This is a genomic window from Nocardioides marinquilinus (assembly GCF_039543705.1).
Lineage (GTDB): Bacteria > Actinomycetota > Actinomycetes > Propionibacteriales > Nocardioidaceae > Nocardioides > Nocardioides marinquilinus.
This window is the reverse complement of the sequence record NZ_BAABKG010000002.1, coordinates 675,678-900,829: the sequence shown is the minus strand read 5'-3', so window position 1 is coordinate 900,829 and position 225,152 is coordinate 675,678. Positions and strand designations below refer to the sequence as shown.

Genomic DNA, 225,152 nt, shown 5'->3' with positions numbered 1-225,152 from the left:
GGCGCTGGTGCTGCAGGGCTCGCTGCTGGTGCGGCACGCCCCCGCGGCCGTCGCCGACGCCTTCTGCGCCTCGCGGCTCGGGCGCGACTGGGGCGGTGCCCTCGGTACCCTGCCGACCGGGCTCGACCTCGGCCCCGTGGTGGAGCGCGCCTTCGCAGGTCGACCGTAGGTTGGCGCGGTGAGCACCCCGCTGCCGATGGGCACCAACCAGCGCCTGGCCGCGACGTCCGGCGAGGTGGTCGTGCGCCACGCGCCCGGCGCCGGCGTCGACGTCAACCTCACCGCCTTCGTCGTCACCGCCGACGGCTCCGTGCGCGGCGACGCCGACATGGTCTTCTACAACCAGCCGCGGCACCCCGACGGCTGCGCGGTCTTCCACGCCCCGGCGGCCGCGCCCGACGGCACCACGCACCGCCTCGGCTTCGACCTCGCCCGGCTGGCCGAGGGTGTCACCAAGGTCGTCGTCACCCTCACCGAGGACGGCGGCGCCGGCTTCGCCCGGGTCGGCGGCCTGCAGGCGCACGTGACCGCCGGTGGCTCCGACTTCGAGCTGACGCCGCCGGCGTTCACCGACGAGCGCGGCCTGGTCGTCGCCGAGGTCTACGTGCGCGGCGGCGAGCCCAAGGTGCGCGCGGTGTGGCAGGGGTACGCCGGCGGGCTGGCCGCCCTCGCCGCCGCCCACGGCGTCGAGACGGACGCCGCCCCGGACGCCGCCCCGGCGCCGCCCGCTCCGCCGGCACCGCCTGCTCCGTCGACGTCGTCGACCTCCACCCCGCCCCCGCCGCCCCTGCCGCCGTCCACCTCGACGCCGCCGCCGCCCCCGCCGCCGTCCACCTCGACGCCCCCGCCGCCCCCGCCGCCGACCGCGCCGTCGTCGTCGTCGTCCGGCATCAACCTCTCCAAGGGCTCGATCAGCCTGGTCAAGGGCGACCGGCCGGTGATGATCGAGAAGACCCGGCGCATGACGGCCTCGGTCTCGTGGGCCGCGGGCACCGACTACGACGTCTATGCGCTGGTGTGGACCACCGACGGCCGGCAGACCGACGTCGCGATGTTCGACGCCGACGGGGTGCCGCCGCGGCAGCAGTTCCTCGGCGTGCGCCACCGCGGCGACGTCGGGCGCGGCGAGCGTCACGCACGCCCGGCGGCGCCGCAGAAGAAGGGCTGGGGCCGCAAGGCCGACCGCACCGGACCGCCCGAGCCGCAGGGCGAGCAGCTCGAGGTCATCGACATCGAGCTCAGCCCCGAGATCGACGCGGTGCTGCCGGTCGCCTACTCGGCGATCACCAACGGCACCGGCTCCTTCCACCGCTACCAGGTCTCGCTCGCCATCGACAACGGCGCCGGCACCACGGTGCGCATCGACGCGGTCAACGCCAACCAGGACAACCGCATCTACACCTGCGTGCCCGGCATCATCCGCAACCGTCCCGAGGGCGTGGTGATCGAGCCGCTCGAGCTCTACAGCCGGCGCGGCTCCGAGCACCGCCCGGCCCTGAGGCTCGACGCGCAGGGCCAGGTCGTGGTCGAGATGGACGCCGGCCCGGCGAACCAGATCAAGGACGACTGAGGCCCCGCGAGATCAGCGGAAGGTGAACAGCCGCCGGTCGGGCGGCAGGGCCGGCAGGGCCGGCAGGGCCGGCAGGGTCGGCAGGGTCGCCGGCGGCTCGACGTCCAGCCGCACGGCGCCGACGGTCGGGTGGTGGCCCTCGTCGAGGGTCTCGTGCGCGGTCTCGACGAACCCGGCGGCCCCGAACCAGCGGCGCACGTCGGCGTCGAGGTCGTCGAAGCCGCGGCCCCGTCCGCGGGTCCACAGCACGGTGGCGCCGGGCCCGCAGAGCGCGGGCGCCGCGGTGATGGTGTGCTCGATGTCGGCCGGGCTGACGTTGCCGAAGATCCCGCAGAGCAGCAGCAGGTCGGCGGGCGGCAGGCCGGCGTAGGTGGCGGGGTCGCCGGCGTCGGCGGTGAGCACGGTGACGTCGGCGTCGGTCGCGGCGGCGGCCGCCCGGGCGCGGTCGCCGAGCACCGGGTCGAGCTCGACGAGCGTGGCGCTCACGCGGGCGGCGTCCGGCCGGTCGGCCAGCACGCCGAGCACGTCGCGGCCGTCACCGGCGCACACGCTGAGCACCCGCACCGGCCCGGCGCGACGGTCGAGGGCCTCCGCGACGTGGCCGCGCACCGCGGCCAGCCGCCAGGCCAGCCCCGAGCCGGGGTCGTCGTACCCCTCGTGCCAGGCCCGCCAGTCGCGCGTCATCGCCGGCCTCCTAGAACCGGCCGGCCGAGACCAGCGTGGCGCGGCGGGCGTCGGGCAGCGGCTCCTCGACGACGTAGCGGCGCGGGCCCGAGTCGGGCGCGTGCAGCATCGTGGACGTCGCCGGGTCGGTCACGAAGCCGACGTGCGTGACGCGGGTGCCGCGGCCGTCCTTGGCGAAGAACCACAGGTCGCCGGGACGCTCCTCCCCCAGCGTCACCGGCTCGCACGCGCTGGCCTGGTCGGAGGCGTCGCGCGGCACGGCGACGCCCACGGCCCGGAAGCTGGCGTGCACCAGCCCGGAGCAGTCGACACCGTCGTGGGTCAGCCCGCCCCACACGTAGGTGGTGCCGAGGAACGTGCGCGCGATGGCGACGACGCTCTCCTCGTCGGGCGCGAGGTCGGCGACCGGCGTCCACCCGGGGTAGCCGAGCGCGTCCTTCGCCGAGGCCTGGGCGGGGGCGGTGACGCGCAGCCAGTCGCCCTCGCGCTGGTGCACCTCGACGCGCTCGCCGGGCAGCAGCTGGGTCACCTGCTCGGCGCCGGCGCGGGGCTCGGCGAGCACGGGGGCGACGCGGACGGCTCTCATGGGGTGGCTCCTTCGTCGAGTCCCCCGATGCCGAGGCCCGGGGTGGCGGGCAGGACGAGACGGTCGCGGTCGTAGGTCGGACCGCCCACGTAGGGCGAGGCGGTGGCCCACCAGGCGGCGTCCAGGTCGGGCAGCGCGGTCGTGCCGACGGCGGCGACGAGCGAGGCGGCGGCGCCGAGGCCGACGTGCGACTCCATCATCGAGCCGACCATGGTGCCGAAGCCGTGCAGGCCGGCGACGCGCAGCAGCTCGAGGGCCGGCGTCAGCCCGCCGCACTTGGCCAGCTTGACGTTGACCAGGTCGGCGGCGTCGAGGCGCACGATCTCGACGAGGTCCTCGAGGGTGAACAGCGACTCGTCGGCCATCACCGGCGTCTCGACGTGCGCGGTCACGTGGGCCAGGCCGAGGACGTCGTGCGCCGGCACCGGCTGCTCGACCAGCTCGACGGCGGCGCCGGCGTCCTCGAGCGCGGTGACGACGCGCACCGCCTCGAAGGCGTCCCAGCCCTGGTTGGCGTCGAGGCGCAGCGCGACGCCGGGGCCGACCGCGTCGCGCACCGCGCGCACCCGGGCGACGTCGGTGGCGGCGTCGGTGCCGACCTTGAGCTTGAGGGCGCCGAAGCCGTCGGCCACCCGGGCCTCGGCGGCGCGCGCGAGGTCGGCGGCCTCGCCCGCGGCGAGCGTGACGTCGGTGGGCACCCGCAGCTCGACCGCCGCGCCGGCCACCCCGGCGAGCGCCGCGAGGTGCTCGGCGAGCGGGACGCCGGCCCGCCGCGCCGCGAGGTCGTGCAGCGCGACGTCGGCGGCCATCTTGGCCGACCGGTTCGCGACCACCGCGCGCTGCACCAGCGGCGCGGACTCGCGGGGGTCGGCGGGGCGGCCGAGCAGCGCGTCGCGCAGCGGACCGTCGAGGCAGGCCTGCGAGCCGGCCAGCGAGTCGCCGGTGACCTGCCAGACCTGCGGCGCCTCGCCCCACCCGCTCACGCCGTCACCGTCGACCACCTCGACGAGCACGGTCTCGATGGTCGTGGTGCGGCGCAGCGCGGTCACGAACGGCGTGTGCAGCGGCACGCTCAGCCGCCGGGTGCGCACCTCGGCGATCGTCGTCATCGCGCCGCCACCGGTCGGTGCGCCCACGCCTGCGCCGCGGTGCGGGCGACCAGCGCCTCGGCGTGCTCGTGGTCGAGGCCGGTGCGGGTGAGGACGACGAGGGCGCAGGGCTCGGCGTCGGGGCCGTCGGCGCGCACCAGCGCCATGTCGTGGGTCAGCCCGTCGACCCAGCCGGTCTTGTTGGCGACGTCGGCGCCGGGAGCGAGACCGGCCAGGCCGGCCGGGATGCCGTCGCGGTAGGTCTGCGCGCGCATCACCTCGACGACGCGCTCGGGCGTGCGGGCCAGCACCCGGCCGAGGTCGCGGGCGGTGACGCGGTTGTCGGGGCCGGCCTCGCGGGCCGCGGCGTCGCCGATGCCGCGCCCGAACGTCGTCCGGTCGCTGACGCCGGCCTCGCGCAGCACCGCCTGCACGGCCGGGACGCCGACCCGCTCGAGCACCAGGTTGGCGGCCACGTTGCTCGAGACGGTGATCGAGCGGTGCACCAGCTCGCCGAGGGTCGCGGTGGCGGCGCGGCCGGCGAGGGCGTCCCAGGTGACGTCGTCCTGGTCGTCGTCGCGGTCGAGCTCGTAGCGCCCCCCGGCCTGCGAGGCGAAGTCGGCGTGCAGCGCGATCGGCTCGCTCCAGTCGAGCCCGGCCGCCGCCGTGGCGATCGGCACCTTGACCAGGCTGGCGGCGTACAGCGGCACGTCGGCGTCCTGCTCGAACCAGGTGGTGCCGTCGAGCGCGCCGAACCAGACGGCGACGAGATCGGCGGTCACCCCTCCACCCTAGGATCTGCCGCGTGTCCGGACTCGGGGGGCTCTCGTCGCTCACGCCGCGCCAACGGGCCCTCGTCGAGGGCTGGCTCCCCGGTGTCGAGGTCGAGGCCGACCTCGGCTGGGGCCTCGTCGACACCGTGGTGCTGCGGGTCGCGCACGCCGGCGAGACGCTGACCGTCAAGGCCTCGGGCCCCGCCAACGGCCACCTGGTGCGCGAGGTGCGCGCCCACCGCGAGTGGTTGGCCCCGTGGACGTCGATCGGCCGCGCGCCCGTGCTGCGGCACGCCGACGTCGACGAGCGCGTCATCGTCACCACCCACCTGCCCGGCGACCTCGTGCAGGGGACGCCGGCCGCCGCCGACCCCGACGTGCACCGGCAGGCGGGGGTGCTGCTGGCGCTGCTGCACGGCCAGCCGTCGATCGTCGACGACGACCACGAGGCCCGCGAGAACGCGCGGATGCTGCGGTGGCTCGACGGAGAGCACCGCATCGCGGCCGACGTCGAGTCGCGGCTGCGCGGGCTCGTCGCCGGCTGGCCGACGCCGCCGTCCGTGCTCGTGCCGACCCACGGCGACTGGCAGGGCCGCAACTGGCTGGTGCACAGGGGCGTGGTGTCGGTCATCGACCTCGGCCGCGCCGACCTGCGTCCGGCGCAGACCGACCTCGCCCGGCTGGCCGAACGCGAGTGGCGCGGCGCGCCGCACCTCGAGGCGGCGTTCGTCGAGGGGTACGGCGCCGACCCGCGTGACACGGGCGGTGAGGATGGCCGGGACGGCTGGTGGCGGCTGCGGGTGCGCGAGGCCGTCGGCGTCGCCTGCTGGGCCTTCGGCGTCGGCGACGAGCCCTTCGAGGCCGAGGGCCACCGCGCGCTCGCCGAGCTGCTCGCGTGACCTCGGGTCGTCGGCCGAGACCCTTCGACGGGCTCAGGTCCGTGTGGTCGCGCCGGCCTCGGAGGGTCGGCGGTCTCGAGGCTCGTCGCCGGGGCTCCTCGCACCTCGACCGTCGTCGAGGCCGGCGAGACCCCGTCAGGTGGACCCGAGCCCACGGACCCTGAGCCTGTCGAAGGGACTCGACCGGACCGACAACCGATCCGGCGCCCGGTGCGTCTACGGGCTGTGAGGTCACGGGGCGCGGGGGTGGGCGCCTCCCTGTTCCTGTGCGCGGCCCTGGCCGCGACCACCGTGCCCGGGCCGCCGTCGGCGGCCGGGCCGACCCGCGCGGGCCGACCGGACGCCGTCCTCGCCGCGGCGGAGCCGTCGCCCGACCCGGTCGTGGTCGCGCCGCCGGCCCCCGACCCGCCGACGCCCGAGCCCGAGCCCGCGCCCGAGCCCGCGCCGCGCGAGGTCAGCCTCGTGATGGGCGGCGACCTGCTGTGGCACAACACGGTGTGGCAGAGCGCGCAGGCCGACGCCGCCGTCACCGGTGACGGCCCGTTCGACTTCGACCCGATGTTCGCCGCGCTGCGGCCGCTGGTGCGCTCTGCCGACGTGGCGCTGTGCCACGAGGAGGTGCCGTTCGCGCGGCCCGGGCAGCCGCTGCAGAGCTTCCCGGTCTTCGCCGCGCCGCGCCAGGTGGCGCCGTGGCTGGCCGACATGGGCTTCGACGGCTGCACGACGGCGTCCAACCACGCCGTCGACCAGGGCTGGGAGGGGCTGGCCTACACCGTCGGCCAGCTGGAGCGGCACGGCGTCCGCGCGATCGGCACCTTCCGCAGCCCGGCCGAGCGCCGGCGTCCGGTGGTGCTCACGACCGACGACGGCGTGCGGGTCGCGGTGGTGGCCGGCACCTACAGCCTCAACGGGTTCCCGCTGCCCGAGGGCCGGCCCTGGTCGGTCTCGATGTGGGACGCCGAGAACCTGCTCGACCAGGCGCGACGGGCCCGCGCGGCCGGGGCCGACGTGGTCGTCGTCCACCTGCACGGCGGCGACGAGTACTCCCACGAGCCGAACGCCGACCAGGTGGCGCTCGTCGAGCGGCTGACCCGCTCGCCCGACGTCGACCTGGTGCTGGGCGAGCACGCCCACGTGGTGCAGCCGATCACGCGGGTCAACGGCACCTGGGTGGCCTACGGGATGGGCAACATGGTGGCCCAGCAGGAGACCTTCCGCTCCGACACCTACGAGGGCATCACCGTGCGGTTCGTGCTGCGCGAGCAGCCCGACGGCCGCTTCGAGGTCGTCCGCGCCGGCTACGTGCCGACCACCTGGAACGTCTACGGCGCGGGTGGGCCGATCCGGGCCCGCTGGATCAGCCGGGCGCTGCGGCGGCCGGGGCTGGGCGCGTACGAGCGGTCGCGGCTGCTGGCCGCGCGGGCCTCGATCCGGGACGCCGTGCACGGGCTCGGCCGCACGCCGGGCCTGCGCGAGCTGTAGGCCCGCCGGGCAGACTGGACGGGTGATCGACGTCGACCTCGCCCGCCGCCTCAAGGACGCCGGCCTCGGCTGGCGCCCGGCACGCGGCGACGCCTTCGCGGTGCCCGACCGCGACCTCGACGGCGAGGTGTTCGTGGTCAGCGACCTGGTGGTCGAGCTGCGCGAGGTGCCCGAGGGCCCGCCGATCCTCGCCTTCAACGGCACCACCGAGTGGGCCCTCGACAGCCTCGAGGCCCACGAGGCGATCTGGCTGCCGAGCGAGGCCCAGCTGCGCGACGTCCTGGGCGAGGCGTTCGTGGGCCTCGAGCGGCTGCCGGGTGAGGCCGGCGGCTGGGCGGTCACGGTCACCGGCCCGGACGGCGTCCCCGAGCGTCACGTCGACCTCGACCCCGTCGCCGCCCACGCCCGCGCCGTCCTCGCCCGCCTGGCCTGACGCACCCGCCCCTTCGACAGGCTCAGGGCCCGTGTGGGAGCCCTAGCCTCGACGGGCCGGTGGTTTCGACGACGCTCGTTCCTCGCTGCTCGACCACCGGAGTCCCCGGTGGTCGAGCAGGCCGAGCGCCTGCACGAGGCTGTCGTCGAGACCCCGGAGGGTCAACGCCAACCCGCCCCCACGGACCCTGAGCTTGTCGAAGGGCACCCCCCAGGCGAACGTTCGCGTGGAGGGCCGGTGGTTTCGACGACGCTCGTTTCTCGCTGCTCGACCACCGGCAGCCACCGGTGGTCGAGCAGGCCGAGCGTCTGCGCGAGGCCGTCGTCGAGACCCCGCAAGGTCAACGCCACCGTTCCCGTGGAGGGCCCTTCGACAAGCTCAGGGTCCGTGTGGTGGCGCTGGCCTCGCCGGGCCGGCCGTCCAGCACCGGTGGTCGAGGTGCGAGGCCGGTCATGGCCGAGCCTCGAGACCCGTCGCGCTCAGGGGTCGACGACGACCTCGACGCGCTGGAACTCCTTGAGGTCGGTGTAGCCGGTGGTGGCCATGGAGCGGCGGAGGGCGCCGATGAGGTTCATGGTGCCGTCGGCGACGCGGGAGGGGCCGAAGAGGATCTCCTCCAGGCTGCCGACCTGCTCGAAGCGCACCCGCTGGCCGCGCGGCAGCGCGCCGTGGTGGGCCTCGGCGCCCCAGTGGAAGCCGTGGCCGGGGGCGTCGGTGGCGCGGGCGAACGGCGAGCCGACCATGACGGCGTCCGCGCCGCAGGCGATCGCCTTGGCGATGTCGCCCGACTTGCCGATCGAGCCGTCGGCGATGACGTGCACGTAGCGGCCGCCCGACTCGTCGAGGTAGTCGCGGCGCGCGGCGGCGACGTCCGCGACGGCACTCGCCATCGGGACCGCGACGCCGAGCACGGTGCGGGTGGTGTGCGCCGCGCCGCCGCCGAACCCGACGAGGACGCCGGCCGCCCCGGTGCGCATCAGGTGCAGCGCCGCCTGGTGGGTGGCGCAGCCGCCGACCACGACCGGCACGTCGAGCTCGTAGATGAACTCCTTGAGGTTCAGCGGCTCGGCCTGGCTGCTCACGTGCTCGGCGCTGACCGTCGTCCCGCGGATGACGAACATGTCGACGCCGGCGTCGACGACGGTCTTGGCGAACTCCTTGGTGTGCTGCGGCGAGAGCGAGCCCGCGACGGTCACGCCCGCGGCGCGGATCTCGCGCAGCCGCTCGGTGATCAGCTCGGCCTTCACCGGCTCGGCGTAGATCTCCTGCATGCGCGCGGTGGCCTCGGTGCCCTCGAGCCCGGCGACCTCGGCCAGCAGGTCGCGCGGGTCGTCGTAGCGGGTCCACAGGCCCTCGAGGTTGAGCACGCCGAGACCGCCGTACTCGCCCAGCGCGATCGCGGTGGTGGGCGACATGACCGAGTCCATCGGGGCGGCGAGCACCGGCAGCGAGAACCGGTAGGCGTCGATCTGCCAGTCGACGCTGACCTCCTCGGGGTCGCGGGTGCGCCGTGACGGCACGATCGCGATGTCGTCGAAGGAGTAGGCCCGTCGGCCGCGCTTGGCCTGCCCGATCTGGATCTCGGTCATGGCGGGAGTCTGTCATTCCGCGGGTGCGGCCCGGGCGGCCGGCCGCTGCGAGGTCGTCGGTTGCGCGAAGCAACCAAACCCGCCCCGGCGGCGTCTCCCCGAGTGAACCCATCAGCCCTCTCGGAGAGGTCGTCGTCATGCACCGTCGCCTGACCCTGCTCGCCACCGTCGTCGCCGCCGCGACCGTCGCCGCGGTCACCTTCCTGCCCACGGGCGGGACGTCGGCCATGGCCGGCCCTCCCGGCCGAGCGGCCTCGGCCTCCTCGGCATCGACGGTGGCCGAGCCCGCCGAGAGGGCAGCGCCCGTGCGCACGCAGCGCACCGTCGTCCGGCCGGTGACCACCGCCGGCCGACCGGCGCCCGGCTGGACCGTCACCCGCCTGCGCGGCGCGGTGACGTGCGACGGCCGCTCGCCGTCCAGCGTCGACCCGGGCGTCGCAACCTGCTACCCCACCGCCTACGCCCTGCGCGCCTGCTGGAAGTCGCAGGACCACACCGCGCTCTGCGTGCGCGACGCCCGCGTGCAGCGCCTGGTGCGGGTCCGCTACACCGGCGCGTTCCCGGCCGCCGTCAAGGCGCCGCCGTTCATCGCGCCCATGGACCTCGAGCTCACCAACGGCAACGACTGCCTGGTGCGCGACGGCGGCGCCTGGGGCTCCCCGCCGCAGCACCCGCGCTGGGTCGGCTACTACTCCTGCGACAAGGGCTCGGTCTACGGACCCGACGACTACCGCTGGGGCATCACCCGCAGCACCCAGCCCTGGCAGGTGCGCGTCTGGCGCACCCCCGACGGCCGCGCCGGCTCCATCGTCGTCCGCGAGGTCGCCCGCGCCTGGTACGTCGGCACCGCGGCCTGACGGTCGCCGGACCAGGACCCGGCACTGACGCTGAGCCTGCCGAAGGGCCCTTCGACAGGCTCAGGGTCCGTGGGGCCCGGTCGCCGTGGGCCTCGGGGTCCGAGGGGGCCCTTCGACGGGCTCAGGGTCCGTGGGCTCAGGCGCCGGTGTAGTTCGGCGCCTCGACCGTCATCTGGACGTCGTGGGGGTGGTTCTCCTTGAGCGAGGCGGCGGTGATCCGCACGAAGCGGCCCTTGTCCTGCAGCTCGGGCACGGTGCGGGCGCCGACGTAGAACATCGACTGGTTCAGGCCGCCGATGAACTGGTGGGCGACGGCGGCGAGCGGGCCGCGGTAGGCGACCTGGCCCTCGATGCCCTCGGGGACGATCTTGTCGTCGCTGGTGACCTCGGCCTGGAAGTAGCGGTCCTTGGAGTAGGACTTCTTGCCGCGGCTGCTCATCGCGCCGAGCGAGCCCATGCCGCGGTAGGTCTTGTACTGCTTGCCGTTGACGAAGATCAGCTCGCCGGGCGACTCCTCGCAGCCGGCCAGCATCGAGCCGACCATCACGGTGCTCGCACCAGCGACGAGCGCCTTGGCGATCTCGCCGGAGTGCTTCATGCCGCCGTCGGCGATCACCGGGACGCCGGCCGGGGCGCACGCGAGCGAGGCCTCGTAGACGGCGGTGATCTGCGGGACGCCGCAGCCGGTGACGACGCGGGTGGTGCAGATCGAGCCGGGGCCGAAGCCGACCTTGACGGCGTCCGCGCCGGCGTCGACGAAGGCCTGCGCGCCCTCGCGGGTCGCGACGTTGCCGCCGATGACCTGCACGTGGCGGGTGGAGGGGTCGGTCTTGAGCCGCCTGACCATGTCGAGCAGCAGCGTGACGTGGCCGTGGGCGGTGTCGGCGACGAGCACGTCGACGCCGGCCTCGATGAGGGTCGTGGCGCGCCGCCAGGCGTCGCCGAAGTAGCCGATGGCGGCGCCGACCATGAGCCGGCCGTGCGCGTCGTTGGAGGCGAGCGGGAACTGCTCGCCCTTGACGAAGTCCTTGACGGTGATGAGGCCGCCGAGCCGGCCCTGCTCGTCGACCAGGGGCAGCCGCTCGCGCTTGTGGCTGCGCAGCAGCGTGGTGGCCTCCTCGCGGGAGATGCCGACCGGTCCGGTGATGAGCGGCATGGGCGTCATCACCTCGTCGACCTTGGTGGTCGCCCACTCGGCGACGGGCGTGAACCGCAGGTCGCGGTTGGTGATGATGCCGAGCAGCCGCTCGTCGGTGTCGACGACGGGCAGCCCCGAGACGCGGTACTCGCCGCAGATGCGGTCGAGGTCCTCGAGCGTGCGGTCGGGGGTGATGGTGACCGGGTTGGAGATGATGCCGGTCTGGGTGCGCTTGACGAGGTCGACCTGGTAGGCCTGGTCCTCGATCGAGAGGTTGCGGTGCAGCACCCCGATGCCGCCCTGCCGGGCCATCGCGATGGCCATGCGCGACTCGGTGACGGTGTCCATCGCCGCACTGACGATCGGCACCTTGATCTCGATGTCGCGCGTCAGCCGCGACGTGGTGTCGATCTCGTCGGGCGCCAGGTCGGAATGACCCGGCAGCAGCAGCACGTCGTCGTAGGTGAGGCCGAGGGCGGCGAACTTCTCAGGTACCTCCACGCCTCGAGCCTACCGGCGCTTCCAGCCCCGGGGTGAGCCGCCGCCCTTGCGTGCGCAGACAAGGTGGAGGGCGTGAGCGAGACCCTGCCTCCCCACGTCCTCGTCCTCTTCGGCGCCACCGGCGACCTGGCCGCCCGCAAGCTGTTCCCGGGCCTGTACCGGCTGGCGGCGGCGGGCCGGCTGCCCGAGGAGTACGCCGTCGTGGGCTCCGGACGTCACTCCCCCGGCACCGACGACGAGTTCCGCGACCAGGTGCGCGAGGGGCTCGTCGAGACCGTCGGCGACGACCTCGACGACGACGTCGCGGCCGACCTGCTGCGCCGCACCAGCTTCCAGACCTCCGACGCCGACGACGGCAGCGACCTCGCCGAGGCCGTGCGCCAGGCCGAGGACGACCTCGGTGGCGCCGACGCCGACGTCCTCCGCCTGGTCTACCTCTCGGTGCCGCCCGCCGCGATGGAGCCGATGATCGCGATGCTCGGCCGCGAGGGCCTCACCGAGCGCGCCCGGCTCGTCGTCGAGAAGCCGTTCGGCCTCGACCTCGACAGCTCGCGCAGTCTGGACGCCGCCCTCAAGGACGTCGTCGAGGAGGACCAGGTCTTCCGCATCGACCACTTCCTGGGCAAGGAGGCCGTGCAGAACATCCTCGCGCTGCGCTTCGCCAACGGCCTCTTCGAGCCGGCGTGGGACAACCGCAGCATCGCCTCGGTGCAGATCGACGTCCCTGAGGAGCTGCGGATGGAGGGCCGCGGCAGCTTCTACGAGTCCACCGGCTGCCTGCGCGACATGGTCTCGACCCACCTCTCCCAGCTGCTCGGCTTCGTCGCGCTCGAGGACCCCCGCGAGCTCACCGAGCAGGCCGTGCGCGACGCCAAGTCGGCGGTCTTCGAGGCGCTCGAGCCCCTCGACGCGAGCCGCGTCGTCTACGGCCAGTACGACGGCTACCGCGACGAGGACGACGTCGACGACGACTCCGACGTCGAGACCTTCGTGGCGCTCGAGATGCGCGTCGACAACGACCGCTGGCGCGGCGTCCCCTTCCACCTGCGCACCGGCAAGGCGCTCGCCGAGACCCGCCGCACCATCACGCTGCGGTTCAAGGACCCGGGCTCCGGGCTCCTCCACAGCGGTGGCGACGGCGGCGACGAGCCGAACGAGCTGGTGCTCGAGCTGACCGACGACCCCATCATCACCATCGACGTGCGCGCCAAGCGGCCCGGCCCCGAGCTGACCCTCACCGAGGCGCGGTTCCACCTCGACCTCGCCGACGACGTCCCCGACACCCCCGAGAACAAGCCGCTGGAGGCCTACGAGCGGCTGCTGCTCGACGCGATGCGCGGCGACCAGACGTTCTTCACCCGCGCCGACGAGGTCGACCGGCTCTGGCAGGTCATCCAGCCGCTGCTCGACGACCGGCCCGAGGTGCACCCCTACGAGCCCGGCTCGTGGGGCCCGCAGGCCGCGATCGACCTGCCGGACGGCGGGTGGCGCCTGCGATGAGCGAGCCCGACCAGCCCACCCCGATCGCCGACCACGGCATCATCGGCGACCTGCGCACCTGCGCGCTGGTCAGCACCGAGGCCACCATCGACTGGTTCTGCGCGGGCCGCTTCGACGCCCCCAGCGTCTTCGGCAGCCTGCTCGACCCGGACGCCGGCTCGTGGCGGGTCTGGGTGGTCGACGGCCACACCCGCACCACGCAGTTCTACCTGCCCGACTCGGCCATCCTCGTGACCCGCTTCCTCACCGAGGACGGCGTCGCCGAGGTGCACGACTTCTTCCCGCTGGTCGCCCGGCACGAGCCGCACCACCACCAGCGCATCATCCGCCGCATCGCCGCCGTCCGCGGCAGCGTCACGGTGCGCACCGAGCTGCGGGCGCGGCCCGACTACGGCCGCACCACGCCCGACGTCGAGCAGGTCGACGGCGGGTGCCTGCTCACCGCCGGCGACCTCCGGCTCGGCCTCACCGCCACCCACGACGTGGAGATCGGCGACGACGTCATCACCGCCGAGCTGCGGCTCGAGCCGGGCGAGGAGGCACGCTTCACGCTGCACGTGCTCGACGACGACGAGGACGTGCCCGACGAGGGCGACGTCGAGGGCCTGCTCGACGCCACCGCGAGGTTCTGGCGCGACTGGCTGGCGCAGTCGACCTACACCGGTCGCTGGCGCGAGATGGTCGACCGCTCCGCGATCACCCTCAAGCTGCTCACCCACGAGCCCAGCGGCGCGATCATCGCCGCCCCGACCACGAGCCTGCCCGAAGAGCTCGGGGGCGAGCGCAACTGGGACTACCGCTACGTGTGGATCCGCGACGCCGCCTTCTCGCTCTACGCCCTGCTGCGGCTCGGCTTCACCGACGAGGCCGAGTCGTTCATGACGTGGCTCTCCGAGCGCCTCGGGGAGGACCACGACTACGGCGACGGCCCCGACCTCGGGCCGCTGCGCAACCTCTACGACATCGACGGAAAGGTGCCCACCGAGGAGCACGAGCTCGACCACCTGCGCGGCTACGCCGACAGCCGCCCGGTGCGGGTCGGCAACGCCGCGGTCGACCAGCTGCAGCTCGACATCTACGGCGAGCTGATTGACTCGGTCTACCTGTTCAACAAGTACGGCGCCGGCATCAGCCTCGACGCCTGGGACGACCTCCGGCGGGTGCTCGACTGGATCGTGGAGAACTGGGAGCGCGACGACGCCGGCATGTGGGAGGTGCGCGACGACCCGCGCCCCCACACGACGTCCCGGCTCATGTGCTGGGTGGCGATCGAGCGGATGATGCGGACGGCGCGCCAGCGCGGTCTGCCGGGCGACCTGGCCGGGTGGGGCGAGGTGCGCGACCGCATCCAGCAGCGCATCGTCGACCACTGCTGGAACGACGAGGTCGGCGCGTTCATGCAGGCCGAGAGCTCCGAGCACGTCGACGCCGGTGTGTTGCTGATGCCGCTGGTGAAGTTCCTGGCGCCCAACGACCCGCGCTGGCTCTCGACCATGAAGGTGCTCGAGGAGCGGCTGGTCTCCGACAGCCTGGTCTTCCGCTACGACCTCGGCCAGTCGACCGACGGCCTCGACGGCCCCGAGGGCACGTTCTCGCTGTGCTCGTTCTGGTACGTCGAGGCGCTCACCCGCGCCGGCCGCCTGGACGACGCCCGCCTCGCGCTGGAGAAGATGTTCACCTACGCCAACCACCTCGGCCTCTACGCCGAGCAGGTCGGCCTCACCGGTGAGCAGCTGGGCAACTTCCCCCAGGCCTTCACCCACCTCTCCCTCATCAGCGCCGCGATGAACCTCGACCGCCAGCTGGGCTGAGGGCCTGGGTGCGCCGGGGCCCTTCGACAGGCTCAGGGTCCGTGGCGGGGTCGGCCCTGACGATGGTCGAGGTGCGAGGAGCCCTGGCGACGAGCCTCGAGACCGCCGGCCGTCCGTGCGGACGTTCGGCGTGGGGCGCCCTTCGACAGGCTCAGGGTCCGTGGCGGGGTCGGCCTCGACGGTGAGGGGTCTCGAGGCTCGGCCGTGGCCGGCCTCGCACCTCGACCACCGTGGGGGTCGGCCCTGACGATGGTCGAGGTGCGAGGAGCCCTGGCGACGAGCCTCGAGACCGCCGGCCGTCCGTGCGGACGGTCGCGTGGGGGCGCGGCCGGCTACAGCGACTGCGTGCCGTCGACGAGCCACTGCCCGTCGCGGCGCACCATGCGCACGAGCACGCGGCCGCGCAGCAGCACGCGTGGCTGGTCGCCGCGCTTCAACGGCGTCCCCGCGACCTGGCGCTGGTCGACGTAGAGCAGGCAGACGACGTCGTCGGCGCCGCGCGATCGCACCACCCCCGCGCCGCGGACGACGGCGTCGGTGACCGCCCGGCGCTCGCGCGCGAAGGGCCGCGAGGTGCGGTCGAAGATGCGGGTGTAGGCCCGGGCGAAGGCGGGCGTCATGCCGCGGGTGGCCGCGGCCAGGCTGCCGCGCAGGTCGCGGTGGTCGACGGTGAGCGTCAGCGGCACCGCCTCCACCGCCGCCGCGAGCGCCGCGCCGCCGGGGCCGTCGATCTCGGCCGGCGTGTAGCGGCCCCCCACGACCACCGGCTCGGCGCCGGCGGCCTCGAGGTCGGGTCGGGTCAGCGCCAGGACGACGCTCAGCCCGGAGACCAGCACCACCAGCGTCAGCAGGACGACGAGCAGCCGCGCGCGGGTCACCTCACCGCACCTCGTCGAGGTCGTCGACCAGCCATCGGTCCTCCACCCGCTCGAGCACGATGCGGGTGCGGTAGCGCGTGCGGCGGGTCTCGCGGCGGGGAGCGGTGGTGGTGACGTCGACGGCGACCAGCACCTGGGCCCGGTCGGAGGTGAGGTACTCGGTGGCCACCCCGCCCTGCGGCAGCCGCGCGCTGAGGCTCAGCCGCCCGGTGCGCACCTTCGACGCCAGCGCGCGGGCGCCGTCGTCGTAGCCGGCCACGAACTCCTCGGTGCCGAGCGCGCGCATCCGGTCCATGTCCTGCTCGACGCGGCGGTGGTCGAGGGTGAAGTACTGCGAGGCGGCGCGCTGCGCGGCCACCACGGCCTGGCCGGCGGACCCACGCTGCCAGTCGCCGACGCCGACGTCGGCCGGGCGCAGCGGCTCGACCGCCGTCGCGTCGCGCCGGTCGAGGACGAGCACCACCGTGGTCGCGCTGACCAGCCCGAGCAGGACGACGAGCAGCACGGGCAGCAGCCAGCCGCCCCGGCGTCCGGGAGCGGCATCGCCGTCGTCGGGGCTCGCCCCAGCCATGAACCGCCCTCCCCTCGTCCGGCGCTCACCCTCGCACGCGGGGGCCGGGGCCGGGCCAAAACGACGCCGACCCGTCAGACATGTCTGACGGGTCGGCGCGGTTGCCGGGCGGGAGAGGTCAGTGACCGTGGCCGTGGCCGTGACCGGCCGCGTCGTCCTCGTCCTCGGGCTTGTCGACGATCAGGGTCTCGGTCGTCAGCAGCATCGCGGCGATGGAGGTCGCGTTGATGAGCGCGGAGCGAGTGACCTTGACCGGGTCGAGCACGCCCTGGGCGACCAGGTCGCCGTACTCCTCGGTCGCGGCGTTGTAGCCCTGACCGACGCCGAGCTCGCGCACCTTGGTGGTGACGACGTAGCCGTTGACGCCCCCGTTCTCGGCGATCCAGCGCAGCGGCTCGTCGAGCGCCTTGCGGACGACGCGGACGCCGACCGCCTCGTCACCGGTGTGGCCGAGGTCGCCGTCGAGCGCGGAGGCGGCGTGGACGAGCGACGAGCCGCCGCCGGCCACGATGCCCTCCTCGATGGCCGCGCGGGTCGCCGAGACGGCGTCCTCGATGCGGTGCTTCTTCTCCTTCAGCTCGACCTCGGTGGCCGCGCCGACCTTGACGACGCACACGCCGCCGGCCAGCTTGGCGAGCCGCTCCTGCAGCTTCTCGCGGTCCCAGTCGGAGTCGGTGTTCTCGATCTCGGCGCGGATCTGGTCGACCCGGCCCTGGACGGCGGCCTTGTCGCCACCGCCGTCGACGATGGTGGTCTCGTCCTTGGTGACCACGATGCGGCGGGCGGTGCCGAGCACCTCGAGGCCGACCTGGTCGAGCTTGAGGCCGACCTCGGGGGCCACGACCTGCGCGCCCGTGAGGGTCGCGATGTCGTCCATCATCGCCTTGCGGCGGTCGCCGAAGGCCGGGCTCTTGACCGCGACGGCGTTGAACGTGCCGCGGATCTTGTTCACGACCAGGGTCGAGAGCGCCTCGCCGTCGACGTCCTCGGCGAGGATGAACAGCGGCTTGCTGCCGGCGGCGATGACCTTCTCGAGCAGCGGCAGCAGCTCGGCGACCGAGGAGATCTTGCCCTGGTGCAGCAGGATCTGCGGGTCGTCGAGCACGGCCTCCATGCGCTCGGGGTCGGAGACGAAGTACTGGCTGAGGTAGCCCTTGTCGAACTGCATGCCCTCGGTGAACTCGAGGTCGGTGCCCATCGAGCTGGACTCCTCGACGGTGATGACACCGTCCTTGCCGACCTTGTCGAAGGCCTCGGCGAGCAGCTCGCCGATGTGGGCGTCGCGGCTGGAGATGGTGGCGACGGCAGTCATGTCCTCGACCGACTCGACGTCGCGGGCGGCCTCGAGCAGGGCGTTGCTGACGGCCTCGGCGGCGGCGTCCATGCCGCGCTTCATGGCCATCGGGTTGGCGCCGGCGGCGACGGCGCGCAGGCCGCCGTGCACCATCGCCTGGGCGAGCACGGTGGCGGTGGTGGTGCCGTCACCGGCGACGTCGTTGGTCTTGGTGGCGACCTCCTTCGTCAGCTGCGCGCCGAGGTTCTCGAACGGGTCGTCGAGCTCGACCTCACGGGCGACGGTGACGCCGTCGTTGGTGATGGTCGGCGCGCCCCACTTCTTGTCGAGGACGACGTAGCGGCCCTTGGGGCCGAGGGTCACCTTGACGGTGTTGGCGAGGACGTCGACGCCGCGCTCGAGGGAGCGTCGGGCGTTCTCGTCGAACTCCAGGATCTTGGGCATGCGGTGGTGGCTCCTAGCTCAGGTGTTGCTCGGGTGGCTCGGGTGTGGCTCGGGTGTTGCTCGGGTGGCCCGGTGGGGGTCAGGTGAAAACGGGTCCGGGTCGTGTGCCCGACGGCGGTCGTGGGACCGGTCGGGGGCACACGACCCGGAGGGGACGAGCAGTCGTCAGGAGACGACGGCGAGCACGTCGCGCGCGGAGAGGATGAGGTACTCCTCGCCGGCGTACTTGACCTCGGTGCCGCCGTACTTGCTGTAGATGACCTTGTCGCCGACCGCGACGTCGAGCGGGACGCGGTTGCCGTTGTCGTCGACGCGGCCCGGGCCGAGCGCGAGGACCTCGCCCTCCTGGGGCTTCTCCTTCGCGGTGTCCGGGATGACCAGGCCGGAGGCCGTGGTCTGCTCGGCGTCGAGCGGCTTGACGACGATGCGGTCCTCGAGAGGCTTGATGTTGACCGACACTCTTGATCGACCTTCTCTGTTCGATGGGTACGGGGTTCGAGTGACCGGCACGTACGCCGTCGCGGGGGTCGCACCTCGCCGGTCTGCGCTGGCACCCTCGCATCGAGAGTGCCAACTCGAAACTAGCACTCCCCCGAGACGAGTGCCAGCGCACCCCGGTCGGGACGCCGCGCACCGGCTGCGAGGATCGGGCCCGTGGACCTCGACGCCTTCCGCTGGCTGCTGACCGACGACGGGCAGGCGCTGCTGACCCGCGCCGGCGAGCAGGTCGAGCAGGCCGAGCAGGTCGGTGGCGACGAGCTGGCCGTGCAGACCGAGCTGCGGCGTCACGCCGAGCCGGCGCAGGTGGCGGTGGCGCTCACCCAGGTCGGGCTGCGGCGCCGGGCGGCGGCCAAGTTCGGGCCGAGCGCGGCGCGGATGTACTTCACCCACGACGGGCTCGAGCAGGCGACGCGGCTGCCGGTGGCCCGCCACCGGGCCGGGCGGCTGGACGCCTTCGGGGCCGGGACGCTGATCGACCTCGGCTGCGGCATCGGCGGCGACCTGGTGGCGGCGGCCGAGGCGGGCCTCACCTGCGCCGGGGTCGACCTCGACCCGGTACGCGTCGAGGTCGCCCGCGCCAACCTCGCCGCCCTCGGCCTGCCGGGGGCGGTCTCGGTGGCCGACGCCACCCGCCTCGACACCTCGCCCTTCGACGTCGCCTTCGCCGACCCCGCGCGCCGCAGCGCCCGGGGCCGCACCTTCCGCGTCGACGACTGGACGCCGTCCTGGTCGTTCGTCGAGTCCCTGCTGCGCCGCGACGCCTGCGTGAAGACCGCGCCCGGCGTCCCCCACTCGCTGCTGCCCGAGGGGGTCGAGGCGGAGTGGGTCAGCGACCACGGCGAGGTCAAGGAGGCGGCGCTGTGGTCGGGGCGGCTGGCCTCGGCCCGCCGCCGCGCCACCGTGATCGGCGACGGCGGGCTGGCCACCCTCACCGAGGACGACGACCCCGGGCTGTCGCCGAGCAGCGCAGACGGCGTCGCGGTGCGGGAGGTCGGCGCGTTCCTCTACGAGCCCGACGGCGCCGTCATCCGCGCCGGCCTGGTGACCGCCGTGGCCGCGGGGGTGCAGGGCGGGCTGGTCGACGAGCACCTCGCCTACGTCACCTCCGACGCCTCGTTCCGCACCCCGTTCGCCCGCGGCTACCGGGTGCTCGAGACGCTCCCCTACCGCGAGAAGCAGCTGCGCGCGGCGCTGCGCGAGCGTGGGGTCGGCCGGCTGACCATCAAGAAGCGCGGGGTCGACGTCGTCCCGGACCAGCTGCGCAAGCGCCTCGACCTGCGCGGCGACGCCGAGGCCACGATCGTGCTCACCCGCGCCGCCGGCCACGGCACGGCGCTGCTCGTCGACCCGTTCTGAGCCGTCCTGGCCGACGGTGGTCGAGGTGCGAGGCCGGTCATGGCCGAGCCTCGAGACACGCCGACGCGGACGGCGGCACGACGGCTGGGCCCTTCGACGGGCTCAGGGTCCGTGCGGGGGCGCTGGCCTCGGAGGGCCGGGGGTCTCGAGGCTCGTCGCCAGGGCTCCTCGCACCTCGACCATCGTCGGCTCACGATGGTCGAGGTGCGAGGCCGGCCACGGCCGAGCCTCGAGACCCCGCAGGGAACACGCGGACGTCAGGCGTCGCCGAGCGCCTCGCGCTCGGCGCCGATGGTGGTGTCGTCGCCGTGGCCGGTGTGCACGACGGTCTCGTCGGGCAGGGCGAACAGCTTCTCGCGGATCGAGGCCTCGATGACGTCCTCGTCGGAGAAGGAGCGGCCGGTGGCGCCGGGTCCGCCCTGGAACAGGGTGTCGCCGGTGAAGACCGCGCCGAGGTCGTGCACGTAGAAGCAGACGGCGCCGGGCGCGTGGCCGGGCGTGTGCAGCACCTTCACCGACGCGCCGGCGACCTTGATGCTCAGCCCGTCCTCGAGGTCGGCGTCCCACAGCCAGTCGGTGTGGGTGAGCTCCCACAGCGGCTTGTCGTCGGGGTGCAGCAGCACCGGGGCCGACGTCGCCTCGCGCAGCGCCGGCGCCACGCGGCAGTGGTCGTCGTGGGCGTGGGTCAGCAGGATCGCCTTCACCTGGCGGCCGGCGACGACGCGCAGGATGGCGTCGACGTCGTGGGGCGCGTCGATGACGACGCACTCCTCGTCATCGCCGACGACCCAGACGTTGTTGTCGACGTCGTGGGTCTCGCCGTCGAGGCTGAAGGTGCCGCTGACCACCGCGTGGTCGACCCGCAGCGCCATCAGAGCACGACCACGGAGCGCAGCACGTCGCCGTGGTGCATCTTCTCGAACGACGCCTCGACGTCGCCGATGCCGATCTCCTCGGTGACGAACGCGTCGAGGTCGAGGCGGCCCTGCCGGTAGAGGTCGACCAGCATCGGGAAGTCGCGGGTGGGCAGGCAGTCGCCGTACCAGCTGGACTTCAGCGAGCCGCCGCGCCCGAAGACCTCCTGCAGCGGCAGGTCGGGCAGCCTCATCTCGGGGGTCGGCACGCCGACGAGGACGACGGTGCCGGCGAGGTCGCGGGCGTAGAACGCCTGCTTCCACGTCTCGGGGCGGCCGACGGCGTCCACGACGACGTCGGCGCCCTCGGCGCCCTCGTAGACCTCGCCGCAGATGCGCTTGATCTCCTCGACCGGGTCGGTGGACGACGAGTCGACGGTGTGGGTGGCGCCGAGCCGCTCGGCGGCGGCGAGCTTCTTCGGGTCGATGTCGACGGCGATGATCGGGCTGGCGCCGGCCAGCGCGGCACCGGCGACCGCCGCGACGCCCACGCCGCCGCAGCCGATGACGGCGATGGAGCGGCCGCGGGTGATGGCGCCGGTGTTGATGGCGGCGCCGAGGCCGGCCATGACGCCGCAGCCGAGCAGGCCGACGGCGGCCGGGCGGGCCTCGGGGTCGACCTTGGTGCACTGGCCGGCGGCGACGAGGGTCTTCTCGGCGAACGCGCCGATGCCGAGCGCCGGGCTCAGCTCGGTGCCGTCCTCGAGGGTCATCTTCTGCGTGGCGTTGTGGGTGTTGAAGCAGTACTGCAGCTCGCCGCGCTTGCAGGCGCGGCACTCGCCGCACACCGCGCGCCAGTTGAGCACCACGAAGTCGCCCGGCTCGACGCCGGTGACGTCGGGGCCCACGGCCTCGACGACGCCCGCGGCCTCGTGGCCGAGCAGGAACGGGAAGTCGTCGGCGATGCCGCCCTCGCGGTAGTGCAGGTCGGTGTGGCAGACCCCGCAGGCCTGCACCTTCACCAGCGCCTCCCCCGGACCGGGGTCGGGCACGTTGATGGTGACCAGCTCGACGGGGGCCCCCTTCGCCTTGGCGACGACGGCCTGGACCTGCTGCATGGGCGCTCCTGGTGCGGTGGGACGACGGGGTGCGGTCCCCATGCAACCGCATGGCCCCGCCGCGGTGACAGGCCCCCTTCGAGGGGTGGCCCCGCGCGACTACCTCACCGTTGGGTCCACTTCCCCGCCCGTGCACGGGCGGGGAAGTGCGTCCGCCGGTGAGGTAGTCGGCTCGGACACCGGCAGGCACGGCGGGCGGGGCGGGCGGGGCGACGCGTGCCCGGGGCGGGTCAGCGGCGTCCGAAAACCTGCACCGCCCACCACGTGCCGTGGGCGCGGACGCCGGCGACGCCGAGCAGCCGGTAGCCGGGGTGCAGCAGGTTGGCGCGGTGGCCCGGCGAGCGCAGCCACGCGCGGACGACGGCGTCGCCCCCGGCGGGGTTGAACGCCACGTTCTCGGCCGCCGCGCGCAGGCCGCACCGGCGGGCGACCGCACCGAGGTCGCTGTGCGTGAGGGTGCGGGTGCGCGCCATCCGGGCGGCCTGCGCCCGCGCCGCACGGCGCAGGCACCGGTCACCGCGGAACGGGGTGCGGTCGTGGGCGCGGCGGGCGGCCTGCGTGGCCGACCAGACGTCGTCCACGTAGCGCGCCTGCGCGCTCACCGGTGCCGGAGCCGGCGTCGGCGCGGGCGCGGCGGGCGCGGGGGCGGTCAGGGACAGAGGGAGCGACGCGAGGACGACGGCCAGGGCGAGGCGGGTCCGCGAGCGTCGGGGGGAACGCTGCATGGACGAGGAACCTAGGACGACCCGGCCGTCCGGGCCAAGACCGTCAGCGGGTGAGCGTGCGCCGCACGCCGGCGACCAGCGCCGCGGCGTACCGCGCCCGACCGGCCGGACGACGCATCACGCGCGCCTCCCGGGCCGAGCGCATGTTGCCCAGCTCGACCATCGCGACGGGCACGTCGGAGAGGTTGAGCGTGCCGAGGTCGCCGCGCACGTCGAGCCCGTCGCCGCCGGCGACGTAGGTGGCGTAGCGGAAGCCCTCGGCGCGCAGCGCGCGTCGCAGCGTGAGGCCGAACCGCCGCGAGGGCCGGTAGACGTCGTGGGTCCACGGCCCGCGGTCGGGCGGCACGATGACGTGGAAGCCGCGGGCGCCGGCGGCGTAGGAGCCGTCGGCGTGCACGCTCAGCTTGAGGTCGGCGTCGATGCGGTTGCCGGCGCGGCCGCGGACGTCGACGCACGGCCCCCAGCGGCGCAGGGAGTTGGTGTCGCGGGTCAGCACCACCCGCGCACCGAGCCGGCGCAGGTCGCGGGCGACGAGCCGCGTGACCTGCCAGACGAACGTCGCCTCGGGGTAGCCGCCGTCGGTCGAGGTGCCGGTGGTGTTGCACGGCTTGGTGAACCCGCCTGCCGGCACCGGGCGGTTGACCTGCTCCGGGAAGTTGCGGTTGCCGAGCTGGTGGCCGGGGTCGAGCACGACCACGCGGCCGGCCAGCGGGCCGGCGTCCGGCTCGGTGTCGGCGGACGGCGGCGGCAGCGTGCGGGCGCTCGTCGGCGTGGACGTCGGCGGCTCGGGCCGCGGCTCGTCAGCCGTCTGCCCGCCGGCGCACCCGGCGAGCAGCAGCGCGAACGGCACGAGCGCCGCGACCCACCGGCGGCTCACTCGTAGCCCAGCACCTCGTGGCGCCGCTCGGCCCAGGCCAGCGCCGAGGCGATCGCGTCGTCGATCGACAGCTCGGAGCGCCAGTCCATCAGGCGGGCGGCGCGGTCGACGTTGGCGAAGGCGCCGACGGCGTCACCGGGCCGCGGCGGGCCCTCGGCGAGCGGCACCTCGCCGCCGAAGACGCGCTCGAAGGCGGCGACCAGCTCGCGCACGGTCACGCCCTCGCCGGTGCCGATGTTGATGATCGTGCTGGGCGCGTCGACCTCGGCGAGCACGTCGTCGAACCGCTCGACCGCGCGCACGTGGGCCCGCGCGAGGTCCCACACGTGCACGTAGTCGCGGATGCCGGTGCCGTCGCGGGTGGGGTGCTCGGTGCCGGTGATGGTGAAGGCGTCCTTCTGGCCCCGCGCGGCGAGCACCAGCTGGCCGAGCACGTGCGAAGGCTCCTTGACGTAGATGCCCGACTCGAGGTCGGGGTCGGAGCCGATCGGGTTGAAGTAGCGGAGGACGATCGCCCGCAGGTCGCTGGCCGCCGCGAGGTCGGTCAGCACCTGCTCCATCATCCGCTTGGTGCGGGCGTAGGGCGAGGGCGGGTCGAGGGCGTCGTCCTCGGTGACCTCGAAGCCGTCCTTGGTGGCGTAGAGGCTCGCCGAGCTCGAGAACAGCACACGGTGCAGGCCGAGCGCGGTGAGCTCGTCGAAGAGCTCGAGCGACTTGGCGACGTTGTCGCGGTAGTACTCGTAGGGCTTCTCGACCGACTCCGGGACGACGATGCGCGCGGCCATGTGGATGGTGGCGTCGAGGTCGGGGTGCTCCTCGGCGATGCGGCGCAGCAGCGCCCGGTCGGCGATGTCGCCCTCGTAGAAGATCCGATCTTTCACGAACGCGAGCGGGCCGCTCAGCAGCGAGTCGAGGATGACGGGCACGTGGCCCGCCTCCTCCAGTGCCTTGGCCGTGATCGAGCCGATGTAGCCGGCGCCGCCGGTGACGAGGACCTTCATGGCCGGGAGGCTAGCCCTCGCGGCGGGCGCGGGCCGAAAGGACGCCCCGGCCCACGGCGGTCACGCGGTGGGCGCGGCCGGGAGCGGCGCCGGCACGAGCAGGCTCCCCCGCGCGTGCAGGAACGGCCGCTCGAGCGTGCGGTAGCTGACGGCGGCCAGGACGGCGGTGACCGCGGCCGCGAGCAGCATCTCGACCCCGGGCGGCAGGTCGGCCCCACTGGCGCGGATCGCGGCCAGCGGCGCGAGGTGCCAGAGGTAGGCGCTGTAGCTGGCGCGACCGAGGGCGGTGAGGCCCGGCAGCGCGAGGACCACGCCGAGCGCTCCCCCACCGCGGGTGCCGCGCGCGATCAGCACGAGGGCCGCGGTCCCGCCGACGGCCAGGCTCGCCAGCGGGCGGTCGTCGGCGAGGACGACCCAGGCGACCAGGCCGGCGACGGCGAGCGCGGCGGCGGCGTCCAGGACGGCCCCGGTCGTGCGGCCGGCGCGCACGGACGGCGGCCACGCCACGAGCACCAGGGCGAGGGCCGACCCGGCCAGCAGCAGCGCCACCCAGCCGAGGCCGAGCCCGACCGGTGGCCGGACCAGGGTGCCGGCGCCGAGGACGACGGCGAGCGCGGCGGTGGCCGCCGCCACCCGGCCCGGGCCGAGGCCCCGACGGCGCAGCGCGAGCAGCGGCCAGGGCCAGGCGGCGTAGCAGCCGACCACGACCGCGACCGGGGCGAGCAGGTCGAGCACGGCGCGGTCGAGGGTCTGCGGCCAGGCCAGCCCGATCAGCGCCGAGCCGAGCAGCAGCCCGAGCAGCGCGGGCGCGAGCCGGTTGGCGCGCCGCACCCAGAAGTCGCGCACCTGCCCGCTCAGGGGCACGTCGGCCACCAGCGCCGTCGAGCGCCACAGCACCGAGGTGACCACGAACCCGCTCAGCACGAACAGGACGTCGACGCCCACGTGCCCGCCGCCCCCGAGCCCGGTCGTCGGTTCGAGCCAGGCCAACGCCAGCACCGCCAGCACCGCGAGCGCGCGGACGCCGTCGAGGTGGTCGATCCGGCCGCTCGGGCTCACACCTCGAGGCTAGGCCCGCCCGCCCCCGCCGTCCCCGGATTTCGGCAGGACGGGACATCGGTCACGGGGTCCGAGGACCTCCGGTGGTCTCGGGGCTCGTCGCCAGGGCTCCTCGCACCTCGACCATCGTCAGGTCCGACCCGACCCCGCGGACCCTGAGCTTGTCGAAGGGCACCCACACGCGAACCTTCGCGTGCAGGGCCGATGGTTTCGACGACGCTCGTTCCTCGCTGCTCAACCACCGGAGTCGGCCTCACGGTGGTCGAGGTGCGAGGCCGGCCACGGCCGAGCCTCGAGACCGCGCATGGTCGACGCGAACGCACCAGCACGGACCCTGAGCCTGTCGAAGGGCACCCACACGCGAACCTCCCCGTGGACGGCCGGTGGTTTCGACGACGCTCGTTCCTCGCTGCTCAACCACCGGAGTTGACGTCTGCGCGAGGCCGTCGTCGAGACCGCGCACGGTCAACGCCGAGGTTCCCGTGGAGGGCCCTTCGACAAGCTCAGGGTCCGTGTGCGGGCGATGGCCTCGGAGGGCCAGAGGTCTCGAGGCTCGTCGCCGGGGCTCCTCGCTTCTCGACCATCGTGGGGTGCGTCAGGCGTGGGCCTCGGCGACGAGGTCCAGGAGGTAGCGGCCGTAGCCGCTCTTGGCGAGGCTCTCGCCGAGGGCGGTGAGCTGGGTGTCGTCGATGAAGCCCATGCGCCAGGCGACCTCCTCGGGGGCGCCGACCTTGGTGCCCTGGCGGGCCTCGATGGCGCGCACGAAGTTGCCGGCGTCGTTGAGGTCGTCGAAGGTGCCGGTGTCGAGCCAGGCCGAGCCGCGCGGCAGCACCTCGACCTGCAGCCGGCCCTCCTCGAGATAGAGCCGGTTGAGGTCGGTGATCTCCAGCTCGCCGCGCGGCGACGGCTTCAGGCTCTTGGCCTTCTCGACGACGTCGCCGCCGTAGAAGTACAGCCCCGGCACGGCGTACGAGCTGCGCGGGTGCTCCGGCTTCTCCTCCAGCGAGACCGCGCGGAAGTCGGCGTCGAACTCCACCACGCCGTACGCCGTCGGGTCGGCCACGCGGTAGCCGAAGACGGCCGCGCCGTCGAGGTCGGCGAAGCGCCGCAGCCGGGTGCCGAGGCCGGCGCCGTGGAAGATGTTGTCGCCGAGCACCAGGCCCACCTGGCCGCCGTCGACGTGGCCCTCGCCGATCAGGAACGCCTGTGCGAGCCCGTCGGGCGAGGGCTGGACGGCGTAGCTCACCTCGATGCCGAAGCGCGACCCGTCGCCGAGCAGCCGCACGAACTGGTCGGCCTCGTGGGGCGTGGTGATGACCAGCACCTCGCGGATGCCGGCGAGCATCAGCGTCGAGAGCGGGTAGTGGATCATCGGCTTGTCGTAGACCGGCATGAGCTGCTTGCTCACCGCGTGGGTGATCGGGTGCAGCCGGCTGCCGGTGCCCCCGGCGAGGATGATGCCGCGCATGGCGGCAGCATGCCGCACGGCCGCCCCCTGCGAGGATGGGGCCGTGCCAGCCGCCCCCGTCGCCCTCATCACGGGCATCACCGGCCAGGACGGGCTCTACCTCGCCGAGCTGCTGCTGGGCAAGGGCTACGAGGTGCACGGCGTCATCCGCGGCCAGAACAACCCCAAGCGCGACCTGGTGAGCCGGCTGCTGCCCGACGTCACCCTCCACCACGGCGACCTCACCGACATGTCGAGCCTGATCCGGGCGCTGCGCGAGTCGGACCCCGACGAGGTCTACAACCTCGGCGCCGTCTCGTTCGTGGCCTACTCGTGGGAGCAGGCGGCGCTCACCACCGACGTCACCGCCAAGGGCGTGCTCAACATGCTGGAGGCGCTGCGGCTGCACACCGGCGACGACCCCGGCCGGGTGCGCTTCTACCAGGCGTCGAGCTCGGAGATGTTCGGCCAGGTGCAGGAGAGCCCGCAGCACGAGCGCACCCTGCTGTGGCCGCGCTCGCCGTACGGCGTGGCGAAGGTCTTCGGCCACCACATGACCATCAACTACCGCGAGTCCTACGGCCTGCACGCCTCGTCGGGGATCCTGTTCAACCACGAGTCGCCGCGCCGCGGACCCGAGTTCGTGACCCGCAAGATCAGCCGTGCGGTCGCGCGCATCCACCTCGGCCTGCAGAGCGAGCTGGTGCTCGGCAACCTCGACGCCGAGCGCGACTGGGGCTTCGCCGGCGACTACGTCGAGGCGATGTGGCTGATGCTGCAGCAGCCCACGGGCGACGACTTCGTGGTCGCCACCGGCGAGACCCGCTCGGTGCGCGACTTCGTGCGCGCCGCCTTCGCGCACGTCGGTGTCGACGACTGGCAGCGCCACGTGCGCCAGGACGAGCGGTTCATGCGGCCGGCCGAGGTCGACCGGCTGGTCGGTGACGCCTCGAAGGCCCGCGAGGTGCTCGGCTGGAAGCCCCGCGTCGGCTTCGACGAGCTGGTGCGGCTGATGGTGGAGGCCGACGTCGAGGCCACCCGCTCCGGCTGGTGACCCGGTGAGCTGCGAGTGACCCCGTGACCCGCGCGTTCGTCACCGGCGTCGGCGGCCAGGACGGCGGCTACCTGGCCGAGGCGCTGCTGGCGCGCGGGGACGACGTCCACGCGCTGGTGCTTCACGCCGAGCGCGACGCGCCGCTGCCGGACGGCGTCCAGCGCCACGTCGGCGACGTGACCGACGTCGAGGCGACGCGGCGGCTGCTGCTCGACCTCGCGCCCGACGAGGTCTACAACCTGGCCGCCATCAGCTCGGTCGCGCACTCGTGGGAGTGGCCCGACCTCGCGGCGCTGGTGAACGGGACGGCGGCCGTGGCGCTGCTCGAGTCGGCCCACCAGCTGCAGCGCACCGGTCACGCGGTGCGGTTCGTGCAGGCCTCGAGCGCGGAGGTCTTCGGCCAGCCCGACACCTCGCCGCAGGACGAGTCGACGCCGGTGCGCCCGGTGAACCCCTACGGCGCCGCCAAGGCCTACGCCCACCTGATGACCGGCGTCTACCGCCACCGCGGCCTGCACGCCTCGAGCCTGGTGCTCTACAACCACGAGTCGCCGCGGCGTCCGGCGCACTTCGTGACCCGCAAGATCACCCGCGGCGTCGCCGAGATCGCCACCGGACGACGCGACCGCCTCTGGCTCGGCAACCTCGACGCCCGCCGTGACTGGGGCTGGGCCCCCGACTACGTCGCCGCGATGGTCGCGGCCGCCGGGGCGGAGGCGCCGGACGACTACGTGGTCGCCACCGGCGAGGCGCACGCGGTGCGCGACCTCGTGGCGACGGCGTTCGCGCACGTGGGCATCGACGACTGGGAGCCCCTGGTCGCGGTCGACCCCGACCTCATCCGCCCCGCCGACGCCGCGCTGCTCGTGGGCGACGCGTCGCGGGCCCGCGAGCGGCTCGGCTGGCGGCCGACGGCCACGTTCGAGCAGGTCGTGGCGCGCATGGTCGACGCCGACCTCGGGGCCGACGGTCGCGCCGAGCCCGCCTAGGGTGACGCCGTGCAGCGCATCCTGGTCACCGGCGGCGCCGGCTTCATCGGCTCCAACTTCGTCCACCACCTCGTCGACCACACCGACGCGGTGGTCACCGTGCTCGACAAGCTCACCTACGCGGCGTCCACCGACGCGCTCGAGGGACTGCCCGAGGGGCGGGTCTCGCTGGTGGTGGGCGACGTCGCCGACCAGCCGCTGGTGCACGAGCTCGTGGGCCGACACGACGCCGTCGTCCACTTCGCGGCCGAGTCGCACAACGACAACTCGCTCACCGAGCCGGGGCCGTTCATCCAGACCAACATCGTCGGCACGTTCTGCCTGCTCGAGGCGGCGCGGCAGCACGGCGTCCGGCTGCACCACGTCTCGACCGACGAGGTCTACGGCGACCTCGAGCTCGACGACCCGCAGCGGTTCACCGAGCACACGCCCTACAACCCGAGCAGCCCCTACAGCGCCGCGAAGGCCGGCTCCGACCACCTGGTGCGGGCGTGGGTGCGCTCGTTCGGCGTGACGGCCACCATCAGCAACTGCTCGAACAACTACGGGCCGTGGCAGCACGTCGAGAAGTTCATCCCGCGCCAGATCACCAACGTGCTCGACGGCGACCGGCCCAAGGTCTACGGCACCGGCACCAACGTGCGCGACTGGATCCACGCCGCCGACCACTCCGCCGCGGTGTGGACGATCCTCGAGCGCGGCCGCATCGGCGAGACCTACCTCATCGGCGCCGACGGCGAGAAGAACAACCTCGAGGTCGTCCGGCTGATCCTCGAGCAGCTCGGCCGCCCTGCCGACGACTACGACCTCGTCACCGACCGCGCCGGCCACGACCTGCGCTACGCCATCGACTCCACCAAGCTGCGCGACGAGCTGGGGTGGACGCCGTCCTACCGCGACTTCGAGGCCGGCCTGGCCGCGACCGTCGAGTGGTACCGCGACCACGAGGCCTGGTGGCGGCCGCACAAGGCGGCCACCGAGGCCGGCTACGCCGCCAAGGGACAGGCGTGAGCGACCTCGCCGTCGAGACCACCGCGATCCCCGGGCTGCTCGTCGTCCGGCTGCCGGTGCACGCCGACGCGCGCGGCTGGTTCAAGGAGAACTGGCAGCGGGCGAAGATGACCGCACTCGGCCTGCCCGACTTCGAGCCGGTGCAGCACAACGTGGCCTTCAACGCCCGCCGCGGCACCACCCGCGGCGTGCACACCGAGCCGTGGGACAAGTTCGTCTCGGTCACCGGCGGCCGCGCGTTCGGCGCGTGGGTCGACATGCGCGAGGGCGACTCGTTCGGCACCGTGGTCACCTGCGAGCTCGACCCGGCGACGGCGGTCTTCGTGCCGCGCGGGGTCGGCAACAGCTACCAGACCCTCGACGACGCCGTCGCCTACACCTACCTGGTCAACGACCACTGGCGCGCCGGTGAGGCCTACCCCGCCCTCGACCTCGCCGACCCCGACGCCGCGATCGCCTGGCCGATCCCGCTCGCCGAGGCCGAGGTGTCGGAGAAGGACCGCAGCCAGCCGCGGCTGGCCGAGGTGACGCCGATGGCGCCGCGCACCCCGCTGGTGCTCGGCGCGAACGGGCAGGTCGGGCGCGCCCTCCTCGCCGCCCTGCCCGGCGCGGTGGGCGTGGGCCGCGACGAGCTCGACGTCACCGACGCCGACGCGGTGGCGGCCTGGCCGTGGCACCGGCACGACGTCGTCCTCAACGCCGCCGCCTACACCGCCGTCGACGCCGCCGAGACCCCCGAGGGCCGCCCGGCGGCCTGGGCGGCCAACGCCGCGGCGCCCGCCGCGCTGGCGCGGGTCGCCGACGCGCACCGGCTGACGCTGGTGCACTACTCCACCGAGTACGTCTTCGACGGCACCCGCGGCGACCACGTCGAGTCCGAGCCGGTCTCGCCGCTGGGCGTCTACGCGCAGTCGAAGGCGGCCGGCGAGCTGGCGGCGACGACCGCGAAGCGGCACTACGTGCTGCGCACCTCGTGGGTGGTCGGCGAGGGCGGCAACTTCGTGCGCACGATGGCGAGGCTGGCCGCCGGCGGCGTCTCGCCCTCGGTGGTCGACGACCAGGTCGGGCGGCTCACCTTCGCCGACGAGCTGGTGCGCGCAACCCGCCACCTGCTCGACGCCACGCCGGAGCGGGCGCCGTACGGCGTCTACCACGTCAGCAACGGCGGCGAGCCGACGACGTGGGCCGACGTCGCGGCGGCGGTCTTCGAGGCCGCCGGGCGCGACCCGGGCGACGTCGTCCGGGTGAGCACGGCGGAGTACGCCGCCGGCAAGACCCTCGCGCCGCGGCCGGCGCGCAGCGACTTCGACCTCGCCAAGCTGCGCTCGACCGGCTTCGAGCCGGCCGAGGCGCTGCCAGCGCTGCGGCGGTACGTCGCCGGGCTGGGCTGAGCCGGGCGGCTCAGTTGCGGCTCAGCGGCGGCGCAGGGAGGCGAGCGCGGGGCGCACGTCGGCGAGGTACACCAGCGCGGCCACGAGCATGATGATGTTGACCAGCACCAGGCCGATCGGCACCAGCTGCAGCACCACGCCCAGGCCGAGGATGATCGTCCACGCCGGCTTGGTGAGCTTGCCGGCGGCCTCGTAGGACTCCGCCGACCAGAGCAGCGAGTTGATGAAGGCGTAGATCGCGATCACGAGGATCACGAAGGCGATCACGAGGCGCACGATGCCCTCGACCTCGAAGACGTTCAGACCACCCATAGTGCGGTCAGGCTAGCGGCCCGGACGTGGCGGGACCCCCGCAGCGCGCGGCTGCGGGGGTCCCGGGGTGGTGCGTCGTGGTGCGGGAGAGGTCAGGACGCGCTGGTCGTGGCCTTCTCGGTGGCCTTCTCGACGGTCTTCTCGGCGGTCGCCTTGGCGGCGGTGGCCTTGTCGGAGACGGTCTTCGTGGCCGGGGCCTTCTTGGCGGTGGTCTTCTTCGCGGTGGTCTTCTTGGCCGTGGTCTTCTTGGCGGCCGGCTTGCGCGTGGTCGTCGTGCCCGAGGTGGTGGCCGAGGCCTTGGCGCCGACGGGCTTGGTGGCGCTCTTGCGGGCGGCCGGGTTGGTGGTGTTCACCTTGACCTCGACGGTGGCCGACGACGGCAGCTTGGTGCCCTTGACGACGGCCTCGCCGCGCTTGGCCAGGTCGCTGTAGGTGCCGGTGACGGTGCCGGTCAGCGCGGCGACGTTGTCGTTCACGCGGGTCTGCACGCGGGTCGGGATGGCGAGCGCCTCGTTCTGCAGCTCGGCGACGCGGTTCTCGACGGTGCCGCGCAGCTTCTTGGCGTTGAGGTCGGAGACCTGCTTCTGGTAGCCCGAGATGCGCTTGCTGACGTCGGCGACGTACTCGCGGACCGCGGTGACGGCGAGGTCACCAGCGCCGACACCGGCGTAGACGGGCTTCTGGGCGGCGGCGGGCAGCTCGATCGAACGGAAGTCGATGCGGGTCTTGGCCATGGTGATCACTTCTCCTCTGTGGGTTGGTCGTTGAGGGCGAGGAAGGACTGGTACACGTCGAGCAGCGACTGCTTCTGCCGTTCGGTGAGCCCCGGGTCGGCCAGCACGGCCAGCTCGACCGTGCTCGTCGTCCCCGGCTCCGGGCTGACGATCCCCGCCCGGAGGTACAGCTGCTCGGCGGAGATCCGCAGCGCCTTCGCGATCTGCTGCAGGACGTCGGCCGACGGCTTGCGCAGTCCGCGCTCGATCTGGCTCAGGTACGGGTTGGAGACCCCTGCCTGCTGCGCCAGCTGACGCAGCGAGAGCCGCGACGCGAGCCGCTGCTCCTTGAGGTAGTCACCGAGCGACTCGACCGTCTGCCCGACCTTCCCCTTTGCCATACCCCCACTGTGCTAGCAACAGCTAGCACTTTGCAAACTCAGCAAGCGTGGGCTTGTTCACACGTTCGCCCACCCCAAAGTGCTTGTCGAAGGGCCCACCGGACCACGGACCCTGAGCCTGTCGAAGGGAAAACCGCCACGAAACGTCCACAGGTGGCTCCCGCGTCGGAGTTCTTCACAGGTCCTCTGTCACCCCTCGCGACGACGATGACGGCGACCCACCCTGGCGCGATGCCCTTCACCTACATCCTCGAGTGCAGCGACGGCAGCTACTACGTCGGCAGCACGTGGGACCTCGACCGCCGTCTCGCCCAGCACCACAACGGAGAAGGCCCGACCTACGTCCGCAGGCGACGTCCGTTCCGCCTCGCGTGGTGCCACCAGAGCTCGAGCATCCGGCAGTGCTTCGAGCTCGAGCAGCAGATCAAGGGGTGGCGACGCGAGAAGAGGGAGGCCCTGATGGAGGGGCGCTTCGAAGACCTCCCCGAGCTGGCACGCAGCGTGGTCGATGGGCAGGACGACGTCGCGGAGATGGACGATGGCGAGTCGCACCCCGGCCGCCCGACCGCACCACACGGACCCTGAGCCTGTCGAAGGGCACCCGACCACAGGACCACAGAAGCCCCTTCGACAAGCTCAGGGCCCGTGTGGCCGAGCCAGAGCGAAGCTCACGTCCACAGCCCGACCGCACCACGCGGACCCTGAGCCTGTCGAAGGCACCGGACCACAGCACCACAGAAGCCCCTTCGACAAGCTCAGGGCCCGTGAACGCAGGTCCGCGTCGACCTCACGCCCCTTCGACAAGCTCAGGGCCCGTGTGGCCGAGCCAGAGCGAAGCTCACGTCCACAGCCCGACCGCACCACACGGACCTGAGCCTGTCGAAGGGCACCAGCCCACAGGACGACAGGAGCCCCTTCGACAAGCTCAGGGCCCGTGAGCTCGGGTCCGCGACGACCTCCCGACCCTTCGACAAGCTCGGGGCCCGTGGGGTCGGTGCGCGGTCCCGGCCCTTCGACGAGCTCGGGGTCCGTCAGAGGGTGGCGCGGATCTCGCCGACGGGGACGCCGCCGCCGAGGACGGGGAGGGTGCCGGTGGCGCGGACGGCGTCGGAGTCGACGCCGCAGCGGGCGAGGGCGGCGGCCATGACGACGGGGCGGGCGCGGGGGGCGCCGTCGTCCACCTTGAGCGCGACCGCACGGCCGTCGGGCAGGGCGACGGCGTAGCAGGACTCGGCGCCGGCCTTGCCGATGGCGCCGGGGATCGCGCGCAGCAGGGTCAGCTCGTCGCGGCGGGTGCCGGAGACGAACTCGGGATGGCGGCGGATGGCCTCGGCCACGCGGCGCTCGGGGCCGTCGTCCGCGACCGCCAGGCGCCGGAACGCCCGGGCGAGGCCGACGAGCGAGGTCGAGAGCAGCGGCGCACCGCACCCGTCGACCGCCACCACCTCGACCGGCTCACCGGTCGCCTCGGCGAACGTCTCGGCGATCGCGACCTGCAGGGGGTGTGCGGCGTCGCGGTAGGTGGCCAGGTCCCAGCCGTTGAGCACGCAGGTGGCGAGCATCGCGGCGTGCTTGCCCGAGCAGTTCATCGAGATCGCGTCGGGCTCGCGGCCCTCGCGCAGCGCCTCGGCCCGGGCGGCGTCGTCCAGCGGGTGGTCGGGCGGGGTCTGCAGCGCGCTCGCGTCGAGCCCGGCGGAGTCGAGGATGCGGCGCACGCCGTCGAGGTGGAACGGCTCGCCGGAGTGCGAGGCGCACGCCAGCGCGAGCAGGTCGTCGGGCAGGTCGAGCCCGGCCCGCACCATGCCGAGCGCCTGCAGCGGCTTGTTGCACGAGCGCGGCAGGACGGCGGTCTCGACCGCGCCGACCGACCAGTCCACCGACCCGTCGGGCGCCAGCGCGACCACCGACCCGTAGTGGTGGCCCTCCACGAACCCGGAGCGGACGATCTCGGCGACGACGACGGGGCTGACCACACCCCGAGGCTAGCCACGCCGCTTTGGCAGGATGACGCCCGTGTCGAGCCCCGCCCCCGTGCCGCAGCACTACCCCTCCCCCCGCGAGCTCGACGACCTCGAGCTGCTCGCCACCGGCGCGCTCTCCCCGCACGACGGCTTCGGCGCCCCCGGCAGCCCGCTCACCCTCGACCTGCCCGAGGCGCTGCGCGACGCGCCCGTCGTCGAGCTGGTCGACCCCGAGGGCCTGCCGCTGGCCCGCGTGCACCGCGAGGACGACGGACGCCGCCGCGTCGAGCCGCTCGCGCGGCCCGAGTACGGCCCGTTCCGCCGCCTGTACCTCTCCCCCGCCCAGGTGCGCGAGCAGCACGCCGGCCGCACGGTCGTGCCGGTCACCGGCCCGCTGACCCGCCGCGACCTCGACGCTCTCGCCGGCCTCGGCCCCACCGTGCTGCTCGCCCTCGTCGGCCACGGCACCGCCGAGCTCTCGCCGGTCGCCACGCTGCGGGCCACGCTGCGCGCCGCCGCCGCCCTGCCCGACGCGGTCGTGGTCGCCGTCCCGCTGGCCGCGCACGGCGACGCGGACGCCGACCACGGGCTCGGCGTCCGGGTGGTCGAGGCGTACGCCGGCGGCGACCCCGTCCACGCGCTCGCCGAGACCGACGGCGCCGAGGACGAGCACGACGACGGCGACGACTACCCCGACGACGTCGCCGAGGTCGTCGACGCCGACCGCCCCGCCCCCGACGAGGTGGGCCTGGTGCTGTTCTTCACCGGTCTCTCGGGCAGCGGCAAGTCGACGCTGGCCCGCGCGCTGGTCGACCGGCTGCTCGAGCAGGGACGGCGCACCGTGACCAGCCTCGACGGCGACGTCGTGCGCCGCCAGCTCTCCGCCGGCCTCACCTTCAGCAAGGCCGACCGCGAGACCAACATCCGCCGCATCGGCTGGGTCGCCGCCGAGATCGCCCGCCACGGCGGCGTCGCCGTCTGCAGCCCGATCGCGCCGTTCGACGAGACCCGGCAGCAGGTGCGCGCCATGGTCGACGACGCGGGCGGCCGGTTCTTCCTGATCCACGTCGCGACCCCGCTCGAGGAGTGCGAGCGCCGCGACCGCAAGGGTCTCTACGCCAAGGCCCGCCGCGGCGAGATCCCCGAGTTCACCGGCATCTCCTCCCCCTACGAGGAGCCGGACGACGCCGACGTGCGCGTCGACACCACCGGCCGCACCATCGACGACGCGCTCGGCGACGTCGTCGACGCGCTCGCGGCGGGCGGCTGGGTCGACGTCCGCGTCCGCGCGAACGGGTGAGCGGGAGCACCAACACGCCGCCGATGCTCGCTACCCGGCGTCCGGCCTGAGAGGATCTGCCCCCGTGTCCGAGTTGCTCACAGGCGCCGCCCTGTCCATCCTCGCCGCCGGCTTCCTCGTCGGCATCGTGGTCGGTCTCACCGGCATGGGCGGCGGGGCGCTGATGACGCCCGCCCTGCTGTTCCTCGGCGCCGGGTCGGGCGAGGCCGCGACCGTCGTCGCGGCCGACCTCACCGCCGCCGCGGTCTACAAGACCGGGGGCGCCGTCGTCCACGCCAAGGAGGGCTCGCCCAACCTGACGCTGGCGAAGTGGCTGATCCTCGGGTCGGTGCCGTTCGCGCTGCTCGGGCCGTACGCCGTCAAGGCGCTCACCGACGACCCCGACCAGCTCGACTTCGTGCTCAAGATGTCGATCGGCTTCGCGCTGCTGCTGGCCGCCCTCACCTACGCGCTGCGGCTCTACATCAACCTGCGCCGGGTGCGCACCGGCGGCGCGCTGGGCGAGGAGAACCCCCGCATCCGGCCGCTGGCCACGCTGCTCGTCGGCGCCCTCGGCGGCCTGCTCGTCGGCGTCACCAGCGTCGGCTCCGGCTCGGTCATCATGGTCGCGCTGCTCATGCTCTACCCCGGCCTGTCGGCCGTCCGCCTCGTCGGCACCGACCTCGTGCAGGCCGTGCCGCTCGTGCTGGCCGCCGCCATCTCGAACGTCGCCATCCACGGCCTCGACTGGAACCTGCTCATCCCGCTCGTCATCGGCTCGGTGCCCGGCACCATCATCGGCAGCCGCATCGCCCCGCGCGTGCCGCAGTCGTTCATCCGCCGCGGCATCGTCGTCGTGCTGACGATGTCGGGCGTCGCGCTGCTCGACAAGGCCGGCTGGGCGCCGCTCGGCGAGGACGAGACCCACCCGGTGCTCATCGCCGGCGTCGGCCTGGCGATGGTCGTGCTCGTGCCGCTGGTGTGGGGGCTGCTGCGCAAGGAGCAGGGCCTGCCGATGTTCGGGGCGCCGTACGTCGCCGAGCTCGAGGGCGTCACGCCACCCGAGGGCGCGGACGCCGGCACCCCGGCCCCGCGCCGGGGCCGCTCCTCCGGCCGCGACGAGAACCGGAGCACGTGACCCTCCCGTGTTCGTGATGCGCAACCCGGTGCGTGACTACGCCTGGGGCTCCACCACCCGCCTCGCCCGGTTCCTCGACCGCACGCCGACCGGCGACCCCGAGGCCGAGCTGTGGATCGGCGCGCACGAGGGCGACCCCTCCCTGCTGCCCGACGGACGACGGCTCGACGAGGCCATCGCCGACGACCCCGCCGCCCTCCTCGGCGACGCCTGCCACGACGACTTCGGCGGCCGGCTGCCGTTCCTGATGAAGGTGCTCGCCGTCGACCGGCCCCTCTCGCTGCAGGTGCACCCCAGCGCCGAGCAGGCCCGACGCGGCCACGAGCGCGAGGACGGCGCCGGCCTCGCCCTCGGCGCCCCGCAGCGCAACTACAAGGACCCCTGGCACAAGCCCGAGCTGCTCGTCGCCCTCACCGAGTTCGAGGGCCTCGCCGGCTTCCGCGACCCCGCGGCGTCGGCGCGGCTGCTGCGCCTGCTCGACGCCGCCTGGTCCGCCGAGACCGCCGGGCGGCTCGAGCGCGAGCCGCTGCGCGACGTCGTCACCGACACCCTCCGGCTCGGCGGCGAGACGCTCGTGGACGTCGTCCGCGAGGTCGGCGAGCAGGCCCGGCTGGTGGCCGGCACCGCCGAGGGCGAGGCCGCGCGCACGCTGTCCCGCGTCGGCGAGCTGGCCCTGGCCTACCCCGGCGACGCCGGCGTGCTGGTCGCGCTGCTGCTCAACAACGTGCTGCTGGCGCCGGGCGAGGCGATGTTCGTCGACGCCGGTGTCGTGCACGCCTACTTCGGCGGGTTCGGCCTCGAGATCATGGCGTCGTCCGACAACGTGCTGCGCGCCGGACTCACGCCCAAGCACATGGACGTCGCCGAGCTGCTGTCGGTGACCGACCTGCGGGCGGTGCCGCCGCCGCGCTGGGAGCCCGCCGAGCGCGGCCCCGACCACGTCGTCCTGCGTCCGCCGGTGGCCGAGTTCGTGCTCACCGTCGGCCGCCCGCCGCTGCGCGACCTGCCGGCGACCGGGCCCCGCGTCGTCCTGGCGCTGGAGGGCGAGGTGACCGTGAGCGCGGCGCACGAGCGGCTGACGCTGCGCCGAGGCGAGGCGGCGTTCGTCGCGCACGCCGACGGCGCGGTGGTGGTCGAGGGTGACGGCCGCGTCGCCGTCGGCTCGGTGCCGGAGTAGGCCCCACACGGTGGTCGAGGTGCGAGGCCGGCCACGGCCGAGCCTCAAGACCTGGCGAGGTCCATGCGAACGTTCGCGCGGAGGGCCCTTCGACAGGCTCAGGGTCCGTGTGGTCGGGCTGGCCCCGAAGGGCCAGAGGTCTCGAGGCTCGTCGCCAGGGCTCCTCACACCTCGACCATCGTGCGGTCCACTGATCTGACGGTGGCCGAGCCTCGAGACCTGGCGAGGTCCATGCGAACGTTCGCGGGGAGGGCCCTTCGACAAGCTCAGGGTCCGTGTGGCCGGGCTGGCCCCGAAGGGCCAGAGGTCTCGAGGCTCGTCGCCAGGGCTCCTCACACCTCGACCATCGTGCGGTCCAGTGATCCGACGGTGGTCGAGGTGCGAGGCCGGCCACGGCCGAGCCTCGAGACCTGGCGAGGTCCATGCGAACGTTCGCGCGGAGGGCCCTTCGACAGGCTCAGGGTCCGTGTGGCCGGGCTGGCCCCGAAGGGCCAGAGGTCTCGAGGCTCGTCGCCAGGGCTCCTCACACCTCGACCATCGTGCGGTCCACTGATCTGACGGTGGCCGAGCCTCGAGACCTGGCGAGGTCCATGCGAACGTTCGCGCGGAGGGCCCTTCGACAGGCTCAGGGTCCGTGTGGCCGGACTGGCCGCACGGACGCTGAGCCTGTCGAAGGGCCGCCGCCTACCCTCGACCCGTGCTCGACCGCCTGCTCCTCGCCTTCCTCGCGCTCGCCCAGACGATCCTGGCCTTCGCCGTCGTCATGAGCACCGGGCCCCACCGGGGTCGCACGATCGTCTCCTTCACCGAGACCCGCGGGCTGCACGTCATCGACGTCCCGGTGCTGGTGCTGTGGGTGCTGGGGATGGTGGCGTGCGGGGTGCTGGCGCGGCGGCGGGGCGGCGTCCGATGAGCACCCGCACCCGGGCCACGCTGCTGGCCACGACGCTGGCGCTCGCCGTCCTCGCGCTGCCGTCGACCCCGGCGCAGGCCGCCGACCCGGTCGCCGGCGCCCAGACCTCCGGCGACGTGCTGTTCCCGCACGTCGGCAACGGCGGCTACGACGTCGAGCACTACGACCTCGACCTCGCCTGGACGCCGGGCGCCACGCTCGCCGCCAGCACCATCGACGCCACCACCACGATCCGGGCCACCACCACCGGCGCCCCGCTTTCGTCGTACTCCCTCGACCTCGAGGGCACGGGCCTCGTGGTCCGGTCGGTGACGGTGAACGGCGCGCCGGCCGCCTTCAGCCGCGTGGAGAACGCCGCGATCACCAAGCACAAGCTGGTCGTGACGCCGTCCGCGCCGGTGTCGGGCCGCTTCACCACGGTCGTCGCCTACGACGGCGTCCCGAGCCGGCACGTCGACCCGGACGGCTCGTCCGAGGGCTGGAACGTCACCTCCGACGGCGCCACCTTCCTCAACCAGCCGATCGGCGCGATGACCGGCTTCCCGAACAACAACACGCCGACCGACAAGGCGACGTACACGATCGACGTCGACGTGCCGAACACGATCACCGCGGGCGGCACCACCGGCGCCGCGGCGGCGGCGTCCAACGGCGAGCTGGTCGCCCGCGAGCCCAGCGGCACCGGCCGGACGACGTGGCGCTGGGTGCAGCAGCGGCCGATGGCCACCGAGCTGGTGATGATCTCGATCGGCCGCTACGACGTGACCCAGTCGGCGATCACGCTGGCCAGCGGCCGCGTGCTCCCGGAGTGGAGCTTCGTCGACGCCTCGATCAGCGGCGCCACGAAGGCCACCATCGAGACCCAGCGACAGCGCCAGAAGGCGGTCATCGACGGCCTCGAGACGATCTTCGGCCCCTACCCCGGCGGCAGCACCGGCGTCGTGGTCGACGTCGTGCCGTCGACGATCGGCTACGCCCTCGAGACCCAGGACCGCTCGTTCTTCCCGGGCTCGATCGGCGGCAGCACGCTCGTGCACGAGATCGCTCACCAGTGGTTCGGCGACAACGTCTCGCCGACGGTCTGGAACGAGATCTGGATCGCCGAGGGCATGGGCACCTGGGCGCCCACCTACTACGCCCACGCGCTCGCGAGCCCCCCAACGAGCACCAGGTCGACCCACGCCGCCTACTACGGCGAGTGGGCCGGTGCCGACGCCACCGACTGGCAGAGCCCGCCCGGTGCCAAGACCGGCCCCGCGGCGCTCTACGACGAGTTCTCGACCTACACCCGGCCCGGCGTCATGTACGAGGCGCTCCGGCTGTCGGTGGGCGACGCCGCCTACGTCGCCTTCCTGAAGGAGTGGCAGCGCCGCTACGCCGGCCAGAGCCGCGGCTACGACGACTTCCTGGCCCTGGCCGAGGAGGTCACCGGTCGCGACCTCGACGCCTTCCTGCGCGACTGGGTGCTCGACGCCGACCGGCCGGCCTGGCCGCAGCGGCACGACCTCGGGCTGCGCTCCTCGGTCGCGGACGGCGCCACCCTCGCCCCGGGCGAGGTCGTCACCTACACGCTCTCCGCGGCCAACCTGGGCCGGGTGCCGCTCTCGCCCGCGGGCGGCACCGCGAGCGTGGCGCGGGTCGACCTCGCCGACGTGCTCGACGACGCCACGATCGACGCGGCGAGCCTGCCCGCGGGCCTCGCCCTCGACGGCACCACGCTCACCTGGACCGTGCCCACCACCGCCGTCGGCACGTTCGCCTCCGGCGCCGCGACGCCGACGGACCCCGCCCCCACGGCCACGGTGTCGTTCCCGGTCAGGGTGCGGACGACGGCGTCCCCCGGCGACCTGACCGCGACCGCCGCGCCGGTGACCCTGGGCGGCGTCTGCGGGCCGGTCGGCTGCACCCGCTCGGCGGCCGTCGTCGTCACGCAGCCGGTCAGCCCGTCGGCCGACCCGGTCGTCACCGGCACCCCGCGGGTCGACGTCCCACTGTCCGCGACGACGTCCGGCTGGGCCGACGGCACGACCTTCGACTACCGGTGGGCCGTCGGCGGCACCGACGTCGACGGCGCGACCGGCCCGACCTTCACCCCGCGCCCCGCGGACGCCGGCCGCGCGGTCACCGTGACCGTCACCGGGTCGAAGCCGGGCTCGGCGTCCGTCACCCGCACCAGCGCCCCCTCGGCCGCGGTGGCGCTCGGCGAGCCCACCACCGCCGCGCCGACCGTCACCGGCACGCCGCGCGTCGGCGTCGAGCTCACCGCGGCGCCGGGCGCCTGGACCCCCGGCACCGCCTTCGCCTACCGGTGGGCCGTCGGCGGCACCGACGTCGACGGCGCCACCGGCGCCACGTTCACCCCGCGGCCGGCCGACGCCGGGCGCACCGTCACCGTCACGGTCACCGGCACCCGCGACGGCTACGAGCCGGCCACCCGCACCAGCGAGCCCACCGGTCCGGTCGACGCCGGCACGCTCGCGCCGGCGCCGGTCCCGGCCGTGGTCGGCGACCCGGTCGTCGGGGTCGCGCTCACCGCCGTCCCCGGCACCTGGGACGACGGCGTCACGCTCGCCTACCAGTGGGCCGTCGGCGGCACCGACGTCGCCGGCGCCACCGACGCCACCTTCACGCCACGCCCCGCCGACGTCGGCGACACCGTCACCGTGGCCGTGACCGGCTCGAAGGACGGCTACGCCGCCGTGACCCGCATGAGCGAGCCGACCACCGCCGTCGCACCCGGCACGCTCGCCGCCACCCCGTCCCCCGCGGTCACCGGCACCCGCCAGGTCGGGCGCACGCTGACGGCGTCCACGGGCACCTGGGACGACGGCGTCGCGCTCGCCGTCCGGTGGCTGCGCGACGGCCTGCCGATCGCCGGCGCCACCGGTCGCACGCACACCCTCACGGCCGCGGACGCCGGTCGCCGCGTCTCGGTGCAGGTCACCGGGTCGCGGGACGGCTACGTGCCGGTCAGCCGCACCAGCGCCCCCGGCCCGGCCGTCGCGCGCGGGCAGCTGACCCGTCGTCCGACGCCCTCGATCACGGGCCGGCCGGTGGTCGGCCGGGCGCTGCGGGTGCGGCCCGGCGCCCACGACCCCGGCGTCACCCTGCGCGTGCGGTGGTACGTCGGCGACCGCGCCGTGACCGGCGCCCGGGGCGCCGCCGCCACCTTCACCCCGCGCCGCACCGAGCGCGGGCGGCGGGTCTCGGTCGAGGTCGTGGCCACCAAGCCCGGCTACGTCGCGCTGACCCGGCGCAGCGCCCGCACGGCGCCGGTCGCCTGAGCCCCCCACCACGTCGCCCGTCTCGCGGGCGGCGGGTCGGGAGGGCCTGGCACGCGGGACAAACTAGGGTGACCGGGTCGACATACTCGTCGCTTCGACCGGGGCTCGGGCTCCGTGGCACGATGACGGCTGCCCATCCGCGCGAGAGGTCCTTCCTTCACCGATGACAACCACGCACGCCGACTACCGGCTGAGCCAGCTCGATCAGCTGGAGGCCGAGTCGATCCACATCTTCCGTGAGGTCGCCGCCGAGTTCGAGAAGCCCGTCCTGATGTTCTCGGGCGGCAAGGACTCCATCGTCATGCTGCGGCTGGCCGAGAAGGCGTTCTTCCCCGCGAAGATCCCCTTCCCGATCATGCAGATCGACACCGGGCTCGACTTCCCCGAGGTCATGGAGACCCGCGACAACTGGGTCAACCGCCTCGGCGTCCGCCTCGTGGTCGCCAGCATCGACGACGCCATCGCCAACGGCGTGGTGGTCGACGACGGCAAGACCAGCCGCAACCGCATGCAGACCGGCACCCTGCTGAACGCCATCGAGGAGAACGGCTTCACCGCCGCCTTCGGTGGTGGTCGCCGCGACGAGGAGAAGGCCCGCGCCAAGGAGCGCGTCTACTCCCACCGCGACGAGTTCGGCCAGTGGGACCCCAAGAACCAGCGCCCCGAGCTGTGGAGCCTCTACAACGGCCGGCTCCACGAGGGCGAGCACATGCGGATCTTCCCGATCAGCAACTGGACCGAGCTCGACGTCTGGGACTACATCGGTCGCGAGGGCATCGAGATCCCGAACATCTACTACGCCCACCAGCGCCGCGTCTTCGTGCGCGACGGCATGCTGATGAGCGAGACCCCGCTCAACCCGACGCGCGACGGCGAGACCGTCGAGGAGCGCACCGTGCGCTTCCGCACCTGCGGTGACATCACGCTCACCGGCTGCGTCGAGTCCACCGCCTCGACGATCCCCGAGATCATCGAGGAGATCGCCGTCGCCAAGCTCACCGAGCGTGGCGCCACCCGTGGTGACGACCGGTTCTCCGAGGCCGCCATGGAGGACCGGAAGAAGGAGGGCTACTTCTGATGGCCACCGACAGCACCGAGAACACCACCGAGACCACCGACGGCGCCGAGCCCACCGTGGCCGGACTGGCCGGCCGCAACGCCGACCTGCTCCGCTTCGCCACCGCCGGCAGCGTGGACGACGGCAAGTCGACCCTGATCGGTCGCCTGCTGCTCGACTCCAAGTCGATCTTCGAGGACCAGCTGGAGGCCGTCGAGGCCACCTCGGCGTCCAAGGGCTACGACTACACCGACCTCGCGCTGCTCACCGACGGCCTGCGCTCCGAGCGCGAGCAGGGCATCACGATCGACGTGGCCTACCGCTACTTCGCGACGCCCTCGCGCAAGTTCATCATCGCCGACACCCCGGGCCACGTGCAGTACACGCGCAACATGGTCACCGGCGCCTCCACCGCCGACCTCGGCCTGGTGCTGGTCGACGCGCGGCAGGGCCTGACCGAGCAGTCGCGCCGCCACGCCGTCATCCTCTCGCTGCTGCGGGTGCCGCACCTGGTGCTGGCGGTCAACAAGATGGACCTCGTCGACTTCTCGCAGGAGGTCTACGAGAAGATCCACGCCGAGTTCACGCAGTTCGCGACCAAGCTGAACATCCCCGACCTCGAGGTCATCCCGATCTCGGCGCTCAACGGCGACAACGTGGTCACGCGCTCGGAGTCGATGGCCTGGTACTCCGGCCCGACGCTGATGCACCACCTCGAGCACGTGCACGTGGCCTCCGACCGCGACCTGGTCGACGTCCGGTTCCCGGTGCAGTACGTCGTGCGCCCGAAGTCCGACCAGCACCACGACTACCGCGGCTACGCGGGCCAGGTGGCCGGCGGCGTCCTGAAGCCGGGCGACGAGGTCGTCGTGCTGCCCTCGGGCATGACCTCGACCATCGAGGGCATCGACCTGTTCGACCGCGAGGTCGAGGAGGCCTTCCCGCCGATGTCGGTCACGGTGCGTCTGGCCGACGACGTCGACGTCTCGCGCGGCGACATGATCGCCCGGGTCAAGAACGCCCCGCAGCCCAGCCAGGACATCGACGCGATGGTCTGCTGGATGACGACCACGCCGCTCAAGCCGCGGCAGAAGCTGGCCATCAAGCACACCACCCGCACCGCGCGGGCGCTGGTGAAGGACATCCAGTACCGCCTCGACGTCAACTCGCTGCACCGCGACCAGGAGACGAAGGAGCTGGGCGTCAACGAGATCGGCCGCGTGCAGCTGCGCACCACGGTGCCGCTGCTGTGCGACCCCTACGCGCAGAACCGCACGACGGGCTCGTTCATCCTCATCGACGAGGCCACCGGCGTGACCGTCGGCGCCGGGATGATCAACTCCGGCACCTGAGCACCTGAACCGCCCTCTCGCCGCGAGAGGTCCACGGCCCGCCGGGCCGGCTCTCGAGCCGACCGGCGGGCCGTGTCGTTCCTGCGGTCAGGTGCGCCGAGCCAGGTCGCGCGTCCACCCGTCTAGACAGCTCGGGTGACGCTGACGGCGATTCCTGCGAACCGATGAGACCCACCCCGCGCCACTGCTTGGATGCCGTTGCCGACGCAGCGGACATGGGGGAAGAGCGATGCGCGCACGTGGGGCGAGGCTGCTCGCCGTCCTGATCACGACGACCGTGGGCACCAGCCTCGCCGCCGTACCGACGCGCCCCGAGGCCGCTCCGCTCCGCGCGGCGACGCCGGCCCCGGTGACCATCACGCTCGACCGGGCGCCGGCGCAGCACCCGTCGAGGACCCCGGTCACCGTCTCGGGCACCTCGACCGCGCCGCCGGGCTCGAGGGCCGTCCTCGACTACCGCTCGGCCGACAGGGACCGATGGATCCGCGTCGACCTGGACCCGACGCCGCGACGCCTGTCGTTCTCGGCGTTCGTCGACCTCGGGCCGACGCGCTACCGCGTGGCGATCGTCGACGGGAAGAACCGGGTCCTGGCCCGACGCGAGTGGCGCACGACAGGCGTGCCCGGACTCACGGTCCCGCGGCCACGGGTCGGGCAGAGCTTCCGTGTGATGGGCTACGTGCCCGACGACCGCACACACCGGCCCGCGACCCTCGAGCAGTACGTCGGCGGCCGGTGGCGGCCCCTGGCCCGGGCCCGGGCCACCCACCGGGTCTCGTTCCCCGTGCGGCTGACGCGCCTCACGTCGCTGCGCATCCGCATCGGGGGCTTCGTCAGCCCCACGGTCGTCGTCGACCCGCTCCTGCCCGTGCGCCACGGCGTCGACACCGACGACGACGGGCTGCCCGACTACGTCGAGCAGCGCTTCGGGTCCGGGCGCGGCTCGGACGACGCCGACCACGACGGGCTCGACGACCGGCAGGAGCTGCTGTCGCAGACCGACCCCCGCCTCGCCGACACCGACGGTGACGGTCTGGCCGACGCGCGCGACGACACCGACGCCGACGGCCTCTCGAACCTCGGCGAGCTGCGTGGCGGCAGCCGCCCCGACCAGGCGGACACCGACGGCGACACCCTCGACGACCGCCGCGAGCGGCGGCTCGGCACGTCGGCGACCGACGGCGACACCGATGGCGACGGCGCGGCGGACGCCGACGAGCTCGCGGTCGGCAGTGACCCGCGGACCGCCGACACCGACGGCGACGGCGTGGCCGACGGCGACGAGACCGACTTCGAGGTCACGGTCGAGTCCCCCGTGCTGGGCGTGACGGTGGAGGCCACGGGCCCGGCCGAGGAGGTCGCCGGCATCTCGGTCGCCGCCGTGGAGCAGGGTCCGCTGACCGACGACGCGACCGGCTACCTGAGCACCCCGGTCGACGTGGAGGTCGAGGGGGACGACGTCACCGCGACCGTGGCGGTCGAGATCGACCCGGCGACCGTGCCGGAGGGCCACGAGGTCGCCCTGGCCCACCTCGGCGACGGCGGCCTCGTGATGGACCTCCCGGCCGGCCAGACCTACGACCCCGACACCGGCGTCCTGACGGCCCAGGCCGACGACTTCTCGCCCTTCGTCGCGGTGGACCTGACGGCACTGCGGCAGCTGTTCTCGATCGAGATCAAGCAGCCGCGGGAGGGCAGCGGCGAGGTCGCCTCGATCGACGCCGTCCTGGCCATCGACTCCTCGGGCTCGATGGTGAGCAACGACCCCGAGGACCTCCGTCTCGACGCCTCGAAGGAGTTCGTCGGGACGCTGCTCGACGGTGACCGTGCCGGGGTGGTCGACTTCGACTCCGCCGCCTACGTCGCGCAGGGCCTGACCACCGACTTCGACGCTGTCCGCGCGGCGATCGACCTGATCGACTCCTCGGGCGGCACCGACATCGGCGCTGCCGTGTCGACCTCGCTGGGCGAGCTCGACGCCCAGTCCGACGGGCGGGGGCGCGTCGTCGTCCTGCTGACCGACGGTGACGGGGACTACGACGAGGCGCTGACCGAGCGGGCCGTCGCGACCCGTACGACGATCTACACGGTCGGCCTCGGCTCGGGCGTGAACACCACGCTGCTCGACGACATCGCGACGTCGACGGGGGGCAAGTTCTTCTACGTCGGCGACGCCGACGACCTGGCCGACGCCTACGACCGCATCGGCGACGCCATCGGGGTGCCCGACACCGACGGCGACGGGATCTCGGACGATGCGGAGACGAACGGCTGGCACACCTCGCGCGGCAGCCTCTACCGCACCGACCCCGCGGAGGCCGACACCGACGGTGACGGTCTCACGGACGGCCAGGAGGCGGGGGCGCTCGTGTCGAACCTGGCGGGCTCGTCGTCCTACCGTGGCGTCTCCGACCCCACCCGGGTCGACACCGACGGCGACCACGGCGACGACTACATCGAGCGCGAGGCCGGCACCTCGCCGCTGCTCCAGGACACCGACGGCGACGGCCTCACCGACTTCCGCGAGCTGGCGGAGTACCTCAGCGACCCGCTGAGCGCCGATCACGACCACGACGGCCGGCGCGACGACCAGGAGGTCCGGGACGGCACCGACCCCTACCTCTACGACCTCAGCGGCCTCGACCGCGTCGCCGCGGTGTCGGGCGGCTACCTCTTCGGCGACTGGCAGTGGGGGGCCGAGCACGTCGGCGGGCTCTCGGTCGACGTCCGCGAGTCGGGTGAGTACCTGCTCGGCCAGTTCGTCTCCGGCGTCCTGGTGGTCGGCGACGTCCGCGACATCGTGGCCAACATCGGCACGGGCGACTTCGGCACGGCACTGTGGACGGCGGTCGGGTTCGTGCCCGGTTTCGGTGACGGCGCCAAGTTCCTCTCGACCGTGGCGAAGTTCGCGACCAGGAGCAAGCGTGGCGCCCGGGCGGCCGTGTGGTTCAACCGCTTCTTCTACCGCTCGCAGAAGATCAAGGACGTGCGTCGCAGCGTGCGCTCGACGATCACCTCCAACCGCACGCTGTTCCGCCTGGTGGTCGACACCTCGGCCCCGGTGAAGCGGCTCGACCTGCGCCACACGTGGCGCAACGAGGGATACCTGTCCAAGGGCTACAAGGCCATCAACATCGTCAAGAACGGCACCGACATCGGCGTGCACCTGGCCGGGGTCAGCGAGGTGCGTTGGCTCGAGCCCCAGGTGGACTACGCCGGCAGGCAGGTGGGCGCGAACCGCGTGAACCTGCAGTACAACTACCAGGGCCGTCACTACGTGGTGCAGTTCTTCCGGCCGCTCAAGAGCGACCCGGGCAGCGCGAAGCGCATCCAGGAGACCTACGTCCGTCTGCTCAGCAACGACCCCAAGCTCAGCGAGGACCAGATCAAGCTCGAGCTGAAGGGCACCCCGCAGTAGCTCGACTAGGTGAGGGTGGCGAGGCTGAGCGTCGCCGGCGCGAGCGACTGGCTGGCGCTCGAGGTGGCGTTGAGGATCAGGCCGGCGTCCCAGGTGTAGGTGACCGTGCCGGCAGTGTTGCTGTTGGTGACCGCGAAGGACAGGTTGGGCAGCGTCGTCCCGACCGAGACCACGCCCGAGGTGAAGGTGAAGGTCACCGCGCGCGTGAGGGTGTTGATGGACGGCGGCGGCCCGGCCAGCGTCCAGCCGCTGCTGACGGCGCCGTACTGGCCGGCGGGGCGGTTCACGCCGAGCGGGGCGCCGTTGGCCGGGACGGTCACCTGGATGGTGACGAAGCCGGTGCCCGACCCGCCGCTGGTGCGGATGCCGCTGAGGCTGAGGTTGGCCACCGAGTTGGCCGCGATCGTGGTCGGGGCCGTGCTCGTCGCGGTGTAGCCGGACGTCGCGCCGCTCCAGTAGTAGAACGGGGTGCCGCCGGTGAAGGCGCCGCGCGCCGCCGTGAACGAGTCGACGACGACGGCGGTGAGGCCGGAGAACGCGACCGCCGGCGCGGCTGCGGCGACGACGATCGCGGGCGCCGACCAGGCCGCCGCGCCGAGGACCCGACGTCGACTGACCGCCCTCGCCTCGTCACCGGAGTCGTCTTCGGGCGTGATGGGTTGACTGGACATGGTGGTACCGCCTGCTGTGTGGGGGGTGTGAGCGTCCAAGCAGCCCACGTGCGGCACGCTAACCCCGCTCGACGGAATTTGCAGCGCGCCGGCCCCGGATTTTTCCGAGCGCCCGTCGCGGGAACCCGACCCACGGACCCTGAGCTTGTCGAAGGGACGGGCCCTGAGCCTGTCGGAGGGACGGACCCTGAGCCTGTCGAAGGGACGGACCCTGAGCCTGTCGAAGGGACGGACCCTGAGCCTGTCGGAGGGACGGACCCTGAGCCTGTCGAAGGGACGGACCCTGAGCCTGTCGAAGGGACGGACCGTGAGCCTGTCGAAGGGACGGACCCTGAGCCTGTCGAAGGGCACCCCAGCAGACCCCGACCGGTCAGGCCAAGGCAGCCGCGCGCAGCGGCGGCGAGACGAACCGCGTGAAGCGGTCTCGGTCGTCGACGTCCGGCGGTGGTCTCCAGACCGGACGCCGGGTGGTCGGGTCGAGCCGGACCGTCCACGGCGACTGGTGGGTGATGGTGTGGTGGCGGCGGCAGAGCAGGGTGAGGTTGTCGAGGCTGGTCTCGCCGCCGTCGACCCAGTGGCGTAGGTGGTGGGCGTCGCAGGCGACGGGTGGTCGGCTGCAGCCGGGGAAGGTGCAGTGCCGGTCGCGCAGCACGAGCGCCTGCCAGATCGGGGTGGTGACGAGCCGGCGGGTGCGGCCGACGTCGAGCACCTGACCCTCGCCACCGAGGACGGCGGGCAGGAGGTCGGCGTCGCACGCCAGGCGGCGCACGGCGGCGGCGGAGAGCGACTGGCCCGAGCCGAGCAGTCCGTCGCTCTCGACCTGGGCGACGAGCGCCCGGTGGTCGATGGTGACGGTGATGCGGGGCGTGGCGCCGTGGGTGGTGGGCAGTGCGGTGGTGGTCTGGGCCTGGTGGCAGACCTCGACGAGCGCGTCGAGCAGCCGCGCGCCGTGGTCGCGCGGGTCCCGACCGTTGTGGGAGCAGGCGGGCGCGGGGCACCCGGGGTGCAGCCGACGTCCGTCGCTGTCGCGGTTGAGGACACCGGCCAGGGCGGGGTCACCGCCGCACGCGCCCGGCGCGGTGGTGGCGGGCTTGGTGAGGGGCAGGAGCGTGGTGCGGATGGTCTCGGCGTCCTCGACGGTGGCGTAGCCGCGGATGACGACGCCGCCCACCTCGTCGGGAGTCAGCGCGAGGTAGCGGGCGACGTGGGCGCCGCGCTCCTGCTTGGCGCGGGAGCGGTCGTCGGCGAGCAGCCGGCCGTCGGGGTCGAGCTGGGCCACCACGTCGCCGAAGGCGCGGTCGAGGTCGGTGGCGTCGAGCTGCTGCTGCGAGACCTGGGCGAGCATCGCCGCCGCCGCGTCGTGGCGCAGGGACTCGACGCGCGGCAGCGTGGCGGTGCGGGCGGCGATCACGCGGGCCTGTGCCGTCGAGATCTCGCCGGCCAGCATCGCCGTGCGGACGGCGGGCAGGTCGCGGGTCTGCTCGGCCAGCCGCAGCAGCCCCCCGCCGTGGCCCTTGCGGCCGCCGGCGAGGTGGGTGAGGAAGTCCTTCACCGAGGCCCACCCCTCGGCGGCGGCCGCGTCGGTGGCCTGCAGCTGCTCGGCGTTGACGACCTGCGCCGCCTGCGCCCGCGTGACCAGCCGCGCCAGCACCGCCCCGGTCTCGACCAGCTCGGACGGCGAGCACGTCGACCAGTCCGTGTCGGTCAGACCCGCGACCTCGCTCTCCAGCACCGCGAGGTGCTGGAGAGGGGTGTTCGCAAGGCCGGCCATGGGCCGACACTATCGCTAGTGTGTTCGAATATCAAGAGATAGGAGGGATGCCCGACAATGCGTCCGTGGCTCCCACCGTCGCCGTCGAGCGCCCGCGCGACCTAGGCGTCGACGTCGCCCGCGGCGTGGCCGTGTTCTCGATGTTCATCGCCCACTTCGCCCCGTCGGCCGGCCCCGGTGACGTGTTGATCCTCAGCGAGTACCTCACCGCTCCCCTGTTCGCCCTGCTCATCGGCTGGGGCGCCCAGCTCGGGCACGGCCGCGACCGCGAGGTCTGGTCGATCGCCGTGCGGGCCACCGTGCTCGTCCTGCTCGGGCTCGCGCTCGAGCAGCTCGAGACGCAGATCGTCATCGTGCTGGTCTGGCTCGGCGTGCTGACGGTGCTGTGCGGCCTGCTCGTGCGGACGCCGACCGCCGCCGTCCTCGCGGTCGGCGCGGTCTCGTTCGCCCTGACCCCGACGCTGCTCGACCGCTCGCGCGACTGGCTGCAGGAGCGCGCCGTCGCCGGTGACCCGGTGACCGGCCTGCCGCTACGACTGGTCGAGCTCACCGTCGGCGGACCCGACTACCGCCTCACCGGCCTGCTGCCCGCGGCCTGTGTGGGCATCGTGCTCGCCCGCCACCCCGGCCGTCTGGTCAGGTTCGGCACCCTGGCGGTCGCCGCCGCTGGCGCGGTGGTGCTGCTCGGCGCCGACGCCTCGGGCCGCATCGACCTCGTGCCCTACTCGGGCACGCACCTGACGATGCTGTTCGAGCTGGCGCTTGTCATGATGGCCGCCCAGCTCAGCCGCACGCTGGCCCCGGCGCTCGGTGGGTTTGGGCGCCTCCTGGGTGCCGTCGGCGGAATGACGCTTTCGATCTACGTCGCCCAGGTGTTGGTCGACGCCTGGTACCTCGTCGACCGGCCGCCCGGCTTCCGCGACGACTCCTGGTTGCTGATAATCGGCCAATGCGCAGGCGCAGTGGCGCTAGCGGTCACCTGGCCGCGGGCGATACACCGCAATCCGTGGTCTAAAGGTCCACTCGAGGGCCTAGAACGGCTGTTCGTCAGGTCCAGACGATTGTTAGATCGTCGATCGCCGTGAAGGGCCGAACATTGGCGTTCGCAGACCCCGTGACAGTGGCGATTCGCACGAAAACGCTCGACGAGAGGTTGTCCAATTGCGAACCAAACGTCGCGTTGACGGTGTCGTTCTTGAAGGTGCCTTGCACGGTCGAGAATGCATTCGCCAGCGCGACGACACGCGTTGTGCCATAGAAGGCATCAACGGTCCAAGTGGTTGTGCGCCCGGCCGTGGTCGTCTCGTGTACCTGCTGTGCTTTGAAACTGAGGTTGACGTTGGTCCTGCCGGTCGTCGGACCGAGCTCCACAACGAACGCGGCACCGGGGTCGCCGAAGCTTCCCGACTGACGCACAGCGACCGCTCTGTTTGTGGATGCCGCTTGCTGGGCGGTCGTCGCGGCACCCGTGAGCCCTGTTGCAGAAGCAACGTTGAAAAATCCCCCTCCGGTGTTAGTCCAATTCGTGGCCGCGGAGGTGAAGGTCGCTGCGGTGCCCAAGTTGGTTGTGCTTGCGCCAGTTCGCACCGTGAAACCCGCAGGCAGGGCTGTGGCGATCCCATCGAAGTCGCTAGTGAATGCAACTGTTGGGGTCGGCGTCCCGGAGGTCGCGAACGATGGCGCTGCGGTTGCAACGACGATGGCCGGAGCCGACCAGGCCGCGGTGCCGAGCACCCGCCGGCGACTGATGCGCGACCCACCCGGAGCGTGCAGACGGGTGGAGGTGTCGCCGAGGTCGGGCATGAGGGCTCCAGTCGGTGGCGCAGTCGGAGAGAGCAGGGTGCGGCGGCACAGTATCCCGATCTGGGGGGCCGCGAGAGGCTTTCTGCAAACGGTCTAGTCGCCCGCTGGCGGCCGCCGCAGACGGTCGGCATCCGCCGGTGCAGAGGCACCGAGGCACAGCCCGAAGGTGGAGCCGAACTCAAGGCCCGTGCCGAGCCATGACCATCAGCCGACCGTCCTGCGGTGTGCGAACAACCGAAGGTTCGGACGTCTATTCTCGCCCGGTGACGACCGACTACCGCACGCGCCTCTACGAGGCCTACGCCTCGACACATGCCGGGGTCTCCGTCGTCGCTAGCTCGGAGCACGCCTTCCGGCGCGACATCCTCCCCCATCTCCCGGACGACCGACGAGCCGCAGTCGTAGACCTCGGTTGCGGCCAGGGCCAACTGGTGGCCCAGCTGCTCCGCCATGGGTATCAGGGCGCATGGGGCATCGACGCCAGCCCCGAGCAAGTAAGCCTCGCGCACGCCGCCGGCATCGCGCAGGTGCGGCAGGGCGACTTCCGCGAGGCGCTCGCCTCCGCATCGATCGACGTCGCTACGGCCACCGACCTGTTCGAGCACCTCAGCAAGGACGAGGCACTCGGGGCGATGGACGCCGTTTTCGCCGCTCTCCGACCCAGCGGACGTGCGATCCTTCGCGTGCCCAACGGCGTGAGTCCCTTCGTAGGGAACTTCCAGCACGGCGACCTGACGCACGAGACCACCTACACGGCGCGCAGCCTGCGTCAGCTGGGCGCTGCGGCCGGCTTCTCAGTCACCACCGTGCACGCCTGTCCACCCGTCAGGCACAGCATCAAGAGCGGCCTGCGCGTTGGGGCGTGGAAGGCCGCTAGTGGCCTGATGAAACTGGCTCTCGCTGCGGAGACCGGTCAGTTGCGAGGCCACCTCGTTACTCAGAACGTCGTCGCAGTGATGGTCAAGAGTCAGTGATGGGTGGCGCTAAGCCGCGCCTGGTCCCCGTCAAGCGCGCTGTGGCCGGCGCGCTCACCTCGGCGCCGGTCGCCGCGCTCGTAGACCGAGTCACCGGTGGCGTCATCAGGTCCCGCGGACTTCGAATCGACACTCGCTCCCCGGCCGTCGCCTCGTCGACTCGGGCGGCTCTCCTCTTCCGCATGTATGAGAGCGCCGAGATTCGCATGGTGCGAACACATCTCCGCTCAGCCAGTCACTTGGTCGACCTTGGCGCCAGCCTCGGCGTTGTCAGCTCCGCAGCAGCGCGGCTGCTGCCCCCTGGCGCTGAGGTGACCTGCGTTGAGGCGAACGCCCAGATCGCAGCACTGACCAGCGCGAACTTGGCGCGCAACGCACCTCACGTCCGAGCAGGCGTGATTAATGGCGCCATCGACTACACCCGGTCCCCCGGTCAGGCGGTTTCCTTCGTCGAAGCCGACGAGCATGTTGGCTCCGCAATCGACGCCGATGGGACGCGAGCGGGGTTCACGGCTCCGGCCGTTCGCCTGACCGACCTCGTGCAAGGCGTGAAGGCATTCAGTCTGGTGATGGACATCGAAGGCGCCGAGGTCGGATTGTTGCTTGCTGAAGCACAAACCCTCCAGCGATGCCAGCAACTCGTAGCCGAGCTGCATGCGACCGAACACGATGGCCGGCGCTGGGAGGTTCCCGACATTCTCCAGCTTGCGACGAGCCTCGGATTCACCGTTACTGCCTCGTACGGCAACGTCTTCGTATTGACGCGGACACCCGCACCGATCGGCGGGCCTCACGCCTAGATGCCGAGATCCTCGAACATCGTCCTCAGCCGGTGGGCGTAGGTGTGCTCCAAGGACGCACGTGAGGCTGCCGCGTCTGCGATCGCAACCCCATCGACTGTGTCGCGTAGGAGGCGGTTGCATACTTCCACCAACTCGTCGTACGAATCGAAGGTGAGCACCTCTCGCCCACGCTCAAATAGCTCATCCATCCCAGGTAGCCACTCGGTCAGCACCGCAGCGCCCGAGGCTGTCGCCTCGAAGAGCCTGCAGTTGCTGCCAGCGAACTCCGCGGGGTGCAGGTTGTTGATGACCCCCCGCGAGGAGCGGAACACGCGCGCCTTTTCTTGCCCGAAGACGCTTCGACCCGCGTGCGCCTCGCGCAGTCTGGGGAACTCCATCCAGTCGGCGATCGGAGATCCGTACAAGCGCAGCGGTACGCCGTCGCGCAGCAGCGCGTCGAGGAGCACGGCACGCGTTGGGTGGATGTTCCCGACGACGGCGAAGGATGGCTCGACGCCGTACGGGCCGGCCGGACGGTGCCAGAGCGGGTTGGCCGCCTCCGGCAGGTAGCGGACGGGCAGCCCGTAGATCGCCTGGAGCTTCCTCGCCACTGACGGGATCTTCAGATAGATCCGGTCATAGGGAGCCAGGAACATCTGGTGCTTCCGAAAGTTCGAGACGGCGTCGGGGAACCAGAGGACGATCTTGCCGACGCTCCTACGCATCTCCCGGACGGTCTCGGGTGTCAGCCGGTTGTCGACACTGATAACGACGTCGGGCGCGGTCTCCGCCACCCGTCGGAGCATCGCTCGCTGCAACGGGCGATCGAGAGCGGACACCTGGTCGGCCGCCAGGTGGAGGACGTGGCTGATCCTCGCCGGCCGCAGGTCTCGCCGAGCGGGCCCCACGAGCGTGGCCTCGTGACCCATCGCTCTCAGGCTCGACGCAACGTTGTCGGCGAACAGGTCCGGGGCCGTCGGCCCGATCACGGCGGCTCTCACGACTGCGGCCTCCCCTTGGTCGGACGCCGGAACAAGGCGAGGACGACCACGTAGTAGGTGACCAGGAAGACAGGGATGCTGGCCAGCAGGGAAACCGCGTCGAGCTCCTGCTTGACGACCGGCACGAAGACGATCGTCGCGATCAGGCCCCCGCGCAGTCCTCCGAGGCGCTCCCGGGCATCGTCAACGGCTCGAAGCGCCCCACCCAGGACGAACATCCCGGCGACCGCCACCCCGATGCCGCCGTACATGTAGAGGCTGCCCTGGAAGGTCAGAGCACTCGAGCTCACGCCTTCCCCCCGGTAGTAGGCGCGATAGAACTCCAGGCCTGATACGCGAAGCGGTTTGCCGGGCCACACCGCACGCGGAATGACAGCAGTGACCGGAGCAACCGCCATCTCAGTGATCGGCCGGTACGGGATCGCGACCGGGGTCTTGTCGATGATCACGATCTCGTTGTCGATCAGACGGAGTCGCGAGACCACCGTCCTCAGCTGCTCTCGGGGGCCGTCGTCGGTCCCGTCCACAGCGCTGCCCCCGCTCACGAGTGACTCGAGACCCACTCGGATGCTCTCCTCGGCATCGAGGCGCGAGCCTCCTTCACGGACGTCCGCGCGCAGGCTCGTCACGAACGGCGTCACGAAGAAGACGAAGATGGCTGACGCCACGACGATCGCCGCCCACGGGATGCGCCGCCCACTCAACGTGACCACCGGGATGAGCACAGCCAGCAGCGCGATGACGAAGGACTCCTTGGTGCCCCCCAGGAGACCGATGACCAGCTCGGTGCACAGCAACCCGAGTAGGCACGCCCGGTCGGCGAGCAAGCCTGAGAGCGCGAAGCGGGCCGCTGCGGCGAACAGTGCGTACGTGCGCAGTGACGTCAGGAGGACGAGGACCTGGGTGTATCCCTCGGACTGCGTGGTGCTTTGCACGTCACTGCCGCCGATGTAGGCGTAGTTCCCGAGCAGCACCAGCTGGGCCACCGTCGCGCCCAGCCCGGTGCAGTAGACCGCGAAGATGGCCAACCGGCTCGCGACAGAGGTCCGCAGGCCAGAGCGTCCGAGATCGAGCAGTCTGACCACAGGGCGCATCAGAATCTTCGGGTGCAGCTTGTTGCCAAGCGCAAATGCAGTGAAACCGACCGCGAGCACGGCTGAAGCGCGCGGGACAAGGGCGGGGTCGACGGCGGCGAAGGTTCCCGTGCGGTCCTGGCCGGCGAGTGAGAGGGTCGCGAAGCCGTAGAGCACCGAGGCGCCCGCCAGGACCCAGCTCGCGAGCCTAAAGGTGGTCAGCCCGAGGCCGTCCGATCTGAGCGAGACGAGCAGAGCGAGCAAGTAGAACGCCAGGCCGAGAGCACAGAAGTTACTTCTCGCATCGCCGGGGGGCGAGGCTGCTGCGCTCGCTGCCATGAGCGCCGCGGTCAGCGCGAGGGCCAGGGCCGCCAGTGCCCTGAACGCATCCCGGCGCAACCGGGCGCGCTTCTCGGCGGCTCCCGGCGCCGGCCTCGCGAGAGTGGGCCCGGGTGCCACGGCATCGCCTTCCCCGGCTGTACGATCTGGCCGGTTCCGGGCTTCCAGCGTCACTGTCCGCGCCTTGCCAGGTCGTCGATGAAACCGCCGTGCGACCGACGCTGGAAACGCTCGGCCCGGGCCCTTGCGGCGGTACCCATCGCTGCGGCCCACGGCCTGTTCGCCGCGAGCGCTCCCAGCGCAGCGGCCAGCTCGTCGATCTGGCCACATCGGACGACAAGTCCCGTCTCGTACGGCGCGACGTCGTCGTGCGTACCCCAACTGCCCGTCGTGTCAGCCACCACGAGAGCGCAGCCGCTCGCGGCCGCCTCGCTGACCGCCAAGGGGTGAGGGTCGTAGCTCGACACGTGCGCGTAGACGTCGCTCCCGCGGTAGAGCTGGACGAGCCCACCCGGCGGAACGAAGCCCAGGAAGGTGATGTTCGGCGCGTCGGCGGCCAGCTCGCGGCATGCCTCGAGCTCGTCGCCCGACCCGGCCATGAGCAAGTGGAGATCCCTCGGCGTGAACCGCCGCGCCGTCTCGACCAGGTCCCGCTGCCTCTTACGTGTCTCGAACTTCCCGACGTTCAGCACGACGAGCGCCTCAGGGTGGACGCCCAACTCGGCACGCAGCTCCGTCTGAGCTTCGTCACGTCCCAGCATCGCCGGACTGATCGGGAAGTGCATCCGGACGATCCGGTCTTGCGGGACGCCACGGGCGAGGTAGTACTCCTCGTTCGCATCACCGACGCTCAAGAAGGTCGAAACCCGCCGGAACAGTCTGCGGATGACCAGGGCCTTGAGCGGTTCGCGAAGACCCTTTGCTGCATCGTGTCGGTCTTCGCTGTCAGCGACGTACGCGATCGAGACGTCACGCCGCCACGCCCACCGCCATGCTGCTCGCGAGATGGGCTCCGCGTACCCGTAGATGACCAGGTGGTCAGGAGCGAGGTCGTCGAGGGCGGACGCCACAGCCCGGTTGTTCGGGGCGATGCGCCAGTCGAAACCCTCAAGTAGCCCGGCTCCCCAACTAACTTGTCGACCGAACCCCGCGTCGTGATAGGGCTCTGCGCCCTTAAGCGATCCGAAGACGACGGTGAGGTCGACGTCCGACCGTTCGGCAAGGCTCCTGTACTGGGGGCAGAAGTGCTGGATTGGGTGCGACACGAGCACGACGAGCTTCACCGCGAACCACCTCGTGCAGGATCAGGCGCGTCCAGTGACCCCGTCCGGTCCCGCCCGCCCCTGACGGCCAGGCAGAGGAGCACGGCGACCAGGACGAACGTGGCAGAGGACGCCAGAGCAGCCCCCATGCCGCCCCAGACGGGCACCAACGCGATCAGCAGTACGGTGACCAGGACGGCCCCGGCGAGCTGCGCCCACGCGACCGCGAGCGGGCGCCCCAGGCCGCGCAGGATGTCTCCAGCGACTGCCGACACGGCAAGCGCCAGCGCTCCCGGAGCCAGCACCCACACGAGCTGAGTCGCACCGCTGAAGGACTCTCCGAAGACGAGGGGCACGAGCCACGGGGCAGTCACGCAGAGAGGGACCAGGGTGACTCCTGCGACGAGCACCGATCCGACGAGGGCAGTTTGTTGAAGACGACGAGTGTCCTGTCCGCTTCCCTCGCCGCTCGCAAGCCGGGGGAACACGACGTTCCCGATGGCGGTCACCAACGGCAGGGCCAGGGCCGTCACGCTCACGGCGACCGCGTAGAGCCCGAGCACCGCCGAGCCTGCGACCTGCGAGAGCACCAACTGGTCGGCTCGTGAGTTGATGCTGGTGGGCGCGGATGCCGCGAGCTGACTGACGCCGTACGTCGTCAGCGGACGGATGAGACCGCGTCGTACTCGACCGCCTGCGAGTCCGACGGAACGCCCGAGCCAATAAGAGAGGAGGCCTTGAGCCGTCGACGTCGCCGCCAGCGCCACACAGAAGACGAGGATGTTGGACTTCCCCATCACCGCGATCGCGACCACGCACAGCAGGTACGGCACGGGGAGCCCCAGACGCATCATGTTCCAGCGGCGGATGTCCACCGCCTGGAGCGCGAACCCGAAGCTCGCTCCGGCGAAGGCGGGCAGGCAGCACACGAACATCACCCGCATGGCGGCGATCACATCGTCACCATCGACCAGCAGAGGGGCCATGAAGTACCCACCGACGGCCCAGCCGGAGCCGGTCAGCACCATCAGTGCGCGACCGGTCGCGACGACGTCTGCGCCGCTTCCCGGATCGCGTGCCACGAAGTACGTCACAGCGGCCGTCAACCCCAGCTCGCCGATGATGAGGGCACTGCCGAACAACACCACGACGGCCGCGTAGTCCCCTCGCCCGGAGGGCCCCAGCTCTCGAGCGACAATCACGCCCGCAAGCGAGCTGCACACCACCATCACCACATTGGTCGCGGCTGTGCCCAGCAGGGGACTGCCGCCCGGGATGCCGTGCTCTCGGGCACGACGAACCACCGCCCTCCCCGCTGAACTCACGGCCATAGCCCCGTCACGCACGGACAGCGACCAGCAGGGCACGTCACGAGCCGACGCGCGCAGACAGGCACGAGCCGCAGCGACCGTTGATGCGAAGCGACACCGCGTCGCGGGGCACGGCTTTCGCGGCCGTCATGGCTCGTCTCCCATCAAGTCCCGAGTTACGTAAGGGGGCCTCATCCTCTCAGCGTTGGGCCAGGCGCGAGCAGGATTCGGTCAGCCTGGACCGGTCTGCTCGGGCAACATCTCGTAACAGCAGACGTGACTCCCTAGGCCGGCCAGGCGTCCGCGAGCTGACGCAGGGTCGACGCCAACGCGTGCCACTCGTCAATCAAGGGGCGGGGCGGCACGGCGGCTCGATCCAACGGATCCCAGCGAAGGACCTCAGCGATCCCGATGGGGCCCGTCTCGGGCAGCCACCGGGGTCCGCGGCCAACCCGGTCTGCGACCTCCACGTGCACCGGTAGACGAGATGCCAGCACGCGCCGACTGGTGAGTAGCGCCTCACCGAGACTGAAGCTCAGGCTCTCCAGCTGGCTCGGGACGACGGTGACCTCTGCGTTCTCGAGCAACCAACGCATCTCAGCTCGGCTGACCACGCCTTGCAGAACCTGGTCCCCCAGCGACCTCTGGACGAACTGCAGGCATCCCGATCCGTCATCGCCTCCCGCCAGGATCACCAGTGGTGTCTCGACACCGGCCTCGCGACACTCACGAGCGAGGTCGACGACCCGGTCCGACCGCTTGTACCAAGTGACTGATCCAGGCAGCAGCATGAAGGGCCGATCGGGCGATACCCAGGACGGGCGCTCTGTGCGCGGGCGCTCGACGAGGTAGTCGATAGGCATGGTGACCGGAGAGACCACGGGCGCGAGCCCTCGCCCCGCCATCAGGTCACCCATGGCGTGACTCAGCGCGACCGTGGCCGACGCGCGCCGCAGGTTGACCGCAGCCACAGCGCGACGTGCAACGTGGCGGGCGCGGATCGGCCGCGGGTAAGGCTCGACGAGCTCACGAAATCGAGCGCCGGACAGCACGCACCAGGCGTTCTGCGCCAGCACGACCTCGTGGGCGCGCAGGCGGGGGGCCGCAGTCTCGACCAGGCTCACGGCCGGCGGCGCGGTGTATCCCACTGCCGCAAGCGAGTCGCGCACCATCTGGCCGCCGACGGACAGGCGCCGCTCGGTCATCGGAGCAACGCCCGGTAGCGCTCGAGGTACCGGCCCGCCGTGACGGCTGTGCCGAACTCGCGCGTCGCGAACGCGCGGCAAGTCTCTTGCACGGTCGGGTCGACCCCACGGCGCGCCCAGGTGCCCATCGCCTCCCCGAGAGCCGTCGACGTCCCCTGGAACGTGTCGACCAACTGGCCGATGGCACCGCGGCGGAACACCTCGGCGGCGCCGGCGGTGCTAGTGCTCACGATCGGCACCCCGCAGCTCTGGGCCTCGAGCAGGACCACCCCTAATCCCTCCTCATGGGAGGCGAGGACGAATGTGCTGGCTCCCTGGTAGAGATCGAGCAGCCGGTCAGCCGAGGGGTCGGCGACCACCCGCACGTGCTCCGACAGGCCCAACTCGCTCATGACGTCGGCGGCAGCCGGAGAGAGAGCTCCACCGCCCGCCACGACCATGGGCAGAGACAGGTGTCCGTTCCTGCGCGCAGCTGCGTACGAACGCAGCAGTCCAGGGAGATTCTTGCGTTCCGAGCCGAGCCTGCCGACCGTCAGGAGGTAGCCCTGCCCGGTCACCACTGACCCGGGGGCAAACCTGTGTTCATCGACACCCGGTGGCGCGAGCGTGACTGTGGCGTCTCCCACCAGCGAGCGGACCTGGTCGAGCATCCACTCGTTCTCCACGAACGTGTGGTCGGCCCTTCTGACGGCCCGGCGCTCCAGACGAGCAACAGCAGAAGTTACTGCCGCGCGCACCGCACCAATCAGGTGGGGCCGCGCGTCGGAGCGATGGCCCGCTTCGTGGCGCCGCTCCGATTCCACGGTCGTGGCGACCTGCAGACAGACCGGTCGCCCGGCCCTGGTCGCAACGTTCCCGAACGCGGGAGTACCTGAGACGACTTGGACGATGTCGAAGGAACGCAGCCGCCGGGTGAGCGCCGGCCGCGGAAGATAGCGAGCGGGCTCGACCTCCGCCAACCAGCAACCGAAGTGCTCCACGGGCACCCCGCCCACCTCGTGCCACGCGGAGGAGGGCCGTCGTGCCCATGTGGCCGGCGATCCCAGGCGCGTGCTCACCTCGTCGCGACGGGACGTGGCGATGGAGATGATCTCGGCGTCGAACCCCGGCTCGGCGCAAACGGCGTCCCGGAGCCACGACGCGACCGCCTCCACCCCGCCGTACAACCCGGCCGCATAGTTCGGGCACACGATTCCCACGCGAACCGTCATGTGGGTCGAGCAACCTCGCTCGTGATCTCGCGCAGACCAGCCCAGCCACGGTGTCGACCGACCGTCGAGAGCATGAACCGGGCGACCCGCCGCGATGTGTCACGAACCTCGTACCCGGCCGGCAGCACGTCGTATGCCTGCACGTCGTTGACCACCTCGGCGACGGCTGCGACGACGTCGTCCGGGACCAGCCCGGTCATCACGATGGCTCCGGTGTCGAGCGCCTCGGGCCGCTCGATCGAGTCGCGCAGGGTCACGGCCGGGAAGCCGAGGATCGAGCTCTCCTCCGAGATGGTGCCGCTGTCGGAGAGCACGCAGGTGGCCTGCGTCTGCAGCCGGTTGTAGTCGTGGAAGCCGAACGGCTCCATGAAGTCGATGCCGTCGACGCCGTCGAACCCGTCGAGGGCCTCGAGCCGCTTGCGGGTGCGGGGGTGCGTGCTGACGACGATGCGCTGGCCCCACTCGGCCCGCACGGCACGCAGGCAGTCGAGCAGCTGGGTGAGGCGGGCGGGCGAGTCGACGTTCTCCTCGCGGTGGGCGCTGACCAGGAAGTACTGCTGCGGCTGCAGGCCGAGGCGGTCGAGCACGTCGGAGGCCTCGATGCGGGGCCGGAAGTGGTCGAGCACCTCGCGCATCGGCGAGCCGGTGAGCAGGATGCGCCGGGGGTGCAGGCCCTCGGCGAGCAGGTTGCGGCGGGCGTGCTCGGTGTAGACGAGGTTGAAGTCGGCCACGTGGTCGACCAGGCGACGGTTGGTCTCCTCGGGCACGTTCTCGTCGAAGCAGCGGTTGCCGGCCTCCATGTGGAAGACGGGGATGCGCAGCCGCTTGGCCATCACCGCCGCGATGCAGCTGTTGGTGTCGCCCAGCACCAGGACGGCGTCCGGCTGCTCGGCCCGCATCACCTCCTCGCTCCTGATCAGCGTCTCGCCGAGCACGCGGCCCAGCGACGAGGTGTCGACGGCGAGGTAGTGATCGGGCGCCCGCAGGTCGAGGTCGTCGAAGAAGACCTGGTTGAGAGCGTGGTCGTAGTTCTGGCCCGTGTGCACCAGCACGTGGTCGACCGTCTCGTCGAGCCGCGGGATGACGCGCGCGAGCCGGATGATCTCGGGGCGCGTGCCCACGATGGTCACGACCTTCATGGCGTCGCCTCCACGAGCACACGCTCCGGGTACTGGTCGGGGTCGGCCGGGTCGAGCAGCTGGTCTGCCCAGAACATCGTGACGAGGTCGTCGTCGCCGACGTTCGTGATGCTGTGCACCCACAGCGTGGGCATGTCGACGAAGCCCGGCTCGGAGCCGTCGAGCCGGAAGGTGACCACCTCGTCGTCGAGCAGCCGGCGCAGCCTGATCTCGGCCCGGCCGCGTACGACGAAGAACCGCTCGACCTTGCGCAGGTGGTAGTGGTCGCCACGGGTGGCGCCCGGCCTCGTCGTCGAGACGAAGGTCTGCCCGGTGCCGCCGTGCGTGCGGGTGGTCTCGAACAGCCCACCGCGTGGGTCGGCGTGGACGACGGGCCGCATCGGGAACTGCTGCGGGAAGGCGTAGGAGCGGTAGGTGTTGAAGAGGTCGACCCGGAAGTCGTCGGTCAGGGGCGGCACCTCGCCGCGCGCGTAGAGCTCGTGGAAGCCCTGAACCAGCCGCAGCACCTCCGAGACCCCGTGGCTCTCCCCCTCGGGACGCGCCTGCACGTCGTCGATGCCGGTGGCCGCGTCGATCAGGTGCGCGGCGGCCCGCTGGGCGTGCAGCAGCGGCACCTCGCGATCGACGTCGACCGTGGGTGTCTCGCCGTGCGCGACGGCGTGGCAGAACGTGGCGACAAAGGAGTTGTAGCGCGGCCGGCCGTGCTCGCCGAACAGGTTGGGCAGCAGCACGTCGGCCAACGACCCGCCGCTCTCCCCCACCGCGCTCCGCAGCAGGTCGGCCGACCGCGCCTTCGCGGTGCCGTAGGCGTTGTCGAGGTCGGCCTGGACCGAGTTCGCGAAGACGACTCGGGCGCTCGTGCCCGACGAACGCAGGGCGGCGGCCAGCTGCTCGGCCAGCTCGAGGTTGCCGGCGCTCACCGCCTCGTCGGACTCGGCCCGGTTCACGCCGGCCAGGTGCATCACGACGTCGGCGTCGGCCACGTGCTGGCGCAGCACGTCGGGGTCGGCCACCTCGGCCCGACCCAGCCGGACGGCGTCCACCCCGTGCCGCGCGCGCAGGCGGCAGGCGGTGTGCCAGCCGAGGAAGCCGTGGCCCCCGGTGAGGACGACCTTCACGCGGCGCCCTCGGCAGGCAGCCCGGCCGCCTCGAGCTCGCGGCGGATCGGCGCCAGGTTGCGCAGCAGGGCCTTCACGCCCTCGACGTCGAGGCGCTCGGTGTTGTGCGAGGTGTAATCGCTGTCGACGACGCGCTTCTCGCCCTCGTCGAAGAACAGCTCGTACTCCAGCGAGCGCGAGTCGAGCGGGACGCGGTAGTAGTCGCCCTGGTCGTCGGACTTCTGCAGCTCCTCCCGGCTGAGCAGCGACTCGTAGAGCTTCTCGCCGTGACGCACGCCGAGGGTGCGGATCTCGGGCTGCTCGACCCCGAACAGTGACGCGACGGCGAGCGCCAGGTCGCCGACGGTGCAGGCCGGTGCCTTGCGCACGAACAGGTCGCCCGGCTCGGCGTGGGCGAAGGCGTGCTCGACCAGGTCGACCGACTCGTCGAGCGACATCAGGAAGCGCGTCATGGTCGGGTCGGTGACGGTGAGCGGCCGACCGGTGCGCACCTGCTCGACGAAGACCGGGATCACCGAGCCGCGGCTGTACATCACGTTGCCGTAGCGGGTGACCGAGACGGTGGTGGTGCTCGAGGCGTCGTTGCGGGCGTGGGCCTGCGCGACCTTCTCCATCATCGCCTTCGAGATGCCCATGGCGTTGATGGGGTAGACGGCCTTGTCGGTGCTCAGGCACACGACCGACCGCACCCCCGCGCGCTCGGCGGCCCGGATGACGTTGTCGGTGCCGTCGACGTTCGTGCGCACGGCCTGCAGCGGGAAGAACTCGCAGCTCGGCACCTGCTTGAGCGCGGCCGCGTGGAAGACGTGCGCGACGCCGTTCACGGCGTCCTCGACGCTGCGGTAGTCGCGGACGTCGCCCACGTGGAACTTCACGCGGGAGTCGGCGAGCTCGCGGCGCTGGGCGTCCTGCTTGGCCTCGTCGCGGCTGAGGATGCGCACCTCGGCGATGTCGGTGGTCAGCAGCCGGCGGACCATCGTCGAACCGAACGAGCCGGTGCCGCCGGTGACCAGCACCGGGCCCTCGGTCGTCGCCGTCATGTGGCGGGCTCCTTCTCTCGGTCGGTGGCGCGGCCGGCCGCACGCCGGAGCGTCGCGGCGAGACGCGAGGCCCCGATCGTCTCCGACATCGTCGCGGCGTAGTAGTCCCGGCCGTTGCGGCCCAGCCGGCGCCGGGCGTCCGGCGACAGGGTACGGAGGGCGCGGACGGCCGCGGCCAGGCTGTCGGGGTCTCCCGGCGTGGCCGCGACACCGGCGTCCGCTGCTCGCACCGTCTCAGCGGCGTCGCCCTCCGCGCTGACCAGGACCGGATGACCCGCAGCCATCACCGACTGCAGCTTGCTCGGGGTGGTGACGGCGAAGAGCGGACGGCGCGCCAGGCTGACCAGCTGGGCGTCGGCCTGCGCCATGAGACCGGCCATCGCGGCCCGCGGCTGCGGCTCGACGAAGTGGACGCGGTCGGGGCAGACCTTGCGGGCGAGAGCGCGGAGCGGCTCCTTCTCGGCCCCGTCGCCCACCAGCACCAGGTGGCTCCGCTCCCCCGGCGCGAGCCGGCCGAAGCCCTCGATCACCGAGTCGAGAGCCTGCGCGCTGCCGTGGTTGCCGGCGTACATCAGGAGGAAGTCGTCGGCGGTCAGGCCGAGGTCGTGCCGCAGGTCGGTCGCGGGTGCGTCGTCCACCTCGCCGGCGGTCTCGACGGTGTCGATGTCACCGATCCAGTTCGGCACGACCGTGATCGTGTCGCGGGGGACGCCCCGCGAGGCGAGCAGGTCGGCCATGCCGGGCGAGATCACGACGACGTGCGCTGCGTCGCGGTAGGTGCGGTCGACGAACCGGCCGACCAGCGCCTCCGCGAGACGCCCCGTGCGCCCGGGCAGGAACCCCGAGGCAAAGATCGAGTCGGGCCACACGTCCTGCACCAGCAGGACGTAGGGGACGCCGTGGCGTCGGCGGGCCACCATCGCGGCGAGGGCCGCGGTCGCCGGCGAGGAGTAGACGAGCGCGGCGTCGGCGGACCTCAGGTGACGCTGGCCCAGCACGGCGCTCGAGACGGCCCACGAGACGTAGTTCAGGATGCGCCTGGCCGAGCCCGACCCGTGGTCGGGGTACAGCGGGGTGCGGTGGACGGTCGTGCCCGCGATGGTCTCGCTGCGCCGGTCGCGCGCCCGGTAGCCCTCGCCGACCCGCCCGGTCGGGTAGTTCGGCACGCCGGTCAGCACCTCGACGTCGAGGCCCTGGTCTCGCAGGGCGTCGACGATCCAGACGGGCTGGCTGACCGGCTCGGGCGGGTACCACTGGCAGACCAGCGTGACCTTGAGGGCGTTCATCGAGCCGGGACGCCCTTGACGGTCGACCCGGCCGGCACGTCGCGAACGACGCACGCGCTGCCGCCGACGGTGGCGCCGCGGCCGACCGTCAGGCCGTTGAGGATCACGCCGGCCACACCGATGAGCACGTCGTCCTCGATCGTGCAGTCGCCCGAGATCGAGGCCAGCGGGTTGACGCTCACGAAGTCGCCGACGGTGGTGTCGTGGCCGACGGTCGCGTTGAGGTTGAGGTGGGTGTGCCGGCCCAGCGAGATGTTCGTCGTCAACCGCACGCCGGCGCAGACGACCGATCCTGCGCCGATCGTGACGTCGTACCCACTGGTGACGCTGGGGTGGACGGCGGTGGCGGCGATCGCCCCGCGTGCCTCGAGCCGGTCGGCGATCGCGCGGCGCGCACGCGGCGACCCGACGCCGACGAGGTAGCGCACACCCCCGTCGCGAGCGGGCAGGTCATCGGTGCCGCCGAGGAACGGGACGCCGCGCGCCGCGAGCCGGTCGAGGTTGACCTGGCTCGGGGCGTCGTCCAGCACGCCGAGCACGTCGAAGACCGGGGCGTCGGCGGCGGCGTTGACGGCGTCGACGACGTCGAGGGTCTCGCGACCGAACCCGCCGACGCCGACGACGACCAGGGGGTCAGCCACGGTGGGAGTCCCCTCCGGCCGGGTGCCCTTCGACAAGCTCAGGGTCCGTGGGGCCGAGTCTTCGTCGATCGGCCGGATGCCCTTCGACAAGCTCAGGGTCCGTGGGGGCGACGGGCCCTTCGACAAGCTCAGGGTCCGTGTGGTCGCGTCGGGCGCTGACCTCCGGGCCCATGAACTCGGTCATGGTGGGGCCGGCGGCGTCGGAGATGCCCTCGCGGCGCAGCACCGAGCCGACCGTGCGCAGCACGATCCTCGCATCGAGGGCGAGGCTGCGGCGGTCGACGTACTCGACGTCGAGGGCGAGCTTCTCGTCCCAGCCGATGGCGTTGCGGCCGCTCACCTGGGCCAGGCCGGTGATGCCGGGGCGCACCTCGTGGCGGCGGCGCTGCTCGGGGCTGTAGCGGTCGAGGTAACGCACCAGCAGCGGGCGGGGGCCGACCAGGCTCATGTCGCCGCGCAGCACGTTGAGCAGCGTCGGCAGCTCGTCGAGGCTGGTGGAGCGCAGGAAGGCGCCGAACGGCGTCAGCCGCTGCTCGTCGGTGACCAGGCCGCGGGCGGGGTCGGGCTCGACCATCGTGCGGAACTTGCGCAGCTCGAAGACCCGCTCGTCACGGCCGGGGCGCTCCTGGCGGAACAGCACCGGCGAGCCCAGCCGGCGCCGCACCAGCACGGCGAGCACGGCCTGCAGCGGCAGCGTCAGCACGAGGACGACGGCCGCGGCCACCACGTCGACGGCGCGCTTGAGCGGGTCGTAGCCGGAGCGGGTCACGGGCCGGTCACCTCGCGCACGACCCGCTCGATCAGCGCGACGTCGTCGTCGGTCAGGCCCGAGCCCGAGGGCAGCGTGAGGCCGGTGTCGAAGAGGCGCTCGGCGGTGCCGTCGATGGTGCCGTCGAGGTCGGCGCACACCGGCTGCAGGTGCATCGGCTTCCACACCGGGCGGCTCTCGATGCCCGCGGCGCCGAGCGCGCGGCCGAGGTCGGCCGCCGTCCAGGCCGAGACGTCGGGGTCGACCACGATCGCGGTGAGCCAGCAGTTGTCAGCAGCGTCGTCGGCGTCGTCAGCGCCGCCGAGGATCCTCACGCCCGGGCAGCCGGCGAACAGCGTGCGGTAGCGCTCACGCAGGGCCCGGCGCCGCCCGATCATCTCGTCGAGGCGCGCCAGCTGCCCGCGACCCAGCGCGGCCAGCAGGTTCGAGAGCCGGTAGTTGTAGCCGACCTCGGTGTGCTCGTAGTGCGCCACCGGCTCGCGGGCCTGCGTCGACAGCTTGCGCACGTGCGCGGCCAGGGCGGCGTCGTCGGTGAGCAGCATGCCGCCGCCGGACGTCGTCATGATCTTGTTGCCGTTGAACGACAGCACCGCGGCGTCGCCCAGCGAGCCCGCCGCGCGGCCGTGGTGGCTCGCGCCGAACGACTCGGCGGCGTCGGCCAGCACCCGGACGCCGAACTCCGCGGCCACCGCACCGATCGCGTCGTGGTCGGCGCACTTGCCGAGCAGGTCGACCGGGACGACGGCCGGCACCCGGCGTCCCTCGCGGTGCAGCCGCTCGAGCGCCTGCCGCAGCAGCACCGGACTGATGTTGCCGCCGTCGGGCTCGGAGTCGACCAGCCAGGGCTCGGCGCCGACGTAGCGCACGGCGTTCACCGTGGCGGCGAACGTCAGCGTCGAGACCGGGACGACGTCGCCCGGCCCCACGCCCCACGAGACCAGCGCGAGGTGCAGCGCTGCGGTGCCCGACGACAGCCCGACGGCGTGGGCCCGGCCCACCCGGGCGGCCACCTCGCGCTCGAAGGCGTCGAGGTCGGGCCCGGCCGGCGCGACCCAGCCCGACCGCAGGGCCGCGGTGACGTACTGCTGCTCCAGCTCACCGACGTCGGGCGGCGAGAGCAGGATCGTGAAGCCCACCGGCTCAGACACCGACCGGCGTGCGGTCGGGGGACGGCGCCTCGCACCAGGCGCGCAGCAGCCGCAGCGCCTCGCCTCGGTCGGCGCGCGCCTCGGGCGCGGCCACCAGGTGGCGCGGCACGGCGGGCACGTCGACGTGGGTGATCAGGTCGTGCACCGGACGACGGTCGGCCTCGCCGTGGGCGATGAGCACCTCGTCGAGCTTCTCGCCCTCGCGCAGGCCGGTGTAGACGATCTCGATGTCGCGGCCCGACTGCGCGATCAGCTGCCGCGCGACGTCGTCGACCCGCACCGGCTCGCCCATGTCGAGCACCATCACCTCGCCGTCGCGGCCGATCGCGCCGGCCTGCAGCACCAGCTGGCAGGCCTCGTGGATGGTCATGAAGTAGCGGGTGACGTCGGGGTGGGTGACCGTGACCGGTCCCCCGCGGGCGATCTGCGCCGCCCACGCCGTCAGCACCGAGCCGCGCGAGCCGAGCACGTTGCCGAACCGCACGCTCATGTAGGTGCCCGACGCGTCGCGGGCGACATCGGCGGTGACCCGCTCGGCCACCCGCTTCGACAGGCCCAGCACGCTCGTCGGGTCGGCCGCCTTGTCGGTGGAGATGTTCACGAACCGCTCGACGCCGACCGCGCGGGCCGCCTCGAGCACGTTGACGGTGCCGAGCACGTTGGTCTTGATCGCCTCGCCCGGGTACTGCTCGAGCATCGGCAGGTGCTTGAGCGCGGCGGCGTGGAGGACGACCTCGGGGCGACGCTCCTCGAAGACCCGGCGCAGGGCGTCGGCGTCGCGGATGTCGCACAGGATGACCTCGTCGCTGTCGAGCAGGCCGTGGCCGTGGATCGTCAGCTGGACGCCGTGCAGGGCCGACTCGTCGCGGTCGAGCATCATCAGCTCGGCCGGCTCCCACAGCGAGACCTGCCGCGACAGCTCGGCCCCGATGGAGCCGCCGGCGCCGGTGACCAGCACCCGCTTGCCGTGCAGGAACCCGGCGATCGAGGCGAGGTCGGTGTCGACCAGGCCGCGGCCGAGGAGGTCCTCGGTGTTGATGTCGCGGATGTCGCGGATCGAGATGCGGGTGCCGAACAGCTCGGCCACGCCCGGCAGCACCTTGAGGTCGACGCCGAGGCGCTCGGCGCGTTCGGCCAGCTCGGCGAGCAGCTCGGAGGTGGCCGAGGCGATGGCCACCACGACGGTGGAGACCTGGTGCACCGCCACGGCGTCCTCGAGGTCGGCCAGGGTGCCGCGCACCGAGACCCCCTCGACGCGCAGGTGGCGCTTCCACGGGTCGTCGTCGAGCAGCGCGACCGGGGTGTAGGGCGAGTCGGGCGAGGTGCGCATCGAGCGGATCAGCTCGCGGCCGGCGTCGCCGCCGCCGAGCACCAGCACCGGGGTGCGGTCGCCGTCGTCGACGTAGCGCGCCAGGTGGACGACGCGCCGCCAGTGCGCCCGCGCGACCACCATCAGCGCCAGGGCGGCGAAGCCGGCGCCGAAGGGCACCGTGCGCGCCACCAGCTCGCCGGGCCCGAGCACGTTGACCAGCTGCGCGACGACCGTGCCGGCGCCGACGGCGAACGCGAGCTGGATGGTCTCGTCGACGCTCGCGATGGCGCTGCGCCCCTGGTAGAGCTTGCCCGTCGCGCCGAGGCCGGCCGTGACGACGACGGCCACCACCGCGAGCTCGACCAGCTCGGCCCACGGCACCGCGGACGGCGTGCCGAGGTAGCGCAGCAGCGCGAACCCGACGTAGGCCAGCACGAGCGCGGCCGAGTCGACCGCGAGCAGCAGCGGGAGGCGGTAGCGGCGCAGGACGACGGGCAGGCGGCTCGTGCCGACCGTGCGCATCAGTCCGGTGTCCAGTGCCATTCCCATGTCTCCCCACGAGGCCGGTGCCGGGTGTCGTGTCGTCGGCACCCGTTGTCGGCCGAAGTGCAAGCGGCGTCAACCCTAGGCCCGACCGGGCCCCCTCGACGTCGAATCGGGGAAAGGCTGACCGACCGGAGGAGTCCCGGGCCCCGCGGCGTCGTGGCCGGGCGGGGCGGCTGGGTGCCATGGGCGATGATCTGCGCCATGACCAAGGGCCGATGGGTGCTGCTCGTGCTCGTCGTCCTGCTCGCGGCGGCGGCGTGGACCGCCTGGACGGCCTACCAGACCGCGCGCGACCTGCAGGACGCCGAGGCGGCCGCCACCCGGCTGCGCACGGCCTTCGAGAACGGCGACGACGCCGGGCGCGACGCCGCGCTGGCCGACCTGCAGGAGGCGGCGTCGTCCGCGAAGGACCGCACCGACGGCCTCTGGTGGGGAGCGATGACGAAGGTGCCGGGCGTCGGCGACGACGCGGCCGGGGTCGAGGCGCTCAGCGCCTCCCTCGACCTGCTGGCCAACGACGCCGTCGGGCCGCTCGTCGAGACCGTCGACTCCCTCGACGGGCTCGTCTCGGGCGGGCGCATCGACCCCGACCGGCTGGCCGCCCTCGCCGAGCCGGTCGACGGCGCCGCCGCCGCGCTGCGCGAGGCCGCCCGGCTGGTCGAGGAGCAGGACTCCAGCGGCTACGTCACCCCGCTGCGCACCCGCTACGACGAGTACACCTCCGAGCTCACCCAGATCGCCGGCAGCCTCGACGCCGCCGAGGACGCCGTCCGCGTGCTGCCCTCGATGCTCGGCGCCGACGGCCCCCGCGACTACCTGTTCGTCTTCCAGAACAACGCCGAGGTGCGCTCGACCGGCGGCCTGCCGGGCTCGTGGGCGCGGGTGCACGTCGAGGACGGCGTCCTCGAGCTGCGCGAGCAGGGCAACGGCTCGGCGTTCGGCGACGGCACCGAGCAGAAGGCGCAGCTGACCGAGGAGGAGCTCGCCGTCTACGACGAGCTGCCCGCGGTCTACTTCCAGGACGCCGGGTTCATCCCCGACTTCCCGCGCGCCGCCACGCTCATCGACGAGTTCTGGGCCGCGACGTACCCGCGGGTCGGGCTCGACGGCGTCATCGCGCTCGACCCCGTCGGCCTGTCGTACCTGCTGGGCGGCACCGGACCCGTCACCGCCGGCCCGCTGACCCTCGACCCCGGCACCGTCGTCTCCGAGCTGCTCAACGCCACCTACCTCACCGTCGCGGACCCCGAGGCCCAGGACCGCCGCTTCCAGGCCGTCGCACGCGCCGTCTTCGCCACCGTCACCGGCGACGTCACCTCGCCGCTCGACCTCGTGCGCGGCGTCGACCGCGCCGTCGACGAGGGCCGGCTGCTCGTGGCCTCGTTCGACCCCGCCGTGCAGGAGCGGCTGGCCGGCACCGCGATCACCGGCGCCCTCACCGGCGACGACGGCGCCACGCCGCACGTCGACATCGGCGTCAACGACTCCACCGGCTCGAAGATGTCGTTCTACCTGCGCTGGGCCCCCGAGGTCACGGCCACCTCGTGCGCGGACGGCGTCCAGACGCTCGAGGCGTCGGTGACGCTGAACCAGACGATCAGCCCGGCCGAGGCCGCGCGGCTGCCCGACAGCATCACCGGCGGCGGCTACTACGGCATCGAGCCCGGCACCCAGCTGGTGACCCTGCGGGTCTACGGGCCCTTCGGCGGCACCATCGACGACGTCCGCATCGACGGCAAACGGCTGCCGATCGAGAAGGGGCTCGAGATCGACGGTCGACCCGTCGTCTCGGTCGCGCCGCTCATCGACACCACCGACGACGTCGTCGTCACCTGGACGATGCGCACCGGCGCCGGGCAGACCGGGCCCGGCGAGGTCGGCGTGACGCCGGGTGTCGAGCCAGGCGACCTCGACACCGACTTCGCGAGCGCCTGCTGACCCACCGGGGTCAGCGGGCCGCTCGCGGGTCGGGCTACTTGATGGTGAACGAGCGCGTGGGGCTCGTGGACGCCTTGAAGATCGAGCGGGCCTTGGGACGGTAGGAGACCGTCGCGTTGAACGTGCCCTTGCCGAAGCTGCGCTGGAGGGTCACGCGGCCGGTCTTCGGCACTGCCTTGGTGACGGTGGCGGCGGGGCCGCCGCCGACCTTCTTGAAGCGGAAGACGAACGTGCCGGTCGGCTTGGCGTTGGTGCCGACCGCCTTCACGGTGGCGGTGAACGACTTCTTGCGCGGCGCGACGTTCTTGACCGTCAGGCCGGTCTGCGTGCGGAAGCACTGGGGGTACTGCGGGTCGCCGCAGATGGCCGAGGCCGGGGTGGAGGAGCCGGCGGCCACGAGGCCGGCGGTCATCAGGAACGCGGTCAGGAGACCGGCCAGGAGCTTCTTCATCGGGTTCTCCCCTGCGTCGGAAGGTGCGCGCGCATTGAAGCACAGCGCGGGGACGCCCGCAGGCGAAGCGTCAGAGCCGGGCGGACGCCGTCCCGTCGGGCCGGGCGGTGGCGCACTCGACGCAGTGCCCGAAGACGGTGAGGTGCCCGACGTCGGCGACGAAGCCGTGCTCGGCGCGCAGGCGGTCGGCGAACGGCGCCACGGCCGCGACGTCGACCGAGACGACCCGCTCGCACACCCGGCACTTGAGGTGGAAGTGCTGCTCGCCGGCCACCGAGTGGTAGGTCGGCGCCCGGTCGCCCAGGTGCAGGTGGCGCACCATGCCGAGCTCTTCGAGCACCTCGAGCGTGCGGTAGACCGTGGAGGCGTTGACCGACGACGCCCGCTGCTGCACGTGGGCGAGCACCTCGTCGGGCGTGGCGTGGCCGAGCTCGTCGACGGCGGCGAGGATCAGCTCGCGCTGCGGGGTCAGCCGGTAGCCGCGCCGGCGCAGCTCGGCCCGCCAGTCGTCGGTGGTGGCGTCCTGCCCTTCGACAGGCTCAGGGTCCGTGGTGCCGTCCTTCCCTTCGACAGGCTCAGGGTCCGTGGTGCCGTTCACGTGGACGTCACCACACGGACCCTGAGCTCGTCGAAGGGCACGCCACGTCACGCACGCCGCAGCCTCGCCCACAGGTGCGGCTGCAGCTCCTGGCCCTCGGCCTCCATGTCGTAGGCGTAGGCGAGGTCGCCCTCGACGTTGCCGTAGAGCCGGTGGCCCGACGTCACGGGCTTGGCCGACGGCGTCGCGCCGACGAACGCCGTGCGCAGCTCGATGCGGCCGCCCTCCGCACGTCCGTCCCACACCTCGGTGACACCGGTGTTGTGCACCAGCAGCAGCTCGAGCCGGCCCTCGGGCCGGCAGCGCAGGAAGCCGGTCTCGAGGGCGGCGTCGCGCACCTTCTCGCCGTTCTCGTCGGTGATCCACGAGCGCGACATGTAGTGGAAGAACGGCCGCCCGTCGTGGGTGAAGATCAGCTCCTGGCCGAAGTGGAACGGCTCGATCGTCGGGTAGTCGCCCTGGCCGTTGCCCTGCCAGGTGCCGAGCAGCCAGACGACGGGAGCGCAGTCGGGGTGCAGGTTGTCGGGGATCTCGAACGCCACGACGAGCCAGTCTAGGGAGGCTCAGGCGGCGGGCCGGACCCCGAGCAGGGTGCGCGCCTCGGCGGTCGTCATCGGACGGCGCTGGGCCAGCTCGCCCATCGCCACCGCCCGCTCGACCAGCTGGGCGTTGCGCTCGACCGGGACGCCGCGGCTCAGGGTCAGCACGTCCTCCATGCCGACCCGCAGGTGACCGCCCTTGCTGAGCGCGGCCAGGCCCACCGGCAGTGTGGTGCGGCCGATGCCGGTGGCCGACCACGACGTCACCTCGGGCGGCAGCGCCGCGACGCCGGCGACGAGGGCGTCCGTCGTCCCGGGCATGCCGCCGGGCACGCCCATCACGAAGTCGCAGTGCACACGGCCGCCGTAGGGCAGGCCGTGGCGGTCGAGCAGCCGGCGCAGCGCGGCGACGTGGCCGAGGTCGAACAGCTCGAACTCGGGCACCACCTCGCGCTCCTGGCTGAGCTGGTAGAGCTCGGCGACGAACGGCCACGGGTTGCTGAAGACGTCGTCGCCGAAGTTGGTGGTGCCCATCGTCAGGCTGCACGAGTCGGGGGCGGCGTCGAGCACCTTCAGCCGCTGCTCGAGCGGGTCGTGCACCGAGCCGCCGGTGCTCAGCTGGACGACGAGGTCGGTGCCCTCGCGCAGCGCGGCGACGGTCTCGGCCAGGCGCCGGCCGTCGAGGCTGGGGCGGTGCTCGTCGTCGCGGATGTGCACGTGCACCATCGCGGCGCCGGCCGCCTCGCACTCCTGCGCCGCGGTCACCAGCTCGTCGAGCGTGGTGGGCAGCTGCGGGCAGTCGGCCTTGGTGGTCTCGGCCCCGGTGGGCGCGACGGTGACGAGCAGGGCCTCAGGCGGGACGGCGGTGTCGTTCATGCCGCGCATGCTGCCAGGCGGCCCAGCCGCGCAGCGCCGCCCCCAGCAGCAGTGCCCCGAGCAGCGCGCCGAGCGTGTTGGCGACCACGTCGCGGCTCGACCCGGTGCGGGTTGGCAGCAGCAGCCGCTGCACGACCTCGATGAGCAGGCTGGTGACGAAGCCGATCGTCGTCCAGTCGGCCACGCGCAGCCGCGGGAACAGCAGCCCGCCGACCAGGCTGAGCGGCACCAGCATCACCACGTTGAGCAGCACCTCGGCCCGGTCGGGCGTCAGCACGGTGAGACCGAGGCTGCCGGCGAGGTCGGAGAGCCAGAACACCGAGGTGGTCGGAGCCGACGGCACCGGGTTCCACACCAGCCACGCGACCGCGAGCAGGTAGACGCCCCAGACCGCCGAGACGACCCGGTGCGCGGTCTCGGGCAGCGGGGTCGGCATGGAGCGCGATGCTGCCAGAGTGCTGCCAGAATGGCCCCGTGCGAGCGGTGGTGCAGCGGGTCTCGGAGGCGTCGGTCACGGTGGACGGCGCGGTGGTCGGCGCCCTCGACGGGCCCGGCCTGCTGGTCTACCTCGGCCTCACCCACACCGACGGCCCCGACGAGGTCGCGTGGCTGGCCCGCAAGGTGTGGGGCCTGCGCATCCTGGACGGCGAGCGCTCGGCGTCCGACGTCGGCGCGCCGGTGCTCGTGGTCAGCCAGTTCACGCTCTACGGCGACGCCCGCAAGGGACGCCGTCCCACCTGGGAGGCCGCCGCCCCCGGACCGGTCAGCGAGCCGCTCTACGAGGCGGTGTGCGCCGAGCTCGAGCGCCTCGGCGCCCGCGTGGCCCGCGGCGTCTTCGGCGCCGACATGCAGGTCGCCTCGGTCAACGACGGCCCGTTCACGGTGCTGCTCGAGCGCTGAAATGACGCTGACCCGTCAGACATGTCTGACGGGTCAGCGTGAGCTGTGGAGAACTCAGATCGGGATGGTGACCTCGGCGACGTCGCCCACGGAGGCGTGGACGAGCTTGTCGACGGGCTCGACGCGGGGGGCGAGGGTGCGCAGGGTCCACTTGCCCTCGCCGGCGAAGAAGCGGAAGTGGCCGGTGGCCGAGGTGGGCACCTCGGCGGTGAACTCGCCGGTGCGGTCGAGCAGGCGCACGTAGGCGTTGCCGACGGGCTCGCCGTCACGCACCACCTGGCCCTGGATGATCGCCTCCTTGGCGACGTCGACGCCGTCGAGCGAGAGGCCGCCCTTCTTGGCGCCGCACATCAGGCCTCACCCTTCTCGTCACCCAGCACGACCGGGACGCCGACGAGCGAGCCGTACTCGGTCCACGAGCCGTCGTAGTTCTTCACGTTCTGCTGGCCGAGCAGCTCGTGCAGCACGAACCAGGTGTGGCTCGAGCGCTCGCCGATGCGGCAGTAGGCGATGGTGTCCTTGCTCCAGTCGACACCGGCGTCGCTGTAGATCTGCTTCAGCTCGTCGTCGGACTTGAAGGTGCCGTCGTCGTTCGCGGCCTTGCTCCACGGCACGTTGGCGGCGGTGGGGATGTGGCCGGCGCGCTGGGCCATCTCCTGCGGCAGGTGGGCCGGGGCGAGCAGGCGGCCGGCGTACTCGTCGGGGCTGCGCACGTCGACGAGGTTCTTGGTGCCGATGGCCTCGACCGTCTCGTCGCGGAAGGCGCGGATCGAGTGGTCCTGCTCCTGCGCGGTGTAGGACGTCGTCTCGCGGCTGGGCACCTCGTCGGTCAGCTCGCGGCTGTCGAGCTCCCACTTCTTGCGGCCGCCGTCGAGCAGCTTGACGTCCTGGTGGCCGTAGAGCTTGAAGTACCAGTAGGCGTAGGCGGCGAACCAGTTGTTGTTGCCGCCGTAGAGCACGACGGTGTCGTCGTTGCCGATGCCCTTGCCCGAGAGCAGCTCCTCGAACTGCTGCTTGTTGACGAAGTCGCGGCGGACCTGGTCCTGCAGCTCGGTGGACCAGTCGAGCTTGACGGCCCCCTTGATGTGGCCCTTGTCGTAGGCCGTGGTGTCCTCGTCGACCTCGACGAGGACGATGCCGGGCGTGTCGAGGTTGTCCTCGACCCACTGGGCGGTGACGAGTGCGTTCTCGCGGGTCATGGTGCGGTGCCTTTCGGTCGGCGGTGGTGCGGCGTGCGGATGGGCGTGCTGCTGCGCTGAGGGGGACGACGTCTCCACGATAGTGGAGTGACTCGATCGACTAGAAGAACTAGGAGGTGGTCGTCAGTGGGCGCGACACAGGGACGAGCGCGTGCGGCAGTGGTCCACTGCGCGCCGCTTCGTCAGCCAGGTCGTCCCCACGAGAACCACAGTACGGATCGGGCCGGATTCATTCCCCTCCCCGTCTCACTCCTTGGATGCCGCATCCACGATGTGAGATCAGCGACGGCGTAGGCGCCGGTAGTCGGCGACCCCCTGCCGCAGCCCTCGCGCGGCACGCACCAACCGCGCCCGCCGCGCCCGCCGCAGCTCGGCCCGGCTCAGCGAGCGCGTGGAGTGCAGCGCCTTGAAGTTCGACTCCCGCAGCCACAGCGCCCGCCACACGAACGCCGGACGCCGCCACCACGGCGTCTCGCGCAGCCCCATCAGCCACGGCACCAGCGAGGTCGTGCCCAGCTCTGACGGCAGCTCCCACTGCGCGAGCGGCTTGACCACCGCCCGCGTCGGCGGCCGCGGGACGACGCCCACGGCGTCCAGGAAGGGACGCAGGGGCTCGGTCGACCCGGTGTTGGCGGCGAGGACGGCGAGGTCGTCGCGCTGGGACGGCGTCCACGACGTGCGCACCCGCTCGGCGAGGTCGTCGAGCGAGGCCGCCCGGTGCACGCCGCGCAGGTAGTGCAGCGCCGCGACCGCCGCCCCGGCCACGACGTCGGTGGCCGGGACGCCGTGGTGGGCCACCTCGACCGTCGTCCGGCGGTCCCAGAGCACGTCGAAGACCTCGGCCGGGTCGGCCAGGAAGCCCGGGAACCAGTGGTGCAGGTCGACGCCGCACGGCCACCGCGGGTGGCTGTGGGTGAAGGAGTGGGTGGGCACGATGCCGGGCGTGGCGTAGGTGCCGTCGTGGGCCCAGCCGAGCCGCTCCAGCTCGGCGCGCAGCGGCTCGACGCCGGCCGGGTCGACGAGCACGTCGACGTCGACCGACTGGTGCTCGCCGCGCAGTCCCTGCGCCGTCAGCACCGGGCCCTTGATCGCCAGCGCCCGCACGCCGACGTCCGCGGCGGCCCGCAGCACCAGCGCGTAGCCGAGCGGCACCCCCTCGGCGAGGGTGAGGGCCGGTGCGCTCATGCCACCGGGTCAGCCGGGTCGGCCGGGTCGAGCGGCCGGACGACGCCCGCGGCCTCGGCGTCGCGCAGGAAGGCCGCGACGTCGGCGCGGACGACGGCGGGGTCGCCGTCGAAGTCGTGGGCCAGGTCGGCGACGAGCGCGTCGAGGCCGACGGGCGCCTCGAGCCGGCGCCACACCTCGGCCGCCGGGCCGTCGAGCAGCAGCGGCTCGGCGTCGAGCCGCGCGAGCCGCAGGACGACGACGCGGGCGTCGTCCTCGACCCAGGCGACGTCGTGCACGCGCTCCCAGGCCGGGTCGGCGCTGCTCACCCGGCGACCTCGACCAGCACGCCGGACGCCGTCAGCTCGCCCACCACCGCCTCGGTGGCGGCGGTCGCGTCGCCGCCGGCCGGGGCGCCGAACTCGCGGACGAGGGCGTCGGCGAGCGAGGCGACGGTGACCTCGCCGTCGACGTGGTGCAACAGCCGCGTGGCGAGCGGTGAGAGCACGAGCACCTGGTCGTCGACGAAGACGGCGGAGTCGTCGCCGTCGACGTACCAGTCGGTCCAGGCCGAGCGGGCGACCCGCGACGGGCGCGTCACGCCAGCATCCCGGCCACCAGCGGCGGCAGCTGCTCGCTGTCGCGGTAGTGCAACAGCCGGAGGCCGCCGGCGCCCTCCACCAGCCCGGCCAGCAGGTGCAGCGGCCGCGGGAGACGCGAGAGGTAGGAGGTCTGCGGGGCGAGCGCCGCCAGCGACTCGACCGTCGAGACCGGCTCGAGCCAGGCCTCCTCGGCGCCGTCGCGCACCAGCATCGCCAGACCGGCCAGGCGGCACTCCGCGGGTGCCGCCACCAGCCCGAGCTCGTCGAGCGAGACCTGCTGCTTCACCCAGCCGCCCGCGGCGTCGACCACCGACAGCGGCTTCGGGTAGGGCGCCACCGTTCCGTCGGCGCGCACCGCGATCGTCTCGTCGGAGACGTAGCCGAGGGCGGTGCCCACGCGCCGGGCCGCCGTGGTCTTGCCGGTGCCAGACGCCGCCACCAGCGCCACCGTGCGACCCGACGCCGGGTCGGCCAGCCCGCAGGCGTGCAGCATCATCAGGCGCCCGGCCTGGTGCTCGATCGCGGCGAGCGTGACCACCGGGCTGAGGCCGTGCATCACCTCCGCCAGGACGCCGGAGGCCACGGCGCCGTCCGCCCGCGCCTGCGCGACCAGCCGCGGGTCGTCGTCGACGACGACGCGCACGGTGGCGTCGGGCGGGGTGGCACCGGCGTCGTCGAGGAGGCAGCGCGACCACACGCGAGCGATCTCGCGGGCGAGCGCCGCCCGGCCCGAACCGGCGACTTCCACGGCGACGACGGCGTCCATCGCCTTAAGGTGCACGGTGACGCAGCCGTCCGGCGGGGCACTCGTGGACACCCCGGGAGAGTAGACGGTTGCCCGACAGCGAGGTGCGCCGACGATGGAACTGCTCGACTACGGACGCGTGCTGCGCGCCCACTGGGTCGGGGTCGTGGTGCTCGTCGTCGTCAGCGTGCTCGCCGCGGGCGCCTACACGCTCACGCAGCCGAAGGTCTACGCCGCCGACGCGAGCGGCTTCGTGACCGCCGGCGGGGCCGGCGACGCGGCGTCCAACTCGGTGAACGACACGCTCGCGAAGTCGCGGGCGGCCTCCTACGTCGACATCGCCTCGAGCCGTGCCGTGGCCGACCTCGTCATCGACGACCTCGGCCTCGACGAGAGCGCGGCGTCGCTGATCGGGCAGATCCAGGTCGAGCAGCCGGCCGACACGGTGCTCATCAAGATCCAGGCGCGGTCGGGCTCGCCCACCGAGGCGCAGCAGCTGGCCGACGCGTGGGTGCGGGCGCTGGCCGACCGCGTCGCCGAGCTGGAGAACCCGCAGGGCGACGCCGCACCGGGGGTGCTGCGGGTCGAGCCCGTCGAGTCGGCCGCGCTGCCCACGAGCCCGGTCTCGCCGCGCCCGGCGCTCAACCTCGGGCTCGGCCTCGTGCTCGGCGCGCTGCTCGCCGTCGGCTACGCGGTCGTGCGCTCGGTGGTCGACCGGCGGCTGCGCGCCGACGACGACGTCGAGAAGCGGTTCGGCACGCCGATCGTGGGGCGCATCCCGCTCAACAAGGGCGCCCGGCCGCGCGGCATCCAGGTCTCCGACGACCGCGACGCCGGCTCGTGGACCTCGGGCGAGGCCTTCCGCAAGCTGCGCACCAACCTGTCGTACATGTCGGTCGACAGCCCGCCCCGGGTCATCGTCGTCGCCAGCCCGCGCCCCGAGGACGGCAAGTCGACCGTGGCGGCCAACCTCGCCGCCGCCATCGCGCTGTCGGGCCAGGCGGTCACGCTCGTGGACGGCGACCTGCGGCGTCCGACCGTGGCCGCGACCCTCGGGCTGGTCGAGGGCGCCGGCCTCACCGACCTGATCATCGGCCGGGCCGACCTCGAGGACGTGCTGCAGGACCACCCGGACTACCCGCGGCTCTCGGTGCTCGCCGCCGGCTCGACGCCGCCCAACCCGAGCGAGCTGCTCGGCTCGCAGGCGATGCAGGGCGTGCTGGCCGAGCTGGCGCTCAAGGGGATGGTCGTCATCGACGCTCCCCCGCTGCTGCCGGTCACCGACGGCGCCGTGCTCACCCGCCACAGCGACGGCGCGCTCGTCGTCGTCTCGCACGGCCGCACCCTCGACCACGAGCTCGCGGAGTGCCTCGGCCAGCTCGAGACCGTGCAGGGCACCGTGCTCGGCCTCGTGTTCAACCGGGTGCCCGACGGACGCCGGTCGAAGGACTACTACTACGGCCAGGACCGCACCCGCCGGCTCAAGGGCGCGCCCGCCGGCGGCGGCCGGCGCCGCAAGAGCTGAGCCGCGCCGCCCAGCGCGCCGGCGCCGCTCAGCGCGCCAGCGCCGCCGCGATCACGTCGACGGCCGCCTCGATCCGGTCGGCCGCCTCCCGGTGCGCCTGCGGCCCGAGCCCGATCGGGTCGGGGACGTCGGGGGCCGCGGCGGCCGCCGGACGACGTGCCGCGGCCGCGCGGGGCAGGTCGCGGAGGGCGACGTCGTCCAGGCCACCGGCCTCGAGCACGGCCGCGAGCTCGGTGAGGGTGAAGGTGCGCTTGAGGGCGCGTGGCGTCAGCGCCACCACCCGCTGCCGCAGGTCGGCGGTGGCGGTGAGGACGAGGTCGGCGCCGGCGGCCATCTCGGGCGTGAGGCGGCGCGCGACGAAGCCGGCGGGGTCGCCGCCGAGGCGCACCAGCTCGGCGGCGGCGTCGGCGTCCATGGGGTGGCCGTCGGGTCCGATCGTGCCGGCGCTGGTGACGACGGCCCGGCCGGGCGCGGCGCGGTCGAGGCGCTGCTGCAGGAGCCGCTCGGCCAGCGGCGAGCGGCAGCGGTTGCCGACGCAGACGACGAGCACGCCCAGCGGCGCGTCGTCCCCGGTCGTCATGCGCGGCAGTCTCGCAGGCGCGGCTCAGGTGCCGCGCGGCTGCAGTCGGAGCAGGAGGAGGTAGAGCTCGCAGCCCAGGCAGAGCCGCAGGACGGCATTGAGCAGCGCGGCCACCAGCGCGAGGCCGACCGCGACGTAGCCGAGGGGGTCGACGCCGGTGAGGAAGCCGACCAGGCCGACCACGGCGAAGCCGAGCCCGACGGCCTGCGCGAAGCGCGGCGGCGCGGGGTCCTCGAGGTGCTCGGGCGGCGCGAGGCGGGGCCGCACCACGGTGCGGAACAGCCAGGCCGCGGGGGTGCGCTGCACGCCGAGCGCGGCGCCGGTGGCGAACAGCGCCGCCTGCACGGCGAGGAGCGCGACGCCCCACGGGCCGGGCAGGGTCAGCAGGCACACGACCAGGACGACGGCCGTGAGCGAGGCGGCGAGCTGGGGTCCGCGCGGGTCGATGCCGGCCATGTCGACAGAGTAACTACGGTCCGGTCGGCTGCAGTCGGGTCAGCGGGCGGCCGGCAGCGCGCGGACGACCTGCTCGCGCGTGGGGGCACCGGCGGCGCGACCCAGCTCGCGACCCGCGTGGTCGAGCACGATCGTCGTCGGAGTGCGCAGCACCTTCAGCCGCCGGACGACGTCGAGGTGCTGCTCGGCGTCGACCTCCACGTGCCGCACGCCGGGCTCCTCGTGCGCGACGGCCGCCAGCACCACCCGGGTCGCGCGGCACGGGGCGCAGAACGCCGAGGAGAACTGCAGCAGGGTCGCCCGCTCCCCCAGCTCGGCCGCCCACGGCGTGCCGGCCAGGGCGCCTGCGGGCTCGGGCTCGGCCGGCGCGGCAACGTCGTGCCGCCGGAACCGGCCGTCGACGACCAGCCGCCAGCCGCCGAACGCGGCGACGACCGCCACGGCCGCGAGCGCGACCCAGGCTCCGACCGGCACGGCTCAGCCGCCCGCGAACGGCGGCAGGAACTCGACCGAGTCACCCGGCTCGACGACGACCTCACGCGGGTCGGACGACGCGACGGGCCGGTCGCCGACCAGCACCGAGCACGCCTCGAGCACCTGCGGCAGGCGGCCGCCGGGGTGCTGGGCGACGACCCGGTCGACCAGCTCGGCAAGGGTGAGCGGACCGTCGACGGCGACGTCCTCGCCGGCGGTGCCGGCCGCGGCGCGGGCCGAGGCCCAGTAGCGCACGCGCACCGCCGCCGTCTCGCCGACGGCCGTCTCGCTGCGGGAGGGGCTCACGGTCGGTATTCTTCACCCTCGGACAACCGGCTGGAGCCCGACGACGTGTTCTGCCTCCCGACCCCGCCCGCCCGTGCGGTGAGGAGCAACCCCCGATGAGCACCCTGCTGCTGCTGACCAACGCGCTGCAGCCCTCTGCCGAGATCGTGCCCGCGCTGGCCCTGCTGGGCCACGGCGTCAAGATCCTGCCCGCCGAGGGCAGCGCGCTGCTCGAGGCGCCCGACTCCGACCTGCTGCTCGTCGACGGCCGCCAGGACCTCGCCGGGGCGCGCGACCTGTGCCGCCTGATCCGCACCACCGGCACCGACGTCCCCGTGCTGCTGCTCGTCACCGAGGGCGGCCTGGCGGTCGTCAGCCACGACTGGGGCATGGACGACGTCGTCCTCCACACCTGCGGACCCGCCGAGCTCGAGGCGCGCATCCGCCTGGCCATCGGCGCCCTCGCCGCGGCCCGCGACGCCGCCAGCCCCGACGCGCACGTCATCCGCTCCGGCGGCGTGGTCGTCGACGACGCCGCCTACACCGCCAAGGTCGGCTCGCGCGCCCTCGACCTGACCTTCAAGGAGTTCGAGCTGCTGAAGTTCCTCGCCCAGCACCCGGGCCGGGTCTTCAGCCGCCAGCAGCTGCTGCAGGAGGTGTGGGGCTACGACTACTTCGGCGGCACCCGCACCGTCGACGTCCACGTGCGCCGCCTGCGCGCCAAGCTCGGCCCCGACAACGAGACCCTCATCGGCACCGTCCGCAACGTCGGCTACCGCTTCGTGCTGCCGCCCAAGCAGGGCCCGGACGTCGACGTCGACGCCCCCGCGCGCGAGCGCGCCGACGCCTGAGGCGTCCCCGCCCGCGGCAGGCGCTCGGCGTCCGGCCCGCGTCGGCCCGCGGCCCCTGGCGTCTACCTCACCGCCGCCTTCACCTACCCGCCCCCGTTTGGGCGGGTAGGTGCGTCGTCCGGTGAGTTGGTCGTGCCGGACGGCCAGACGCCGCCGCGCGGGCCCGGCTCCCGCGGGGACAGATCTGTCCCGCCCTCCGACGTGGCCGGCGTCGACTGACTCACCGCACCGCGGACTCCCCCGCCCGCATACGGGCGGGAAAGGGGCCCCGGAGGTGAGGTGGTTGGGGACGGCGGACGCCGGACGACGCGCGTCGCAGGCGGTCATCCACAGGTCGTCCCGCGGCGGCTGCGGGGAACGGGCCGAGCGGCCACCATGCCCGACATGCATCCACGAGTCGTCGGCCATCTCGCGACCAGCGGTGGGCTCATCACCCGTTCACGTGCGCTCGACCTCGGCGTCGGTCCGAGCGAGCTGAGCGCGCACGTGCGGACGGGACGGTGGGTCATCGTCCACCGCGGGGTCTACGCCGACGCCGAGGTGTGGGAATCGCTCGACGAGTGGCGCGGCCGGCCGCTGCTGCGCGCGAAGGCGGCGGTGCTCGCCATGAAGCGGGCATGGGTGCTCAGCCACGACTCGGCCGCCCACGCCCACGGCCTCGAGATGCTGGCGCCCGAGCGGGCGTACGCCCACATCACCCGCCCCGGGCACACCAACGCCTGGACCAAGGGCCACGTGAAGCACCACCTCGCGCGCTACCGCCCTCAGCAGGTGGTGGACGTCGACGGGCACGCGACGCTCGACGTGGCCCGCACCGTGTGCGACGTGGCCCGCGAGCACGGCCTGCGGGCGGGGCTGGTGACGGCCGACAGCGCCCTGCGGCGCGGCGTCACCCGTGGCGACCTGTGGGAGGCGGTCGACGTCATGCGCCACTGGCCCTACGTCACGACGGTGCGGGAGATCATCGACCTCGCCGACCCGGGGGCCGAGAGCGCGATCGAGTCCCTCGGGCGCGAGCTCGTGATCGGCCTCGGGATCGGCGAGCCCGAGACCCAGTTCCCGATCCGGCTCGCCGATGGCCGGGTCAGGTGGTGCGACATCCGCATCGGCCGCCACGTCGTCGAGACCCACGGCCTGGTCAAGGTGCTCACGCCGGAGCAGGGCGGCGTGGCCGACCGCGAGGCCCGCTCGGTGGTCTTCGACGAGCGCAAGCGCGAGCGCGAGATCACCGACGAGGGGCTCGGGGTCACCAACCTCTACTGGGACGACTTCTTCGGTGCCGGCCGCGCCCGCGCCGCGCAACGGCTCATGCGCGACTGGGAGCACACGGTCGCGCGCTACGGCACGGCGCTGCCGCAACACCTCGAACGCAACGCCCGCGAGATCCGCGCCAGAAGGGACCGCCGCACCGCCGGCTGAGGGTCACGGTCTCGCTGCCGATCCGCTCCGGCTGGTGTGGGCGGCGTCCGCGCAGCACTACCTCACCGTTCGACCGACTCCCCCGCCCGTATACGGGCGGGAAAGTGCTGCCAACGGTGAGTCAGTCGCGCGCGAGCCCCGGCCCGCCCGGCTCAGCGCAGCCGGGGCCGCACGTGCAGCCCGACCTCGGGGTCGACGAGCACCTCCTGGGCGGCGGCGACGCCGTCGACCATCAGCTCGGCGTCGACGGGGGTGTTGCGCTTGAGCAGCGCGAGGGCGATGGGCCCGAGCTCGTGGTGGCGGGCGGAGGAGCCCACGGTGCCGACGGCCTTCTCGCCGGCCCGCACCTCGCTGCCGGGCGCCGGCAGCCGGTTCTCGGAGCCGTCGAGGTGCAGCAGCGTCAGGCGGCGCGGCGGGCGGCCGAGGGTGTGCACCCGGGCGACCGTCTCCTGGCCGCGGTAGCAGCCCTTGTCGAGGTGGACGGCGGGCCCGATCCAGCCGACCTCGTTGGGGATGGTGCGGTGGTCGGTGTCGAGGCCGAAGCGCGGCTCGCCCCGCGCGATGCGCAGCGCCTCGTAGGCCCACGTGCCCGCGGCGGGGCCGGCGGCCTCGGCGAACGTGGTCAGCTCGGCGCGCGGCACCAGCCGGTGACCGGTGGCGGGGCGCCAGGTGAGCGCGAGCTCGTCGGTGAGGTCGGTGATCTCAACGCGCATCATGAACTTCATGCGCTCGAGGAACTCCGCGAGCGCGCCCGCGCGGCCGGGCTCGGTGAAGACCGTCAGCGCCTCGCCGTCGTCGGTGCCGCGCATCTCGTGCTCCACGTGGCCCTGCGGGCTGAGCACCAGCGCCTGGGTCGGGACGCCGGGCGCGAGGTCGGTCAGGTGCTGGGTGGTCAGGCTGTGCAGCCAGGTGAGCCGGTCGGGCCCGGCGATGCGCAGCACCTCGTGGTGGGACAGGTCGACGAACCCCTCCCCCGCCTCGAGCGCGCGCTGCTCGCCGTTGAACGAGCCGTAGTGCGCCGCGACGGGCGCGTCGACGCCGTCGCCGCCCACGGCGCCCGGCAGGTCGAGGAGGGGACTGGTCACCCGATCCACTGTACGAGCCGCCCGCGACCGCGGCTCCCGTGATCCACGGCCGCCGTCCGCCCTACGATCGGCCGGGTGAGCACCCCCACCCAGCCCGACCCGGTGACGGTGGTGGACGCCGTCCGCCGGGCCTGCGTGGCCGCCGACGGCCACGACCCCCTCGACGAGGCCGCCGCGCTGGCGCTGAAGAACCACGGCACCGACGGCGCCCGGCTCGAGGTCGACGGCGACGGCACCGGCTTCGCGCTGGTGCGCGACGGCGAGCTGGCCCTCGCGGTGGCCCCCGAGGCCCGCGGCCGCGGCACCGGCACCGCGCTCGCGGCCGCGCTCGACGGGGCGGGCGCCGACCGCGCCTGGTCGCACGGCGACCACCCGGCCGCGGCGCGGCTCGCGGCCCGCCACGGCTGGACGCGCGTGCGCGACCTGTGGGTCATGCGCCGCGCGGTCACGGGACCGGACGCCGCACCCCTGCCGCCGCTGGTGGTGCCCGGCGGCGTCGAGGTCCGCGGCTACCGCGACACCGACGCCGACGACGTCCTCGCCGTCAACGCCGCCGCCTTCGCCCACCACCCCGAGCAGGGCGCCCTCGACCACGCCGGGCTCGCCGAGCGGATGGCGGAGCCGTGGTTCGACCCCGCCGGGTTGCTGCTCGCCGTCGACACCGCCGACCTCACGCTGCTCGGCTTCCACTGGACCAAGCAGCTCGACGAGCACCTCGGCGAGGTCTACGTGATGGCCGTCGGCCCGGCCGCGCAGGGCCGCGGCCTCGGCAAGGCCCTCACGCTCGCGGGGCTGCACCACCTCGCCGACCGCGGTGTCGCGCAGATCCTGCTCTACGTCGAGAGCGACAACGAGCGCGCGCGGCGCACCTACAGCGGCCTCGGGTTCACCCACGCCGCCGACGACACGCACGTGCAGTACGCCCCCGCCGCGCCCGTCTCGCCCTAGCCGAGACCGGTCAGGCAGCGGGCGCGCCGAGGCCCTTCCGCAGCGCGGCGGCGATCTCGTCGACGGCGGCGCGCGCGCGTCGTCCGACCCCCACGAGGTGCACGAAGCCGTGGATCTGGTCCTCGAAGCGCCGCAGCTCGACCGGCACCCCGGCGTCGGAGAGCCGGCGGGCGTGGGCCTCGCCCTCGTCGCGCAGCGGGTCGAAGCCGGCGGTCGCGACGTACGCGGGCGCCAGGCCCTCGGGGACGTCGTCCAGCAGCGGCGAGGTGCGGGGGTCCGCGGCCGCCGCGGGGTCGGGCAGGTAGCTCTCGAAGCCCAGCTCGAGGAAGCGGTGGGTGAGGTAGAAGCCCTCGCCGAAGGCGGCGATGCTCGGGTAGGTGCGGGCGTCGCGGGTGCTGTCGGTGGCGGGATAGATCAGCAGCTGCAGCGCCAGCGGCAGGCCCTCGCGGGCCGCCACCGCGGCCACGCCGGCGGCCAGGTTGCCGCCCGCGGAGTCACCGCCGACCGCGAGCCGCGCCGGGTCGGCCCCCACCTCGGCGGCGTGCTCGACGACCCAGCGGTAGGCCGCCACCGCGTCGTCGTACGCCGCCGGGAACCGGTGCTCGGGCGCCAGCCGGTAGTCGACCGCCAGCACGCGGACGCCGGCCTCCTGCGTCAGCACCCGGCAGGTCGCGTCGTGCGAGTCGAGGCCGCCGAAGACGAACGCGCCGCCGTGCAGGTAGACCAGCAGCGGACCGGGCGCGGACGTCGCGCCGGTCGGCGTGTAGAGCCGCGCCGGCACCCCGGCCACCGCCAGGTCGCGCGCCGACCCGACGGGCTGCCGGCCGCCGACGATCACGGTCTGCCGGTCGATCTCGACCCGGCCCTGCGGCACCGGCAGCCGCTCGGCCTCCGGCATGCGCACCAGGGCCCGCAGCCGCAGCATCAGCTGGGTCTCGACGCTCAGCGTCTGCCCGTCGTGGACGACGGGACGACCGGCCAGCGCGCGCTGCGCCCGGTCGGGCAGCGCCAGGGCGGCGCGGACGCCGAGGGACTCGAGCCGCAGCGGCAGTCTCACGGTCGTCAACCTAGCGTTCACCCGGCGGTGGAAGACTCAGCCCATGACGCTCGAGATCGTGCCCGACCCCGCCGCGAGTGCCGCCACCGGCGCGGGCGTGCCCGACGAGGCCTACGAGGTCGACGTCCCCTACGAGCCCGACGCCGAGCTGGTCGCCGCGGTCGAGAAGTTCGAGGACCGCTTCCTCGACCGCGAGCTGTCGTGGCTTCGGTTCAACGAGCGGGTGCTGGCCCCGGCCGAGGACCCGACGATGCCGCTGCTGGAGCGGGTGCGCTCGCTCGCGTTCGTCTCCAGCAACCTCGACGAGTTCTTCATGGTGCGCGTGGCCGGCCTCAAGCGACGCATCGCCGCCGGCCTGGCCGTGCGGGCGGCGTCCGGGCTGATGCCGCGCGAGGTGCTCGAGCAGATCTGGGACCTCGCCCACGCCCTGAGCGTGCGGCAGGCCGAGGTCTTCCGCGACGAGATCGTGCCCGCGCTCGCCGAGGAGCACATCGAGCTGGTGCGCTGGGACGACCTCGACCGCGAGGAGCAGAAGGCCTGCAAGCGCCTGTTCAAGGACCGCATCTACCCCGTGCTGACGCCGCTCGCGGTCGACCCGGCCCACCCGTTCCCCTACATCTCCGGCCTCTCGCTCAACCTCGCCGTCGTGCTGCGCAACCCCACCACCGGCAAGGAGCACTTCGCGCGGGTGAAGGTGCCGCCGATCTTCGACCGGTTCGTGCCGGTCGGGCCGTCCTCCAGCAGCGGGGCGCGGTTCGTGCCGCTCGAGGACGTCATCGGCGCGCACCTCAAGCGGCTCTTCCCGGGCATGGACGTGCTCGAGTCGCACATGTTCCGCGTCACCCGCAACGAGGACCTCGAGGTCGAGGAGGACGACGCCGAGAACCTGCTGGCGGCCCTGGAGAAGGAGCTGCTGCGGCGCCGCTTCGGCCCGCCGGTGCGCCTGGAGGTCGAGGAGACCATCTCCGACAGCGTGCTCGACCTGCTCGTGAGCGAGCTCGGCGTGGCCACGGAGGAGGTCTTCCGGCTGCCCGGCCCGCTCGACCTGCGCGGCCTGCACAGCATCGCCGACCTCAGCCGCGAAGAGCTCAAGCACCCCGCGTTCGTGCCGACCACGCACCTGCGGCTGGCCGAGGTGGAGTCGTCGAAGCCGGTCGACGTCTTCAAGGCCGCCCGGCGGCACGACGTCCTGCTGCACCACCCGTACGATTCGTTCGCCACCTCGGTGCAGCGCTTCATCGAGCAGGCGGCCGCCGACCCGCAGGTGCTGGCGATCAAGCAGACGCTCTACCGCACCTCCGGCGACAGCCCGATCATCGACGCCCTCGTCGACGCCGCCGAGGCCGGCAAGCAGGTGCTGGTGATCGTCGAGATCAAGGCCCGCTTCGACGAGGAGGCCAACATCCGGTGGGCCCGCAAGCTCGAGCACGCCGGCTGCCACGTCGTCTACGGCCTGGTCGGCCTGAAGACGCACTGCAAGGCGGCGCTGGTGGTGCGCGACGAGCCCGACGGCATCCGGCGCTACACCCACATCGGCACCGGCAACTACAACTCCAAGACCGCGCGCACCTACGAGGACCTCGGCCTCATCACCACCGACGAGGCCATCGGCGAGGACGTCGCCCACCTGTTCAACAACCTCTCCGGCTGGTCGCGCGACCCTGAGTACCACCAGCTGCTGGTCGCGCCGAACTCGGTGCGCAGCGGGCTGATCGCGCAGATCCACCGCGAGATCGCCCACCACGAGGCGGGCCGCTCCTCCGGCATCCGCATCAAGGCCAACTCGATCGTCGACGAGGCCGTGGTCGACGCGCTCTACCTCGCCTCCCAGGAGGGGGTGCGGGTCGAGCTGATGGTGCGCGGCATCTGCGCGCTGCGGCCCGGCGTCCCCGGCCTGTCGGAGAACATCACCGTGCGCTCGGTGCTCGGCCGGTTCCTCGAGCACAGCCGGGTCTTCTGGTTCGACAACGGCGGCGAGCCCAACGCCTGGCTCGGGTCGGCCGACCTGATGCACCGCAACCTCGACCGCCGTGTCGAGGTGCTGGTGCGCCTGCCGGACGAGGAGAGCGTGGGCGCCATCCGCGAGCTGCTCGACCTCGCCTTCGCGCACGACACCTTCGCCTGGGAGCTCGGCAGCGACGGCGTCTGGACCCGCAACGAGGGCACCGTGCACCTCCAGGAGGCGCTCATCGAGGGGCAGCGGCGGCGGCGCTCGTCGTCCTGACCGGCGCCCGCAGCACGCACCGAGGCCGGTCGAGGGTCGCCTCGGGTTGACCTCCCACGCTGGCCACCCCCTACGCTCTCGTCACGTGGCCCTGCGATTCCGCCCTGTCGACTCGGCGTTCTACCAGCTCTTCGCCGAACAGGCCCAGCACCTCGTCGTCGGGGCTGCGCTGCTGGCCGAGATGCTCGCCGAGGGGTCTGACAAGGACGACGTCGCGGCCCGCATGCGCGCGGCCGAGCACGACGCCGACGAGACGACCCACGCCCTCATCCGCCGCGTGAACTCCACGTTCGTCACGCCGTTCGACCGCGAGGACATCTACGCCCTCGCCTCGGGCCTCGACGACGTCATGGACGAGATGGACGAGGTCGTCGACCTGATCCTGCTCTACGAGGTGAAGATGCTGCCGGCGATGCTGTCGCAGCAGGTCGAGGTGCTGCAGCGCTGCGCCGAGCTGACCGCCGACGCCATGCCACGGCTGCAGGCGATGCAGTCGCTCGAGGAGTACTGGATCGAGATCAACCGGCTCGAGAACGCCGGCGACAAGAACCACCGCCGCACGCTGGCCCACCTGTTCTCCGGCGAGTACAAGACCATCGAGGTGCTCAAGCTCAAGGACATCGTCGAGTCCCTCGAGGCGGCGGTCGACGCCTTCGAGAAGGTGGCCAACATCGTGGAGACGATCGCGGTCAAGGAGAGCTGACCTCGTGTCAATGACGCTGGCGATCGTCATCGCCGTCATCCTCGTCGCGCTCGTCTTCGACTACACCAACGGCTTCCACGACGCCGCCAACGCCATCGCGACGTCGGTCTCGACGCGGGCGCTGACCCCGCGCGTGGCGCTCATCCTCGCCGCGGTCATGAACTTCGTCGGGGCGTTCCTGGGCCAGAAGGTGGCCCAGACGGTGGCGGACGTGATCGCCTTCCCCGACGACATGCTCGACAACGACCCCGTGCACGCCCTCGTCATCGTCATGGCGGGCCTGCTCGGGGCCATCACCTGGAACATGGTGACCTGGTACTTCGGGCTGCCGTCGTCGTCGTCCCACGCGCTCATCGGCGGCCTCGGCGGCGCCGCGATCGCGGGCGGCGTCACGGTCAAGTGGGACACCGTGGTCGACAAGGTGCTCATCCCGATGGTGCTCTCGCCGCTGTTCGCCTTCGGCGCCGGGTTCGTGGTGATGCTCGGCATCATGTGGGCCTTCCGCCGGATGAAGCCCACCAAGGCCAACCGCGGGTTCAAGGTGGCCCAGACCGTCTCGGCCGCCGCGATGGCGCTCGGCCACGGCCTGCAGGACGCCCAGAAGACGATGGGCGTGATCTTCCTGGCGCTCGTCGCGGGCGGCTACGCCACCGCCGGCGACGACCTGCCGGTGTGGGTGATCATCGCCGCGGCGAGCGCGATCTCGCTCGGCACCTACTCCGGTGGCTGGCGCATCATGCGCACCCTCGGACGGCGCATCATCCACCTCGACCCGCCCCGCGGGTTCGCCGCCGAGTCGGTCGCCGCCTCGGTGCTCTACACGACGGCCTACGTCTACGAGGCCCCCATCTCGACCACCCACACCATCACCTCCGCGGTGATGGGCGTCGGCGCCACCAAGCGCCTCTCGGCCGTCCGCTGGGGCGTCGCCCGCTCCATCCTCGCCGCCTGGGTCCTCACCTTCCCCGCCGCCGCCTCCGCCGCCGCCGCCTGCTACTTCGTCGCCCACTTCTTCATCGAGGTCGTCTGACGCCTCAGGGTGGTGGGGTGGTCGACGGCCGGGCCCGGTAGTCCCTGACGAAGATCAAGGATTCCGACGCCGCAACCTTGACTTTCGTCAGGGACTACCGGCGCTTGGACGACAATCACGAGGCGCGGTAGCGCAGGAACCGGCGGCGCTGGTCGGGCGTGAGGGCGCGGCGCTGCGCGACGGTGGCGGTCGGCGTCCACCAGCTCGGTGGGTCGGTGGTCCAGCTGCGGGCTCCGCGACGTCGGCCGGCACGGTGGTAGGCCTCCTCGAGCCGAGCCAGGAACCGCCGCGGCGTCAGACGGTCGTCGGCCGTCATCGTGACGACCTCGAGGTCGTGAGCGCGCAGGGCGGCCTCGCGTCGGACGTCGGCCGCGCGCGTGGCACGGTCGAGGTGGATGCCGCCCTCGTACTCCCCCGCGACGCCGGCCTCGACGTCGATCAGGTCGGGGGTGGCGACGTGGCGGCCCTCGGCGTCGAAGACCGGCGCGTTGACGAGCGGCGCCGGGAACCCGCCGTCCAGCACCCAGGTCAGCCGCAGGTCGACCTCTGCCGGAGACCACGACGCCTCGCTGCACAGCGGCACTGCCGCACGCGCCCGGGGCACGCCCGTCCAGCTGTTCTGCCCGGGGCTCAGGTAGCCGTCCATCTCGGCGACGGAGACGACGTCGTCGTACGCCGCCATGTCGAGCACGCGCACCGCCTCGCGCACCGAGGCCGCCCGCCGCATGAGGAAGGACACCGCCGCCCGGACGTCGACCAGCTGCACGCCGTCGACAACCTCCCGCTGGTCGGCCGCGATGCCTTCGCCGGTGACGGTGATGCCGGGCCGTGGTCGCAGGTCACGGGTGCTGACCAGCAGCTCGACCGGCCGCTCACGCCCGACGGCGTCCGTGCCGGTGAACCACCGCGCACCTCGCCAGCACAGCGACGCCCAGCCGGTGACGCACTGGCCCCCGCGGGTCAGTGCGGCCGCCTCGACGATGCGCTGGGCCGTCGTCGGTTCGACCCAGGCGGGGACGTAGAGGCCGTGGGACGTGCGCCTGACCCTCGGCCCCTGGGCCTGCGACCGCGTCGGGCCGTGCTCGCCCGTCGGGTCGAGCGGCGCCGGCCGGAAGAGCCCCGGCCGCGCCGGGTGCCAGGGCTCCGGTTCGAACACGGCGTCAGTGTGCGACGCCGCGCCCCGTCCCCGCTCCGCTCTCCACAGGCACCCTCCACGGCGGCCCGGCGGACGTCGTCCGGGAGCACCTCAGGCCGGTAGTCCCTGACGAAAATCAAGGTCCGGGTCCACGAAACCTTGATTTTCGCCAGGGACTACCGGCCCCGAGGCAGAACCGAACGGATCAGCCGAAGCGGCCGGAGATGTAGGCCTCGGTGGCGGACTCGTCGGGGTTGGAGAACATCTTCTTGGTGGGGTTGAACTCCACGAGGTGGCCGGGCTCGCCGGTGGCCTTGAGGTTGAAGAAGCCGGTCTCGTCGGAGACGCGGGCGGCCTGCTGCATGTTGTGGGTGACGATGACGATCGTGTAGTCGGCCTTGAGCTCGTGGATGAGGTCCTCGATGGCCGAGGTCGAGATCGGGTCGAGGGCCGAGCACGGCTCGTCCATGAGCAGCACCTGCGGCTCGACGGCGATGGCGCGGGCGATGCACAGGCGCTGCTGCTGGCCGCCGGACAGGCCCATGCCGGGCTTGCCGAGACGGTCCTTGACCTCGGTCCAGAGGTTCGCGCCGCGCAGCGACTTCTCGACGATCGCGTCGGCCTCGGACTTCTTCATCTTGCGGGCGTTGAGGCGGTTGCCGGCCAGCACGTTGTCGTAGATCGACATCGTCGGGAACGGGTTGGGCCGCTGAAAGACCATGCCGACCATGCGGCGCACGGCCACCGGGTCGATCGTCGGGTCGTAGAGCGACTGGCCGTCGACGACGACCTTGCCCTCCACCCGCGCGCCCGGGATCACCTCGTGCATGCGGTTCAGCGAGCGCAGGAAGGTCGACTTGCCGCACCCGGACGGGCCGATGAAGGCCGTCACCGAGCGGGCGCGGATCGTCATGTTGACGCCCTGCACGGCGAGGAAGTCGCCGTAGTAGATGTCGAGGTCGGAGACGTCGATGCTCTTGGCCATGGGTTCGTCTGTTCCTGTTCCTCAGTTGCCCGTCTTGGGGGCGAAGATCTTGCCGATGACGCGGGCCACCAGGTTGAGCGCCAGCACGATCACGATCAGCACCAGCGCCGCGCCCCACGCGAGGTCGAGCGTCTCCTGGCGGGAGTTGAACGAGTAGATCTGCACCGGCAGCGTCGTCATGGCGCCGCTGAAGGGGTCGGTGTTCGTGCGGGCCGCGAGGCCCGCGATGAGCAGCAGGGGCGCCGTCTCGCCGATCACGCGGGCCACGGCCAGCGTGACACCGGTGATGATGCCGCCGATGGTGGTGGGCAGGACGACCTTCACGATCGTGCGCCACTTCGGGGTGCCGAGGGCGTACGACGCCTCGCGCAGGTCGTCGGGGACCAGCCGCAGCATCTCCTCGGTCGCGCGGACGACGATCGGGATCATCAGCAGCGACAGCGCCACCGAGCCGCCGATGCCGGCCTGGAACCCGGGCCCGAAGAGCACCGTGAACAGCGCGAAGGCGAACAGGCCGGCCACGATCGAGGGGATGCCGGTCATCACGTCGACCAGGAAGGTCACCATGCGCGCGAGCTGGTTGCGCTTGCCGTACTCGACCAGGTAGATCGCGGCCAGCACGCCCACCGGCACCGAGATGATCGCGGCGCCGACGGTGATGATCAGCGTGCCCATGATCGCGTGGTAGATGCCGGGCGGCTGCTCGGCACCGGTGCTGAACAGCGAGTAGGTGAGGAACTCGCGGTTGACCACCGGGGCGCCCTTGGTGACCACGGTCGCCACCAGCGAGACCAGCGGCACCATGGCGACGACGAACGTCGTCCAGATCAGGGCGGTCATCAGCCGGTCGGTGGCCGAGCGGCGTCCCTCGACGACCCGCGACCACGCCGGCAGCGCGACGAGGAAGACCAGCCCGCCGACGACGGCCGAGCCGACCAGCGGCCAGCCGAGCAGCAGCCACACCAGGGCGGCCACGGCCACGGCACCCACGCCCACCAGCAGCGGTGCCTCACGCGGCAGGCGGGGGGCGGTCAGCGAGACCGTGCCCCGGGTGCCGGGCTTCGCGACGTCGACGCTCATGCGCTCGCCATCCTGCGCTCGGAGCGGCCCACGATCCACCGGGCGGTGGCGTTGACCACGAAGGTGAGCAGGAACAGCACCAGGCCGGTCGCGATCAGCACCGAGGTGAGCTCCTCCGAGCGCTCCTTGTACTTGCTGGCGATGTTCGCCGCGATCGAGGAGTTGCCCGGCTCGAGCAGCTTGAAGTCGCTCCAGGCGCCGAGCGAGAGCACCATCGCGACCGCCATCGTCTCGCCGAGCGCACGGCCCAGGCCGAGCATGCTGGCCGAGACCATGCCGGAGCGGCCGTACGGGAAGACCGTCAGCCGCATCATCTCCCAGCGCGTGGCGCCGAGGGCGAGCGCGGCCTCCTGGTTCAGCCGCGGCGTGCGCGAGAAGACCTCGCGGGTGATGGCGGTGATGATCGGCAGGATCATGATCGCCAGCACCACGCCGGCGGTGACGATCGTGCGGCCGCTGTTCGACACGTCGCCGGAGAAGATCGGGATCCAGCCGAAGTAGGTGTTGAGGAAGTCGAAGACCGGCACCATCTTCGGCGCCAGCACGACCACGCCCCACAGGCCGAACACGACGCTCGGGACGGCGGCCAGCAGGTCGACCAGGTAGGCCGCCGGCACCGCGACGAACCGCGGCGCGTAGTGGCTGATGACCAGCGCGATGCCCCACGCGAGCGGCACGGCGATCAGCAGCGCGATGAGCGCGGCGATCACGGTGCCGCCCAGCAGTGGCAGCACGTAGCCGGTGAAGCTGCTCGCCCGCCCGTAGACGTCGGCGGCCTGGGTGAACCCCGGCGCGCCCTTGACGAAGAGGAAGACGAAGACGCCGGCGAGCGCCAGCAGGATCAGCAGGCTGGCGCCCAGGGTCAGCATCCTGAAGACGCGGTCACCGAGGCTGGTGACCGGCCGCGGCGTGCGCTGCCGGCGAGGTGGCCGCGAGCGCGGCGGCTCGGGCTTGGCGAGGGTGGTGGTCACGAAGCGCTTTCCTCAGTGGGGGTCGTGCGGGGGTCCTGCGGGTCTGGCGGGTGGTGCGGGTGGTGCGGCCGGAGGTCCCGGACGGCGGCGGGCGGCCGCCGTCCGGGACGACGGCTCAGGAGCTCGCGGAGCCGATCGTGTCGATGATCGACTGCGCCTTCTCGGCGGTGGCGTCGGACAGCGGCGCGGAGCCGGCGGCCTCGGCGGACTTCTGCTGGCCCTCGTCGGAGACGACGTAGGTCAGGAACGTCTTGACGTTCTCCTGCACGGCCTCGTCGTCGTAGCTCTGGCAGGCCACGAGGTAGGACAGCAGGACGACGGGGTAGGCGCCGTCCTCGGTGGTGGTGCGGTCGAGGTCGACGGCCATGTCGACGTCGGAGACGCCCTCGGCGGGCGGCGAGACCTCGAGCACCTTGGCGGCGCCCTCGGGCGAGGGCGGAACGAAGGTGGCGCCGACGGCGACGGAGACCTTGCCGAGACCCTCGACCTGGCTGTTGTCGGCGTAGCCGATGGCGCCCTCGATGTTGGTGATCTGCTGGACGACGCCCGAGGTGCCGTCGGCGGCCTCGCCGTCGACCGGGAAGGCGTCCTCGGCCTCGTAGGGCCACGAGTCGCTGGCCTTGCCGAGGTAGTCGGTGAAGTTCTTGGTGGTGCCCGAGTCGTCGGAGCGGTGCACCGGGGTGATGTCGAGGTCGGGCAGCTCGACGCCGTCCTCCTGCTGGTCGGGGACGTCGCTCCAGTTGGTGATCTTGCCGTCGAAGATCTGGGCGATGGTGTCGGCCGACATGTTGACCGAGTCGATCTCGGGGAGGTTGAAGGCCACCGCGATCGGCGAGACGTAGGCCGGCACCTGGATCGGCTCGCTGCCGCAGGTCTCGGCGGCGTCGCTGAGCTGGCCCTCCTCGTCGGTCAGCGCGGAGTCGGTGCCGGCGTAGGCCACGGCACCCTCGACGAACTGCTTGCGGCCGTCGGTCGAGCCGATCGGCTGGTACTGGATCTCGAGGCCCGAGTTCTGGCCCTGCACCTCACCGATCCAGGCCTCCTGGGCCTTCTCCTGCGAGGTGGCACCGGCGCCCTTGAGGACCTCGGTGTCGCCGCTCGCAGAGTCCTCGTTGGCGGCGCCGCAGGCGCTGACGGCGAGGACGGCCGTGAGGGCGATGCCGGGCGCGAGCACCCGGCGAAGGGAAGTGCGGATCACTTCGTGTCTCCTGATTCGTCTCTGTGGATGACGGGCTCCACAGTGGGGAGGCGAAGTGGCCGGATGCGTCGTGCGTGGTGAACGAGGGGTGAACACGCGCCGCCCGGTCGGCGACGATCGGCCGGGCGGGAGACGTCGATCACGTGAACACGGCCCGGGAGGCCTTGACCGGGCTGCTCCGACGGGTGCAGGCACGGCCCTCCCGGGGGCCGTTACAGCGGTCGGTGCCGCTCGCAGCCGACGACGCGCCCCTTGCGCAGGTGGACGACGAGCGCCTCCCCCGGCTCGAGCGCCGGGTCGGCCACGCCGAGGGCGTCGAGGACCCACGGCAGCACCGGGCGATGGCTGCACAGCACGGTGCAGCGCTCCTCGGCGTCGTCGAGGACGTCGTCGACCAGCGCGGCCACGGAGGCGGCGTCCGCGTGCTCCTCGGTGAGGTGCTCGCGGGTCTCGAGCGGCCACCCGGTGGTGCGGGCGAACGGCTCGACGCTCTGCGTGCACCGCACGCTGGAGGAGCTCACGACCCGGCTGACGCCGTAGGCGGCCAGCAGGGGCACGAGGGCCTCGGCCTGCTCCTCGCCGCGCTGCAGCAGCGGCCGCCGGGTGTCCTCGCCGCGCCACGACCGGCGCGAGCGGGCCTTGCCGTGGCGCAGCACCACGACCGCCCGGGTGCGGCGACGGGCGCCCACGGCCTCGGCGAGGGTCACGCGGTCGTAGTCGTAGGACAGCAGGTCGTCCAGCTCGTCGGCCGGCACCCACCGCACCTCGTCGATCTCGTGGTTGGGCCGGTAGCGGCTCACGTCGTCGTCGCCGACCACGCGGCCGGTCCAGTAGTGCACCGTCTTCGGCCGTCCGCCGACCGGGTAGTGCTGGCTGGCGAGCGGCAGGCACAGCCGCACGTGCAGCCCGGTCTCCTCGGCGACCTCACGCACCGCGGCGGCGGTGGCGTGCTCGCCCGGGTCGAGCTTGCCCTTGGGGAACGACCAGTCGTCGTACTTGGGGCGGTGCACGACGAGCACCCGGCGGCCGGGGCGGAAGCAGACCACCCCGGCGGCCTGCACGTCGCGCGCGGGGGCGCCGGCGGGTGGAGCCACGCTGGCTAGTCTCACACCCGATCGACCCGGCCAGGAGAACGGACCCTCCGTGAGACGACAACGCGCGGTGATGATCGGGCGAACGGTCGCGGTCCTCGCGGTCGTCGCCGCGGTCGCGCTCGCCGCCGTCCTGGTGGTGGTGCTCCTCGGTGGGGACGACGACGGCCCCGACGACGCGGGCGCCCCCACCGGCCTCGCGGCCGCCGTCGCGTCCGCTCCCCCGGGGTCGCAGCGGCTGCTCTGGACCGACTGGGGCGCCGTGCGCGCCGAGCTCGGCCTCGACCTCGACGCCGGCTCCGGCGGCGCCGACGTCCAGCAGCTGCTCGACCGGGGCTACGAGGCCGACCTCACCTCGGCCTCGGCGCTGCTGTCGTCGGCGGTGGTGATGCAGCAGGACTTCGGGTTCTCGCCCGCGACGCTGGACTGGGAGCTGCTGGCGCAGTCCCCGAGCGCCGCGTCGATCACGATGCGGCTCGGCGGCGGCGTCGGCACCGACGAGGTGGCCGAGCGCCTGGCCGCCCTGGGCTACGAGGCGCCGGCGGACGACGGCGGGCTGTGGTCGAGCGACGCCGCCGAGGACGCCGTCACCGCGACCGTCACCCCCGAGCTGGCCTTCGTCGGGCTGGACGACGAGCGCGGGCTCGTCGTGGCCAGCGACAGCTCGGCCGGCGCCGAGGCCGCGCTGGCCGCCGTGGCCGACCCGCCGACGGGCGACGACGCCGCCCCGGTGCCCCCCGACGTCGTCCGGACGGTCGGCGACGCCGTCTCGGCGGTCCTCTACTCCGGCGCCGAGGCGTGCGGGTCGCTCGCGATGAGCCAGGCCGACCCGTCGGAGCAGTCGGCGGCGCAGTCGCTGGTGGCCCGGGCGGGCGAGGTCAGCCCGCTCACGGGGTTCGCGATCGCGGCGCTGCCGGGCGGACAGGTGCGGGTGGCGATGGGCTTCGAGACGTCCGAGACCGCGCGGTCGGACGCCGACACGCGCGCGGTGCTCGCGTCGGGGCCGGCGCCCGGTCAGGGCGGCGACTTCTCCGACCGCTTCACGCTGGACGACGTGGTGGCCGACGGCGACGTCGTCCGGCTCGACCTCACCCCGGTCGAGGGCACCTACGTGGTCTCCGACCTCAGCTCGGGGCCGGTGCTGTTCGCGACGTGCTCGTAGGAGCGGTCAGCTGCCCTGGCGCGGATGCGGTGGCTGCGGCACGACACCGAGGATGTCGTCGATCTCGGAGGTGCTGAGCGGGCCGTCCGCCTCGCTCGCGGCGATGATGAGGTTGGTCGTCAGCTCGACCTCGCCCAGCAGGTCGACGTCCTCGAGGGAAACGTCGAACTGGTCGTACATGACGGTCCTCGCTCCCGATCGCGGCGGCTCCGGATGAGCCTGCCCCGTCAGCCTACGACCTGACCCCACACCCGGGTGATGACTATTCCGGGTGGTTCGGAACGTTCCGGTCGGGCCAGGCCGCCCCCAGCGGGACGGCGGCAGCGCCCGAACGGGCCCGGGACGCGGACGAGGGCCCTGCCGCGACAGCGGCAGGACCCTCGGTGATGCTGTGGTCGCGTGACCTCAGATCGCGCGGACGTTCTCCGCCTGCGGGCCCTTGGGGCCCTGGGTCACGTCGAACTCGACCTTCTGGTTCTCGTCGAGGGACTTGTAGCCCTGCGACTGGATGGCCGAGTAGTGCACGAAGACGTCGGGGCTGCCGTCCTCCTGCGCAATGAAGCCGAAGCCCTTCTCGGCGTTGAACCACTTCACGGTGCCCTGAGCCATTTGCTCAATTCTCCTTCATCGGGGCGAGAGCCGCCACCTCGGCGGCCCACAAAGCAGGTGCGGTGACACGTCGCTCCGACTCATGGGATGACACCACAAACCAGAAACGCCGTTGGATCACGAAACTCCTTAGGCGTCAGACCAGCTGGAACTTTGCACCTGTTGCGTCCCCGACACTACCAACCCCTTCGGCAACCGGAACCGCCCGCCGCCCCCGACCGCCGGCCGGTAGCCTGAGACAGGCGCGACGGAGTCGCGTCGACGCGGGCCCCTAGCTCAATTGGCAGAGCTGAGGACTTTTAATCCTTAGGTTGTGGGTTCGAGTCCCACGGGGCCTACTTCGCCGGCGCGAGGCGGCGCACCGCCCGGCTCGGAAGCCCGTCCGGACGGCGCGCTCAGGTGCGACCAGGTGCGACCAGGTGCGACCAGGTGTGGTCAGTCGCGGTCGACGTAGCCGATGACGCGGCCGAACAGCGAGGTGATGGTCTGTGGGTCGACCTCGACGGTGCCGGCGGCGGGCTCGAGCGCGCTGCGGGCCTCGACAGCGCCGGGCGCACCGACGGCGGAGGCCGCCTCGGCGCACACGCGGGCAGCACCGCGCACGGCCTGGCCGTCGAGGGTCCAGACCGCCTCGAAGATGCGGTCGCGGTCGGGGACGTCGTGCTGGCCGGGCAGCTCCCAGGCGCTCAGCGCGAGCGGGAAGTGCGGGCCGTCGCAGACCACGGCCCACTCCTGGTTGAGCGGGCTCGTGGCCGGCAGCGTCACCCGGACCGGCGCGGTGGGGCCGTCGGCCCCCAGGGACTCACCGGAGCCCTCGGGGTCACCGGACGAGCCGGGCTGCGCACGGTCGAAGTCGGCGAAGACGTGGGTGGAGGCGGTGGTGCGGGCCAGGTCGTCCCACCGGGCCGCGGCCGAGGCGAAGTAGCGCGCCTTCTGGAAGGTGCCGAAGATGCGAGCGCCGGGCTGCGGGCGGGAGAGGAACTCGTCCTCCATCGCCCACGACATCGCCAGCAGGGTGGCCTTGGTGAGCCGCTGGGGGGCGAGGGCGGGATGGGCCTGGCGCAGGTGCGCGTAGATGGACGTCGCGACCGGCTCGCTGGGGCGGGTGCCCGAGGCCGCCGTGGAGGAGGCGTTGTCGCGGGCCTTCGCGGCGCGAGGGGTGCGCGTGCGCCCGGTGCCGTCCTGGGCGTGGGCGGGGACCGCCGTCAGCCGAGGGGCGAGCGGGGCGTCGTCCGCGCCCGAGACCTGCGAGATGGCGACGTCGAGCCGCATGCCGCGTTCGCGGCGGCGCACCACGTCGCGCACTGCGGCGACCACGTCGCCGTCGTAGCGCCGGTGGCCGCTGGCCCGCCGGTGGGGACGGGGGAAGCCGTACCGCGACTCCCACACCCGCAAGGTCGCCACCGAGACACCGGTGAGCTCGGCGACCTCACCGATGCTCAAACCTCTGTCTGGATCAGCGACTTCGATCCCCGAAGAGTTCGACATCACTACCGCCCGTTTCGATATCTCCACAGCCTGTGCAATTGCCTGTGGACAACGGTCAGCCGACGAGACTGTCGGTGGTGTGCTCCTCGCCCATGCCGTGGGCGAGGCCCCACAGGACGGCCTGCGTGCGGCGCTCGACACCCATCTTGCGGTAGGCGCTGCGGATGTAGGTCTTGACCGAGTTGATCGACAGCGACAGCGACTCGCTGATCTCGCGGTTGCTGGCACCGGAGACGATCAGCGCCACGATCTCGTTCTCGCGCGGCGTCAGGCCGGTCTCGGGGCGCTCGATGACGGTGACCGGGGCCACCGACTCGGCGGCGGCCGGCTCGGGCTCGCGCACGGGCGGCGTGGTCGGCTCGAAGCGGCCCTCGGCGAGGCGCTCGATCGAGACCACGAGCTGCGAGGCGGTCAGCGTCTTCGGCAGCAGCGGGCTGGTCGGCGTCACCGGAAGCTGATCGACGCCGGCCCAGCTGAACACGGCCGCCTGGGCGCCGCTGAGCGCCTGCAGGTCGCGGAGGAGCGAGGCAGCCATGCTGGTCTGCCCCATGGGCTCGTAGAGCACCACGTCGAGGTCGCCGGGCGCGGCGATGGCCTCCCGGGTGTCGACGACGACCACGCGGCCGTCGTAGGGGGCGAGGAGCGTCCGCAGACCCGCCGTCGCCAGGTCGGAATCGTCGACGAGCGTGATGCGCAGCGGCGTGGAGGTCATGACGTTCTCCCTCGGTTCATGGAGCGTTGGGGTGAATGTGTTGTTCAAGTTTCGGTTTGCAATGTGAAACCTAGACAAGAGTTGCACATCATGTCCAGACCTGTCACCTCGGGGGGTGACTGGCGTGTCGTCCCCCCGCGTGACGCGCGGGCTCGGGAAGGCGGCGCACGAGGACGCCGAGCCACCGCGGCAGCGTCCAGTTCGCGCGGCCGAGCACCGCGACGAGCGCCGGCGCCAGCAGGCCGCGCACGACGACCGCGTCGATGACGATGCCGAGCGCGAGCGTGGTGGCGAGGATCTTCACCTCGACCGACGGCACGGTCGAGAGCGCCACGAAGGCCAGGAACAGGATCAGCGCGGCGGAGGACACCAGCCGCCCGGTGTAGCCGATGCCGTCGCGGACGGCGTCGTCGGTGTCGCCGTGGCCGTCGTAGGCCTCCCGCATGCGCGTCAGGATGAAGACCTCGTAGTCCATCGAGAGCCCGAACAGGAACGAGAAGGCCGCGATCGGCACCCACACGGTCACCACCCCGGTGGCGTCCTGCCCGAAGAGCAGGTCGGAGCCGTAGCCCTCCTGCCACACCAGCACCGTGACGCCGTACGCCGCGGCGATGCTGACCACGTTGAGCAGCAGCGCCTTGACCGGCAGCCACAGGCTCCGCAGCGCCCGGGCGAGCAGCAGGAAGGTCACCACGACCACCGCCAGCACGATCCACGGCGCGCTCCCGTAGACGGCGGTGACGAAGTCGGCGTCCTCCGCCGGTGTGCCGCCCACCTCGCCGTCGACGCCGTCCGCCCCGACGGCGTCGCGCACCCGCTCGAGGGTGGCCTTCCCCGCGGCCGAGGCGGGGTCGTCGTCCGTCCAGACCTGAACGAGCTGTTCACCTCCGGCCCGCCACGGGCCGGTCGGCGCGACGGCCGCCGCGACGCCGTCGACCTCGCGCAGCGCGCGCACCGCGGCGTCGGCGCGGTCGGCGGGCACCAGCACTTCGCTCGGCCGCAGCACGCCCGGGGGCACCCCCGCCGCCACCGCGGCCGTGGCGGCCCGGGACTCCGGCGCGGACGACGCCAGCCCGCTCAGCTGCGGCGAGCCGAGCGCGAGGCCCAGCACCGGCGCGGCGAGCGCCAGCAGGACGAGGGTGGTGACGGCGATCGTCGTCCACCGTCGTCGGAGGACGGCGTCGGCGACGCGGGTCCACAGGCGGCTGCGGGCGGCGACGGGGCGCCGGCGCGGCCAGCTCAGCCGTGGCCCCAGCGAGCTCAGCACGACCGGCACGAGGGTGAGCGCGGTGGCCACGCTGAGCAGTGGGATCAGCAGGCCCCCGAGGCCGATGCTGCGCAGGAACGGCAGCGGCGTCACCACCAGGGCGGCCAGCGAGACCGCCACCGTCACGCCGCTGAACAGCACGCTCTCCCCCGCGGTGGCCATCGCCCGGCGCACGGCCTCGTCGTTCTCCACGCCCCCGACGTCGCGCTCCTCGCGCCAGCGCGTCACCACCAGCAGCGAGTAGTCGATGGCGACGCCGAGGCCGATGAGCGCCACGAGGTACTGCACGACGAAGACCACGTCGGTGACCGTGGTCAGCAGCAGCAGCGCGAGGAAGGTGCCGAGGATCGAGACGGCCGCCACGAGCAGCGGGACGCCGGCGAGCAGCGAGCCGAAGACCAGCGCCAGCACGACGAGCGCGCCGAGGCCGCCGAGGACGACCTCGACCAGCACGCCGCGGTCCCCTCCCCCGCCGCCCTCGAGCAGCAGGTCGAAGCCGGTCACCTCGACGTCGACGCCCTGCTGCCGGGCCTGGGCGGCGACCTGCTCGAGCCGCGGGAGGGCCTGCGCGTAGGGCTCCGGCCCGGGCGTGACGGGCGGGTAGACGACGACGGTCGAGAGCCGTCCGTCGTCGGCGGTGAGGACGTCGGCGCCGTCGTCGCGCGCGGTGACCACACGGGTGCCGGGCACCGCCTCGACGGCGCGTCGGGCGAGGTCGACGGCGCCGCCCTCGGCGTCGGCGCCCTCGACGACGAGCAGCAGCGGCGCGTCGAGCCCGCCGCCGCCGAAGGTCGCCGCGATGCGCTCGTTGGCCTCGAAGGCGGGCTGGCCCGGCAGGTCGAAGTCGTAGGTCAGCCGGTCGACGGTGGTCGGCGCGAGGGCGCCGCCGGCCACGGCGACCGCGAGCCAGAGGGCGACGACGAGCCGCTTGTGGGCGAGGACGAGGTCGGTGAGACGGCGCACGTCGTCCAGTGTTGGCGTCCGGCTCGGGGGTGCGACTCACCCGGTCGGTCGGGGGCGCGGGCGGGCGGGGTGCCCTTCGACAGGCTCAGGGTCCGTGGGCGTGCGTCGGTCTGCTGCGTCAGGGGGCGGTGGCGGGGCTGCGCGGGTCGACGAGGATCTTGGCGTGGCGCTCGGGGTCGCCGAGGGCGTCGAAGGCGGCGGCCACGCCGTCGAGCCCGACGGTGCCGGTGACGAGCGCTTCGACGTCGACCCGGCCGTCGGCGACCAGGTGGAGCGCGTCGCGGAACTCCGCGGGCGTGTAGCCGAGCACGAAGCGCAGGTCGACCTCCTTGTTGATCGCGACCGAAGGGCGGATGGTGTCGTCGCCCATGCACACCCCGACCACCACGACCCGCGTCTCGACCGGCACCGCGGCGACGACGGAGTCGATCACGCCCGGCACGCCGACGCACTCGAAGACGACGGGCCCGACCGGGAACGCCCCCGCCCGCTCGGCGACCTTCATGACGTGGTGCCACGGCAGCCGCGGGACGGCGCGCAGCCGCTCCATCGAGGTCATGGCGGTCGCGAGCAGGGACGGGCCGTCGTGCCACCCGTCGGTGCGCACCTCGAACGGCGACTCGACCGCCGGGTCGACGACGACGTCGGCGCCCATCGCGCTCGCGAGGGCCCGCCGGGCGGGCGAGTAGTCGCTGGCCACCACGGTGCGCACGCCCCGCGCCTTGAGCATCGCGACGACCCCGAGCCCGATCGGGCCGCTGCCGATCACCACGGCGGTGCGCTTGCCCACCTCGGCCCGGCGGACGGCGTGCAGCGCGACGGCCATCGGCTCGGTGAGCGCGGCCCGGGAGGCCGGCAGCCCGTTCGGCACCGGCAGGGTCACGGCCTCCTGCACCAGCACCCGCTCGGCATAGCCGCCCGGCGCGGCGGTCGTCAGGCCGGTCGGGTGCACCGCGCCGTCCGCCCCGGCACGCAGCAGCGGCAGGGCGACCACCGGACCGTCCCAGCGGGCCGAGCGGCGCGTGCCGGGCCCGCGCCCGACCACGGTGCCGCTGAACTCGTGGCCGAGGACGACGGCGTCCGCGGGCCGCATCAGGTGCCGGTAGCCGGCGGCCGCCGCGGCGTCGGCCACGGCGTCGGCGTGGTGGCGGGCGTGCAGGTCGGAGCCGCAGATGCCGCAGGCCGCCACCTCGAGCACCAGCTGGCCCGGCCCCGGCTCGGGGTCGGCCACCTCGCGGACGGTGAGGTCGCCGTCCTGACAGACGACCGCCCTCACGCGGTGGGCTCGTCGAGGTCGCGGAACTGCGACAGCAGGGTCTCGGGCAGGTCGAAGAGCGGCTCGCGGCCGAGCTCGGCGCGGGCGAGCGTGGTCAGGTGCGCCTCGTCGGGGCCGTCGAAGATGCGCATCGCGCGGTGCCAGCCGTAGAGCGCGGAGAGCATCGTGGCGTCGGTGACGCCGGCTCCGCCGTGCAGCTGGATGGCGCGGTCGATGACCGACAGCACCGCGCGTGGGACGGCGACCTTGGCCGCGGCGATCAGGTGCCGCGCCGCCTTGTTGCCCTCGCTGTCGACGACGAACGCGGCGTGGTGGCACAGCGCCCGCGCCTGCTCGAGCTCGATGCGCGACTCGGCGATGCGCTCGCGGACGGCGCCCTGGTCGGCGAGCGGGCCGCCGAAGGCGTGGCGCTGCTTGGCCCGCGCCACCATCATCGCCAGCGCCCGCTCGCCGGCGCCGAGGGCGCGCATCACGTGGTGGATGCGCCCGGGGCCGAGGCGCATCTGCGCCGCCGCGAACCCACCCCCCTCCTCGCCGAGCAGGTTGGTCACCGGCACGCGCACGTCGCGCAGCTCGACCTCGCAGTGGCCGTGCTGGTCCTGGCGGCCGAAGACCGGCAGCGAGCGGCGGACGTGGACGCCGGGGGTGTCGGTCGGCACGATCACCATCGACTGCTGGCGGTGGGTCGCCGCCTCGGGGTCGGTCTTGCCCATGACGATCAGCACCCGGCAGCGCGGGTCGGCGGCCCCCGAGATCCACCACTTGCGCCCGTCGATGACGTACTCGTCGCCGTCGCGCACGATGCGGGTCTCGATGTTGGTGGCGTCGGACGAGGCGACCAGCGGCTCGGTCATCGCGAACGCCGAGCGGATCTCGCCGGCCAGCAGCGGCGTCAGCCAGGTGCGCTGCTGCTCCTCGGTGCCGACGAGGTGCAGCAGCTCCATGTTGCCGGTGTCGGGCGCCTGGCAGTTGATGGCCTCGGGCGCCAGCTCGTTGCTCCAGCCCGACAGCTCGGCGATCGGTGCGTACTCGAGCTGGGTGAGCCCGCTCTCGGACGGCAGGAACAGGTTCCACAGCCCGCGCTCGCGGGCCGAGGCCTTGAGCCGCTCGATCACCGGCGGCACCGTGTGGTCGCCCTCGCCCGCCGCGAGCCGGTGGCGCTCGTAGTCGGCCTCGGCCGGCAGCACCTCCTCGCGCACGAAGGCGACCATCTCGTCGTACAGCTGCTGGGCCCGCTCGCTCGGGGCCGGGTAGGCGGGGTACTGGGGCGAGGGGCCGAAGGTCATGGCGTCATGATGGCGCAGCCGTCCTGGACCCCCGCTGCGTCAGGATGGCGCAGCCGCGGAGGCCCGCCGTCCGGTGGACGCCGTCGCGGGCACCTCGATCCAGTACCACCGGCGCCCGTCGCGCGCGTCGTCCAGGCGACCGCCGGCGCCCTCGATGGTGCGCCGCGAGCCCAGGTTGTCCTCGTCGCAGGTGAGCAGCACCCGCTCGAGGCCGAGGCCGGCGGCGTGCCGCAGCCCGAGGGCCAGCGCGCGGGAGGCGTGACCGCGGCGGCGCGCGGCCGGGCGCACCGAGTAGCCGACGTGGCCGCCCTCCTCGCGCAGGCCTGCGTTGAGGGCGTGCCGCACGGCGAGGAAGCCGACCATGAGGTGCTCCGGGTCGTCGACGTCGGGGTCGACGACCCAGAAGTGGGTGCACGGCACGCGACCAGGTGGCACGCGCACGGCGTCCTCGCCGGCCCGGCGCCCGGCCGCGAACGCGGCGCAGCCCGCCTCGGTGAGCGGCGGCGGGTCGGCCGGGTCGAGGCCCGAGCCGTGGGGGAACTCGTCGCCGAAGTCGCGCAGCGCGGCGGCCCACGCCCGGTGCAGCCGGACGTCGGGCAGGGCCAGCGCGGTCATGCCGCATCGCAACAGCCGCCCGGACGACGCGGCAACCGGTTAACCGGTCACCCGGTCATCCGGTCACCTGGTCAGGAGGCGACCTTCACGCCGCGCTCACCGGCGTCGGTGAGCCGCGACTCCTCCGCGGCCTGCGACTCGAGCTCCTCGCGGCGCGACCTCTCCGTCTCGGCGTCGTACTCCCCCGGGGCGGAGACGAGGTCGGTGGCCCCGCCGCGCAGCCGGTTGAGGGCCGAGCGGGCGAAGATCTGCTGCTCGGTCGCGGTGCGCTCGGAGCGGCCACGGCCGAGGAACGAGACGAACCAGTGCAGCACCGCCGTGATCCGGTTCTTGAACCCGGTGATGTAGACGAGGTGCACCGCCAGCCACATCAGCCAGGCGATGAAGCCCGAGAGCCGCACCTTGCCGATGGTGGCGACCGCGTTGAAGCGGCTGATGGTGGCCATCGAGCCCTTGTCGAAGTATTTAAAGGGCTTCTGCGCGGGCTTGCCCTTCAGCCGGCCGTCGATCTCCTTGGCGGCGTACTTCGCGCCCTGGATGGCGACCTGCGCGACGCCGGGGAGGTGGTCGAGGTCGATCATGTCGCCGACCACGAACACCTCGGGGTGCCCGGGCAGGGTGAGGTCGGGGTTGACCGCGATGCGGCCGGCGCGGTCGAGCGGGGCGCCGGTCTGGTCGCTCAGGGTGCGGGCGATCGGGGAGGCCTGCACGCCCGCCGCCCACACCTTGGTGACGGCGCGGATGCGCTCGACGCGGCCGTCCTTGAAGCGCACCTCGAGGCCGCGCTCGTCGACGTCGGTGACCATCGCGCCGAGCATCACCTCGACGCCGAGCTTCTCGAGCCGCTCCTTGGTCCAGAGACCCAGCTTGCGGCCGAACGGCGGCAGCACCTGCGCGGCGGCGTCGACGAGGATGACGCGCGCGCTGCGGGAGTTGATGGCCTTGAAGTCGCGCTTGAGGGTGCGGTGGGCGAGCTCGGCGATCTGGCCGGCCATCTCGACGCCGGTGGGCCCGGCGCCGACGACCACGAAGGTGAGCAGGTGGTCGACGTCCTCGCCGCGGTGCGCGCCGAGCTCGGCGAGCTCGAAGGCGCCGAAGATGCGGCCGCGCAGCTCGAGGGCGTCGTCCACGCTCTTCATGCCGGGCGCGAACTCGGCGAACTGGTCGTTGCCGAAGTAGCTCTGGCCGGCGCCCGCGGCGACGAGCAGCGAGTCGTAGTGGCTCACGTTCTCGCGGCCGAGCACGTGCGAGGTGACCGTGCGCTGCTCGAGGTCGACCTCGGTGACCTCACCGAGCAGCACGGTGGCGTTGCGCTGGCGGGCCAGGATCTCGCGGGTCGGCGGGGCGATCTCGCCCTCGCTGAGGATGCCGGTCGCGACCTGGTAGAGCAGCGGCTGGAAGAGGTGGTGCGTCGTGCGGGCCACCATGGTGACGTCGACGTCGCTGCGCTTGAGCGCCTTGGTGCCGAACAGCCCGCCGAAGCCCGAGCCGATCACGACGACGCGGTGGCGGCCGCCGTCCGCCGGGGCGGCCGGGGGGACCGGGGCGGCCGGGGCGTCGGGCGTCGCGGCCGGACCGGACGAGTCGGTGGACGACATCTGGGGCTCCTTGGCTGGGGGTCGGGGACCGCCCGGTGGTTCCGGGATCCCTCCCGGTCCCCATTGTCCCGCGCGAGCGGCTTGGACGCCGAAGTCACGCGCGCGTCTCGTGCGTCACAGTGACGGTTCTGGGAATCTATGTGCGCCCGCGTTTATGCCGGGAGGACCCGGGTACGTGAGCCGGGACTGGCTCGGCCCCACGCCTGCTCCCGACGACGTCGATCCCCCTGCCCCGACCGCCCTTCTCCGGAGAACGCACGTGCCGCTCAACAGGCCAGCCCTTGCCCTGGGCAGTGGTCCGCGTGGTGTGCAGGACGCACGCCGCTGGGTGGTCTCCGTCTTCCGCGACATGGGTCGCGACGACCTCATCGAGTGCGCCGAGATGGCCGTCTCCGAGCTGGTCACCAACGCGCTGCTGCACGCCGAGCCCCCGATCCACGTGCGGGTGCGCGGCACGCACGAGCACCCGCGGGTCGAGGTGGCCGACGCCTCCACCGAGGTGCCCGACCTGCCCAGGCCACCGTTGATCGACGACGACCTCGACGACCTGCTGCTCACCTTCGGCCGCGGCCTGAGCATCGTGGCGCGCGCCTCCGAGGCATGGGGCGCCGAGATCGAGGACGAGGGCAAGACGGTCTGGTTCACCCCCGCCGCCGAGTTCTCCGAGGACGACGGCGCCGAGGGCCAGATCACCGGGGTCGAGAACCCCGCCCTCGAGCGCACCGGCGAGCACCCGACCGACGTCCAGGAGTTCTCGCTGCGCGGCGTCCCGGTGCGGGACTACACCGCCTTCCAGAACCACGTGCGCGAGCTGCGCCGCGAGGTGCGGCTGCTCGCGCTCGCCCACCAGTCCGACTACCCGCTGGCGCAGGACCTCTCCGACGTCTTCGACCGGCTCGGCCGGCCGCTGCGGCTCGGCTCGACCAACCAGGACGTGCGGCGGGCCCAGCAGGCCGGCGAGCCCACCGTCGACCTCACCGTGCTGATGAGCCGCACCGCCGCCGAGGAGGTCGGCCGCTTCATCGAGCTGCTCGACCTCACCGACGCGTTCTGCCGGGCCGAGCGGATGCTGTCGCTGGCCCGCTCCCCCGAGCAGGTCACCTTCCAGAACTGGTACCTCGGCGAGTTCGTGCGCCAGGAGCGCGGCGAGGAGCCCCGGGCCTGGCAGGGGCCGGTCGACGACACTGCCGTCCAGCGCCGGATGCGGCTGTCGTAGTCGTCGCGCGCACCGGGCCCTCGGCGGGGCCGGGTGCGACGCTCAGGCGTAGCCGAGCTCGTGCAGCCGGTCGTCGTCGATGCCGAAGTGGTGCGCGACCTCGTGGACGACGGTGATGCGCACCTCCTCGACCAGCTGCTCCTCGTCGTCGCAGTAGTCGAGCAGCGGGTTGCGGAAGACGAAGATGCGGTCGGGGAGGTGGCCGCCGTCCATGTCGCTGCGCTCGGTCAGCGCGATGCCGTCGTAGAGCCCGAGCAGGTCGTCGGGCTCGTCGTCGGGCGGCTCGTCCTCGACGAGCACGACGACGTTGCGCACGAGCGTGGCGATCTCGTCGGGGATGCCGTCGAGGGCCCGGTCGACGAGCGCCTCGAACGCGGGTCGGTCCATCTGCAGCGGCACGGCCCCATCATGCCGGGGCCGTCCCACCGCAGGCCGTGCTCGGCGCGGGTCAGCGCACGGTGACGGTGACCCGGGCGCGGCTGTTGGCGACCCCCGCGGCGTCGGGGTCGCCGGTGACGCGCAGCACCCGCTCGCCGGTGCGCGAGAGGATCACGCGCACGCTGTAGGTGCCGTCGCGTCGGGTGTGGACGACGGCGCCGCTGACCGGCTGCCAGCCGTCGGAGCCCAGGCTGCCGACGCGGACGACGCCCGCCTGCGAGAGCCGGCCCGAGAGCACGAACTGCTCGCCGGAGCGGACGGTGGCGTCGGAGGTCGCCACGGCGATGCGGCTGGCGCTCGCCTGCTCGGCGGCGTGGCTCGCGTCGAGCGCGGCACCGGAGACGGTGAGCGCGGTCGCGGCGACGGCGGTGGCGGCGGTGGCGGCGAGCAGGGCGTAGGGGCGGCGGGCGGTCATGGCGGTTCCTTCGGGTCTCGGTGTCTCGCCGCCGGACGGCAGCACACGAGGGACGCCGGCGCGGACCGGAAGGTTGCGAGGCCGCGGCTGAGAAAACCCGGCAGGGCGACCCCGAAAACGGGCGACGCCCCAGGTCTGACGACCTGGGGCGTGTCTGCGACCCCGACGGGACTCGAACCCGCGGCCTCCGCCGTGACAGGGCGGCGCGCTAACCAACTGCGCTACGGGGCCTGGCTGCCTCACCGGCGTGGCCGGTGGAGCGGTGAGAACACTAACGCACCGCCCACCGGCCACCCAATCGATACCGGCGGTGCCGGTTCAGGCGGCCCGGACGGCGTCCGCAACGGCGGCGTACTCCTGCACCACGACGCCCGACTCGTAGGGCGTGCTGCGCTCGAGACGGAAGGCGCGCGGCTCGAACCCGCCGGCGAACAGCGTGGGCCCCTCGTGCAGGACGACGGGGTTGACCTTCAGCACGAGCCGGTCGATCTCGCCGATCAGCGCCGAGGCCAGGAGGCCCCCGCCGCACAGCCAGATGCCGGCGCCCTCGCCGCGCTTGAGCTCGCGCACCACCGCGACCGGGTCGGCGGCGGTGACCTCGACACCGGGGTCGGCGTCGTCCTGGCCCCGGGTGCGGGAGAAGACGAGCTGCCGCGTGTGCGGGTAGGGGTCGCGGGTGTGCTCGAAGCCGGCCGCGTAGGTGTTCCAGCCCATGAGCGTGGTGTCGAAGCGCGAGCCGTCGGCGGTCAGGCCGAGGGCGTCGAGCCCGACCTTCGGCAGGGTGTCGCGGTAGTCGCGCAGGATCATCTCGATGTGGTCGCCGGTGACCGGGAAGGCCGAGAAGTCGTCGCCGGGGCCGCTGATGCGGCCGTCGAGCGAGACGGCGACGTAGTAGGTGAGCTCACGCACGGGGACCTCCGAGAACCGGGACAGACGTAGTGGTCGAGGACCAACCTACTACGACTGTCGTGGTCACGCGAGCGGGATCAGGGCCTCCACGAAGGCGTCGAGGACGTCGTCGGTGGTCGTGCCGGGGTCGATCGGCACCGTGAGCCGGTCGAGCATCAGCCCGTCGACGGCGTAGTGGAACAGCGCGACCTCACGCGCACCGCCCGGCAGCCCGGCCGCCTCGTGGTAGGCGACGTCGGCGGCCAGCCCCGACCGCAGCACCTGCTGCATGAGCGCGGCGACCTCCGGGCGCCGCGCCGCCTCGAGCCGCAGCTCGAGCCACGCGAGGGTCACGCGCCGGTCGGCGGTCAGCCGGCGCACGATGTCACGCAGGTGCGCGGCGAAGGAGTCGCGGTCGGCCGGCTGCGCGGTCAGCCGCTCGACCACCGCCGGGTCGGGCGCCAGCCGCTCGCCGATGCGCTCGACCAGGCCCTCGACCAACCGGGCGCGCGAGCGGAAGTAGTTGGACGTCGTCCCGGCCGGCGAGCCGCTCTCGGCGTCGACCGCGCGGTGGGTCAGGCCGCGGGAGCCCTCGCGGGCCAGCACCGCGATGCCGGCGTCGGCCAGCTCGGCCCGGCGGGTCTCGTTGCGCGCCATGGCCGCAGGCTAGGGCGGCGCGAGGCTCGTGGTGGTACCCCCAACGGGATTCGAACCCGTGCTACCGCCGTGAAAGGGCGACGTCCTAGGCCACTAGACGATGGGGGCCGGTGCGGGGGTCACTGTAGTGGAGCCGCCGGGCCCGGCAGCGTCGACGGCGCCCGCGACGCCGACGGTAGGTTGCTGCCAGCACGACCAGCACCGGACCGCGAGCCGCGAAGCGAGGACGACGACCGCATGATCCAGCTGACCAAGGGCACCAACGCGCCCCTCGAGACCGACCGGCTGACCGTGAGCGTCGAGGTCTCCGCCAACGCCGACCTCTCGGCCCTGCTGCTCGCGGCCGGCGGCAAGGTGCGCTCCGAGAGCGACTTCGTCTTCTACAACGCCCCGCGCGGGCCCGGCGTGGAGTGCAAGCCGCCCGCGGGCGGCCAGGGCTGGCAGGTCGCGGTCGACCTCGGCGCGGTGCCGGCCGACGTCGAGATCGTGCGGCTGGTGACCTCGCTCGACGAGGGCGGGCGCACGTTCGGTCAGGTGGGCCAGCCGGTCGCGCGGGTCTCCGACGCGGGCGGCACGCCGCTCGTCGAGTTCGCCATGACGGGCCTGTCGACCGAGACCATCGTCATCGCGCTCGAGCTCTACCGCCGCCAGGGCGCCTGGAAGGTGCGCGCGGTCGGCCAGGGCTACGCCGGCGGCCTCGCGGCGCTGCTCGCCGACCACGGCGTCGACGCCACCGACGAGCCCTCGGCCCAGCCGACCCCGCCGCCCGCCGCGCCGGCGTCGTCCCCGGTGCCGCCGCCGCCCGCCGGCAGCACCCCGCCGCCGCCGACCTACCAGGCGACGCCGGCCACGCCGCCGTCCACGCCGACGCCTCCCCCGCCGCCGTCCCGGCCGTCGGCGGGCTCGACGCCGCCCCCGCCCCCGCCGCCGTCGTCCACCGCGCAGACCCAGGCCGCACCCCCGCCGCCCCCCACGCCCGCCGCGAGCGGCGGCGGCGTGACCCTCACCAAGGGCCGGCCGGTCAACCTCACCAAGGGCCAGACCGTCAGCCTGGTCAAGGACGGCAACCAGAAGCTCACGCTGGTGCGCATGGGCCTGGGCTGGGACCCGATCAAGAAGGGCGGGTTCTTCGGCAACCGCGAGGTCGACATCGACCTCGACGCCTCGGCGATCCTCTTCGCCGGCGGCCAGGTCGCCGACGTGGCGTTCTACAACAACCTGACCACCAAGGACGGCTCGATCCAGCACATGGGCGACAACCGCACCGGTGAGGGCGAGGGCGACGACGAGGTCGTGGCCGTCGACCTGACCCGCGTGCCGGTGCACGTCGACACCGTGATCTTCGTGGTCACCAGCTACCAGGGGCAGACCTTCGAGCAGATCCAGAACGCCTTCTGCCGCCTCATCGACCACCAGGACGGCGAGCTGGCCCGCTACACGCTCACCGGCGGCATGCCGTTCACGGCCATGGTGATGGCCAAGATCAGCCGCGACGGCTCGGGCACCTGGGGCTTCACCGCGATCGGTGACGGCATCACGGCCAAGACGCCGATCGAGGCCCTGCCGCAGCTGACCCGCTACCTGGGCAAGTAGCCCGACCACCCGGCGACCGGCCCGCACCCCCCACGAGACCGTGACCGAGCTGCAGAGCGGGCAGAACCGGCCCTGGCCCGACCGGCGCGCGACGGCGTACGTCGCCGGCGCCGACGTCGTGGCGCTGCTGCTCGGTCCCGACGGCCGCGCGGTGGACGGCGTCCCGTGGGTCGGCGCCGGCACGGCGGGGCGCGACGGCGTCGAGCACCTGCCCGGGCCGACCCAGGGCGTCACCGTCGACCTCGACGCCGTCGGCACGCGGGTGGCGAAGGTGCTCGTGGTCGTCTCGGGCTTCGCGGCCGCGCCCACCGCGCAGCTGCTGGCCAGCGACGGCGGCGTGGTCGGCACCGTGACCCCGCAGCGGCTCACCACCGAGCGGTCGCTGGTGATGGCCGAGCTCTACCGGCGCGACGGCGCGTGGAAGGTGCGCGCCCTCGGTCTCGGCCACAGCGGCGGCCTGGCCGAGCTGGCGCGCCTGCACGGCGCCCCCGAGCCCGCGGGCGCCACCCCGCCTGCCCCGCCGCCTCCGCCGCCTCCGCCGCCGTCGCCCGCTCCCCCGCCGTCCGCTCCCTCGCCGGCGGCGGGCGGCGTCCAGGACCCCGTGCGCCGCATCGGGATGATCCTCGACGACGCCTCGCGCACCACGGCGTCCTTCGAGTCCTCCCGCGCCTTCGCCGACCGCCGTCACGAGCAGGAGCTCGAGCACCTGGTGGGCAACCCCGAGCTGCGCATGGGCCCCCGGGCCGACGCCGCGCGCGCCGAGGCGCAGCGCCGTCGTGACGAGCTGGTCGAGCAGGCACGGCAACGTCACGCCACCGATCTCGCGCAGCTGACCGCCGAGCTCGCCGACCTGGCCCGCACGCTCCCGCCGTCCCTCGCCCCCTGGGACGCCCCGGGCTGGCACGAGCCCGGCGCGACCCACGAGCCGCCGTGGGCCCTCCTGGTCGGCGAGCTGTCGCTCGAGTCGGCCCCCGGGTTCCGGCTGCCGATGGTGCGGCACCTGCCCCTCGCTCCCCCGCTGTGGATCGAGACCGAGGACGGCGGCGACGTCACCGCCGCGCGCATGATGGCCTCGCTCGCGACCCGGCTGATGGTGGCGACGCCGCGGGCGCCGCGGCTGTCGGTGATCGACGTCGGCGGACGCTCGGCGCTCGGCCACCTGCCCAGCTCGGCACCACCGGCCACCGACGCCACGGCGGCGTCCGCGGTCGTCGCCGAGCACGTGCGCCACCTCGAGCTGGTGGCCCTCGCGGCGCAGTCGGGCGGGCTGGCCGACCTGCCGCCCGACCAGCGGCCCGGGCGCGTGCTGCTGGTCACCGACTTCCCCGGTGGCCTCGACGACTCGGCGGTCAACGGGCTGGCGCACCTCGTGCGCCGCGGCCCCGACGCCGGGGTCAGCGTGGTGTTGGCCGGACGACGTCCCGCGAGCCTCGGCATCGCCGTCCTCGACCTGGTCCACGAGTCCTGCCTGCGGGTGCCGACCACCCCCGGCGGCGACCTCGTCGACGCCTACGGCGGCGTCACCTGGGTCTTCCACCCCGACCTCGGCCCCGCCGACCCGTTCACCGCCGACCGCGTCCGCGCCACCGTCGACCTCCGCGTCGCCGAGCGCGACGCCGGCTGACCCCGCTCGCACCCCTCGACCGTCGTGGGACGCCCGCCTCGCTCAGGGTCGGTGCCGGATGACGATGGTCGAGGTGCGAAGCCGGCCACGGCTGAGCCTCGAGACCGCGTGAGGTCAACGCGAGCCCAACCCCACGGACCCTGAGCCCGTCGAAGGGCGACCACGGGCGCACGTCGGCGTGCACGGCGGGTGGTCTCGACGACGCTCGTCCCTCGCTGCTCGACCACCGGAGCCGTCGTCCACCGCAGGTCGAGCAAGCCGGCCGTCGTCGAGACCCCGGACCCTCAACGCCGACCCGCCCCCACGGACCCTGAGCCTGTCGAAGGGACCCCACGCGAACGGTGGTCTCGACGAGGCTCGTCCCTCGCTAGTCGACCACCGGCAGCCGTCGTCCACCGCTGGTCGAGCAGGCCGAGCCCCAGCGAGGCCGTCGTCGAGACCCCGCAGGGACCACGCGAACGCCCGCGTCGTCCGTCAGCCCCTTCGACGGGCTCAGGGTCCGTGTTCGAGGGGCGGGTGGGGCTCCTGTAGGCTGCGTCGCGCTCGGGCAGGTAGCTCAGTTGGTACGAGCGTCCGCCTGAAAAGTGGAAGGTCGGCGGTTCGACCCCGCCCCTGCCCACCGAGTGAGGGGCCGCGTTTCTGCTGGTAGATCGGCGAAAGCCACCGCCAGCGGGGACGCGGCCCCGACGCGCGTCAGCAGGTCGAGACCACTTCGGACCACACGCCCCCTGTCTCACCCCGCGAGACGCCGATAGCTGGTCGTCCGAGGACCAGCCTGGTCAGCCGTGGTCTGGGCCGTTCCACTTGCGCTCCGGTCGCTCGGAGCCACTGGTGGTCCTGCTTCTCCCCACGTAGCCTGTAGCCCTGCTGTCAGAACAGAACCGTTTGTCCTGGTCCGGTTGGTCGCACGTCCGAGGAACATAGCCAGGGGTTAGAGCGGGGCAGTTGGGTCAAGTCCGGAAGCGACACGGGCACTCAAGGCTCAATCGCTTCCAGCGTGACTGTTCGACTGTATGGGTCCTGAGTGCGAGAGCACGGACACCGGGCAGAGCCATCTGGCTCGCGTCCGGCTCTCCGTTGGCCGCGAGCCTCCACCCGGAGGTAACTCACGTGACCACTGTCGACCCCCTGCTGATCCGAATCGACCGATCGCAGCGAGCATGTGAGGACGAGCCTGACTCGGTAGCTCGCTTGCTCGGCATCTCGTCGAAGTCCGCGTGGCGGCTGCTAGATCGCGGCGAGCTTCCTCGGATCAAGATTGGCGCCCGCACCTTCACCACCCGCCAGTCCCTCGATGAATTGATCGCTCGGGGTGGCGCGCCCTCGCTCAAGAAGCCCGGCGAAGCCTGAGAGCTGCCCGGTCCCTCGCCTCCCACGGGGAGGTGGGGTGGCCGAGCGTTCTCAGCGGCGCTGGAATATTGACAACTGAATATCGATACACCTCGTTGCCCTTTTCTTCTTCGATCCGCCAGAATTGGCCGCCGACTCCCTAGGCTAATCCGCAACGCAGCAAACAGTTTGCTGTAATGCAGAATGGCAAGGAAGGGAGAGCGAGTTTATGCCGAAGTCGCATTCTGACTATCCGGTGAACTTGAACCTGCGCGTCACGGTCGCGCAGCGCGAGCTGCTGGACGAGGTCGCGTCATTGCACGGCATCACCCCGAGCGCCTACCTGCGTGCACTGCTGGACTCCGCGCTCACTGCGCGGGCCAAGGCTGTGCTCGGGGTGCCGGACGCGAACGACGAGACCGCGCTGGCCGTGGCCCGGCAGGTCGTGGGAGAGAAGGAGGGCAGCCATGCATGAGCTGGCCAAGATCCGCGAGGAACTCGACCGCACGTATGACTACCAGCTCAAGGCGGAGGACGCGGTGCTCGCTCAGCGCCGCCGAACCCGCGAACTGGCAGACGTCTACGCCGAGGCACGCACCACCAATCAGGCGCTCCCGCCGAGCATGAGGGGCTGACCGATGGACTTCTACGAGCGGCAGCGCTTCGAACTCAGCAACCTGCCCGGCGGCAGCCTGGCCGACCAGGCGTTCATGGATCAGTGGGTTGAGCGAGCCCGCATCGATGACCGCCAGTACGTGGAGCGGTGGGTGCGCGACCGGCGCGACCAGAACCGCGCCAAGGCCGCCGACGCACTCGATCGTCTGGACAAGCTGCAGGACGAGTTCCTGCAGGTCCGCAAGCAGGCCGAGCGCAACGAGGTGCCCTACGCCGACCTGGCGAAGCTGCAACGTCGCCTCATCAGCGATCGCATCATGCTGGAGAAGGTCTTGGAGTCGCTGCAGGCCAGCGTCGCCAACATGGACGCGATGCAGGCCGACCCCACCGGCTACATGACGGCGTTCTACGACCGCTACCCCGCGTTGCAGGGCCGTCGACCGAACCTCCGCTCGGACCTCGCCGAGGACCAGCGCCGACGTGGCGTCGAAGCGTTGATCTAGCGCCACGTCGACCGGTGAGCCCACCACGGCACGCGCCAACGAACGTGGTGGGCCACCTCTCAACTCAACACGCACACGACAGATAGGTGGTGTTTGTGGTGCCCAGCCAGCCTAGCCCGGCTACAGCTTCCGCCGTGGGGTCAACGCCCGTGACCTACGCCGACCTACGGCACATCCATGACTCGCACGGTTTCCGGCCTACGGGGCGCAAGCCAGCGAAGTCGGTCCGGCTCCTGCACGAGGCCTACGCAGCCTGGGAACGAGCCGAACATGTCAAGCCCGGACGCGGCTACCTGATGCCGCTGCACCTGGCCGACGGTCATCTGCGGCAGGTCGTCCTCGCCCGAACCGGACGGATGTTGTCGCGTCCGGCACTGCGGGCGTTGGTGGTCGACGCGTTCAACCATCCCCGCAGCGGCATGGAAATCCTGCCGCGTCCGTACCGCCAACAGGTGGCCTAGAACTGCCGAGCGGGTGGGGTGCCTTGGTATCGCGCCCGCCCCACTCGCTCGGCCCTGGGCCACCAGCTCAGCCGGCCTTCAGGGGACGCACACCAGCGTAATGAGCTCCGGCCCCGCTGCGCCTGAGGCGGACAGCAGCGGGGCCGGAAATCGCGGGTAGTGAGGCCGCAAGGTGGTCGGCAGGGACCACGGGCAATTGTGTCATATTCCGTTTTCTCTAAAGGCTCCGCCGCAGCATGGCTAATCGAACCTCCTTCGGGTGCCGTTATTCCGTAGGCTGGCAGGAGCGCGTTAGTGGCCCGCTGCAGAACTTAATAGACAGGGACAGCATGACGACTTTCAAAGATGCCATGAAGCGCATCGAGGAGCGGCTCAACGCTCGCGGCAGTAGCCGAAGTAGCGGCAACGACTTCTATTGTCCGGTTCACGAAACAGACGGCCGGTCTCATTCGGCCAGCCTCACCGTTAAGCGTGGGGACGAGCCGGGGCAGATCATCATGCGCTGCGCTAGGTGCCCCACGGACGACGTGCTCGATCTTCTCGGCCTCACCTATGCCGACCTCCACTACGACGACGTTCCCCGCGAGAAGCTCGGCACGCCCGTTTACTTCGACTACCCCGATCGGGACGGCAAGCCACACCTCCGCGTAGTGAGGCAACGGTTCACCTCTGGTCGTCCCGACACCCACCAAGAGCATTGGACGGGTTCACGCTGGCGGAAGGGTCTGGGCGAACCTCAGCGCGAACGCGTCCTCTACCGCCTCCCCCACGTCCTCAAGGCCGTACGGAAGGGGCGCACGATCCACCTAACCGAAGGCGAGTCCGACGCAGACGCGTTGAACAAGTGGTTCAAGGCCAACAAGCAGAAGGCGTTCGCGACCACCCATCCTGAAGGTGCTGGCAAGTGGCGCGACGCCTACCTAGCGTCGCTAGCTGGGGCGGCGCGGGTGGTGGTCTGGGCCGACAGAGACGCGCCGGGGTACGCCTGCGCGGCACAGCGGTTCGCGAGCCTGCAGAACGCCGCCCACGCCGTCGAGTTCCGGCTACCCATCCCGGACGAGCCCAAGGCCGACGTCCGCGACCATCTAGCCGCCGGGCACCGACCCGACGACGGCGAGATCGTCACGCTCGCTGAACTAGAGGCACTCACCCACACCGCCAACGACGAGGACGACGCCGCTGTAACGCGCGCGCTCGAGAAGCTGCGCGTCAACGAGCGTGCCCGCGATCTGCACCGAGCGGAGAAGGCCGACCGCGAGTTCCGTGCGCCTGCCAGCGACCTAGACCTCGCGGCTGCGCTGGCCCGCCCACGTGAGCCGTTGAGCTACACCATCGACCGGCTCCACCCGACCGGTTCCAACTCACTCATCGCGGCGCAATACAAGGTCGGCAAGACAACCCTCATGGCGAACCTGCTCAAGAGCTACGCCGACGGCGACAAGTTCCTTGGCGAGTTCACCGTCGAGCCCGGGCCAGGCCGCATCGCCTTCTTCAACTACGAGCTGACCGACTCGATGCTCTACGACGAGTACCTGGTCCCGATGGGTATCGAGAACACCGGCCGCGTGGCCGTCTTGAACCTGCGCGGGGCCAACTTCGACCTACGCAGTCCGGCAGCGTTCGACTTCGCCGTGTCATGGCTGCAAGAGCGAAACTGCGACGCGCTCATCCTCGATCCGTTCGGCGCGGCGGCACGTCTCAACAACGAGAACGACAACAGCGAGGCTCGCAACTGGCTCTTGGGCATCCTCGACCCACTAAAGGCGGCCGCCAGCCTCAACGACCTCTGGATGCCCGCACACACCGGCCGTGGGCAGAGCGAGGAAGGCCAGGAACACGCGCGCGGCGCATCAGCGGTAGACGACTGGGCCGACGTCCGATGGACCTACACCAAGGCCAGCGTCACCGAGGACGACCGCACGGTCTGGCGTCGCTACCTCTCAGCTCACGGGCGCGCCGTTGACGTGCCCGAACGAGAGCTGGCCTACGACACCGACGACCACTCGCTCTACGTCTCGCAGTACCGCAGCCGGTCTCAGGTCAGAACCGAGAAGGGGCTGCCGGACCTCATCCGCATCGTCAGCGAGAACCCCGGCATCAACGCATCAGCTCTCAAGAAGGCGCTGTCTGTCGGTAACCGCGACAAGGGTCGGCTGATCGCTCTCGCCGTGAACGCGGGCGCGGTACGCGTCGAGGAAGGGTCAAACAATTCCAAGCTCTACTACCCGGTGGAGGCAGTTGATGCCTGAGCCCATCCCAGCTGATCCCAGCCCATCCCAACAGCCTTGGGATGCACCCGGCAGCCCATCCCAGCCCAGCGCCCCTATGGGGGCTGGGATGGGCCGGCCGAGCACCCCGCCCAAGGACCACCCGCAGACGGCAGTCCCACCCGACTCGTTTGGGACGGGCTCCCCCGTACGAGACCTCGTCCTGACCTGGCTGCTGCGTGACGGGCGGCAGCTACTCCATTACAGCGACGTGACAAAGGGCGTCTGTGGTCGCGGTCGAGCTATCAACCGGCTCGCGGCATCACCTCGCCAAGCCGTCCGCGACGCCCTGCACCAGCTCGCACACGAGGGCCGGGTGCGCCTCTCCCCCACGACCTACGCCGGCCGAGCCGGTCAACCGGGCCTCGTCATCGAGGTCATCAACGAGCTCCCACCCAAGGACGCATCCACCCATGAAGGGAACACGCCATGAGCAAGGGGAATCGCAAGCGCCGGAAGAAGGCCGGGCTGCTGCCCACGCCGGAACGCTGCGTCGCCAGGAACCGCAAGGGCGAGCCGTGCAAGAAGTACCCAATCGAGGGAGCTGTGGTCTGTGCGACTCACGGCGGTTCAGCGCCCCAGGTCCGACGCAAAGCCCAGGAACGCATCTTCATGGCGCAGGACGGCGCGGCCAGCGTGCTCGTCCGATTCATGAGTGACGACAAGGTGCCCTACGCCGAGCGCCGCCGCTGCGCTGAGTTCCTGCTGACCTACGAGAACCGCAACGAGGTCAAGGTCATGATCGAGCCCTGGCAGGAAGACATCGAGGGCATCCTCGTCATGGACGAGGACGACGACATCGTGGATGCCGAAGTCGTGCAACCGCTGCCCGAGCTGTCCGCTCGTCCCCACGACGACGAGGACCGGCTGCCGTCTCTACTGGACGACCCGCCCAACCACCAGCGCCACGGCCCACGGCTGCGGTAGCTAGCCCCGCCGCGCCGACCCAGCCGCCGTAGAACGCGGGAATAGCCCGACGTCGGCCACCGGCACCGACCCAACGTTCTTCGCCCGCCAGACGGGCCGCAAGCACCCGGAGCTACGTGCTCGTGGTCAGCCCGTTGGTCTGCACGAACCGCAGACCCGTGAACCCGCAGGTCAGGCCGTACATCGACCTCGCCTACCCCAACGGAAGGTCGCCTCCATCTAAGTCTGAACGGCAGATGGAGCGGTCGGACTCATTGGCTTCCAGCCGCGCGCTCTGTAGCCGTTGTCGGCCACGACAGGCAGACGTTCATCACCGAAGGAGAATCAGCATGGCGACGAGGAAAGGCGCGGTGCCCAAGAGCCAGGGCATCCGATACCGGCTGCGCAAGGACGGCACCGTGCGCGGCTACGAAGTCCGCTACCGCGACCCCGAGAACAACGGCAAGGTCCGAGGCAAGACCTTCAAGACGCTCGACCAGGCCAAGGCTTGGCAGCGCGACAACCTGCACGCGATCCAGCACGGCACGTACATCGCGCCAGAGAAGGAGGCCACGACCTGGGCGGCCGTCAGTCAGGAGTGGCTCGCCGGCCACCGGGTCAAGCTGCGCGCCCGCAGCATTCAGGGCTATGAGGGCGTTCTCTCACGCTGGCTGAGCCGCTGGGACCACCGCAGCATCGCCAGTATCGCTCGCAAGGACGTGCGCGACCTGCTGACCGACATACGTCGCAAGGGCCTCGCGGAGGAGACAGAGCACCGCATCTTCAACGTCGCTAGCGCGGTACTCATCTACGCCGTCCAGGAGGGCTACCTCCGAACGAGCCCGGCGGCTGCTGTGCGCCGCGAGCTGCGTAGCGCGGCACAGAAGTCGTTCCAGGCCCACCCGCTTACGCGAGAGCAGGCCGAGTCGATCATTGGGAACATTGCCGAGGGCCGGAACCGGTTGTTCGCGCAGCTCGCGCTGTGGACCGGCTTCCGAGCCGGCGAGCTGGCCGGGCTTCGGGTGCGCAACATCGACCGACTGCGCAACGTGGTGCAGGTCGACGAGACCGTCGAGGACGTGGGCGGCAAGCTCCAGCCCGGTGTGCCCAAGACCAAGAGGTCACGTGGACGACGCGTGCCGATCCCAAAGGCAGTCATGGACGAGGTCGGCGCGTTCATCGATGCACAGCGGCTCAAGCCCGACGCGTACCTGTTCGCGGCGCGGTCCGAGTACTTTCACTACCAGAATTGGCGGGTGCGGCACTGGATCCCCGCCTGCCGCGCAGCCGGGTTCTGGCACGACGGCAAGCCCACCGTGCGCCCCTACGACCTGCGACACACCTTCGCCAGCTTGCGCGCCGCCGAGGGCGTTCCTCCCCACGTCCTGCAGGCGTGGATGGGCCACACCACCATCACTACGACGATGAACATCTACACGCACGTCTACGACGGAGATACGCGGATGGAGGCTTTGGTCGAGCGGCTGTACGGCAGCGGCGAAGACACCGACAACGTTGTCAAGCTGGAGCCTGCTGACGAGGCTTAGAAGCTGTCTCCGTCGTCATCACGCGAGTGTTTGATGGTGTCGGTCTCGCTGTCCTGCAGCGTTTGGAGCCCAACCATCCCGCCGGCATCCGACGATGCTGGTTCAACGCGGTCCTCGTTGCGACCCGTCGGGCCATCGCCTTCGAACTCGTGCTCGTCTGGCGCTGCGCCCGCGCCGCCGTCAGTCATCGTCACCATCGGCCGGGGATTCGCTGCGCTCCTTCGTCTCACGGCTGGTCGGGCCTTCCGACTTCTCGACCTTGTCCATCTCTGCGTCCTGCAGGTCCATCGTGACTCGTGGCGTGCCGCCTCCCGTGATGGAGTCGAGGTGCTGTTCTTGCAAACCCTCGAGCTCCTCTGAACCGTTGTCCTCGGACGTTGACTCGGACTCTTGCTCGCTCACCGAAGCTCCTAGAGGTAGACCTGGAAACCGACAACGATCAACAGCACCGTAAGTGACACCAAGGACAGCCCCATCGACCAGACAGCCTTGCCGAACCAGGCTGCGCGCGCGTCGGCGGTCCGCAGCACCCAGTCGACTGTGCTGGCTTCATCTAGCTCTTTCGCCCGCAGCAACGACTCCGTGATGTCACTGGCTGTCTTGCCTCGACGCTCCTTCGTCACGTAGCGGCGCCAGTTCCGACGCGTTTGCCCGACACCAGCGACCTCCAACAATCGGTGTCGCAGGGTGATTAGACAGTAAGCACTCGTCAGGATGAGGAAGCCAACAGTTGCCAAGAACGGCACCCTGATGAACCAATCGACCTTCACCTCACCCGGCAACCCCGACCCGATCAGCAACGCCAGGATGACCCCAACGAACGCAAACAGGGCCACGGCACGCGCGCAGATAGATTCACTCCGCGTGTCGTGGAAGTTGATCAGCCAGCGAGCGTGCTCCGCGAAGAGTTCAATCTCCTTCTCGCCCTCGTCCTCGCTCACGACCCGCACGTTAACGGCTTCGTCCGACAGTTTCGGCTAAGACAGCCGAGGGTCATCACCGCTCGACTGAGCGCGCCTGTCTTGGCTCAGACCAGCTCGTCGACCACGGCGGCCGCAGCCAGCGACCGATCCTCTGTGTACTGGTGGGCCAGGACCAGCCAAAGGAGCCCGCCATGCCTCGCACCCCAGCCGCGATCTACCAGGACGGCCACACCATCGGACAGCTCGCCAGCCAGTGGGGCCGTTCGGCAGAGTTCGTCCGTGGTCTCATCAGCAGCGGCAAGCTCAACGTGGACGAGCGCGGTGTCGTTCCGAACGCCACGATGCGCGAGTTCTACAAGGACAACCCGCACCCGCTCGACGTCTGAAGGTCGGCCACGAGAGCCGGGGCTGCCTCACTCATCCTCACCGGGCGGGCGCTTCTGCCGATGCGGCTTCCTGCGCGGCCACCGCAGGCCGTCGTCCGACCGACGCCGGGGATGCAACCTGCTCAGATGCTTGAAGCTTTCGGGGTGTTTCGCTATCACATAAGCACCAAGGCTGTAATAGCAGATGTACGGCAAAGCTGTTGCGCAGGCTATGAAAATTAGCGCGATCAAGACTGCCTCCAGACTCATGGTGGCCGACCCGGATCGGCCTGAGCGCTGGTGGGTTCTGCAACGTCGCCATGACGGTCTTACCGGTGGTCTTCACGGTTTAGTGTCTGCACCACCATCCGGGTGGAGATGCGAGTGCACCAAACTCCGACCTCAGCCGCTTCGTGGCATCGCGCCAAGAGCTGTCCGAGCGCTATGCCCGGATACTTCGCGAGCCAATTCGTGACCCTGGCGGTCGGTGGCCCGTGTCGGGCGTCTCGGCTCGTTCAGTTGACTGTCCGAGTGTGTGCCGGCCTCGGTGCCCCTCCTGGCCATCGCGGCCTCAGAGTGCGTCGGCCTCTCGCCGCGCAGCTGTAGAGAGGATAGCGCAACGCGCTACTCGCAGGCTGAACCAACCCGGCGGGGCTGGCACGCTGCGAGCTGGCACCGACCCGGCCGACGCATTCGGCCCGCAGAACGCGGAACGGGGGTAGGTCTGCACCTGGTGCCGGCGCAGCGCTCTTCCCACCGCATACGGGCGCTAGCAGTTCTTGAAGTCTCCGTACGCCCTCGGCGGGTCGAGGGACTCTGGGTCGCCGAAGGCCGACAGCGACGTGATGATGCCTAGGTCGCCGTCAGGGCCTAGCGCGCCTTCGCTGTACCTGCCGACTGGCTGCTGCTCGACGTTCACCTCGTAACACTTCTGTACCGGGACGTCCATGGCGAACGCGTAGATGCAGTCGAACCCGACGACCTCGGACTTGGCGAAGACCGATGCAATCACGCCTGTGTCGTCGCGGACACGTATCGCGAGTTCGTCGCCGCCGCACCCGTTGATCGATCCGTCGAGTAGGACCGTTCCCGCTACCGGCCTGGTGCCGGGAGGAGCTGACGAGATCTCTCGCGCCGGCGACGCGTCCACTGATGGAGCGGCGGGCTGGCCATCGCGGGAATCGGGCCCCTCCCCAGGCGAGGCCGCATCTGAACAAGCGCCCAGCAGGAGGCACGAGAGGACTAGCAGCGATAGAAGCGAGCTGCGCAGCACGAGCGGGACGTTACGCCCTTTCGGACCGTGTCGACCCACGTCAGAGGGGCCAGCCCGTAGGCCAGCCCCTCTCGTGGTCTCTGCTGTCTAGTGGAGTGCGCTACGCCTTCGTCGGCTTCGCTGTGACGACGTGCACGACGACCTCGCGGGTGCCGGGCTTCCATCCCTTGTCGTGGCTGCCAGCTTCGACCGTGTGGGCGAGAGCGAGGTTCGTGATGAACCGGCGGGCGGTTGCAGTGGACACCTTCAGCACCTCGGCGATCGTCTCCACCGTTTGCCCGCCCTCCCGCATCTTCGCGACGGTCTCGGCCTGCTTGCGCTGCTCCGTCCCCACGGCGAGGTACGGCAGCGAGCGCTTCGTGCCATTGGCCCTCAGCTTCAGAAGGCACGCCTGCCCGGTGGACAACGCCTCGATGAGCGTCGTGGGCTTTGGCTCGGGCTTGGCCGTCGCGGGTGCAGGCTCCGCAGCGGGCTTCTGCTCGTTCGGAGCAGCGGTCGGGGTCGCCTTCGCGGCGGGCTTACGGGTGGCGGGCTTGCGGGTGGCGGTACTGGACATGCTGACCTCCTGGCCTGTCATGAGACCCGCTGTCGGGCCTCCGGTGTGACCAAGGTGCAGAAGATCGCGGCAGATGTTCAGAGCGAACTTGGGACCGGTCGGCCCGTCTCGGCGACCACCTGGGGAGACGGTCGCTGAGAGAGTCTGGTGGTGGGCCTGTCACCGGGCAGATCTCCTTATGCGGCCTGCCTGTGTGTGTACTAGCGGCGCGCGTTCTGCCTGGCCACGTGCGCGCGTGGCGGTGCCCGTGGGGAGCGCGCAGAAGAGGCGTAGGACCGGGGCGGGTACCGGGCGCGTGGTGGTCGTGCGCGTGGTCTATCAGCGAACCAATACTGCGTTCCTGCAGCGCGACATCAAACTGACCGTCTACAGTGCAGGGCGAATCGGCGCGGAAATTCGCCGATTGGCAGACCCGGCAACGACGGACGTTGGCCGCATATGAGAACGCAGGGGATTTAGTGGATCAAATTGTTAGGTCACTCACGGGTTCTTTCGCGCAGGCGCAGGGCATCACCGCACTAGAAGAGTCGGTTCAGTTCGAGGCTTTTGTGGCAAATGCCACCCTAAGCGCCTTCTACGACGAGGAATTCAACCCGCTAGACTTTGTGATCGGCGCTGGAGGCGACTTGGGTGTCGACATTGCCGCGATCATAATCAACGGAGACTTGCTGCTGGACGCGGTCGACGTGAAGCAGGCCGTCAGGGCCGCGAGACAACTCGACGTCAAGTTTGTCTTCGTACAAGCCAAACGACCAGAGTCATTCACAGCGTCCGTGTTCACCGACCTTGCTGACAACCTGCGCCACCTGATCAAAGATGAGGATCTGCTATACCCGGCCAATGCTGATGTAGTTAACTTGCGAGATGCCATGAGTTTCGTGTTCGCCGACTTGTCTAAGTTCAGCAACGGACTGCCTACCATCGTCGTGCGTTACGCGACTACTGGCGTGGTGGGCGACGCGCTGCTCGACGAGAAGCGCCGGTCAGCAGCCAGGGTATTGGATGAAACAAACTTCTTTTCAACGGTCGTTGTAGAGGCTGTTGGGGCGCGACAGCTGCGTGACCAGCACCAAGCCGCTACCTCCGCCGTGACCGCTCAGTTCAATATGGGCAAGCGGCTTACGCTCCCGAAGATGCCTGGCGTAACCCAGGCATTCATCGGAGTACTTGCCGCCAAAGACCTCGTCGCCATGATTACAGACGGATCCGGCGGTATTCGCAAGAGTCTCTTCTTTGACAATGTCCGAGACTTTCAGGACTTCAACCCAGTGAACGAGGAGATTCTGGCGTCTCTGAACGATGAAACTCGCAAAAGCCAATTTTCGGTTCTAAACAATGGCATAACTATTGTGGCCAGATCACTAACTCCCGCCGGCGATGAATTCTCTATCAGCGACTTTCAGATCGTCAACGGCTGCCAGACCTGCCACGTCCTCTTCCACGCAAAAGACGAGCTGAATGACGATGTTCACGTGAGTCTGCGCCTCATCCAGTCTCAAGACGAAGACGTTATTGCTGGCATCACAGCCGCCACAAACCGTCAAACGGCGGTCTCAGATGACGATCTTGAAGCAAGAGAGCAGTACCACAAGGACCTGGAGGCGTTATTCACAACCTTTCCCTCGGGACAGGAGCTCTACTACGAACGGCGCTCGAAACAGTATGCCGGCCAGGAAATCGAACGTACTAGAATTTTGACGCGTTCCCAGCTTGTGCGAACCTACGCGTCGATGTTTCTCGATGAACCAGCTAGAGCGGGCCGGTACGTTCGCGAGTTGCGTGAAACTCGGAAGAGTGACCTCTTCAACCCGGCGACAAATACTCTCGCCTATTACACCAGCGCCGCCGCCTACTATCGGATTGAGTGGCTTCTTCGGAACAAGCGTCTGGATCGCAAATACTCGAGCGCTCGATACCAACTGTTAACCGCGCTTAAACTGCGACTCCTCGGAGACAAGCAACTGCCCCAGGGTGACCGAAAGTCGAAGCCCGAACTTGAGAAGATCCTCAAGGTCGTTTGGGACGCTCAAGCCGCTGAGAAGGCGGTTAACGAACTCCTGCCGGCCCTGGACAAGGCCGTTGAGGAGGAGACCCCCGGTGTCGCGCTCAACCGGGACACCGTCCGAACGCGGTCGTTCACGGACCGATTCAAGACGCAGGTACTGGCTTTACCGGAATGAACCTGAGCCGTCGCAGACCGCAGATCGACCACCTGTGGCCCGTGGTCCGCGCTCGCCACGCGTGGTCAGACCCTCACCTCAGAAAGCGCCTCTGACCTGCAGAAACACCGTCTGACCTGGGCATATGGTCAGACCACCGATTCGCACTGAAAAGTGGAAGGTCGGCGGTTCGACCCCGCCCCTGCCCACGAGCACCACGCACAGTGCCCCCGCTCTCGCCAGCGGGGGCACTGCTGCGTCCGGGGCACTCAGCCGCGGGCGAGGGCGCCCATCGGGTCCCAGGCGGGCAGCACGACCGGCGGCTCGTCGAGGGCGGCGAGGAGGTGGTCGGGCAGCAGGTCGCGGCGCACCGCGATCTCGAAGACGTGCTCGGCGAACCACGAGGCGTTCATCGTCCAGTAGCCCTGCTCGCCGCGCTCGGTGCCCCACGAGTTCTCGACCCGCCAGCGCCGGGCGCGCTCGCCGTCCTCGGTCTCGACGACGTCGACGCCGGTGAGCAGCATCGCGTGGGTCATCGCGGCCTCGTGGTGCTCCAGCCGCTCGGCGCGGGTGAGGTCGGTCGTGGTGCCGTAGAGCGCGTCGTAGTCGAAGAGACGGGCGTCCCACAGGCCGCGCTCGACCGACTGCTGGTGGTCGACGTCGCAGCCGAACCACACCGGCTCGCCGGGCCGGTCGGCCGAGCCGACGACGGTGCGCATCGCCAGCTGCTCGATGACCTCCATCTCGACGTTGAGGTAGACGACCTCGGGGCCGTCGACGACGTTGCCGAGGTGCTCGACGGTGTAGGTGCGTCCGAACGGGCTCGACTCGCGCGCGTCGTGCACCAGGCACACGTAGTCGTCGAGCGGCGTGGTGACGTAGCGGGCGGCGAACTCCTGCGGCGTCAGGTCGCCGTCGCGGTGGAAGACCATGTCCTCGTCGCGCCACTGCCAGTGGAACGAGGTCGGCGGCGTGCCCAGGTGCAGGCAGAGCATGCCGTGGACGACGTTCAGCACGTCGGCCTTCGTCTCGCGCAGCGCGGCCTCCTCGGCCCCGTCGGCGGCCTGCGCGCGCAGGTCGCGCGCGGCCTGCCGCAGCACCCGGGCGAGGTCGCGGTTGAGCATGCGGGTGGCCGAGGACGAGACCGTCTCGGGCATCACGCTCTGCGGCACGAGTCCGTGCTTGGCGACGAGCGCGGCGAACATGTTCCACTGCCCGCCGTCCTCCGACGGGCTCGAGAGCAGGTGCGCGACCGTGCGGTCGTCGACGTCGCGGTCGGCGGTCTCGATGATGCTCTCGAGCCAGTGGTTGGCCTTCTCGAGCTTGTCGAAGAACATCAGGTGGTTCTGCGAGAGCTCGAGCTCCTTGACGCCCAGGGCGCGCGCCGTGCCGGGCCGCAGCAGGTTGAGGCCGGCGAACATCCAGCAGCGGCCCGACTGCTTCTGGTCGGTCGGCTTCCAGTCGTCGAGCCGGTGGCTGACGGTGCGGTCGATCGAGCGGGCCAGCTGGTGGTCGAGCGCCACCTGGTCGACCTTCGTCGCGGTCACCGCGTTCTGCAGCAGCCGCGAGCCCGGTCGCTCGTCGAACTGCTTGGTGAAGATCTCGACCTGTCCCGATGTCAGCCCACGTTCCATGGGGCGCAACCTACGCCGACCCGGGCCCCGGTCCAGACCACCGGTCGCGAATTCCCGCGTTCGCCGGACAGCGGCCCCGACGCCCGGGCATGGTTGTCCTCAGCAGCCCGAGGTGACCCGAGACACCTCGGGCTGCTTCATGTCCGGGGCACCTATCCGGCCGCCCGGGCGGCTCGGGATGGTCAGGTGCGTCAGGCGCGCATCGTGCCGAGCGCGGTCGGGCGGAAGCCCGGGAAGATGGCGTCCCGCTGGACGCCGGGCAGCCGGCTGTCCAGCACCTCCCACAGCACGTCGCGGAAGTCCTGGCGCATCGCGAGGTCGCCGTCGACGAGGTCGCCGGGCGCGAGCCCGGGCCAGTCGCCGCGCACCGCCCCGCCGGCGACGCCGGCCCCGAGCAGCAGCATCGCGTTGCCGTAGCCGTGGTCGACGCCGCCGCTGCCGTTCTCCTCCACGCGACGTCCGAACTCGCTGATCGTCACCACGGTCACGCGTCCGGCGTGGCTGCCGAGGTCGTCGAAGAAGACCTTCAGCGACGCCGCAAAGTGGCCGAGGTGGTCGGTCATCCAGCCACCGTCGACCGACCCGAGCCCCTCGTGCATGTCCCAGTCGCCGTAGTCGATCGCGATCATCTTGGTGCCGACGTCCTCGCGGATCAGCGCGGCGGTGTTGGCGAGCGCGCCGCGCAGCGGGCCGTCGGGGTAGAGGTCGCCGTGGACGTCGTCGTCCACGTTCTCGGCGAGGCGGGCGAGCTTGGTGGTCGAGTCGACGGCGACCTTGACGCCGCGGGCGAGCGGCGTGCCGCTGGCGCGCCACATCTGGCTCAGCGACTGTCGGCGCGCCTCGCCGGAGGTGCCGACGCCGGCGATCTGCAGGTCGCCCACCTGGTTGACGCCCAGGGCGGACGACGGCCCGACCATCGACGTGGGCAGCAGCGAGGTGCCGAGGGCGACGGCCTCCTCGGGCGCGTTGGCGCCGTCGAACCCGATGACGCGGTTGATCCAGCCCACGCGCAGCCGCGAGCCGGGGTCGGCGTCCTCGACCTCCTCCATGGCGTCGAAGTGGCTGCGGTTGGGGGCGGGCAGCCCCACCGCGTGCACCGCGCCGAAGCTGCCCGCCTGCCACATCGGCAGCAGCGGGTCGAGCGCCGGGTGCAGGCCGAAGCGGCGCTCGGCGCCGAGGTCGAGCAGCGCGCCCTGCGGGACGACGATCGTGCTGCGGTAGCCGGTGAGGTGGTCGTGGTCGCGGGCGGAGTCGACGTTGCGCGGCACCACGAGGGAGAGGCCGTCGGAGCCGCCGCGCAGGCTGAGGACGACGACGACGTTGCCGCCGGGCTCGCCGCCGTAGGCCACCTGCCGGAACGCGTCGCCGAACATCTGCGCCCCGGCGAGCGCGCCGCCGGTGGCCATCGCGGTGCCGAGCAGCCGGCGCCGGCTCATGCGGAACTCGGGGCAGCCGCAGGCGCGGCCACCCGTCGTCCTGCCCGACCGGGTCGTCGCGGCGCCGTCCAGGGGTGAGGTGGTCATCGTCGGCTCCGTCATCGGTGCAGGTGCAGGGGCGAGTCGAGCAGGGAGGCGACGATGCGCGTGAAGGTCCACGAGTCGACGACCTCGTCGGCGGTCAGCCGGCGCGAGAGCGGCAGGCCGACCACGGTGGCCACGCCCTCGGCGATGCCCTGGCGTGGTCGTTCGCCGAGCAGCCGCAGCCCGAGCTGGTCGATCACCTGCAGCAGCGTGGCGGGCATCGGCGGCAGCATCGACCGCTCGGTCGGGAAGGTGGCCCGCTCGGTGGGCCACCACCGCGCCGCGAGGTCGCGGTGCACGTAGACGCTGGTGAGCACCCGGCCCGCGCTCGACCACGCCGCCCCGACCTCGGGGTAGCCGTTCGGCGCGGGCCACTCGTACGGCGGCTGACCGGCCTGCGAGTACTGCCAGTACATCGCGTTGGCGAACGCGTCGTCGCGGCCCGGGCGCTGCAGGCGGATGCCGAGCGCGCGCACGGTGGCCACGTAGTCCTCGGTCGGCATCCGCACCTTCGACATCGGCGCGGCGTCGAAGTCGGGGTGCGAGACGAGGGCCCGCAGCGTCGGCACGATCGCCGTCCGCCCCGTCGAGTAGGCCTTCGCGACGGCGTTGACGATCGAGGCCGAAGGGGTGTCGGAGACGAAGCGCACGCACAGCCGGTGGGCCAGGCGGCGCGCGGTCGCCGGGTGGTGGGCGAGGTAGGAGAGGTAGGCCAGGGTCGCCGCCCGGCCGTCGGCCCTGTCGTTGCGGTGCTTGAACGACATGACCTTCACCGGGTCGGTGTCGTGCCACTCCGGCTCGTAGGCGTGGGCGAAGTCGTCCCACAGGTCGACGCGGTAGCCGGTGAGCATCCGGGCCGAGGCCTTGACGTCGTCCTCGGTGTAGCCGGCGTCGACGCCGACGGTGTGCAGCTCGAGCAGCTCGCGGCCGAGGTTCTCGTTGGGCGCCCACTTCGAGGAGAACGCGTTGTCGAGGTAGAGCCCCATGGCCGGGTGGGTGATGGTGCGCTGCAGCAGCGTCTCGAAGCTGCCGAGCGCGTTGGCGCGGATGACCCGGTCGTAGTCCATGCGCCAGAACTGCGCCTCCTCGTGGCCGAGGGTCACGTGCAGCAGGTTCGACCAGAAGTCGACCATCAGCTCGTGCACCTGGCGCCGGCCGTGGATGCGGCGCGCCACCGTGCGGCGGCTGAGGTCGGCGACGACGTCCCAGATGTACTCCTGCTCGCTGTGGTGGCGGTCCCAGATCGCCCGGGGCGAGCGCAGCGTCGAGGGGTACCAGCCGTCGATGTCGGCGCCGGCCGGGTCGGGCAGGTCGGCGGGCCTCAGCTGCCGCTCGAACCAGGCCCGGCCGCCGCCGGCGCGCCGCACCTCCTCGGCCAGCGCGGGCGTGAGGCCCCAGCTGAACCGGCGCACGAGGTGCCGGTCGGCGGGCGGCAGCGCCCGCACCGTGTCGGCGCGGACGGCGGCGTAGGTGCGCGACGCGCGCCCCGGACGCCGGCGCCGGTCGTCGGTGGCCTCGGGCGCGGCGGCGGGACGGCGGGGACGGTCGGAGGTCACGGAGGCTCCCGGGGGGGCGGGCGCCGATGGGGGTGTCGGCGCGGTCGGGCCACGCTAGGGCCCCCCGGGGGCGGCCCGCCAGGCTCCGACGTCCGCGCGGGACCGATCGGTGCGCCACCGGGGGCGAATCGGTCCGATCGGCCCGAGCGGCATGGTCACTTCGGGTCAGCCCGGGCCTCGGGTTGCGGGGGTTGCGGGGCTGGCGGATGGTCCGACCGGCCGACCGGACGACGTGATCTCGGCCACGCACCACCACCGGGCCGTCGCCGTGCCCCCGCGGGGGAGCCCGCCGGGACGGCGGTTACGGAACCGTGACGCATGACGACGCGTCGAACGGGAATCGAACGACAAGCGTCTCACGGCGTAACCTGGATGTTCACCCCCGCCGCGCCCCGCGGCGTCCCGTCACCACTTCGAGCCGCGGAAGCGAGGCCTCATGCCCGAGCGACTGATCGACGAGCCGGTCGAGACGACCGACGAGTCGACCGGCCGCCCGCAGCGTGGTCCGTGGTACTCGTTGCTGTGGGCCCAGCGGGTCTCCTGGCTCGGCGCCATGGCCTGCGCGCTGGTGCTCGAGCTGTCCGGCCTCATCGGCGAGGGCGGCTTCTGGTGGGAGTCGACCTTCGTCAACACCCTCAGCTTCGTGGCCGACAGCCTGGTCATCTGGCTGATCCTCGTGGTGCTGATCGGCCTGACGAACCGGGTCACGTTCTCGCTCGGCATCGTGGTGGCGCTGACAGTGGTCATCGCGGTGGCCAACCGGGTCAAGCTCGGCCTGCGCTCCGAGCCCGTCTACCCGAGCGACGTCGACTTCATCAAGGAGCCCGGCTTCCTCACCACCATGGTCGCTCCACAGATGCTGGTCATCGCCGGCATCGGGGTGCTCGCCATCGTCGCCGCGGCCTGGTTCCTCGGCCGCAAGTTCGAGCCGCGGATGGCGCCCGTGTGGCTCTCGCACCTGCCGGTGCGTCGCCAGCTCGTCGCCGTCCTCGCGCGCGCCATGGTCGTCACCTTCGCGCTGGCGCTGCTGGTCGACACCACCCGGTTCAACGACCCCGGCAACGCCTGGCGCGCGGTCTACGAGGTCGGCAACCGCAAGTGGCGCTACTGGAACCAGCGCACCAACTACCTGGCCAACGGCTTCGTCGGCGGCTTCCTCTACAACATGCCGACCGTCGCGATGCCGACGCCCGAGGGCTACGGCCCCGACGAGATGGACGCCGTCGCCACCCGCTACGAGCGCATGGCGGCCAAGATCAACCGCAACCGCACCGGCTCGCTCGACGACACCAACGTCGTCATCGTGCTCAGCGAGTCGTTCACCGACCCCACGCGCCTCAACGGCTTCGACCTCGACGAGGACCCGATCCCGCGCACCCGGGCGATGATGAAGGCGGGCACCTCGGGCCAGATGATGGCCCAGCTCTACGGCGGCGGCACCGCCAACATGGAGTTCGAGACCCTCACCGGCCAGTCCATCGGCCTGTTCGAGCCGCAGCTGAGCTCGCCGTACCAGATGCTCGTGGGCGAGTACGACTCCTACCCCTCGGCCGTCGGCTGGTTCGGCGCCCACGGGCACAAGCCCATCGCGATCCACCCCTACATGACGGGGATGTACAAGCGGAACAAGGTCTACGACACCTTCGGCTTCGACGAGTTCATCCACGACACGACCATGTCCGAGACCGACATGATCGACGACAACGAGTTCATCTCCGACCAGTCGGCCTTCGACGAGGTGCAGAAGCAGATCGAGGAGTCCGACGACCCGCTGATGGTCAACCTCGTCACGATGCAGAACCACATCCCGGTCGACGACAACTACCCCGACCCGATCGGGGTCACCGGCGACGTCGACGACGACGAGGCCAACCGCATCGGCAACTACGCCCGCGGCCTGTCCTACACAGACAAGGCGCTCAGCTCGTTCCTGCAGTCGCTCAAGCAGTCGAAGGAGAAGACCGTCGTGGTCTTCTTCGGCGACCACCTGCCGGGCATCTACGACTCCGACGTGGCCGACGCCAACCCGGGCCTGGGCATGTACACCACGCCGTTCTTCCTGTGGAGCAGCGAGGGGACGCCGCAGAAGCGGCTGCCGCAGTCGAGCCCGACCGGCTTCCTGCCGATGCTCTACGAGATGGCCGACGCGCCCATCCCGCCGTACTTCGCGATGCTCGAGCGCATGCGCAAGCACGTCACCGCGCTCGAGCAGGGCCGGATGCTCTCCCCCACCGGCGCGGAGATCTCCGAGGACGACCTCGGGCCCGCCGGCCAGCGCGCCCTGCAGGACGCCCGCCTGGTGCAGTACGACTTCTCCATCGGCGACCGCTACGCCGTCGACCGGATGTGGCCCGGCGCGCTGCGCTGAGGCCCGCCGGTCGCCGTCCCGCTCGCGTCCCACCCCTTCGTGGTTGGCGGGAGCACGCCTGTTCGCTATTATCTCTAGTGAATCAATCGGCATTGGAGACAGACGATGAGCGACACGCACCTCGGGACGCGCCAGCCCACCACCCGCCACGACGACGCGGGCCGCCGCAGCGACCTCGATCGTGACCTCGTCAGCATCGTCGCGGTGCTCGCGATCCTCGTCCTCACCGCCGCCGCGTTCGTCGTCCAGGCCGGGCTGCCACTCTGATCCCCGGCGGTGCTGCGCTAGGTTCGGCGCCGCAGCGGCACCGTCCGGTGCCCGCACCACGAACGAGAGGACGCAACACCCCATGAACCGCTCCGAGCTCAAAGACGCCATCGCCTCCGCGACCGGCCTGAGCGGTGCTCAGGCCGACCAGGCCCTCGGCGCCACCCTCGACGCCATCACCAGCACGCTGGCCAAGGGCGAGAAGGTCACCATCGCCGGCTTCGGCACCTTCGAGACGCGCGAGCGCTCCGCCCGCCAGGGTCGCAACCCGCAGACCGGCGAGTCGATCGACATCGCCGCGAGCACCGCGCCCGCCTTCAAGGCCGGCGCCGCGCTGAAGAAGGCCGTCCAGGGCTGAGCCCCGCCGCCCGAGCCGATCGGGCACCCGCACCACCCGACAGCCGGTCCCGCACCCGCGGGGCCGGCTGTCGGCGTCCCGGGACCCGCGCGCGCCCCCGGGAGGCCCCCGCGCGTCAAGGACGGTTGACGCGTCGCCGATGATGAAGGCGTCCACGTGCGTGCTGGGGGTCGAGGCGGAGGGAGGGTCGCGTCGTGACCGTGCACGACCCCGCACTCGCGCGCGCCGTCTTCGAGGCCACCACCGACGCCCTGTGGCTCGTCGGGTTCGACGGCGAGACCCTGCTGGCCAACCAGGCGCTGGCCGACCTGCTCGACCGGCCGTTCGCGGGCATCGAGCGCCTCAGCGGCTTCGAGATGCACGACGAGCAGGGCCGCCTCGACTTCGCCGTCCACCTCGAGCAGATGCGCGAGGGCCACACCGGCGCCGTCAACGAGGAGACCCTCGTCGTGCGCGCCGACGGGTCGACGGTCTGGACGCTGGTGAGCTGGTCGCCCGTGGCCGGGCCCGACGGCACCACCCTCGGCTACCTGCACCGCTTCACCGAGTACACCGAGCGGCGCCGCCTGCTCGACGAGCTGCAGGACCGCGAGCAGCAGCTGGCCGCAGCGGCGTCCCTGGCCCGGCTCGGCACGTGGCGCTGGGACGTCGCCCCCGACCGCGTGTGGTGGAGCGCCGAGCTCTACGACCTGTTCGGCGTCGAGCCGGGCCGGTTCCCGGGCACCTGGACGGCGACCTTCGACCTGCTGCACCCCGACGACCGCGAGGCGGTGCGCGCCGTCATCCTCACCGCCCTGCGCCACCAGGACGAGTTCACGTGGGAGTCGCGGTTCGTCAACCCGGTGCACGGGCTGCGCTGGGTGCGCGGCTACGGGCGGGTCGAGCGGGACGACGAGGGCGTCGCCGTCGAGGTGACCGGCATCTGCCAGGACATCACCGACCTGCGCACCGCCGGCGAGGCCGCCAGCGCGGCCACCGAGCGGCTGCAGCTGCTGCAGCGCACCGCGGGCGCCGCCAACCGCTCCAGCACGCTGGCCGACGCCCTCGTGCGCTCGGCCGAGCTGGTCGACGAGCTGACCCAGTGGCAGCCGGTGGGCGTCTTCGCCCGCGCCGAGCGCGGCGGGCCGCTGCAGGCCTACACGATGCCCGACCCGGTGCGCGGCGTCCCCGAGCCCGACCGCGAGCGGGCCGAGGAGTGCTGGGCCAGCCGCGAGGTCGAGGTCGCGTCGGTCGCCTCGGCCCCCGACCGGTGCCTGGTGAGCCTGCCGGTGCGCCGCGGGCGGGGCGTGGCGTGCGTCGTCCAGCTGCTGCTCGACGTGCCCGAGCCCGACGGGCAGACGTGGTCGGTGCTGACCCAGATGAGCGACCAGCTGAGCCGGGTGGCCGAGCGCGAGCGGTCGAACGCGCTGCTGTCGGAGGCGCGCGACGAGGCGATGGCGGCCTCGGCGCACAAGTCGGAGTTCCTGGCCACGATGAGCCACGAGATCCGCACCCCCATGAACGGGGTGATCGGGCTGACCGACCTGTTGCTGCGCACCCGCCTCGACGACCAGCAGCGGCGGCTGGCAGAGGGGCTCCGCGGGGCCGGCCTGACGCTGCTGGCGCTGATCAACGACGTCCTCGACCTGTCGAAGATCGAGTCGGGCAAGCTCGACCTCGAGGTCACCGAGTTCGACGTCCGCGCGGTGCTCGAGGAGACCGCGACCATCCTCACCGGGCCCGCGCACGAGAAGGGCCTCGAGCTGGTGGTGGGCTGCGAGCCGGCGGTGCCGCGCGCCGTCCTCGGCGACCCGGTGCGCCTCGGCCAGGTGCTCACCAACCTCGGCTCGAACGCGGTGAAGTTCACCGAGGGCGGCGAGGTGGTCATCGACGTCGCCCTCGACCCCGCCGCGTCGCGCGAGGCGGGGCGGGTGGCGCTGCGCGTCGAGGTGCGCGACACCGGCATCGGCATCCCCGAGCACGCCCTCGAGGGGCTCTTCGACGCCTTCACGCAGGCCGACCGCTCGACCACCCGCGAGCACGGCGGCACCGGGCTCGGGCTGGCGATCTCGCGGCGGCTCGTGGAGCACATGGGCGGCGAGATCGGCGTCCGCAGCTCGCCGGGGTCCGGCAGCGTGTTCTGGTTCACCACCACGCTCGCCGAGCTGGACGACGACCACCCGGCCGCCGGGGCCCCCGGGGTCGCCGGGGTCGCCGGGGTCGCCGGGGCCCGTGGCGCGGACGCCGCCGGCCGCACCAGGCGCCGCCGCGTGCTCGTGGTCGACGACAACCCGACGGCCGCGGCGTTCCTGGCCCGGCAGCTGGAGGTCTGGCAGCACGAGCCGGTGGTGGCGGTCTCGCCCGTCGAGGGGCTGCGCGAGCTGGTGGCCGCCGCCGAGCGCGGCACGCCGTACGACCTCGCCCTGGTCGACCTCGACATGCCCGGCGTCGACGGGCTCGAGCTGGGGCGGCAGGTGCGCCGCGAGCCGCGGCTGGCGGGCATCGACCTGCTGCTGGTGGCCGGCGACGGCGCGGGCGCCGCCGAGCTCGGCGCCGCGGGCTTCCGGGCCCAGGTCGGCAAGCCGGTGCGCCCCTCCGAGCTCTACGACCTCCTCCTCGAGGCCTCGCCGCCGACCGCCGACCCCCCCGCGCCGGCCGTGGTGGCGGCCGGCACCCGGCGTCGTCCGGCGGCGCCCGAGCCGCTCGGGCTCCGGGTGCTCGTCGTCGAGGACAACGCCGTCAACCGCATGGTCGCGACCGGGCTGCTGGAGAACCTGGGCTGCGAGGTCGACACCGTCACCAACGGCGCCGAGGCGGTGACGGCGCTGCCGCCGGGCCACCGGGTCGACGTCGTGCTCATGGACTGCCGGATGCCGCTGCTCGACGGGTTCGCCGCCACCCGGGCGATCCGGGCCGGCGAGCCGGACGGCGTCCGGGTGCCCATCATCGCGATGACCGCCTCGGCGCTGCCCGGCGAGCGCGACCGGTGCCTGGAGGCCGGCATGGACGACTTCCTGACCAAGCCCGTCGACCCGGCGCAGCTGGCGCAGGCCCTGGCGCGGGTGCCGGCGGCCGCCGGGTCGGGCGACGCGGCGGCCGAGCCCACGCCGGAGCCGGTCGGGCCCGGGCGGCACCTGGACGGCGGTCCCGCGGCCGTGCCCGGCGCGGGCGGGGCGCCGGCGTCGGAGGTGCTCGACCCCGAGCGCGTCGCGATGCTCTCCGAGCTGGTCAAGGACGGCGTGAGCTTCTTCGAGCGCACCCGCACCTCGTTCCTCAGCCGCGCCGACGGGTCGCTGGCGCGCCTCAGCGTCGCGCTGGCCGACGGTGACGTGGAGCGGCTCGTCGCCGACGCGCACCAGCTCAAGGGCAGCGCGCTGAACCTCGGGCTGACCCGGGTCGGGCACCTGGCCGGCGACCTCGAGCACCTCGGCCGCGACGGGCTGGACGGGCCGGACGACGAGTCGCAGGCGGACGCCCTGCTCGACGCGCTGCGCGTCGCGATGGCGCAGGGCGTGGCGGCCCTGATGGCCGCCGGGGGCGCCGCCGAGGCGTGAGCCGGACGCCCGCCGGGTGTTCTACGGTGGGATCAGCCGCGCCACCCCTGCGGCCGACCAGACCGATCGTCCCCACCCACGGACGCCGCGGTCGCCGACCACCCGAACGGACGCCACCCATGTCACTCACGCCCGCACCCGCCTCCACCGACGTCTTCGACCTCGGCGCCGAGCACGAGCAGGTCGTCTTCGCCCACGACCCCGCCAGCGGGCTGCGCGCCATCGTCGCGATCCACTCCACCGCCCTCGGCCCCGCGCTGGGCGGCACCCGCTTCCACCCCTACCCGACGACGGCGGCCGCGTTGAGCGACGTCCTCGACCTGGCGCGCGGCATGACCTACAAGGCCGCGCTGGCCGGGCTCGACCTCGGCGGCGGCAAGGCGGTCATCGTCGGCGACCCGGGCGTCGACAAGAGCGAGGCGCTGCTGCGGGCCTACGGACGCTTCGTGGAGTCGTTGGGCGGGCGCTACCGCACCGCCTGCGACGTCGGCACCTACTCCGACGACATGGACGTCGTGGCGCGTGAGTCGCGCTTCGTCACCGGCCGCACCGTCGCGCACGGCGGTGCCGGCGACAGCTCGGTGCTCACCGCGTTCGGCGTCTTCCGCGGCCTGCTCGCCGCGGCCGAGGCCGCGTGGGGGTCGCCGTCGCTCGACGGCCGCGTGGTCGGCGTCTCGGGCGTCGGCAAGGTCGGGCGGCACCTGGTGGGGCACCTGGTCGAGGCGGGCGCCCGGGTCGTGGTCAGCGACGTCGCGACGGCGGCGGTCGACCGGGTGCGCGACGAGCACCCGGACGTGACGGCGGCGTCGTCCACCGACGCGCTGGTGGCCGGCGACCTCGACGTCTACGCACCGTGCGCGCTCGGCCACGCGATCACCGACGAGGTCGCCGAGACGCTCTCGGCGCGGGTGGTGTGCGGCGCGGCCAACAACCAGCTCGCCCACCCCGGCGTCGAGAAGACGCTGGCCGACCGCGGCATCGTCTACGCCCCCGACTACTGCGTGAACGCCGGCGGGCTGATCCAGGTGGCCGACGAGCTCGAGGGGTTCTCCTTCGAGCGCGCCCAGCAGCGCGCGGCCCGCATCTACGACACCACCCGCGACGTCCTCGCCCTCGCCGCCTCCGACGCCGTCTCCCCCGCCCTCGCCGCCGACCGCCTCGCCGAGCGCCGCATCCGCGACGTCGGCCGCCTCCGCGGCATCTGGCTCCCCGCCTGACTCGAGCCGGGACGTCGACGCAGACCGGACCCCTCGGGCCCTGCGCCTGTCGAAGGGCCCTTCGACGAGCTCAGGGTCCGTGTGCCCGGGCCGACCTCGGTGGGCCGGCGGTCTCGAGGCTCGTCGCCAGGGCTCCTCGCACCTCGACCATCGTCAGGCACACCGCTGGTAGAGCAGGCCGAGCGTCTACGCGAGGCCGTCGTCGAGACCCCGTGACGTCAACGCAGACCGGACCCCACGGACCCTGCGCCTGTCGAAGGGCCCTTCGACGAGCTCAGGGTCCGTGTGCCCGGGCCGACCTCGATGGGCCGGCGGTCTCGAGGCTCGTCGCCAGGGCTCCTCGCACCTCGACCATCGTCATCCGTCGCTGCTGACGATGGTCGAGGTGCGAGGCCGGCCACGGCCGAGCCTCGAGACCCCGCACCATCGACGCGAACACCACCGCACGACGTCCGAGCCCTACGACGAGCTCAGCGTCCGTGCGGCCCGGCCGGCCTCGGCGGGCCGACGCGCTGGCGACGAGGGGTTCAGTCGCGGCGCTTGGCGTAGTCGGACCACTCGTCGTGGTCGTCGGTGGAGCGGTCGACGTCTCCGCCGCCGCCGTCCTCACCGTGCAACTCGCGCGCCAGGGCCCCGAAGTCGGTCTCGTGAGTCCGGTACTTCAGGTCGCGCGCGACCTTCGTCTGCTTGGCTTTCGCTCGGCCGCGGCCCATAGGGTCCAGCCCCCTCGCACACTTGGCCGGGCGCGCAAGGCGACCCGGGCTCTCTCGACATCTCGTGGGGGCAACGCTACCTGTTGCACGTCTGTTCCGGCACGTCGGACGGCACTTGAATGCTCGCCGTGTCGGCGGCGGCGCCCTCAGGCCCGGTCGGGGTGCTGCCCGGCGAGCCGGACGGTGGCCTCGCCGTCCGGGTCGACGTCGACCTGACCGGCGACCCAGGCGCGCTGGTCGAGGCCCTGGAGCAGGTGCAGGGCAGGCTCGACGGAGTCGGGCGGGCAGAGCACGACCATCCCGACGCCGCAGTTGAGCGAGGACTCGAGGTCGTCCTGCGAGACCCGGCCGACGCCGCGCACGAGGTCGAAGACCGGCGGCGGGTTCCAGGTGGCGCGCTCGAGGGTGGCGCGCAGCTCGGCGGGCATGACGCGCTGCAGGTTGGCGGCCAGCCCGCCGCCGGTGACGTGCGCCATGGCGTGCACCTCGGTGTGCTCGGCGAGGGCGAGGCAGGCCTTGGCGTAGACGCGGGTGGGCTCGAGCAGCTCCTCCCCCAGGGTGCGGCCGAGCTCGGGGACGTGCCGCTCCAGCGACCAGCCGGCCTCCTGCAGCAGCACGTGGCGCACCAGCGAGTAGCCGTTGGAGTGCAGGCCGGACGACGCCAGCGCGATCACGGCGTCGCCGGGGCGCACCCGCCCGGGGCCGAGCAGCCGGTCGGCCTCGACCACGCCGGTGGCGGCACCCGCGACGTCGTACTCGTCGGGGCCGAGCAGGCCGGGGTGCTCGGCGGTCTCGCCGCCGATGAGGGCGCAGCCGGCCTCGACGCACGCCTCGGCGATGCCCTTGACGATGGCGGCGATGCGCTCGGGCACGACCCGCCCGGTGGCGATGTAGTCGGTCATGAACAGCGGCTCGGCGCCGCACACGACGAGGTCGTCGACGACCATCGCCACCAGGTCGAAGCCGATGGTGTCGTGCACGTCCATCGCCTGGGCGATGGCGACCTTGGTGCCGACGCCGTCGGTGGACGTCGCCAGCAGCGGCCGGGTGTAGCCGGTGAGGGCGCTGGCGTCGAAGAGCCCGGCGAACCCGCCGATGCCGCCGATCACCTCGGGCCGGCCGGCCTTCGCCACCCAGCCCTTCATGAGCTCGACGGCGGTCTCGCCGGCCTCGACGTCGACCCCCGCTCGCGCGTAGGCGGACAGCTGCGGCTGGTCGGGGTTGGTCACGGGGCTCCGCTCGTGGTCGGTCACGGGTTGTTGAGCACGGGCAGCGCCTTGCCGTGCGTCGGCGAGGTGATCGAGGTCTCGAGCAGGTGCTTGCCGAGCAGGCTCTCGTCGGGCAGCTCGATCGGGTACTCGCCGGTGAAGCAGGCGCGGCACAGCCGCTCGGCGGGCTGACCGGTGGCGGCGACCATGCCCTCCTCGGAGATGTAGCCCAGGCTGTCGGCGCCGACGCTCGCGGCGATCTCGTCGACGTCCAGGCCGTTGGCGATCAGCTCAGCGCGGGTGGCGAAGTCGATGCCGTAGAAGCACGGCCACTTCACCGGCGGGCTGGAGATGCGCACGTGCACCTCGAGCGCCCCGGCCTCGCGCAGCATCCGCACCTGGGCGCGCTGGGTGTTGCCGCGCACGATGGAGTCGTCGACGACCACGATGCGCTTGCCGCGGATCATGTGCTCGAGCGCGTTGAGCTTGAGCCGGATGCCGAGCTGGCGCAGCGTCTGGCTGGGCTGGATGAAGGTGCGGCCGACGTAGGCGTTCTTCACGAAGCCCTGGCCGAAGGGGATGCCGCTCTGCTCGGCGTAGCCGGCGGCGGCCGGCGTCCCCGACTCGGGCACCGGCATCACCAGGTCGGCCTCGACGGGGTACTGGCGGGCCAGCTCGCGGCCCATCTCGACCCGCGCCTCGTGCACGCTGCGGCCGCTGATGGTGGCGTCGGGGCGGGCGAGGTAGACGTACTCGAAGACGCAGCCCTTGGGCGCCGGCTCGGCGAAGCGGTGGCTGCGCAGGCCGTCGGCGTCGATGACGACCAGCTCGCCCGGCTCGACCTCGCGCACCACGCTGGCGCCGATGGTGGCGAGCGCGGCGTCCTCGCTGGCGACGACCCAGCCGCGGTCGAGGCGGCCGAGCACGAGCGGGCGGATGCCCTGCGGGTCGCGGGCGGCGTACAGCGTGTTCTCGTTCATCCACACGAAGCAGAACGCGCCCTGCAGCAGCGGCAGCACCTCGAGCGCCCGCTCCTCGAGCGAGGTGTCGGGGTGGTGGGCCAGCAGCGCGGTGACCAGGCCGGTGTCGTTGGTGGAGCCCTCGCCGCCGCGCACGTGCAGGTCGAGCTCGCCGTCGTCGCCGGGCAGCTCGGAGACCAGCTGCGCGATCTCGTGGGTGTTGACCAGGTTGCCGTTGTGGCCCAGCGCGATGGAGCCGCCGTAGGTGGGGCGGAACGTCGGCTGGGCGTTCTGCCACGTGCTGGCGCCGGTCGTGGAGTAGCGGGTGTGGCCGATGGCCAGGTGCCCGGTCAGCGAGGCGAGCGTGGTCTCGTCGAAGACCTGCGAGACCAGCCCCATGTCCTTGTAGACCAGGATCTGGCGGCCGTTGCTCACCGCGATGCCGGCGGACTCCTGCCCGCGGTGCTGCAGCGCGTAGAGACCGAAGTAGGTCAGCTTGGCGACGTCCTCGCCGGGCGCCCAGACACCGAAGACGCCACAGGCGTCCTGCGGCCCCTGGTCGCTGGGGTCGAGCGCCGCGGTGAGCCTGCCGTCGCCGCCGGAGCGGCTGCTCAGATAGGGCACGTCCCGATCCTACGGAACCGGACGCCGGGTGCCGAGAATCCCCGTAGGCTGGACGACGGCTCCCATCGACCTTCGAGGCACTGCTGTGAACCACTCATCCCCACGCGCGCACATCGACGTGACGAGCTGGTCCGACGCCGGATCCCGCGAGGCGCTGTCGCTCGTGGCGGCGTCCGTGGCCGAGATGGTGGGCTTCGAGATCGCGATCATCAGCGTGGTGCGCGGCGACCGGATGCACTCGGTCGCGGTCGAGGGCAGCCACGAGATCCGCACCGCGATGCTCGGCGTGGCCACGCCGCTGCGCGCCGCCACCGCCGAGCTCGAGCGGGCCGACGACTGGGGCCGGTTCCGGTTCGTGCCCCACGAGCGCACCGCCTCCGACCTGCACACCGTCGGCTGGGTGCCCGACATGGACCCGGTCGAGGGCGAGGACGCCTGGCACCCGCTCGACCTGCTCGTCGCGCCGCTCTACGGCGAGGACGGCGCCATGCTCGGCCTGCTCTCGATCGACCTGCCGCTGACCCGGCGTCGTCCCGACCCCACCCAGCGCCACCTGCTCGAGCGCTACGCCGCCCAGGCCGAGCGCACCCTGCGCATGGCCGTCGAGCGCGACGAGCTCGGCGAGCGCATCCGGCTCGCCGAGGCCGCGCGGGGCGTCGTCCGCTTCGCCAGCGCGCAGGACGACCTCGAGCGGGTGCTCGACGACTGCCGCGCCCCGCTGCTCGAGGGCTTCCGCGCCGACTACCTCGGCATCCGCACCTACGCCACGAGCGAGCTGGCGGCCGTCGGGTCGCCCCCGCCGCCGGTCTCCGAGGCGCTGATGGACAACATCCGCGACATCGCGCGGCGCGCCTGGGACGCCCAGGGCGTCGTGGTCGCCGCCGACCACCTCCGGCCGCCGGGCTTCGTGAGCGAGGAGCAGAACGCCGCCATGCTCCTCGCCGTCCACGACACCGGGATGGCGACCTCGATGCTGGTGCCGCTCGGCTCCGGCACCGAGTGCCTGGGCCACATCGCCCTCGGCCGCGTCGACCCCTCGCTGCCCTGGAGCCCCGACGAGCGCGCGAGCGCCTTCGACGTCGCCCGCGACATCGCCCAGGCCGTCGTCCGCTCGCGCAACCTGGCGCACGAGCAGCGACTCGTCGAGCAGCTGCGCGACCTCGCCACCTACAAGGCGCAGGTGCTCTCGACGGTCTCGCACGAGCTGAAGAACCCGCTGGGCGCGATCCTCGGCCACCTCGAGCTGCTCGAGGGCGTCGGCGGCATGCCCACCGACGCGCGGCGCTCGGTGGCGGCCCTCGAGCGGGCCGCGCTGCGCATGCGCCGGGTCGTCGACGACCTGCTGGCCCTGGCCGAGATCGAGGACCCCGAGGCCGACGTGCCGGGCGAGGTGCTCGACGTCCGCGCGGTCATCGACGAGGCCGTGCAGCTGACGCGCGAGGGTGCCGAGAACCGCGACCTGCACATCGACGTCGTGGTGCCCCACGAGGAGGCCCTGGTCAGCTTCGACGCCGACGACCTCGACCGGGTGCTGACCAACCTGCTGAGCAACGCGGTCAAGTACACCCACGCTGGCGGCTCGGTCGCGCTGACGGTGACGGTCCACGACGAGGAGGTCGAGATCGCGGTGGCCGACGAGGGCATCGGCATCTCCGAGGCCGATCAGGAGCGGCTGTTCACCGAGTTCTTCCGCTCCACCAACCCGCAGGCGGTCGCGCGGCCGGGCACCGGGCTGGGCCTGACGATCTGCAAGCGCATCGTCGAGCGCCACGGCGGGCGCATCGGCGTCCAGTCGACCCTCGGCGAGGGCAGCACCTTCCGGGTCAGCCTGCCGCGGGCCAGCCGCGACGCGCGCGTGGCCAGCTGAGCCCCTGCGACAGGCTCCCTTCGACAGGCTCAGGGTCCGTGGGTCGGGTCCGCGTGGAAGACCGGTCCCCTCGTCAGGGCTAGCGGGTGACGCGGACGCCGGCGCGGGCGACGATCGTCGCCGCCACCTCGGCGGCCTGGCCGCGGATCTCGGGGATGGCGGTCGACTCCCACGTGATGCCCTTGCGGGGAGGGCCCACGGCGTGCAGGCCCGGGACAACGACCCCGTCGTCGCCGACGACCGCGCCCTCGACCGTGGTGTCGAGGCCCAGGTGCAGCGGGTCGGGCCGCACCAGGCCGCGCTCGCGCAGCGCCAGCAGCAGCGGGTCGCTGGAGCGGGTGATGTCGGTGGCCGGGCCGGTGCAGTTGACGATCGCGCTGGCGTGCAGCGGCACCTGCAGCTGGCCGGCGCGCACCAGGCAGCCGTCGCCGCGGTCGGCGACCGAGCGCAGGCCGCCCGACAGCACGCTCAGGCGGCCGTCGTCCTGGTAGCCCTGCAGCCGGGCGGCGACCTCGGGGGCCATGCGGTGGCGACGGACCTCCCAGGCCCGGGCGTGGACGTCGAGGAAGCGGCGGCGCTCGGCGAGCGGCAGCCGCAGCCACAGCGACGGCGTGGCGGCGCGCAGGCCGTCGACGACCGCGCGCCACCCGACGCCCTGGCGGGCGGCGGCGGCGACCTGCTCAGCGACGTGGTCGGCCAGCAGGTCGGCGGTCAGGTCGCCGGAGGGCACCGGCGGCACCCACGCGGTCGACTGCTGCGCGACGTGCGCGTGCGGCAGCATGCCGTGGCGGCTCACCATGACCACCCGGCGGCCGGCCCCCTCGGCGAGCAGCGTGATGACGGTGTCGACGGCGGTCAGGCCGGTGCCGACGACCACGATGGTGGCGTCGTCGGGCAGCGTGCGCAGCGCGGCGAGGTCCCACGGGTTCGACAGGTGCCACGACGCCGGCGGCAGCTCGTCGCCGTCGAGCACGAGCGGGCGGGGCCGCGGGTTGCCGTAGGCCAGGACGACGTCGTCGGCCCGCGAGACGACGCCGCCGGTGCGCAGCGCGAAGCCGCCGCCCTGCGCCGGGTCGAGCGGGGCGACGTCCTCGACCCGGCCGGCGCGGATGGAGAGGCGGTGGTCGGCGACGCGGGCGAGGCGGTCCTGCAGGTAGGCGGCGAAGTCGAGGCGCGGCAGGAAGGCCTGCGGGTCGACGCTGCGGCCGGTGTCGCGCGCCCAGTCGAGCAGGTCGGACGGCACGTCGGTGAAGGCGCTCATGTGGCGCGAGCGCACGTTGAGCAGGTGGCGCGGGTCGTTGGTGCCGTAGGCGACGCCGCGGCCCACGATGCCGCTGGCCTCGTGGATCTCGACCCGCAGCCGCGGGTCGGTGCTCGCGCCGAGCAGCCGCAGCGCGGTGAGCACGCCGCTCGCACCACCGCCGACGATCGCGGTGGTGTGGTGAGTGTCAGAGCCGGTCACGGCGTTCGAGGGCGGAGCAGCGGTGACAGTCATGGCCTAACCGTACCTAACTAGTAGCCAAGAACGGGTATCGCGCACCACCCCGACGGACGGCGCGTCGTCCGCGTGTCACCCCTCCGCCGGCTCCCGCTCAGCCCTGGTGCGGGTAGCGGTGGTCGACGGGCGGCACGAACGTCTCCTTGATCGAGCGCGGCGAGGTCCAGCGCAGGAGGTTGACCGCCGCGCCGGCCTTGTCGTTGGTGCCCGACGCGCGACCGCCGCCGAACGGCTGCTGCCCCACGACCGCGCCGGTGGGCTTGTCGTTGACGTAGAAGTTGCCGGCCGCGAAGCGCAGCTCGCGGCGGGCGTAGGCGATGGCGGCGCGGTCCTGCGAGATCACCGCGCCGGTCAGGGCGTAGGGCGCGACGCTCTCGAGCTGGGCGATGACGCGCTCCCAGCGGGCGTCGTCGTAGACGTGGACGACGAGGATCGGGCCGAAGTACTCGGTGCTGAACATCTCGTCGTCCGGGTTCGTCGCCTCGACGATGGTGGGCCGCACGAAGTAGCCCACCGTGTCGTCGGTCTGGCCGCCGGCGACGACCGTGAGGCCGTTGGTGCGCCGGGCGCGGGCGATGGCCGCCCGGTGCTTGGCGAACGCGCGGTCGTCGATGACGGCGCCCATGAAGTGCGACAGGTCGGTCGGGTCGCCCATCGAGAGGTTCTCGGTGTCGGCGACCAGCTGGTCCTTGATCTTCTCCCACAGCGACCTCGGCACGTAGGCGCGCGAGGCGGCCGAGCACTTCTGGCCCTGGAACTCGAAGGCGCCGCGGATCATGGCGGTGCGCAGCACGTCGGGGTCGGCGCTCGGGTGGGCGAGGATGAAGTCCTTGCCGCCGGTCTCGCCGACGATGCGCGGGTAGGCCTTGTAGCCGGTGATGTTCTCGCCGACCGTGCGCCACAGGTGCTGGAAGGTCGGCGTCGAGCCGGTGAAGTGGATGCCGGCGAGGTCGGGGCTGGTGAGCGCGACCTTCGAGACGTCGAGGCCGTCGCCGGGCAGCATGTTGATGACGCCGGGCGGCATGCCGGCCTCCTCGAGCAGCTCCATCGTCAGCGTCGCGGCCAGCTGCTGGGTGGGGCTGGGCTTCCAGACGACCGTGTTGCCCATCAGCGCCGGGGCGGTGGGCAGGTTGCCCGCGATGGCGGTGAAGTTGAACGGCGTGATCGCGTAGACGAAGCCCTCGAGCGGGCGGTGGTCGGTGCGGTTCCACACGCCCGGGCTGTTCGCGATCGGCTGGTCGGTGAGGATCTGCTTGGCGTAGTGCACGTTGAAGCGCCAGAAGTCGATCAGCTCGCAGGCGGCGTCGATCTCGGCCTGGAACGCGGTCTTCGACTGGCCGAGCACGGTGGCGGCGTTCAGCCGCTGGCGCCACGGGCCGGCCAGCAGGTCGGCGGCCTTGAGGATGATCGCGCAGCGCTCGTCGAACGGCATCCGCTGCCACGGCAGGGCGGCGTCGCGGGCGGCCTTGACCGCCGCCTCGGCGTCCTTGGTGGTGGCGTTGCGGATGGTGCCGAGCACGTGCTGGTGGTCGTGGGGCTGGACGACCTGGATCTCCTCGCCCCCACCGTTTCGCCACCGGCCGTTGACGTGCGCGCGCAGCGCGCGCGGACGGCGCTCGAGCTTCTCGATCTCGGCGAGGAGGGCGACCCGCTCGGCGCTGCCGGGCGCGTAGGTCAGGTTCGGCTCGTTGACCGGGACCGGGGGGTGGGTGATCGCGTCCATATGCCGAACATAGGACGCCGCCGGGCCGCGTGCCGAATGCGCGCCCCGCGCCGTCGTCCGGCCCTCAAGTCACCCTCGTACGGCGCCGATGACCTCTCTGAGCCGTGACGGGAGGTGATCGGCATGCCCCGGTTGTTCGCGGGCCTGGTCTCGGTGGCCGAGGACGTCGGCGTGACCGTCGTCGCCCTGCTGAGCGCCGTCGTGGCGGTGGCGGTGGGCGTCGTCGCGACGCTGCACGTCACCGGCGACACGCCCTACTCCCAGGCCGACCTCGACCGTGCCGCCGCGGCCTCACGGCTGCAGGCCGAGGCGCCGCCGACGTCGGTCGAGCCGGTGGCCGCGACCGACCGGGCGGACGACGTCCGCACGCCGGCGGTGCGACGGTTGCAGCGCGACCTCGAGGAGGCCCGCGAGCAGGTGCGGACCCTCGAGCGCACAGGCACCAGGAGCCGTCGGGCCGCGCGGGCGGCCGAGGACGAGGTCGCCACGCTGCGCACGCGGCTGAAGGCGGCGCGCGAGAAGCTCGCCGAGGCGACCGCCGACGACCCGACCACCGAGGTCACCGACGACCCGACGTTCCCGCTGCAGCCGCTCGACCCGACCGACCCGACCGATCCGGCCGACCCGGGGACGACCGAGGAGCCGCTGCCCGACGCCACCGTGACCGGCACCCTGCAGACCTCGTGGACGCTGTCGCCCCGGCGCAAGCCCTGGCCCCGCGGCTGCCCGAGCGTCATGGAGGGCTACCGGGTGGCGGTGACGTCGTCCGACGGCGAGCGGGTGGCCGAGGTGCGGGCCCGCGACGTCGACCTCGTCGACCGCCGCGTGACCGCCGGGGGCGACCTGCGGATGGTGTGCCAGGGCACCTACAGCGCGACCCTCCCCCAGCCCCTCGCCGGCTCCTACGATTTCTGGGCCGTCACCGCCGCCCGCCCCGGGACGCCGCTCGACGAGTCCCTCGTCGCCGACACCACCGTCACCTCCGGCGCCGCCCCCGCCCTCACCGTCCTGTTCTGCCCCGGCTGCTGAGCCCAGCGGACCGGGACGCCGTCCTTGCACGTCCACGTGTGAGGGCCGGCTCGCACGGTGGTCGAGGTGCGAGGCCGGCCACGGCCGAGCCTCGAGACCCCGTGACGTGGACCCGACCACACGGACCCTGAGCTCGTCGAAGGGCGACCCCGAGCGCACGTTCCCGAGCCAGGGTCGGCGGTCTCGAGGCTCGTCGCCAGGGCTCCTCGCACCTCGACCATCGTCAGGGCCCCCACGGTGGTCGAGGTGCGAGGCCGGCCACGGCCGGCCTCGAGACCGCGGAAGGTCAACGCCGACCCGACCCCACGGACCCTGAGCTCGCCGAAGGGCGACCCCGAGCGCACGTTCCCGAGCCAGGGTCGGCGGTCTCGAGGCTCGTCGCCAGGGCTCCTCGCACCTCGACCATCGTCATGGCCCCCACGGTGGTCGAGGTGCGAGGCCGGCCACGGCCGAGCCTCGAGACTGCGGAAGGTCAACGCCGACCCGACCCCACGGACCCTGAGCCTGTCGAAGGGCGTGCAGGGCCGGGGTCTCGAGGCTCGTCGCCAGGGCTCCTCGCACCTCGACCATCGTCAGGGCCCGGCCGCCACGGCGGTCGAGGTGCGAGGCCGGCCACGGCCGAGCCTCGAGACCCGGTGACGTCCACGCGAACCCTCGCGACGCCTGGGCGGGGCGTCAGTCGGTGGCGCGGCCGCGGCCGCGGGGGGCGCGGGGGGCGGTGGTGGTGGCGAGCAGCTCGTCGAGCGCCTCGGAGATGCAGGTGCCGAAGACCTCGGCGTCGGGCAGCTGGTCGCGGTCGGCGGTGATGCCGTAGAAGACGCCACCGTCGTAGGAGGTGACGCCGATGGCGAGCGGGTGTCCCTCGAGCAGCGGCGGCACGGGGTAGCTGGCGACCATGCGGGCGCCGGCGGCGTAGAGCGGCGACTGCGGGCCGGGCACGTTGGTGACGCTGAGCACGTAGCCGCGCCGCGCCTCCTCGGCCGCCACCCGCGACCCGATCGCGTGGAAGGTCGTGGGGGCGAAGCCGGCGATGCCGGCCAGCCGGTTGGCGGCCACGCTGCGGCCGGTCTCGGCGTGCGCCTGGAAGGAGTAGGAGACCTGGTGCAGGCGCACCAGCGGGCTCGGCTCCCCCACCGGGAGGTCGACGACGTGCGCGGCGATCTGGCTGCCCAGCGAGGTGGCCTCGAGCTCGTCGTCGATCACCGAGACCGGCACGACCGCGCGCACCTCGCGCAGCCCGCCCATCGACTCCGAGCGGGTCATCAGCCAGGCCCGCAGCCCCCCGGTGACGGTGGCGAGGACGACGTCGTTGACCGTGCCGCCGTGCTTCTCGCGCACCCGGCGGTAGTCGGCCAGCCGGGTCTCGACGGTGACCACGCGACGGTGCTGCGAGAGCGGGCCGAACATCGGACCGCGGCGGGGCGGACGTCGTCCCGCCAGCGCCCCGGCCACCTTCAGCGCGCCGCCGCCCACCTTCTCGGCGGCGTCGCGCGCGGTGCCGGTGGCCCGGCCCACCGTGTCGGTGAGCGCGGTGGCGTCGGTGACGACATCACGCACCGCGCCGGCCAGCAGCCGCCCGGACGACGGGGCCCGGCGCGGCGTCCAGTCGTCGGGCTCCAGCGCCTTGCGGTCGGGCGAGCGGTCGAGCAGCAGCTGCCCCAGGTCGACGGTGTGGACGCCGTCGACCAGCGCCTGGTGGGACTTGTAGAGCAGCGCCACGCGGTCGTCGCGCAGTCCCTCGACGAAGTAGACCTCCCACAGCGGCCGGCTGCGGTCGAGGCGGCGGGGCACGATGCGCGCCACCAGCTCGAACAGCTGCTCGTCGGAGCCCGGCCGGGGCAGCGCCGAGCGGCGCACGTGGTAGCCGAGGTCGAAGTGGTCGTCGTCGACCCACACCGGCGCGGCGACGCCACCGGGCACCCCGGCCAGGCGCTGCCGGTAGCGGGGCACGAAGGCGATGCGGTCGGCGATGAGGGCGAGCACGGTCTCGTGGTCGAGCCCCGACGGCCCGGGCTCGAAGATCTCGACGGTGGCGTTGTGGCGCGGCGCCGTGACGGTCTCGGCGGTGAGGAAGGCCAGGTCGCGCGATCGCAGTCGATCGGTCATGCGACACCCCCACGCCCTCGTCGGACGGCGTCCGGCACGGACCCGGTGGGCCCGGCCTTGCCGTTCGTGCGATTCTGGCAGAGGCACCGGCGCCGTCGAGCATCCGACCTGCGCCGCCTCCCGACCCCGACCCTCTCGTGTAAGGAGCCACGCCGTGCGCCGAGCCGCGGCCCTCGTCGCCTGCCTCCTGCTACCGCTCACCGCGGCGTGCGGCGGTGACGGCGGCGGCACCGACAGCGACGAGGTGGTGACCGTCGAGATCACCGTCGAGGGCGACACCGTCAGCCCCAACGGCGACCGCATCCAGGTCGGTGTCGGCCAGCCGGTCGACCTCGTCGTCACCGCCGACGCACCCGGGGTGATCGGCGTCCACGTCGACGGACCCGAGCAGACCTACGACTACGACGCCGGCACCAACGAGCCGATCCAGCTGCAGTTCGACCGGCCGGGCGTCGTCCCCGTCGAGCGGCACTCCCCCGACCTGACGATCGTCTCCCTCCAGGTCCAGTGAGCACCGGAGGCGACCTGTCGGCCCACGGGCTCGGCGGCGTGCAGGACCTGCCCATCTCGCTGAACCTGGCGATCGGCGGCGCGGTGGCCGCGCTGCTGGTCTCGTTCACCGTGCTCGCGGTGGCGTGGCGCCGGCCGCGCTACGACGCCCGCCGCGGCGGCCGGGCCGTGCCCGGCGTCCAGCGGCTGGTCGAGCACCCCGCGTTCGTGATCGGGCTGCGCGTCGTCGGCATGGTGGTGTTCCTCTACACCGTCTTCGTCTCGGTCTTCGGCGTCGACAAGGTGCTGAACCCGTTCTTCGGCATCTTCTACGTCTGGCTGTGGGTCGGCATCGTGCCGATGTCGCTGCTGTTCGGGCCGTTCTGGAAGGCGATCAGCCCGGTCCGCACCATCAACCTGCTGTTCGCGAGGCTGGCCGGCACCGACCCCGACGAGGGAGTGCGCGCCTACCCCGCCCGCCTCGGCTACTGGCCGGCCGCACTCGGCCTGTACGCGTTCGTGTGGCTCGAGCTGGTCTACCCCTTCATGAGCGAGCTCAGCCCGGTGCGGCTGTGGTGTGCGATCTACGTCGCGGTGATGCTGCTCGGCGGGGCCGTGTGGGGCAGCGGGTTCTACGAGCGCGCCGACCCCTTCGAGGTCTACTCGACGCTGGTCGGGCGCCTGTCGATTTGGGGCTACCGCGACGACGGCACCCTGGTCGTGCGCAGCCCGCTGGCCAACCTGGACGGCGTCGTGGTCGCCCCCGGCCTGGTCGGCGTGGTCGGCGTGCTGTTCGGCAGCACCGGCTTCGACTCCTTCGGCGAGTCGCCCACCTGGGTGCGCTACCTGCAGGGCAGCTCGGTCAACGGCTACCTGCTCAACAACATCGCCCTCGCGGTGTTCTGCCTCGGCGCCATCGCGCTGTTCTCGCTCGCGTGCATGCTCACCGGCGTCGCGGGGGCCAGCGGCCCCGAACCCGTCCCCGAACCCGACCCCGACTCCGACGCCGAGCAGCGGGACGACGTCCGCTCGCGTCGCACGCCGCGGTGGCTGGCCGCGCGGGCCGGGCTGCCCAACGCCTTCGCGCACTCGATCGTGCCGATCGTCGTGGGCTACATCGTGGCGCACTACCTGACCTACTTCATCGAGGTCGGCTCGAACACCATCGCGCTCGCCAGCGACCCGCTGAGCAACGGCTCGAACATCCTCGGCACGGCCGACTTCCCGCGCATCGCGTGGCTCAGCTACCACCCCACGCTGCTGGCCAACCTCAAGGTCGGCGCCGTCGTCGTCGGCCACGTGGTGGCCGCCGTCGCCTCCCACGACCGCGCCCTCAAGCTGCTCCCTCGCCGCCACCAGCTCCTCGGCCAGCTGCCCCTGCTGATCGTGATGGTCGGCTTCACCGGCGGCGGCCTCTTGCTCCTGTTCTCTTCTTGAGTCGCTCGGGGGGCGTCCGCCACGCTGACCCGTCAGACATGTCCGACGGGTCGACCCGGATTCCGCGCTGACCCGTCAGACATGTCCGACGGGTCGACCCGCTGTTCGCCCCTCAGCGGGGGAGGTGGGCTACGAGGGCGGCGACGGCCTTGGTGAGGGGGCTGTCGCCGGCCTCGAGGAGGGTGCGGCCGGCCACGAGGGCGCGGTCGACGGCGGCGCGGTCGTCGGGCAGGAAGTGCAGGCCGGCGAGGCGCCCGAAGCCCGCGACCATGCCGGCGATGTCCTTCTCCGACCAGCCGAGGCTGGGGCGCATGCGGTTGACGACGACGTGCACGGGCACCGACCCGACCGCCTCGCGCAGGTCGACCAGGCCGCGGGCGAGGCGTGAGAGGCCCACCGGGTCGGCACCGCCGACCACGACGACGTCGTCGGCCACCTCGAGCGCGCCGAGCGTGAGCTGGTTGCGGCTGGGGCGGCCGAGGTCGGCGGCGGCGTCGCTCTCGAGGCTGAACCCGGTGTCGACGACGACCTGGCCGTGGGTGCGGCCGACCTCGAGCAGGTGCTCGACGGTGCCCGCGCGCACCTCGCTCCAGCGGTCGGGCCGGGGCAGGCCGGTGACGACCGAGAGGTGCTGGTCGAGGCCGCGCTGCACCGAGGCGAAGCGCTCCTCGAGGTGGCCCGAGGTGCTCAGCCGGGCGGCGGCGAGCAGGCCGGAGACCTCGTCCATGACGCCGAGCTGCTGGGCCAGGCTGCCGCCGTAGGGGTCGGCGTCGACCAGGACGACACGCTCGCCGTGCCGGGCCCGCTCGGCGGCGATCGCGGCCGCCACGGTGCTGCGGCCCGGCGCCCCGGCCGGCCCCCAGACGGCCAGCACCCGGCCACCGGCGGTCGGCGACGGCGGCTCGGCCGGTGCGGGCGGCGAGGTCGGCCAGGGCCGGGTCGGTCGCGCGGACGGCGGCAGCGGCGGCAGGGGCGGCAGCGTGGGAGCCGCGGGCCCGGCCGGCGGTGGCGTGGCGCGCTCGGCGTCGACGACGGCGTCGCCGAGGCGGTCGATCCCGGAGACCCGCACCACCGTCGCGATGCCGATGCGCGAGGCGCGCACCCGGCCGGCGTCCGCGTCGTCGTCGGCGACCACGGCGACCGGCTGCACGCCGTGCTGCCGCAGCAGGTCGACGGCGGCGACGTCGAGACCGCGGGCCTCGAGCCCCACGACGGCGGCCTGCGCCTGCCCCGACGTCGCGGCGGCGAGCAGGTCGTCGACGTCGACGCACCGCTTGAGCACCACGGTGCCGGCGTGCTCGCCCAGCGCCTCGAGCGCCCGCGACTCCCATGGCGCCCCCGAGGCCACGACCAGGACGACGATCACGGTCCGACCACGGAGAGCCGCACGGTGGGCGTGTCGCTCGCGCCGAGCACGGCGTAGAAGCCCTCGACGTCGCCCGGTGCGACGGCGAGGTCGACCTTCGCCTCCGAGCCGGTGGCCAGGCTGTCGTCGAGGGCCGCGACCGAGACGACGCGCACCCCCGTCAGCGCCGGACCGTCGGCCTGCGGACGCCCACCGCCCGCGCCCGGCAGCACGTACACGTCGACCTGCGACCCCTCGACCAGGCTGTCGGGCACCGTCAGCGGCGAGACGCCGACCGAGACCACGACGCCGTCGTCGCCGCCACCGTCGGCCACGGCCGAGCGCGGCAGCAGCTCGCCGGCCCCCACCGGCCGGTCGAGGGTGAGGTCGTCGGGCAGGACGTCGTCGGCGGTGAAGTAGCGATCGAGGTCGGCGTCGTCGGCGAAGCGCACCCGGCGCACCTCGAGGTCGGCCTCGCTCAGCTGCTGGCCCTGCGCGGCGTCGTCCGCGAGCACCCAGACCTGGACGGTGTCGTCGGCGGAGGCCAGCACGCGGGCACCGACGACGACCGAGACGGCGACGATGGCGATGCCGATCCAGAGGCGAGGGTCACGCCAGCCGGGGCGGGAGGCGCGGGTGGCGGGTGGCACCACGCCCGGGGCGGGGAGGGGTCGGGGGGACACAGGCCGGATTGTGGCCCGGAAGAATAGCGCTCACAATGCGTCATCCACAGCCGGTCTAGCCGACCGGCGACTTGGGGGGTGAATTTCCACAGTTCCACCCCACGGGCGTCGCGGATCGCACCGGCAGTGACAAACTCCGCTCATGTCCCCCCCACGCTTCTTGACGCTCGCTGATGTCGCGGAGGTGCTGAACACGTCCAGTGCGCAGGTCTACGCCATGGTCCGACGAGGTGAGCTGGAGGCGATCAAGATCGGTGGGCGGGGGCAGTGGCGGGTCGAGTCCAGCAAGCTGGAGGACTACATCGCCCGCGCCTACACCGAGACCGCCGACTTCGTCGCCAAGCACCCCTACGTCGAGGACGATTCCGCCACCCCCACGACCACCGAGGCGCCCTGACCGCGGCCCGGACCCGATCTGCAGAACCCTGTCGACCACGAGCGGCCCCAGCCGACCTCAGCCGACCTCAGCCGACCTCGCTGTCGAGCTCGATCCGCGCCGTCCGCTCGCGCCCGTCGCGGCGGTAGACGAACTCGATGACCTCGCCCGGCTGGTGCGTGCGGATCGTGACGATCAGCGAGATGCTGTCGGTGACCCGCTGGCCGTCGACCTCGACGACGACGTCGCCGGCCTCGAGCCCCGCCGCCTCGGCGGGGGCGTCGGCGGTGACGTCGTCGATCAGGGCTCCCTCGTCGGTGTTGGCGTTGCCCACCGAGGCGCCGATCACCGGGTAGCGGGCCTCGCCGGTCTTGAGGATCTGGTCGGCGGTGATGCGCACCTGCTCGACCGGGATGGCGAAGCCGACGCCGATGTTGCCGGCCTCGCCGTCGATGCTGCCGCCACCGCTGGTGGCGATGGCGGAGTTCACGCCGACCACCTGCCCGCGCAGGTTGACCAGCGGGCCGCCGGAGTTGCCGGGGTTGATGGCGGCGTCGGTCTGCACCGCGTTGATGTAGGAGGAGTCGTCGCCCGGCGAGCCGGTGGTGACGGGCCGGTTGAGGGCGCTGACGATGCCCGCCGTGACGGTCGAGCTCAGGCCCAACGGCGAGCCGATCGCCACGACGCCGTCACCGACGCGCAGCCGCTTCGAGGAGCCGAGGGCGGCCGGGGGCAGACCGCTGTCGGGGCCGATGTCGAGCACGGCGAGGTCGTAGACGGGGCTGCGGCCGACGAGGTCGGCCTCGAAGACGTTGCCGTCCTGGTCGACGACCTCGATGGGGCCGTCGCTCTCGGCGGCGGACTCGACCACGTGGTTGTTGGTGACGACGTGGCCCTGGTCGTCGAGCACGAACCCCGAGCCGGTGGCGCCGTCGTCCTGGCCCTGGAACTCGGCCGAGATCTGCACCGTGCTCGGCAGCAGCGCCTCGGCGACGGCGGTCACCCCGCCGCCGGTCTCGACGGGGGGCAGCTCGACGATCTGGTCGTCGGACAGGCCCTCGTAGGCCGGAGGCGCGGCGCTGCCACCGTCGTCGTCGGAGGCGACGAGGGTGCCGCCGGCGACGCCGCCGAGGGTGCCGACCACCAGCGCGACCGCGACCAGCACCGGCCAGATCCAGCCGCTCGGACGGGCGCGCTCGGCCTTGGTCGGCGCCGCGCGGTGGGACGGCGTGAAGACGTGACCGGGCTGGCCCGCGCGATCGGGCGTCGCGTAGTCGTGCCAGCGCTGGGCCGCGGGCGGCGGGCCGACCGGCGGGGCCCACGACGGCGAGACCGGCGACGGGCCCGGCGCGGACAGGGAGAGCGGCTGCGTGGGGTGGTCGTCGGCGTCGGCCGGCGCCGGGCCGCCGAAGGTGCCGGGCGCGGTGGTGCCGGGCGCGGTGCTCGGCAGCGCCTCCGGACCGGCTTGCGCGGGGTGGTCGGCCGCGTCGTCGGCCGCGTCGGGGTCGCGACGCGGCTCGTCGGGGTGGTCGTGGTCGCTCACGTCGTCATCCTCCCCCGGGCCCGGTTGGACGTCTGCCCTCGGAGGGGTGCCGGGGGCAGGTCACCTGCCGCCGGGCTGCCCGTCGGGGTCGCGCTGCGGCGTGGGTGCGGGCGACTGGTGCGTGGCGGGCGCGCGGCGGTCGATGCCGGGGGCGTCGGCGGGGGCGGTGCCGAGGGCCAGGATGCCCATGACGGCCGCGCCGACGGCGGCGCTGCCGCCGATCACCGCGACGCCGAGACGACGCTCGCGGGCGCGGGGGCTCGAAGCGTTGAGCAGGTCGCCCGGGCCACCGCAGCCGACGGGCGGCATGCCGAGCAGCGCCCCCTTCAACCGCTCGGACGCGCAGTCGTCGTCCAGGGAGAGCGCGGACAGGCGGGTCTTGACCCAGCCCTCCCGCTCGACGGCGTCACGGCACAGGAAGCAGCCGTGCACGTGGGTCCAGGCGACGTCGGCCTCGTGGGCGGGCAGCCGCCCGTCGAGGAGGTCGCTGACCCGGCGCCCGAGATGGCCCGTCATGCGCCGCTCCCCACGCCCCGGGCGGCCGGGACCGGGGCCGGACCGGAGTAGCGCGCGCGGCCCTGGGCGGGCGCGCGGTGGGCGAGGCCGGCGCGCAGCATGGCGCGGCCGCGGTGGATGCGCGAGCGCACGGTGCCGAGCTTGGCCCCGAGGATCTCGGCGATCTCGTCGTAGGTGAGCCCCTCGACGTCGCACAGCACCACCGCGACGCGGAAGTCGGGCGGCAGGGCGGCGAGCGCCTGCTCGACGTCGTCGTCGAAGGTGCGGTCGGCGTAGGCGACCTCGGGCGCCGGCGACGGGCTGGAGAGCCGGTCGGCGCGCTCGTCGGAGAGGGCGTCGAAGCGGATGCGCTGCTTGCGGCGCGCCTGGTCGAGGAACAGGTTGGTGGTGATGCGGTGCAGCCAGCCCTCGAACGTGCCGGGGGTGTAGCTCGACAGCGAACGGAAGACGCGGACGAAGACCTCCTGCGTGAGGTCCTCCGCGTCGGGCCGGTTGCCGGTGAGGCGGTAGGCCAGGCGGTAGACGCGGTCGGAGTGCTGGGAGACGATCTCGTCCCAGGTGGGCACGGCTTCGGCGCTCACCGGCTCCTTCTCTCTCGGGACCCTGGGAGCACCAGCGTCACGGGCTGCGGGGTTGTGGGCCGTCCGGCCGACGCGTCTCACGGTAGGGCTCTCTCCTGAGGGGTCTCTGAGAGCCGACAACGAACGGCTGCGGGGCACCGTTCCCGATAGGTTGCCTCCATGCCGCCGACGACCGACCCGATCTCGCCCGCGAGCTGGACCTTCGCCGAGGACTACGTGAGCGAGGACGCCGTCCTCGCGGCCGGGCGGGAGCGGGCCACGCAGGTCGGCGTCACGGCGATCGGCCCCGGCGGCGGGGCCGTGCTGCGGTTCGTCGCCTCGGTGCTCGAGGCGCGTGCGGTGGTCGAGATCGGCACCGGCACCGGCGTCTCGGGCCTGTGGCTGCTGCGCGGCATGCGACCGGACGGCGTCCTCACCACCGTCGACGTCGAGGCCGAGCACCAGAGGCTGGCGCGCGAGACCTTCGCCGCGGACGGCGTGGCGAGCCAGCGGGTGCGCACCATCGCCGGTCCGGCGCTCGACGTCCTGCCGCGGCTGACCGACGCGCACTACGACCTGGTCTTCGCCGACGGCGACAAGACCGAGTACCCCGCCTACCTCGCCGAGGCGCTGCGGCTGCTGCGCCCCGGCGGCGTGGTGGCCTTCGACAACGCGCTGTGGCACGACAAGGTCGCCGACCCCGCCCAGCGCGACCCCGAGACCTCGGCCGTGCGCGACCTGGCCCGGCAGGTGGTCGAGCACGAGAGCCTCGTGCCCGTGCTGCTGCCGGTGGGCGACGGCCTGCTGCTCGCGCGCAAGCAGTGGGTGCCCGAGTCGGACTGAGCCGGGCGCCTCAGGTGCCGCGGACGCCGGCGAGCGGGTCGGGGCGGCCGAGCCAGGTGAGCAGGGCGCGGGGACCGAAGCCCGACGGGCCCTCGGTCCACTCGTAGCGCTCGTCGGGCACGTCGCCGACCGAGGCGATGTCGAGGTGCGCCCAGGGCACCCCGCCCGGACCGCCGACGAAGTGCTGCAGGAACAGCGCGGCCATGATCGAGCCGGGCCCGCTGGCGCCGTTGTCGGCGTCGGCGACCTTCGAGGCCAGCTTCTCCTCGTAGTCGCCGTGCAGCGGCAGCCGCCAGAACGGCTCGCCCGCCGCCTCGCCGGCCTCGAGCAGCGCGGTGGCCAGGGCGTCGTCGGTGGCGTAGAGCCCACCGACCTGCTGGCCGAGCGCGACCTTGACCGCGCCGGTGAGCGTGGCGACGTCGACGACGACCGCGGGGTCGAGCTCGGCGACGGCGTAGGCGAGGGCGTCGGCCAGCACGAGCCGGCCCTCGGCGTCGGTGTTGGTGACCTCGGTGGTGCGGCCGCCGTAGTGGCGCAGCACGTCGCCCGGTCGCATGGCGTTGCCCGAGATGGCGTTCTCGGCGGCGGCGACCAGGCCGACGACGCGCACGGGGCACCCGACGGCGGCCAGGGCCGCCATGGTCGACAGGACGACGGCCCCGCCGGTCATGTCGCGCTTCATCGAGGCCATCGACTGCGCCGGCTTGATGGACAGGCCGCCGCTGTCGAAGGTGATGCCCTTGCCGACCAGCACCACGGTGGGGGTCTTGCGACCGGCCTTGCGCGGGGCGTAGTCGAGCCGGATCAGCCGCGGCGGGGTGGCCGAGGCCTGCCCGACGCCGAGGATGCCGCCGAAGCCGCCCGTACGCAGGGCGTCCTCGTCCCAGACCTGGATCTTCAGGTCGGCCTCGGCCGCGATCTCCTCGGCCTGCTCGGCCAGCCACGGCGGGTTCTTCAGGTTCGACGGCACCGTGGCCAGGGTGCGCGAGCGCCAGCCCGCGCCGCCGAGCGCGACGGCGCGCTCGAGGGCGGCCTGGTCGGCGTCGGCGGTGGTGGCCGGCATCCCGGCGAGGACGACGCGCTCGACCGGCAGGTGCTCGGGCGGGCCGGCGCGCCAGGAGAAGCCGAACGAGCCGAGCATCAGCCCGACGGTGACCGCCTCGATGCCGTGCTCGGCGTCGAGCGCGGCGACCGTGGTGGCCACCGAGCGCCGGTCGAGCACCGCACGGCCGATCGTGGCGCCGGCGGCGCGCAGGTCGTCGGGGGTGGCGGAGCCGACGCCCACCAGCAGCACGCCGCGCAGGTCGGGGTTCTCGGTGACGCCGAGCGGCACCGGCACGTGGTGCGCCTCGCCGACGGCGCCGGTGGCGCGCAGCGCCTCGGCGACGGCGACCAGGTCGACCTCGAGCGCGTCGGCCAGCTCGGCCGCACCCGGCCCGAGCACCGGAGCAGCGCCCTCGCCGTCACCTGGCAGCACCGGGACGGCGACGACCTCCACGCCCACGACCGCATGGGCCGCGCGGTCGGTCAGCGCGACCTGGGGCGGGGAGACCTGGCTGGGCAGACTCGGCTCGGCCAGGCTCACCCGACGACGTTCTTGAGGGCGTCGCCGAGGGCGCCGGCCTCCTCCGCGTTGAGCTCGACCACCAGCCGACCGCCACCCTCGAGCGGGACCCGCATCACGATGCCGCGGCCCTCCTTCGTGACCTCGAGCGGGCCGTCACCCGTGCGTGGCTTCATCGCCGCCATGCGGGACCTCTTTCGTGTTGCCGGTGGAGCTGCGGTTTGGGAGTGCGGGACGACGCACCGCGAGGGACACGTCGACCGCGATCCATTATCCCCCATGGCGAGGGGACGCCGCACCCGATACCGGGCACGACCCGCGGTGGCAGACTCCCGCCATGACCACCGGCCCCGACGCGCCCGTGCTGCTCGACGTCACCGACGGCGTCGCGACGATCACCCTCAACCGCCCCGAGGCCATGAACAGCCTCGACGTGGCGACCAAGCGGCTGCTGCTCGAGACCGTGACCGCGGTGGCCGACGACGACGCGGCGCGCTGCGTCGTCCTCACCGGCACGGGGCGGGCGTTCTGCACCGGCCAGGACCTCAAGGAGCACGTCTCGCTGCTGACCAACGGCGGCAGCGACCAGCTGTTCAGCACCGTCGACGAGCACTACAACCCGATCGTCACCGCGGTGGCCGGGATGGCGAAGCCGGTGCTCGCGGCGGTCAACGGCGTCGCGGCCGGCGCCGGGGCGTCGCTGGCGATGGCCTGCGACCTGCGGGTCGTGGCCGACACCGCCGGCTTCAACCTGGCCTTCGCCAACGTCGCGCTGTCGTGCGACACCGGCGCCAGCTACCACCTGCCGCTGCTGGTGGGCCGGGCCAGGGCGATGGAGCTGCTGTACTTCCCGCGCACGGTGCGCGCCGACGAGGCGCTCGAGATCGGGCTGGCCTCGCAGGTCGTGCCGGCCGACGACCTCGCCGGCGTCGTCGGCGACCTGGCGCGGCGCCTGGCCGACGGCCCGACCGTCGCGCTCGGCGCGATGCGCCGCTCGGTGGCCTACGCCGCGGGCCACTCCTTCGAGGAGGCCCTGGCCTTCGAGAGCGCCCGGATGACGCAGACCGGCGCCACCCGCGACCACCGGGCCGCCGTCGACGCGTTCCTGGCCAAGGAGAAGCCGGTCTTCGAGGGTCGGTAGCCCCCACCGGGTCTCGAGGCTCGGCCGTGGCCGGCCTCGCACCTCGACCACCGTGGGGGCCCAACGATGGTCGAGGTGCGAGGAGCCCTGGCGACGAGCCTCGAGACCACCGGCCGTCGTCGCGAGCGTTCGCGTGATCGGTGTGTGGCCGGGTCGGTCAGAGGGGGTTGGCGCCGACGCGGCCGCGGACGGCGTCGAAGATGCGCAGCACCTGGCGCGGGGCCTCCTGCGTCATGCGGCGGCGCGAGGGCGAGGCGCCGTACTCGACGGTGAGGGCGGTGCCGTCGAAGTTCGCGTTGAACCAGCCGGTCATGGTGCCGTGGCAGACGCCGCCGCAGTCGAGGGTGCTGCGCGGCAGGCGGAGGATGCGCGCGACGCGGCGGGCGAAGGCCGGGCTCTTGGTGTCGGTGTCGACGGAGCTGAGCGGCTGGTGGAAGCTCAGCAGCCAGTCGGGGTCGACGCGGCGCAGGAACCGCATCACCGCGCGGGTCTCGGGCTCGGACGCCGGCCGCGGGCCCGACTCGGTCTCGCCGTCGAGGTCGGTCCAGCTGTTCGGGAAGTTGCGGTTGAGGTCGACGCCGCGGCCGTTGCGACGGGTGCCGGCGGCGAGGCCGTCGGGGTTGTAGACCGGCAGCACCCAGAGGTCGAGGCCGATGACCTTCGGGCCCTCGACCAGGCTGGTCAGGATGCGCCGGGTGTCGGGCTCGTCGCCGTGCATCGTCGAGAACAGCACCACCGTGTCGGCGCCCGGGTAGCCGGGGTCGCCGAGCCGGTAGGCCACGAGCGGGCGGCCCTTCGCGCTGCGCCCGATCACCTTCCGGGCCACCACGCCGGGGCCGGCCGGTGCCGGGGCGGCGAGCCGGGCGGACGCCGTCCGGACGGCGTCGCCGGCGGGGGCTGCCGGGGCTGCCGGGGCGGCGGGAGCCGCGCCGGGGACGAAGAGAAGCGGGAGGGCGACGAGGCCGGCCACGCCGGACAGCAGGGTGCGCACGCCCGCAGCATCGACGATCGGGGGCCGCGGGTCCACCGTCGGGAACACGTGGCGCCCGATCCGCCTTGGAGCCACCGATGACCGCCGCCGCCCCGACGTCCGCCCCGACCCCGACCCAGCGCGCCCACCTGCGCGCCTTCGTCGGCGTCGGCGTCGCGTTCCTGCTCGTGATGTCGTTCATGACGGTGCCGACGCCGCTGTACGCGCTCTACGCCGAGCGCGACCACTTCGGCGCCTTCACCACCACGCTGGTCTTCGCCGCCTACGGCGCGGGCGTGCTGGTCGGGCTGGTGCTCACCGGGCACGTCAGCGACCACGTCGGACGGCGTCCGGTGGCGCTGGCCGTGGTGGCGGTCGAGGTGCTCTGCGCCGTCGGCTTCGCGCTGTGGCAGGACACGCCGGCGCTGCTCGCGCTGCGGTTCGTCACCGGGCTCGGCGTGGGCGCGCTGTCGGCGACGCTCACCGCCCACGTCGCCGAGCTCTGGGGCGTCGCGCGTCCGGACGACGACGGCCGGCTCGGCAGCACCGTGGCCACCACCGCCAGCCTCGGCGGGCTCGCGCTGGGGCCGTTCGTCGCCGCGCTGCTCGCGCTGCTGCCGGGGCCGCTCGTGACGCCCTACCTCGCCTACGCCGTCCTGATGGTCGCGCTGGCGCTGGTCATCTGGCGCGCGCCCGAGACCGTCCCGGCCGATGCCCGCGCCAGGTCGTGGCGCTACCGGCCGCAGACGGTGGCCGTCGACCCCGCCATCCGCGGGCCGTTCGTGGGCGCCGCGCTGGCCGCCCTCGCCGGGTTCGCCGTGATGGGCTTCGTGACCGCGCTGACCGGCCGGTTCCTGGCCGACGTCGCGGGCGTCACCGACGTCCTGGCGGTGGGGGCCGTGGCGACGGCCGTGGTCTCGGGCAGCGCGCTGAGCCAGCTGGCGACGGTGCGGGTGTCGTCGGCGGCGCGGCTGCGGGCCGGGGCCGTCGCCGTCGCCCTCGGCTGCGTCACGCTGGCCGGCTCGGCGGCGCTGTCGTCGCTGCCCCTGTACGTGGTCGGCGGGTTCGTCGCCACCGGCGGCGTCGGCCTGGTCTTCGCCGCCTCGGTCGCCACGGTGGCGGCGCTGGCGGCCCCCGAGCGGCGCGGCGAGACGCTCGCGGCGCTGTTCCTCGCCGGGTACGCCGGCATCACGATCCCGGTCGTCGGGCTCGGCGCGCTGCTGCTGGTGGCCTCGACCCAGACCGTGCAGGTGGTCTTCGCGCTCGTGGCCGCGGTCGCCGTCCCCGCCGGCATCGCGGTGCTGCTGCGCCGCGGCTGAGCGCCCGCCGTCCGCGCCGGGGCGTCAGACGATCTTGAGCAGGTAGGCGTAGGTGAACAGCGCGACCCCGACGACCAGGCCGACGTGGCCGAGCACCGAGAGGCCGGGCCCGTCGGACCAGGAGTCCTCGGCGGCGGGCGCGGCGTGGCGGCCGCGCGTGGGCAGCCAGCGGGCCAGGATCAGCAGCCCGGCCAGGGCGGTGACCCACCACAGCACGAGGGCGGCGATGCCCAGCTGGCTGGCGCGGTCCTCGCTCAGCGAGTCACCGGCGAGCAGGAACGTCGACCAGCCGGCCAGGGCGAGGACGCCGGCGACGGTGTGGACGGCGACCGGTCCACGCGCGATGTCGGCGCGGCCGGCCCCGCGGCTGCTGCGCCGCAGCCGCAGCCGGGTGAGGACGACGACCACCGCGGCGAGGCCGGTGAGCACGTAGACGACGACCGGCGACACGGGGCGCAGTCTGTCAGGGGCGGGGCTCGCCGTCGCGGGAACGCTCCGACGCCTCGTCCGACGGCTCGTCCGACGGCTCGTCCGACGGCTCGTCCGACGGCTCGTCCGGCGTCTCGTCGGGCGCCCAGGCGGGGTCGGTCGGGTCGGCGGGGTCGGCCGGGTCCTCGGGCGTGATGGGCTCGGCGGGCACGACGGGCTCCCCCGGTCCCGGGACGTCGTCCGGCCCGGGCTCGAGCTGCACGGCGAGCCGGTCGAGCAGCGCGTCGACCTCCGACATCCGGTAGCCGCGGAAGGTGAGGCTGAACCGCACCCGCCGCAGGTCGGTGGCGGTGACGGGTCCGTCGGCCGGCACGAGGGCGTCGGGCCGGTCGTCGTACTCCTCGACCATCGGCTCGCCCCGGCCGGCGGCGACGAGGGCGACGCCGCCGAGCGCCAGCACGACGACCACGGCGAAGACCCAGATCACGACGACGCCCGCGCCTCGACCATGCGCGCCACGGCCTCGTCGACGTCGTCGGTGACGACGAGCCGGTCGAGGTCGGCGGGCGAGATCTTGCCGTCGTCGAGCACCCGGCCGCTGAGCCACTCGACCAGCCCCGACCAGTAGGCCGAGCCGAGGAGGACGACGGGGAACGCGGTGACCTTCTGCGTCTGCGCCAGCGTGAGCGCCTCGAAGGTCTCGTCGAGGGTGCCGAAGCCGCCCGGCAGCACCACGAAGCCCTGGCTGTACTTGACGAACATCGTCTTGCGCACGAAGAAGTAGCGGAAGTTGATGCCGATGTCGACCCAGTCGTTGAGCCCCGACTCGAAGGGCAGCTCGATGCCGAGGCCCACGCTGACCCCGCCCGCCTCGCTGGCGCCGCGGTTGGCGGCCTCCATCACGCCCGGCCCGCCACCGGTGATGACGGCGAACCCAGCCGCGGCCAGCGCGCGGCCCACCTCCTGCGCCTGCGGGTAGGACGGGTCGTCGACCGGCGTGCGCGCCGAGCCGAACACGCTGACCGCCGGACCGAGGTCGGCCAGTGCGCCGAAGCCCTCGACGAACTCCGACTGGATGCGGAGCACGCGCCACGGGTCGGTGTGCACCCAGTCGGTGGGGCCGCGGGAGTCGAGGAGTCGTTGGTCGGTGGTGGTGCCGTCGACCTGGTCGCGACGCTGGATGACGGGTCCCTTCGACTTCGACTTCACACCGTGCCTCCGCCGAGCCAGGTGCGCAGCACCCGCTCGCAGCGCTCGATGTGCTCGACCGGCACGTGCTCCTCCTGCTTGTGGGCCAGCATCGGGTCGCCCGGCCCGAAGTTGACCGCCGGCACGCCGAGCGCGCTGAAGCGGGCGACGTCGGTCCAGCCGAACTTGGGGTTGACGGCCCCGCGGCCACCGCCGACGGCGTCCACGAACTCGGCCGCCGCGGGGCGGTCGAGCCCGGGCAGGGCGCCGGGGGCGGAGTCGGTGAGGACGACGTCGTAGCCGGCGAAGAACTCGCGCACGAACGCCTCGGCCTCGGCCTCGCTGCGGTCGGGGGCGAAGCGGTGGTTGACCTCGACGACGCACTCGTCGGGCAGCACGTTGCCGGCCACTCCCCCGCGGATGCCGACCGCGTTGAGCCCCTCGTGGTAGGTCAGCCCGTCGATCACCGGACGTCGCGCCTCGTAGCCGGCGAGCCGGGCGAGGACGTCGGCGGCGGCGTGGATGGCGTTGACCCCGCGCCACGACCGGGCCGAGTGGGCGCGCTCGCCGGTGGTGCGCACCTCGACGCGCAGGGTGCCCTGGCAGCCGGCCTCGACCACGGCGTCCGAGGGCTCCATGAGGATGGCGAAGTCGGCGGCCATCAGGTCGGGGTCGGACTGCGAGAGCCGGTAGAGGCCGTTGAACTCGGTCTCGATCTCCTCGGACTCGTAGAGGATGAAGGTGACGTCGCGGGTCGGCTCGGGCACGGTCGCCGCCAACCGCAGGATGACGGCGTCGCCGCCCTTCATGTCGCAGGTGCCGAGCCCGTGCAGCAGACCGGTGGCCTCGTCGAGGCGGCTGGGCAGGTTGCGGTTGACCGGCACCGTGTCGAGGTGGCCGGCCAGGACGACGCGCTGGTCGTGGCCGAGGTCGGTGCGCGCCACGACGGTGTTGCCCCGGCGGGTGGTGGTCAGGTGCGGCAGCGGCGCGAGCGCCGCCTCGACGGCGTCGGCGATGGCCTGCTCGTCACGGCTGACCGACTCGATGTCGACCAGCTGGCGGGTCAGGGTGACGGCGTCGGTGGTGAGGTCGAGGGCGGCGGAGGACACGCGCGTAGTCAACCAGCGGTGCGTGGCGGAGTTCTCCACAGATCCCTTCATTCGGCCCCGCGGGATGCCGATGAGTCGTTCCATAGAGGCATCCACGATCTCTCGGGCGAGAGGAGCACGGCGATGTGCGACCACACCCCGTCCTGTCCCGAGACGACGTCCGCGCGCTGCTGCAGCGCGCACGTCGTCTCCGACCACAGCGAGCAGGGGTGGTGCCGGCTGTGCAACGGCGTCATCCTCTTCGACGACGGCTGGTACCTGACCCCCGACGGGCGGTCATTGGCGCTCGCGGGCTGACCGGTACCCGGGCCCTTCGACAGGCTCAGGGTCCCGTGTGGGGGCGTCGGCCTGGTCGGCCGGGGTCTCGAGGCTCGTCGCCAGGGCTCCTCGCACCTCGACCATCGTGATGGCGCCCTGACGGTGGTCGAGGTGCGAGGCCGGCCACGGCCGAGCCTCGAGACCTCGAGACCGGTCAGGCGTCGCGGGGCGCGAAGACGCAGAACTCGTTGCCCTCGGGGTCGGCGAGGACGGTCCAGCCGGGCTGGTCCCAGAGGTGGGTGGCGCCGGCGGCGAGCAGCTCGTCGACCAGGCCCACGACGTCCCAGTGCACGCGGTTGGGCACGGTGCGCGGCTCGGGGACGTCGTTGAAGTCGAGCGTCATGCGGTCGTCGACGGCGACGCCGGCGATGCTCCACCAGTCACCGCCCTCGGTCTCGTGCACCGCCTCGACGCCGAACCGCTCGGCCCACCAGCGGGCCAGCGCGCCGGCGTCCACGCAGTCGACGCCGATGCCGTGCAGGCGGTAGGCCGGGACGGCGCCCTCGCCGTCACCCCGCTCGAAAGCGCAGAACTCGTTGCCCTCGGGGTCGGCCATGACGGTCCAGCCCAGGCCGGTCTCGGACGACGGCGCCAGCACCGTGGCGCCGAGCGCGACGACGTCGGCGACGCTCGCGCAGTCGACGTCGAGGTGCAGCCGGTTCTTCACCGTGTGCGGCCGGTCGACGGCGTTGACCCAGATGGTGTGGCGCGGGGTGAGGCCGGTGAGGTGGCGGTGCTCGACGGTGTCGGCGACCTCGAGCCCGGTGACGGCGGCCCAGAACCGCGACTGCGCGTCGACGTCGACGGCGTCGAGGCAGAGGTCCTGCCACACGACGCGGCTCACGCCCGCGCCACCTCGACCTCGAGCGCGTCGGCCGGCTCGAGGGCCACCGACGTCGCGAGCGTCTCGCCCGCCACCAGCGCCTCGTGGGCGCCGACGGCGTCGCGCACCTCGGCCGGCCCCCGCACGGTGAGCGCGATGCGGTCGGAGACGTCGAGGCCGGCGTCGCGACGCGCCTGCTGCACCGCGCGGACGACGTCGCGCGCGGTGCCCTCGGCCGCCAGCTCGGGCGTGACCTCGGTGTCGAGGACGACGAACCCGCCGCCGGGCAGCACGCCCACGGCGGTGGTGTCGTCGCTGGCCCCGGCCACCGTCTCGACGGCGTACTCGCCCTCGACGAGCGTGAGCCCGCCGGCGGTGACGGTGCCGTCGGCCGCGACCGACCAGTCGCCGGTCTTCGAGCCCTTGATGGCCTGCTGCACGTCGCGGCCCAGGCGCGGTCCGGCGGCGCGGGCGTTGACGGTGAGCCGCTGCTCGACGCCGTAGGCCGCGGCCTCGTCGCTGTCGGCCGCCACCAGGCGCACCTGCTTGACGTTGACCTCGTCGGCCACGATCGACTCGAACCCGTCGAGCGCCTTCGGCTCCTCGACCACGACGGTCAGGGTGGCGAGCGGCAGGCGGTTGCGCAGGCTCGCGGCCTTGCGCAGCGCCGAGGTGGCCGAGCACACCTCGCGCACCTGGTCCATCGCGGTGACGAGCGCGTCGTCGGCCCCTTCGACAAGCTCAGGGTCCGTGGTCACGTCCGGCCAGTCGGCCAGGTGCACCGAGCGGCCGCCGGTGAGCCCGCGCCAGATCTCCTCGGTGGTCAGCGGCAGCAGCGGCGCCACGACCCGGCACACCGTCTCGAGCACCGTGTGCAGCGTGTCGAAGGCGGCGGCGTCCTCGTCGAAGAACCGCTCGCGCGAGCGCCGGATGTACCAGTTGGTGAGCACGTCGAGGTAGCCGCGCGTGGCCTCGCACGCGTCGGCCACGGCGTAGGCGTCGAGCGCGGCGGTGGCCTCCTCGACGAACTGGCGGGTCTTGGCCAGCACGTAGCGGTCGAGCGGGTGCGTGGACGGCGCGCCCGCGCCGTCCGTCCGCGGCTGGTGGCCCTGCCCGCCGTTCGCGGCGTTGGCGTAGAGCTGCAGGAAGTACCAGCTGTTCCAGAGCGGGATCATCGTGTGGCGCACGGCGTCGCGGATGCCCTGCTCGGTGACGACGAGGTTGCCGCCGCGCAGGATCGGGCTGCTCATGAGGAACCAGCGCATCGCGTCGGCGCCGTCGCGGTCGAAGACCTCGCGGACGTCGGGATAGTTGCGCAGGTTCTTGCTCATCTTGTTGCCGTCGGAGCCGAGCACGATGCCGTGGCTGATGCAGTTCTCGAAGGCCGGCTTGTCGAAGATCGCCGAGGCCAGGATGTGCAGCGTGTAGAACCAGCCGCGGGTCTGGCCGATGTACTCGACGATGAAGTCGGCCGGGAAGTGGTGCTCGAACCACTCCTGCTGCTCGAACGGGTAGTGCACCTGGGCGTAGCTCATCGAGCCGGAGTCGAACCACACGTCGAGGACGTCGGGCACCCGCCGCATCGTCGACCGCTCGCCCTCGGGGCGCGGGTCGTCGGGGTTGGGCCGGGTGAGGTCGTCGACCCACGGGCGGTGCAGGTCGGGCTCGCCGTCGGCGTTGGTGGGCACCCGGCCGAAGTCGCGCTCGAGCTCGGCGAAGGAGCCGTAGACGTCGACGCGCGGGTGGGCGGGGTCGTCGCTGACCCACACCGGCACCGGGCTGCCCCAGAAGCGGTTGCGGGTGATCGACCAGTCGCGGGCGTTCTCGAGCCACTTGCCGAACTGGCCGTCCTTGGTGTGCTCGGGCACCCAGTTGATCTGCTGGTTCAGCTCGAGCATCCGGTCCTTGAACGCCGTCACCTCGACGAACCACGACGAGACGCCCTTGTAGATCAGGGGCTCGCGGCACCGCCAGCAGTGCGGGTAGGAGTGGTCGTAGGTCTCGCGGCGCAGCAGCACCGTGCCCGGGGTGACCGACCCGCCGTCCTCGCCGCGGGTCACCGACCTCAGGTGGTCGATGATCTGCAGGTTGGCGTCGAAGACGAGCATGCCGGCGTAGTCGTCGACGGGGCTGGTGAAGCGGCCGTCCTTGCCGACCGGCATCACCGCGACGATGCCCTCGCGGTCGGTGACCACCTTGTCGTCCTCACCGAAGGCGCCGGCGGTGTGCACCAGGCCGGTGCCGTCGGTGGTGGTGACGAACTCGGCCGGCACGAGCCGGAAGGCGTTCTCGTGGCCGAGGTAGTAGGAGAACGGCGGGGTGTAGGTCGAGCCGACCAGCTCGGCGCCGGTGAACCGGGCGACGACCCGGGGGTCCTTCCCCAGCTCGCGGGCGTAGGCGCCCAGGCGGGCCTCGGCGAGCAGGTAGCGCTCGACGGTGCCGGTGGCGTCTGCCTCGACGACGACGTAGTCGATGTCCTCGCCGACCATGGCGGCCAGGTTCGAGGGCAGCGTCCACGGCGTCGTCGTCCACACCAGGGCGAGGGCACCCTCGGCCGGGCCGCTGGTCAGGCGCAGGCCGACGGTGACGGCGGGGTCCTGCCGCATGCGGTAGGAGTCCTCGTCCATGCGCAGCTCGTGGTTCGACAGCGGGGTCTCGTCGTTCCAGCAGTAGGGCAGCACCCGGAAGCCCTCGTAGACCCAGCCCTTGTCGTGCAGCTGCTTGAAGGCCCAGATGACCGACTCCATGTAGTCGGCGTTGTAGGTGCGGTAGTCGTGGTCGAAGTCGACCCACCGGGCCTGGCGGGTCACGTAGTCGCGCCACTCGCCGGTGTACTTCATCACCGACTCGCGGCACGCGGCGTTGAACTTCTCGATGCCCAGCTCGAGGATCTCGTCGGTGGTCTTGATGCCGTTCAGGCGCATCGCCTCGAGCTCGGCGGGCAGGCCGTGGGTGTCCCAGCCGAAACGGCGCTCGACCCGGCGGCCGCGCATCGTCTGGTAGCGCGGGACGACGTCCTTGACGTAGCCGGTGAGCAGGTGGCCGTAGTGCGGCAGGCCGTTGGCGAACGGCGGGCCGTCGTAGAAGACGAACTCGTTGGCGCCGTCGGGGCCGGCGTCGCGCGCCTCGACCGAGGCGCGGAAGGTGCCGTCGTCCTCCCAGTAGGCGAGCACCCGCTCCTCGATCTCGGGGAAGCGCGGGCTGGCCGGGACCGGCTCGTTCGAGTGCTGGGGGTAGGTCATCACGGGGCTCCTGGGGTCGTCGCTCGCTCGAGGACGACGGGTGCCGCGGTACCACCTCGATTGCCCGGGGTCTCCGGACCACTCGTTGTCGGCTGTGACGGGCCCACCCGCCGGGTTCTACTGACCCTGGTCACCCAGTGCGTTCTTCCCGGGGCTCGCCGCTGATGACGGCTCAGACGCCTGTGGCTCCAGCGTAGGGCGCGCGGCGCGGGCCGCCCAAACCGGTTCCCGCGCCGCCCGCCCCCGTGCCGGGTGGGCCGCTCAGCGCTTGGCGCGCTTGAACAGCGTGCGGACGCCGCGACCGATCGCCTCGTCGGTGCTGCGGGTCGACGACGACGTCGTCCCGGTGGTGCCGGTGGTGCGGCCGCGACGGCGGGAGCCGCCGGCGAACCGGCTCAGGAGCTGCTTGAGCATGAGTGCCTCCTCGGGGGGTGAGCGGCCACTGTGACGTGCCGCCGCGACGCCGACCACGCCCTCACGGGTGCTGGTCCTTCAGCCGGTGCAGCAGCCACTGGTTCGCCGGGCCACGCCCGGTGTGGATGAGCGCGTAACGGACGACGTCCCGCTCGCCGTGCAGCACGAAGACGAACCGCCGCTCGGTGCGGTCGACCAGCTGCCACCAACCGTGGTCGGCGATCGACTTGTGCTCGTCGGTGTAGCCGGCGTGGTCGAGGTCGTGGTCGTCGACCGCGACGGCGAGCCGGTCGTGGCGGTGGTCGGTCGGCATCCCCTTCGGCACCGCCCACGACCGCAGCACGCCGTCCTCCTCCAGGCGCAGGTCGAGGTGCGGGCTGGGCTTGCGGTGGTCGTGCAGCACGAAGACCGGACGGTGCGGCTCGGTCACGGCGGCAGCAGCTGCTCGAGGTCGAGCGGCACGCGGACGCCGTCGACCTCCACCTCGCCGGTGGGCCGGTCGTCGTCGAGGTGGGCCAGCACCTGCCACCCGCCGCCGTCGTTGCCCAGGGCGTCGAGGGTGCGCAGCTCGGGGTCGAGGATCCAGTACTGCCCGACGCCGCCCTCGGCGTACTCGGTGGACTTGCGCAGCGTGTCCTCCGAGCGGGTCGCCCGCGAGAGCACCTCGGCGACCAGCACCGGCGGCTCGGTGACCCAGCCGTCGGGCGGGCGGGTGCGGGTGACCATGACGTCGGACAGGCGGACGCGGTCGCGGGGCAGCCGGAGGAACACCTCGGTGACGACGTGAAGATCGGGGAGGTGCGAGGTCAGGCACACGATCAGTCGCACGGTCGCGACACCGTGACCGAACAACGGCGGCGCGTTCACGACGACCACCTCGCCGGCGACCCACTCCGCCCGCGACTTCTCCGGCTGCTCGTGCAGGTCGAGGTAGTCCTGCCACGACATCCGCACCCGCGAGACCGGCTCGTCGGGCTGGGCGGACATGGTCGCTCCCTCGCGGGTCGGGCCGGACACATCGGTGCTCCCTCCATGGTGGCCCCGGGACCGGGATGCCGCCACCTTCGCCGCACCCGCCGACAGTCCCCTCACGTTTCCCACAGCCCGCCCGAACCGCCGTGCGGAGGATGACGCGCATGCCCATCACTGCCGCGCGCTACGCCGCCGTCACCGCCACGCTCGCCCTCGCCGTCGCGCTCGGCGGCACCTCCTACGCCGCCACGCAGGTCGGCACCAAGCAGCTCAGGAACGGCGCGGTCACCACGGCCAAGCTGGCGAACGGCGCCGTCACCGGCGCGAAGGTGAAGAACGACTCGCTCACCGGCGCCGACGTCAAGGAGGGCAGCCTCGGCAAGGTCCCGCGCGCCGGTCAGGCCGTCTCGGCCCGGAGCGCGGAGCGCGCGGTCGAGGCAGAGCGCGTCGGGCGGGTCAGCGTCGTCGACGTCGTCTCGTCACGGCTCGTCGAGCAGCCGGGACGCCCGTCGTTCCCGATCAACGCGGCCGGCCTGCACGTCGAGCTGACCTGCGAGACGGTGAGCAACCAGACCCGGCTCGGCCTCACCGCCACCACCGACCTCGACGGCGGCTCGATCGTCACCGTCGGCGACAGCGACAGCGGGACCGTGGGGCGCAGCGACCTCGAGGACGGCGCCTTCGCCTCCGGCGTCACCTTCGACCTCCTGGCCGGTGACGACGGTGACATCACCCAGCTGCGCTTCACCTACCGCTCCGCCGCGGGCGGTCTGGTGCAGGGCACCTTGTTCACCGACCTCACCTACAACGAGCCCTTCATCGACGCCGACGACGTGTGCTCGGTCCAGGGCTTCGTGCTGACCACCCCCGACCCGTCCTGACCGCGTCGCCGGCTTGCCCCGCGAGCCGATCGGCGCGAGGTTGGCGGGGTGGACCAGACCCCGCCGCGCACGCACCCCGACATGTGGGTCGACCCCGCCGACGACCCCCGCGACGCGGGTGAGCCGCCGTCGCGGGGCGAACGGGCCGTCGTCCTCGACTACCTGCGCGTCTACCGGCTGACGTTCGAGATGAAGCTCGAGGGCCTGGACGCCGAGCAGCTGGCCCGGCGGTCGGTGCCGCCGTCCGAGCTGTCGCTGCTCGGGCTGCTGCGCCACCTGGCCAAGGTCGAGCACTCCTGGTGCCGCCGGGTGGTGCAGCGCGACCTCGACCTGCCGCAGCTGTTCGCGCGCCAGGAGGACTTCGACGGAGCAGTGGCGGACGACGAGGTGGTGGCCGCGGCGTGGGAGGCGTGGCGGCGCGAGGTGGCGCACGCCGAGCAGGTCTACGCCGCGGCGTCGTTCGACGACCTCGGCCTGCACCCCGGCGGCGAGCTCGAGCTGCGCGACGTGCTGGTGCACCTGGTCGAGGAGTACGCCCGCCACTGCGGTCACGCCGACCTGCTGCGCGAGTGCATCGACGGGCGCACGGGCCAGTAGCGCCCCCGCGGACGTCGTTAACCGCACCTTGAGGGACGGTTCGCGCCCCGTTAGCCGCTCCTGCCGCACGGTGGGGTCATGAAGCGCACCCGACTCGCAGCCCTGGCCCTCACCGCTCCCCTCGCCCTGGCCCTCACCGCCTGCGGCGGCTCCGACGGCGACACCGACGCCGACGACGCCGCGGCCTCCACCGGCACCGACGACGCCTCGTCGAGCGCGCCCGCCGCGCCGAGCGAGTCCGACCCGGCGTCGTCGTCCACCCCCGCGGCGCCGAGCGCGGACGACGACACCTCGACCAGCGCCGCCCCGACCGCTCCGGGCGGCGGTGACCTGCTGACCGCGGCCGCCACCGGCGCCGACGCGGCCGGCGGCACCGTGTTCGCCGTCGACCGCGAGGACGCCGGCGGCTGGGAGGTCTCGGTCGTCACCGACGACGGCACCGAGTACGACGTCCGCGTCGCGGCCGACGGCACCACCGTCGAGGGCCAGCCGGTCGAGGACCGGGACGACGCCGACGACGCCACCCGCGACCGTGACGAGCGGCTGCGGCTGCTGGAGGTCGCCCTCGACTACCGGGCCGCGATCGACGCGGCGGCCGGCGAGTCCGGCGGCGGCGAGCCGACCGGGGTCGAGCTCGACGAGGAGAACGGCACCGCCACCTGGGAGGTCACCTACGGCGACGACACCGCCGACGAGCTGACCGTCTACGTCGGCGCCGACTCCGGCGAGGTCACCGGCACCGAGCGCGACGACTGAGCGGGGCGCCCACCGCCACGCGCGCGGGTGAGGTCGCCGGCGGGTGCCGGCGTGGATCCTGCTGCGATGGCGGAGAAGAAGGGCAAGGGCAGCGAGACGGCGCAGAAGGCCAACGCGAAGGCCTCGAAGGAGGGCAAGAAGAACCCTCGCACGTCGTCGGCCGCGCAGTCCGAGCTGGGCAAGAAGGGCGCGGCGAAGAAGAAGCAGAAGAGCGGCTGAGCCGGGCGCGGTCGCGCCCGGCTGCCGCCCTAGGCTGGGCGACCGTGAGCGACGCGACGACCGCCTGGGGCCATGCCCTCGTCACCCTCGACGCCGACGGGGCCGTGCTCGACGCCTGGTTCCCCTCCCCCGCGCTCGGTGCGCCAGACGGCGGCGACGCGCCGGCCGAGCTGGCCGCGCTGGCGGTGCCGGACGACGTCCGCGGCGTGACCCGTGAGGTGCGCCTGGTCGAGTCCGAGCTGGCCGCGGCGCCGTCGTCCACGCTCGACGTGTGGCTGCGGCTGCACCTGCTCTCCCACCGGCTGGTGCGCCCGCACGGCTGCTCGCTCGAGGGTGTCTTCGGGCTGCTGAGCAACGTGGTGTGGACCTCGGCCGGTCCGTGCGCGGTCGCCGGCTTCGAGTCCACGCGGCTGCGGCTGCGGGCCGGCGGGCGGCACGTCACGGTGCTCGGCGTCGACAAGTTCCCGCGGATGGTCGACTACGTGGTCCCGTCGGGCGTGCGCATCGGCGACGCCGACCGCGTGCGGCTCGGTGCCCACCTGGCCGAGGGCACGACGGTGATGCACGAGGGCTTCGTCAACTACAACGCCGGCACGCTCGGCGCCTCGATGGTCGAGGGCCGGGTCTCGGCCGGTGTCGTCGTCGGCGACGGCTCGGACGTCGGCGGCGGCGCGTCGATCATGGGCACGCTGTCCGGCGGCGGCACCGAGGTCGTCAGCATCGGCGAGCGGTGCCTGCTCGGCGCGAACTCGGGCCTCGGCATCTCCCTCGGCGACGACTGCGTCGTCGAGGCCGGCTGCTACGTCACCGCCGGCACCAAGGTCACCGTGCTGACCGGCGAGCCCGGCGACGAGCCCCGCGTCGTCAAGGCCCGCGAGCTCTCCGGCCTCGACCACGTCCTGTTCCGCCGCAACTCCGTCACCGGCGCCGTCGAGGCCGTCCCGTGGCGCGCCTCCGGTGTCGCACTCAACGAGGCGCTCCACAGCAACTGACCCCACCCGTGGACGGCCACCTGACCCACGGACCCTGAGCTCGGTCGTCGGGCACCCCCCGCGCGAACGTCCACGTGGACGGCCGGTGGCTCCGACGACGCTCGCCGGGGCTCGCTGCTCAACCACCGGAGTCGGCCTGACGGTGGTCGAGGTGCGAGGCCGGCCACGGCCGAGCCTCGAGACCCCGCACGGTCAACGCGAACCCAGCCCCACGGACCCTGAGCCTGTCGAAGGGACGTCGTCCGGGAACGTCTGCGTGCAGGGCCGGTGGTTTCGACGACGCTCGCCGGGGCTCGCTGCTCAACCACCGGCGAGTCAGTCCCTTCGACAAGCTCAGGGCCCGTGTGGGGCGCTGGCCTGCCAGGGCCGGTCCCCCGGTGGTCGAGGTGCGAGGCCGGCCACGGCCGAGCCTCGAGACCTCGTGAGGTCGATGCCAACCCGGCCCCACGGACCCTGAGCCTGTCGAAGGGACGTCGTGCGCGAACGTCTGCGTGGAGGGCCGGTGGTCTCGACGACGCTCGCCGGGGCTCGCTGCTCAACCACCGGCGAGTCAGTCCCTTCGACAAGCTGAGGGCCCGTGTGGGGCGCTGGCCTGCCAGGGCCGGTCCCCCGGTGGTCGAGGTGCGAGGCCGGCCACGGCCGAGCCTCGAGACCACGTGAGGTCAATGCGAACCCAGCCCCACGGACCCTGAGCCTGTCGAAGGGACGTCGTGCGCGAACGTGTGCGTGCACGGCCGGTGGTCTCGACGACGCTCGCCGGGGCTCGCTGCTCAACCACCGGCGAGTCAGTCCCTTCGACAAGCTCAGGGCCCGTGTGGGGCGCTGGCCTGCCAGGGCCGGTCCCCCGGTGGTCGAGCAGGCCGAGCGTCTGCGCGAGGCCGTCGTCGAGACCTCGCACGGTCAACGCCGACCTGACCCCACGGACCCTGAGCTCGGTCGTTGGGCACCCCCACGCGAACGCTCCCGTGGAGGGCCGGTGGTCTCGACGACGCTCGCCGGGGCTCGCTGCTCAACCACCGGGTCGGCCTGACGGTGGTCGAGGTGCGAGGCCGGCCACGGCCGAGCCTCGAGACCTCGCACGGTCAACGCGAACGCGACCACACGGACCCTGAGCCTGTCGAAGGGACGTCGTCCGCGAACGTTCCCGTGGAGGGCCGGTGGTTTCGGCGACGCTCGCCGGGGCTCGCTGCCCAACCACCGGCAGGAGGCTCGGCTCTCAGGCCGCTCTCAACCGGCCGACCGCCAGACTGGCGCCATGAAGCGGGGTCTGGTGCTGGTGACGGTCGCGGCCGTCGTCGGGGCCGGCGCGCTCGTGTGGGGGCTGGCGGGTGGGGTGCGGTGGCCCTGGAGCGAGGAGCAGTGCACGGTCACCGTCAACGGCCACACCGTCGAGCTGAGCGTCGAGCAGGCCGAGAACGCGGCGCTCATCTCGGGCATCGCGGTGCGCCGCGGGCTGCCGGCGCGGGCGGCGTCCATCGCACTGGCCACGGCCTACCAGGAGTCCGACCTGCGCAACATCGACTACGGCGACCGTGACTCCCTCGGGCTGTTCCAGCAGCGGCCCTCGCAGGGCTGGGGCAGCGAGCAGCAGGTGCAGGACCCCGTCTACGCCACCAACGCCTTCTACGACGCGCTCGAGGACGTCGACGGGTTCGAGGACCTCGAGATCACCGTCGCCGCGCAGACCGTGCAGCGCTCCGGGTTCCCCGACGCCTACGCCGACCACGAGGACGACGCCCGCGCGCTCGCCTCGGCCCTGACCGGCCAGTCGCAGGCCGCGTTCGCCTGCGACGTGGCCGGCGACCACGACGAGGCCGACCCCGACCTGACCCCCGCCGGCCTCACCGAGCGCGCCGACGCGGTGCGGGCCGACATCCGCTCGGTCTTCGGGCGGCTGCCCCTCGGCGGGTTCGCGCCCGGCGGCGTCAGCACCGGTCACATGGAGGGCTCCGCGCACTACGACGGTCGCGCGGTCGACGTCTTCTTCCGGCCCATCACCGACGAGAACCGCACCCGCGGCTGGGCGCTCGCGCAGTACCTGGTCGCCCACGCCGACCGGCTCGCCGTCCGCACGGTCATCTACGACGACCGCATCTGGGTCGCCGGCCGCGACGACTCGTGGCGCGACTACGACCCGCCGTCACGCAGCGGCGACCCGGCGATCCTGGAGCACCGCGACCACGTGCACGTCGACGTCTTCGAGTGACGGGCCGCGCCGGCGTCAGCGCACCTGCAGCCTGCGGGTGCCCGACGCGTACCCCGAGCGGGTGGCGCGGGCGGTCAGCCGGGTCGCCTTGGCCAGCGGCGCGAAGGTGATCCGGCACGTGCCGGCCGCGCTCGTCGTGCACCGGCGGGAGCCCACCGTCACCCGGGCGCCGCCCACGGCCGCGCCCGCGTCGGTGACCGAGAACCGCACCTGCGTGCGCTGGGTGCGGCGCCACGAGGAGGGCGAGGCCTGCAGCGTGAGCCCGGCCAGCGCCTGGGTGTGCCAGAACCCGTCGCCGGTGTTGACCACGACGTCCCCGCGGTTGCTCGAGCCCTCGACGGCGAGCGCGTAGACGGTCTGTCGTCCCTTCGGGGCCCCGAGGTCGCGGACGGCGCCGAAGCGCGTCGCGGCGGGGTTGGTGCGCACCGCCTCGACGCGCGGCCGGTCGTCGCTCCAGGCGACCCACAGCCGCCCGGCGGGTCCGCGGGAGAGCCCGATCGTGGTGGCCCCGGCGCTGCCCGGCACGGACGCCGCCTGCGCCGCCCCGACCTTCCACAGCCGGACGCCGGCGCACGTCGGGTAGCCGGTGCAGTAGGCCGCGTAGACCCCGCCGCCGGTGCGCGCGGCCAGCGCGACCCGACCGGTGGGGAGCGAGTCGGCTCCCGAGCTCGATCCGGGGGCCTTGAGCACCGGGCCGAGCGTCGGTGCGATCTGGCGCACGAAGGTGCCGTTGGTCGAGGGCGCGCTGCCGTTGCCGTACCAGGCGAGCCACACCGCGTTGCCCGAGCGCACCATCGCGAGGTCGTAGGCGCAGCAGCCGGCGACGTCGAAGGACTGGTCGGGGTCGTTGCCCGTGCCGGTGTGCCAGGTGATCGTCGAGTTGAGCGGGAACGCGGCGACCGGGGTGCCGTCGGCGAGCGTGGTGGCCGCCGTCCCGTAGCTGCCGTAGGCGAGCTGGCTGACGCCCACCGCCTCGGCCGGCAGCGTCCAGCTGCTGCCGGAGGCGGGCGCGGTGGCCGTGTACATCCGCCCGTCGGACCAGAACCCGGGGGACGTCGTCCGCTGACCGCCGAAGACGACCCGCAGCCCGCCCGACGGACCGTCGACGAGCACCGGTGAGGCGTCGACGACCGACCACGGGTCCGCCAGCACCGTGTTCTGGGTGACGAGGCCGCCGGAGGCCCCGATCGCGGCGTGGCCGAGCTGGCCCTCGTTGCCGGGGGCCACTCGCGGGTAGACGACGTGCAGGACGCCGTCCGAGGTGCGCAGCAGGCCGGCGTCGAACGCGCTGGAGCCATTGCCGGTCGAGATCTTGGTCCACGAGCCGGGCGCCCCCCGCTCGACCGCGGCAGGTCGGGTCACCGGGTCGGCCGGCGTCGCACCGGACGAGGTCGCGGCGGCCCCGAGGGAGGCGGCGAGCACGGAGAGCACGGACAGCACGGAGAGCACGGAGAGCACGGAGAGCACGGACGGGACCAGGACGAGGCGGCGCACGGTGCGCAATCTGCCGCCGTCGACCGGGCGCGGCCATGGTCATTTCGGGTCAGGCGAACGCAGGGTCGGCGGTGACCTGGTGACCTGGTGACCGGGGCGCGCCCCGGTCCGGTCACTGCCTCACCGCTCCCCCGGCGCACCTCGCACGGCTGCCCACTCCAGCCCCTCGGCCGCCGGCCGCACGAGCGCCGGGCCGGGGTGGGCGAGGGCGGCGTCGACGTCGGGGCACGGCGTCCAGGCCACGTCGGGACGACGGACGCCGGCCGCACCGGCCGAGACCCGCTCGAGTCGCGCGCCGAGCGAGGCCGGGTCGCCGAGCTCGGCGCGGTAGGCCGTCAGCAGCGCGAGCAGCTCGTCGAGCACCCCGGGCAGCGCCGGGCTGCCGGCGAGCAGGTTGCGGCTGCGGGCCGCGTTGCCGCCGCCGACGCGGGTGGCGTCGCGGAAGCTGCCGGCCGCGAGCAGGGCGGCGGCGTCGCCGTCCGGGGCGTCGTGCACCAGCTCGAGCAGCGCGTTGGCCAGCACGTGCGGCAGGTGGCTGGCGAGCGCGACGGCCCGGTCGTGCTGGTCGGGGTCGAGCAGCGCGACGGTGGCGTCGAAGACCTCGAGCAGCCAGGCGACGACGTCGGCCACCGGCCCGTCGCCGCGCGTGACCGCCCAGGTGGCGCCGACCAGCAGGTCGGGGTCGGAGTGTTCGAAGCCGGAGTGCTCGGTGCCCGCCATCGGGTGCGCCCCCACGTAGCGGCCGGCCAGCCCCGCTGTCGCCGCGGACGCCGCCACGGGGCCCTTCACGCTGCCCACGTCGACCACCACGGCGTCCGGCGCCGCCGACGCGACCTCGCGCAGCACCCCGGCCATCGCGTCGAGCGGCACGGCTACCACCACGAGCCCGGCGGACGACGGCACCGCGGGCGCGGCCCCGGGCACCGCCGGGTCGACCAGGACGACGTCGCGCCCGAGCGCCCGCAGCCGCCGCACCACCGACCCGCCGATGAGCCCGGCGCCGACGACAGCGACGCGCGCGAAGGTCACGACCGTCCGGCCAGCTCGTGCAGCGGCGTGATGCGCCCGAGCGCCCGCGCCGAGCCGCCGTGCGCGGCCCACTCGGCCCGCATCGCCTCGAAGTCGTCGGCGGTGAAGGTGCCCGAGCAGAAGAGCAGGAACGTGAACAGGCCCGGAGTCTCGGGCACCGGCCGGGTCACCAGGTTGGTCATGTTGACCCCACGCCTCTCGAGGACGCCGAGCAGCCGCCGGAGGATGCCGGGCACGTTCGCCTCGGGCAGCAGCGCGACCAGCAGTCCCTCGTCGCCGTCGGCGCGCACCGGCAGCCGGCTGGCCGAGACGAGGGCGAACTGGGTGTAGGCGCGGGCGTTGTCCTCGACGGCGGCGGCCACGGTGGCCAGGCCGTAGAGCCCGCCGCAGATGCGCGGGCCGAGGCCGACCTCGCCGGGCGCGAGGTCGCGGCAGGCGGCCGCCGTCGACGCGGCCTCGCGGGTGGGCAGGCCCTGCGCCTCGATCCAGGCGCGGCACTGCGCCAGCGCGTGCGGGTGGCTGACGACGACCGTCGGGGCCACCGCGGGGTCGGGGGTGAAGGCGTCGAACGAGATCGGCAGCACGATGCTGTCGACGATCGACAGCTCGGGCCGGGCCAGCAGCGCGTCGAGGGTCGGCACGACGACGCCGTTGACGGAGTTGTCGATCGGCAGGACGGCGTAGGACGCCGCCCCCGAGGCGACCGCGGCGAGCGCGTCGGACGCGGCGTCGACGGGCGAGCCGTCGGCGTCCGGTCGCAGCGTCGCGGCCGCCTGGTGGGTGAAGGTGCCCGACGGCCCCAGGTAGGCCAGCCTCACGGCCCGGCGTCCGCGGCCGGCGGCGCGAACGCGGCGAGCACGCGGCTGGAGAACCCGACGCCGGTGAGCGCCTCGCGCAGCGCGTGCACCCGGGCGCCGGGGGCCACGAAGCCGACGTAGAAGTCGTGCCGCCCGGAGTGGGCCGACGCGGCGTGCGGGTCGCTGTGCAGGAAGTCGAGGTCGATGCCCATCGCGGCCACCTGCTCGAGCGCCACGACCAGGGTGCCGGCGGTCTCCTGGCGCGCGCGCAGCGAGAGCCACACCATGTCGTCGGTGGTCTCGGAGGTGCCGAGCCCGCCGTCGCGCGAGATGAGCCCGTAGCCGACCGGCCCCAGCTCGTCGAGCCAGCCGGGCACGACCAGCGTCTCGTCGTCGACCTCACCGGCGTCGAGCACGGCCGAGCCGAGGTCGCGACCGAGCGCGACCAGCTCGTCGGTGGTGGCCCGGTCGGGCACCACCCGGAACGAGACGCCGGCGCGGCCCATCGTCTCGACGACGTCGGCGTAGGTCTGCTGGCGCAGCGCGACGCCGGCGATCTCGGCGCTGCCGCCGCCGACGCGGGTCCACCGCCACGGCGCGGGGACGGCGGCCACCCGGCTCACCCGCAGGCCCACCGCCGCCGACGCGGGGGCGGCGAGCGCGCGCAGCAGCCGCACCGGCGGCGAGGCCGGGTCGGGCACCCGCACCAGGCCCTCGACGTCGGCGGCGACCGCCAGGGTGGCCATCAGCTCGTCGTAGCCCTGCAGGCCGACCAGGAAGTCGCTGCCCTGCCAGCCGAGCGCGGCCCGGGCCCGGTCGACCAGGCTCGGCGGGTCGACACCGGGGTGGGCCAGCGAGCGCGGCAGCACGGAGACGGTCACGAGCGCATCCTCTCGGCCGCGACCCGCACGGCGTCGTCGGGGGCGGTGAGGGCCACGCGCACGTGCTGGGCGCCGGCCGCGCCGTACTCGTGCCCCGAGACCACGACGAGGCCGCGGTCGGCGAGCCGCGCCTGCGTCTCGACGCCCGGTTCGCCGGCCGTGGCCCACAGGTAGAGCCCGGCCTCGCCGTGCTCGACGCGCAGCCCGGCCGCGGCCATCGCCGGCAGCAGGACGTCGCGGCGTCCGGCGTAGCGGGCGCGCTGCTCGGCCACGTGCGCGTCGTCGTCGAGGGCGGCGACCGCGGCTCCCTGCTGCGGCCCGGCGACCTGCAGCCCCAGGTTGCGGCGCACCGAGGCCAGCTCGGCCACGAGCGCGGGGTCGCCGGTGCAGAACCCGACGCGGTAGCCGGCCAGGTTCGAGCGCTTGCTCAGCGAGTGCAGCGCGAGCAGCCCGCGGTGGGCGTCGGGGCCGGTGCCGCAGACGTCGGGGTGCAGCACGCTGCGCGGCTCGACGTCCCAGCCGAGGTCGAGGTAGCACTCGTCGCTGACCAGCAGGGCGTCGTGGGCACGGCACCAGGCCACGAGGTCGCGCAGGTCGTCGGGCGCGAGCACGCGGCCCGTCGGGTTGGCGGGCGAGTTGACCCACACCAGCCGCGGCGCGCGCCCGGCCGCCGCGAGGGCGTCGAGGTCGGCGGCCAGGACGGCGTGCGCCAGCTCGGCGCCCGCGAGCGCCGCCCCGACGGCGTAGGTCGGGTAGGCCAGCGCGGGCGCGGCCACCACGTCGCCGGGACCGAGGCCCAGGTGCAGCGCGAGCGAGCCGATGATCTCCTTGGTGCCCGGCACCGGCAGCGTCTGCGCCTGGTCGAGGCCGGAGACGTCGTGGGCGCGGGCCAGCCAGCCCACCACGGCCTCGCGCAGCGGCCGGGTGCCGACGGTCAGCGGGTAGCCGGGGGCATCGGCGTGCGCGGCCAGCGCCCGACGCACGACCTCGGGGGTGGGGTCGGTGGGCGCGCCGATCGAGAGGTCGACGACGGGCAGCCCGCTGGCGGCGGCCCGTTCGCGCACGGCCGCGAGCCCCGCCTGGACGGCGGCGGGCAGCCGTGCCGAGACCCGGCCGAGGCTCATGCGTGCCGACCTGTCAGTCGTCGTGCTCCTGCGGCGCGAGGGCGGCGACGACCGGGTGGTCGTGGTCGATCTCGCCCATCTTCGCCGCGCCGCCCGGCGAGCCGAGCTCGTCGAAGAAGCCGACGTTGGCGGTGTAGTAGTCCTTCCACTCCTCCGGGACGTCGTCCTCGTAGAAGATCGCCTCGACCGGGCAGACCGGCTCGCAGGCGCCGCAGTCGACGCACTCGTCGGGGTGGATGTAGAGCATCCGCTTGCCCTCGTAGATGCAGTCGACCGGACACTCGTCGACGCAGGCCCGGTCCTTCAGGTCGACGCAGGGCTGTGCGATGACGTACGTCATGGGGGTCCTCCTGGTGCCGCGGTCGGTGCGCCGTCAGCCTAGTGTGCCGGGGTGACCGAGCCCGACCGGACCCACCCTGTGGGCGGTACGGGCGGGGTGTCAGGTGCCGGTCACGGCCTCGGCCCCCACGTCGTCGGCACGCGGGTCGTGGTGCGGCGCGTGGTGCGCGGCGAGCGCGGCCCGTCGGGCGGACCCGCGCTCACCGACGTCCTGGGCGTCTGCGAGGCGTGGGACGACGTCGCCGGCGTCTGCCTCGTGCGGCGCGAGGACGGCGGGCTCGAGCGCATCGCGATCGCCGACGTGGTCACCGGCAAGCCGGTGCCGCCGCGCGCGTCGGTGCGCGCGCGGGTCTCGCCACGGGAGGCGCAGCTGCGCGGTGCCGCCCTGTTCCCCACGCAGACCAGCACGCCGCTCGGCGACTGGGTGCTGCGCGCGTGCCCCGACGTCACCGCCCGCCGGGCCAACTCGGTGCTGGCCTTCGGCCCGCCCGGGGTGGACGACGCCCCCGCCCGCGCCGTCGCGCACTACGCGCGCGGCCGCGCCGTCGCGGCGGTGCTGCCCGGCTCGCCGGAGGAGCAGGCGCTGGTCTCGGCCGGCTGGGTCGGCGAGCCCGACGCCCCCGACACGCTGTTCCAGGTCGCGAGCGCCGCCCAGGTCTCCCGGGCCCTGCGCGGCGCGGACGACGCCGCCGTCGACCTCGAGCCCGACGGCGACCTCGCCGTCGCCACCGTCGGCGACCGGGCGAGCGGCGTGGCCGGCTACGGCGACGACTGGGTCGGGTTCCGCGCGATCGAGGTGCATCCCGACCACCGCCGCCGGGGCCTGGCGCTGGCCGTGATGGCCGCGCTGCTCGACTGGGCCGCCGCGCGCGGCGCGAGCACCGTCTACCTGCAGGTGCACGCCACCAACGCGCCGGCGCTGGCGCTCTACGAGCGGCTCGGGTTCCGCACCCACCACGCCTACCGCTACGTCACGGCGCCCGAGTCGCCCACCGCCCCCAACCGATCGGACGGCCGTTCGGTCGAGTAGTCATGACCCGACCGTCGCCGCACGACCGGGCCGGCTTCGGCGACTACGTCGCCGCCCGCCGCAGCCGGCTCCATGCCACCGCCTACCTGCTGTGCGGCGACAGCCAGCGGGCCGAGGACATCGTCCAGACGGCGCTCACCAAGCTGTACGTCGCCTGGCCGCGGGTGCAGCACGCCGACTCGATCGACGCCTACGTGCGCCGCACCATCGTCAACACCCACCACTCCGAGTCGCGGCGGCCGTGGCGCCGCGAGCGGGCCGGGCTCGACGCCGTCCCCGACCCACCCGCGCCCGACCCGGGCCGCGAGACCGACGACGACCTCTGGGCCGCCCTGCAGCTGCTCTCGCCCGGCCAGCGCGAGGTCGTGGTGCTGCGGCACTACTGGGGCCTCTCGGTCGAGGAGGTCGCCGCCGAGCTGCGCGTCAGCAGCGGCACCGTCAAGAGCCAGACCTCCGCCGCCCTCGCGCGGTTGCGCGGCCTGCTCGCCCCCACCAGCCAGCACGACGACCCCAGGAGTGACCGATGAGCGAGCAGCACCTGCGTGACCTGGTCGAGCGCACCGCCGCCGGCGCCGAGATGCCCCCCACGCCCCTGGCCGACGACGTGCGACGCGGCGAGGCCGCACTGGCCCGGCGCCGCCGCGGCACCGCCGCCCTCGCGGTCGCGGCCTCGGTGGCCGTCGTCGCCGGGGTGGTCTCGGTGACCACGCTCGGCGGCGACGACCGCACCGAGGCGCCCGCGGCGTCCGACCCGGCGACGCCGTCGGCCACCTCGGCCCCCTCGGCCACCTCGGCTCCGAGCCCCGCCCCGCCCACCCCGACGCCCTCCCCGGGCACCGCCGCGTCGCTCGAGGCCGCGGTGGCCGCCGTGCTCGACCCGGAGGGCGTGCACGTCGTCGATGCCGGCGGCGTGTCGACCCCGGTCGAGCGGGGCGGCCAGGTCGGCCTCGTCACGACGCAGATCGGCTGGCAGTCAGATGACGGCACCTCGCCACTCGTCCTCACGGCCCGGGTGGCGGCCTCGGCCGCCGACGCCGAGTGGGGCTGCGAGGCGTGCACGATCGAGCGCTCCGACCTCGACGGCCAGGCCCTGTTCACCACGGCTCCCGGCGAGGTCGACGACCTCGGCAACGTCGCCGCGATGCTGGTGCGCGACGACGGCACGGCCGTCGCCCTCGACGTGCCGGCCGCGCTGGTCACCTCGGGCGAGGTGCTCCGTGCCGACGTCCGACGGGTGCTCACCAGCCCGGCGATCGCCATGCCCGACGGCACGGTGACCGGTCCCCCGCCGGTGGCCGACCCGAGCCGGATCGCCCGGGACGCCCTGCCCGGGCTCGTCGTGGAGGCGGAGTCCGACCTCCGCTCGACGGGCTCGGGCCGGCTCGACGGCGTCGAGGTGCTCTGGCAGGCCGACCCGGCGCGCTGGGGCGAGGCGTGCTTCTGGGGTCGGTGCGAGGTACGCGAGGTCGGCGGCGTCCGGCTCGAGCTCAGCCGCCCACCCGGCGACGGCGGGCCGTTCGCCGGACGGGTCGCCGTCGAGCACCAGGGCGCGGCGCGACGCACCCGGGCCATCGTGCCCGAGGACGCCGTCGACCTGGCCGACCTGGTGCCGCTGCTCACCGACCCGCGCTGGCAGGAGTGAGCGCGGGGTCGTCGGGCTGCGCGAGCGTCAGCACGGCGTCCTCGATCAGGTCGTTGGTCTCGACGTCGTTCTCGACGCCGCGCAGCCGCACCGCGAGGTGGTCCTCGGTGTCGTCGCCGACCAGGTCGACGGCGGCGACCACGAAGACCCGCTGCGGGCCGACGTACTCGACGTGCAGGTAGGTGACCCGCTCGACCTGGGGGTGGCCGGCGATGAGACCGAGCACGTGGTCGCGCAGGGCGGGGCTGCTGCCCTCGCCGAGCAGGAAGTCCATGTTGCGGCGCATCAGGAAGACCGCCACCACCGCCAGGAGCAGGCCGACGCCGATGGAGCCGAGGGCGTCCCAGACGGGGTCGCCGGTGGCCTGGTGCAGGGCGATGGCGCCGGCGGCGATGGCGATGCCGGCCAGGGCGGAGGCGTCCTCGAGGAAGACCGCCCGCAGGGTCGGGTTCGAGGTGCGCACGACGTAGCGCAGCGGGTGGGCCTCGACCCGGCGCGCGTCGCCGCGCACCTGCCGGGTGGCCTGCACGAACGACGTCCCCTCGAGCAGCAGCGCGATGCCGAGCACGACGTAGTTGATCGTGAAGGAGGCGTCCTCCTCGGCGGCGCCGAGCTCGGTGAGGCCGTGCCAGATCGAGACCACGGCGCCGGCGGAGAACAGGCCGAACGCCGCCACGAGCGACCAGATGTAGGTGTTGCGGCCGTAGCCGCGCGGGTGCGCCTCGTCGCGCGGACGGCGTCCACGCCGCTCGGCGACCAGCAGGAAGACCTCGTTGCCGGTGTCGGACCACGAGTGCGCCGCCTCCGCGACCATCGCGGCCGACCCGGTGATGGCGGCCGCCACCGACTTGGCCAGCGCGAGCAGGCCGTTGGCGGCCAGCGCGACGATGACGGTGAGCAGCGACTCCTGCTTGTTCTCGTCGGCGCCCTCGGCCTCGGCGCTCACGTGGTCACCCCGAAGATCCGCTCGGTGCGGGCCGCCAGCCAGGGCCAGGCGGTGCGCACCAGCAGCAGGACGCCGACCCCGGCGACGAGCATGCCGGCCACGTTGAGCCCGAGCTGGGCCAGGGAGCCGACGATCTCGTCGGGGTCGAGGACCGCGATGCCGAGCGCGAGGTTGCCGAGCGCCGGCACGGTCGTCACCGAGATGAACACACCGACCATCGTGGCCGCCCGCTGCAGCGCGACCGCCAGCGCCCCCGCCGCGCCGGCGAGCACGCCCACGACGAACGACCAGTGGTCGGGGTTGAAGATGAAGCCGGTGTTGGGCCGCGGTCGGGTCACCAGGTCGCTGTCGACGATCCCGAGCAGCACGCCGAGCAGCGCGAGGACCACCACCGCGAGCACCGCGAAGGCGAACGAGAAGAGCACCAGCCGGGTGCTGCGCCACACCAGGCCGGCCCGCCCGAGCACGATGCCGGCGCTCACCGCGGTGATCGCGCCGAACTCGGGGCCGACCACCATCGCGCCGACCACCAGCACCGCCGAGTCGGTGAGCACCGCGATCGCGGCCAGCGCGACGGCCAGCACCAGGAACAGGTGGTAGCTGAGCGTCGGCACCGCCCCCGCCTCGGCGGCGTCCTCGACGGCGTCCCAGATGACGGCGTCGTCGGGGTGGCCGGGGGCGATGCGCTCGAGCTCGTCGGCGGCGTGGAACGGCGTGCCGGTCGGGGTGGAGATGACGATGCCGCCGTGCCGGTCGAGGCCGAGGTCGTGCAGCTCGGTCATCAGCAGGCCGGCCGACTCGCGGGCCACGTCGGCCTCGAGCAGGTCGCCGGGCGGTTTCAGGACGGCGCCGGGCTGCACGGTGACGTTGGTGACGTGGTCGTGCTCGGTGAGCAGCCGCTGCACGTCGGGCACGAGGTGGCCGGGCACCGTGAGCCGGAAATGGGCGAGCACGTCTCGAAGGCTACGCACTACGATCGGCCCCGGCCGCGTGCGGAGTGACGACCCGCGTGAAGCGCGACCCGCGCGTCCGGCGTACCGACGAGAGGCCGACGGCGTCCGTCGGCGAAGGTGTGGTGGCACCGCGACCTGACCCCCGCCCACACCTCCAGGGTTTCCCAACTGGAGGTGAGTGATGAGACGTACGCACTGTTCCGACCTGTCCACCGCGACGCCCGGCGAGCCGGTGCGGCTGCAGGGGTGGGTGCACCGGCGCCGCGAGCTGGCGGCGCTGACGTTCCTCGTGGTGCGCGACCGCACCGGCCTGGCGCAGGTGGTGCTGCGCCCGGGCGACCTGCCGGACGGCGCGGCCTGCCCGCCCGAGGAGACGCCGGTCGAGGTGGTCGGCACGGCCACGGCCAACCCGCAGGCTCCGGGCGGCGTCGAGGTGACCTCGCCGACGGTGACCGCGCTCTCCGAGCCGGCCGACACGCCGCCCGTCGAGCTGTGGCGCCCGACCCTGTCGGCGTCCCTGCCGACGCTGCTCGACCACGCCGCGACGACGTGGCGCCACCCGCTGCAGCGGGCGAAGTGGGAGCTGGCCGCGGCGAGCCTGCACGGGTTCCGCTCGGTGCTCGACGCCGACGGCTTCACCGAGGTGCACTCCCCCAAGCTGGTCGAGTCGGCGACCGAGTCGGGCGCCAACGTGTTCGAGGTCGACTACTTCGGACGGCCGGCCTACCTGGCCCAGAGCCCGCAGTTCTACAAGCAGGTGCTGGTGGGCGTCTTCGAGCGGGTCTACGAGGTCGGGCCGGTCTTCCGCGCCGAGCCGCACGACACCGTGCGGCACCTGGCCGAGTACGTCTCGCTCGACGTCGAGCTGGGCTTCGTGCGCGACCACCGCGAGGTGGTGGCGTGCCTGCGCGAGGTCGTGGCCGGCATGGTCGCCGCGGTGGCCGAGCGGGCGTCGTCCGCGGTGGAGCGGCTGGGGGTGCGGCTGCCGGTCGTGCCCGACGAGCTGCCGACGCTGCACTTCCGCGACGCGCTGCGGCTGGTGGGCGCGCCGGACGACGAGCCCGACCTCGCGCCCGCGCACGAGCGGGCGCTCGGCGAGTGGGCGATGGCCGAGCACGGCTCCGACCTGGTCGTCGTGGAGGGCTACCCGACGGCGTCCCGCGCGTTCTACAGCCACCCCGACCCCGACGACCCCCACTGGTCGCGCTCCTTCGACCTGATCTTCCGCGGGGTCGAGCTGGTGAGCGGGGCGCAGCGGCTGCACCGCTACGAGGACTACGTGCGGGTGCTGGCCGAGCGCGGCTACGACTACGCGCCCTTCGCGTCGTACGTCGAGTCGTTCCGGCGCGGCATCCCGCCCCACGGCGGCTTCGCGATCGGCCTGGAGCGCTGGGTCGGCCGCCTCGTCGAGGCCGCCAACATCCGCGAGGTCACGCTCTTCCCCCGCGACCTGCACCGCCTCGCCCCGTAGGCCCGGCGGCGCTCGGGGTCCGTGGTCGACGCGTCCACGGACCCTGAGCGCGTCGAAGGGCCCGCCGTCAGAGGCAGCGCGGACGGACGTCCGGGCGGGCCGGGCCGTCGTGGGTGAGGGCGTCGAGGGTGATCGACAGCGTGGGCGTCGCGAGCGGGATGGTGAGGTGCTCGGCGAGCTCGAACGGGCAGCGGTCCTGCAGCGTGATGTTGGTGGTGCGCGGGCCCGCGGCGAGGTAGCCCGAGGTGTGCGGCACCACGACCTCGTCGTAGCGGGTGGTGATCTGGGTGTAGCTGACCTCGCCCGGCGTCTCGTCGCCCGCGTTGAGCCGCTGCAGGAACGCCGACCCCGCGCCCTGCTGCACGCACGCGGGGCAGCCGAGCTCGATGAGGTCGTTGAACGGGTTCTGGGCGCCGGTGAGCACCGTGCCGTGGTTGGACGGCGCGACCCCGACGAGGTCGTCGACCACCGCGGCGCCGCCGAGGAACTTCAGGTAGTAGCGCGGCATCATGCCGCCCTGCGAGTGCCCGACCAGCGACACCTTCGCCGCGCCGGTCGCGGCGCGCACCCGCTCGACGTACGCCTTCAGCTGCGCCGCGGAGTCCTCGATGCGGCCCAGGCCGCGGTTGCCGTAGTCGAGGGAGAAGACGCAGAACCCGGCGCGCTTGATGCCCCACGACAGCCGCTCGAGCAGGGTGCGGCGGTCGCCCCCGGTGCCGTGCACGAGCACCACCGGCGTCGGCCGCTGCGCCGTCGGCCGGCACGACCAGTCGTTGGCGCCCGGCGGGTCGCCGAGCGGCGAGGTCGGCAGCGGCAGCGCGTTGCTCCCGCCACGCGCACCGCCCTCCGCGGCGACGGCCGGCCGAGCGACCGGTGAGACCGCCACGAGGGCGACGACGGTGAGCAGGACGGCGAGGACGCGGCGCACCTACCGAAGAGTAGGGTCCGCGCGGCGTCCGGGCTAGACCGCTTTCGCAGCACCTGGCCCGCCACGCCCTGCGGGCGACCCACCCCTCGGGGTGCGTTCGGCCGCCGTCCGGTCCGGGAACACCGTGGGCGAACGTCCGTCCGAGTCCGTGAGGAGTGCCCGTGGTCATCGAGGTCAGCGTGAGTGACGAGCGGGCCCAGGCCCGCACCGTGACGGTCCTGAAGGCCCTGGGCCACGAGGCCGCTGCCGGCCCGCGCCGGGCGGGCCGCCCGACCGTCGTCGTCGCCGCCGTCCGAGAGGACGATCTCGCGATGATCCACCGGGTGGTGGCGGCCGTCGACCGGCCCGTGGTCGCCGCGCCGGCGGCGGGGCTGACCGCCGTCGCCGCCGCCCCCGCCGCCTGAACGGGCCCCGGGCGGCTCAGTCGTCGACGACCTCGAAGCGCATGCCGGCCGCGCGCAGCCGCGCGAGCAGTGCGTCGCCCATCGCCTGCGCGGTGGTGACGCAGCCGGCGGTGGTCGGGTTGTCGTCCTGCAGCAGGCACAGCGCCGACTCGGCGAGCATCTTGGCGGTCTCGGTGTAGCCGGGGTCTCCCCCGCTGACGCGCGTGTGCAGGCTGCGGCCGTCGGCCTCGGCGACGAAGTCGACGGTGAACCACGACCGCTCGCGCTTGGCGGCGTCGGGGCCCGAGCCCTGCGGCACCTTCTTCAGCAGCAGGTTGCGCACGGGCCCGACCTGCGCGGCCAGGGCGATCGCCGAGACGCCGCCCATGCCACCGAGGGCGTAGCGCAGCGTCTTGGTGCCGGCGAAGTGGGAGTAGCGGAACTCCGGGCCGAAGACCGGCAGCGCGGCGCCGCTGCGCGCGACGACCTGCGGGTCGATGGTCGGCATCGGCAGCAGCCAGTAGCCCAGCCGCTTGTCGCGGTGCGGCTTGCCGGCCACCGGGCGCGACGAGCGGCCGTCGTCCGGCTTGCCCTGCGCGCGACGTCGCTGCTTGGCGGTGCCCGCGGCCTGCTTGGCCCGCGAGAAGGCGCCCATCGCGGAGTGGAAGGTGCCGCCCGAGAACGTGCCGCTGGCGCGGACGACGCCGCGCATCGTGACCGGACCGGACGCCGCCAGCTGCTGCACGGTGAACAGCGCGCCGAGGTCGTGCGGCACCGAGTCGAAGCCGCAGGCGTGCACGATGCGGGCGCCCGTGCGCACGGCGGTCTCGTGGTGGTCGAGGTAGGTCTGGTCGACGAACTCGGGCTCGCCGGTCAGGTCGACGTAGTCGGTGCCGGCCTCGGCGCAAGCGGCGACCAGCGGGCCGCCGAGCTCACGGTAGGGCCCCACGGTGGTGACGACCACGCGGGCCCGCGCGACGACGCCCGCCAGCGCGGCCTGGTCGCCGCTGTCGACCACGACGAGCTCGAGGTCGGCCAGGGCCGGGTCGGTCGCGGCGAGGCGGGTGCGGGTGGCCTCGAGCTTCTCGCGGTTGCGGCCGGCCAGCGCCCAGCGCACGCCCGAGGCGTGCGCGGCGAGGTAGTCGGCGGTCAGCCCGCCGGTGAAGCCGGTGGCTCCGAAGAGGACGAGGTCGAGGTCGCGCTCGGGCATGCCGCCATCGTGGCAGGACGGCGGGCGACGTCCTCGGTCGGGAGGGTCAGGCGTGCCTGCGCGCCGGCGCGGCGTGGCCGGCGTGCCACTCGGCGATAACGACGTCGAGCTCGTGCTCGAGCTCGGCGACCCGCACGATCGCCATCGCGGCGCGCTCCTCGGCCTCGTCGAGACGGGCGGCGAGCCGCTCGCGGTCAGAGCTGGCGGCGGCCTCGGCGCGCTCGGCCCGCATCGCGCGCTCCTGCTCGGCGGCGAGCTCGTCGCGGGCGGCGATGACCTCGTCGGTGGCGGCGGCGAGGCGCTCCTCGAGACGCGCGATGGTGGCCTCGTGGCGGGTGATGCGGCCCTGGGTGTCGGCCACGTAGACGGCCTGCTCCTCGGTGCGCACCTCGGTCAGCGCGCGGTAGGCCTGCGCCTGCTCGGCGCGGTCGGTCGCCCACGCGCGGCGGGTGTCGGCGACCTCGGTGTAGGTGATGCGGGTGGCGACGGCGCCCAGCAGGACGCCGACGGCCGCGGCGATGGTGGCGACCAGCCACGAGCCGCTCACGACCGCGGCGACGACGGCCGCCACGGCGACCAGCAGCAGCACACCGGCGACGACGAGGCGCGTGGAGCGCTGCAGGCGACGCGACGGGGCAGACGGGGAAGTCATGCCCGCGAGGCTAGGTCGCCGTCGCCGGGTTGGGCGGGACGCCGCCCGGCGCGGCGGCCGAGGGGTGGGCGAGGGGTGGGCGAGGCGGAGTCTCGGGCACCGGAGGGGTCAGGCGCCCGAGGTGCGGGCGCGGCGCAGTCGGGCGCGCAGGGAGGCGATCTCCTGCCGCGCGCGCCACAGCTGCTCGGCGGTGTCGGTCGCGGCGATCCGGGCGTCGAGGTCGGGCACGACCGGGGCCTGCCGGCCCGCCAGCTCATACCACTCGGGCGGACGTCGGTCGAGCCAGCCCGCGAGCTGGTCGTGGGGGTCGACGACCTCGACCCCCTCGGGCGGGTCGGCCAGCCAGTCTCGCTCGGTCGCTGCGGCGTCCCACAGCGCGTCGGGCGGTCGGTAGCCCTCGGCGAGGGCGGGGTCGTCGCGGTAGGCCAGCCCGCCGTCGCGCGCGGCGTCCAGGGCCTTGCGCCCGCCGTGCTTCGGCCCCAGGCCGAGGCCGGCGGCGTTGACCCGGCGCAGCACCTCGACGTCGGGGCCGAGCGAGGTGTTGCGCGCGGCGAGCTCTGGGGCGACCGCCGGGGGCAGCCCGGCGAGGCGGGCCAGGTCGGCGGCCAGCCCCGGCTCGGGCGGCGAGGGGCGCACCAGACGCACGATCGTGCGGTCGCCCGGGAGCAGCCTCGCCACCTCGGCGAGCCGGCCGGGGTCGAGGGCGGCGAGGTCGGTCACGTGGCGTGCGGCGTCGCGTGGCAGCTGCGCCAGGCCGTGCTTGACGAGCTCCTGCCAGGCCGACGCCCACCGGTGCACCGGTCGGGTCGCGGTCAGGACGACGAGCACCTCGTGGCCCGCGACGACGTCGGCCAGGCCGGGCACGTCGTCCGCGACGAGCCGGTCGAGGTCCTCGCTCGAGACCACCAGCGTGCCGACGCCGCGGTCGCCCGCCTCGCGCACCACGCGGTGCAGGCCGTCGGCGGGCGGACGTCGTTCCAGCGCGGCCAGGAGGAGGTCGGGGGCGCGGCGCTGCGAGAAGGCGCCGAGCAGCGGCCAGGTGAGCAGGTGGTGGCCCGGCCCGCCCTCGGGGTACCAGACGTCACCCGCGCCGGCCGCTCCCGCGGCGTAGGCGCGGCCCCAGGCCTGCTGCACCGTCGACGTGCCCGACTTGTGCAGCCCGGCATGGATGACGATGCGCACCGCGCGACCCTACTGCGAGCGGCCCCGCAGCTCGTCGTCGTCCCCGTGCACGCGGCAGGCCCGCTCGAGCAGCAGCGAGGCGACGACCACCAGCACCCCGGCGACGGTAGCGGCGCCGCAGCGCCAGATGCGTTGGCCGGCCAGCTCGGAGGGGTCGCCGATCCAGCTGAGGCCGTAGCCGAGGTAGCCGCCGCCGACCAGCGCGCCGACCAGGGCGCAGGCCCGCGCCAGCACCAGCCGGTTGACGGCGCGGTGGGGGTCGAGCGGCTCACGGCGCACGTGCACGGTGCGCCAGGTCGACCAGGCGGTGAAGCCGAGGATGGCGGCCACGAGGGCCAGCGCGAGCGGCTGCGGCCAGGTGACCAGCGGCGGGTTGCCCCAGCGGTCGCTCAGCGGGTGCAGGAACCAGCCCGCGACCAGGCCGGTCGTGGCCCAGCCCAGCACGAGGCCGGGCGGGGTCGGCCTCAGCGTGCCGGGCTCGCCGTCGTCGGCCACGTGGGGCTACTCGACCTCGAGGGCCAGGTCGTCGCGGCGGGTGATGTGCTGGTCGCCCACCCGGGCCAGCAGGTCGGCGATCGGGCCATGGTCGGGCAGCTCGGCCTCGGGCTCGAGGTCGTGCCACGGCTGCAGCACGAAGGCGCGCTCGGCGGCGCGCGGGTGCGGCAGCACGAGGGTCTCGGTGTCGCTGCGGCGGTCGCCGACGACGATCAGGTCGACGTCGAGGGTGCGCGGGCTGTTGGGCACCTCGCTGCGCTCGCGGTCGTAGGCGTCCTCGATGGCCAGGGCGCGGTCGAGCAGCCGGTTGGCGGCCAGCGTGGTGTCGGCCAGGACGACGGCGTTGAGGAAGCTCTTCGAGCCGGCGGGGGCGTCGAGCGGCTCGGTCTCGTAGACCGGCGAGACGCTGGTGACCCACACGTCGGGGGTGTCGGCGATGGCGTCGACGGCGCCCTGCAGCGCCGACATCCGCTCGCCGAGGTTCGAGCCCAGCCCGATGACGACCCGGCGGATCGGACGCATCTCGCCGGTGAGGGTGTCGGCGTCGATGATGTTCGGGTTCGGGGTCTCGGTCACGTGGTGGCCTCGCGCTCTCGGGTGATCGTCAGCGCGACGTCGGAGAACGTCGCGTCGATGGGGGCATCCGGCTTGTGGACCGTCACCCGGGCCCATTCAACACGAGCGTCCAACAGGCACACGCTCGCGATCCGCTGGGCGAGGGTCTCGATCAGGTCGACCGGATCGTTCTCCACGGCGGCCCGCACCGAGGTAGCGAGGTTTCCGTAGTCGACGGTGTGGTGCAAGTCGTCGGACGCCGCCGCGGCGGCGGTGTCGAGGCCGAGCACGAGGTCGACGACGAAGGTCTGCCCGTCGCGGCGCTCGTGGTCGAAGACGCCGTGGTGGCCGAAGCACGCCAGGCCGGTCAGCGCCAGCTCGTCGCTCATGCGCCGAGGGTCGATTCGCTCGCTCGGGCCCACACCCGCAGCACATCACGGGTGCCCCGCACGTCGTGCACCCGCACCCCCCACACGCCGCGCTGCGCCAGCAGCAGGGTGAGGGCGTGGCCCGCGGCCTCGCGCTCCAGCACCGGCCGCGGGACGCCGTCCGGACCGGCCAGCAGGGCGCCGAGGAAGGACTTGCGGCTCGCTCCGACCAGCAGCGGCAGGCCGAGCCCGGCGACGCCGTCCGGGTGGTCGATGGCGCCGACGAGCCGCCAGTTGTGCTCGGCGGTCTTGGCGAAGCCCAGCCCGGGGTCGAGCACGAGCCGCCCGGCCGGGATGCCCGCGGCCCGGGCCGCCTCGACCCGCTCGGCGAGCTCGCGCCGCACCGCGGCGACGACGCCGCCCGGCTCGTCGTAGACCGCGTGGTCGCGCATCCGGTCGCTGTGGGCGCGCCAGTGCATGGCGACGTAGGTGGCCTGCGACGCCGCGACGACCTCGAGGATGGCGGGGTCGGCCAGCCCGCCCGAGACGTCGTTGACGACGACGGCGCCCGCCGCGACCGCCGCCTGCGCCACCTCGGCCCGCATGGTGTCGACCGAGACGGTCGCCCCGTCGGCCGCGAGCGCCTCGATGACCGGGACGACGCGGTCGAGCTCCTCCGAGACGAGCGGCCGGGTGGCCCCCGGCCGGGTCGACTCACCCCCCACGTCGAGGACGTCGGCACCCTCGGCGACCAGCCGACGTCCGTGCGCCACGGCGGCGTCGGTGTCGGCGAACCGCCCGCCGTCGGAGAAGGAGTCGGGGGTCACGTTGAGCACGCCCATGACGACCGGCGGGGTGACGGCGTCGAGCATGCCCGCGAACCTATCCGGCACCGGCCGGGCGCGGGCACTACGGTGGCGGCCGTGACGAAGACCTTCGTCCTCGGCCTGGGTGCCCAGAAGGCCGGGACGACCTGGGTGCGCGAGTACCTCCGCGTCTCCGACCGGTTCGCCGGCGGGCTGCGCAAGGAGTACCACGTCTTCGACACCCTCGACGTCGAGCAGGTGCGCTGGCGGGCGGCCCGCATCCGCGAGGAGGCCCGCGCCGAGCTCGACCAGGCGGGAGCCGGCGAGGCGACCGGCGGCGTCGCCCTCCAGGTCGCGGCCATGGTGGCCCGGCCGTCGCTCTACTTCACGTTCTTCTGCGGCCTGCTGGCGCAGGACGGCGTCGACGTCACCGGCGACTTCACCCCCGACCACGCCCTGCTGCCGACCCGCAGGCTGCGCGACATCAAGCGACGGTTCGCGGTCAGGGGCGTGCGCACCGTGGGCGTCTTCGTGATGCGCGACCCGGTCGAGCGCACGGTCTCGGCCATCCGCATGCGCCAGCGCTACAACCCGGGTGAGCTGCCCGACGACCTGGCCGAGGCGGTGCTCGGGTGGCACGCCGACCCGGCGTTCTCGTCGCGGAGCGACTACGCGCCCACGCTCGCGGCGATCGAGGGCGCGTTCGACCCCGACGAGGCGCTGGTCGCGTTCTACGAGGAGCTCTTCACGCCGCAGACCGTCGAGCGGCTGTGTGCGCTGACCGGCCTCGACCCGCACCCCCCTGACTTCGAGGAGCGCAGCAACGCCTCCGGTGGCGAGGCGTCGCTGCCCGACGACGTCCGCAGGGTGGTGGCCCGCCACCACGCGCACGTCTACGAGGCGGTGGCCGGCGCCACCGGCCGCGACGTCGCGCGTCTGTGGCCCAGCGCCTCCCTGCTCTGAGGTCGGCGGCCGTCGGTCACGCGTCGAGCGTCGCGAGGGTCTCGCGGAGCAGGCGCCCCTCGGCCGCCAGGTCGACGTGGAAGGCGGAGTGCATGGCTGCGGCCGACCAGGCGCGCGTCGTCCGGTCGGGCGTGCCCCGGATGATGGTGAGCGGGTGGCCCCACAGCGCGCAGATCGCCCGCTCGTTCCACACGTGGTAGCGGGTGTGCGAGACGGCGAGGACGGGCCGTGGCGACCCGCCGAGCAGCAGGTGGAACAGACCGCTGCCGGCGAAGCCGCCCACCGCGCGCGCGGCGCGCACCATGGCGACCTGGTCGGACAACGGGTGCTCCTCGGGAGCGACGACCGTGAAGCCGTGGTCGGTGAAGAGCGCCTCGACCTCGTCGGCGTTGCGGCAGTCGCGACGGTTGCCGCGTCGGGTGAGGAAGAGCCGCTCGGGACGGGCGGTGCTCGACGCCTCGGCCTCCAGCACGTCGCCGATGCGCTCGTAGTGCGCACGCAGCGACGGGTGCACGTGGCGCAGCACGACGTAGCCGGGTGTGGCCTGCAGCAGCCGCTCGACGCGCACCGGGCCGGACGCCGTCACGACCCGGTCGGCGGGCACGCCGGCGGCCGCGAGCAGCTCGAGCTCCCAGGGCGCCACCGGCCGGTCGGCGTCCGTGACGAGCACCCGCGCGTCAGGGTGACGCTCGAGCACCTGCGGCCAGGCCCACAGGTGCGACAGCTGCTCGGTGATCGCGTGGCCGAAGTGCCCGCGGAACAGGTTGTCGAGGTGGAGGTAGGTGCCGTCGAGCCGGGGCACGCCGGTGCCACCGGTGCCGCTCGTGCAGTCGGGGTCGTCGGGGAGCCCGTCGGGCACCCGCACCGCCCAGCCGGTCCACTCCGCCAGCGCAGGCGAGCGCGGACGCCGGTGCTCGGTGTTGCGGAAGGCCTGCGGCAGCACCGTCTGCCTGGCCGTCGCGACCATGCGCGGCGCCACGAGGACGTCGGTGACCTCACGCAGCGACAGGGCTCGGGCACGCGTCGACAGCGCCGCCTCGACGTCCGGGTGACTGCTGACGACGGTCCCGGCGGTGAGCGCCGCCTCGGCCGGCCGACGCACGACCACCTGGCCCAGGCCGGCGTCCGCGGCGAGGACGTCGTCGAAGGACCCCTCGGGCACCACGCTCCAGACCGCGACCCCCATGCGCACGACCACGACGTCGTCGTCGACGTCGATCGCGGCCACGGACGCGGCCAGCGCGTGCTCGTCGCGCTCCCGTTCGGGCCGCGCGTCGCGGCGGGGGTCCGGCGGACGCGGACCGGCGTCCCGCAGTCGGGTCACCGTGTCGACCAGGCCGTGCAACGCGGCCCGCAGGGCCGGTCGACGCGGCACCGGCACCACGAGGTGGCCGCCGCGGCGCACGTGCGTCAGCAGCATCGGCAGGCGCCGCGCGACATCACCCCGGCCGAGGTCGACGAGCAGGTCGAGGTGGGGCCGGGCACTCAGGGCCACGTGCAGGTCGGCGCGCCTGGCTGGGTCGAGGCGCACCAGGTTCCCGCGGCTCCTGACCGGGTCGAGGTCGACCGACGCGTCGGCCACGACGCCCACCCGGGCTCCCCCGCCGTGCGGGAGCAGGCCGAGCGCCCGCTCTAGCGCGCCCACCGGGCCGGTCAGCGGCCTCGGTGGATCAACGCCATCGCCTCGGCGCGGGTGGCCGGGTCGGACCGGAGCAGCCCACGGACGGCGGAGGTCGTCGTCCGGGAGCCGGCCTTGCGGACGCCGCGCATGGTCATGCACAGGTGCTCGGCCTCGATGACCACGATGGCGCCGCGGGCGTCGAGGATCTCCATGAGGGCGTCGGCGACCTGGGTGGTCAGCCGCTCCTGCACCTGCGGGCGCCGGGCGTAGACGTCGACCAGGCGGGCCAGCTTCGACAGGCCGGTGATCTTGCCGGAGTCGGCCGGCACGTAGCCCACGTGGGCCTTGCCGGTGAACGGCACCAGGTGGTGCTCGCACATCGACCAAAGCTCGATGTCGTGCACCAGCACCAGCTCGTCGTGACCGAGGTCGAAGGTGGTAGTGAGGACGTCGTCAGGACGTTGGCGCATGCCGACCAGCAGCTCGGCGTAGGCGCGCGCGACCCGGGCGGGGGTCTCCTGCAGGCCCTCGCGGTCGGGGTCCTCGCCGACGGCGATCAGCAGCTCACGCACCGCCGCCTCGGCCCGGGCGTGGTCGAAGGGCGGGACCTTCGCCGGGTCGGGCAGGTCGGCAGAGACGGGGTTGACCACGTCGTCCTCCTCGGGCTCTCAGACTCCGGGGACCTGCGGGCCGGCACCGGGCCCGGGGGGCTGCGGTGCGGGTCCGCCGAGACCGGGATCGCCGTGGACGTCGCCGCCGGGGCCCGGCGGCGTGACCACCGTGCCGGTGCCGTTGCCCTCGGCGAGGGCGTTGACCCTGGCCCGGTCGCGGATCGCCTGCGGGATCTCGACCGGCGGGATGCTGGACGGGTTGCGGGTCGGCGAGCCGGTCCAGGCGGGCCGCTCGGGACGCCGTCGCAGCGCGGTGAAGATCTCGGCGACCTCGGCCTTGTCGAGGGTCTCGCGGTCGAGCAGCGCCAGCACCAGCGCGTCGAGCACGTCGCGGTTCTCCTCGAGGGCGTCGAAGGCCTCCTGGTGCGCCGCGGTGAGCAGCTTGGTGACCTCGTCGTCGACGATCGCGGCGACGTCCTCGCTGTAGTCGCGCGAGTGGCCGAGGTCGCGGCCCAGGAACGGCTCGGAGTTGTCGTTGCCGAGCTTGATCGCGCCCAGCCGCTCGGTCATGCCGTACTGGGTGACCATCGCGCGGGCCAGGTTGGTGGCCTTCTCGATGTCGTTGCCGGCCCCGGTGGTGGGGTCGTGGAAGATCATCTCCTCCGCGGCCCGGCCGCCGAGCATGTAGGCCAGCTTGTCGAGCAGCTCGGAGCGGGTCTGGGAGTACTTGTCCTCGTCGGGCAGCACCATCGTGTAGCCCAGCGCCCGGCCGCGCGGCAGGATCGTGATCTTGTGCACCGGGTCGGTGCCGGGCATCGCGGCCGCGACGAGGGCGTGGCCGCCCTCGTGGTAGGCCGTGACCAGCTTCTCCTTCTCGCTCATCAGGCGGGTGCGGCGCTGGGGACCGGCGATGACGCGGTCGATCGCCTCGTCGAGCGACTCGGCGTCGATGAGCTTCTTGTTGCTGCGGGCGGTGAGCAGTGCAGCCTCGTTAAGGACGTTGGCCAGGTCGGCACCGCTGAACCCGGGGGTGCGACGGGCGACGTCGTTGAGCTTGATGTCGGGCGCCAGCGGCTTGCCCCGGGCGTGGACCTCGAGGATCTTCGTGCGGCCGGCAAGGTCGGGGGCGTCGACCTGGATCTGGCGGTCGAAGCGGCCCGGGCGCAGCAGCGCGGGGTCGAGCACGTCGGGGCGGTTGGTGGCCGCGATGAGGATGACGCCGCCGCGCACGTCGAAGCCGTCCATCTCGACCAGCAGCTGGTTGAGGGTCTGCTCGCGCTCGTCGTGGCCGCCGCCCATGCCGGCGCCGCGGTGACGACCGACGGCGTCGATCTCGTCGATGAAGACGATGGCCGGGGCGTTCTCCTTGGCCTGCTCGAACAGGTCGCGCACGCGGCTGGCGCCGACGCCGACGAACATCTCGACGAAGTCGGAGCCGGAGATGGAGTAGAACGGGACGCCGGCCTCACCGGCCACCGCGCGGGCCAGCAGCGTCTTGCCGGTGCCGGGCTGGCCGTAGAGCAGCACGCCCTTGGGGATCTTGGCGCCGACGGCCTGGAACTTGGCGGGCTCCTGCAGGAACTCCTTGATCTCGCCCAGCTCTTCGATCGCCTCGTCGCAGCCGGCGACGTCGGCGAACGTCGTCTTCGGCATGTCCTTGGTGATCAGCTTGGCCTTGGACTTCGCGAACTGCATCACGCGCCCGCCGCCGCCCTGCACCTGGTTCATCAGGAAGACGAACAGCAGGACGATCAGCGCGAACGGCAGCAGGGTCAGCAGGATCGAGCCGAGGATGCTGGGCTGCGGGTTCTCCGACGTCAGCTTCTCGAGCTTGCCGCCGTTGTCCTCCAGCTGCGCCTGCGCGGCCGCGAGCAGGCTCTGCTGCTGGCCGTTGATGTAGCTGGTGGTGACCTTCTCGCCACTGTCGCGGACGCCGTCGAACAGCGTGGCCTCGATCTTCTGCTCGCCGTCGACGAACGTGATCTCCTTGACCTGGTCGTCCTCGACGTACTGCTGCAGCTGCGAGGTGGGCACCTCGTCGTAGCCGCCGCCGGCGGTCAGGAACTGCAGCGCGAGCACGACCCCCAGCACGGCGAGGGCGATCCAGACCCAGGGGCCCTTGAAAATCCGCTTCACGACAACTCTTCCGACGACTCAGCAACAACGGTGGTGGACCGTCGACGCTACAGGCGCGCCGCGACCGTCCCCCATCCTCTCAGGCGACCCTGACAGCGCCGGTTCGCGGCCCGACGCTGGCCCGAGGACCCGTGCGGGGACCCGGGCACGGAGGGCCGGTGGTCTCGAGGCTCGTCGCCAGGGCTCCTCACACCTCGACCAGCGTGCGGCGGTGTCACGAGCGAGCCGACCACAGATCTGTTCGCGGCGCGCGACCTGGTGAGTGACGAGCACGGAGGGCGCAGCGAGGTACGAGCGAGCCCTCCGCGCGCAGGAGCGAACCGGGTCGCGTGAAGGCGCCGCGAACACGCGCCGAAGCGACGAAGGAGCGGAGGCGCAATCAAGCACAGCCGGCTGGTCATGCCGCCGCCGCGGCCGTTGACCCTCTGGGCCCTTCGACAAGCTCAGGGTCCGTGTGAGGACGTTCGCATCGACCTTGCGAGGTCTCGAGGCTCGTCGCCAGGGCTCCTCGCACCTCGACCACCGTCTGGGCGCACGACCCGTTCGCGGCGCGCGACCTGGTGAGTGACGAGCACGGAGGGCGCAGCGAGGAACGAGCGAGCCCTCCGCGCGCAGGAGCGAACCGGGTCGCACGAAGGCGCCGCGAACACGCGCCGAAGCGAGGAACGAGCGGAGGCGCCAAACAACACAGGCGGCCGGTCTGACCATCACACCGGCAGGGCCCTTCGACAAGCTCAGGGTCCGTGATGGGGCCTGGGCGCGGAGGGCCAGCGGTCTCGAGGCTCGTCGCCAGGGCTCCTCGCACCTCGACCCTCGTCCGGTACAGACCCGTTCGCGGCGCGCGACCTGGTGAGCGACGAGCACGGCGGGCGCAGCGAGGAACGAGCGAGCCCTCCGCGCGCAGGAGCGAACCGGGTCGCACGAAGGCGCCGCGAACACGCGCCGAAGCGAGGAACGAGCGGAGGCGCCATCAAACACCGGCGGATGGTCGTCCCACCTGCCGCGGCCGTTGACCGACCGTGCCCTTCGACAGGCTCAGGGTCCGTGGGGGGACGTTGGCATCGACCGTGCGAGGTCTCGAGGCTCGTCGCCAGGGCTCCTCGCACCTCGACCTGCGTGGGGATCCCTAGCTGTAGACGTGCGGCGCCAGTGTGCCGATGTCGCGCAGGTTGCGGTAGCGCTCGCGGTAGTCGAGGCCGTAGCCGACGACGAACTCGTTGGGGATGTCCCAGCCGACGTACTTGACCTCCACCGGCATCTGCAGCGCCTCGGGCTTGCGCAGCAGGGTGCAGATCTCGACCGAGGCGGGGTCGCGGGAGGCGAGGTTGGCCGTCAGCCACGACAGCGTCAGGCCGGTGTCGATGATCTCGTCGACGATGACGACGTGCCGCCCGGAGATGTCGGTGTCGAGGTCCTTCAGGATGCGTACGACGCCGCTGGACTTGGTGCCCGAGCCGTAGGAGGAGATCGCCATCCAGTCCATCTCGACGTGGCGGGTCATCGCGCGGGAGAGGTCGGCCATGACCATGACCGCGCCGCGCAGGATGCCGACGATGAGCAGGTCGTGGCCGTCGTCCTCGGCGTAGTCGGCCTCGATGCGGGCGGCCAGCTCGCCGAGCTTGTCGCGGATCTCCTGCTCGGTGAAGAGCACGTTGACCAGGTCGGCTTCGACGTGGGAGGCGTCCATGAGCCTCAGGGTTCCACAGGACGCCGCGCGAACCGCAGGGTGTCGCCGTCCAGGACGGCGGTGACGTGGCCCGGCAGCTGCACCTGGCCCCGCACCCGGCCGCTGACCAGGCCGAGCAGGGCGGTGACGTGCACGTGGAACAGCTCGGACGGCGGGCTGCCCGCGGCCAGCGCCGCCAGCCGCACCACACGCGAGCGGACGGCGTCCGGCTGGCCGGCGAGGTCGGGCAGGCGCAGGCCGTCGTCGGTGCGGGCGCGGGCGAGGGCGGCGTCCGCGAGGTCGTCGAGCGCCTCCATGTCGGGGCGCAGCTGCTCGGCGGTGCGGGCGAGGGTCTCGGCCACGCCGGGGCCGAGCTCGCGCTCGAGCGTGGGCAGCACCGTGTGGCGCACCCGGGAGCGGGTGAAGCGGGGGTCGTCGTTGTGGGGGTCCTGCCACGGCTCGAGGCCCTCGGCGGCGCAGGCGGCCTCGGTCTGGGCGCGGGTGACGCCGAGCAGGGGGCGGGCGAAGACCTCGAAGGCGGGTCGCATGCCCGCGATCGAGCGGCCGCCGCTGCCGCGGGCGAGGCCGAGCAGCACCGTCTCGGCCTGGTCGTCGAGGGTGTGGCCGAGCAGCACCAGGCGGCTGCCGAGGCTGGCCGCCACGTGCCCGAGGACGGCGTAGCGCGCCTCGCGGGCGGCCGCCTCGAGGCCGCGGCCCTGCGCCTCGACGGTGACGCGGGCCGAGAGCGTCTCGTCGGCGCCGACGCGGGCCATGGTGGCCACGACGCGGGCGGTGTGGTCGGCGGAGTCGTCCTGGAGGCCGTGGTCGACCACGGCGCCGACCACGCGGCGTCCGGCCTTGTGGCCCTCGTGCACGGTGGCGGCGAGGAGGGCGAGGCTGTCGGCGCCGCCGGAGCAGGCGACGACGACGGGGCCGGCGTCGTCCTCGTGCGCGGCGAGCACGTCGCGCACCCCGCGGCGGACCGCGGCGACGGCGGGGTCGAGCGTCATCGCGGCGGGGTCACAGGACGCGGGTGACCCAGGCCTCCGGGTCGCTCAGCTCGGCCTTGGAGGGCAGGTTCTCGGGGCGCTCCCACACGGCGTTGAACTCGGCCATGCCGACCTTGTCGACGACGGCGTTCACGAAGCGGGCGCCGTCGCGGTACTGCGCCATCTTGGCGTCGAGCCCGAGCACCCGGCGCAGCAGCCGGTCGAGGGCGCCGACGCCCTTGCGGCGCTCGTTGAAGCGCTGGCGGATCTGGGCGACCGAGCCGATGACGCTGGGGCCGACGCCGTCCATGACGACGTCGGCGTGGCCCTCGAGCAGCGACATCATGCCGGTGACGCCGTCGAGGATCTGCTGCTGCTCCGGCGTGCTGAGCAGCTCGACGACCGACCCGCCCGAGCCGCCCCGGTTGCGGATCGCGTGGCCGAGGCGCTGGGTGAGGTCGTCGAGGCCGCCGTCGCCGAGCGTGCCGGCCAGCGCCTCGACCTGCGAGAACAGGTGCTCGCGCATCCAGGGGACGGCGGTGAACTGCACCCGGTGGGTCTCCTCGTGGAGGCAGACCCAGAGGCGGAAGTCGTGCGGGTCGACGTCGAGCTCGCGCTCGACGTGGACGACGTTCGGGGCCACCAGCAGGAGCCGGCCGTGCGGGGCGTGGAAGGGGTCGAACTGGCCGAGCACCTTGGTGCCGAGGAAGCCGAGCAGGCCGCCCACCTCGGCGCCGGTGACGCGCGAGCCGACGGCCAGCGCCAGCCGGCCGGGGTCGCGCTTCTCCCCCACCTGCGCCACCAGCGGCGAGACGACGTGCCGGAACGCCTCGCAGTTGGCCCGCACCCACCCGGCGCGGTCGACGACCAGCACCGGCGCGGTGTGCTCCGGCGCCTCGAGGCCAGTGAACTCGCGGACGTGCGCGGTGGACGCCTCGGCCCCCGCCCGCAGCTCGGCCACGGCGTCGTGCGCCTCCTGCCGGGAGACCGCCGGGCCGTCACCCGCGATCCTCGAGCCGATGCGGACGGCGAGCTCCCAGTCGATCATCTCGGGCGCCGAACGCTCCGGGGTCGTCATGCCGCGAACCTACCCGGGCGCCGCGCACGCCCCCGGTGAGCGGGGGCATGCATGGCCGGCGGTCTCGACGACGCTCGTTCCTCGCTGCTCAACCAGCGCAGTCCCGGTGGTCGAGCAGGCCGAGCGTCTGCGCGAGGCCGTCGTCGAGACCCCGGCACCGTCGACGTGAACGTTCGCGTGCAGGGCCCTTCGGCAAGCTCAGGGTCCGTGGTGTCGGCCTGGCCTCGACGGACCGAGTTCGACACCGGACGCGAGCACCGTGGCGTGAAATCGCCGACGGCCCCGCTCGAGGCGCCGTCCCCTGCGCGCCGAGCGGGGCCGTCGAGCTGTCCCCTGGTGCTGTCGTGCGTCGCGGGCGACCGGCCTCCACGCTCCCCCCAGATGCGCGGTGTGCCGGTCTCGGCGACACCACAGACGCTAGGCGGCGTGCATCCAGGCGGGATCAGGTCGAGCGCAAGGTTGTCTCAAGAGCCGGTCAAGAACGGCGTCCCGAGCAGCGGCACGCCCCCAGGGCGGCCGCGGCGCTGTCCTGGGCGACGCGCGCGTCGAGCTCGTTCGCCTCGCGCACCCGGTCGGCCATGAGCACGAAGACGAGCACGTTGCCGTCGAGGTCGGTGGCCAGGCCGGCCAGCGACGAGACGTTGCCCAACGTGCCGGTCTTGGCGCGCACGCGACCGAGGCCGGCACGGGGACCCTGGTCCATGCGGTCGGCCAGCGAGCCGGTGAACCCGGCGACGGGGAGCCCGCTGATGACCGGGCGCAGGTCGGGCTGGTCGTCGGAGGCGGCGAGGCGCAGCACGTCGACGAGGAACGACGGGTCGGCGCGGTTCTGGCGCGAGAGGCCGCTGCCGTCGTAGAAGACGCTCGGCCCCATGCGCACGCCCTGCTCGGCGAGCAGCGACCGGACGCCGCGACGTCCGGCCTCGGTGGAGCCGTCGCCCTCGACGGCCAGGCCGACGTGGCGCAGCAGCGTCTCGGCGCCCTCGTTGTCGCTGACGTCGAGGATGCGCTCGACGATGCCGGCCAGCGGTGCGCTGTCGACCGACGCCAGCACGCGGCCCTCCCCGGCGGCCCGGCGTCGCGGCGTGCCGACGACGCGGACGCCGGCCGCCACCAGCGCCTCGGCGAAGGACGCCGCCGCCTCGGCCGCGGGGTCGGCGACCCGACCGGCCCCGGTGCGCTCGCGTCCCTCGTCGACCCACAGCGCCGAGATGGGCGCGACCTCCTCGGTGGTGATGTAGCCCGGCTCCCACCGCGGGTTCTCGGCGGGGCCGGTGAAGAGGGTGTCGTCGAAGTCGAGCCGCACGCGGCCGATGCCGTCGGCCTTCAACGCGGCGGCCGTGTCGGCGGCGAGGTCGTCGAGGGTGGCGCGGGCGGGGTAGGGCCAGGCCAGGCCGGCCTCGTCGACGTCGGCGCGCTCGAGGAACGGGTCGCCGCCGCCGACCAGCACCACCCGGCCGCGGCCGGCCGCGCGCACCTGGGTGGTGAAGACGTGGTCGGGACCGAGGGCGAGCAGCGCGGCCGTGGAGGTGACGACCTTCGTCGTCGAGGCCGGGATGGCGGTGTCGCGGCCCTGCACGAAGACCGGCTCCCCGCCGGCGAGCGGCGCCACCTCGGCGAGCACGTGGCGGCCCAGCTTGCGGTCGGCCAGGTAGGGCGCGACCGCCTCGCGGACGGCGGCGGCGTCGACGTCCGGGCGTGGGGTCGCGGGGGCCGCGACCGGCCCGGGCGGCGTGACCTCGGGGGCGTCGACGCCCTCGGGCGCCTCGATGGTGGCCGGGTCGTCGGCGGGACCGGCGGCGTCGTCGCCGTCCAGCCAGCCGAACGGGTCGTAGCGCACCACCGCCACGCCTCCCGCGACGAGCGCGAGCAGCAGGACGAGGACCAGCGTCGCGCGCGTCGCCGAGCCGCTGCGTGCCATCGGTCGACCGCCTCCTGCGCTGGGTGCCAGATCACGACCGCGCCGGCTGCGCGATCGGGGCCATTGTGCGCGACACTGGGCGCGTGCTGGAGTTCGACGTCCTGGTGGAGATCCCCAAGGGGGAGCGCAACAAGTACGAGGTCGACCACGAGTCGGGCCGCATGAGGCTCGACCGCATGCTGTTCACCTCGACGCAGTACCCGGCCGACTACGGGTACATCGAGAACACCCTCGGCCTCGACGGCGACCCGCTCGACGCCCTGGTGCTGCTGCAGCACCCGACGTTCCCGGGGTGCCTGATCCGCTGCCGCGCGATCGGCATGTTCCGCATGACCGACGAGGCCGGCGGCGACGACAAGGTACTCTGCGTGCCCGCGACCGACCCGCGGCAGGAGCACATCCGCGACATCAACCACGTGCCGAAGTTCGACCGGCTCGAGATCCAGCACTTCTTCGAGGTCTACAAGGACCTCGAGCCCGGCAAGTCCGTCGAGGGCGCCGACTGGGTCGGCCGCTCCGACGCCGAGCAGGAGGTGCTCGCCTCCTTCGAGCGCGCCAAGCAGGGCGACGCCGAGGACGCGGCCGAGCGCCCGGAGAACCTCGACAAGCACTGAGCCGGTGCCGGCTCGGCTCAGCTCCGCCGGGCGGTGAGCTGGTGACCGTTCCGGCCCGCGATTCGGTAGCTCACGCACCGCCGCCCCGGCTCGGCCCGGCCCCGGGGTGGCGGTGAGCTGGTTACCGTTCCGCCCCGCGATTCGGTCATTGACGCACCGCCGCCCTGGCCCGGCCCCGCTCCGCCGTCCAGGTGCAACCTTCTCGGCTTCTACCGCCGCTTCTCGGGCGTTGCATTGCCCGAGAACGTCAGGGATACCCGGTGAACCGGGTATGCCTGACCACCCCGGCAGCCACGCAGGTCACAACAACCACACTGCTCACGCGTCGCGCTTGGTCCCCCGCACGTAGCCGAGGGCGCCGGAGCGGGTGAGGCGGACGTCGTCCACGCCGCCATCGCCGAGCCAGGTGACGAGCTCGGGGCCGGTGCAGCCGGGACCCATGAGCCCGGCGAGGCGGCCGGCGCGGCGCATCGGCTCGAAGCGCAGGCCGGTGTCGTTGAGCAGGGCGCTGCCGAGCAGGACGCCGCCGGGGCGCAGCACGCGGGTGAGCTCGGCGACGGCGCGGGCCGGGTCGGGGAAGCAGTGCAGGCCGGTGAGGGTGACGACGCGGTCGAAGGAGCCGTCGTCGAAGGGCAGGTCGCCGACGTCCGCGATCGTCGTGGTGACCTGGTCGGCCACGCCGTGCCGCTCGGCCAGCGCCCGGGTGCGCTCGAGCATCGCGGGCGAGATGTCGGTGGCGACGTAGTCGAGGCCCTGCCCCGGCCACACGCCGCGCAGCGCCACCCCTCCCCCGCACGGCACGTCGAGCACCCGCGAGCCGGCCTCGAGCAGCCCGGTCTCGCCGGCCGCGCGGTAGAGCAGCCCGAGGTCGCTGTGGACCCCGACCCGCCACGCCATCCCGCCGGCGATCGGGTGCTCGACGGTCCAGTCGTAGACGCTCGCCCACAGCGGGTCGGCGTCCCACCGCATCAGCCTCACGCCGACGACCCCAGCCGCCCCGGCCCCAGCCGCGCGAGGAAGCCGTCGAGCGCGGCCTCGATGCGGGCGGCGTCGTCGCCCAGGTCGGCGTCGCCGGTGCGGCTGAGCGCGTGGTCGGCGCCCTCGAGCTCGAGCACGTCGCACCCGAGCGAGCCGACGACGTCGTGGTCGTGCAGCGGGTCGGCGAGCCCGGCCACCACCAGCTGCGGCGCCGGGTTGTCGCGCACGCCGGCGAGGCAGCCGGGGTCACGCAGCAGCGGGGTCAGCCACACCGCCGGCCAGCCCCGCGCGGCGGCGTGCCCGGCCGCCCGGGTGCCGAGCGACTTGCCCACCACCACGTCCGGGACGCCGTCCGCGAGCGCCTGCTCGAGCCGACCGACCACCCACGGGGTGGGGTCGTCGGGCAGCGGGCCGGGCGGCGTCCAGCTCACCGCGCGCACCTCGTGGCCGTGACGCTCGAGGGCGTCGACGGCCAGGCGCAGCAGCGGCATCGTCACCGGGAACGCCCGTCCGGGCAGGACGACGGCCAGGCTCACGCGGGTCCGACCAGGTCGGGCGAGCGCAGCAGCGCGTGGGGCACCCCGAAGGCGTCGACCATGTCGCCGGCCAGCGGCCGCAGCCGCCGGCACAGCCGGCCGACCTCGCGGCTGATCGCCTTGCTGCGCTGCGAGCTGAGCCGGCCGTGCTCCATGAACCAGGCGCGGTCGGCCTCGAGGCCGGAGAGCGCGTGCAGGTCGAGCAGCAGGCCGAGGGCGTCGCGCAGGTCGCCGTCCGGCTGCGAGCGCACCTGCTCGGCGAAGGCCTCGAGCACGAGCCGCTCGACGTGGGCGCGGGCTGCGGCGATGACGTGGTCCTGCACCCGCGAGAACACCTCGCCGGGCTCCATGCTGCGGTCGAGGCCGCGCTTGAGGCGGCGGGCGACGCCGCCGAGCGTGTGCTCCTCGCGGAAGCGGTACATCGCCAGCTGGTAGTCGGTGTCGAGCAGCCCGGACTCGGGGTCGCTGTCGTCGCCGCCGGGCAGCACGTCGCGCAGCCGCTCGATCACCTTGTGGACGGCGGTGCGCTCCATCACGGTCTCGACGGCCAGGCCGGCGACGAACTTGACCATGCCGAACTGGTCGAGGTCCTCGAAGTCGCTGGAGTACGCCGTCAGCAGGCCCTTGGCGACCAGCTGCAGCAGCACGTGGTTGTCGCCCTCGAAGGTGGTGAAGACGTCGGTGTCGGCCTTGAGGGCGGCGAACCGGTTGACGGCGAGGTAGCCCGCGCCGCCGCAGGCCTCGCGGGCCTCCTGGATGGTGCGGGTGGCGTGCCAGGTGGCGAGGGCCTTGGTGCCGGCGGCGCGGGACTCGAGCTCGCGGCGCCGCAGCTCGTCGTCGGCGCCGGCGTCGGCGTCCGCGTCGGCGGGGGCGGTGCCGTCGGTGGAGAAGACCGCGTGCACCTCGTCGACCAGCACCGACTGCGCGCAGTGCAGCGCGTAGGTGCGGGCCAGCAGCGGCAGCAGCCGGCGCTGGTGCAGGCCGTAGTCGAGCAGCAGGTCCTCGCGGTCCTTCGACGTCGCCTCGAACTGGCGGCGGCGCAGCGCGTACTTGACCGCGATGGTGATGGCGACCTTGGCGGCGCTGAGCCCGGCGCCGCCGACGCAGGCGCGGCCCTGCACGAGGGTGCCGAGCATGGTGAAGAAGCGGCGGTCGGGGTTCTCGATGTCGCTGACGTAGTCACCCTCGGCGGTCACCTGTGCGAACCGGTCGAGCAGCGCCTCGCGCGGCACCCGCACCTCGTCGAACCACAGCCGGCCGTTGTCGACGCCGTTGAGGCCCATCTTGGGGCCGTCGTCCTCGATGGTGACGCCGGGCGCGGGCTCGCCGTCGACGCGGATCGGCACGAGCAGGGCGTGGACGCCGCGGTCGTCGCCACCGACGACGAGGCGGGCGAAGACGACGGCGATCTCGCCGTGGGCGGCGGCGTTTCCGATGTAGTCCTTCCACGCGTCGGGGCGGGTGGAGGTGATGACGAACTCGCCGGCCGCGGGGTCGTAGGTGGCGACGGTGCCGAGCGCCTGGACGTTCGAGCCGTGCCCGGTCTCGGTCATCGCGAAGCAGCCCAGGAGGCGTCCGCTGACGATGTCGGAGAGGTAGCGGTCGTGGTGGCGCTGCGTGCCGAGCTGCAGGACGGCGCCGCCGAACAGCCCGAACTGCACGCCCACCTTGACCAGCACCGAGAGGTCGCCGAACGCGAGGGTCTCGAAGGCGGCGAGCGAGGCGCCGATGTCGGCGGCGCCGCCGTGCTCGGTGGGGAAGCCGAGACCGGCCTGCCCGGTGCCCGCCATCTCGACGACGAGGTCGCGCACCCGGTCGCGGTACTCGGTCGTGCCGAGCGTCTCGGCCTCCTCGAGGACGCCGGCGTGCTCGGTCAGCTGGTCGCGCACCCGGTCGCGCACCTCGGCGTAGCGGCCGTCGAGCACCGCCCTCAGCGCGGCGACGTCGACCTGGGCCTGCGCACGGCCCCGGTCGTCGCGGTGGCCGTGCTCGGGCCGGGACGCGCGGGTCGGCTCGTCGCTGGGCTCGTCGGTGGGCTCGTCGGTGCGGACGGGGACGTCGGTCGCCATCGGACCAAGCTAGCGAGCTGGACGGGCCCCGGGTTCACCTGAAACGCGGACCCACGGCCCCGGCGCTAGGGCCGGGCGTAGAACGTCGGCGGGATCCAGTAGTAGAGCGACTCCTCGCTCACCGGGCGACCGGTGCGCGGGGCGTGGATGATCATGCCGTCGCCGACGTAGAGCGCCACGTGGTAGATCGACGAGGGGCTGCTCGAGGAGCCCCAGAAGACGAGGTCGCCGGGCTGCAGGTCGCCCGCGCCGATCGGCGTCGACTGCTCGTACTGCGCCACCGAGTAGTGCGGCAGGGACGTCCCGCCGGCGGCCCAGGCGCCCATGGTGAGGCCGGAGCAGTCCCAGGCGTCGGGGCCGGCCGCGGCCCACACGTAGGGGTCGCCGAGCTGGGCGCGGGCGAACGCGATCGCGGCCTGGGCGCCGCCGCTCGGGGCGGGGGCCGGGTCGGGGGCCGGCTCGGGGTCGGGCGCCGGCTCCGGGTCGGGCGCGGGCTCCGGGTCGGGCGCGGGCTCCGGGTCGGTGGACGGCGCGGGGTCGGGCGTGGGGGCCGGCTCGGGGGCCGGCTCGGGGTCGGTGGCGGGCGGCGTCCCGGCCTCCTCCTCGGCGGCCTCCTGCTCCGCGGCGGCCTGCTCGGCCGCGGCCTGCTCGGCGGCCTCCTGCTCGGCTGCCTCCTGGGCGGCTGCCTCCTGGGCGGCCTGCTCGGCGGCGGCTTGGCGGGCGGCGGCCTCGGCGGCGGCGCGCCGGGCCTCGCGGCGCTCGATCGCGGCCTGACGGCGGGTGGCGAGGTCGACGCTGACGCCCTGCAGCCGGGCCAGCTCGTCGAGCAGCTGGTCCCTGCGGACGGCGACCGCCTGCGCCTCGTCGGCGGCGTCGGCCGCGGCGGCCTCGGCGTCGTCGCGGGCGTCGCGGGCCTCGTCCTGGGCCGAGACGGCGCGGGCGAGCGCGGCGTCGCTCTCGGCGCGGGCGTCCTCGGCGTCCTGCAGGGCGTCGGTGAGCAGCAGGTGGTCGCCGGCGAGCAGTTCGGAGCCGAGGCGCGCCGTCGACAGCCCGGTCAGCAGGTCGTCCATGCCGCCGGCCTCGATGGTGGCCGAGAGGGCCGAGAGCTCGGGGTCGGTGCCGTAGGTGGCCAGCACGGTGCGGGCGAACTGCTCCTTGACCCGGGCGACCTCGGCCTCGGCCGCGCGCTCCTCGCGGGCGGCCGCACGGGCGTCGTCCCGGGCGAGACCGGCGGCGTAGCGGGCGCCGTTGAAGGCCTCGGCGGCCTGCGCGGCCTTCACGTCCGACGCCTCGAGCCGGTCGGTGGCCGCCTCGAGGTCGGCCTGCACGGCGGCCACGTCGCGCCGTCCCTGCTCGGTGGCGGCCTCGGCCTGCTGCACCTGCTCACGCGTCGGGACGGGCGGACGCGTGGGGTCGTCGTCAGCGGCGGCCGGAGCGGTCGGGGCGCCGAGCGCCGCGGCCAGCAGGACCAGTGAACATGCCGCAGTCGCGACCCGGGGGAGCCTCACGGGTCACATTAGAAACAGAAGTCACAAACTTTCACAAGGCGAGCGGCGTGTCGACTTGACGAACTACATCGGTGTCATTCTCGACGTCCGGTTCGGGACGGTTCTTGTGGCGCCGGTCGAACCGCTGCCCGGTGGCGAGGCCGCCGAGGTAGAAGGAGACGAACGCGATCATGATCCCGGCGACGTCGTCGGCCAGGTAGTGCCAGCCGAAGTAGATGGTCGCGACGACCGTGAGGCCGAAGTTGACCCAGAAGATGCGCTTGAGGGCGGTGCTGCGCAGCGTGAACTGCACCATCAGCGCCCACAGCAGCGTGATGCCGCAGTGCAGGCTGGCGAACCCGGCGACCGAGTTCACGATGCCCTCGACGCCGGAGCCGTCGTAGCCGCCGTAGAGCAGCAGGTCGCGCGAGCGGTCGAGCGAGCGGATCAGGTCGGTGGTGGGCGTGTGCGCGAGGTCGGTGTAGCCCGGCGCGTAGTGGAAGGCCGGGCCGAGCGTCGGCAGGGCGTAGTAGGACGCCGTCCCGATCGACCACGCCAGGCACTGCGAGGTGGCGAACCAGTAGCCGTAGGAGATGCGGCGCGACCAGACGATCCACGCCATGACCGCCAGCGGCACCAGCGGCACGAACAGCAGGTAGATCCACGACAGCACGTGCGCCACGACGTTGGTGCCGAGGACGTCGTGCAGCACCGGGCCGGGCCGACCGCCGAAGAACAGCATCTTGTCGACCGTGTTCAGCTCACGGTCGAACATGTCGTCGGGGTTGTCGAAGGAGCGCACGAACGGCAGCGCCGACTTCAGGTTGCGGTAGCTGACGTAGGTCACGTAGAAGCACACGATGCCGAGCACGACCAGCGTGACGCGGCGCCTCGTCCAGTGCGTGCGCAGCCGGTCGCGCACCACCGGCAGCATCACCGCGGGCCGCAGGCGCGAGTACCAGAGCATCCGCGGCACGACGTCGAGCGTGGCCGTGATGAGCAGCAGCAGCGGCAGCCGCAGCCACGACGGGCCGAGGAACGCACCCTCGGGGTCGAGCAGCGGACGGTCGTAGCGCTGGGAGACCACGAACGCCAGCACGCCCATCACCGCGGCGACCCCGACGAGGGTCACGTAGGCGCGGCGGTACCCGGCGGCTGACACGCGCGTCATTCTAGGGTCGCCCGTCGTTCACCCGGCGACGTGCTGCGTCCGCGGCAGTCGCGCCAGGCGGCCGGGGTCGACGGCCAGGCCGACCCGCTCCCCCGGGCCCGCGGGCAGGCCGGACGACGCGACGGCGTCGACCTCGCCGACACCGTCCACGTCGACGACGAGCCGGGTGACCTCGGGGGTGGCGCGGGCCGAGACCAGCCGGCCGGCGAGCGGGCCGTCGGCGGCGACGGTGAGCGCCGAGCGGCGCAGGGCGACCGCCGGGGCGAGCGTGAGGCCCGCGGCGTCGAGGACGACGTCGGCGGCGTCCCCCTCGAGCACCCGGGCGTAGCCGAGGAACAGCGCGGTGTCGGCGTCGGCGGGCGCCGCCCAGACCTCCTCGATCGGGCCCTGCTGCACGATGCGGCCCTCGCGCATCACCACCAGCCGGTCGGCCAGCGCGAACGCCTCCTCCTGGTCGTGGGTGACCACGATGCTGGTGGTGCCGGCCTCGCGCAGGATGGCGTGCAGCTCGCCGGCCAGCCGCTCGCGCAGGCCGGCGTCGAGCGCCGAGAGCGGCTCGTCGAGCAGCAGCAGCCGGGGCCGCGCGGCCAGCGAGCGCGCCAGCGCGACCCGCTGCCGCTCGCCACCGGAGAGCGTCGCGGGCAGCCGGTCGTCGTAGCCCTCGAGGCCGACCAGGGCGAGCAGCTCGCCGACCCGCGCGGCGACGTCCGCCCGCGACGTGCGGCGCAGCCGCAGCGCGTAGCCGACGTTGCGCGCGACCGTGAGGTGGCTGAACAGCTGCCCCTCCTGGAACATCAGGGCGAAGCCGCGCTTGTGGGTGGGCACGCCGGCGAGGTCGGCGTCGTCCCAGGCGATGGTGCCGTGGGTGGGCGGCTCGAGCCCGGCGACGGCCCGCAGCAGCGTCGACTTGCCGCAGCCCGAGGGCCCGAGGACGGCGACGACGCTGCCGTCGGGCACGTCGAGAGTCGCTCCGGCCACGGCCGGGACGCCGTCGTAGGCGACGGTGACGTCGTCGAGGCGCAGCACGGCTACCACGCCCCCAGCGCCGGCACGCGCAGCCGCTCGACGGCGAGCACGACCAGCGCGGTGGTGGCGGCGAGCACGACGGCGGCGGCGAGCGCCATCCCGTAGTTCTGCTCCCCCGGCCGGCCGAGCAGCCGGACGACGACCACCGGCAGCGTCGGGTGGTCGGCACGGCTCAGGAACGAGGTGGCGCCGAACTCGCCGAGCGAGACCGCGAAGGCGAACCCGGCCGAGGCGAGCAGCGGCCGCGCGACCACCGGGACGTCGACGGTGAGCGCCGTGCGGAGCGGGCCGGCGCCGAGGGAGGCGGCGGCCTGGCGCTGGCGGTCGTCGATGCCGGCCAGCACCGGCACCAGGGTGCGCACCACCAGCGGCAGCGCGACGAGCGCCTGCGCCAGCGGCACCAGGAGCGGCCAGGTGCGCAGGTCGAGCGGCTCGCGGCCGAGGGTGACGAGCAGGCCGAAGCCGAGCGTGACCGCCGAGACGCCGAGCGGCAACATGAAGAAGCCGTCGAGGACGGCGCGGGTGCGGCGCTCGGCGCGCGAGCGAGAGCGGCCGGTGAGCACCACGGCGACGAGCAGCCCGAGCAGCAGCGCGATCCAGGTGGCGTCGACGGCGGTCTGCAGCGAGTTGCGCAGCGCGGTGGTCGCCGGGACGACGAGCAGCCCGTCGTCGCCGCGGGTCTGCAGCGCGGTGTAGTTGGCCAGGCTCCAGCGGCCGTCGTCGCGCAGCGAGCGGACGACGAGCGCCGCGATCGGCGTGGCCAGGGCGACGACGAGCAGGCCGGTCAGCGCCAGCTGGGGCGCGTCGGCGCGGCGGGGGCGCTGCGGACGCGCGGTGACCCGCTGCACGGTGGCGTCGGCGACGCGGCGCAGCCGGCCGGTGACCACCAGCAGGGCGACGACGGCGAGCAGCTGCACGATCGAGAGGGCGGCGGCGCCCGCCTGGTCGTAGAGCACCGTGGTGAGCAGGTAGATCTCGGTCTCGACCGAGGCGTAGCGCACCCCGCCGAGGGTGAGGACGACGCCGAACGCCGTCGCGCAGAACAGGAACACCACGCCGGCCGCCGACGCGACAGCCGGCCGCAGCGCCGGCAGCGTGACGGTGCGGAAGACGGTGGCCGGGCTCGCCCCGAGGGCGGCGGCCGCCTCGGCCGGACGCCGGTCGAGGCCCTCCCACGCCGCGCCGACGGTGCGCACCACGACCGAGACGTTGAAGAAGACCAGGCCCATGACGATCGCGGCCGGGGTCTGGTCGAGGCCGAGGAACCCGAGCGGGCCGCCCTCGCGCAGCAGCTGCCGGAACGCGACGCCGACCACGACCGTGGGCAGCACGAACGGCACCAGCAGCGCCGCGCGGACGGCGGCCCGGCCGCGCCAGCGCAGCCGGTGCAGGGCGTAGGCCGCGGGCAGGCCCAGCAGGACGGCGACGGCCGTCGCCGCGGACGACGTCCACACGGTGAACCAGACGACGCGGCCGGTGCGGGGCCGGGCGAGGACCTCGAGCGCGGCGCCGGGGTCGAAGCCGCCGTCCGCGCCGTCGGGCCACAGCCCCCGCGCCAGCATCCCGCCGACCGGCAGCAGGAAGAACAGCGTGAGGACGACGACCGGCGCCGCCGCGAGGGCGACCAGGGAGAGCGTGCGCCTCATCGGGGGCTCACCGGGTGCTCACGGGGTGCTCACGGGCTAGCGGCTGACGAGGTCGTTCCACTCGACCAGCCAGTCCTCGCGGTTGGCCTCGATCTCGGCCGGGTCGACGGCGTACGGCTCGGAGGGCTGCTGCGCGAAGCGCGACCAGTCGGGCGGCAGGTCGACGCCGTCCACGACCGGGAAGACGTACATGCTCTCGGGCAGCGCGGACTGCACCTGCTCGCCGAGCAGGTAGCTCACCAGCTCGCGGGCGCCCACGGGGTTCTCGGTGCCCTCGAGGACGCCGGCGTACTCGACCTGGCGGTAGCAGGTGTCGAGCAGGGCGCTGGTGCTCGAGGTCTCGGACTTCTCGTCGACGGTGAAGGCGGGGCTGGAGTCGTAGGACAGCACGATCGGGCGGTCGCCCTCGCCCTGGGTGAAGCCGCCGTAGTAGGCCTCCGACCAGCTCGGCGCGATCTCGACGTCGTTGTCGAGCAGGCGCTGCCAGTAGTCGGGCCAGTCGTCGCCGTAGGCCGCGATCGTGGTGAGCAGGAAGGCGAGGCCGGGGCTGCTGGTCGCCGCGCTCGAGGTGACGAACAGGCCCTCGTAGGCGGGGTCGGCGAGGTCGTCGAGGGTCTGCGGCGGGGCGAGGTCGTTCTCGGCGAACCAGGTGTCGTCGACGTTGACGCACACGTTGCCGGTGTCGACCGGGACGAGGCGCTGGCCGTCGTCGCCGGGCAGGGCGAAGGTCTCGGCGCCGGGCGGGAGGTCGCCGTCGTACGGGCTCAGCGCGCCGGCGTCCTCGACGCGGGAGGCGAAGGTGTTGTCGACGCCGAAGACGGCGTCGCCCGAGGGCTTGCCCGCCTCGTCGGTGACCAGGTTCACCAGCGTGCCGACGCCGTCGCTCGGCCGCACCTCGAGGCTGTAGCCGGACTCCTGCTCGAAGCCGCGGATCACCTTCTTCGGCAGGCTGAAGTCGCTGTGGGTCAGCAGGATGACGGTGGTGTCCTCGGCGGTGGTCTCACCGCTGCCGTCGCGGCCGGCGTCGCTGCTCTCGTCGCTGCCGATGAGCGAGCACGACGTCGCCGCCAGCACGAGGACGGCGGCCGCCGCCACCTTGGGAACGCGGAGGTCTCTCACGATGACTCCCTTCGCCGGTCCTAACCGGATCAGGTTCGGAGGGTCTGCGGGTCCGCCCGCACTCTCAGCACGCTGCCGTGCTCCCCTGTCTGTTCGGTGGCCACTGTACGGGTGGTGCGGGTTGCGTCGGTGGTGGGTGGGGCGGTGCTGGCGGTGGGTCTCGTCGGGCGGCCCGGGGCGGCGGTGACCTGGTTACCGTTCCGACGTCCGATTCGGTAGCCCACGCACCGCCGGGCGGGGGCGGGTCTGGGCGGCGGTGACCTGGTTACCGTTCCGACGTCCGATTCAGTAACCCACGCACCGCCGGGCGAGGGCGCGTCTGGGCGGCGGTGACCTGGTTACCGATCCGACGTCCGATTCGGTAACCCACGCACCGCCGGGCGAGGGCGGCCCGGGGCAGCGGTGACCTGGTTACCGATCCGACGTCCGATTCGGTAACCCACGCACCGCCAAGCGGGGGCGGCCCGGGGCAGCGGTGACCTGGTTACCGATCCGACGTCCGATTCGGTAGCCCACGCACCGCCGGGCCGGGGCGCGGCGCGCCAGGATGGCCATAAGTCGTCCACAGGCGGCGTCCGCGTCCGAGTTCTCCACAGCTCGGCCACCACGCGCCCCGCCGAGGCCCGCGATCACGTCGGATCGCGGCATGAACGAGATCCCCGAGCCGCTTCGCGGCAGGCCATTCACCCACGCCGAGGCCCGCGCCGCCGGCGTCAGTGCGCGGATGCTGATGGGCACACGCTTCCGACGCATCCATCCACGCGTGTGGCGGTGCGCCGAGCACAAGATGTCGGAGGCCGACCACGTGGTGGCCGCCCGGCTCGCGCTGCCGCAGGACGCCCGCACCACCGGCATCACCCGGCTGCAGCTCGAGGGCCTCGACTTCGGACCACGTCGACCCCTCCGCTTCGTCGTCGCCGCGACCATCACCTCGACCTCGACGGGATCTTCCTGCACCGCACCGAGCGGATGCCGCCCACCGACGACCGCGGCGTGACCCCGGCAGCCGCGTTCATCGCCTACTGCGCGCTCGCCCGGGTGATCGACGCCATCAAGGTCGGTGACTGGCTCCTCCACGAGCGCTCCATGTCCCTGGCCGAGCTGCGCGATCTCGCCCTGGCGCAGCAGTGGCGCGCGGGCGCCGACGAGGCGATCTGGCTGCTCGAGCACCTCGACGGCCGGTCGCGTTCGTTGCCGGAGAGCGAGGTCCGGGCGATGTTGGTCTTCGCCGGCCTCCCCGCGCCGGAGGTCAACGTGAACCTGGCCGTCGGGCCAGGGCTCGTCGTCCAGGGCGACCTGCTCTACCGCGCGTTGCGGCTGCTCGTCGAGTACGAGGGGGCGCACCACCAGGAGGACCGCGATCAGTACGCGATCGACATCGACCGCTACGCCGACGTGCGCCGGGCCGGTCTCGAGTACGTGCAGGTCACGCGGGAGAAGGCGCGGATCCCGAAGCGCGCGGTGGAGGAGATCCACGACCGGATGGTCGAGCTCGGCTACGACGGACCGGCTCCCGAGTTCGGTGACCGGTGGCGGTCGCTGTTCGGCTCGGTCGCCGCGGCCGTCGGCCCGCGACACACCCGCATCCGCGCCAGCTGACCGCCTGCGGACGCCGACCGGCGGTGACCCGGTGACCGTTCCGCCGCGCGATTCAGTAACCCACTCACCGCTCCCCCGACCCGACCCACCACAGCGGTGACCTGGTGACCGTTCCGCCGCCCGATTCGGTAACCCACTCACCGCTCCCCCGACCCGACCCACCACAGCGGTGACCTGGTGACCGTTCCGCCGCACGATTCGGTAACTGACTCACCGCTCCCCCGGGCCGACCGACCAGCCACACTGTCCCCGTGACCGATCCCGGGGCCGAGGCGCCTTGTCTGGTGCTGCCGTTCGCCGAGCTGACGCCGGTGCAGGTGCACGACCTGGCGCGGTTGCGGCAGGACGTCTTCGTGGTCGAGCAGGACTGTCCCTACCCCGACCTCGACGGGCGCGACGTCGAGCCGACGACGCTGCACGTGCTGCTGCTCGACCAGCCGGGCGGGCGGCTGCTGGGGTGCGCGCGGGTGCTCGAGGACGACGGCGGCAACAGCCCGCTGGGGCGCATCGGGCGCGTGGCGCTGGCGAAGGACGCCCGGGGAAGGGGGCTGGCCGACGTCGTCATGCGGGTCGCGCTCGAGGCGTGCGCGGGGCGGGACGTCGTCCTCGACGCGCAGGCGCCGCTGGCCGGCTGGTACGGCACGCACGGGTTCGAGGTGACCGGCCCCGAGTTCCTCGAGGACGGCATCCCCCACCTGCCGATGCGCCGCTACGCCGACCGGTAGAGCGCCACGCCCGAGACCACCTCGGTCACCAGGTCGCCCCGCGAGACCAGCAGGTCGAGGTGCGCCCGGGTCTCCATCACCGCCATGCCGCGGTTGAACGGGTCGAGCTCGTCGTAGGCGCGCAGGTGCCGGGTCCAGCCGAGCCCGCGCGCGACGTCCGCGGCCGACACCGAGCCCGACACCGCGCCCGACACCGAGCCCGACCCACCGGCCGGCACGAGGTCGAGGCACTGCCGCAGCCGCTCGTCGTGGTGGGCGAGCAGCGCCCGCGCCCGGTCGTGGGACGACGCCGCGACCGGCCCGTGGGCGGGCAGCAGCCGCAGGTTGGGCAGCTCGAGCACCCGGCCGAGCGAGCCGAGGAAGTCGCCGAGCGGGTCGAGCGGCGGCGGCAGCACGAACCCGATCGACGGCGTGATGGTCGGCAGCACGTGGTCGCCGCCGAACAGCAGCCCCTCGGCCCGGTCGGCGAAGACGTAGTGCCCCGCGGTGTGCCCGGGCGTGTGGACGGCGTCGAGCACCCGCCCGTCGAGCGCGATCGACCGGTCGCCGTCGATCCAGCTGGTCGGGCGCCGCCACACCTCCGGGTCGGGCTCGGGCGCGTTCGCGGCCCACTGCTCGGCCACGTCGGGCGCCCCGGCGGCCCGCAGCAGCGCCGCGAACGGGTTCTGGGCGAACCGCTCCGGGTCGTTCAGCAGGTCGATCGCCGGCTTCTCGGGCAGGCCGAGCGCGACGTCGACGCCGAGCTCGCGCCCCAGCACGGTCGCCAGCGTGAAGTGGTCGCGGTGCACGTGCGTGACCAGGAACCGGCGGACGTCGCCGAGCCCGGCGCCCATCGCGGCCAGGCCGCGCTCGAGCCGCTCGCGCGCCACCGGGATGGCCCACCCGCCGTCGACCAGCGTCAGCCCGTCGCCGTCCTCGACCGCGTAGACGTTGACCGCCTTCAGCCCGTCCATCGGCAGCGGCAGCGGGATGCGGTGCACCCCCGGCGCCACCGGCCACGCCCCCTCGGCCGACCAGTGCTCGCCGGAGTCGGGCGAGACCGCGTGCGCCGTCGAGGTGCCCGGGTCGGGGGCCGGGACGTCGGGAGCCACCCGCCCGACGGTACGGCGTCGCCGCGCCGTCCCGGGCCCGCCCCGGCCAGACTGGCCCCGTGAGCGAGGACGACGGCCTGGTGGCCCGGCTGCGCGCGGCGGGCTGCGTCTACGCCGAGGACGAGGCTGCCCTGCTGCGCGAGGCCGCGGCCGGGGCACCCGACCCGGACGCCGAGCTGGAGCGGCTGGTCGTCGCCCGCGCCGCCGGCCGGCCCCTGGAGCACGTGCTGGGCTGGGCCGAGCTCGACGGTCACCGCTTCGCGGTGGACGACGGGGTCTTCGTGCCGCGGCGACGCTCGACGCTGCTGGTCGACCTGGCCGAGAGCGCGGCTCCCGAGGGGGCGACGGTGCTCGACCTGTGCTGCGGCAGCGGGGCGCTCGGCGCCGCGCTCGCCGCACGGCGACCGGACGTCGTCGTCCACGCCGCCGACCTCGACCCGGCCGCCGTGGCCTGCGCCCGCCGCAACCTGCCGGCCGAGCGCGTCCACGAGGGCGACCTGTTCGACGCGCTGCCGGCCGACCTGCGCGGCCGCATCGACGTGGTGGTGCTCAACGCGCCCTACGTGCCGCACGACGAGCTGGTCACCATGCCGGCCGAGGCGCGCGACCACGAGCACCACCTCTCTCTGGACGGCGGCTCCGACGGCCTCGACGTGCACCGCCGGGTCGCCGCGGCGGCGTCCGATTGGCTCGCCCCGGGCGGCCTCCTGGTCACCGAGGCCGCGCCGGTGCAGATCCCGACGCTCTGCGCGCTCCTCGAGGACGCCGGCCTGGCGGCCGAGCCCGTCGAGGAGCCGCGCTACGACGCGACCGGGGTCGCGGCGATCAGCCCGACACCGCGTCGGCGCCCTCGCCGACGGTGACCTGCGAGAGGAACCGCACCATCTCCTCCTGCGAGAACCCCGCGTCGGGGAACTGGATGCGCACGACGCCCTCCGGCTCGCTCGGACGCGTCGGCGTCGAGACGGTCGTGTGCTCGGAGTCGCCGCGGACCTTGTAGTC

At 73.2% G+C, this 225,152-nt stretch carries 216 protein-coding genes, 4 tRNA genes and 1 riboswitch (2 of these 221 cut by a window edge); of the genes, 81 read left to right on the top strand and 139 right to left on the bottom strand.

Annotation, left to right across the window (positions count from 1 at the left end):
* Together ABEA04_RS10360 and ABEA04_RS10355 are read left to right on the top strand one after the other, a co-directional pair.
* A protein-coding gene (locus ABEA04_RS10360) for an acyl-CoA dehydrogenase family protein (protein WP_345457930.1) crosses the window boundary here: on the top strand, positions 1-169 show its 3' end. Its footprint begins 1,469 nt before the window's first position; 169 of the gene's 1,638 nt are visible here — the last part of the coding sequence; its start codon lies off the left edge, out of view; its stop codon occupies positions 167-169.
* A 9-nt stretch (positions 170-178) separates the two neighbouring features.
* Positions 179-1,570, top strand: a complete 1,392-nt coding sequence (locus ABEA04_RS10355) for a TerD family protein (RefSeq protein WP_345457925.1) — start codon at positions 179-181, stop codon at positions 1,568-1,570.
* Positions 1,571-1,582: 12 nt separating this feature from the next.
* Here ABEA04_RS10355 and ABEA04_RS10350 read toward each other — a convergent pair whose 3' ends face one another.
* The 4 genes from ABEA04_RS10350 to ABEA04_RS10335 are packed head-to-tail and all read right to left on the bottom strand — an operon-like array spanning position 1,583 to position 4,710.
* Entirely contained in the window at positions 1,583-2,254 is a 672-nt protein-coding gene (locus ABEA04_RS10350; RefSeq protein ID WP_345457922.1) for an SAM-dependent methyltransferase, read from the bottom strand.
* 10 nt (positions 2,255-2,264) lie between these two features.
* Positions 2,265-2,840, bottom strand: coding sequence for a C40 family peptidase (locus ABEA04_RS10345; RefSeq protein WP_345457920.1), 576 nt, complete (start codon positions 2,838-2,840; stop codon positions 2,265-2,267).
* Complete coding sequence (locus ABEA04_RS10340; protein WP_345457917.1) at positions 2,837-3,976, bottom strand: dipeptide epimerase; 1,140 nt, start codon at positions 3,974-3,976, stop codon at positions 2,837-2,839. Before ABEA04_RS10340 ends, ABEA04_RS10345 begins: the two co-directional genes overlap by 4 nt.
* Positions 3,946-4,710 carry a serine hydrolase gene (locus tag ABEA04_RS10335; RefSeq protein ID WP_345457914.1) on the bottom strand — a complete coding sequence of 255 codons (765 nt, stop codon included), beginning with the start codon at positions 4,708-4,710 and terminating at the stop codon, positions 3,946-3,948. Before ABEA04_RS10335 ends, ABEA04_RS10340 begins: the two co-directional genes overlap by 31 nt.
* Positions 4,711-4,733: 23 nt before the next feature.
* Between ABEA04_RS10335 and ABEA04_RS10330 the strand changes: the two genes are divergently transcribed.
* The 3 genes from ABEA04_RS10330 to ABEA04_RS10320 all read left to right on the top strand — a co-directional run bounded on the left by ABEA04_RS10330 (position 4,734) and on the right by ABEA04_RS10320 (position 7,515).
* Positions 4,734-5,600, top strand: coding sequence for a phosphotransferase family protein (locus ABEA04_RS10330; RefSeq protein WP_345457912.1), 867 nt, complete (start codon positions 4,734-4,736; stop codon positions 5,598-5,600).
* Positions 5,601-5,846: 246 nt separating this feature from the next.
* Entirely contained in the window at positions 5,847-7,082 is a 1,236-nt protein-coding gene (locus ABEA04_RS10325; protein WP_345457909.1) for a CapA family protein, read from the top strand.
* Positions 7,083-7,104: 22 nt separating this feature from the next.
* Positions 7,105-7,515, top strand: a complete 411-nt coding sequence (locus ABEA04_RS10320; protein WP_345457906.1) for a pilus assembly protein CpaE — start codon at positions 7,105-7,107, stop codon at positions 7,513-7,515.
* A gap of 479 nt (positions 7,516-7,994) precedes the next feature.
* Here the strand turns inward: ABEA04_RS10320 and ABEA04_RS10315 are convergent, their stop codons facing one another.
* Positions 7,995-9,104, bottom strand: a complete 1,110-nt coding sequence (locus ABEA04_RS10315) for a GuaB3 family IMP dehydrogenase-related protein (RefSeq protein ID WP_345457904.1) — start codon at positions 9,102-9,104, stop codon at positions 7,995-7,997.
* A 137-nt stretch (positions 9,105-9,241) separates the two neighbouring features.
* On the opposite strand from ABEA04_RS10315, the gene ABEA04_RS10310 reads away from it, so the two are divergent.
* Positions 9,242-9,961: a hypothetical protein gene (locus ABEA04_RS10310; RefSeq protein ID WP_345457902.1), complete on the top strand. Its 720-nt coding sequence runs from the start codon at positions 9,242-9,244 to the stop codon at positions 9,959-9,961.
* A 136-nt stretch (positions 9,962-10,097) separates the two neighbouring features.
* Here ABEA04_RS10310 and guaB read toward each other — a convergent pair whose 3' ends face one another.
* On the bottom strand, positions 10,098-11,600 hold the full coding sequence (guaB, locus tag ABEA04_RS10305) for an IMP dehydrogenase (RefSeq protein ID WP_345457899.1): 1,503 nt from the start codon (positions 11,598-11,600) through the stop codon (positions 10,098-10,100).
* 72 nt (positions 11,601-11,672) lie between these two features.
* On the opposite strand from guaB, the gene zwf reads away from it, so the two are divergent.
* Together zwf and ABEA04_RS10295 are read left to right on the top strand one after the other, a co-directional pair.
* Positions 11,673-13,100, top strand: coding sequence for a glucose-6-phosphate dehydrogenase (gene zwf / locus ABEA04_RS10300; RefSeq protein WP_345457896.1), 1,428 nt, complete (start codon positions 11,673-11,675; stop codon positions 13,098-13,100).
* Positions 13,097-14,911: a glycoside hydrolase family 15 protein gene (locus tag ABEA04_RS10295; RefSeq protein WP_345457894.1), complete on the top strand. Its 1,815-nt coding sequence runs from the start codon at positions 13,097-13,099 to the stop codon at positions 14,909-14,911. The genes zwf and ABEA04_RS10295 overlap by 4 nt, the downstream gene beginning before the upstream one ends.
* A gap of 332 nt (positions 14,912-15,243) precedes the next feature.
* Here the strand turns inward: ABEA04_RS10295 and ABEA04_RS10290 are convergent, their stop codons facing one another.
* The 4 genes from ABEA04_RS10290 to groES all read right to left on the bottom strand — a co-directional run bounded on the left by ABEA04_RS10290 (position 15,244) and on the right by groES (position 18,557).
* Entirely contained in the window at positions 15,244-15,789 is a 546-nt protein-coding gene (locus ABEA04_RS10290) for a hypothetical protein (protein ID WP_345457892.1), read from the bottom strand.
* A gap of 1 nt (position 15,790) precedes the next feature.
* Positions 15,791-16,360: a hypothetical protein gene (locus tag ABEA04_RS10285; protein ID WP_345457889.1), complete on the bottom strand. Its 570-nt coding sequence runs from the start codon at positions 16,358-16,360 to the stop codon at positions 15,791-15,793.
* Between the two features lie 118 nt (positions 16,361-16,478).
* Positions 16,479-18,098: a chaperonin GroEL gene (gene groL, locus ABEA04_RS10280; protein ID WP_345457886.1), complete on the bottom strand. Its 1,620-nt coding sequence runs from the start codon at positions 18,096-18,098 to the stop codon at positions 16,479-16,481.
* A 165-nt stretch (positions 18,099-18,263) separates the two neighbouring features.
* Positions 18,264-18,557, bottom strand: coding sequence for a co-chaperone GroES (gene groES / locus ABEA04_RS10275; protein WP_139978034.1), 294 nt, complete (start codon positions 18,555-18,557; stop codon positions 18,264-18,266).
* A gap of 195 nt (positions 18,558-18,752) precedes the next feature.
* Here groES and ABEA04_RS10270 point away from each other — a divergent pair, with 195 nt between their 5' ends.
* A complete protein-coding gene (locus tag ABEA04_RS10270; protein WP_345457883.1) occupies positions 18,753-19,955 on the top strand; it encodes a class I SAM-dependent methyltransferase in 1,203 nt (400 codons plus the stop codon).
* Between the two features lie 257 nt (positions 19,956-20,212).
* Here the strand turns inward: ABEA04_RS10270 and ABEA04_RS10265 are convergent, their stop codons facing one another.
* The 7 genes from ABEA04_RS10265 to rfbA form a co-directional block, all read right to left on the bottom strand.
* Positions 20,213-20,827, bottom strand: a complete 615-nt coding sequence (locus tag ABEA04_RS10265; protein ID WP_345457880.1) for an MBL fold metallo-hydrolase — start codon at positions 20,825-20,827, stop codon at positions 20,213-20,215.
* The gene (locus ABEA04_RS10260) at positions 20,827-21,927 is read right to left on the bottom strand and encodes an S-(hydroxymethyl)mycothiol dehydrogenase (protein ID WP_345457877.1); all 1,101 of its coding nucleotides are present in this window, start codon (positions 21,925-21,927) and stop codon (positions 20,827-20,829) included. The genes ABEA04_RS10265 and ABEA04_RS10260 overlap by 1 nt, the downstream gene beginning before the upstream one ends.
* A gap of 230 nt (positions 21,928-22,157) precedes the next feature.
* Entirely contained in the window at positions 22,158-22,652 is a 495-nt protein-coding gene (locus tag ABEA04_RS10255; protein WP_345457874.1) for a CAP domain-containing protein, read from the bottom strand.
* 43 nt (positions 22,653-22,695) lie between these two features.
* Positions 22,696-23,529 carry an N-acetylmuramoyl-L-alanine amidase gene (locus ABEA04_RS10250; protein WP_345457871.1) on the bottom strand — a complete coding sequence of 278 codons (834 nt, stop codon included), beginning with the start codon at positions 23,527-23,529 and terminating at the stop codon, positions 22,696-22,698.
* Positions 23,526-24,530, bottom strand: a complete 1,005-nt coding sequence (gene galE, locus ABEA04_RS10245) for a UDP-glucose 4-epimerase GalE (RefSeq protein WP_345457868.1) — start codon at positions 24,528-24,530, stop codon at positions 23,526-23,528. Before galE ends, ABEA04_RS10250 begins: the two co-directional genes overlap by 4 nt.
* Positions 24,531-24,590: 60 nt before the next feature.
* Positions 24,591-25,589: an acyltransferase family protein gene (locus ABEA04_RS10240; protein ID WP_345457865.1), complete on the bottom strand. Its 999-nt coding sequence runs from the start codon at positions 25,587-25,589 to the stop codon at positions 24,591-24,593.
* A 595-nt stretch (positions 25,590-26,184) separates the two neighbouring features.
* Entirely contained in the window at positions 26,185-27,057 is an 873-nt protein-coding gene (gene rfbA / locus ABEA04_RS10235; protein ID WP_345457862.1) for a glucose-1-phosphate thymidylyltransferase RfbA, read from the bottom strand.
* Positions 27,058-27,100: 43 nt separating this feature from the next.
* On the opposite strand from rfbA, the gene gmd reads away from it, so the two are divergent.
* From gmd to ABEA04_RS10215, 4 genes are read left to right on the top strand one after another with little or no spacing between them, the layout of a single operon-like run.
* Entirely contained in the window at positions 27,101-28,090 is a 990-nt protein-coding gene (gene gmd, locus ABEA04_RS10230; protein ID WP_345457859.1) for a GDP-mannose 4,6-dehydratase, read from the top strand.
* 23 nt (positions 28,091-28,113) lie between these two features.
* Entirely contained in the window at positions 28,114-29,079 is a 966-nt protein-coding gene (locus ABEA04_RS10225; RefSeq protein WP_345457857.1) for a GDP-mannose 4,6-dehydratase, read from the top strand.
* Positions 29,080-29,088: 9 nt separating this feature from the next.
* On the top strand, positions 29,089-30,090 hold the full coding sequence (gene rfbB / locus ABEA04_RS10220) for a dTDP-glucose 4,6-dehydratase (RefSeq protein WP_345457854.1): 1,002 nt from the start codon (positions 29,089-29,091) through the stop codon (positions 30,088-30,090).
* Positions 30,087-31,481, top strand: coding sequence for a sugar nucleotide-binding protein (locus tag ABEA04_RS10215; RefSeq protein WP_345457851.1), 1,395 nt, complete (start codon positions 30,087-30,089; stop codon positions 31,479-31,481). Before rfbB ends, ABEA04_RS10215 begins: the two co-directional genes overlap by 4 nt.
* Positions 31,482-31,502: 21 nt before the next feature.
* On the opposite strand, the gene ABEA04_RS10210 is transcribed toward ABEA04_RS10215, so the two are convergent.
* The 3 genes from ABEA04_RS10210 to ABEA04_RS10200 all read right to left on the bottom strand — a co-directional run bounded on the left by ABEA04_RS10210 (position 31,503) and on the right by ABEA04_RS10200 (position 32,907).
* Positions 31,503-31,793, bottom strand: coding sequence for a DUF2516 family protein (locus tag ABEA04_RS10210; protein ID WP_345457848.1), 291 nt, complete (start codon positions 31,791-31,793; stop codon positions 31,503-31,505).
* A gap of 92 nt (positions 31,794-31,885) precedes the next feature.
* Entirely contained in the window at positions 31,886-32,527 is a 642-nt protein-coding gene (locus tag ABEA04_RS10205) for a hypothetical protein (protein WP_345457845.1), read from the bottom strand.
* Positions 32,528-32,532: 5 nt separating this feature from the next.
* Positions 32,533-32,907 carry a helix-turn-helix domain-containing protein gene (locus ABEA04_RS10200; RefSeq protein ID WP_345457842.1) on the bottom strand — a complete coding sequence of 125 codons (375 nt, stop codon included), beginning with the start codon at positions 32,905-32,907 and terminating at the stop codon, positions 32,533-32,535.
* Between the two features lie 231 nt (positions 32,908-33,138).
* Here ABEA04_RS10200 and ABEA04_RS10195 point away from each other — a divergent pair, with 231 nt between their 5' ends.
* A complete protein-coding gene (locus ABEA04_RS10195) occupies positions 33,139-33,492 on the top strand; it encodes a GIY-YIG nuclease family protein (RefSeq protein WP_345457839.1) in 354 nt (117 codons plus the stop codon).
* Between the two features lie 446 nt (positions 33,493-33,938).
* Here ABEA04_RS10195 and ABEA04_RS10190 read toward each other — a convergent pair whose 3' ends face one another.
* Complete coding sequence (locus ABEA04_RS10190; protein WP_345457836.1) at positions 33,939-34,880, bottom strand: asparaginase; 942 nt, start codon at positions 34,878-34,880, stop codon at positions 33,939-33,941.
* A gap of 40 nt (positions 34,881-34,920) precedes the next feature.
* Here ABEA04_RS10190 and cysC point away from each other — a divergent pair, with 40 nt between their 5' ends.
* From cysC to ABEA04_RS10150, 8 genes are all read left to right on the top strand, one after another.
* Complete coding sequence (gene cysC, locus ABEA04_RS10185) at positions 34,921-36,168, top strand: adenylyl-sulfate kinase (RefSeq protein ID WP_345457833.1); 1,248 nt, start codon at positions 34,921-34,923, stop codon at positions 36,166-36,168.
* Between the two features lie 64 nt (positions 36,169-36,232).
* Positions 36,233-37,285 carry a sulfite exporter TauE/SafE family protein gene (locus ABEA04_RS10180; RefSeq protein ID WP_345457830.1) on the top strand — a complete coding sequence of 351 codons (1,053 nt, stop codon included), beginning with the start codon at positions 36,233-36,235 and terminating at the stop codon, positions 37,283-37,285.
* Positions 37,286-37,301: 16 nt separating this feature from the next.
* The gene (manA, locus tag ABEA04_RS10175; RefSeq protein ID WP_345458281.1) at positions 37,302-38,462 is read left to right on the top strand and encodes a mannose-6-phosphate isomerase, class I; all 1,161 of its coding nucleotides are present in this window, start codon (positions 37,302-37,304) and stop codon (positions 38,460-38,462) included.
* A 697-nt stretch (positions 38,463-39,159) separates the two neighbouring features.
* The gene (locus ABEA04_RS10170) at positions 39,160-39,375 is read left to right on the top strand and encodes a hypothetical protein (RefSeq protein ID WP_345457827.1); all 216 of its coding nucleotides are present in this window, start codon (positions 39,160-39,162) and stop codon (positions 39,373-39,375) included.
* Positions 39,372-42,659 (top strand): M1 family metallopeptidase, encoded by a 3,288-nt coding sequence (locus ABEA04_RS10165; RefSeq protein ID WP_345457825.1) that lies wholly within the window; start codon positions 39,372-39,374, stop codon positions 42,657-42,659. The genes ABEA04_RS10170 and ABEA04_RS10165 overlap by 4 nt, the downstream gene beginning before the upstream one ends.
* Positions 42,660-42,822: 163 nt before the next feature.
* Positions 42,823-43,737: a sulfate adenylyltransferase subunit CysD gene (cysD, locus tag ABEA04_RS10160; RefSeq protein ID WP_345457823.1), complete on the top strand. Its 915-nt coding sequence runs from the start codon at positions 42,823-42,825 to the stop codon at positions 43,735-43,737.
* Positions 43,737-45,068, top strand: coding sequence for a sulfate adenylyltransferase subunit CysN (gene cysN / locus ABEA04_RS10155; protein WP_345457820.1), 1,332 nt, complete (start codon positions 43,737-43,739; stop codon positions 45,066-45,068). The genes cysD and cysN overlap by 1 nt, the downstream gene beginning before the upstream one ends.
* Before the next feature lie 229 nt (positions 45,069-45,297).
* On the top strand, positions 45,298-48,486 hold the full coding sequence (locus ABEA04_RS10150) for a VWA domain-containing protein (RefSeq protein WP_345457817.1): 3,189 nt from the start codon (positions 45,298-45,300) through the stop codon (positions 48,484-48,486).
* 5 nt (positions 48,487-48,491) lie between these two features.
* Here the strand turns inward: ABEA04_RS10150 and ABEA04_RS10145 are convergent, their stop codons facing one another.
* Positions 48,492-49,157, bottom strand: coding sequence for a hypothetical protein (locus tag ABEA04_RS10145; RefSeq protein ID WP_345457814.1), 666 nt, complete (start codon positions 49,155-49,157; stop codon positions 48,492-48,494).
* Between the two features lie 370 nt (positions 49,158-49,527).
* Positions 49,528-50,928 (bottom strand): HNH endonuclease signature motif containing protein, encoded by a 1,401-nt coding sequence (locus ABEA04_RS10140; protein WP_345457811.1) that lies wholly within the window; start codon positions 50,926-50,928, stop codon positions 49,528-49,530.
* Between the two features lie 65 nt (positions 50,929-50,993).
* Here ABEA04_RS10140 and ABEA04_RS10135 point away from each other — a divergent pair, with 65 nt between their 5' ends.
* On the top strand, positions 50,994-52,013 hold the full coding sequence (locus ABEA04_RS10135) for an acyltransferase family protein (RefSeq protein ID WP_345457808.1): 1,020 nt from the start codon (positions 50,994-50,996) through the stop codon (positions 52,011-52,013).
* On the opposite strand, the gene ABEA04_RS10130 is transcribed toward ABEA04_RS10135, so the two are convergent.
* Positions 51,976-52,731 (bottom strand): hypothetical protein, encoded by a 756-nt coding sequence (locus ABEA04_RS10130; protein WP_345457805.1) that lies wholly within the window; start codon positions 52,729-52,731, stop codon positions 51,976-51,978. The genes ABEA04_RS10135 and ABEA04_RS10130 overlap by 38 nt on opposite strands.
* Positions 52,732-52,994: 263 nt before the next feature.
* On the opposite strand from ABEA04_RS10130, the gene ABEA04_RS10125 reads away from it, so the two are divergent.
* Together ABEA04_RS10125 and ABEA04_RS10120 are read left to right on the top strand one after the other, a co-directional pair.
* Positions 52,995-53,705 (top strand): class I SAM-dependent methyltransferase, encoded by a 711-nt coding sequence (locus ABEA04_RS10125; RefSeq protein ID WP_345457802.1) that lies wholly within the window; start codon positions 52,995-52,997, stop codon positions 53,703-53,705.
* Between the two features lie 182 nt (positions 53,706-53,887).
* The gene (locus tag ABEA04_RS10120) at positions 53,888-54,505 is read left to right on the top strand and encodes an FkbM family methyltransferase (protein ID WP_345457800.1); all 618 of its coding nucleotides are present in this window, start codon (positions 53,888-53,890) and stop codon (positions 54,503-54,505) included.
* Here the strand turns inward: ABEA04_RS10120 and ABEA04_RS10115 are convergent.
* The 14 genes from ABEA04_RS10115 to ABEA04_RS10050 all read right to left on the bottom strand — a co-directional run bounded on the left by ABEA04_RS10115 (position 54,502) and on the right by ABEA04_RS10050 (position 70,884).
* Positions 54,502-55,488 (bottom strand): CgeB family protein, encoded by a 987-nt coding sequence (locus tag ABEA04_RS10115; RefSeq protein WP_345457797.1) that lies wholly within the window; start codon positions 55,486-55,488, stop codon positions 54,502-54,504. The genes ABEA04_RS10120 and ABEA04_RS10115 overlap by 4 nt on opposite strands.
* Positions 55,485-57,074 carry a hypothetical protein gene (locus ABEA04_RS10110; protein ID WP_345457794.1) on the bottom strand — a complete coding sequence of 530 codons (1,590 nt, stop codon included), beginning with the start codon at positions 57,072-57,074 and terminating at the stop codon, positions 55,485-55,487. The genes ABEA04_RS10115 and ABEA04_RS10110 overlap by 4 nt, the downstream gene beginning before the upstream one ends.
* A complete protein-coding gene (locus tag ABEA04_RS10105) occupies positions 57,071-58,183 on the bottom strand; it encodes a glycosyltransferase family 4 protein (RefSeq protein ID WP_345457791.1) in 1,113 nt (370 codons plus the stop codon). The genes ABEA04_RS10110 and ABEA04_RS10105 overlap by 4 nt, the downstream gene beginning before the upstream one ends.
* A complete protein-coding gene (locus ABEA04_RS10100) occupies positions 58,180-59,466 on the bottom strand; it encodes an oligosaccharide flippase family protein (RefSeq protein WP_345457788.1) in 1,287 nt (428 codons plus the stop codon). Before ABEA04_RS10100 ends, ABEA04_RS10105 begins: the two co-directional genes overlap by 4 nt.
* A gap of 290 nt (positions 59,467-59,756) precedes the next feature.
* Positions 59,757-60,677 carry a glycosyltransferase family protein gene (locus tag ABEA04_RS10095; RefSeq protein ID WP_345457785.1) on the bottom strand — a complete coding sequence of 307 codons (921 nt, stop codon included), beginning with the start codon at positions 60,675-60,677 and terminating at the stop codon, positions 59,757-59,759.
* A complete protein-coding gene (locus ABEA04_RS10090) occupies positions 60,674-61,888 on the bottom strand; it encodes a glycosyltransferase (protein ID WP_345457782.1) in 1,215 nt (404 codons plus the stop codon). Before ABEA04_RS10090 ends, ABEA04_RS10095 begins: the two co-directional genes overlap by 4 nt.
* A complete protein-coding gene (gene wecB, locus ABEA04_RS10085; protein ID WP_345457779.1) occupies positions 61,885-63,027 on the bottom strand; it encodes a non-hydrolyzing UDP-N-acetylglucosamine 2-epimerase in 1,143 nt (380 codons plus the stop codon). Before wecB ends, ABEA04_RS10090 begins: the two co-directional genes overlap by 4 nt.
* Positions 63,024-64,145 carry a polysaccharide biosynthesis C-terminal domain-containing protein gene (locus ABEA04_RS10080; RefSeq protein WP_345457776.1) on the bottom strand — a complete coding sequence of 374 codons (1,122 nt, stop codon included), beginning with the start codon at positions 64,143-64,145 and terminating at the stop codon, positions 63,024-63,026. The genes wecB and ABEA04_RS10080 overlap by 4 nt, the downstream gene beginning before the upstream one ends.
* The gene (locus ABEA04_RS10075) at positions 64,142-65,185 is read right to left on the bottom strand and encodes a polysaccharide biosynthesis protein (RefSeq protein ID WP_345457773.1); all 1,044 of its coding nucleotides are present in this window, start codon (positions 65,183-65,185) and stop codon (positions 64,142-64,144) included. The genes ABEA04_RS10080 and ABEA04_RS10075 overlap by 4 nt, the downstream gene beginning before the upstream one ends.
* Positions 65,182-66,471: a glycosyltransferase family 4 protein gene (locus tag ABEA04_RS10070; RefSeq protein ID WP_345457770.1), complete on the bottom strand. Its 1,290-nt coding sequence runs from the start codon at positions 66,469-66,471 to the stop codon at positions 65,182-65,184. The genes ABEA04_RS10075 and ABEA04_RS10070 overlap by 4 nt, the downstream gene beginning before the upstream one ends.
* Positions 66,468-67,112 carry an acetyltransferase gene (locus ABEA04_RS10065; protein WP_345457767.1) on the bottom strand — a complete coding sequence of 215 codons (645 nt, stop codon included), beginning with the start codon at positions 67,110-67,112 and terminating at the stop codon, positions 66,468-66,470. The genes ABEA04_RS10070 and ABEA04_RS10065 overlap by 4 nt, the downstream gene beginning before the upstream one ends.
* The gene (locus tag ABEA04_RS10060; protein WP_345457765.1) at positions 67,105-67,881 is read right to left on the bottom strand and encodes a sugar transferase; all 777 of its coding nucleotides are present in this window, start codon (positions 67,879-67,881) and stop codon (positions 67,105-67,107) included. The genes ABEA04_RS10065 and ABEA04_RS10060 overlap by 8 nt, the downstream gene beginning before the upstream one ends.
* On the bottom strand, positions 67,878-69,029 hold the full coding sequence (locus ABEA04_RS10055) for a DegT/DnrJ/EryC1/StrS family aminotransferase (protein ID WP_345457762.1): 1,152 nt from the start codon (positions 69,027-69,029) through the stop codon (positions 67,878-67,880). The genes ABEA04_RS10060 and ABEA04_RS10055 overlap by 4 nt, the downstream gene beginning before the upstream one ends.
* Positions 69,022-70,884, bottom strand: a complete 1,863-nt coding sequence (locus tag ABEA04_RS10050; protein WP_345457759.1) for a polysaccharide biosynthesis protein — start codon at positions 70,882-70,884, stop codon at positions 69,022-69,024. The genes ABEA04_RS10055 and ABEA04_RS10050 overlap by 8 nt, the downstream gene beginning before the upstream one ends.
* 204 nt (positions 70,885-71,088) lie before the next feature.
* Between ABEA04_RS10050 and ABEA04_RS10045 the strand changes: the two genes are divergently transcribed.
* Positions 71,089-72,825: a DUF4012 domain-containing protein gene (locus ABEA04_RS10045; protein ID WP_345457757.1), complete on the top strand. Its 1,737-nt coding sequence runs from the start codon at positions 71,089-71,091 to the stop codon at positions 72,823-72,825.
* Positions 72,826-72,859: 34 nt separating this feature from the next.
* Here the strand turns inward: ABEA04_RS10045 and ABEA04_RS10040 are convergent, their stop codons facing one another.
* From ABEA04_RS10040 to ABEA04_RS10020, 5 genes are all read right to left on the bottom strand, one after another.
* Positions 72,860-73,276: a hypothetical protein gene (locus tag ABEA04_RS10040; protein ID WP_345457755.1), complete on the bottom strand. Its 417-nt coding sequence runs from the start codon at positions 73,274-73,276 to the stop codon at positions 72,860-72,862.
* A 70-nt stretch (positions 73,277-73,346) separates the two neighbouring features.
* A complete protein-coding gene (locus tag ABEA04_RS10035; RefSeq protein WP_345457753.1) occupies positions 73,347-73,874 on the bottom strand; it encodes a Fur family transcriptional regulator in 528 nt (175 codons plus the stop codon).
* 47 nt (positions 73,875-73,921) lie between these two features.
* Positions 73,922-74,416: a heme-binding beta-barrel domain-containing protein gene (locus tag ABEA04_RS10030; RefSeq protein WP_345457751.1), complete on the bottom strand. Its 495-nt coding sequence runs from the start codon at positions 74,414-74,416 to the stop codon at positions 73,922-73,924.
* 21 nt (positions 74,417-74,437) lie between these two features.
* On the bottom strand, positions 74,438-75,289 hold the full coding sequence (locus ABEA04_RS10025; protein ID WP_345457748.1) for a beta-keto acid cleavage family enzyme: 852 nt from the start codon (positions 75,287-75,289) through the stop codon (positions 74,438-74,440).
* Positions 75,264-75,725 carry a VanZ family protein gene (locus ABEA04_RS10020; protein ID WP_345457746.1) on the bottom strand — a complete coding sequence of 154 codons (462 nt, stop codon included), beginning with the start codon at positions 75,723-75,725 and terminating at the stop codon, positions 75,264-75,266. The genes ABEA04_RS10025 and ABEA04_RS10020 overlap by 26 nt, the downstream gene beginning before the upstream one ends.
* Before the next feature lie 38 nt (positions 75,726-75,763).
* Here ABEA04_RS10020 and dtd point away from each other — a divergent pair, with 38 nt between their 5' ends.
* Positions 75,764-76,189 (top strand): D-aminoacyl-tRNA deacylase, encoded by a 426-nt coding sequence (gene dtd, locus ABEA04_RS10015; protein WP_345457744.1) that lies wholly within the window; start codon positions 75,764-75,766, stop codon positions 76,187-76,189.
* Positions 76,190-76,243: 54 nt separating this feature from the next.
* Here dtd and ABEA04_RS10010 read toward each other — a convergent pair whose 3' ends face one another.
* The 6 genes from ABEA04_RS10010 to ABEA04_RS09985 form a co-directional block, all read right to left on the bottom strand.
* A complete protein-coding gene (locus tag ABEA04_RS10010) occupies positions 76,244-76,540 on the bottom strand; it encodes a DUF1416 domain-containing protein (protein WP_345457741.1) in 297 nt (98 codons plus the stop codon).
* Positions 76,540-77,388, bottom strand: coding sequence for a sulfurtransferase (locus tag ABEA04_RS10005; protein WP_345457738.1), 849 nt, complete (start codon positions 77,386-77,388; stop codon positions 76,540-76,542). The genes ABEA04_RS10010 and ABEA04_RS10005 overlap by 1 nt, the downstream gene beginning before the upstream one ends.
* 279 nt (positions 77,389-77,667) lie before the next feature.
* The gene (locus tag ABEA04_RS10000) at positions 77,668-78,573 is read right to left on the bottom strand and encodes a nucleotidyltransferase family protein (RefSeq protein ID WP_345457735.1); all 906 of its coding nucleotides are present in this window, start codon (positions 78,571-78,573) and stop codon (positions 77,668-77,670) included.
* Positions 78,570-78,881, bottom strand: coding sequence for a PqqD family protein (locus ABEA04_RS09995; protein ID WP_345457732.1), 312 nt, complete (start codon positions 78,879-78,881; stop codon positions 78,570-78,572). Before ABEA04_RS09995 ends, ABEA04_RS10000 begins: the two co-directional genes overlap by 4 nt.
* Positions 78,878-79,153 carry a PqqD family peptide modification chaperone gene (locus tag ABEA04_RS09990; protein ID WP_345457730.1) on the bottom strand — a complete coding sequence of 92 codons (276 nt, stop codon included), beginning with the start codon at positions 79,151-79,153 and terminating at the stop codon, positions 78,878-78,880. Before ABEA04_RS09990 ends, ABEA04_RS09995 begins: the two co-directional genes overlap by 4 nt.
* Positions 79,150-79,971, bottom strand: a complete 822-nt coding sequence (locus tag ABEA04_RS09985) for a hypothetical protein (protein WP_345457727.1) — start codon at positions 79,969-79,971, stop codon at positions 79,150-79,152. Before ABEA04_RS09985 ends, ABEA04_RS09990 begins: the two co-directional genes overlap by 4 nt.
* A gap of 43 nt (positions 79,972-80,014) precedes the next feature.
* Between ABEA04_RS09985 and ABEA04_RS09980 the strand changes: the two genes are divergently transcribed.
* Complete coding sequence (locus ABEA04_RS09980) at positions 80,015-81,424, top strand: tyrosine-protein kinase domain-containing protein (protein ID WP_345457724.1); 1,410 nt, start codon at positions 80,015-80,017, stop codon at positions 81,422-81,424.
* A gap of 28 nt (positions 81,425-81,452) precedes the next feature.
* Here ABEA04_RS09980 and ABEA04_RS09975 read toward each other — a convergent pair whose 3' ends face one another.
* Genes ABEA04_RS09975 through ABEA04_RS09960 form a run of 4 tightly spaced genes read right to left on the bottom strand, consistent with a single transcriptional unit; the run spans position 81,453 to position 83,240 of the window.
* Entirely contained in the window at positions 81,453-82,004 is a 552-nt protein-coding gene (locus ABEA04_RS09975) for an arsenate reductase/protein-tyrosine-phosphatase family protein (protein ID WP_345457721.1), read from the bottom strand.
* Between the two features lie 24 nt (positions 82,005-82,028).
* Positions 82,029-82,460, bottom strand: a complete 432-nt coding sequence (locus ABEA04_RS09970) for a DUF4395 domain-containing protein (protein WP_345457718.1) — start codon at positions 82,458-82,460, stop codon at positions 82,029-82,031.
* Positions 82,461-82,499: 39 nt separating this feature from the next.
* The gene (locus ABEA04_RS09965; RefSeq protein WP_345457715.1) at positions 82,500-82,934 is read right to left on the bottom strand and encodes a TlpA family protein disulfide reductase; all 435 of its coding nucleotides are present in this window, start codon (positions 82,932-82,934) and stop codon (positions 82,500-82,502) included.
* A gap of 3 nt (positions 82,935-82,937) precedes the next feature.
* The gene (locus ABEA04_RS09960; RefSeq protein ID WP_345457712.1) at positions 82,938-83,240 is read right to left on the bottom strand and encodes a MoaD/ThiS family protein; all 303 of its coding nucleotides are present in this window, start codon (positions 83,238-83,240) and stop codon (positions 82,938-82,940) included.
* 95 nt (positions 83,241-83,335) lie between these two features.
* On the opposite strand from ABEA04_RS09960, the gene ABEA04_RS09955 reads away from it, so the two are divergent.
* On the top strand, positions 83,336-84,070 hold the full coding sequence (locus ABEA04_RS09955; RefSeq protein ID WP_345457710.1) for a winged helix-turn-helix transcriptional regulator: 735 nt from the start codon (positions 83,336-83,338) through the stop codon (positions 84,068-84,070).
* Between the two features lie 384 nt (positions 84,071-84,454).
* Complete coding sequence (locus ABEA04_RS09950; RefSeq protein WP_345457708.1) at positions 84,455-85,489, top strand: type IV toxin-antitoxin system AbiEi family antitoxin domain-containing protein; 1,035 nt, start codon at positions 84,455-84,457, stop codon at positions 85,487-85,489.
* Positions 85,490-85,641: 152 nt separating this feature from the next.
* Here the strand turns inward: ABEA04_RS09950 and ygfZ are convergent, their stop codons facing one another.
* Positions 85,642-86,583: a CAF17-like 4Fe-4S cluster assembly/insertion protein YgfZ gene (gene ygfZ / locus ABEA04_RS09945; protein ID WP_425577004.1), complete on the bottom strand. Its 942-nt coding sequence runs from the start codon at positions 86,581-86,583 to the stop codon at positions 85,642-85,644.
* 66 nt (positions 86,584-86,649) lie between these two features.
* Here ygfZ and mshD point away from each other — a divergent pair, with 66 nt between their 5' ends.
* Complete coding sequence (mshD, locus tag ABEA04_RS09940; protein WP_345457702.1) at positions 86,650-87,522, top strand: mycothiol synthase; 873 nt, start codon at positions 86,650-86,652, stop codon at positions 87,520-87,522.
* A gap of 10 nt (positions 87,523-87,532) precedes the next feature.
* Here mshD and ABEA04_RS09935 read toward each other — a convergent pair whose 3' ends face one another.
* Positions 87,533-88,579: an alpha/beta hydrolase gene (locus ABEA04_RS09935; protein WP_345457699.1), complete on the bottom strand. Its 1,047-nt coding sequence runs from the start codon at positions 88,577-88,579 to the stop codon at positions 87,533-87,535.
* A 43-nt stretch (positions 88,580-88,622) separates the two neighbouring features.
* On the opposite strand from ABEA04_RS09935, the gene ABEA04_RS09930 reads away from it, so the two are divergent.
* From ABEA04_RS09930 to ABEA04_RS09920, 3 genes are all read left to right on the top strand, one after another.
* Positions 88,623-90,803, top strand: a complete 2,181-nt coding sequence (locus tag ABEA04_RS09930; RefSeq protein WP_345457696.1) for an RNA degradosome polyphosphate kinase — start codon at positions 88,623-88,625, stop codon at positions 90,801-90,803.
* An 85-nt stretch (positions 90,804-90,888) separates the two neighbouring features.
* Positions 90,889-91,506, top strand: coding sequence for a DUF47 domain-containing protein (locus ABEA04_RS09925; protein ID WP_345457693.1), 618 nt, complete (start codon positions 90,889-90,891; stop codon positions 91,504-91,506).
* Between the two features lie 10 nt (positions 91,507-91,516).
* The gene (locus ABEA04_RS09920) at positions 91,517-92,536 is read left to right on the top strand and encodes an inorganic phosphate transporter (protein WP_345458279.1); all 1,020 of its coding nucleotides are present in this window, start codon (positions 91,517-91,519) and stop codon (positions 92,534-92,536) included.
* A 115-nt stretch (positions 92,537-92,651) separates the two neighbouring features.
* Here ABEA04_RS09920 and ABEA04_RS09915 read toward each other — a convergent pair whose 3' ends face one another.
* The 6 genes from ABEA04_RS09915 to ABEA04_RS09890 form a co-directional block, all read right to left on the bottom strand.
* On the bottom strand, positions 92,652-93,692 hold the full coding sequence (locus ABEA04_RS09915; RefSeq protein ID WP_345457691.1) for a hypothetical protein: 1,041 nt from the start codon (positions 93,690-93,692) through the stop codon (positions 92,652-92,654).
* A 184-nt stretch (positions 93,693-93,876) separates the two neighbouring features.
* Complete coding sequence (gene pstB, locus ABEA04_RS09910; RefSeq protein ID WP_345457688.1) at positions 93,877-94,656, bottom strand: phosphate ABC transporter ATP-binding protein PstB; 780 nt, start codon at positions 94,654-94,656, stop codon at positions 93,877-93,879.
* Positions 94,657-94,677: 21 nt separating this feature from the next.
* The gene (pstA, locus tag ABEA04_RS09905; RefSeq protein WP_345457685.1) at positions 94,678-95,736 is read right to left on the bottom strand and encodes a phosphate ABC transporter permease PstA; all 1,059 of its coding nucleotides are present in this window, start codon (positions 95,734-95,736) and stop codon (positions 94,678-94,680) included.
* On the bottom strand, positions 95,733-96,707 hold the full coding sequence (gene pstC / locus ABEA04_RS09900) for a phosphate ABC transporter permease subunit PstC (protein WP_345457682.1): 975 nt from the start codon (positions 96,705-96,707) through the stop codon (positions 95,733-95,735). Before pstC ends, pstA begins: the two co-directional genes overlap by 4 nt.
* A 115-nt stretch (positions 96,708-96,822) precedes the next feature.
* Positions 96,823-97,905, bottom strand: coding sequence for a phosphate ABC transporter substrate-binding protein PstS (locus tag ABEA04_RS09895; RefSeq protein WP_345457679.1), 1,083 nt, complete (start codon positions 97,903-97,905; stop codon positions 96,823-96,825).
* Between the two features lie 212 nt (positions 97,906-98,117).
* Positions 98,118-98,999: an NUDIX hydrolase gene (locus ABEA04_RS09890; protein WP_345457676.1), complete on the bottom strand. Its 882-nt coding sequence runs from the start codon at positions 98,997-98,999 to the stop codon at positions 98,118-98,120.
* A gap of 49 nt (positions 99,000-99,048) precedes the next feature.
* Between ABEA04_RS09890 and ABEA04_RS09885 the strand changes: the two genes are divergently transcribed.
* Positions 99,049-100,158 (top strand): hypothetical protein, encoded by a 1,110-nt coding sequence (locus ABEA04_RS09885; protein WP_345457674.1) that lies wholly within the window; start codon positions 99,049-99,051, stop codon positions 100,156-100,158.
* 6 nt (positions 100,159-100,164) lie between these two features.
* Here ABEA04_RS09885 and ABEA04_RS09880 read toward each other — a convergent pair whose 3' ends face one another.
* Positions 100,165-100,338, bottom strand: coding sequence for a hypothetical protein (locus ABEA04_RS09880; RefSeq protein ID WP_345457672.1), 174 nt, complete (start codon positions 100,336-100,338; stop codon positions 100,165-100,167).
* Between the two features lie 225 nt (positions 100,339-100,563).
* The gene (gene cspE, locus ABEA04_RS09875; RefSeq protein WP_345457670.1) at positions 100,564-100,767 is read right to left on the bottom strand and encodes a transcription antiterminator/RNA stability regulator CspE; all 204 of its coding nucleotides are present in this window, start codon (positions 100,765-100,767) and stop codon (positions 100,564-100,566) included.
* A 265-nt stretch (positions 100,768-101,032) separates the two neighbouring features.
* Here cspE and ABEA04_RS09870 point away from each other — a divergent pair.
* Positions 101,033-101,105 (top strand) — tRNA-Lys (locus ABEA04_RS09870).
* 97 nt (positions 101,106-101,202) lie between these two features.
* On the opposite strand, the gene ABEA04_RS09865 is transcribed toward ABEA04_RS09870, so the two are convergent.
* From ABEA04_RS09865 to ABEA04_RS09835, 7 genes are all read right to left on the bottom strand, one after another.
* Positions 101,203-102,210: a DICT sensory domain-containing protein gene (locus tag ABEA04_RS09865; protein ID WP_345457667.1), complete on the bottom strand. Its 1,008-nt coding sequence runs from the start codon at positions 102,208-102,210 to the stop codon at positions 101,203-101,205.
* Positions 102,211-102,310: 100 nt separating this feature from the next.
* On the bottom strand, positions 102,311-102,967 hold the full coding sequence (locus ABEA04_RS09860; protein ID WP_345457664.1) for a helix-turn-helix transcriptional regulator: 657 nt from the start codon (positions 102,965-102,967) through the stop codon (positions 102,311-102,313).
* 103 nt (positions 102,968-103,070) lie between these two features.
* On the bottom strand, positions 103,071-105,197 hold the full coding sequence (locus ABEA04_RS09855) for an MMPL family transporter (RefSeq protein WP_345457661.1): 2,127 nt from the start codon (positions 105,195-105,197) through the stop codon (positions 103,071-103,073).
* A gap of 118 nt (positions 105,198-105,315) precedes the next feature.
* The gene (locus ABEA04_RS09850; protein ID WP_345457658.1) at positions 105,316-106,473 is read right to left on the bottom strand and encodes a zinc-binding dehydrogenase; all 1,158 of its coding nucleotides are present in this window, start codon (positions 106,471-106,473) and stop codon (positions 105,316-105,318) included.
* Positions 106,470-107,759 (bottom strand): acyl-CoA dehydrogenase family protein, encoded by a 1,290-nt coding sequence (locus ABEA04_RS09845; protein WP_345457655.1) that lies wholly within the window; start codon positions 107,757-107,759, stop codon positions 106,470-106,472. The genes ABEA04_RS09850 and ABEA04_RS09845 overlap by 4 nt, the downstream gene beginning before the upstream one ends.
* A gap of 39 nt (positions 107,760-107,798) precedes the next feature.
* The gene (locus ABEA04_RS09840; protein ID WP_345457652.1) at positions 107,799-108,374 is read right to left on the bottom strand and encodes a GNAT family N-acetyltransferase; all 576 of its coding nucleotides are present in this window, start codon (positions 108,372-108,374) and stop codon (positions 107,799-107,801) included.
* A 71-nt stretch (positions 108,375-108,445) separates the two neighbouring features.
* Positions 108,446-109,972 carry an NAD(P)/FAD-dependent oxidoreductase gene (locus ABEA04_RS09835; RefSeq protein WP_345457649.1) on the bottom strand — a complete coding sequence of 509 codons (1,527 nt, stop codon included), beginning with the start codon at positions 109,970-109,972 and terminating at the stop codon, positions 108,446-108,448.
* 307 nt (positions 109,973-110,279) lie between these two features.
* On the opposite strand from ABEA04_RS09835, the gene ABEA04_RS09830 reads away from it, so the two are divergent.
* A complete protein-coding gene (locus ABEA04_RS09830; protein ID WP_345457646.1) occupies positions 110,280-111,188 on the top strand; it encodes an ATP-binding protein in 909 nt (302 codons plus the stop codon).
* Between the two features lie 42 nt (positions 111,189-111,230).
* Here ABEA04_RS09830 and ABEA04_RS09825 read toward each other — a convergent pair whose 3' ends face one another.
* From ABEA04_RS09825 to ABEA04_RS09800, 6 genes are all read right to left on the bottom strand, one after another.
* Positions 111,231-111,575 (bottom strand): metallopeptidase family protein, encoded by a 345-nt coding sequence (locus ABEA04_RS09825; RefSeq protein ID WP_425577015.1) that lies wholly within the window; start codon positions 111,573-111,575, stop codon positions 111,231-111,233.
* Positions 111,576-111,636: 61 nt separating this feature from the next.
* Positions 111,637-112,041 carry a hypothetical protein gene (locus ABEA04_RS09820; protein ID WP_345457640.1) on the bottom strand — a complete coding sequence of 135 codons (405 nt, stop codon included), beginning with the start codon at positions 112,039-112,041 and terminating at the stop codon, positions 111,637-111,639.
* Positions 112,042-112,198: 157 nt separating this feature from the next.
* Positions 112,199-112,272 (bottom strand) — tRNA-Asp (locus tag ABEA04_RS09815).
* Positions 112,273-112,359: 87 nt separating this feature from the next.
* Positions 112,360-112,950, bottom strand: coding sequence for a dihydrofolate reductase family protein (locus ABEA04_RS09810; protein WP_345457637.1), 591 nt, complete (start codon positions 112,948-112,950; stop codon positions 112,360-112,362).
* A gap of 63 nt (positions 112,951-113,013) precedes the next feature.
* Positions 113,014-113,586: a TetR/AcrR family transcriptional regulator gene (locus tag ABEA04_RS09805; protein ID WP_345457634.1), complete on the bottom strand. Its 573-nt coding sequence runs from the start codon at positions 113,584-113,586 to the stop codon at positions 113,014-113,016.
* A 32-nt stretch (positions 113,587-113,618) separates the two neighbouring features.
* A tRNA-Glu gene (locus ABEA04_RS09800) sits at positions 113,619-113,694 on the bottom strand.
* A gap of 129 nt (positions 113,695-113,823) precedes the next feature.
* Here ABEA04_RS09800 and ABEA04_RS09795 point away from each other — a divergent pair.
* The 11 genes from ABEA04_RS09795 to ABEA04_RS09745 all read left to right on the top strand — a co-directional run bounded on the left by ABEA04_RS09795 (position 113,824) and on the right by ABEA04_RS09745 (position 124,431).
* A complete protein-coding gene (locus tag ABEA04_RS09795; RefSeq protein ID WP_345457631.1) occupies positions 113,824-115,179 on the top strand; it encodes a TerD family protein in 1,356 nt (451 codons plus the stop codon).
* A 40-nt stretch (positions 115,180-115,219) separates the two neighbouring features.
* Entirely contained in the window at positions 115,220-116,803 is a 1,584-nt protein-coding gene (locus ABEA04_RS09790) for a TerD family protein (RefSeq protein ID WP_345457629.1), read from the top strand.
* A gap of 545 nt (positions 116,804-117,348) precedes the next feature.
* Positions 117,349-117,422 (top strand) — tRNA-Phe (locus ABEA04_RS09785).
* Positions 117,423-117,913: 491 nt separating this feature from the next.
* The gene (locus ABEA04_RS09780) at positions 117,914-118,153 is read left to right on the top strand and encodes a helix-turn-helix domain-containing protein (protein WP_345457627.1); all 240 of its coding nucleotides are present in this window, start codon (positions 117,914-117,916) and stop codon (positions 118,151-118,153) included.
* 208 nt (positions 118,154-118,361) lie between these two features.
* A complete protein-coding gene (locus ABEA04_RS09775; protein ID WP_345457625.1) occupies positions 118,362-118,607 on the top strand; it encodes a hypothetical protein in 246 nt (81 codons plus the stop codon).
* Positions 118,600-118,767 carry a hypothetical protein gene (locus tag ABEA04_RS09770; protein WP_345457622.1) on the top strand — a complete coding sequence of 56 codons (168 nt, stop codon included), beginning with the start codon at positions 118,600-118,602 and terminating at the stop codon, positions 118,765-118,767. Before ABEA04_RS09775 ends, ABEA04_RS09770 begins: the two co-directional genes overlap by 8 nt.
* A gap of 3 nt (positions 118,768-118,770) precedes the next feature.
* Positions 118,771-119,250 (top strand): hypothetical protein, encoded by a 480-nt coding sequence (locus ABEA04_RS09765; RefSeq protein WP_345457619.1) that lies wholly within the window; start codon positions 118,771-118,773, stop codon positions 119,248-119,250.
* 149 nt (positions 119,251-119,399) lie between these two features.
* A complete protein-coding gene (locus tag ABEA04_RS09760) occupies positions 119,400-119,711 on the top strand; it encodes a hypothetical protein (protein WP_345457616.1) in 312 nt (103 codons plus the stop codon).
* Between the two features lie 350 nt (positions 119,712-120,061).
* Positions 120,062-121,960, top strand: coding sequence for an AAA family ATPase (locus ABEA04_RS09755; protein WP_345457613.1), 1,899 nt, complete (start codon positions 120,062-120,064; stop codon positions 121,958-121,960).
* A 447-nt stretch (positions 121,961-122,407) separates the two neighbouring features.
* Positions 122,408-122,905 (top strand): HGGxSTG domain-containing protein, encoded by a 498-nt coding sequence (locus tag ABEA04_RS09750; RefSeq protein WP_345457611.1) that lies wholly within the window; start codon positions 122,408-122,410, stop codon positions 122,903-122,905.
* Positions 122,906-123,255: 350 nt separating this feature from the next.
* On the top strand, positions 123,256-124,431 hold the full coding sequence (locus ABEA04_RS09745) for a tyrosine-type recombinase/integrase (protein WP_345457609.1): 1,176 nt from the start codon (positions 123,256-123,258) through the stop codon (positions 124,429-124,431).
* A 180-nt stretch (positions 124,432-124,611) separates the two neighbouring features.
* Here ABEA04_RS09745 and ABEA04_RS09740 read toward each other — a convergent pair whose 3' ends face one another.
* Entirely contained in the window at positions 124,612-124,833 is a 222-nt protein-coding gene (locus ABEA04_RS09740) for a hypothetical protein (protein WP_345457607.1), read from the bottom strand.
* 8 nt (positions 124,834-124,841) lie between these two features.
* On the bottom strand, positions 124,842-125,372 hold the full coding sequence (locus tag ABEA04_RS09735; protein ID WP_345457604.1) for a hypothetical protein: 531 nt from the start codon (positions 125,370-125,372) through the stop codon (positions 124,842-124,844).
* A gap of 173 nt (positions 125,373-125,545) precedes the next feature.
* On the opposite strand from ABEA04_RS09735, the gene ABEA04_RS09730 reads away from it, so the two are divergent.
* Positions 125,546-125,740: a hypothetical protein gene (locus ABEA04_RS09730; RefSeq protein ID WP_345457602.1), complete on the top strand. Its 195-nt coding sequence runs from the start codon at positions 125,546-125,548 to the stop codon at positions 125,738-125,740.
* A gap of 748 nt (positions 125,741-126,488) precedes the next feature.
* Here ABEA04_RS09730 and ABEA04_RS09725 read toward each other — a convergent pair.
* Together ABEA04_RS09725 and ABEA04_RS09720 are read right to left on the bottom strand one after the other, a co-directional pair.
* Positions 126,489-126,992, bottom strand: coding sequence for a hypothetical protein (locus tag ABEA04_RS09725; RefSeq protein WP_345457599.1), 504 nt, complete (start codon positions 126,990-126,992; stop codon positions 126,489-126,491).
* A 100-nt stretch (positions 126,993-127,092) separates the two neighbouring features.
* On the bottom strand, positions 127,093-127,548 hold the full coding sequence (locus ABEA04_RS09720) for a hypothetical protein (RefSeq protein ID WP_345457597.1): 456 nt from the start codon (positions 127,546-127,548) through the stop codon (positions 127,093-127,095).
* A 371-nt stretch (positions 127,549-127,919) separates the two neighbouring features.
* Between ABEA04_RS09720 and ABEA04_RS09715 the strand changes: the two genes are divergently transcribed.
* Complete coding sequence (locus tag ABEA04_RS09715) at positions 127,920-129,728, top strand: AIPR family protein (RefSeq protein ID WP_345457595.1); 1,809 nt, start codon at positions 127,920-127,922, stop codon at positions 129,726-129,728.
* 248 nt (positions 129,729-129,976) lie between these two features.
* Here ABEA04_RS09715 and ABEA04_RS09710 read toward each other — a convergent pair whose 3' ends face one another.
* The 3 genes from ABEA04_RS09710 to ABEA04_RS09700 all read right to left on the bottom strand — a co-directional run bounded on the left by ABEA04_RS09710 (position 129,977) and on the right by ABEA04_RS09700 (position 134,417).
* Positions 129,977-131,341: a C1 family peptidase gene (locus ABEA04_RS09710; RefSeq protein ID WP_345457592.1), complete on the bottom strand. Its 1,365-nt coding sequence runs from the start codon at positions 131,339-131,341 to the stop codon at positions 129,977-129,979.
* A gap of 191 nt (positions 131,342-131,532) precedes the next feature.
* Complete coding sequence (locus tag ABEA04_RS09705) at positions 131,533-132,864, bottom strand: DUF1501 domain-containing protein (protein ID WP_345457589.1); 1,332 nt, start codon at positions 132,862-132,864, stop codon at positions 131,533-131,535.
* An 11-nt stretch (positions 132,865-132,875) separates the two neighbouring features.
* Entirely contained in the window at positions 132,876-134,417 is a 1,542-nt protein-coding gene (locus tag ABEA04_RS09700; RefSeq protein WP_345457586.1) for a DUF1800 domain-containing protein, read from the bottom strand.
* 436 nt (positions 134,418-134,853) lie between these two features.
* Here ABEA04_RS09700 and ABEA04_RS09695 point away from each other — a divergent pair, with 436 nt between their 5' ends.
* The 5 genes from ABEA04_RS09695 (at position 134,854) to ABEA04_RS09675 (ending at position 142,160) form a co-directional block, all read left to right on the top strand.
* Complete coding sequence (locus tag ABEA04_RS09695) at positions 134,854-136,785, top strand: LTA synthase family protein (RefSeq protein ID WP_345457583.1); 1,932 nt, start codon at positions 134,854-134,856, stop codon at positions 136,783-136,785.
* Positions 136,786-136,890: 105 nt separating this feature from the next.
* Positions 136,891-137,052 (top strand): hypothetical protein, encoded by a 162-nt coding sequence (locus ABEA04_RS09690; protein WP_345457580.1) that lies wholly within the window; start codon positions 136,891-136,893, stop codon positions 137,050-137,052.
* Positions 137,053-137,134: 82 nt separating this feature from the next.
* Entirely contained in the window at positions 137,135-137,410 is a 276-nt protein-coding gene (locus ABEA04_RS09685; RefSeq protein ID WP_345457577.1) for an HU family DNA-binding protein, read from the top strand.
* Between the two features lie 194 nt (positions 137,411-137,604).
* Complete coding sequence (locus ABEA04_RS09680; RefSeq protein WP_345457574.1) at positions 137,605-140,943, top strand: response regulator; 3,339 nt, start codon at positions 137,605-137,607, stop codon at positions 140,941-140,943.
* A gap of 119 nt (positions 140,944-141,062) precedes the next feature.
* Positions 141,063-142,160, top strand: coding sequence for a Glu/Leu/Phe/Val family dehydrogenase (locus tag ABEA04_RS09675; RefSeq protein WP_345457571.1), 1,098 nt, complete (start codon positions 141,063-141,065; stop codon positions 142,158-142,160).
* Between the two features lie 527 nt (positions 142,161-142,687).
* Here ABEA04_RS09675 and ABEA04_RS09670 read toward each other — a convergent pair.
* From ABEA04_RS09670 to purF, 3 genes are all read right to left on the bottom strand, one after another.
* A complete protein-coding gene (locus ABEA04_RS09670; protein ID WP_345457568.1) occupies positions 142,688-142,873 on the bottom strand; it encodes a DUF3073 domain-containing protein in 186 nt (61 codons plus the stop codon).
* A 146-nt stretch (positions 142,874-143,019) separates the two neighbouring features.
* The gene (gene purM / locus ABEA04_RS09665) at positions 143,020-144,102 is read right to left on the bottom strand and encodes a phosphoribosylformylglycinamidine cyclo-ligase (protein ID WP_345457565.1); all 1,083 of its coding nucleotides are present in this window, start codon (positions 144,100-144,102) and stop codon (positions 143,020-143,022) included.
* A gap of 20 nt (positions 144,103-144,122) precedes the next feature.
* Positions 144,123-145,664 (bottom strand): amidophosphoribosyltransferase, encoded by a 1,542-nt coding sequence (purF, locus tag ABEA04_RS09660; RefSeq protein ID WP_345457562.1) that lies wholly within the window; start codon positions 145,662-145,664, stop codon positions 144,123-144,125.
* A 118-nt stretch (positions 145,665-145,782) separates the two neighbouring features.
* Between purF and ABEA04_RS09655 the strand changes: the two genes are divergently transcribed.
* Entirely contained in the window at positions 145,783-147,531 is a 1,749-nt protein-coding gene (locus ABEA04_RS09655) for a sensor histidine kinase (protein ID WP_345457559.1), read from the top strand.
* A 79-nt stretch (positions 147,532-147,610) separates the two neighbouring features.
* On the opposite strand, the gene ABEA04_RS09650 is transcribed toward ABEA04_RS09655, so the two are convergent.
* On the bottom strand, positions 147,611-149,026 hold the full coding sequence (locus ABEA04_RS09650; RefSeq protein ID WP_345457556.1) for an FAD/NAD(P)-binding protein: 1,416 nt from the start codon (positions 149,024-149,026) through the stop codon (positions 147,611-147,613).
* Positions 149,027-149,123: 97 nt separating this feature from the next.
* Positions 149,124-150,752 carry an L-glutamate gamma-semialdehyde dehydrogenase gene (pruA, locus tag ABEA04_RS09645; protein ID WP_345457554.1) on the bottom strand — a complete coding sequence of 543 codons (1,629 nt, stop codon included), beginning with the start codon at positions 150,750-150,752 and terminating at the stop codon, positions 149,124-149,126.
* Between the two features lie 123 nt (positions 150,753-150,875).
* On the opposite strand from pruA, the gene ABEA04_RS09640 reads away from it, so the two are divergent.
* Positions 150,876-151,781 (top strand): hypothetical protein, encoded by a 906-nt coding sequence (locus ABEA04_RS09640; RefSeq protein WP_345457551.1) that lies wholly within the window; start codon positions 150,876-150,878, stop codon positions 151,779-151,781.
* A 675-nt stretch (positions 151,782-152,456) separates the two neighbouring features.
* Here ABEA04_RS09640 and ABEA04_RS09635 read toward each other — a convergent pair.
* Positions 152,457-153,887, bottom strand: coding sequence for a WS/DGAT/MGAT family O-acyltransferase (locus tag ABEA04_RS09635; protein WP_345457548.1), 1,431 nt, complete (start codon positions 153,885-153,887; stop codon positions 152,457-152,459).
* Between the two features lie 154 nt (positions 153,888-154,041).
* On the opposite strand from ABEA04_RS09635, the gene ABEA04_RS09630 reads away from it, so the two are divergent.
* Together ABEA04_RS09630 and ABEA04_RS09625 are read left to right on the top strand one after the other, a co-directional pair.
* Complete coding sequence (locus ABEA04_RS09630) at positions 154,042-154,398, top strand: hypothetical protein (protein WP_345457545.1); 357 nt, start codon at positions 154,042-154,044, stop codon at positions 154,396-154,398.
* Complete coding sequence (locus ABEA04_RS09625) at positions 154,395-155,813, top strand: hypothetical protein (RefSeq protein WP_345457543.1); 1,419 nt, start codon at positions 154,395-154,397, stop codon at positions 155,811-155,813. Before ABEA04_RS09630 ends, ABEA04_RS09625 begins: the two co-directional genes overlap by 4 nt.
* Before the next feature lie 112 nt (positions 155,814-155,925).
* Here the strand turns inward: ABEA04_RS09625 and ABEA04_RS09620 are convergent, their stop codons facing one another.
* Entirely contained in the window at positions 155,926-157,179 is a 1,254-nt protein-coding gene (locus ABEA04_RS09620) for a CpaE/TadZ family protein (RefSeq protein WP_345457540.1), read from the bottom strand.
* Positions 157,176-157,841, bottom strand: a complete 666-nt coding sequence (locus ABEA04_RS09615) for a hypothetical protein (RefSeq protein WP_345457537.1) — start codon at positions 157,839-157,841, stop codon at positions 157,176-157,178. Before ABEA04_RS09615 ends, ABEA04_RS09620 begins: the two co-directional genes overlap by 4 nt.
* A gap of 142 nt (positions 157,842-157,983) precedes the next feature.
* On the opposite strand from ABEA04_RS09615, the gene ABEA04_RS09610 reads away from it, so the two are divergent.
* Complete coding sequence (locus ABEA04_RS09610) at positions 157,984-158,238, top strand: helix-turn-helix domain-containing protein (RefSeq protein ID WP_345457534.1); 255 nt, start codon at positions 157,984-157,986, stop codon at positions 158,236-158,238.
* Between the two features lie 67 nt (positions 158,239-158,305).
* On the opposite strand, the gene ABEA04_RS09605 is transcribed toward ABEA04_RS09610, so the two are convergent.
* From ABEA04_RS09605 to sigE, 3 genes are read right to left on the bottom strand one after another with little or no spacing between them, the layout of a single operon-like run.
* A complete protein-coding gene (locus ABEA04_RS09605) occupies positions 158,306-159,760 on the bottom strand; it encodes a S1C family serine protease (protein ID WP_345457531.1) in 1,455 nt (484 codons plus the stop codon).
* A 60-nt stretch (positions 159,761-159,820) separates the two neighbouring features.
* Positions 159,821-160,276 (bottom strand): hypothetical protein, encoded by a 456-nt coding sequence (locus ABEA04_RS09600; protein WP_345457528.1) that lies wholly within the window; start codon positions 160,274-160,276, stop codon positions 159,821-159,823.
* On the bottom strand, positions 160,273-160,857 hold the full coding sequence (gene sigE / locus ABEA04_RS09595; protein ID WP_345457525.1) for an RNA polymerase sigma factor SigE: 585 nt from the start codon (positions 160,855-160,857) through the stop codon (positions 160,273-160,275). The genes ABEA04_RS09600 and sigE overlap by 4 nt, the downstream gene beginning before the upstream one ends.
* Before the next feature lie 159 nt (positions 160,858-161,016).
* Between sigE and ABEA04_RS09590 the strand changes: the two genes are divergently transcribed.
* Positions 161,017-161,679, top strand: a complete 663-nt coding sequence (locus ABEA04_RS09590) for an O-methyltransferase (RefSeq protein ID WP_345457522.1) — start codon at positions 161,017-161,019, stop codon at positions 161,677-161,679.
* A gap of 10 nt (positions 161,680-161,689) precedes the next feature.
* Here the strand turns inward: ABEA04_RS09590 and ABEA04_RS09585 are convergent, their stop codons facing one another.
* Positions 161,690-163,264: a leucyl aminopeptidase family protein gene (locus ABEA04_RS09585; protein WP_345457519.1), complete on the bottom strand. Its 1,575-nt coding sequence runs from the start codon at positions 163,262-163,264 to the stop codon at positions 161,690-161,692.
* Positions 163,261-163,428, bottom strand: a complete 168-nt coding sequence (locus ABEA04_RS09580; protein WP_091024313.1) for a DUF3117 domain-containing protein — start codon at positions 163,426-163,428, stop codon at positions 163,261-163,263. The genes ABEA04_RS09585 and ABEA04_RS09580 overlap by 4 nt, the downstream gene beginning before the upstream one ends.
* Before the next feature lie 152 nt (positions 163,429-163,580).
* Here ABEA04_RS09580 and ABEA04_RS09575 point away from each other — a divergent pair, with 152 nt between their 5' ends.
* Positions 163,581-164,384: an enoyl-CoA hydratase/isomerase family protein gene (locus ABEA04_RS09575; protein WP_345457516.1), complete on the top strand. Its 804-nt coding sequence runs from the start codon at positions 163,581-163,583 to the stop codon at positions 164,382-164,384.
* A 157-nt stretch (positions 164,385-164,541) separates the two neighbouring features.
* Here the strand turns inward: ABEA04_RS09575 and ABEA04_RS09570 are convergent, their stop codons facing one another.
* Complete coding sequence (locus ABEA04_RS09570) at positions 164,542-165,375, bottom strand: M14 family zinc carboxypeptidase (RefSeq protein ID WP_345457513.1); 834 nt, start codon at positions 165,373-165,375, stop codon at positions 164,542-164,544.
* Positions 165,376-165,452: 77 nt separating this feature from the next.
* Here ABEA04_RS09570 and ABEA04_RS09565 point away from each other — a divergent pair, with 77 nt between their 5' ends.
* Positions 165,453-166,673, top strand: coding sequence for an MFS transporter (locus ABEA04_RS09565; RefSeq protein WP_345457511.1), 1,221 nt, complete (start codon positions 165,453-165,455; stop codon positions 166,671-166,673).
* A gap of 24 nt (positions 166,674-166,697) precedes the next feature.
* Here the strand turns inward: ABEA04_RS09565 and ABEA04_RS09560 are convergent, their stop codons facing one another.
* From ABEA04_RS09560 to dapE, 4 genes are read right to left on the bottom strand one after another with little or no spacing between them, the layout of a single operon-like run.
* On the bottom strand, positions 166,698-167,123 hold the full coding sequence (locus tag ABEA04_RS09560) for a hypothetical protein (RefSeq protein ID WP_345457508.1): 426 nt from the start codon (positions 167,121-167,123) through the stop codon (positions 166,698-166,700).
* Between the two features lie 13 nt (positions 167,124-167,136).
* Entirely contained in the window at positions 167,137-167,589 is a 453-nt protein-coding gene (locus ABEA04_RS09555; protein WP_345457505.1) for a DivIVA domain-containing protein, read from the bottom strand.
* Entirely contained in the window at positions 167,586-168,311 is a 726-nt protein-coding gene (locus ABEA04_RS09550; RefSeq protein ID WP_345457502.1) for an LOG family protein, read from the bottom strand. Before ABEA04_RS09550 ends, ABEA04_RS09555 begins: the two co-directional genes overlap by 4 nt.
* Complete coding sequence (gene dapE, locus ABEA04_RS09545; protein ID WP_345457499.1) at positions 168,308-169,399, bottom strand: succinyl-diaminopimelate desuccinylase; 1,092 nt, start codon at positions 169,397-169,399, stop codon at positions 168,308-168,310. Before dapE ends, ABEA04_RS09550 begins: the two co-directional genes overlap by 4 nt.
* Before the next feature lie 123 nt (positions 169,400-169,522).
* Between dapE and ABEA04_RS09540 the strand changes: the two genes are divergently transcribed.
* On the top strand, positions 169,523-169,696 hold the full coding sequence (locus ABEA04_RS09540; RefSeq protein ID WP_345457496.1) for a DUF5999 family protein: 174 nt from the start codon (positions 169,523-169,525) through the stop codon (positions 169,694-169,696).
* Positions 169,697-169,871: 175 nt separating this feature from the next.
* On the opposite strand, the gene ABEA04_RS09535 is transcribed toward ABEA04_RS09540, so the two are convergent.
* The 5 genes from ABEA04_RS09535 to ABEA04_RS09515 form a co-directional block, all read right to left on the bottom strand.
* Positions 169,872-170,561 (bottom strand): VOC family protein, encoded by a 690-nt coding sequence (locus ABEA04_RS09535; RefSeq protein WP_345457493.1) that lies wholly within the window; start codon positions 170,559-170,561, stop codon positions 169,872-169,874.
* Entirely contained in the window at positions 170,558-173,782 is a 3,225-nt protein-coding gene (gene ileS, locus ABEA04_RS09530; protein WP_345457491.1) for an isoleucine--tRNA ligase, read from the bottom strand. The genes ABEA04_RS09535 and ileS overlap by 4 nt, the downstream gene beginning before the upstream one ends.
* Before the next feature lie 261 nt (positions 173,783-174,043).
* Positions 174,044-174,196, bottom strand: a complete 153-nt coding sequence (locus tag ABEA04_RS09525; protein WP_345457488.1) for a hypothetical protein — start codon at positions 174,194-174,196, stop codon at positions 174,044-174,046.
* A 61-nt stretch (positions 174,197-174,257) separates the two neighbouring features.
* Positions 174,258-174,626 carry a DNA polymerase ligase N-terminal domain-containing protein gene (locus tag ABEA04_RS09520; RefSeq protein ID WP_345457485.1) on the bottom strand — a complete coding sequence of 123 codons (369 nt, stop codon included), beginning with the start codon at positions 174,624-174,626 and terminating at the stop codon, positions 174,258-174,260.
* On the bottom strand, positions 174,623-175,183 hold the full coding sequence (locus ABEA04_RS09515; RefSeq protein WP_345457482.1) for a Uma2 family endonuclease: 561 nt from the start codon (positions 175,181-175,183) through the stop codon (positions 174,623-174,625). Before ABEA04_RS09515 ends, ABEA04_RS09520 begins: the two co-directional genes overlap by 4 nt.
* A gap of 149 nt (positions 175,184-175,332) precedes the next feature.
* Between ABEA04_RS09515 and ABEA04_RS09510 the strand changes: the two genes are divergently transcribed.
* From ABEA04_RS09510 to ABEA04_RS09485, 6 genes are all read left to right on the top strand, one after another.
* Positions 175,333-176,049, top strand: a complete 717-nt coding sequence (locus ABEA04_RS09510) for a hypothetical protein (RefSeq protein WP_345457479.1) — start codon at positions 175,333-175,335, stop codon at positions 176,047-176,049.
* A gap of 48 nt (positions 176,050-176,097) precedes the next feature.
* Positions 176,098-176,646, top strand: coding sequence for a DinB family protein (locus ABEA04_RS09505; protein ID WP_345457476.1), 549 nt, complete (start codon positions 176,098-176,100; stop codon positions 176,644-176,646).
* 78 nt (positions 176,647-176,724) lie between these two features.
* Positions 176,725-177,402 carry a PepSY domain-containing protein gene (locus ABEA04_RS09500; RefSeq protein ID WP_345457473.1) on the top strand — a complete coding sequence of 226 codons (678 nt, stop codon included), beginning with the start codon at positions 176,725-176,727 and terminating at the stop codon, positions 177,400-177,402.
* A gap of 66 nt (positions 177,403-177,468) precedes the next feature.
* Positions 177,469-177,621, top strand: coding sequence for a hypothetical protein (locus ABEA04_RS09495; RefSeq protein ID WP_345457470.1), 153 nt, complete (start codon positions 177,469-177,471; stop codon positions 177,619-177,621).
* A gap of 44 nt (positions 177,622-177,665) precedes the next feature.
* Entirely contained in the window at positions 177,666-178,613 is a 948-nt protein-coding gene (gene dapD, locus ABEA04_RS09490) for a 2,3,4,5-tetrahydropyridine-2,6-dicarboxylate N-succinyltransferase (protein WP_345457468.1), read from the top strand.
* Between the two features lie 1,255 nt (positions 178,614-179,868).
* Entirely contained in the window at positions 179,869-180,819 is a 951-nt protein-coding gene (locus ABEA04_RS09485; protein WP_345457466.1) for a VldE C-terminal domain-containing protein, read from the top strand.
* Between the two features lie 15 nt (positions 180,820-180,834).
* Here the strand turns inward: ABEA04_RS09485 and ABEA04_RS09480 are convergent, their stop codons facing one another.
* The 6 genes from ABEA04_RS09480 to fdxA form a co-directional block, all read right to left on the bottom strand.
* Positions 180,835-182,313, bottom strand: coding sequence for a hypothetical protein (locus ABEA04_RS09480; RefSeq protein ID WP_345457463.1), 1,479 nt, complete (start codon positions 182,311-182,313; stop codon positions 180,835-180,837).
* Positions 182,314-182,433: 120 nt separating this feature from the next.
* Positions 182,434-183,342, bottom strand: a complete 909-nt coding sequence (locus ABEA04_RS09475) for a prephenate dehydrogenase (RefSeq protein ID WP_345457460.1) — start codon at positions 183,340-183,342, stop codon at positions 182,434-182,436.
* Positions 183,339-184,160, bottom strand: a complete 822-nt coding sequence (locus ABEA04_RS09470; protein ID WP_345457457.1) for a prephenate dehydratase — start codon at positions 184,158-184,160, stop codon at positions 183,339-183,341. Before ABEA04_RS09470 ends, ABEA04_RS09475 begins: the two co-directional genes overlap by 4 nt.
* Positions 184,157-185,020 carry a hypothetical protein gene (locus ABEA04_RS09465; RefSeq protein WP_345457454.1) on the bottom strand — a complete coding sequence of 288 codons (864 nt, stop codon included), beginning with the start codon at positions 185,018-185,020 and terminating at the stop codon, positions 184,157-184,159. Before ABEA04_RS09465 ends, ABEA04_RS09470 begins: the two co-directional genes overlap by 4 nt.
* Positions 185,017-186,144, bottom strand: coding sequence for a succinyldiaminopimelate transaminase (dapC, locus tag ABEA04_RS09460; protein ID WP_345457452.1), 1,128 nt, complete (start codon positions 186,142-186,144; stop codon positions 185,017-185,019). The genes ABEA04_RS09465 and dapC overlap by 4 nt, the downstream gene beginning before the upstream one ends.
* A gap of 13 nt (positions 186,145-186,157) precedes the next feature.
* Complete coding sequence (fdxA, locus tag ABEA04_RS09455; RefSeq protein WP_345457450.1) at positions 186,158-186,484, bottom strand: ferredoxin; 327 nt, start codon at positions 186,482-186,484, stop codon at positions 186,158-186,160.
* 96 nt (positions 186,485-186,580) lie between these two features.
* Between fdxA and ABEA04_RS09450 the strand changes: the two genes are divergently transcribed.
* From ABEA04_RS09450 to ABEA04_RS09440, 3 genes are read left to right on the top strand one after another with little or no spacing between them, the layout of a single operon-like run.
* Positions 186,581-187,513 carry a GNAT family N-acetyltransferase gene (locus ABEA04_RS09450; protein ID WP_345457448.1) on the top strand — a complete coding sequence of 311 codons (933 nt, stop codon included), beginning with the start codon at positions 186,581-186,583 and terminating at the stop codon, positions 187,511-187,513.
* A gap of 2 nt (positions 187,514-187,515) precedes the next feature.
* A complete protein-coding gene (locus ABEA04_RS09445; RefSeq protein ID WP_345457446.1) occupies positions 187,516-188,040 on the top strand; it encodes a SigE family RNA polymerase sigma factor in 525 nt (174 codons plus the stop codon).
* Positions 188,037-189,155, top strand: a complete 1,119-nt coding sequence (locus ABEA04_RS09440) for a hypothetical protein (protein WP_345457443.1) — start codon at positions 188,037-188,039, stop codon at positions 189,153-189,155. Before ABEA04_RS09445 ends, ABEA04_RS09440 begins: the two co-directional genes overlap by 4 nt.
* Here ABEA04_RS09440 and ABEA04_RS09435 read toward each other — a convergent pair.
* Positions 189,130-190,101, bottom strand: coding sequence for a cation diffusion facilitator family transporter (locus ABEA04_RS09435; RefSeq protein ID WP_345457441.1), 972 nt, complete (start codon positions 190,099-190,101; stop codon positions 189,130-189,132). The two genes, ABEA04_RS09440 and ABEA04_RS09435, sit on opposite strands and share 26 nt — an antisense overlap.
* A complete protein-coding gene (locus ABEA04_RS09430; RefSeq protein ID WP_345457438.1) occupies positions 190,098-191,054 on the bottom strand; it encodes a DUF389 domain-containing protein in 957 nt (318 codons plus the stop codon). The genes ABEA04_RS09435 and ABEA04_RS09430 overlap by 4 nt, the downstream gene beginning before the upstream one ends.
* A gap of 181 nt (positions 191,055-191,235) precedes the next feature.
* Between ABEA04_RS09430 and aspS the strand changes: the two genes are divergently transcribed.
* A complete protein-coding gene (gene aspS, locus ABEA04_RS09425; RefSeq protein ID WP_345457435.1) occupies positions 191,236-192,525 on the top strand; it encodes an aspartate--tRNA(Asn) ligase in 1,290 nt (429 codons plus the stop codon).
* Between the two features lie 67 nt (positions 192,526-192,592).
* Here aspS and ABEA04_RS09420 read toward each other — a convergent pair whose 3' ends face one another.
* Positions 192,593-193,453 carry an esterase/lipase family protein gene (locus tag ABEA04_RS09420; RefSeq protein ID WP_345457432.1) on the bottom strand — a complete coding sequence of 287 codons (861 nt, stop codon included), beginning with the start codon at positions 193,451-193,453 and terminating at the stop codon, positions 192,593-192,595.
* A 161-nt stretch (positions 193,454-193,614) separates the two neighbouring features.
* Here ABEA04_RS09420 and ABEA04_RS09415 point away from each other — a divergent pair, with 161 nt between their 5' ends.
* Positions 193,615-193,857: a hypothetical protein gene (locus ABEA04_RS09415; RefSeq protein ID WP_345457429.1), complete on the top strand. Its 243-nt coding sequence runs from the start codon at positions 193,615-193,617 to the stop codon at positions 193,855-193,857.
* A gap of 16 nt (positions 193,858-193,873) precedes the next feature.
* Here the strand turns inward: ABEA04_RS09415 and ABEA04_RS09410 are convergent, their stop codons facing one another.
* The 7 genes from ABEA04_RS09410 to folP all read right to left on the bottom strand — a co-directional run bounded on the left by ABEA04_RS09410 (position 193,874) and on the right by folP (position 199,170).
* The gene (locus tag ABEA04_RS09410; protein WP_345457426.1) at positions 193,874-195,046 is read right to left on the bottom strand and encodes a saccharopine dehydrogenase family protein; all 1,173 of its coding nucleotides are present in this window, start codon (positions 195,044-195,046) and stop codon (positions 193,874-193,876) included.
* A gap of 46 nt (positions 195,047-195,092) precedes the next feature.
* Complete coding sequence (locus ABEA04_RS09405; RefSeq protein ID WP_345457423.1) at positions 195,093-195,698, bottom strand: hypothetical protein; 606 nt, start codon at positions 195,696-195,698, stop codon at positions 195,093-195,095.
* A 108-nt stretch (positions 195,699-195,806) separates the two neighbouring features.
* On the bottom strand, positions 195,807-196,880 hold the full coding sequence (locus ABEA04_RS09400; RefSeq protein WP_345457420.1) for a hypothetical protein: 1,074 nt from the start codon (positions 196,878-196,880) through the stop codon (positions 195,807-195,809).
* A gap of 9 nt (positions 196,881-196,889) precedes the next feature.
* On the bottom strand, positions 196,890-197,375 hold the full coding sequence (locus tag ABEA04_RS09395; RefSeq protein WP_345457417.1) for a DUF3180 domain-containing protein: 486 nt from the start codon (positions 197,373-197,375) through the stop codon (positions 196,890-196,892).
* Positions 197,376-197,381: 6 nt separating this feature from the next.
* On the bottom strand, positions 197,382-197,951 hold the full coding sequence (gene folK, locus ABEA04_RS09390; protein WP_345457414.1) for a 2-amino-4-hydroxy-6-hydroxymethyldihydropteridine diphosphokinase: 570 nt from the start codon (positions 197,949-197,951) through the stop codon (positions 197,382-197,384).
* Positions 197,948-198,319 (bottom strand): dihydroneopterin aldolase, encoded by a 372-nt coding sequence (folB, locus tag ABEA04_RS09385; protein ID WP_345457412.1) that lies wholly within the window; start codon positions 198,317-198,319, stop codon positions 197,948-197,950. The genes folK and folB overlap by 4 nt, the downstream gene beginning before the upstream one ends.
* The gene (gene folP, locus ABEA04_RS09380) at positions 198,316-199,170 is read right to left on the bottom strand and encodes a dihydropteroate synthase (RefSeq protein WP_345457409.1); all 855 of its coding nucleotides are present in this window, start codon (positions 199,168-199,170) and stop codon (positions 198,316-198,318) included. Before folP ends, folB begins: the two co-directional genes overlap by 4 nt.
* 51 nt (positions 199,171-199,221) lie before the next feature.
* Here folP and ABEA04_RS09375 point away from each other — a divergent pair, with 51 nt between their 5' ends.
* Positions 199,222-200,067, top strand: coding sequence for a hypothetical protein (locus ABEA04_RS09375; RefSeq protein ID WP_345457406.1), 846 nt, complete (start codon positions 199,222-199,224; stop codon positions 200,065-200,067).
* 16 nt (positions 200,068-200,083) lie between these two features.
* On the opposite strand, the gene ABEA04_RS09370 is transcribed toward ABEA04_RS09375, so the two are convergent.
* The 7 genes from ABEA04_RS09370 to dacB all read right to left on the bottom strand — a co-directional run bounded on the left by ABEA04_RS09370 (position 200,084) and on the right by dacB (position 210,089).
* Positions 200,084-201,712 carry a glycosyltransferase family 61 protein gene (locus tag ABEA04_RS09370; protein WP_345457403.1) on the bottom strand — a complete coding sequence of 543 codons (1,629 nt, stop codon included), beginning with the start codon at positions 201,710-201,712 and terminating at the stop codon, positions 200,084-200,086.
* An 8-nt stretch (positions 201,713-201,720) separates the two neighbouring features.
* Positions 201,721-202,338, bottom strand: coding sequence for a GTP cyclohydrolase I FolE (gene folE, locus ABEA04_RS09365; RefSeq protein ID WP_425577000.1), 618 nt, complete (start codon positions 202,336-202,338; stop codon positions 201,721-201,723).
* 18 nt (positions 202,339-202,356) lie between these two features.
* Positions 202,357-204,435 (bottom strand): ATP-dependent zinc metalloprotease FtsH, encoded by a 2,079-nt coding sequence (gene ftsH, locus ABEA04_RS09360; protein ID WP_345457400.1) that lies wholly within the window; start codon positions 204,433-204,435, stop codon positions 202,357-202,359.
* 1,126 nt (positions 204,436-205,561) lie between these two features.
* Complete coding sequence (hpt, locus tag ABEA04_RS09355; protein ID WP_345457397.1) at positions 205,562-206,122, bottom strand: hypoxanthine phosphoribosyltransferase; 561 nt, start codon at positions 206,120-206,122, stop codon at positions 205,562-205,564.
* Positions 206,123-206,127: 5 nt separating this feature from the next.
* Positions 206,128-207,111 (bottom strand): tRNA lysidine(34) synthetase TilS, encoded by a 984-nt coding sequence (tilS, locus tag ABEA04_RS09350; protein ID WP_345457394.1) that lies wholly within the window; start codon positions 207,109-207,111, stop codon positions 206,128-206,130.
* Between the two features lie 10 nt (positions 207,112-207,121).
* Positions 207,122-208,168 (bottom strand): zinc-dependent metalloprotease, encoded by a 1,047-nt coding sequence (locus ABEA04_RS09345; protein ID WP_345457391.1) that lies wholly within the window; start codon positions 208,166-208,168, stop codon positions 207,122-207,124.
* Between the two features lie 475 nt (positions 208,169-208,643).
* Positions 208,644-210,089, bottom strand: a complete 1,446-nt coding sequence (gene dacB, locus ABEA04_RS09340) for a D-alanyl-D-alanine carboxypeptidase/D-alanyl-D-alanine endopeptidase (RefSeq protein WP_345457388.1) — start codon at positions 210,087-210,089, stop codon at positions 208,644-208,646.
* Between the two features lie 86 nt (positions 210,090-210,175).
* On the opposite strand from dacB, the gene ABEA04_RS09335 reads away from it, so the two are divergent.
* Complete coding sequence (locus ABEA04_RS09335) at positions 210,176-210,703, top strand: inorganic diphosphatase (protein WP_345458275.1); 528 nt, start codon at positions 210,176-210,178, stop codon at positions 210,701-210,703.
* 318 nt (positions 210,704-211,021) lie between these two features.
* On the opposite strand, the gene ABEA04_RS09330 is transcribed toward ABEA04_RS09335, so the two are convergent.
* From ABEA04_RS09330 to ABEA04_RS09295, 8 genes are all read right to left on the bottom strand, one after another.
* The gene (locus tag ABEA04_RS09330) at positions 211,022-211,672 is read right to left on the bottom strand and encodes a class I SAM-dependent methyltransferase (protein ID WP_345458273.1); all 651 of its coding nucleotides are present in this window, start codon (positions 211,670-211,672) and stop codon (positions 211,022-211,024) included.
* Between the two features lie 5 nt (positions 211,673-211,677).
* Complete coding sequence (locus tag ABEA04_RS09325) at positions 211,678-212,217, bottom strand: hypothetical protein (protein ID WP_345457385.1); 540 nt, start codon at positions 212,215-212,217, stop codon at positions 211,678-211,680.
* Entirely contained in the window at positions 212,214-214,286 is a 2,073-nt protein-coding gene (locus ABEA04_RS09320; protein ID WP_345457382.1) for an acyl-CoA dehydrogenase family protein, read from the bottom strand. The genes ABEA04_RS09325 and ABEA04_RS09320 overlap by 4 nt, the downstream gene beginning before the upstream one ends.
* A 65-nt stretch (positions 214,287-214,351) precedes the next feature.
* The gene (locus ABEA04_RS09315) at positions 214,352-215,794 is read right to left on the bottom strand and encodes a C40 family peptidase (protein WP_345457380.1); all 1,443 of its coding nucleotides are present in this window, start codon (positions 215,792-215,794) and stop codon (positions 214,352-214,354) included.
* A 31-nt stretch (positions 215,795-215,825) separates the two neighbouring features.
* Positions 215,826-216,935, bottom strand: coding sequence for a phosphatase PAP2 family protein (locus ABEA04_RS09310; protein ID WP_345457377.1), 1,110 nt, complete (start codon positions 216,933-216,935; stop codon positions 215,826-215,828).
* Between the two features lie 27 nt (positions 216,936-216,962).
* Complete coding sequence (locus ABEA04_RS09305) at positions 216,963-217,979, bottom strand: ABC transporter ATP-binding protein (RefSeq protein WP_345457374.1); 1,017 nt, start codon at positions 217,977-217,979, stop codon at positions 216,963-216,965.
* Positions 217,973-219,616 carry an ABC transporter permease gene (locus tag ABEA04_RS09300; RefSeq protein WP_345457372.1) on the bottom strand — a complete coding sequence of 548 codons (1,644 nt, stop codon included), beginning with the start codon at positions 219,614-219,616 and terminating at the stop codon, positions 217,973-217,975. The genes ABEA04_RS09305 and ABEA04_RS09300 overlap by 7 nt, the downstream gene beginning before the upstream one ends.
* A 36-nt stretch (positions 219,617-219,652) precedes the next feature.
* Entirely contained in the window at positions 219,653-220,735 is a 1,083-nt protein-coding gene (locus ABEA04_RS09295; RefSeq protein WP_345457369.1) for a thiamine ABC transporter substrate-binding protein, read from the bottom strand.
* Positions 220,725-220,832: riboswitch (TPP riboswitch) on the bottom strand. It overlaps the preceding gene by 11 nt.
* Positions 220,833-221,381: 549 nt before the next feature.
* On the opposite strand from ABEA04_RS09295, the gene ABEA04_RS09290 reads away from it, so the two are divergent.
* The 3 genes from ABEA04_RS09290 (at position 221,382) to ABEA04_RS09280 (ending at position 223,059) form a co-directional block, all read left to right on the top strand.
* Complete coding sequence (locus ABEA04_RS09290; protein WP_345457366.1) at positions 221,382-221,732, top strand: hypothetical protein; 351 nt, start codon at positions 221,382-221,384, stop codon at positions 221,730-221,732.
* A complete protein-coding gene (locus ABEA04_RS09285) occupies positions 221,729-222,334 on the top strand; it encodes a hypothetical protein (protein ID WP_345457363.1) in 606 nt (201 codons plus the stop codon). The genes ABEA04_RS09290 and ABEA04_RS09285 overlap by 4 nt, the downstream gene beginning before the upstream one ends.
* A gap of 251 nt (positions 222,335-222,585) precedes the next feature.
* The gene (locus tag ABEA04_RS09280) at positions 222,586-223,059 is read left to right on the top strand and encodes a GNAT family N-acetyltransferase (protein WP_345457360.1); all 474 of its coding nucleotides are present in this window, start codon (positions 222,586-222,588) and stop codon (positions 223,057-223,059) included.
* Here the strand turns inward: ABEA04_RS09280 and ABEA04_RS09275 are convergent.
* Positions 223,044-224,150 carry an MBL fold metallo-hydrolase gene (locus ABEA04_RS09275; protein WP_345457357.1) on the bottom strand — a complete coding sequence of 369 codons (1,107 nt, stop codon included), beginning with the start codon at positions 224,148-224,150 and terminating at the stop codon, positions 223,044-223,046. The two genes, ABEA04_RS09280 and ABEA04_RS09275, sit on opposite strands and share 16 nt — an antisense overlap.
* Before the next feature lie 59 nt (positions 224,151-224,209).
* Between ABEA04_RS09275 and ABEA04_RS09270 the strand changes: the two genes are divergently transcribed.
* The gene (locus ABEA04_RS09270; protein WP_345457354.1) at positions 224,210-225,013 is read left to right on the top strand and encodes a putative protein N(5)-glutamine methyltransferase; all 804 of its coding nucleotides are present in this window, start codon (positions 224,210-224,212) and stop codon (positions 225,011-225,013) included.
* Here the strand turns inward: ABEA04_RS09270 and ABEA04_RS09265 are convergent.
* Positions 224,976-225,152 carry the 3' end of a hypothetical protein gene (locus tag ABEA04_RS09265; protein ID WP_345457351.1) on the bottom strand. The gene runs 594 nt beyond the window's last position, so the window shows 177 of its 771 coding nt (coding positions 595-771); its start codon lies off the right edge, out of view; the stop codon is at positions 224,976-224,978. The genes ABEA04_RS09270 and ABEA04_RS09265 overlap by 38 nt on opposite strands.

What these genes read in the sequence shown, in the direction of transcription:
- ABEA04_RS09695 (WP_345457583.1), top strand. Translation starts at nt 134,854, where the DNA reads ATGCCCGAGCGACTGATCGACGAGCCGGTCGAGACGACCGACGAGTCG.
- ABEA04_RS09690 (WP_345457580.1), top strand. Translation starts at nt 136,891, where the DNA reads ATGAGCGACACGCACCTCGGGACGCGCCAGCCCACCACCCGCCACGAC.
- ABEA04_RS10345 (WP_345457920.1), bottom strand. Translation starts at nt 2,840, where the DNA reads ATGAGAGCCGTCCGCGTCGCCCCCGTGCTCGCCGAGCCCCGCGCCGGC.
- pstA (WP_345457685.1), bottom strand. Translation starts at nt 95,736, where the DNA reads ATGAGCGTCGACGTCGCGAAGCCCGGCACCCGGGGCACGGTCTCGCTG.
- ABEA04_RS10095 (WP_345457785.1), bottom strand. Translation starts at nt 60,677, where the DNA reads ATGACCGAGCGGCGCCTGTCCGTCGGCGGCCAGATGGTGCGCGACTCG.
- ABEA04_RS09575 (WP_345457516.1), top strand. Translation starts at nt 163,581, where the DNA reads ATGACCACCGGCCCCGACGCGCCCGTGCTGCTCGACGTCACCGACGGC.
- ABEA04_RS09755 (WP_345457613.1), top strand. Translation starts at nt 120,062, where the DNA reads ATGAAGCGCATCGAGGAGCGGCTCAACGCTCGCGGCAGTAGCCGAAGT.
- ABEA04_RS10040 (WP_345457755.1), bottom strand. Translation starts at nt 73,276, where the DNA reads ATGAAGAAGCTCCTGGCCGGTCTCCTGACCGCGTTCCTGATGACCGCC.
- ABEA04_RS09290 (WP_345457366.1), top strand. Translation starts at nt 221,382, where the DNA reads ATGAACGAGATCCCCGAGCCGCTTCGCGGCAGGCCATTCACCCACGCC.
- ABEA04_RS09540 (WP_345457496.1), top strand. Translation starts at nt 169,523, where the DNA reads ATGTGCGACCACACCCCGTCCTGTCCCGAGACGACGTCCGCGCGCTGC.
- ABEA04_RS09820 (WP_345457640.1), bottom strand. Translation starts at nt 112,041, where the DNA reads ATGACCGCCCGCCGCCCCTACGCCCTGCTCGCCGCCACCGCCGCCACC.
- ABEA04_RS10350 (WP_345457922.1), bottom strand. Translation starts at nt 2,254, where the DNA reads ATGACGCGCGACTGGCGGGCCTGGCACGAGGGGTACGACGACCCCGGC.
- ABEA04_RS10145 (WP_345457814.1), bottom strand. Translation starts at nt 49,157, where the DNA reads ATGTCCAGTCAACCCATCACGCCCGAAGACGACTCCGGTGACGAGGCG.
- ABEA04_RS09975 (WP_345457721.1), bottom strand. Translation starts at nt 82,004, where the DNA reads ATGACGACCGGGGACGACGCGCCGCTGGGCGTGCTCGTCGTCTGCGTC.
- ABEA04_RS09710 (WP_345457592.1), bottom strand. Translation starts at nt 131,341, where the DNA reads ATGGAACGTGGGCTGACATCGGGACAGGTCGAGATCTTCACCAAGCAG.
- ABEA04_RS09510 (WP_345457479.1), top strand. Translation starts at nt 175,333, where the DNA reads ATGCCCATCACTGCCGCGCGCTACGCCGCCGTCACCGCCACGCTCGCC.
- ABEA04_RS10165 (WP_345457825.1), top strand. Translation starts at nt 39,372, where the DNA reads ATGAGCACCCGCACCCGGGCCACGCTGCTGGCCACGACGCTGGCGCTC.
- ABEA04_RS09880 (WP_345457672.1), bottom strand. Translation starts at nt 100,338, where the DNA reads ATGTACGACCAGTTCGACGTTTCCCTCGAGGACGTCGACCTGCTGGGC.
- ABEA04_RS10285 (WP_345457889.1), bottom strand. Translation starts at nt 16,360, where the DNA reads ATGGCTGGGGCGAGCCCCGACGACGGCGATGCCGCTCCCGGACGCCGG.
- ABEA04_RS09705 (WP_345457589.1), bottom strand. Translation starts at nt 132,864, where the DNA reads ATGACCACCTCACCCCTGGACGGCGCCGCGACGACCCGGTCGGGCAGG.
- ABEA04_RS10000 (WP_345457735.1), bottom strand. Translation starts at nt 78,573, where the DNA reads ATGAGCGCACCGGCCCTCACCCTCGCCGAGGGGGTGCCGCTCGGCTAC.
- ABEA04_RS10020 (WP_345457746.1), bottom strand. Translation starts at nt 75,725, where the DNA reads ATGCCGACCCCGCTGCCCGAGACCGCGCACCGGGTCGTCTCGGCGGTC.
- ABEA04_RS09495 (WP_345457470.1), top strand. Translation starts at nt 177,469, where the DNA reads ATGGCGGAGAAGAAGGGCAAGGGCAGCGAGACGGCGCAGAAGGCCAAC.
- ABEA04_RS10075 (WP_345457773.1), bottom strand. Translation starts at nt 65,185, where the DNA reads ATGACGGCGACGACCGAGGGCCCGGTGCTGGTCACCGGCGGCACCGGC.
- dapC (WP_345457452.1), bottom strand. Translation starts at nt 186,144, where the DNA reads ATGAGCCTCGGCCGGGTCTCGGCACGGCTGCCCGCCGCCGTCCAGGCG.
- ABEA04_RS09610 (WP_345457534.1), top strand. Translation starts at nt 157,984, where the DNA reads ATGTCCCCCCCACGCTTCTTGACGCTCGCTGATGTCGCGGAGGTGCTG.
- manA (WP_345458281.1), top strand. Translation starts at nt 37,302, where the DNA reads ATGCGCAACCCGGTGCGTGACTACGCCTGGGGCTCCACCACCCGCCTC.
- cspE (WP_345457670.1), bottom strand. Translation starts at nt 100,767, where the DNA reads ATGGCTCAGGGCACCGTGAAGTGGTTCAACGCCGAGAAGGGCTTCGGC.
- ABEA04_RS09805 (WP_345457634.1), bottom strand. Translation starts at nt 113,586, where the DNA reads ATGGCGCGCAACGAGACCCGCCGGGCCGAGCTGGCCGACGCCGGCATC.
- ABEA04_RS09930 (WP_345457696.1), top strand. Translation starts at nt 88,623, where the DNA reads ATGACGCTCGAGATCGTGCCCGACCCCGCCGCGAGTGCCGCCACCGGC.
- ABEA04_RS09860 (WP_345457664.1), bottom strand. Translation starts at nt 102,967, where the DNA reads ATGACCTCCACGCCGCTGCGCATCACGCTCGTCGACGATTCCGACCTG.
- ABEA04_RS10150 (WP_345457817.1), top strand. Translation starts at nt 45,298, where the DNA reads ATGCGCGCACGTGGGGCGAGGCTGCTCGCCGTCCTGATCACGACGACC.
- tilS (WP_345457394.1), bottom strand. Translation starts at nt 207,111, where the DNA reads ATGACGCTCGACCCCGCCGTCGCCGCGGTCCGCCGCGGGGTGCGCGAC.
- galE (WP_345457868.1), bottom strand. Translation starts at nt 24,530, where the DNA reads ATGAAGGTCCTCGTCACCGGCGGCGCCGGCTACATCGGCTCGATCACG.
- ABEA04_RS09650 (WP_345457556.1), bottom strand. Translation starts at nt 149,026, where the DNA reads ATGACTGTCACCGCTGCTCCGCCCTCGAACGCCGTGACCGGCTCTGAC.
- ABEA04_RS09515 (WP_345457482.1), bottom strand. Translation starts at nt 175,183, where the DNA reads ATGTCCGCCCAGCCCGACGAGCCGGTCTCGCGGGTGCGGATGTCGTGG.
- hpt (WP_345457397.1), bottom strand. Translation starts at nt 206,122, where the DNA reads ATGGACGCCTCCCACGTCGAAGCCGACCTGGTCAACGTGCTCTTCACC.
- ABEA04_RS10195 (WP_345457839.1), top strand. Translation starts at nt 33,139, where the DNA reads ATGCCCTTCACCTACATCCTCGAGTGCAGCGACGGCAGCTACTACGTC.
- ABEA04_RS10010 (WP_345457741.1), bottom strand. Translation starts at nt 76,540, where the DNA reads ATGTGCGGCGCCAAGAAGGGCGGCCTCTCGCTCGACGGCGTCGACGTC.
- ABEA04_RS10210 (WP_345457848.1), bottom strand. Translation starts at nt 31,793, where the DNA reads ATGGGTGGTCTGAACGTCTTCGAGGTCGAGGGCATCGTGCGCCTCGTG.
- ABEA04_RS10260 (WP_345457877.1), bottom strand. Translation starts at nt 21,927, where the DNA reads ATGCAGCAGGTCCAGGCCGTCGTCGCCAAGGCGAAGGGGGCCCCCGTC.
- ABEA04_RS09685 (WP_345457577.1), top strand. Translation starts at nt 137,135, where the DNA reads ATGAACCGCTCCGAGCTCAAAGACGCCATCGCCTCCGCGACCGGCCTG.
- ABEA04_RS09345 (WP_345457391.1), bottom strand. Translation starts at nt 208,168, where the DNA reads ATGACGACCCCGGAGCGTTCGGCGCCCGAGATGATCGACTGGGAGCTC.
- ABEA04_RS09750 (WP_345457611.1), top strand. Translation starts at nt 122,408, where the DNA reads ATGAGCAAGGGGAATCGCAAGCGCCGGAAGAAGGCCGGGCTGCTGCCC.
- folB (WP_345457412.1), bottom strand. Translation starts at nt 198,319, where the DNA reads ATGAGCGACGAGCTGGCGCTGACCGGCCTGGCGTGCTTCGGCCACCAC.
- ABEA04_RS09500 (WP_345457473.1), top strand. Translation starts at nt 176,725, where the DNA reads ATGAAGCGCACCCGACTCGCAGCCCTGGCCCTCACCGCTCCCCTCGCC.
- ABEA04_RS09320 (WP_345457382.1), bottom strand. Translation starts at nt 214,286, where the DNA reads ATGGCGACCGACGTCCCCGTCCGCACCGACGAGCCCACCGACGAGCCC.
- ABEA04_RS10315 (WP_345457904.1), bottom strand. Translation starts at nt 9,104, where the DNA reads ATGACCGAGATCCAGATCGGGCAGGCCAAGCGCGGCCGACGGGCCTAC.
- ABEA04_RS10205 (WP_345457845.1), bottom strand. Translation starts at nt 32,527, where the DNA reads ATGGCCAAGACCCGCATCGACTTCCGTTCGATCGAGCTGCCCGCCGCC.
- ileS (WP_345457491.1), bottom strand. Translation starts at nt 173,782, where the DNA reads ATGACCTACCCCCAGCACTCGAACGAGCCGGTCCCGGCCAGCCCGCGC.
- ABEA04_RS09445 (WP_345457446.1), top strand. Translation starts at nt 187,516, where the DNA reads ATGACCCGACCGTCGCCGCACGACCGGGCCGGCTTCGGCGACTACGTC.
- ABEA04_RS10050 (WP_345457759.1), bottom strand. Translation starts at nt 70,884, where the DNA reads ATGGCACTGGACACCGGACTGATGCGCACGGTCGGCACGAGCCGCCTG.
- ABEA04_RS10310 (WP_345457902.1), top strand. Translation starts at nt 9,242, where the DNA reads ATGCACCGTCGCCTGACCCTGCTCGCCACCGTCGTCGCCGCCGCGACC.
- ABEA04_RS10265 (WP_345457880.1), bottom strand. Translation starts at nt 20,827, where the DNA reads ATGGCGCTGCGGGTCGACCACGCGGTGGTCAGCGGCACCTTCAGCCTC.
- ABEA04_RS10070 (WP_345457770.1), bottom strand. Translation starts at nt 66,471, where the DNA reads ATGAACGCCCTCAAGGTCACGCTGGTCTGCCAGTGGTACCCGCCCGAG.
- ABEA04_RS09600 (WP_345457528.1), bottom strand. Translation starts at nt 160,276, where the DNA reads ATGACGGGCCATCTCGGGCGCCGGGTCAGCGACCTCCTCGACGGGCGG.
- ABEA04_RS10200 (WP_345457842.1), bottom strand. Translation starts at nt 32,907, where the DNA reads ATGGCAAAGGGGAAGGTCGGGCAGACGGTCGAGTCGCTCGGTGACTAC.
- ABEA04_RS10255 (WP_345457874.1), bottom strand. Translation starts at nt 22,652, where the DNA reads ATGCAGCGTTCCCCCCGACGCTCGCGGACCCGCCTCGCCCTGGCCGTC.
- ABEA04_RS10090 (WP_345457782.1), bottom strand. Translation starts at nt 61,888, where the DNA reads ATGACGGTTCGCGTGGGAATCGTGTGCCCGAACTATGCGGCCGGGTTG.
- ABEA04_RS09300 (WP_345457372.1), bottom strand. Translation starts at nt 219,616, where the DNA reads ATGAGGCGCACGCTCTCCCTGGTCGCCCTCGCGGCGGCGCCGGTCGTC.
- ABEA04_RS10045 (WP_345457757.1), top strand. Translation starts at nt 71,089, where the DNA reads ATGACCAAGGGCCGATGGGTGCTGCTCGTGCTCGTCGTCCTGCTCGCG.
- rfbA (WP_345457862.1), bottom strand. Translation starts at nt 27,057, where the DNA reads ATGCGCGGCATCATCCTCGCCGGGGGCACCGGCAGCCGGCTGCACCCG.
- cysD (WP_345457823.1), top strand. Translation starts at nt 42,823, where the DNA reads ATGACAACCACGCACGCCGACTACCGGCTGAGCCAGCTCGATCAGCTG.
- ABEA04_RS09590 (WP_345457522.1), top strand. Translation starts at nt 161,017, where the DNA reads ATGCCGCCGACGACCGACCCGATCTCGCCCGCGAGCTGGACCTTCGCC.
- ABEA04_RS10025 (WP_345457748.1), bottom strand. Translation starts at nt 75,289, where the DNA reads ATGAACGACACCGCCGTCCCGCCTGAGGCCCTGCTCGTCACCGTCGCG.
- fdxA (WP_345457450.1), bottom strand. Translation starts at nt 186,484, where the DNA reads ATGACGTACGTCATCGCACAGCCCTGCGTCGACCTGAAGGACCGGGCC.
- ABEA04_RS09970 (WP_345457718.1), bottom strand. Translation starts at nt 82,460, where the DNA reads ATGGCCGGCATCGACCCGCGCGGACCCCAGCTCGCCGCCTCGCTCACG.
- ABEA04_RS09845 (WP_345457655.1), bottom strand. Translation starts at nt 107,759, where the DNA reads ATGACCTTCGGCCCCTCGCCCCAGTACCCCGCCTACCCGGCCCCGAGC.
- ABEA04_RS09775 (WP_345457625.1), top strand. Translation starts at nt 118,362, where the DNA reads ATGCCGAAGTCGCATTCTGACTATCCGGTGAACTTGAACCTGCGCGTC.
- pstB (WP_345457688.1), bottom strand. Translation starts at nt 94,656, where the DNA reads ATGGCCAAGAGCATCGACGTCTCCGACCTCGACATCTACTACGGCGAC.
- wecB (WP_345457779.1), bottom strand. Translation starts at nt 63,027, where the DNA reads ATGAAGGTCGTGACCATCGTGGGCACGCGCCCCGAGATCATCCGGCTC.
- ABEA04_RS09485 (WP_345457466.1), top strand. Translation starts at nt 179,869, where the DNA reads ATGAAGCGGGGTCTGGTGCTGGTGACGGTCGCGGCCGTCGTCGGGGCC.
- ABEA04_RS09410 (WP_345457426.1), bottom strand. Translation starts at nt 195,046, where the DNA reads ATGCCCGAGCGCGACCTCGACCTCGTCCTCTTCGGAGCCACCGGCTTC.
- ABEA04_RS09980 (WP_345457724.1), top strand. Translation starts at nt 80,015, where the DNA reads ATGGAACTGCTCGACTACGGACGCGTGCTGCGCGCCCACTGGGTCGGG.
- ABEA04_RS09730 (WP_345457602.1), top strand. Translation starts at nt 125,546, where the DNA reads ATGCCTCGCACCCCAGCCGCGATCTACCAGGACGGCCACACCATCGGA.
- ABEA04_RS09580 (WP_091024313.1), bottom strand. Translation starts at nt 163,428, where the DNA reads ATGGCGGCGATGAAGCCACGCACGGGTGACGGCCCGCTCGAGGTCACG.
- ABEA04_RS09675 (WP_345457571.1), top strand. Translation starts at nt 141,063, where the DNA reads ATGTCACTCACGCCCGCACCCGCCTCCACCGACGTCTTCGACCTCGGC.
- ABEA04_RS10295 (WP_345457894.1), top strand. Translation starts at nt 13,097, where the DNA reads ATGAGCGAGCCCGACCAGCCCACCCCGATCGCCGACCACGGCATCATC.
- ABEA04_RS10120 (WP_345457800.1), top strand. Translation starts at nt 53,888, where the DNA reads ATGTATGAGAGCGCCGAGATTCGCATGGTGCGAACACATCTCCGCTCA.
- ABEA04_RS09825 (WP_425577015.1), bottom strand. Translation starts at nt 111,575, where the DNA reads ATGGACCGACCCGCGTTCGAGGCGCTCGTCGACCGGGCCCTCGACGGC.
- ABEA04_RS09405 (WP_345457423.1), bottom strand. Translation starts at nt 195,698, where the DNA reads ATGACTTCCCCGTCTGCCCCGTCGCGTCGCCTGCAGCGCTCCACGCGC.
- ABEA04_RS09525 (WP_345457488.1), bottom strand. Translation starts at nt 174,196, where the DNA reads ATGCTCAAGCAGCTCCTGAGCCGGTTCGCCGGCGGCTCCCGCCGTCGC.
- ABEA04_RS09670 (WP_345457568.1), bottom strand. Translation starts at nt 142,873, where the DNA reads ATGGGCCGCGGCCGAGCGAAAGCCAAGCAGACGAAGGTCGCGCGCGAC.
- ABEA04_RS09770 (WP_345457622.1), top strand. Translation starts at nt 118,600, where the DNA reads ATGCATGAGCTGGCCAAGATCCGCGAGGAACTCGACCGCACGTATGAC.
- folP (WP_345457409.1), bottom strand. Translation starts at nt 199,170, where the DNA reads ATGCTCGACGCCGTCACCCCGCCGGTCGTCATGGGCGTGCTCAACGTG.
- ABEA04_RS09835 (WP_345457649.1), bottom strand. Translation starts at nt 109,972, where the DNA reads ATGTCGTCCACCGACTCGTCCGGTCCGGCCGCGACGCCCGACGCCCCG.
- cysN (WP_345457820.1), top strand. Translation starts at nt 43,737, where the DNA reads ATGGCCACCGACAGCACCGAGAACACCACCGAGACCACCGACGGCGCC.
- dacB (WP_345457388.1), bottom strand. Translation starts at nt 210,089, where the DNA reads ATGGCACGCAGCGGCTCGGCGACGCGCGCGACGCTGGTCCTCGTCCTG.
- ABEA04_RS09955 (WP_345457710.1), top strand. Translation starts at nt 83,336, where the DNA reads ATGAGCACCCTGCTGCTGCTGACCAACGCGCTGCAGCCCTCTGCCGAG.
- ABEA04_RS09840 (WP_345457652.1), bottom strand. Translation starts at nt 108,374, where the DNA reads ATGACCGCGCTGGCCCTGCCCGACGTCCGGCTGCACCGGGCGTGGGCC.
- ABEA04_RS09440 (WP_345457443.1), top strand. Translation starts at nt 188,037, where the DNA reads ATGAGCGAGCAGCACCTGCGTGACCTGGTCGAGCGCACCGCCGCCGGC.
- groL (WP_345457886.1), bottom strand. Translation starts at nt 18,098, where the DNA reads ATGCCCAAGATCCTGGAGTTCGACGAGAACGCCCGACGCTCCCTCGAG.
- ABEA04_RS09565 (WP_345457511.1), top strand. Translation starts at nt 165,453, where the DNA reads ATGACCGCCGCCGCCCCGACGTCCGCCCCGACCCCGACCCAGCGCGCC.
- ABEA04_RS10005 (WP_345457738.1), bottom strand. Translation starts at nt 77,388, where the DNA reads ATGACCCGCGAGAACGCACTCGTCACCGCCCAGTGGGTCGAGGACAAC.
- ABEA04_RS10130 (WP_345457805.1), bottom strand. Translation starts at nt 52,731, where the DNA reads ATGCCCGACCTCGGCGACACCTCCACCCGTCTGCACGCTCCGGGTGGG.
- ABEA04_RS09720 (WP_345457597.1), bottom strand. Translation starts at nt 127,548, where the DNA reads ATGTCCAGTACCGCCACCCGCAAGCCCGCCACCCGTAAGCCCGCCGCG.
- ABEA04_RS09950 (WP_345457708.1), top strand. Translation starts at nt 84,455, where the DNA reads ATGCATCCACGAGTCGTCGGCCATCTCGCGACCAGCGGTGGGCTCATC.
- ABEA04_RS09795 (WP_345457631.1), top strand. Translation starts at nt 113,824, where the DNA reads ATGATCCAGCTGACCAAGGGCACCAACGCGCCCCTCGAGACCGACCGG.
- ABEA04_RS09330 (WP_345458273.1), bottom strand. Translation starts at nt 211,672, where the DNA reads ATGCGGTGGGACGCCGACCCGCTGTGGGCGAGCGTCTACGACTGGACC.
- aspS (WP_345457435.1), top strand. Translation starts at nt 191,236, where the DNA reads ATGAGACGTACGCACTGTTCCGACCTGTCCACCGCGACGCCCGGCGAG.
- ABEA04_RS09635 (WP_345457548.1), bottom strand. Translation starts at nt 153,887, where the DNA reads ATGACCGATCGACTGCGATCGCGCGACCTGGCCTTCCTCACCGCCGAG.
- ABEA04_RS09640 (WP_345457551.1), top strand. Translation starts at nt 150,876, where the DNA reads ATGCCCCGGTTGTTCGCGGGCCTGGTCTCGGTGGCCGAGGACGTCGGC.
- pruA (WP_345457554.1), bottom strand. Translation starts at nt 150,752, where the DNA reads ATGGACGCGATCACCCACCCCCCGGTCCCGGTCAACGAGCCGAACCTG.
- ABEA04_RS09765 (WP_345457619.1), top strand. Translation starts at nt 118,771, where the DNA reads ATGGACTTCTACGAGCGGCAGCGCTTCGAACTCAGCAACCTGCCCGGC.
- ABEA04_RS10140 (WP_345457811.1), bottom strand. Translation starts at nt 50,928, where the DNA reads ATGGCCGGCCTTGCGAACACCCCTCTCCAGCACCTCGCGGTGCTGGAG.
- ABEA04_RS09920 (WP_345458279.1), top strand. Translation starts at nt 91,517, where the DNA reads ATGACGCTGGCGATCGTCATCGCCGTCATCCTCGTCGCGCTCGTCTTC.